At 54.6% G+C, this 227,470-nt stretch carries 216 protein-coding genes, 7 tRNA genes and 2 pseudogenes (2 of these 225 running past the window's edge); 114 read left to right on the top strand and 111 right to left on the bottom strand.

Going from position 1 to position 227,470, the window contains the following annotated elements:
• On the top strand, positions 1–1,516 hold the 3' portion of the coding sequence (groL, locus tag AC1VYI_RS22460; protein ID WP_023310114.1) for a chaperonin GroEL. Its footprint begins 128 nt before the window's first position; only the last 1,516 of its 1,644 coding nucleotides appear in the window; its start codon lies beyond the left edge, outside the window; it ends in the stop codon at positions 1,514–1,516.
• A 134-nt stretch (positions 1,517–1,650) separates the two neighbouring features.
• A complete protein-coding gene (locus AC1VYI_RS22455; RefSeq protein ID WP_023310115.1) occupies positions 1,651–2,004 on the top strand; it encodes a DUF4156 domain-containing protein in 354 nt (117 codons plus the stop codon).
• 47 nt (positions 2,005–2,051) lie between these two features.
• Here AC1VYI_RS22455 and epmB read toward each other — a convergent pair whose 3' ends face one another.
• Positions 2,052–3,080: an EF-P beta-lysylation protein EpmB gene (gene epmB / locus AC1VYI_RS22450; RefSeq protein WP_047174008.1), complete on the bottom strand. Its 1,029-nt coding sequence runs from the start codon at positions 3,078–3,080 to the stop codon at positions 2,052–2,054.
• A 40-nt stretch (positions 3,081–3,120) separates the two neighbouring features.
• Between epmB and efp the strand changes: the two genes are divergently transcribed.
• From efp to ecnB, 3 genes are all read left to right on the top strand, one after another.
• A complete protein-coding gene (gene efp, locus AC1VYI_RS22445; protein WP_008502940.1) occupies positions 3,121–3,687 on the top strand; it encodes an elongation factor P in 567 nt (188 codons plus the stop codon).
• 58 nt (positions 3,688–3,745) lie between these two features.
• On the top strand, positions 3,746–3,877 hold the full coding sequence (locus AC1VYI_RS22440) for an entericidin A/B family lipoprotein (protein WP_024907352.1): 132 nt from the start codon (positions 3,746–3,748) through the stop codon (positions 3,875–3,877).
• 108 nt (positions 3,878–3,985) lie between these two features.
• On the top strand, positions 3,986–4,132 hold the full coding sequence (gene ecnB / locus AC1VYI_RS22435) for a lipoprotein toxin entericidin B (protein WP_003025482.1): 147 nt from the start codon (positions 3,986–3,988) through the stop codon (positions 4,130–4,132).
• A gap of 36 nt (positions 4,133–4,168) precedes the next feature.
• Here the strand turns inward: ecnB and AC1VYI_RS22430 are convergent, their stop codons facing one another.
• Positions 4,169–4,768 (bottom strand): helix-turn-helix transcriptional regulator, encoded by a 600-nt coding sequence (locus AC1VYI_RS22430; RefSeq protein ID WP_134866873.1) that lies wholly within the window; start codon positions 4,766–4,768, stop codon positions 4,169–4,171.
• A 261-nt stretch (positions 4,769–5,029) separates the two neighbouring features.
• Here AC1VYI_RS22430 and sugE point away from each other — a divergent pair, with 261 nt between their 5' ends.
• Entirely contained in the window at positions 5,030–5,347 is a 318-nt protein-coding gene (sugE, locus tag AC1VYI_RS22425) for a quaternary ammonium compound efflux SMR transporter SugE (protein WP_008502938.1), read from the top strand.
• Here sugE and AC1VYI_RS22420 read toward each other — a convergent pair.
• Together AC1VYI_RS22420 and blaACT are read right to left on the bottom strand one after the other, a co-directional pair.
• Entirely contained in the window at positions 5,344–5,874 is a 531-nt protein-coding gene (locus AC1VYI_RS22420; RefSeq protein WP_023310119.1) for a lipocalin family protein, read from the bottom strand. The two genes, sugE and AC1VYI_RS22420, sit on opposite strands and share 4 nt — an antisense overlap.
• Positions 5,875–6,011: 137 nt before the next feature.
• On the bottom strand, positions 6,012–7,154 hold the full coding sequence (gene blaACT / locus AC1VYI_RS22415; protein ID WP_226484466.1) for an ACT family cephalosporin-hydrolyzing class C beta-lactamase: 1,143 nt from the start codon (positions 7,152–7,154) through the stop codon (positions 6,012–6,014).
• Between the two features lie 132 nt (positions 7,155–7,286).
• Between blaACT and ampR the strand changes: the two genes are divergently transcribed.
• Positions 7,287–8,162, top strand: coding sequence for a LysR family transcriptional regulator AmpR (gene ampR, locus AC1VYI_RS22410; protein ID WP_134866872.1), 876 nt, complete (start codon positions 7,287–7,289; stop codon positions 8,160–8,162).
• Between the two features lie 29 nt (positions 8,163–8,191).
• Here the strand turns inward: ampR and frdD are convergent, their stop codons facing one another.
• From frdD to frdA, 4 genes are read right to left on the bottom strand one after another with little or no spacing between them, the layout of a single operon-like run.
• On the bottom strand, positions 8,192–8,551 hold the full coding sequence (gene frdD, locus AC1VYI_RS22405) for a fumarate reductase subunit FrdD (protein ID WP_023310122.1): 360 nt from the start codon (positions 8,549–8,551) through the stop codon (positions 8,192–8,194).
• A gap of 10 nt (positions 8,552–8,561) precedes the next feature.
• Positions 8,562–8,957: a fumarate reductase subunit FrdC gene (frdC, locus tag AC1VYI_RS22400; protein ID WP_023310123.1), complete on the bottom strand. Its 396-nt coding sequence runs from the start codon at positions 8,955–8,957 to the stop codon at positions 8,562–8,564.
• 10 nt (positions 8,958–8,967) lie between these two features.
• Positions 8,968–9,702 (bottom strand): succinate dehydrogenase/fumarate reductase iron-sulfur subunit, encoded by a 735-nt coding sequence (locus AC1VYI_RS22395; RefSeq protein WP_023310124.1) that lies wholly within the window; start codon positions 9,700–9,702, stop codon positions 8,968–8,970.
• Complete coding sequence (frdA, locus tag AC1VYI_RS22390) at positions 9,695–11,485, bottom strand: fumarate reductase (quinol) flavoprotein subunit (RefSeq protein ID WP_134866871.1); 1,791 nt, start codon at positions 11,483–11,485, stop codon at positions 9,695–9,697. The genes AC1VYI_RS22395 and frdA overlap by 8 nt, the downstream gene beginning before the upstream one ends.
• 310 nt (positions 11,486–11,795) lie before the next feature.
• Between frdA and epmA the strand changes: the two genes are divergently transcribed.
• A complete protein-coding gene (gene epmA, locus AC1VYI_RS22385; RefSeq protein ID WP_226483400.1) occupies positions 11,796–12,773 on the top strand; it encodes an elongation factor P--(R)-beta-lysine ligase in 978 nt (325 codons plus the stop codon).
• Between the two features lie 44 nt (positions 12,774–12,817).
• On the opposite strand, the gene mscM is transcribed toward epmA, so the two are convergent.
• The 3 genes from mscM to rsgA form a co-directional block, all read right to left on the bottom strand.
• Positions 12,818–16,141, bottom strand: a complete 3,324-nt coding sequence (gene mscM / locus AC1VYI_RS22380) for a miniconductance mechanosensitive channel MscM (RefSeq protein ID WP_023310127.1) — start codon at positions 16,139–16,141, stop codon at positions 12,818–12,820.
• 19 nt (positions 16,142–16,160) lie between these two features.
• Positions 16,161–17,129 (bottom strand): archaetidylserine decarboxylase, encoded by a 969-nt coding sequence (gene asd / locus AC1VYI_RS22375; protein ID WP_029739893.1) that lies wholly within the window; start codon positions 17,127–17,129, stop codon positions 16,161–16,163.
• Between the two features lie 97 nt (positions 17,130–17,226).
• Positions 17,227–18,279 carry a small ribosomal subunit biogenesis GTPase RsgA gene (rsgA, locus tag AC1VYI_RS22370; RefSeq protein ID WP_023334242.1) on the bottom strand — a complete coding sequence of 351 codons (1,053 nt, stop codon included), beginning with the start codon at positions 18,277–18,279 and terminating at the stop codon, positions 17,227–17,229.
• Between the two features lie 107 nt (positions 18,280–18,386).
• Between rsgA and orn the strand changes: the two genes are divergently transcribed.
• The 4 genes from orn to AC1VYI_RS22350 all read left to right on the top strand — a co-directional run bounded on the left by orn (position 18,387) and on the right by AC1VYI_RS22350 (position 19,428).
• Complete coding sequence (gene orn, locus AC1VYI_RS22365; protein WP_134866870.1) at positions 18,387–18,932, top strand: oligoribonuclease; 546 nt, start codon at positions 18,387–18,389, stop codon at positions 18,930–18,932.
• Between the two features lie 196 nt (positions 18,933–19,128).
• A tRNA-Gly gene (locus AC1VYI_RS22360) sits at positions 19,129–19,204 on the top strand.
• 36 nt (positions 19,205–19,240) lie between these two features.
• Positions 19,241–19,316: transfer RNA gene (locus tag AC1VYI_RS22355), tRNA-Gly, on the top strand.
• Between the two features lie 36 nt (positions 19,317–19,352).
• Positions 19,353–19,428 (top strand) — tRNA-Gly (locus tag AC1VYI_RS22350).
• Between the two features lie 270 nt (positions 19,429–19,698).
• Here AC1VYI_RS22350 and queG read toward each other — a convergent pair.
• Entirely contained in the window at positions 19,699–20,838 is a 1,140-nt protein-coding gene (gene queG, locus AC1VYI_RS22345; protein ID WP_045355631.1) for a tRNA epoxyqueuosine(34) reductase QueG, read from the bottom strand.
• Here queG and nnr point away from each other — a divergent pair.
• From nnr to rlmB, 14 genes are all read left to right on the top strand, one after another.
• Positions 20,837–22,360, top strand: a complete 1,524-nt coding sequence (gene nnr / locus AC1VYI_RS22340; RefSeq protein ID WP_134866869.1) for a bifunctional ADP-dependent NAD(P)H-hydrate dehydratase/NAD(P)H-hydrate epimerase — start codon at positions 20,837–20,839, stop codon at positions 22,358–22,360. The genes queG and nnr overlap by 2 nt on opposite strands.
• Positions 22,353–22,814 (top strand): tRNA (adenosine(37)-N6)-threonylcarbamoyltransferase complex ATPase subunit type 1 TsaE, encoded by a 462-nt coding sequence (gene tsaE, locus AC1VYI_RS22335; protein ID WP_013095283.1) that lies wholly within the window; start codon positions 22,353–22,355, stop codon positions 22,812–22,814. The genes nnr and tsaE overlap by 8 nt, the downstream gene beginning before the upstream one ends.
• Positions 22,815–22,830: 16 nt before the next feature.
• Positions 22,831–24,168: an N-acetylmuramoyl-L-alanine amidase AmiB gene (gene amiB / locus AC1VYI_RS22330; protein WP_047743032.1), complete on the top strand. Its 1,338-nt coding sequence runs from the start codon at positions 22,831–22,833 to the stop codon at positions 24,166–24,168.
• Between the two features lie 9 nt (positions 24,169–24,177).
• Entirely contained in the window at positions 24,178–26,022 is a 1,845-nt protein-coding gene (gene mutL / locus AC1VYI_RS22325; RefSeq protein ID WP_226483401.1) for a DNA mismatch repair endonuclease MutL, read from the top strand.
• Complete coding sequence (gene miaA, locus AC1VYI_RS22320; protein ID WP_023310135.1) at positions 26,015–26,965, top strand: tRNA (adenosine(37)-N6)-dimethylallyltransferase MiaA; 951 nt, start codon at positions 26,015–26,017, stop codon at positions 26,963–26,965. Before mutL ends, miaA begins: the two co-directional genes overlap by 8 nt.
• An 85-nt stretch (positions 26,966–27,050) precedes the next feature.
• Positions 27,051–27,362, top strand: a complete 312-nt coding sequence (hfq, locus tag AC1VYI_RS22315) for an RNA chaperone Hfq (RefSeq protein ID WP_008502919.1) — start codon at positions 27,051–27,053, stop codon at positions 27,360–27,362.
• 74 nt (positions 27,363–27,436) lie between these two features.
• Positions 27,437–28,717, top strand: a complete 1,281-nt coding sequence (gene hflX, locus AC1VYI_RS22310) for a ribosome rescue GTPase HflX (protein WP_023310136.1) — start codon at positions 27,437–27,439, stop codon at positions 28,715–28,717.
• A gap of 56 nt (positions 28,718–28,773) precedes the next feature.
• On the top strand, positions 28,774–30,033 hold the full coding sequence (hflK, locus tag AC1VYI_RS22305; RefSeq protein ID WP_024907334.1) for an FtsH protease activity modulator HflK: 1,260 nt from the start codon (positions 28,774–28,776) through the stop codon (positions 30,031–30,033).
• A 2-nt stretch (positions 30,034–30,035) separates the two neighbouring features.
• The gene (gene hflC, locus AC1VYI_RS22300; protein WP_023334250.1) at positions 30,036–31,040 is read left to right on the top strand and encodes a protease modulator HflC; all 1,005 of its coding nucleotides are present in this window, start codon (positions 30,036–30,038) and stop codon (positions 31,038–31,040) included.
• A gap of 71 nt (positions 31,041–31,111) precedes the next feature.
• Positions 31,112–31,309 carry a DUF2065 domain-containing protein gene (locus tag AC1VYI_RS22295; protein ID WP_003855996.1) on the top strand — a complete coding sequence of 66 codons (198 nt, stop codon included), beginning with the start codon at positions 31,112–31,114 and terminating at the stop codon, positions 31,307–31,309.
• Between the two features lie 104 nt (positions 31,310–31,413).
• Positions 31,414–32,712 carry an adenylosuccinate synthase gene (locus AC1VYI_RS22290; protein WP_006178975.1) on the top strand — a complete coding sequence of 433 codons (1,299 nt, stop codon included), beginning with the start codon at positions 31,414–31,416 and terminating at the stop codon, positions 32,710–32,712.
• Between the two features lie 192 nt (positions 32,713–32,904).
• Positions 32,905–33,330 carry a nitric oxide-sensing transcriptional repressor NsrR gene (nsrR, locus tag AC1VYI_RS22285; protein ID WP_023310139.1) on the top strand — a complete coding sequence of 142 codons (426 nt, stop codon included), beginning with the start codon at positions 32,905–32,907 and terminating at the stop codon, positions 33,328–33,330.
• A gap of 38 nt (positions 33,331–33,368) precedes the next feature.
• Positions 33,369–35,813, top strand: coding sequence for a ribonuclease R (rnr, locus tag AC1VYI_RS22280; protein WP_063409010.1), 2,445 nt, complete (start codon positions 33,369–33,371; stop codon positions 35,811–35,813).
• Positions 35,814–35,879: 66 nt separating this feature from the next.
• Positions 35,880–36,614 (top strand): 23S rRNA (guanosine(2251)-2'-O)-methyltransferase RlmB, encoded by a 735-nt coding sequence (rlmB, locus tag AC1VYI_RS22275; protein ID WP_028015258.1) that lies wholly within the window; start codon positions 35,880–35,882, stop codon positions 36,612–36,614.
• 78 nt (positions 36,615–36,692) lie between these two features.
• Here rlmB and AC1VYI_RS22270 read toward each other — a convergent pair whose 3' ends face one another.
• Positions 36,693–37,967, bottom strand: a complete 1,275-nt coding sequence (locus tag AC1VYI_RS22270; RefSeq protein ID WP_023310141.1) for an MFS transporter — start codon at positions 37,965–37,967, stop codon at positions 36,693–36,695.
• A gap of 192 nt (positions 37,968–38,159) precedes the next feature.
• Between AC1VYI_RS22270 and AC1VYI_RS22265 the strand changes: the two genes are divergently transcribed.
• Positions 38,160–39,782 carry an isovaleryl-CoA dehydrogenase gene (locus AC1VYI_RS22265; RefSeq protein ID WP_134866868.1) on the top strand — a complete coding sequence of 541 codons (1,623 nt, stop codon included), beginning with the start codon at positions 38,160–38,162 and terminating at the stop codon, positions 39,780–39,782.
• On the opposite strand, the gene AC1VYI_RS22260 is transcribed toward AC1VYI_RS22265, so the two are convergent.
• From AC1VYI_RS22260 to bsmA, 3 genes are all read right to left on the bottom strand, one after another.
• The gene (locus tag AC1VYI_RS22260) at positions 39,779–41,710 is read right to left on the bottom strand and encodes a methyl-accepting chemotaxis protein (RefSeq protein ID WP_023310143.1); all 1,932 of its coding nucleotides are present in this window, start codon (positions 41,708–41,710) and stop codon (positions 39,779–39,781) included. The genes AC1VYI_RS22265 and AC1VYI_RS22260 overlap by 4 nt on opposite strands.
• 172 nt (positions 41,711–41,882) lie before the next feature.
• Entirely contained in the window at positions 41,883–42,170 is a 288-nt protein-coding gene (yjfN, locus tag AC1VYI_RS22255) for a DUF1471 family protease activator YjfN (RefSeq protein ID WP_032645202.1), read from the bottom strand.
• Between the two features lie 136 nt (positions 42,171–42,306).
• A complete protein-coding gene (gene bsmA, locus AC1VYI_RS22250; protein ID WP_029740376.1) occupies positions 42,307–42,636 on the bottom strand; it encodes a biofilm peroxide resistance protein BsmA in 330 nt (109 codons plus the stop codon).
• Positions 42,637–42,773: 137 nt separating this feature from the next.
• On the opposite strand from bsmA, the gene yjfP reads away from it, so the two are divergent.
• Positions 42,774–43,496 (top strand): esterase, encoded by a 723-nt coding sequence (gene yjfP / locus AC1VYI_RS22245; protein ID WP_226483402.1) that lies wholly within the window; start codon positions 42,774–42,776, stop codon positions 43,494–43,496.
• A 169-nt stretch (positions 43,497–43,665) separates the two neighbouring features.
• Here yjfP and yjfY read toward each other — a convergent pair whose 3' ends face one another.
• The gene (yjfY, locus tag AC1VYI_RS22240; RefSeq protein WP_029740378.1) at positions 43,666–43,941 is read right to left on the bottom strand and encodes a DUF1471 family protein YjfY; all 276 of its coding nucleotides are present in this window, start codon (positions 43,939–43,941) and stop codon (positions 43,666–43,668) included.
• Between the two features lie 341 nt (positions 43,942–44,282).
• On the opposite strand from yjfY, the gene rpsF reads away from it, so the two are divergent.
• The 4 genes from rpsF to rplI are packed head-to-tail and all read left to right on the top strand — an operon-like array spanning position 44,283 to position 45,722.
• A complete protein-coding gene (gene rpsF, locus AC1VYI_RS22235) occupies positions 44,283–44,678 on the top strand; it encodes a 30S ribosomal protein S6 (RefSeq protein ID WP_014068637.1) in 396 nt (131 codons plus the stop codon).
• 6 nt (positions 44,679–44,684) lie between these two features.
• Positions 44,685–44,999: a primosomal replication protein N gene (gene priB, locus AC1VYI_RS22230; protein WP_008502895.1), complete on the top strand. Its 315-nt coding sequence runs from the start codon at positions 44,685–44,687 to the stop codon at positions 44,997–44,999.
• Between the two features lie 4 nt (positions 45,000–45,003).
• Positions 45,004–45,231, top strand: a complete 228-nt coding sequence (rpsR, locus tag AC1VYI_RS22225; RefSeq protein ID WP_000135199.1) for a 30S ribosomal protein S18 — start codon at positions 45,004–45,006, stop codon at positions 45,229–45,231.
• Positions 45,232–45,272: 41 nt separating this feature from the next.
• A complete protein-coding gene (rplI, locus tag AC1VYI_RS22220) occupies positions 45,273–45,722 on the top strand; it encodes a 50S ribosomal protein L9 (RefSeq protein WP_024907318.1) in 450 nt (149 codons plus the stop codon).
• Positions 45,723–45,789: 67 nt separating this feature from the next.
• Here the strand turns inward: rplI and AC1VYI_RS22215 are convergent, their stop codons facing one another.
• Positions 45,790–46,434 carry an OapA family protein gene (locus AC1VYI_RS22215; RefSeq protein WP_063409286.1) on the bottom strand — a complete coding sequence of 215 codons (645 nt, stop codon included), beginning with the start codon at positions 46,432–46,434 and terminating at the stop codon, positions 45,790–45,792.
• Positions 46,435–46,667: 233 nt separating this feature from the next.
• Between AC1VYI_RS22215 and bamJ the strand changes: the two genes are divergently transcribed.
• Entirely contained in the window at positions 46,668–47,288 is a 621-nt protein-coding gene (bamJ, locus tag AC1VYI_RS22210) for a BamJ family beta-barrel-assembly machinery protein (RefSeq protein WP_008502892.1), read from the top strand.
• A 311-nt stretch (positions 47,289–47,599) separates the two neighbouring features.
• Entirely contained in the window at positions 47,600–49,009 is a 1,410-nt protein-coding gene (gene cycA / locus AC1VYI_RS22205; RefSeq protein ID WP_023310150.1) for a D-serine/D-alanine/glycine transporter, read from the top strand.
• Positions 49,010–49,105: 96 nt separating this feature from the next.
• Here the strand turns inward: cycA and ytfE are convergent, their stop codons facing one another.
• Complete coding sequence (gene ytfE, locus AC1VYI_RS22200; RefSeq protein WP_134866867.1) at positions 49,106–49,768, bottom strand: iron-sulfur cluster repair protein YtfE; 663 nt, start codon at positions 49,766–49,768, stop codon at positions 49,106–49,108.
• Between the two features lie 243 nt (positions 49,769–50,011).
• On the opposite strand from ytfE, the gene AC1VYI_RS22195 reads away from it, so the two are divergent.
• Complete coding sequence (locus AC1VYI_RS22195; protein ID WP_134866866.1) at positions 50,012–51,661, top strand: methyl-accepting chemotaxis protein; 1,650 nt, start codon at positions 50,012–50,014, stop codon at positions 51,659–51,661.
• Positions 51,662–51,740: 79 nt separating this feature from the next.
• On the opposite strand, the gene AC1VYI_RS22190 is transcribed toward AC1VYI_RS22195, so the two are convergent.
• From AC1VYI_RS22190 to AC1VYI_RS22180, 3 genes are all read right to left on the bottom strand, one after another.
• Positions 51,741–52,706 carry a DMT family transporter gene (locus tag AC1VYI_RS22190; RefSeq protein WP_134866865.1) on the bottom strand — a complete coding sequence of 322 codons (966 nt, stop codon included), beginning with the start codon at positions 52,704–52,706 and terminating at the stop codon, positions 51,741–51,743.
• Positions 52,707–52,781: 75 nt separating this feature from the next.
• Positions 52,782–53,606, bottom strand: coding sequence for an AraC family transcriptional regulator (locus AC1VYI_RS22185; RefSeq protein ID WP_134866864.1), 825 nt, complete (start codon positions 53,604–53,606; stop codon positions 52,782–52,784).
• Between the two features lie 48 nt (positions 53,607–53,654).
• Positions 53,655–54,698 (bottom strand): GlxA family transcriptional regulator, encoded by a 1,044-nt coding sequence (locus AC1VYI_RS22180; RefSeq protein ID WP_482882873.1) that lies wholly within the window; start codon positions 54,696–54,698, stop codon positions 53,655–53,657.
• 413 nt (positions 54,699–55,111) lie between these two features.
• Between AC1VYI_RS22180 and AC1VYI_RS22175 the strand changes: the two genes are divergently transcribed.
• Complete coding sequence (locus AC1VYI_RS22175; RefSeq protein WP_226483404.1) at positions 55,112–56,773, top strand: beta-ketoacyl synthase; 1,662 nt, start codon at positions 55,112–55,114, stop codon at positions 56,771–56,773.
• A 126-nt stretch (positions 56,774–56,899) separates the two neighbouring features.
• Here the strand turns inward: AC1VYI_RS22175 and AC1VYI_RS22170 are convergent, their stop codons facing one another.
• Positions 56,900–57,748, bottom strand: coding sequence for an SDR family oxidoreductase (locus AC1VYI_RS22170; RefSeq protein ID WP_047743012.1), 849 nt, complete (start codon positions 57,746–57,748; stop codon positions 56,900–56,902).
• 84 nt (positions 57,749–57,832) lie between these two features.
• Between AC1VYI_RS22170 and AC1VYI_RS22165 the strand changes: the two genes are divergently transcribed.
• Positions 57,833–58,219, top strand: coding sequence for a winged helix-turn-helix transcriptional regulator (locus tag AC1VYI_RS22165; protein ID WP_023310158.1), 387 nt, complete (start codon positions 57,833–57,835; stop codon positions 58,217–58,219).
• A gap of 98 nt (positions 58,220–58,317) precedes the next feature.
• Here AC1VYI_RS22165 and AC1VYI_RS22160 read toward each other — a convergent pair whose 3' ends face one another.
• Positions 58,318–60,261 carry a bifunctional 2',3'-cyclic-nucleotide 2'-phosphodiesterase/3'-nucleotidase gene (locus tag AC1VYI_RS22160; RefSeq protein WP_047743011.1) on the bottom strand — a complete coding sequence of 648 codons (1,944 nt, stop codon included), beginning with the start codon at positions 60,259–60,261 and terminating at the stop codon, positions 58,318–58,320.
• A 190-nt stretch (positions 60,262–60,451) separates the two neighbouring features.
• Here AC1VYI_RS22160 and cysQ point away from each other — a divergent pair, with 190 nt between their 5' ends.
• Positions 60,452–61,192, top strand: coding sequence for a 3'(2'),5'-bisphosphate nucleotidase CysQ (gene cysQ / locus AC1VYI_RS22155; RefSeq protein WP_023310160.1), 741 nt, complete (start codon positions 60,452–60,454; stop codon positions 61,190–61,192).
• Here the strand turns inward: cysQ and AC1VYI_RS22150 are convergent.
• Complete coding sequence (locus tag AC1VYI_RS22150) at positions 61,186–61,743, bottom strand: YtfJ family protein (RefSeq protein ID WP_023310161.1); 558 nt, start codon at positions 61,741–61,743, stop codon at positions 61,186–61,188. The two genes, cysQ and AC1VYI_RS22150, sit on opposite strands and share 7 nt — an antisense overlap.
• Positions 61,744–62,067: 324 nt before the next feature.
• Between AC1VYI_RS22150 and AC1VYI_RS22145 the strand changes: the two genes are divergently transcribed.
• Positions 62,068–62,274 (top strand): DUF1107 domain-containing protein, encoded by a 207-nt coding sequence (locus AC1VYI_RS22145; protein WP_008501430.1) that lies wholly within the window; start codon positions 62,068–62,070, stop codon positions 62,272–62,274.
• Positions 62,275–62,344: 70 nt separating this feature from the next.
• On the opposite strand, the gene paeA is transcribed toward AC1VYI_RS22145, so the two are convergent.
• Positions 62,345–63,682 (bottom strand): polyamine export protein PaeA, encoded by a 1,338-nt coding sequence (gene paeA, locus AC1VYI_RS22140; RefSeq protein WP_023310162.1) that lies wholly within the window; start codon positions 63,680–63,682, stop codon positions 62,345–62,347.
• 253 nt (positions 63,683–63,935) lie between these two features.
• The gene (msrA, locus tag AC1VYI_RS22135; protein ID WP_134866862.1) at positions 63,936–64,577 is read right to left on the bottom strand and encodes a peptide-methionine (S)-S-oxide reductase MsrA; all 642 of its coding nucleotides are present in this window, start codon (positions 64,575–64,577) and stop codon (positions 63,936–63,938) included.
• A 223-nt stretch (positions 64,578–64,800) separates the two neighbouring features.
• On the opposite strand from msrA, the gene tamA reads away from it, so the two are divergent.
• From tamA to AC1VYI_RS22120, 3 genes are read left to right on the top strand one after another with little or no spacing between them, the layout of a single operon-like run.
• Positions 64,801–66,534, top strand: a complete 1,734-nt coding sequence (gene tamA / locus AC1VYI_RS22130) for an autotransporter assembly complex protein TamA (RefSeq protein WP_126303708.1) — start codon at positions 64,801–64,803, stop codon at positions 66,532–66,534.
• Positions 66,531–70,307 (top strand): autotransporter assembly complex protein TamB, encoded by a 3,777-nt coding sequence (tamB, locus tag AC1VYI_RS22125; RefSeq protein ID WP_226483405.1) that lies wholly within the window; start codon positions 66,531–66,533, stop codon positions 70,305–70,307. The genes tamA and tamB overlap by 4 nt, the downstream gene beginning before the upstream one ends.
• A 2-nt stretch (positions 70,308–70,309) precedes the next feature.
• A complete protein-coding gene (locus AC1VYI_RS22120; RefSeq protein ID WP_014830431.1) occupies positions 70,310–70,654 on the top strand; it encodes a gamma-glutamylcyclotransferase family protein in 345 nt (114 codons plus the stop codon).
• 315 nt (positions 70,655–70,969) lie between these two features.
• Here the strand turns inward: AC1VYI_RS22120 and AC1VYI_RS22115 are convergent, their stop codons facing one another.
• The 3 genes from AC1VYI_RS22115 to ppa form a co-directional block, all read right to left on the bottom strand.
• Positions 70,970–71,440 carry a hypothetical protein gene (locus tag AC1VYI_RS22115; RefSeq protein WP_045402308.1) on the bottom strand — a complete coding sequence of 157 codons (471 nt, stop codon included), beginning with the start codon at positions 71,438–71,440 and terminating at the stop codon, positions 70,970–70,972.
• A complete protein-coding gene (locus AC1VYI_RS22110; protein WP_045402311.1) occupies positions 71,437–72,021 on the bottom strand; it encodes a hypothetical protein in 585 nt (194 codons plus the stop codon). The genes AC1VYI_RS22115 and AC1VYI_RS22110 overlap by 4 nt, the downstream gene beginning before the upstream one ends.
• A 221-nt stretch (positions 72,022–72,242) precedes the next feature.
• A complete protein-coding gene (gene ppa, locus AC1VYI_RS22105) occupies positions 72,243–72,773 on the bottom strand; it encodes an inorganic diphosphatase (protein WP_010427397.1) in 531 nt (176 codons plus the stop codon).
• Positions 72,774–73,082: 309 nt separating this feature from the next.
• Here ppa and ytfQ point away from each other — a divergent pair, with 309 nt between their 5' ends.
• The 5 genes from ytfQ (at position 73,083) to AC1VYI_RS22080 (ending at position 79,336) form a co-directional block, all read left to right on the top strand.
• Entirely contained in the window at positions 73,083–74,039 is a 957-nt protein-coding gene (ytfQ, locus tag AC1VYI_RS22100; protein ID WP_045402315.1) for a galactofuranose ABC transporter substrate-binding protein YtfQ, read from the top strand.
• A 105-nt stretch (positions 74,040–74,144) separates the two neighbouring features.
• Positions 74,145–75,647, top strand: coding sequence for a galactofuranose ABC transporter, ATP-binding protein YtfR (ytfR, locus tag AC1VYI_RS22095; RefSeq protein ID WP_134866858.1), 1,503 nt, complete (start codon positions 74,145–74,147; stop codon positions 75,645–75,647).
• 10 nt (positions 75,648–75,657) lie between these two features.
• Positions 75,658–76,683: a galactofuranose ABC transporter, ATP-binding protein YtfT gene (gene ytfT / locus AC1VYI_RS22090; RefSeq protein ID WP_029741734.1), complete on the top strand. Its 1,026-nt coding sequence runs from the start codon at positions 75,658–75,660 to the stop codon at positions 76,681–76,683.
• Positions 76,670–77,671, top strand: a complete 1,002-nt coding sequence (yjfF, locus tag AC1VYI_RS22085; RefSeq protein WP_134866857.1) for a galactofuranose ABC transporter, permease protein YjfF — start codon at positions 76,670–76,672, stop codon at positions 77,669–77,671. Before ytfT ends, yjfF begins: the two co-directional genes overlap by 14 nt.
• 93 nt (positions 77,672–77,764) lie before the next feature.
• Entirely contained in the window at positions 77,765–79,336 is a 1,572-nt protein-coding gene (locus AC1VYI_RS22080) for a methyl-accepting chemotaxis protein (protein ID WP_134866856.1), read from the top strand.
• Here AC1VYI_RS22080 and AC1VYI_RS22075 read toward each other — a convergent pair.
• Both AC1VYI_RS22075 and fbp read right to left on the bottom strand, forming a co-directional pair.
• The gene (locus tag AC1VYI_RS22075; protein WP_023310177.1) at positions 79,308–79,664 is read right to left on the bottom strand and encodes a helix-turn-helix domain-containing protein; all 357 of its coding nucleotides are present in this window, start codon (positions 79,662–79,664) and stop codon (positions 79,308–79,310) included. The two genes, AC1VYI_RS22080 and AC1VYI_RS22075, sit on opposite strands and share 29 nt — an antisense overlap.
• A gap of 150 nt (positions 79,665–79,814) precedes the next feature.
• Positions 79,815–80,813: a class 1 fructose-bisphosphatase gene (gene fbp / locus AC1VYI_RS22070; RefSeq protein WP_023310178.1), complete on the bottom strand. Its 999-nt coding sequence runs from the start codon at positions 80,811–80,813 to the stop codon at positions 79,815–79,817.
• Between the two features lie 197 nt (positions 80,814–81,010).
• On the opposite strand from fbp, the gene mpl reads away from it, so the two are divergent.
• Entirely contained in the window at positions 81,011–82,390 is a 1,380-nt protein-coding gene (gene mpl / locus AC1VYI_RS22065; protein ID WP_023310179.1) for a UDP-N-acetylmuramate:L-alanyl-gamma-D-glutamyl-meso-diaminopimelate ligase, read from the top strand.
• A gap of 94 nt (positions 82,391–82,484) precedes the next feature.
• Here mpl and yjgA read toward each other — a convergent pair whose 3' ends face one another.
• Entirely contained in the window at positions 82,485–83,036 is a 552-nt protein-coding gene (gene yjgA, locus AC1VYI_RS22060; RefSeq protein WP_008501414.1) for a ribosome biogenesis factor YjgA, read from the bottom strand.
• 95 nt (positions 83,037–83,131) lie between these two features.
• On the opposite strand from yjgA, the gene pmbA reads away from it, so the two are divergent.
• The 14 genes from pmbA to AC1VYI_RS21990 all read left to right on the top strand — a co-directional run bounded on the left by pmbA (position 83,132) and on the right by AC1VYI_RS21990 (position 94,457).
• A complete protein-coding gene (gene pmbA, locus AC1VYI_RS22055) occupies positions 83,132–84,484 on the top strand; it encodes a metalloprotease PmbA (RefSeq protein WP_023310180.1) in 1,353 nt (450 codons plus the stop codon).
• Positions 84,485–84,525: 41 nt separating this feature from the next.
• The gene (gene cybC / locus AC1VYI_RS22050) at positions 84,526–84,912 is read left to right on the top strand and encodes a cytochrome b562 (RefSeq protein WP_008501412.1); all 387 of its coding nucleotides are present in this window, start codon (positions 84,526–84,528) and stop codon (positions 84,910–84,912) included.
• 315 nt (positions 84,913–85,227) lie between these two features.
• The gene (locus tag AC1VYI_RS22045; protein WP_025911967.1) at positions 85,228–85,566 is read left to right on the top strand and encodes a glycine dehydrogenase; all 339 of its coding nucleotides are present in this window, start codon (positions 85,228–85,230) and stop codon (positions 85,564–85,566) included.
• Between the two features lie 10 nt (positions 85,567–85,576).
• The gene (locus tag AC1VYI_RS22040; RefSeq protein ID WP_023293430.1) at positions 85,577–85,939 is read left to right on the top strand and encodes an SFCGS family glycine-rich protein; all 363 of its coding nucleotides are present in this window, start codon (positions 85,577–85,579) and stop codon (positions 85,937–85,939) included.
• A gap of 2 nt (positions 85,940–85,941) precedes the next feature.
• Positions 85,942–86,241 carry a DUF4312 family protein gene (locus tag AC1VYI_RS22035; RefSeq protein WP_006810338.1) on the top strand — a complete coding sequence of 100 codons (300 nt, stop codon included), beginning with the start codon at positions 85,942–85,944 and terminating at the stop codon, positions 86,239–86,241.
• A gap of 22 nt (positions 86,242–86,263) precedes the next feature.
• Positions 86,264–87,040, top strand: coding sequence for a DUF4311 domain-containing protein (locus tag AC1VYI_RS22030; RefSeq protein ID WP_023310182.1), 777 nt, complete (start codon positions 86,264–86,266; stop codon positions 87,038–87,040).
• A gap of 13 nt (positions 87,041–87,053) precedes the next feature.
• The gene (locus AC1VYI_RS22025) at positions 87,054–87,695 is read left to right on the top strand and encodes a DUF4310 family protein (RefSeq protein WP_023310183.1); all 642 of its coding nucleotides are present in this window, start codon (positions 87,054–87,056) and stop codon (positions 87,693–87,695) included.
• Between the two features lie 42 nt (positions 87,696–87,737).
• Positions 87,738–88,871 (top strand): amidohydrolase/deacetylase family metallohydrolase, encoded by a 1,134-nt coding sequence (locus tag AC1VYI_RS22020; RefSeq protein ID WP_134866855.1) that lies wholly within the window; start codon positions 87,738–87,740, stop codon positions 88,869–88,871.
• On the top strand, positions 88,855–89,973 hold the full coding sequence (locus AC1VYI_RS22015; protein ID WP_059445136.1) for a DgaE family pyridoxal phosphate-dependent ammonia lyase: 1,119 nt from the start codon (positions 88,855–88,857) through the stop codon (positions 89,971–89,973). Before AC1VYI_RS22020 ends, AC1VYI_RS22015 begins: the two co-directional genes overlap by 17 nt.
• Complete coding sequence (dagF, locus tag AC1VYI_RS22010; protein ID WP_134866854.1) at positions 89,970–90,710, top strand: 2-dehydro-3-deoxy-phosphogluconate aldolase; 741 nt, start codon at positions 89,970–89,972, stop codon at positions 90,708–90,710. The genes AC1VYI_RS22015 and dagF overlap by 4 nt, the downstream gene beginning before the upstream one ends.
• 83 nt (positions 90,711–90,793) lie before the next feature.
• Entirely contained in the window at positions 90,794–91,930 is a 1,137-nt protein-coding gene (locus AC1VYI_RS22005) for a lactonase family protein (RefSeq protein WP_047742997.1), read from the top strand.
• Between the two features lie 22 nt (positions 91,931–91,952).
• Positions 91,953–93,863: a BglG family transcription antiterminator gene (locus AC1VYI_RS22000; protein WP_023310188.1), complete on the top strand. Its 1,911-nt coding sequence runs from the start codon at positions 91,953–91,955 to the stop codon at positions 93,861–93,863.
• Between the two features lie 77 nt (positions 93,864–93,940).
• Positions 93,941–94,183 carry a type II toxin-antitoxin system RelB/DinJ family antitoxin gene (locus AC1VYI_RS21995; RefSeq protein ID WP_008501400.1) on the top strand — a complete coding sequence of 81 codons (243 nt, stop codon included), beginning with the start codon at positions 93,941–93,943 and terminating at the stop codon, positions 94,181–94,183.
• The gene (locus tag AC1VYI_RS21990; RefSeq protein WP_047742994.1) at positions 94,173–94,457 is read left to right on the top strand and encodes a type II toxin-antitoxin system RelE family toxin; all 285 of its coding nucleotides are present in this window, start codon (positions 94,173–94,175) and stop codon (positions 94,455–94,457) included. Before AC1VYI_RS21995 ends, AC1VYI_RS21990 begins: the two co-directional genes overlap by 11 nt.
• Positions 94,458–94,460: 3 nt before the next feature.
• Here the strand turns inward: AC1VYI_RS21990 and nrdG are convergent, their stop codons facing one another.
• The 5 genes from nrdG to treR form a co-directional block, all read right to left on the bottom strand.
• Positions 94,461–94,925 (bottom strand): anaerobic ribonucleoside-triphosphate reductase-activating protein, encoded by a 465-nt coding sequence (gene nrdG, locus AC1VYI_RS21985; RefSeq protein ID WP_047742993.1) that lies wholly within the window; start codon positions 94,923–94,925, stop codon positions 94,461–94,463.
• 159 nt (positions 94,926–95,084) lie between these two features.
• Entirely contained in the window at positions 95,085–97,223 is a 2,139-nt protein-coding gene (gene nrdD, locus AC1VYI_RS21980; protein WP_023310191.1) for an anaerobic ribonucleoside-triphosphate reductase, read from the bottom strand.
• A 376-nt stretch (positions 97,224–97,599) separates the two neighbouring features.
• Positions 97,600–99,243 carry an alpha,alpha-phosphotrehalase gene (treC, locus tag AC1VYI_RS21975; protein ID WP_482882859.1) on the bottom strand — a complete coding sequence of 548 codons (1,644 nt, stop codon included), beginning with the start codon at positions 99,241–99,243 and terminating at the stop codon, positions 97,600–97,602.
• A 51-nt stretch (positions 99,244–99,294) separates the two neighbouring features.
• Positions 99,295–100,713 carry a PTS trehalose transporter subunit IIBC gene (gene treB, locus AC1VYI_RS21970; RefSeq protein ID WP_029739268.1) on the bottom strand — a complete coding sequence of 473 codons (1,419 nt, stop codon included), beginning with the start codon at positions 100,711–100,713 and terminating at the stop codon, positions 99,295–99,297.
• A 128-nt stretch (positions 100,714–100,841) separates the two neighbouring features.
• Entirely contained in the window at positions 100,842–101,789 is a 948-nt protein-coding gene (gene treR, locus AC1VYI_RS21965; RefSeq protein ID WP_023310194.1) for a trehalose operon repressor TreR, read from the bottom strand.
• A 389-nt stretch (positions 101,790–102,178) separates the two neighbouring features.
• Between treR and mgtA the strand changes: the two genes are divergently transcribed.
• Together mgtA and AC1VYI_RS21955 are read left to right on the top strand one after the other, a co-directional pair.
• A complete protein-coding gene (gene mgtA / locus AC1VYI_RS21960) occupies positions 102,179–104,887 on the top strand; it encodes a magnesium-translocating P-type ATPase (RefSeq protein WP_047174645.1) in 2,709 nt (902 codons plus the stop codon).
• A 222-nt stretch (positions 104,888–105,109) separates the two neighbouring features.
• The gene (locus AC1VYI_RS21955; RefSeq protein WP_226483407.1) at positions 105,110–107,494 is read left to right on the top strand and encodes a beta-N-acetylhexosaminidase; all 2,385 of its coding nucleotides are present in this window, start codon (positions 105,110–105,112) and stop codon (positions 107,492–107,494) included.
• Positions 107,495–107,544: 50 nt separating this feature from the next.
• Here AC1VYI_RS21955 and ridA read toward each other — a convergent pair whose 3' ends face one another.
• The 4 genes from ridA to AC1VYI_RS21935 all read right to left on the bottom strand — a co-directional run bounded on the left by ridA (position 107,545) and on the right by AC1VYI_RS21935 (position 109,550).
• Positions 107,545–107,931 (bottom strand): 2-iminobutanoate/2-iminopropanoate deaminase, encoded by a 387-nt coding sequence (gene ridA, locus AC1VYI_RS21950; protein WP_008501391.1) that lies wholly within the window; start codon positions 107,929–107,931, stop codon positions 107,545–107,547.
• 73 nt (positions 107,932–108,004) lie between these two features.
• Entirely contained in the window at positions 108,005–108,466 is a 462-nt protein-coding gene (gene pyrI, locus AC1VYI_RS21945; protein ID WP_023310197.1) for an aspartate carbamoyltransferase regulatory subunit, read from the bottom strand.
• Positions 108,467–108,478: 12 nt separating this feature from the next.
• The gene (gene pyrB / locus AC1VYI_RS21940; protein ID WP_023310198.1) at positions 108,479–109,411 is read right to left on the bottom strand and encodes an aspartate carbamoyltransferase; all 933 of its coding nucleotides are present in this window, start codon (positions 109,409–109,411) and stop codon (positions 108,479–108,481) included.
• 34 nt (positions 109,412–109,445) lie between these two features.
• Positions 109,446–109,550 (bottom strand): pyrBI operon leader peptide, encoded by a 105-nt coding sequence (locus AC1VYI_RS21935; RefSeq protein WP_022646880.1) that lies wholly within the window; start codon positions 109,548–109,550, stop codon positions 109,446–109,448.
• On the opposite strand from AC1VYI_RS21935, the pseudogene AC1VYI_RS21930 reads away from it, so the two are divergent.
• A pseudogene (locus AC1VYI_RS21930) lies at positions 109,530–109,647 on the top strand (hypothetical protein). The gene AC1VYI_RS21935 and the pseudogene AC1VYI_RS21930 sit on opposite strands and share 21 nt — an antisense overlap.
• A 3-nt stretch (positions 109,648–109,650) precedes the next feature.
• Here AC1VYI_RS21930 and AC1VYI_RS21925 read toward each other — a convergent pair.
• The 5 genes from AC1VYI_RS21925 to arcA form a co-directional block, all read right to left on the bottom strand.
• Complete coding sequence (locus AC1VYI_RS21925; RefSeq protein ID WP_029739272.1) at positions 109,651–110,130, bottom strand: arginine repressor; 480 nt, start codon at positions 110,128–110,130, stop codon at positions 109,651–109,653.
• 80 nt (positions 110,131–110,210) lie between these two features.
• Entirely contained in the window at positions 110,211–111,614 is a 1,404-nt protein-coding gene (locus tag AC1VYI_RS21920) for a YfcC family protein (RefSeq protein ID WP_059445129.1), read from the bottom strand.
• A gap of 47 nt (positions 111,615–111,661) precedes the next feature.
• Positions 111,662–112,666: an ornithine carbamoyltransferase gene (gene argF, locus AC1VYI_RS21915; RefSeq protein WP_023310201.1), complete on the bottom strand. Its 1,005-nt coding sequence runs from the start codon at positions 112,664–112,666 to the stop codon at positions 111,662–111,664.
• A gap of 118 nt (positions 112,667–112,784) precedes the next feature.
• The gene (gene arcC / locus AC1VYI_RS21910) at positions 112,785–113,696 is read right to left on the bottom strand and encodes a carbamate kinase (protein WP_134866853.1); all 912 of its coding nucleotides are present in this window, start codon (positions 113,694–113,696) and stop codon (positions 112,785–112,787) included.
• 10 nt (positions 113,697–113,706) lie between these two features.
• A complete protein-coding gene (arcA, locus tag AC1VYI_RS21905) occupies positions 113,707–114,927 on the bottom strand; it encodes an arginine deiminase (RefSeq protein ID WP_023310203.1) in 1,221 nt (406 codons plus the stop codon).
• A 675-nt stretch (positions 114,928–115,602) separates the two neighbouring features.
• Between arcA and AC1VYI_RS21900 the strand changes: the two genes are divergently transcribed.
• From AC1VYI_RS21900 to AC1VYI_RS21880, 5 genes and pseudogenes are all read left to right on the top strand, one after another.
• Positions 115,603–116,055 (top strand): YhcH/YjgK/YiaL family protein, encoded by a 453-nt coding sequence (locus tag AC1VYI_RS21900; protein ID WP_023310204.1) that lies wholly within the window; start codon positions 115,603–115,605, stop codon positions 116,053–116,055.
• 230 nt (positions 116,056–116,285) lie between these two features.
• Entirely contained in the window at positions 116,286–117,194 is a 909-nt protein-coding gene (gene yagE, locus AC1VYI_RS21895) for a 2-keto-3-deoxygluconate aldolase (protein WP_134866852.1), read from the top strand.
• Positions 117,195–117,208: 14 nt separating this feature from the next.
• Positions 117,209–119,217: pseudogene (yagF, locus tag AC1VYI_RS21890) on the top strand (xylonate dehydratase YagF).
• A 226-nt stretch (positions 119,218–119,443) separates the two neighbouring features.
• Positions 119,444–120,826, top strand: coding sequence for an MFS transporter (locus AC1VYI_RS21885; protein WP_045402365.1), 1,383 nt, complete (start codon positions 119,444–119,446; stop codon positions 120,824–120,826).
• Positions 120,827–120,837: 11 nt separating this feature from the next.
• A complete protein-coding gene (locus AC1VYI_RS21880) occupies positions 120,838–122,448 on the top strand; it encodes a glycoside hydrolase family 43 protein (protein WP_134866850.1) in 1,611 nt (536 codons plus the stop codon).
• Between the two features lie 4 nt (positions 122,449–122,452).
• On the opposite strand, the gene xynR is transcribed toward AC1VYI_RS21880, so the two are convergent.
• The 5 genes from xynR to argL all read right to left on the bottom strand — a co-directional run bounded on the left by xynR (position 122,453) and on the right by argL (position 125,600).
• Positions 122,453–123,211 carry a DNA-binding transcriptional repressor XynR gene (xynR, locus tag AC1VYI_RS21875; RefSeq protein ID WP_134866849.1) on the bottom strand — a complete coding sequence of 253 codons (759 nt, stop codon included), beginning with the start codon at positions 123,209–123,211 and terminating at the stop codon, positions 122,453–122,455.
• Between the two features lie 219 nt (positions 123,212–123,430).
• A complete protein-coding gene (locus tag AC1VYI_RS21870; RefSeq protein WP_023310210.1) occupies positions 123,431–123,865 on the bottom strand; it encodes a DUF3828 domain-containing protein in 435 nt (144 codons plus the stop codon).
• A 1-nt stretch (position 123,866) separates the two neighbouring features.
• Entirely contained in the window at positions 123,867–124,229 is a 363-nt protein-coding gene (locus AC1VYI_RS21865; RefSeq protein ID WP_032675853.1) for a hypothetical protein, read from the bottom strand.
• 301 nt (positions 124,230–124,530) lie between these two features.
• Positions 124,531–125,535, bottom strand: a complete 1,005-nt coding sequence (gene argF, locus AC1VYI_RS21860) for an ornithine carbamoyltransferase (protein WP_010427327.1) — start codon at positions 125,533–125,535, stop codon at positions 124,531–124,533.
• On the bottom strand, positions 125,505–125,600 hold the full coding sequence (argL, locus tag AC1VYI_RS21855; RefSeq protein ID WP_226483409.1) for a putative translational regulatory protein ArgL: 96 nt from the start codon (positions 125,598–125,600) through the stop codon (positions 125,505–125,507). Before argL ends, argF (AC1VYI_RS21860) begins: the two co-directional genes overlap by 31 nt.
• Positions 125,601–125,699: 99 nt before the next feature.
• Here argL and rraB point away from each other — a divergent pair, with 99 nt between their 5' ends.
• From rraB to AC1VYI_RS21780, 15 genes are all read left to right on the top strand, one after another.
• Positions 125,700–126,125 (top strand): ribonuclease E inhibitor RraB, encoded by a 426-nt coding sequence (gene rraB / locus AC1VYI_RS21850; protein WP_025759886.1) that lies wholly within the window; start codon positions 125,700–125,702, stop codon positions 126,123–126,125.
• A gap of 46 nt (positions 126,126–126,171) precedes the next feature.
• Positions 126,172–126,930, top strand: a complete 759-nt coding sequence (gene miaE, locus AC1VYI_RS21845; protein WP_226483410.1) for a tRNA isopentenyl-2-thiomethyl-A-37 hydroxylase MiaE — start codon at positions 126,172–126,174, stop codon at positions 126,928–126,930.
• Positions 126,931–126,960: 30 nt separating this feature from the next.
• Positions 126,961–127,683 (top strand): topoisomerase II, encoded by a 723-nt coding sequence (locus AC1VYI_RS21840; RefSeq protein WP_134866848.1) that lies wholly within the window; start codon positions 126,961–126,963, stop codon positions 127,681–127,683.
• Positions 127,684–127,789: 106 nt separating this feature from the next.
• Positions 127,790–127,874, top strand: a tRNA-Leu gene (locus AC1VYI_RS21835).
• Positions 127,875–128,063: 189 nt separating this feature from the next.
• Positions 128,064–129,314, top strand: a complete 1,251-nt coding sequence (locus AC1VYI_RS21830) for a tyrosine-type recombinase/integrase (RefSeq protein ID WP_001218957.1) — start codon at positions 128,064–128,066, stop codon at positions 129,312–129,314.
• 111 nt (positions 129,315–129,425) lie between these two features.
• Positions 129,426–130,235, top strand: coding sequence for a DUF6387 family protein (locus AC1VYI_RS21825; RefSeq protein ID WP_049024869.1), 810 nt, complete (start codon positions 129,426–129,428; stop codon positions 130,233–130,235).
• A gap of 166 nt (positions 130,236–130,401) precedes the next feature.
• On the top strand, positions 130,402–130,608 hold the full coding sequence (locus AC1VYI_RS21820) for a helix-turn-helix transcriptional regulator (RefSeq protein WP_001098486.1): 207 nt from the start codon (positions 130,402–130,404) through the stop codon (positions 130,606–130,608).
• A gap of 21 nt (positions 130,609–130,629) precedes the next feature.
• A complete protein-coding gene (locus tag AC1VYI_RS21815; RefSeq protein ID WP_001019185.1) occupies positions 130,630–130,929 on the top strand; it encodes a hypothetical protein in 300 nt (99 codons plus the stop codon).
• 294 nt (positions 130,930–131,223) lie between these two features.
• A complete protein-coding gene (locus AC1VYI_RS21810) occupies positions 131,224–132,426 on the top strand; it encodes a site-specific integrase (RefSeq protein WP_049024867.1) in 1,203 nt (400 codons plus the stop codon).
• Positions 132,419–133,723, top strand: coding sequence for a tyrosine-type recombinase/integrase (locus AC1VYI_RS21805; RefSeq protein WP_001549558.1), 1,305 nt, complete (start codon positions 132,419–132,421; stop codon positions 133,721–133,723). The genes AC1VYI_RS21810 and AC1VYI_RS21805 overlap by 8 nt, the downstream gene beginning before the upstream one ends.
• Positions 133,720–135,594: a hypothetical protein gene (locus AC1VYI_RS21800; protein WP_001549557.1), complete on the top strand. Its 1,875-nt coding sequence runs from the start codon at positions 133,720–133,722 to the stop codon at positions 135,592–135,594. The genes AC1VYI_RS21805 and AC1VYI_RS21800 overlap by 4 nt, the downstream gene beginning before the upstream one ends.
• Positions 135,595–135,608: 14 nt before the next feature.
• Positions 135,609–135,995 (top strand): hypothetical protein, encoded by a 387-nt coding sequence (locus AC1VYI_RS21795; protein ID WP_001062149.1) that lies wholly within the window; start codon positions 135,609–135,611, stop codon positions 135,993–135,995.
• Between the two features lie 95 nt (positions 135,996–136,090).
• A complete protein-coding gene (locus AC1VYI_RS21790; protein WP_001549555.1) occupies positions 136,091–136,519 on the top strand; it encodes a hypothetical protein in 429 nt (142 codons plus the stop codon).
• 90 nt (positions 136,520–136,609) lie between these two features.
• Positions 136,610–137,311, top strand: a complete 702-nt coding sequence (locus tag AC1VYI_RS21785) for an ankyrin repeat domain-containing protein (RefSeq protein WP_001549554.1) — start codon at positions 136,610–136,612, stop codon at positions 137,309–137,311.
• Positions 137,312–137,385: 74 nt separating this feature from the next.
• Complete coding sequence (locus AC1VYI_RS21780) at positions 137,386–137,616, top strand: hypothetical protein (protein ID WP_001549553.1); 231 nt, start codon at positions 137,386–137,388, stop codon at positions 137,614–137,616.
• A gap of 54 nt (positions 137,617–137,670) precedes the next feature.
• On the opposite strand, the gene AC1VYI_RS21775 is transcribed toward AC1VYI_RS21780, so the two are convergent.
• From AC1VYI_RS21775 to AC1VYI_RS21760, 4 genes are all read right to left on the bottom strand, one after another.
• On the bottom strand, positions 137,671–137,988 hold the full coding sequence (locus AC1VYI_RS21775; RefSeq protein WP_001549552.1) for a hypothetical protein: 318 nt from the start codon (positions 137,986–137,988) through the stop codon (positions 137,671–137,673).
• Between the two features lie 19 nt (positions 137,989–138,007).
• A complete protein-coding gene (locus AC1VYI_RS21770) occupies positions 138,008–138,394 on the bottom strand; it encodes a hypothetical protein (protein WP_001549551.1) in 387 nt (128 codons plus the stop codon).
• A gap of 530 nt (positions 138,395–138,924) precedes the next feature.
• Positions 138,925–140,118 (bottom strand): relaxase/mobilization nuclease domain-containing protein, encoded by a 1,194-nt coding sequence (locus AC1VYI_RS21765; RefSeq protein WP_482882778.1) that lies wholly within the window; start codon positions 140,116–140,118, stop codon positions 138,925–138,927.
• Positions 140,087–140,527, bottom strand: a complete 441-nt coding sequence (locus tag AC1VYI_RS21760) for a hypothetical protein (RefSeq protein ID WP_088546534.1) — start codon at positions 140,525–140,527, stop codon at positions 140,087–140,089. The genes AC1VYI_RS21765 and AC1VYI_RS21760 overlap by 32 nt, the downstream gene beginning before the upstream one ends.
• A 315-nt stretch (positions 140,528–140,842) precedes the next feature.
• Between AC1VYI_RS21760 and AC1VYI_RS21755 the strand changes: the two genes are divergently transcribed.
• On the top strand, positions 140,843–142,969 hold the full coding sequence (locus AC1VYI_RS21755) for a hypothetical protein (protein WP_482882773.1): 2,127 nt from the start codon (positions 140,843–140,845) through the stop codon (positions 142,967–142,969).
• Positions 142,970–143,533: 564 nt separating this feature from the next.
• On the opposite strand, the gene AC1VYI_RS21750 is transcribed toward AC1VYI_RS21755, so the two are convergent.
• From AC1VYI_RS21750 to AC1VYI_RS21740, 3 genes are all read right to left on the bottom strand, one after another.
• Positions 143,534–144,103: a hypothetical protein gene (locus tag AC1VYI_RS21750; protein ID WP_053264914.1), complete on the bottom strand. Its 570-nt coding sequence runs from the start codon at positions 144,101–144,103 to the stop codon at positions 143,534–143,536.
• 15 nt (positions 144,104–144,118) lie between these two features.
• Positions 144,119–145,618, bottom strand: a complete 1,500-nt coding sequence (locus tag AC1VYI_RS21745; protein ID WP_053264913.1) for an SIR2 family protein — start codon at positions 145,616–145,618, stop codon at positions 144,119–144,121.
• A 190-nt stretch (positions 145,619–145,808) separates the two neighbouring features.
• Entirely contained in the window at positions 145,809–146,105 is a 297-nt protein-coding gene (locus tag AC1VYI_RS21740) for a DUF3223 domain-containing protein (RefSeq protein WP_053264912.1), read from the bottom strand.
• A 586-nt stretch (positions 146,106–146,691) separates the two neighbouring features.
• Here AC1VYI_RS21740 and AC1VYI_RS21735 point away from each other — a divergent pair.
• The 4 genes from AC1VYI_RS21735 (at position 146,692) to AC1VYI_RS21720 (ending at position 150,975) form a co-directional block, all read left to right on the top strand.
• Positions 146,692–147,492: a sce7726 family protein gene (locus AC1VYI_RS21735; RefSeq protein ID WP_223174977.1), complete on the top strand. Its 801-nt coding sequence runs from the start codon at positions 146,692–146,694 to the stop codon at positions 147,490–147,492.
• A 6-nt stretch (positions 147,493–147,498) separates the two neighbouring features.
• Positions 147,499–148,431: a sce7725 family protein gene (locus tag AC1VYI_RS21730; RefSeq protein ID WP_482882765.1), complete on the top strand. Its 933-nt coding sequence runs from the start codon at positions 147,499–147,501 to the stop codon at positions 148,429–148,431.
• A gap of 1 nt (position 148,432) precedes the next feature.
• Entirely contained in the window at positions 148,433–149,458 is a 1,026-nt protein-coding gene (locus AC1VYI_RS21725) for an RES family NAD+ phosphorylase (RefSeq protein ID WP_482882763.1), read from the top strand.
• Positions 149,459–149,854: 396 nt separating this feature from the next.
• Positions 149,855–150,975 (top strand): IS3-like element ISSen4 family transposase gene (locus tag AC1VYI_RS21720; RefSeq protein ID WP_087451024.1). Its coding sequence is split into 2 segments (ribosomal slippage): positions 149,855–150,113 and positions 150,113–150,975, totalling 1,122 coding nucleotides; the frame shifts between segments, so codons are not numbered across the junction.
• A gap of 395 nt (positions 150,976–151,370) precedes the next feature.
• On the opposite strand, the gene AC1VYI_RS21715 is transcribed toward AC1VYI_RS21720, so the two are convergent.
• From AC1VYI_RS21715 to AC1VYI_RS21695, 5 genes are all read right to left on the bottom strand, one after another.
• The gene (locus AC1VYI_RS21715; protein ID WP_226483416.1) at positions 151,371–154,631 is read right to left on the bottom strand and encodes a type I restriction endonuclease subunit R; all 3,261 of its coding nucleotides are present in this window, start codon (positions 154,629–154,631) and stop codon (positions 151,371–151,373) included.
• Positions 154,628–155,977, bottom strand: coding sequence for a restriction endonuclease subunit S (locus AC1VYI_RS21710; RefSeq protein WP_134866847.1), 1,350 nt, complete (start codon positions 155,975–155,977; stop codon positions 154,628–154,630). The genes AC1VYI_RS21715 and AC1VYI_RS21710 overlap by 4 nt, the downstream gene beginning before the upstream one ends.
• Positions 155,977–158,244: a type I restriction-modification system subunit M gene (locus AC1VYI_RS21705; protein ID WP_134866846.1), complete on the bottom strand. Its 2,268-nt coding sequence runs from the start codon at positions 158,242–158,244 to the stop codon at positions 155,977–155,979. The genes AC1VYI_RS21710 and AC1VYI_RS21705 overlap by 1 nt, the downstream gene beginning before the upstream one ends.
• A 178-nt stretch (positions 158,245–158,422) precedes the next feature.
• Positions 158,423–159,061 (bottom strand): LysE family translocator, encoded by a 639-nt coding sequence (locus AC1VYI_RS21700; protein WP_134866845.1) that lies wholly within the window; start codon positions 159,059–159,061, stop codon positions 158,423–158,425.
• Between the two features lie 47 nt (positions 159,062–159,108).
• The gene (locus tag AC1VYI_RS21695) at positions 159,109–159,852 is read right to left on the bottom strand and encodes a helix-turn-helix transcriptional regulator (RefSeq protein ID WP_045357351.1); all 744 of its coding nucleotides are present in this window, start codon (positions 159,850–159,852) and stop codon (positions 159,109–159,111) included.
• A 151-nt stretch (positions 159,853–160,003) separates the two neighbouring features.
• Between AC1VYI_RS21695 and AC1VYI_RS21690 the strand changes: the two genes are divergently transcribed.
• The gene (locus AC1VYI_RS21690) at positions 160,004–161,374 is read left to right on the top strand and encodes an NAD-dependent succinate-semialdehyde dehydrogenase (protein WP_045357348.1); all 1,371 of its coding nucleotides are present in this window, start codon (positions 160,004–160,006) and stop codon (positions 161,372–161,374) included.
• A 46-nt stretch (positions 161,375–161,420) separates the two neighbouring features.
• Here AC1VYI_RS21690 and AC1VYI_RS21685 read toward each other — a convergent pair whose 3' ends face one another.
• Together AC1VYI_RS21685 and AC1VYI_RS21680 are read right to left on the bottom strand one after the other, a co-directional pair.
• Positions 161,421–161,741 carry a hypothetical protein gene (locus tag AC1VYI_RS21685; protein ID WP_023310268.1) on the bottom strand — a complete coding sequence of 107 codons (321 nt, stop codon included), beginning with the start codon at positions 161,739–161,741 and terminating at the stop codon, positions 161,421–161,423.
• Positions 161,741–162,286, bottom strand: coding sequence for a YfaZ family outer membrane protein (locus AC1VYI_RS21680; RefSeq protein ID WP_023310269.1), 546 nt, complete (start codon positions 162,284–162,286; stop codon positions 161,741–161,743). The genes AC1VYI_RS21685 and AC1VYI_RS21680 overlap by 1 nt, the downstream gene beginning before the upstream one ends.
• A 411-nt stretch (positions 162,287–162,697) precedes the next feature.
• Here AC1VYI_RS21680 and AC1VYI_RS21675 point away from each other — a divergent pair, with 411 nt between their 5' ends.
• Positions 162,698–164,056: an esterase-like activity of phytase family protein gene (locus AC1VYI_RS21675; protein WP_134866844.1), complete on the top strand. Its 1,359-nt coding sequence runs from the start codon at positions 162,698–162,700 to the stop codon at positions 164,054–164,056.
• A gap of 476 nt (positions 164,057–164,532) precedes the next feature.
• Here AC1VYI_RS21675 and yjiA read toward each other — a convergent pair whose 3' ends face one another.
• The 14 genes from yjiA to hpaG all read right to left on the bottom strand — a co-directional run bounded on the left by yjiA (position 164,533) and on the right by hpaG (position 179,553).
• The gene (gene yjiA / locus AC1VYI_RS21670) at positions 164,533–165,486 is read right to left on the bottom strand and encodes a GTPase (RefSeq protein WP_023310271.1); all 954 of its coding nucleotides are present in this window, start codon (positions 165,484–165,486) and stop codon (positions 164,533–164,535) included.
• A 10-nt stretch (positions 165,487–165,496) separates the two neighbouring features.
• Complete coding sequence (locus AC1VYI_RS21665) at positions 165,497–165,700, bottom strand: YbdD/YjiX family protein (RefSeq protein WP_003856610.1); 204 nt, start codon at positions 165,698–165,700, stop codon at positions 165,497–165,499.
• Between the two features lie 100 nt (positions 165,701–165,800).
• The gene (locus AC1VYI_RS21660; protein ID WP_134866843.1) at positions 165,801–167,954 is read right to left on the bottom strand and encodes a carbon starvation CstA family protein; all 2,154 of its coding nucleotides are present in this window, start codon (positions 167,952–167,954) and stop codon (positions 165,801–165,803) included.
• 191 nt (positions 167,955–168,145) lie between these two features.
• Positions 168,146–169,063 (bottom strand): helix-turn-helix transcriptional regulator, encoded by a 918-nt coding sequence (locus tag AC1VYI_RS21655; protein ID WP_023310273.1) that lies wholly within the window; start codon positions 169,061–169,063, stop codon positions 168,146–168,148.
• Positions 169,064–169,242: 179 nt separating this feature from the next.
• Positions 169,243–169,755, bottom strand: coding sequence for a 4-hydroxyphenylacetate 3-monooxygenase reductase subunit (locus AC1VYI_RS21650; protein ID WP_047742917.1), 513 nt, complete (start codon positions 169,753–169,755; stop codon positions 169,243–169,245).
• A 17-nt stretch (positions 169,756–169,772) separates the two neighbouring features.
• Positions 169,773–171,335: a 4-hydroxyphenylacetate 3-monooxygenase, oxygenase component gene (gene hpaB / locus AC1VYI_RS21645; protein WP_045355034.1), complete on the bottom strand. Its 1,563-nt coding sequence runs from the start codon at positions 171,333–171,335 to the stop codon at positions 169,773–169,775.
• A 177-nt stretch (positions 171,336–171,512) separates the two neighbouring features.
• Positions 171,513–172,445 (bottom strand): 4-hydroxyphenylacetate catabolism regulatory protein HpaA, encoded by a 933-nt coding sequence (gene hpaA, locus AC1VYI_RS21640; RefSeq protein WP_226483417.1) that lies wholly within the window; start codon positions 172,443–172,445, stop codon positions 171,513–171,515.
• Between the two features lie 9 nt (positions 172,446–172,454).
• Positions 172,455–173,807 (bottom strand): 4-hydroxyphenylacetate permease, encoded by a 1,353-nt coding sequence (gene hpaX, locus AC1VYI_RS21635; RefSeq protein WP_134866842.1) that lies wholly within the window; start codon positions 173,805–173,807, stop codon positions 172,455–172,457.
• Between the two features lie 21 nt (positions 173,808–173,828).
• Positions 173,829–174,626 (bottom strand): 4-hydroxy-2-oxoheptanedioate aldolase, encoded by a 798-nt coding sequence (gene hpaI, locus AC1VYI_RS21630; protein ID WP_134866841.1) that lies wholly within the window; start codon positions 174,624–174,626, stop codon positions 173,829–173,831.
• A 9-nt stretch (positions 174,627–174,635) separates the two neighbouring features.
• Entirely contained in the window at positions 174,636–175,439 is an 804-nt protein-coding gene (gene hpaH / locus AC1VYI_RS21625; RefSeq protein WP_045355040.1) for a 2-oxo-hept-4-ene-1,7-dioate hydratase, read from the bottom strand.
• 129 nt (positions 175,440–175,568) lie between these two features.
• Positions 175,569–175,949: a 5-carboxymethyl-2-hydroxymuconate Delta-isomerase gene (locus AC1VYI_RS21620; RefSeq protein WP_045400867.1), complete on the bottom strand. Its 381-nt coding sequence runs from the start codon at positions 175,947–175,949 to the stop codon at positions 175,569–175,571.
• A 9-nt stretch (positions 175,950–175,958) separates the two neighbouring features.
• Positions 175,959–176,810 carry a 3,4-dihydroxyphenylacetate 2,3-dioxygenase gene (hpaD, locus tag AC1VYI_RS21615; RefSeq protein WP_045355043.1) on the bottom strand — a complete coding sequence of 284 codons (852 nt, stop codon included), beginning with the start codon at positions 176,808–176,810 and terminating at the stop codon, positions 175,959–175,961.
• A 2-nt stretch (positions 176,811–176,812) separates the two neighbouring features.
• A complete protein-coding gene (gene hpaE, locus AC1VYI_RS21610; RefSeq protein ID WP_045400869.1) occupies positions 176,813–178,279 on the bottom strand; it encodes a 5-carboxymethyl-2-hydroxymuconate semialdehyde dehydrogenase in 1,467 nt (488 codons plus the stop codon).
• On the bottom strand, positions 178,276–179,553 hold the full coding sequence (hpaG, locus tag AC1VYI_RS21605; protein WP_134866840.1) for a 4-hydroxyphenylacetate degradation bifunctional isomerase/decarboxylase: 1,278 nt from the start codon (positions 179,551–179,553) through the stop codon (positions 178,276–178,278). The genes hpaE and hpaG overlap by 4 nt, the downstream gene beginning before the upstream one ends.
• A gap of 271 nt (positions 179,554–179,824) precedes the next feature.
• On the opposite strand from hpaG, the gene hpaR reads away from it, so the two are divergent.
• Positions 179,825–180,265, top strand: coding sequence for a homoprotocatechuate degradation operon regulator HpaR (gene hpaR / locus AC1VYI_RS21600; protein WP_023334396.1), 441 nt, complete (start codon positions 179,825–179,827; stop codon positions 180,263–180,265).
• An 83-nt stretch (positions 180,266–180,348) separates the two neighbouring features.
• On the top strand, positions 180,349–182,013 hold the full coding sequence (gene tsr / locus AC1VYI_RS21595; protein ID WP_163354366.1) for a methyl-accepting chemotaxis protein: 1,665 nt from the start codon (positions 180,349–180,351) through the stop codon (positions 182,011–182,013).
• Positions 182,014–182,105: 92 nt separating this feature from the next.
• Here tsr and AC1VYI_RS21590 read toward each other — a convergent pair whose 3' ends face one another.
• From AC1VYI_RS21590 to AC1VYI_RS21505, 18 genes are all read right to left on the bottom strand, one after another.
• Positions 182,106–182,612 (bottom strand): GNAT family N-acetyltransferase, encoded by a 507-nt coding sequence (locus tag AC1VYI_RS21590; protein WP_045355047.1) that lies wholly within the window; start codon positions 182,610–182,612, stop codon positions 182,106–182,108.
• 29 nt (positions 182,613–182,641) lie between these two features.
• Positions 182,642–183,115 (bottom strand): hypothetical protein, encoded by a 474-nt coding sequence (locus AC1VYI_RS21585; RefSeq protein ID WP_023310287.1) that lies wholly within the window; start codon positions 183,113–183,115, stop codon positions 182,642–182,644.
• Position 183,116: 1 nt separating this feature from the next.
• The gene (locus tag AC1VYI_RS21580; RefSeq protein WP_023310288.1) at positions 183,117–183,857 is read right to left on the bottom strand and encodes a winged helix-turn-helix domain-containing protein; all 741 of its coding nucleotides are present in this window, start codon (positions 183,855–183,857) and stop codon (positions 183,117–183,119) included.
• A gap of 126 nt (positions 183,858–183,983) precedes the next feature.
• On the bottom strand, positions 183,984–184,925 hold the full coding sequence (locus AC1VYI_RS21575) for a Csu type fimbrial protein (protein ID WP_226483419.1): 942 nt from the start codon (positions 184,923–184,925) through the stop codon (positions 183,984–183,986).
• 14 nt (positions 184,926–184,939) lie between these two features.
• Entirely contained in the window at positions 184,940–187,228 is a 2,289-nt protein-coding gene (locus AC1VYI_RS21570) for a fimbria/pilus outer membrane usher protein (protein ID WP_226483420.1), read from the bottom strand.
• Positions 187,149–187,925 (bottom strand): fimbrial biogenesis chaperone, encoded by a 777-nt coding sequence (locus AC1VYI_RS21565; protein ID WP_134866839.1) that lies wholly within the window; start codon positions 187,923–187,925, stop codon positions 187,149–187,151. The genes AC1VYI_RS21570 and AC1VYI_RS21565 overlap by 80 nt, the downstream gene beginning before the upstream one ends.
• A 2-nt stretch (positions 187,926–187,927) precedes the next feature.
• Positions 187,928–188,422, bottom strand: coding sequence for a Csu type fimbrial protein (locus AC1VYI_RS21560; RefSeq protein WP_023310292.1), 495 nt, complete (start codon positions 188,420–188,422; stop codon positions 187,928–187,930).
• A 32-nt stretch (positions 188,423–188,454) separates the two neighbouring features.
• Positions 188,455–188,997, bottom strand: coding sequence for a helix-turn-helix transcriptional regulator (locus tag AC1VYI_RS21555; RefSeq protein ID WP_134866838.1), 543 nt, complete (start codon positions 188,995–188,997; stop codon positions 188,455–188,457).
• Entirely contained in the window at positions 188,994–189,632 is a 639-nt protein-coding gene (locus AC1VYI_RS21550) for an EAL domain-containing protein (protein ID WP_134866837.1), read from the bottom strand. The genes AC1VYI_RS21555 and AC1VYI_RS21550 overlap by 4 nt, the downstream gene beginning before the upstream one ends.
• A 180-nt stretch (positions 189,633–189,812) precedes the next feature.
• Positions 189,813–192,104, bottom strand: a complete 2,292-nt coding sequence (gene opgB / locus AC1VYI_RS21545) for a phosphatidylglycerol--membrane-oligosaccharide glycerophosphotransferase (RefSeq protein ID WP_134866836.1) — start codon at positions 192,102–192,104, stop codon at positions 189,813–189,815.
• A gap of 270 nt (positions 192,105–192,374) precedes the next feature.
• Positions 192,375–192,857 (bottom strand): YjjA family protein, encoded by a 483-nt coding sequence (locus AC1VYI_RS21540; RefSeq protein WP_072263112.1) that lies wholly within the window; start codon positions 192,855–192,857, stop codon positions 192,375–192,377.
• Between the two features lie 83 nt (positions 192,858–192,940).
• Positions 192,941–193,678: a replicative helicase loader DnaC gene (gene dnaC / locus AC1VYI_RS21535; RefSeq protein ID WP_023310297.1), complete on the bottom strand. Its 738-nt coding sequence runs from the start codon at positions 193,676–193,678 to the stop codon at positions 192,941–192,943.
• Positions 193,675–194,220, bottom strand: coding sequence for a primosomal protein DnaT (dnaT, locus tag AC1VYI_RS21530; RefSeq protein WP_134866835.1), 546 nt, complete (start codon positions 194,218–194,220; stop codon positions 193,675–193,677). Before dnaT ends, dnaC begins: the two co-directional genes overlap by 4 nt.
• Before the next feature lie 148 nt (positions 194,221–194,368).
• The gene (locus AC1VYI_RS21525; protein WP_023310299.1) at positions 194,369–194,797 is read right to left on the bottom strand and encodes an organic hydroperoxide resistance protein; all 429 of its coding nucleotides are present in this window, start codon (positions 194,795–194,797) and stop codon (positions 194,369–194,371) included.
• Between the two features lie 83 nt (positions 194,798–194,880).
• Positions 194,881–195,333 (bottom strand): MarR family winged helix-turn-helix transcriptional regulator, encoded by a 453-nt coding sequence (locus AC1VYI_RS21520; protein ID WP_023310300.1) that lies wholly within the window; start codon positions 195,331–195,333, stop codon positions 194,881–194,883.
• 41 nt (positions 195,334–195,374) lie between these two features.
• Positions 195,375–196,016 carry a TetR/AcrR family transcriptional regulator gene (locus tag AC1VYI_RS21515; RefSeq protein ID WP_134866834.1) on the bottom strand — a complete coding sequence of 214 codons (642 nt, stop codon included), beginning with the start codon at positions 196,014–196,016 and terminating at the stop codon, positions 195,375–195,377.
• Between the two features lie 67 nt (positions 196,017–196,083).
• Positions 196,084–196,557, bottom strand: a complete 474-nt coding sequence (locus AC1VYI_RS21510; protein ID WP_023310302.1) for a threonine/serine exporter — start codon at positions 196,555–196,557, stop codon at positions 196,084–196,086.
• Positions 196,548–197,324, bottom strand: a complete 777-nt coding sequence (locus AC1VYI_RS21505) for a threonine/serine exporter family protein (protein ID WP_023310303.1) — start codon at positions 197,322–197,324, stop codon at positions 196,548–196,550. Before AC1VYI_RS21505 ends, AC1VYI_RS21510 begins: the two co-directional genes overlap by 10 nt.
• 410 nt (positions 197,325–197,734) lie before the next feature.
• On the opposite strand from AC1VYI_RS21505, the gene AC1VYI_RS21500 reads away from it, so the two are divergent.
• Complete coding sequence (locus AC1VYI_RS21500; RefSeq protein WP_134866833.1) at positions 197,735–198,472, top strand: helix-turn-helix transcriptional regulator; 738 nt, start codon at positions 197,735–197,737, stop codon at positions 198,470–198,472.
• Positions 198,469–199,104: a DNA-binding transcriptional activator BglJ gene (gene bglJ / locus AC1VYI_RS21495; protein ID WP_063409131.1), complete on the top strand. Its 636-nt coding sequence runs from the start codon at positions 198,469–198,471 to the stop codon at positions 199,102–199,104. Before AC1VYI_RS21500 ends, bglJ begins: the two co-directional genes overlap by 4 nt.
• Before the next feature lie 38 nt (positions 199,105–199,142).
• Here the strand turns inward: bglJ and AC1VYI_RS21490 are convergent, their stop codons facing one another.
• Positions 199,143–199,601 carry a YbaK/EbsC family protein gene (locus AC1VYI_RS21490; RefSeq protein ID WP_008502085.1) on the bottom strand — a complete coding sequence of 153 codons (459 nt, stop codon included), beginning with the start codon at positions 199,599–199,601 and terminating at the stop codon, positions 199,143–199,145.
• A gap of 328 nt (positions 199,602–199,929) precedes the next feature.
• Between AC1VYI_RS21490 and AC1VYI_RS21485 the strand changes: the two genes are divergently transcribed.
• A complete protein-coding gene (locus tag AC1VYI_RS21485; protein WP_023310306.1) occupies positions 199,930–201,276 on the top strand; it encodes a PTS sugar transporter subunit IIC in 1,347 nt (448 codons plus the stop codon).
• Positions 201,277–201,359: 83 nt separating this feature from the next.
• Here AC1VYI_RS21485 and fhuF read toward each other — a convergent pair whose 3' ends face one another.
• Complete coding sequence (fhuF, locus tag AC1VYI_RS21480) at positions 201,360–202,148, bottom strand: siderophore-iron reductase FhuF (protein WP_045355069.1); 789 nt, start codon at positions 202,146–202,148, stop codon at positions 201,360–201,362.
• Positions 202,149–202,243: 95 nt separating this feature from the next.
• A complete protein-coding gene (locus AC1VYI_RS21475) occupies positions 202,244–203,308 on the bottom strand; it encodes a GGDEF domain-containing protein (protein WP_029740020.1) in 1,065 nt (354 codons plus the stop codon).
• Positions 203,309–203,523: 215 nt separating this feature from the next.
• Here AC1VYI_RS21475 and AC1VYI_RS21470 point away from each other — a divergent pair, with 215 nt between their 5' ends.
• Positions 203,524–203,793 carry a DUF1435 domain-containing protein gene (locus AC1VYI_RS21470; RefSeq protein ID WP_032668059.1) on the top strand — a complete coding sequence of 90 codons (270 nt, stop codon included), beginning with the start codon at positions 203,524–203,526 and terminating at the stop codon, positions 203,791–203,793.
• A gap of 41 nt (positions 203,794–203,834) precedes the next feature.
• Here AC1VYI_RS21470 and AC1VYI_RS21465 read toward each other — a convergent pair.
• The 4 genes from AC1VYI_RS21465 to rsmC all read right to left on the bottom strand — a co-directional run bounded on the left by AC1VYI_RS21465 (position 203,835) and on the right by rsmC (position 205,356).
• Positions 203,835–203,920: transfer RNA gene (locus tag AC1VYI_RS21465), tRNA-Leu, on the bottom strand.
• A 33-nt stretch (positions 203,921–203,953) separates the two neighbouring features.
• Positions 203,954–204,040 (bottom strand) — tRNA-Leu (locus AC1VYI_RS21460).
• A 28-nt stretch (positions 204,041–204,068) separates the two neighbouring features.
• Positions 204,069–204,155 (bottom strand) — tRNA-Leu (locus AC1VYI_RS21455).
• A 172-nt stretch (positions 204,156–204,327) separates the two neighbouring features.
• Positions 204,328–205,356: a 16S rRNA (guanine(1207)-N(2))-methyltransferase RsmC gene (gene rsmC, locus AC1VYI_RS21450; protein WP_134866832.1), complete on the bottom strand. Its 1,029-nt coding sequence runs from the start codon at positions 205,354–205,356 to the stop codon at positions 204,328–204,330.
• 102 nt (positions 205,357–205,458) lie between these two features.
• Here rsmC and AC1VYI_RS21445 point away from each other — a divergent pair, with 102 nt between their 5' ends.
• The 8 genes from AC1VYI_RS21445 to AC1VYI_RS21410 all read left to right on the top strand — a co-directional run bounded on the left by AC1VYI_RS21445 (position 205,459) and on the right by AC1VYI_RS21410 (position 211,820).
• Positions 205,459–205,872 (top strand): DNA polymerase III subunit psi, encoded by a 414-nt coding sequence (locus tag AC1VYI_RS21445; RefSeq protein WP_134866831.1) that lies wholly within the window; start codon positions 205,459–205,461, stop codon positions 205,870–205,872.
• Positions 205,841–206,284, top strand: a complete 444-nt coding sequence (rimI, locus tag AC1VYI_RS21440) for a ribosomal protein S18-alanine N-acetyltransferase (protein ID WP_047742882.1) — start codon at positions 205,841–205,843, stop codon at positions 206,282–206,284. The genes AC1VYI_RS21445 and rimI overlap by 32 nt, the downstream gene beginning before the upstream one ends.
• A 19-nt stretch (positions 206,285–206,303) precedes the next feature.
• Positions 206,304–206,981 carry a pyrimidine 5'-nucleotidase gene (yjjG, locus tag AC1VYI_RS21435; protein ID WP_023310313.1) on the top strand — a complete coding sequence of 226 codons (678 nt, stop codon included), beginning with the start codon at positions 206,304–206,306 and terminating at the stop codon, positions 206,979–206,981.
• 91 nt (positions 206,982–207,072) lie between these two features.
• On the top strand, positions 207,073–208,662 hold the full coding sequence (gene prfC, locus AC1VYI_RS21430) for a peptide chain release factor 3 (RefSeq protein WP_023310314.1): 1,590 nt from the start codon (positions 207,073–207,075) through the stop codon (positions 208,660–208,662).
• A 299-nt stretch (positions 208,663–208,961) separates the two neighbouring features.
• Positions 208,962–209,579, top strand: a complete 618-nt coding sequence (osmY, locus tag AC1VYI_RS21425; RefSeq protein WP_482882725.1) for a molecular chaperone OsmY — start codon at positions 208,962–208,964, stop codon at positions 209,577–209,579.
• Between the two features lie 127 nt (positions 209,580–209,706).
• Complete coding sequence (locus AC1VYI_RS21420; protein WP_003856556.1) at positions 209,707–209,868, top strand: DUF1328 domain-containing protein; 162 nt, start codon at positions 209,707–209,709, stop codon at positions 209,866–209,868.
• Between the two features lie 120 nt (positions 209,869–209,988).
• A complete protein-coding gene (locus AC1VYI_RS21415; RefSeq protein ID WP_023310316.1) occupies positions 209,989–211,041 on the top strand; it encodes a patatin-like phospholipase family protein in 1,053 nt (350 codons plus the stop codon).
• Positions 211,038–211,820 carry a TatD family hydrolase gene (locus tag AC1VYI_RS21410; protein ID WP_045355077.1) on the top strand — a complete coding sequence of 261 codons (783 nt, stop codon included), beginning with the start codon at positions 211,038–211,040 and terminating at the stop codon, positions 211,818–211,820. Before AC1VYI_RS21415 ends, AC1VYI_RS21410 begins: the two co-directional genes overlap by 4 nt.
• Here the strand turns inward: AC1VYI_RS21410 and AC1VYI_RS21405 are convergent.
• Complete coding sequence (locus tag AC1VYI_RS21405; protein WP_134866830.1) at positions 211,815–212,675, bottom strand: YjjW family glycine radical enzyme activase; 861 nt, start codon at positions 212,673–212,675, stop codon at positions 211,815–211,817. The genes AC1VYI_RS21410 and AC1VYI_RS21405 overlap by 6 nt on opposite strands.
• On the bottom strand, positions 212,650–214,197 hold the full coding sequence (locus AC1VYI_RS21400) for a YjjI family glycine radical enzyme (protein ID WP_134866829.1): 1,548 nt from the start codon (positions 214,195–214,197) through the stop codon (positions 212,650–212,652). Before AC1VYI_RS21400 ends, AC1VYI_RS21405 begins: the two co-directional genes overlap by 26 nt.
• A gap of 262 nt (positions 214,198–214,459) precedes the next feature.
• Between AC1VYI_RS21400 and deoC the strand changes: the two genes are divergently transcribed.
• From deoC to deoD, 4 genes are all read left to right on the top strand, one after another.
• Positions 214,460–215,239, top strand: a complete 780-nt coding sequence (gene deoC / locus AC1VYI_RS21395) for a deoxyribose-phosphate aldolase (protein ID WP_211361109.1) — start codon at positions 214,460–214,462, stop codon at positions 215,237–215,239.
• Between the two features lie 109 nt (positions 215,240–215,348).
• Positions 215,349–216,671 (top strand): thymidine phosphorylase, encoded by a 1,323-nt coding sequence (gene deoA / locus AC1VYI_RS21390; RefSeq protein ID WP_134866828.1) that lies wholly within the window; start codon positions 215,349–215,351, stop codon positions 216,669–216,671.
• 53 nt (positions 216,672–216,724) lie between these two features.
• The gene (gene deoB / locus AC1VYI_RS21385) at positions 216,725–217,948 is read left to right on the top strand and encodes a phosphopentomutase (RefSeq protein ID WP_045355085.1); all 1,224 of its coding nucleotides are present in this window, start codon (positions 216,725–216,727) and stop codon (positions 217,946–217,948) included.
• 89 nt (positions 217,949–218,037) lie between these two features.
• Positions 218,038–218,760, top strand: a complete 723-nt coding sequence (gene deoD, locus AC1VYI_RS21380) for a purine-nucleoside phosphorylase (protein ID WP_010427122.1) — start codon at positions 218,038–218,040, stop codon at positions 218,758–218,760.
• Positions 218,761–218,821: 61 nt separating this feature from the next.
• On the opposite strand, the gene lplA is transcribed toward deoD, so the two are convergent.
• Together lplA and AC1VYI_RS21370 are read right to left on the bottom strand one after the other, a co-directional pair.
• The gene (lplA, locus tag AC1VYI_RS21375) at positions 218,822–219,838 is read right to left on the bottom strand and encodes a lipoate--protein ligase (RefSeq protein ID WP_134866827.1); all 1,017 of its coding nucleotides are present in this window, start codon (positions 219,836–219,838) and stop codon (positions 218,822–218,824) included.
• Positions 219,839–219,877: 39 nt separating this feature from the next.
• Positions 219,878–220,522: a YtjB family periplasmic protein gene (locus AC1VYI_RS21370; protein ID WP_023310324.1), complete on the bottom strand. Its 645-nt coding sequence runs from the start codon at positions 220,520–220,522 to the stop codon at positions 219,878–219,880.
• Positions 220,523–220,639: 117 nt separating this feature from the next.
• Here AC1VYI_RS21370 and serB point away from each other — a divergent pair, with 117 nt between their 5' ends.
• Genes serB through nadR form a run of 3 tightly spaced genes read left to right on the top strand, consistent with a single transcriptional unit; the run spans position 220,640 to position 224,275 of the window.
• A complete protein-coding gene (gene serB, locus AC1VYI_RS21365) occupies positions 220,640–221,608 on the top strand; it encodes a phosphoserine phosphatase (protein ID WP_023310325.1) in 969 nt (322 codons plus the stop codon).
• Positions 221,609–221,619: 11 nt separating this feature from the next.
• On the top strand, positions 221,620–223,005 hold the full coding sequence (radA, locus tag AC1VYI_RS21360) for a DNA repair protein RadA (protein ID WP_014068810.1): 1,386 nt from the start codon (positions 221,620–221,622) through the stop codon (positions 223,003–223,005).
• A 37-nt stretch (positions 223,006–223,042) separates the two neighbouring features.
• On the top strand, positions 223,043–224,275 hold the full coding sequence (nadR, locus tag AC1VYI_RS21355; protein WP_134866826.1) for a multifunctional transcriptional regulator/nicotinamide-nucleotide adenylyltransferase/ribosylnicotinamide kinase NadR: 1,233 nt from the start codon (positions 223,043–223,045) through the stop codon (positions 224,273–224,275).
• Positions 224,276–224,371: 96 nt separating this feature from the next.
• Here the strand turns inward: nadR and AC1VYI_RS21350 are convergent, their stop codons facing one another.
• Positions 224,372–225,373, bottom strand: coding sequence for a zinc-binding alcohol dehydrogenase family protein (locus AC1VYI_RS21350; protein ID WP_134866825.1), 1,002 nt, complete (start codon positions 225,371–225,373; stop codon positions 224,372–224,374).
• Positions 225,374–225,481: 108 nt separating this feature from the next.
• Here AC1VYI_RS21350 and AC1VYI_RS21345 point away from each other — a divergent pair, with 108 nt between their 5' ends.
• Positions 225,482–226,381, top strand: a complete 900-nt coding sequence (locus tag AC1VYI_RS21345) for a LysR family transcriptional regulator (RefSeq protein ID WP_048975081.1) — start codon at positions 225,482–225,484, stop codon at positions 226,379–226,381.
• 91 nt (positions 226,382–226,472) lie between these two features.
• On the opposite strand, the gene ettA is transcribed toward AC1VYI_RS21345, so the two are convergent.
• Positions 226,473–227,470 carry the 3' portion of an energy-dependent translational throttle protein EttA gene (gene ettA, locus AC1VYI_RS21340; RefSeq protein WP_003856515.1) on the bottom strand. Its footprint extends 670 nt past the window's final position, so 998 of the gene's 1,668 nt are visible here — the last part of the coding sequence; its start codon lies off the right edge, out of view — the gene reads right to left on this strand; it ends in the stop codon at positions 226,473–226,475.

Below are 227,470 nucleotides of genomic sequence, written 5' to 3'. Positions count from 1 at the left end.
CTTCGGCGCGCCAACCATCACCAAAGATGGTGTTTCTGTAGCACGTGAAATTGAGCTGGAAGACAAGTTCGAAAACATGGGCGCGCAGATGGTGAAAGAAGTTGCCTCTAAAGCAAACGACGCTGCTGGTGACGGTACCACCACCGCGACCGTACTGGCGCAGGCAATCATCACCGAAGGTCTGAAAGCCGTTGCTGCGGGCATGAACCCAATGGATCTGAAACGTGGTATCGACAAAGCTGTCGCCTCCGCTGTTGAAGAGCTGAAAGCACTGTCCGTACCATGCTCTGACTCTAAAGCCATTGCTCAGGTTGGTACTATCTCCGCTAACTCCGATGAAACCGTAGGTAAACTGATCGCTGAAGCGATGGACAAAGTCGGTAAAGAAGGTGTGATCACCGTTGAAGACGGTACCGGTCTGGAAGACGAACTGGACGTGGTTGAAGGTATGCAGTTCGACCGCGGTTACCTGTCCCCATACTTCATCAACAAGCCAGAAACGGGTGCTGTTGAGCTGGAAAGCCCGTTCATCCTGCTGGCTGACAAGAAAATCTCCAACATCCGCGAAATGCTGCCAGTACTGGAAGCCGTTGCGAAAGCAGGCAAGCCTCTGGTTATCATCGCTGAAGATGTTGAAGGCGAAGCGCTGGCGACCCTGGTGGTTAACACCATGCGCGGCATCGTGAAAGTGGCTGCTGTTAAAGCACCTGGCTTCGGCGATCGCCGTAAAGCGATGCTGCAGGATATCGCTACCCTGACCGGCGGTACCGTGATCTCTGAAGAGATCGGTATGGAGCTGGAAAAAGCGACCCTGGAAGACCTGGGCCAGGCGAAACGCGTTGTGATCAACAAAGACACCACCACCATCATCGACGGTGTGGGTGAAGAAGCCGCTATTCAGGGCCGCGTGGGTCAGATCCGTAAGCAGATCGAAGAAGCGACTTCCGATTACGACCGTGAAAAACTGCAGGAGCGCGTAGCGAAACTGGCTGGCGGCGTTGCGGTAATCAAAGTCGGTGCAGCTACCGAAGTTGAAATGAAAGAGAAAAAAGCACGCGTTGACGATGCCCTGCATGCGACCCGTGCTGCGGTAGAAGAAGGCGTGGTTGCTGGTGGTGGTGTTGCGCTGGTGCGTGTTGCCGCTAAACTGGCAGGCCTGACCGCACAGAACGAAGATCAGAACGTGGGTATCAAAGTTGCGCTGCGCGCAATGGAAGCCCCTCTGCGTCAGATCGTTTCTAACGCCGGTGAAGAGCCATCTGTGGTTGCGAACAACGTGAAAGCGGGCGAAGGTAACTACGGTTACAACGCAGCAACTGAAGAATACGGCAACATGATCGACTTCGGTATCCTGGATCCAACGAAAGTGACCCGTTCTGCTCTGCAGTACGCGGCATCTGTCGCTGGCCTGATGATCACCACCGAGTGCATGGTAACCGACCTGCCTAAAGGCGATGCACCTGACTTAGGTGCTGCTGGCATGGGCGGCATGGGCGGTATGGGCGGCATGATGTAATCGTGCGCTCTACGTCGTAGAATGTGAAAAACCCCCGGGCAGAAATGCTCGGGGGTTTTTCTTTTGGTCATCTTTTAGGTATAAGATTTACACACGGACAACTACTGTCCAGCTTATTGAAAACGAGGAATAACATGCGCGTAAAAGTCTGTGCAGGGATTGTAGGGGCAGCATTGCTGCTGGCGGGTTGTAGCTCCAGCAATGAGCTGTCGGCAGCGGGCCAGGGCGTTCGCTTTGTGGAAGATAAGCCTGGCAGTGAATGCCAGCTGTTAGGCACGGCAACCGGTGAGCAAAGTAACTGGATGTCAGGTCAGCATGGCGAGGAAGGTGGCTCGATGCGCGGTGCGGCGAATGCCTTGCGTAACCAGGCTGCGGCAATGGGCGGTAACGTGATTTACGGCGTGAGCAGCCCAACGCAGAGTATGCTGTCCAGCTTCGTGCCGACCGCCAGCCAGATGAACGGCCAGGTCTACAAGTGCCCGAACTGATGGCCTTTTTCCCTCTCCCTGTGGGAGAGGGTTAGGGTGAGGGGAAGCTAGCACTGCCGCAGCTGCAAATCCAGCGGCGTCTTGCTCGGCTCTCCGCCAATCTCGCGTGCCAGCTTCGGCACCATATAGCCTGAAACCAGCGTTAACAGTTCGCGCATAATCTGCCGGGCTTCTTCATCCGTCACCATGAAATGGGCCGCGCCCTGAACGCGATCCAGCACGTGCAGGTAATAGGGCATCACGCCCGCATCAAACAGGGCATTGCTCAGGTCAGCCAGCACGCGGGCGCTGTCGTTCACGCCGCGCAGCAGCACGCTCTGGTTCAGCAGCGTCACGCCCGCTTTACGCAGACGCGCCATCGCCGCGCGAAAGTCATCGTCAATTTCGTTCGCGTGGTTGATATGGTTCACCAGCAGCACCTGCAATCTTGACTGCTCCAGGCGTGACACCAGGCCGTCAGTGACACGTGCCGGAATGACAATCGGTAAACGGCTGTGAATACGCAGGCGCTTAATGTGCGGAATGGCTTCAAGCTGGGTCAGCAGCCAGTCCAGCTCATGATCTTTTGCCATCAGCGGGTCACCGCCGGAAAAAATAATCTCATCCAGCTCCGGATGGGCGGCGATATAGTCCAGCGCGACCTGCCAGTTGCGTTTATTGCCCTGGTTTTCGGCATAGGGGAAGTGCCGACGGAAGCAATAACGACAATTTACCGCGCAACCGCCTTTTACCAGCAGCAGGGCGCGGTTGAGATACTTGTGCAGTAAACCCGGCACCACGCTGTTCTGCTCTTCCAGCGGATCGGTGCTGTATCCCGGCGCGGTGACAAACTCATCCTGCGAAGTAAGCGTTTGTTTTAAAAGTGGATCGTCGGGGTTGCCTTTCTCCATTCGCGCCACAAACGCACGGGGAACGCGCAGGGCGAAAAGGCGCTTTGCCTCGCGGCCTGCAAGCAACTCTGGGTGCTGATCGAGGTCTAAAAGACGCAGCAATTCATCAGGACTGGTGATTACATCGGCAAGTTGCGATAACCAATCTTCTCTGGACGGGGTGTTTAGGGTTACAATATGCGCCATTTTGTGGCTTAGCTACCAATTAACAAATTTAGAGGGCCTTATGGCAACGTACTATAGCAACGATTTTCGTGCTGGTCTTAAAATCATGATGGACGGCGAACCGTACGCGGTTGAAGCCAGCGAATTCGTTAAACCAGGTAAAGGCCAGGCATTCGCACGCGTTAAGCTGCGCCGTCTGCTGACCGGTACCCGTGTTGAGAAAACCTTCAAGTCTACTGACTCCGCTGAAGGCGCTGATGTTGTTGATATGAACCTGACCTATCTGTACAACGACGGCGAGTTCTGGCATTTCATGAACAACTCCACTTTCGAACAGCTGTCTGCTGATGAGAAAGCGGTAGGTGATAGCGCTAAATGGCTGCTGGATCAGGCTGAGTGCATCGTGACCCTGTGGAACGGCCAGCCTATCGCTGTCACCCCACCAAACTTCGTTGAACTGGAAATCGTTGAAACCGATCCAGGTCTGAAAGGTGATACCGCAGGTACCGGCGGTAAACCAGCCAAACTGTCTACCGGCGCAGTGGTTAAAGTTCCACTGTTCGTACAGACTGGCGAAGTGATCAAAGTGGATACCCGCTCCGGCGAATACGTATCCCGCGTGAAGTAATTTACGTCATGATTGAAGGCGCAGCGCCCGCTGCGCCTGATTTTTGCAGGCAGGGATGATGAAACGTACCGTTAAAATTCTGCTTCTGTTAGCGCTTTCCAGTGCATTGCTTTCCGGCTGTAACACCACCCGTGGGATGGGACAAGATATCCAGGATCTCGGTCATATCATTTCTCACGCCGCCAGCTAAGTTCGTCTAATTTTCCTAAAAATGCTTCCTTTTCCGTCAACCGGCGGGATCTTGTCTATTCTTAAGTTGCTATACACAAAACAACTTTGGCTATAAAAGGAAGATATTATGGTTAAGAAAACAATTGCAGCGATCTTTTCAGTCCTGGTACTTTCTTCAGTCTTAACAGCCTGTAATACCACGCGTGGCGTCGGTCAGGATATTTCTGAAGGTGGTAGCGCAATCTCTGGTGCGGCAACCAAAGCTCAGCAGTAATTAACATACGGTACGAGACCAGCGGGTTTCGTACCGTCAGCTTTCTGATTCCTGCAGGGATAAGAACGGAGAAAAACGCGTATCCATATGCAATTTCATGCGGATATTGCGTTTATAGGTATACACCGTTTTTCCGTTGATACTCAGGTGAGCGGCAATTTTTTGATTGCTCGCACCGTCCATCCACAATGTCAGCACTTTCTCTTCCTGTCGGGTCAGCAAGGGGGCCGCCGCCGTTGGCCTGTCAGCGCTGGCGCGTGAGATTAATGCGTCGTTGATCGTCGTTGCCACTTCTTCGAGACTGGCGTTTTTCAACAGCGACGACCACACCGGGAACTGTCCGAGCCAGTCGGTCATGCCGCGGTCATCTCCCGATTGCAGCAAAATAAACGGTAATCGTTCACTGGCGCTCAGCAACGACGAAAGCTGCTGAAAATGATGAATATCCTGCCTGAAGCCGTAAAGATCGGCGATAACCAGCGTGGGTTTCCATTGCAGAATGTGCTCCCTGGCAAGGAACAGATTATTTAACCCGGTCACAACGTAGTGTCCCGGGAACAAACCAGAATGATTGAGCCATGCTTCAAACCCTGTGCGGGTGAAGTGACAACGGTCAATCAAAAGAATTTTGAACATATTTTATTCGCAGTCGGCTAGTGGTTTGGCTTCCTGCCATCAGAAAGCACATCATCATAGAGAAGTCGGATGAGTGCTAAATGCCGGAACTACGCGCCATACTGCGGCTATTTCTTGCCTTAACGTGTTCAGCAAAAAATGATTGAAAAAAAATAGCACGCTAACCACAATATGGGGCGTAATCTCTGCCTTACGGGACGACCCGTAAGCGTTTCTTTCACCGGGGACGGCCCCAACTTGTATTAAGTTAAGGAGCCTGAAATGTCCTGGATAATTCTTTTTATTGCTGGCCTGCTCGAAGTGGTATGGGCAATTGGTCTCAAGTACACCCACGGATTTACCCGCCTGACGCCCAGCGTCATAACCGTCACCGCGATGATCGTGAGTATTGTCCTGTTATCCTGGGCAATGCGCTCGCTGCCTGTGGGAACGGCTTATGCCGTCTGGACGGGCATTGGTGCGGTGGGGGCCGCCATCACCGGCATTCTGCTGCTGGGAGAGTCAGCGAGTCTGGCGCGTATCGCCAGCCTCGCCTTGATTGTGGCCGGGATCGTTGGGCTGAAGCTCAGTACCCATTAATGGGGTTGTTTTACCCAAATAAGTTTTGACACATCAAACCCTTGCCGGGTCGCGACGTCCAGCATCTGCTGTTTCATTTCTGACGAAATAGTTGGCGTGCGGGAAAGTATCCACAGATAGTCGCGATCCGGCCCGCAGACCAGCGCGTGACGGTACTCTCTGTCGAGCGCGATCACGTTATAGCCGCCATAAAACGGGCCGAAGAAAGAGACTTTGAGCGCGGCCCGTCGCGGGTCGCCCGTGAAGTACGCTTTCCCAATCGACTGCTGCCACATCTCCCGATCGGGATTATAGCCCCGGTTGATCACCTGAATACCGCCATCATCCATCGGGCTGTAATTCGCAGTGACCTTCTCTAAGCCCTGCTCAAACCGATGGTCGAGGCGCGCGATTTCATACCATGTTCCAAGGAAGCGTTGTGCATCAAAAGGCGAGACGACGGTAACGCCTGGAGGCGGGGTAGGGGAACTGCAGGCAACCACTAAAAACGCGGCTGTCACCGCGGCGATAACAGGCAGAATGCGCATAGGAGTTTCCTTACTGTTTTTTGTTAAGTGTAGATGACGGCAAGAAAAATGTGGTTTTTGTGCGGTGTGTTTCGCCGGGTGGCCACCCCGTGGATTTTGTAGGCCGGGTAAGCGTTAGCGCCACCCGGCAATATTTACTACAGCGCGCTCAAAATACGGTATGCCGCCTCAACGCGTGCCGGGTTCGGATAGCTTTTATTTGCCAGCATCACAATACCGAGCTGCTTTTCAGGAATAAATGCCACGTAGCTGCCAAACCCGCCGGTAGAGCCTGTTTTATGGACCCAGGATGCGTTGACCGGGGGCGCCGGTGGTTTCACTTCTCTCGCAGGCAGCGGTGCCAGTGCCACCTTATTGTCGCTACCTTCAACCACGGTTTTGGCATCGACCGGCCAGTTAAGCATTTCCCAGCCTAACCCCTGATACATGGCCCCCACGCGCCAGTAGCGAGACTGCGCCAGGGTAAGGCCTTTCCTGAGTGAATTATCCTGAAGGGAGTCCGGCTTCATGTTGACCATCACCCAGCTTGCCATATCCTGCACGTTGGTTTTTACGCCATAGGCTTCAGCGTCCAGCATTCCTGGCGAAACGTGTACCGCTTTACCGTCGCGGTATCCCCAGGCGTAATGCGCCTCTTCCGCTTTCGGAACGTTAATCCACGTATGGTCCAGCTTGAGCGGCTTAAAGACCCGCGTCGTTATGGCCTGCTCATAGCTCATGCCGGAAGGTTTGACCGCCAGCGCGCCAAAAAGACCGATGCTGGCATTGGCGTAAAGACGCGTGGTGCCCGGCTTCCACTGCGGCTGCCAGTTTTGATAAAAGCGCAACAGAGAGGCGTTATCCGTGACCTCATCCGGTACCTGTAACGGCAAACCTCCTGCGGTATAGGTTGCCAGATCCAGCATGCGGATCCCCTGCCACTGCTTGCCTGTTAGCTCAGGCCAGTATTTTGTCACCGGATCGCCCAGCGATATTTCACCGCGAACAATGGCATCGCCACCGAGTACGCCGGTGAAGGTTTTACTTATAGAACCCAGTTCGAACAAGGTTTGTGGAGTGACAGGTTTGTTCGCCGCAACATCGGCTTTACCGAAGGTGAAGTAGTGCGGCTGACCCTCATAAATCACCGCCACCGCCATACCCGGAATGGCCTGCGCTTTCATCAGCGGCGTAACGGTCCGTTCCACCACCTCAGCCAGCTGTTTTTCTGACATCGGGATAGCCAATACCGAGCAGGAGGTGCTGAGCAGCAGGGCGCAGCAAAGGGATTTAGTCATCATCATTTATCTTCCGTAATAGCAGTTCAAGGGAGTGTCCGGGCCCGTCAGACCGCTGTAGTCTGTTGGATTTGACTATGGCTGACAAACGGTTAAATTTAGCATTAGCTGTTAATTTTTCTAACGGACGAGACCATGACGCGCAGCTATCTCCCTCTTAATTCCCTGCGGGCGTTTGAAGCAGCCGCCAGGCATCTCAGTTTTACTCATGCCGCTATCGAGCTGAATGTCACCCATTCCGCGATTAGCCAGCACGTCAAGGCGCTGGAACAGCACCTTAATTGCCAGCTGTTTGTCCGCGTTTCGCGAGGGCTGATGCTGACCACCGAAGGCGAGAATTTGCTGCCGGTGCTGAATGACTCGTTCGATCGCATCGCCGGAATGCTGGATCGTTTTGCCAGCCAGCGCGCTAAGGAGAAGCTCAAAATAGGTGTGGTAGGGACTTTTGCCACGGGTGTTTTATTCTCGCTGCTCGCGGACTTTCGCCGCTGCTATCCGCATATTGATCTTCAGCTTTCCACCCATAACAATCGCGTCGATCCAGCGGCCGAAGGGCTTGATTACACTATTCGCTACGGTGGCGGCGCGTGGCATGGAACCGATGCTGAATTCCTTTGCCCTGCGCCGCTGTCTCCGCTCTGTACACCCGAGATTGCCTCAGTTCTCAAAAGCCCGGCAGATATCCTGAAGTTTACCCTGCTGCGCTCCTACCGGCGCGACGAGTGGGCTGCGTGGATGCAGGCAGCGGGCGAACACTCTCCCTCGCCGACGCACCGGGTGATGGTGTTTGATTCGTCCGTGACCATGCTGGAAGCCGCGCAGGCAGGCGTAGGGATTGCCATTGCGCCTGTCGACATGTTTACCCATTTACTCAGCAGCGAGCGCATCGTGCAGCCGTTTGCAACGCAGATTGATCTCGGCAGCTACTGGCTGACAAGGCTACAGTCACGGTCAGAAACGCCCGCAATGCGCGAATTTGCCCAGTGGCTGGTGGGGAAGATGCAGAAATAAAAGGCCCGCCGGATGGCGGGCCAGAAGCGTCAGATGGTGACCACGGCAATCAGCGTCACCACGGTCAGGATGGTCGCCAGACCGTAGAACACCCATTTCCCGCTCGGTACATGAATTTTCAGGTCATGCATCGCATGGTGAATACGGTGCAGGCCACACCACAGCGGCAGGACGATCATCAGGAAGATGAACGCGCGGCCGATAAAGCTGCTCGCGAACGCCAGTACGCGTTCGTAGCTCAGCGCATCGCCCGGGAACAGCCCCAGCGGCAGCATAATGCCGACCAGCAGAATGATGACGGGGGCGATGATGGCACTCCACATGCCGCCTGCGCCAAACAGGCCCCAGAAGACCGGCTCGTCAGAACGTTTTGGATTTGGATTGATCACAGGTGTCTCCTTACCAGAACAATGCGACAAACAGAATGACCACAGTGACCAAAATCGTCACTGCCCAGAGCCCTTTAATCACCGGCTCTGGCCCCATTTTCTCGTCTTTTACGATGATGTTCGCCGCTTTTGGCGCCAGCTCAAACCAGGTTTTGGTGTGAAGCAGCGCGGCCGCGAGCACGATCAGGTTCAGAACAACAACGATCGGGTTTTGCAGGAAACCGACAAAGCTGGCCCAGGCTTCCGGGCCATGCTTGAGGGCAAAAACGCCGTACATCAGCTCAAGGCTGAACCAGACCGCCGGTACCGCCGTGCCTTCACGCAGCATGTAGAAGCGATAAAACGGCAGGTTTTTCCACCAGGTGGACGGCACAGGCCGCACATAGGCTTTGCGTTTAGTCGTCATCATGCACTCCTTAGCGTGGTTTCAGGGTAGCGATAAGAAAGTCTTTCGAGCTTTCCACTTTACCCTGTTGAATTGCGGCGGCCGGGTCGACGTGCTTCGGACAAACTTCGGAGCAATAACCCACAAAGGTACAGCTCCAGACGCCGTTCTGGCTGTTAAGCTGCGCCATACGTTCTTTTTTACCGTGGTCGCGGCTGTCTTCGTTATAGCGGTGCGCCAGGGTAATGGCGGCCGGGCCGATGAACTCCTTGTTCAGGCCAAACTGTGGACAGGCGGCGTAGCACAGGCCGCAGTTGATGCAGCCGGAGAACTGATGGTATTTCGCCATCTGCGCCGGCGTCTGGGTATTCGGCCCCTGATCCGGCGTGCGCGGATTACCGATGATGTACGGCTTAATGGCTTCCAGGCTTTCGATAAAGTGGGTCATATCGACCACCAGATCGCGTTCAATCGGGAAGTTGCCCAGCGCTTCGACCTTAATGCCTTTGGTGTACTCGCGCAGGAAGGTCTTACAGGCCAGCTTCGGCACCTTGTTGACCATCATGCCGCAGGAGCCGCAGATTGCCATGCGGCAGGACCAGCGGTAGCTCAGGTCTGGCGCCAGGTTGTCTTTGATATAGCCGAGCGCATCCAGCAGGGAGGTTTGCTCGTCATAAGGGACTTCATAGAAAGCGCTGTGCGGTGCGGCGTCCACTTCCGGATTGTAGCGCACCACTTCAACTTTCATTTTTTGCATCTCAGCCATTCGCCTTCTCCTTCTTCTCGGCGGCTTCTGCTTCTGCACCGTACACGCGTTTAGCCGGCGGCAGCGTGGTGATTTTCACGTCGCTGTAGTCCAGACGTGTGGTGCCATCTGCATCGCGCCAGGCGAGAGTGTGTTTCAGGAAATTGACGTCGTCACGTTCGGTACAGCCTTCGTCCAGACGCTGGTGGGCCCCACGCGACTCTTTACGCGCCAGCGCAGAGTGCGCCATACATTCCGCGACGTTCAGGCCGTGGCCCAGCTCGATGGTGTAGAGCAGGTCGGTGTTGAATACGCTGGAGGTATCGGTGATGCGCACGTGCTTGAAGCGCTCCTGCAGTTCCGCCAGCTTGTCGACGGTTTTTTGCATTAGCTCTGGCGTACGATAAATACCGCAGCCTTCTTCCATCGACAGGCCCATCTCGTCGCGGATCTTAGACCAGTTCTCGTTACCCTCCTGGTTCACCAGGTCTTTCAGGCGTTTTTCAACGTCGGCGACCTGCGCATCCAGCGCGGCACCGTTGGCTTCGCCTGCTGTAGCCGCCCGCTCCATCGCGCGCTCGCCCGCCATGCGGCCAAAGACGACCAGCTCTGCCAGCGAGTTAGACCCGAGACGGTTGGCGCCGTGCAGACCCACGGAGGAACACTCGCCGACGGCGAACAGGCCTTTAATTCGGGTTTCGCACTGCTGGTCGGTTTCGATCCCGCCCATGGTGTAGTGCGCGGTTGGACGCACCGGAATCGGCTCTTTCACCGGGTCGACGCCGACGTAGGCTTTCGCCAGCTCGCAGATGAACGGCAGACGTTCCAGCAGTTTCTTCTCGCCAAGGTGACGCAGGTCGAGATAGACCACATCGCCGCGCGGCGTGGAGATGGTGTTGCCTTTGCGCCACTCGTGCCAGAAGGCCTGAGAGACTTTGTCGCGCGGGCCGAGTTCCATGTATTTGTTCTTCGGCTCGCCGAGCGGGGTTTCCGGGCCCATGCCGTAATCCTGCAGATAGCGATAGCCGTTTTTATTGACCAGAATACCGCCTTCACCGCGGCAGCCTTCCGTCATCAGAATGCCGGAGCCCGGCAGACCGGTTGGGTGATACTGCACGAACTCCATATCCCGCAGCGGTACGCCGTGGCCGAGCGCCATGCCCATGCCGTCACCGGTGACGATGCCGCCGTTGGTGTTGTAGCGATAAACGCGACCCGCACCGCCCGTCGCCATCACTACGGCGTTGGCGCGGATCTGGACGAGCGTGCCTTCCATCATGTTCATCGCCACCAGGCCACGCGCCTGCCCGTCATCAACCAGAATGTCGAGGACGAAATGTTCATCGAAGCGCTGAATTTGTGGGAACTGGAGGGAGGTCTGGAACAGGGTGTGCAGCATGTGGAAGCCGGTTTTATCGGCGGCGAACCAGGTGCGTTCAATCTTCATACCGCCAAAGCGGCGAACGTTGACGCTGCCGTCCGGACGGCGGCTCCACGGACATCCCCACTGTTCAAGCTGGGTCATTTCCGTGGGACAATGGTGCACAAAGTAGTCAACGACATCCTGTTCGCAAAGCCAGTCGCCCCCTGCAACCGTGTCGTGGAAATGGTATTCAAAGCTGTCATGATCCTGCGCAACGGCGGCGGACCCTCCTTCTGCTGCCACTGTGTGACTACGCATTGGATAGACTTTTGAAATCAATGCGATTTTAGCGTTGGGATTAGCTTGTGCTGCAGCAATCGCAGCACGTAATCCAGCCCCGCCAGCGCCTATTACGGCAAGATCGGCTTGAAAAGTTTGCACGACATTCCTCCAGATTTTTGTTATTTCGCAACGCGACAAACTAAAGGTAGTTCACCCGTCCAAAAGGACGATTGCGAAAGCGTTTCCACTGCTCCTTTATGGGTAAAACAGTATAACCGTGTAGATGTCAGGGAAATTTGACGTGTTCGATTTTTTTGCTGTTCTGTACGGCGATTTATCATGAAGATTGATGAAATACGTCACGAAAAAGTTCACCTAAATGAAATGCGCTTTTTTACTGCGCAAAATTTGTCTCTGCCCCTGCTAACGAGTAGACTTCGTGCCCTTGTCTGAAATCGGAGAACAACTCATGAGCGAAACGGCCACCTGGCAGCCGAGCGCATCCATCCCTAATCTGTTAAAACGCGCTGCAATTATGGCGGAGATCCGCCGTTTCTTTGCCGACCGCGGAGTCCTGGAGGTGGAAACGCCGTGCATGAGTCAGGCAACGGTAACGGATATTCATCTGGTGCCGTTTGAAACCCGTTTTGTTGGCCCCGGCCACTCTCAGGGCATGAATTTGTATCTGATGACCAGCCCGGAATACCACATGAAACGCCTGCTGGCGGCGGGATGTGGTCCGGTGTATCAGCTGTGCCGCAGCTTCCGTAATGAAGAGATGGGGCGTCACCACAACCCGGAATTCACCATGCTGGAGTGGTACCGCCCGCATTATGATATGTACCGCCTGATGAATGAGGTGGACGATCTGCTGCAGCAGGTTCTGGAATGCTCGGAAGCCGAAACGCTCTCCTATCAGCAGGCTTTCCAGCGCCATCTGGAAATCGATCCGCTATCGGCGGACAAAACCCAGCTGCGCGAAGTGGCGGCAAAACTGGATCTCAGCAACGTGGCGGATACCGAAGAGGATCGCGACACGCTGCTGCAGCTGCTGTTCACCTTCGGCGTAGAACCACAGATTGGCAAGGATCGTCCGACCTTTGTCTATCACTTCCCGGCAAGCCAGGCGTCGCTGGCGCAGATCAGTACCGAAGATCATCGTGTCGCAGAGCGTTTTGAGGTCTATTACAAAGGCATCGAGCTGGCAAACGGCTTCCACGAACTGACGGATGCCCGCGAGCAGCAGCAGCGCTTCGAGCAGGATAACCGCAAGCGCGCCGCGCGCGGTCTGCCGCAGCAGCCTATTGATGTGAATTTGCTTGAAGCATTAAAAGCAGGTCTGCCGGATTGCTCCGGCGTGGCGCTGGGTGTTGACCGTCTGGTGATGCTGGCCCTGGGCACAGAGCAGCTTGGCGATGTGATTGCGTTTACCGTAGATCGCGCCTGACGACAGTTAACCCTCTCCCGTTGGAGAGGGTTGCACCGCTTACCTTACAAACTTCCCGCCGGACGCGTACGCGCCGCTGACGTCAGCGTTCTTCCCGTTTTACGCCCGTCCAGGCTTTCCAGGCGCATCTGGAACGGTGGGAACGGCATATCAATACCGTGCTCGCGGAAGCCCGCCAGAATCAGCTGGTGAATCTCATGGCGCAGCGGCATACGGTGTCCCATTTCGGCGGCGTAGATACGCAGCTCGAAAATCTGGATCCCCTGCTGTAGATCCACAAGGAATACTTCCGGCGCCGGGTTGTCGATCACCAGCGAGCAGCGCTCAGCGGCGGTGTAGAGGATCTGGGTGACCTCTTCGCTGTTGGCGTCCGACGGCGCCGGTACCGTCAGCACCACGCGGGTAACGGAGTCTGACAGCGACCAGTTGATGAACTGCTCGGTGATAAACGCCTTGTTTGGCACGATGATCTCTTTCCGATCCCAGTCGCTGATCGTCGTCGCACGGGTATTGATCTTCGTGATGCTGCCGGTCAGATCGCGGATCGTGACGGTATCGCCAATGCGGATCGGTTTTTCGAACAGAATGATCAGGCCAGAGATGAAGTTGGCGAAGATCTCCTGTAAGCCAAAACCTAACCCGACACCGAGTGCCGCCACCAGCCACTGCAGCTTCGACCATTCAATACCGATCATCGAGAAGCCAACCAGCCCGCCAAACAGCATGATCAGATATTTAGTTATGGTCGTAATCGCATATCCCGTCCCCGGGGTTAAATCCAGATGCTGCAGCAGCGCCAGCTCCAGCAGGGCAGGGAAGTTGCGCACCAGCTGCGTGGTGATAATCAACACCAGTATGGCAATCAGCACCGCCCCTAAGGTAATCGGCTCCAGGCTTTCAACGCCCTGCACCGTGGACGTCACGTCCCAGAGAGAGATGTTCTCCAGGAAGCCAAATGCGGAGTGGATCTCGGACCACAGGAAGATGACCGAGAGGAGGGCAATCAGCATCAGTATGGAACGAACCAGGCGCAGGGACTGGGTACTGATGGCATCCAGATCCAGTTCGACCTCGTCCGCTTCGGTTGTGCCTTCCGTACTGTTGACATGGTTTGGCTCTTCCTCTCCCCGCGCACGCTGGGCAAGAATCTCTGCCCGGCGATGCTTGGCACGGTCAAACGCCAGACGCCGCCGCTGGATCAACATCCAGCGGCGGATCACGTGGTACACCACCAGAAGCAGGAACCAGATGGCCACCGAGGTTTCCAGTCGCGCCAGCAGCGCCTTCGAGGTCGCCAGATAACCTACTGCGGCTGCCAGCATCGCAACCAACGGTGCGCTAAGCAGCAGGTTCCAGAGCAGCCGGTTGAACATGTTGTCGCCGCTGCCGGATTTATCCAGATAGAGCGGAATGCCAGCGCGTTTCAGGCTGAGCGTAACGATGGCCAGCGCCCCACAAATCAGCATGAAGCAGAGGCGCCCCAGCGAGCCTGAGAACTCCCGGTCATTGAGATTATCAAACATGATCAGCGCCATAATCAGCGGCACAATCAGCCCGATGCTCATCAGGTAGTAACGCATGGCGCGCGCGACGCGATTACGCGGCCAGCCAAAGTGGGTGATAAACAGGCCATTGGGGCGCGCGAAGGTGGCGCAAATCATGACCACCCACAGCAGCGGCACCGTGGCGGTGACGCCATCGCCAATCGCGACCGCGAGCGGATAGGGCCAGGCTTCCCGCAGGCCATACCCCAGCGTCATCCACAGCACCGGCAGCGGGGAGGCGACAAGAATCGACCAGAATACGGTGCGCAACGTCAGCCAGAAGTGATCCTGGGTGACTTTCCCGACCCTGGAGCTGGAACGCTCCAGGAAGCGGGTGAAATGTCTGCGCGAGTAAATGCTGAAGCCCACCAGAATCAACGCCCCGAGCAGCGGGAAAATGGTCTCTTTGCTGGTAAACATCATCACGCTGGCCTGTCCCAGCTGGCTGACGGTGTCCAGCGAAATCAGGCGGCGCAGGTCCTGGACAATCTCAATCGGCCAAGAGAAGGTCATCGGACGCACGTCGGAGGTCCAGAAGAGATAACGGTGCGTCGCCTCGTTCACCTCTTTCAGCGCATCTTCCAGCTGGCTGTTGGAGACTTTTAGCTTGGTCAGCTCCAGAATCAGCGTATCTCCGCCCTGGAGCAGAGAGTTCAGCAGTTCACGCTGGGTACGCAGCTGGGCTTCCAGAATGCGGTTTTGCTCGCTGGTCAGGGGCTGGCCGTCAGCCTGACGGATCTGGCGGATTTGCGGCTGTTTATTGAGAAGATCTTCAAAGTGCAGTCGCTGAACGCGCAGCTGGGCCATCTCGGTATCCAGCTGCTGCGGCTTCGGCATTTCCGGCAGGCGCGCGACCTGGGCGCGTAACGCTTCGCCCAGCAGGTTTGATGATCCGAGCCACTGGGACTGCTCGCGCAGGGTGTTGAGCGCCTGGCGAACCTGAAGGGTTTGATTGGTCGCCTGACGCTGCTGGGATGCAACCAGATCCATGCGCTGCGCCTGCTGATTCAGCGCGGCAGAAAGCTCGCGGTTGACCCTGAATTGTTCGTTGATACCGGCAGGCAGGTTTTCGCTGTTTTCCGCCAGCAGTTCAGTGCTTTCAAGGGCACGCTCGGCTTCGCGCTGACGCTGGCTGTTAAGCTGATTGCGCAGGGCCTGGAGATACGCATCCAGCTGCTCGCTCTGCTTCTGAGCGAGTTCAGAGCGCATCCGCGACAGTTCCTGGCGGTTATTGGCGGAAAGCTGCGCCAGCTCCAGCTCATCGACAAGGGCCTTCAGGCGAGCCGATTCTGCCTGCAGGCCCAGATTTTGGGCCTGAGCCTGTGGCGTATTGCCGCTTTGCGTACCCACGCGACGCTCAACTTCATTAAGCTGGCGGCGGGCATCGGTTTGCTGTTGCGGAAGCTGGCTGAGGGAGTCGGCGATTTCACGCGCTCGCTCCTGCTCCTGCTGGGCAAGGCGGCTCTTTTCCAGAAGCTGGCTGCTGACCTGCAGGATCTCCTGGTTCAGAGCGTCCGAGGTCATGCCTGCGGGCACGTCGCGCGGTTCGTCACGCAGATTATTGAGCTGCGCGCGCAGCGTCTGCGAGAGTTTGGGGAAGTTGTCGATAACCTGCTGATACTGCTGAGCGCGCTCAAGAGAGCCTTTCCGCTCTTCAAGCGCATTCAGGGCAGACTGGAGCGACTCGACGGTCTCTGGCTGAGCGGGTTTGGCCGCTTTTGCCTGCTCCAGTTCCTGGGTTATCTGTTTGGCGTCGGGGGCTGTCGCTGCGTACGCCCCCATGCTGAGGCACCAGGCCATCAGTAGAACGATAATCGGGCGCACGTCAGCGATCCTTCTGTTGTTAGCCTTCGTCTTTTTTGTCGTCAACCAGCGGGCTGGCGTCGTGCTCGGCGTTAATCTCTTCCTGTGACAGAGGAGCAGGTTCTGCATCCGGCGTCACGAAGGTTTCAGTAGAGACCGCCAGCGGCTGGCCCAGTTTGGTGACCGACAGGCTTTCGAGCTGTTCAGCCAGCTTCACTTTGCCCGGCGCAAACAGGTTGATTACGGTAGAGCCCAGCTTGAAGCGACCCATCTCCTGACCTTTCAGCAGGGCCACCGAGCCTTCCGCTTCACCGGCAGGCCAGGTCCAGCGTTTGATCACGCCTTCGCGCGGTGGGGTGATGGTGCCGGCCCAGACGGTTTCGATGCTGCCTACGATGGTCGCACCGACCAGAATCTGCGCCATAGGGCCAAATTCAGTATCGAACAGACAGATGACGCGCTCGTTACGGGCAAACAGGTTCGGTACGTTCTGCGCGGTCAGGTGGTTTACGGAGAACAGGTCGCCCGGGACGTAAATCATTTCACGCAGGATACCGTTACACGGCATATGCACGCGATGGTAGTCGCGCGGTGACAGATAGGTGGTGGCAAACGTACCGTTACGGAACAGATCCGCCATCAGGTAGTTACCCGCCAGCAGCGCTTCCAGACTGTAGTTATGGCCCTTCGCCTGCAGGATTTTGTCGTCTTCGATGTTACCCAACTGGCTGATCACGCCGTCTGCAGGCATCACCAGGACGTTAGGATCGGTGTTCAGCGGGCGCACTTCGTCACGCAATGGGCGTACGAAGAACTCGTTGAAGGTGCGGTAGCTGGCGGTATCCGGCTTTTGCGCCTCTTTCATATCGACCTTGTAATATTTTACGAAAAGGTCGATGACCAGTTTGGTCAGCCAGCCCGCGCGTTTGCTTGCGCCCCAGCCCGCCAGGCGAGTGAGCCACAGTTTTGGCAGAATGTATTGAAGCGAAAGTTTAAATGCGTTTAACAAGGTAGCCTCCAGGCCATTGTTTTGTCGTTCCTGATCCGGCGTTAAGCCGCCGGAACCTGAAAAAAGGGGACGATTTTAGCGATGCTTAGCTTAGTTGTCAGTTATCAGAATCAGAAAAGTTTTTACGCGTTTTTACGTCTTCCATGCTCTCAAGAATACGGTGGTAATTCTCGAAGCGGGTTTCCGCGATCTCGCCTTTCTCAACCGCTTCACGGATAGCGCAGCCAGGGTCGTTATCGTGTTTACAGTCGCGGTATTTACAAGCGCCTAAATAATCATGGAATTCGACAAATCCGTTAAAGATTTGTTCCGGCTCAAGGTGCCACAAACCGAACTCACGCACGCCCGGGGAGTCGATCACGTCGCCGCCGTGCGGGAAATGATACAGACGCGAGGCGGTGGTGGTGTGCTGGCCCAGGCCAGAGACGTTGGACACATCGTTGGTCAGGATCTCTTGCTGGAGGCCAAGCAGGTTGTTCAGCAGGCTCGATTTACCCACGCCGGACTGGCCCGCAAAGATGCTGATACGGTCGGTCAGCGCCTCTTCCAGCGGTTTAAGGCCATCTTTGGTGTGGCTGGAGACCATCAGCACGCGGTAACCAATCTTGCGGTAGATATCCATCTGCTCATTCACGAAGGCCATGCCGTCGTCATCCAGCAGATCGATTTTGTTCAACACGATAATCGGTTCAACCTGCAGCGTTTCGCAGGCGACGAGGTATCGGTCGATAATGTTGAGAGAAAGCTCAGGTAAAATCGCCGAAACAATGACGATCTGGTTAATGTTGGCGGCAATGGGTTTGACCCCGTCGTAGAAATCGGGGCGGGTTAAAACGGACGTGCGCTCATGAACCGCTTCAACGATACCTTTTACCGTAACGCCTTCCGCCGCCTCTTTACCCGGTCGCCAGACCACGCGATCGCCGGTAACCAGTGAACGGATGGTGCGACGGATATTACAACGGTGGATATCCCCGTCGGCGGATTCGACATCGGCATGCATACCGAAACGGCTGATGACTACGCCTTCTGTCGCTTCACCAAACAGGTTGTCGTCATAATCCGGCTTCTCCGAAGTGGTTTTAAGACGGCGCTGGTGGTTGGCGTTTACGCGGCGCTGCTGCCCTTTGGAGAGTTTATTTTTACTCAATCGCGCTGGCTCCTGGTCGCCCGTAAGGGGCAAAACCTCTATGATACACTCTAATTAATACTAGTTAACCTGCTACTGCCGGTTATGCGAGAAGGGTGGAAAATAACATGAGCGCGGATGAAAACAACCTGATTTGGATCGATCTCGAAATGACCGGGCTGGATCCCGAGCGCGATCGCATCATTGAAATTGCAACGCTGGTGACGGACGCTAACCTGAATATCCTGGCTGAAGGGCCAACGATTGCGGTGCACCAGTCCGACGACCAGCTGGCTTTGATGGATGAATGGAACGTGCGCACCCACACCGGCAGTGGCCTGGTGGAGCGCGTGAAGGCGAGCACGTTCGGCGATCGCGAGGCGGAGCTGGCGACGCTTGAGTTCCTGAAACAGTGGGTTCCGGCAGGCAAATCGCCTATCTGTGGGAATAGCATCGGCCAGGATCGCCGTTTCCTGTTTAAGTACATGCCGGAGCTGGAGTCATATTTCCACTACCGCTATCTGGATGTCAGCACCCTGAAAGAGCTGGCGCGTCGCTGGAAGCCTGAAATCCTCGATGGCTTTAAAAAGCAGGGGAGTCACCAGGCGATGGACGATATTCGTGAGTCCGTGGCGGAGCTTTCCTACTACCGCGAAAACTTTATTAAGCTGTGATTTTGCGATCCGGCGCCTTGCGTGGCCGGGTTTTTGTCGTTAAATTGTTCAGCTTGCCGATTAATTAAGCATTTGAACTTAATTTCGAAAAAATCGCTTTAAGGGGGGTTGCAGCTAAAAGGATTTCTCGTATAATGCGCCTCCCGTAACGACAGAGAATTACACGTTACGACAGCAACAAAAGCAGTGCAGATTTGCGGGAATAGCTCAGTTGGTAGAGCACGACCTTGCCAAGGTCGGGGTCGCGAGTTCGAGTCTCGTTTCCCGCTCCAAAATTTGAAAGTGCTTCCAAAGCACGGACCACCCAAGCGGGAATAGCTCAGTTGGTAGAGCACGACCTTGCCAAGGTCGGGGTCGCGAGTTCGAGTCTCGTTTCCCGCTCCAAAATTTGAAAGTGCTTCTAAAGCACGGACCACCCAAGCGGGAATAGCTCAGTTGGTAGAGCACGACCTTGCCAAGGTCGGGGTCGCGAGTTCGAGTCTCGTTTCCCGCTCCAAATTCTTCTTAATCTCTAAAATATCCACAGCGAAAAGAGTCGTTGGGGACGTTTTCTATTGTCTCTGAAATACTATTGTGAACAGAGTTATCCACAGAAACTACGCTTAACCGTAACAGGGTTAAAGCTTAGCAGGGTGAATAATATCTTTGTAACGTGCTGTATTTAGTAAATAAATTTTCATTTCAAAATGTTATTGAGATCACTTGACCTCTTCTCCAGCCCAGATGGCGCTTGAGTTTGTAATTTTATTCACAGGCTGTGAATAGTTCAGGCATCCCGCGGAAGCCCTTTTTCAATCACCCGCACCAGACGCTGTTTCTTCGGTAGCTGCACCTCGATCGCGCAGGCATTACGCTTCTCTATTTGCTGCGCAACCGCCCATTCTATGTGCTCATCAAGAAGTGGGTGCTCACCTCTACGGCTTTCAAGCGCCCGAATATTGGCTTCATCCCACGGGGCATTACCCAGCGCGACGGCAACATTACGCAGCCAGCGCAGATGACCGATACGGCGAATGGCCGAACCTTCCGTCACTTTCAGGAACCAGGCTTCGGTCCAGGCGAACAGCTCAACGAGCTGAGGCGCATGCAGCGCCTTACGCGGGCTGAAATCCTCTTCGTCCGTGAGCTGCGAATAGCGGTTCCACGGGCAGATCAGCTGGCAGTCGTCGCAGCCGTAGATGCGGTTGCCGATAAGCGGTCGAAATTCCTCTGGAATGGCTCCTTCCAGTTCGATAGTGAGGTAGGAGATGCAGCGGCGCGCATCAACGGTGTAAGGCTCGACGATGGCACCCGTCGGGCAGATGGTCATGCAGGCCACGCAGCGGCCGCAGCCTTCCTCTACCGGGCCGTCTACCGGCAGCGGTAAATCAATCAGCAGTTCACCCAGGAAGAAGAACGATCCGGCGTCGCGGCTAAGGATAAGTGAGTGCTTACCTGTCCAGCCAAGCCCGGCTTTTTCGGCGATCGGGCGCTCAAGAATAGGCGCAGAATCGACAAAGGGTCTAAAATTCAGCGAAACACAGTGCTGCTGAATAGTTTCCCCAAGTTTTTTTAAACGGTTACGCAAGAGCTTATGGTAATCACGCCCCAGGGCGTACCGGCTGACGTAACCCAGAGAGGGATTTTTTAGCGTGCGCGCAAAGGCCGCGTTGGCGGGCAGATAGTTCATGCGCACGCTGATGACGCGTAATGTGCCCGGCAAAAGCTCGTGAGGGCGGGCGCGCATCATGCCATGACGCGCCATCCACTCCATTTCGCCGTGGTATTGTTTGTCCAGCCAGGCCTGCAGTTTTGGCTCGCTGGCGGAAAGGTCGGTATCGGTAATACCCACCTTCTGGAAGCCAAGCTCAGCACCCCACTGTTTTATTTTTTGCGCTAATTCATTGAGATCGAGGGGCTGTGACATGACGGACCATACGGTGAAGAAAAACCCCGCAAGTATACCACATTCCATCTGGCATGCGGATGACCTCCGGCGCGCCGAAAAAGAGGCCGCAGACAGCCTCGGGATTACCCTTTATGAACTGATGCTGCGCGCGGGTGAGGCGGCGTTTAATGTTGCCCGCAGCGCGTACCCTCAGGCCGCCCGCTGGCTGATTCTGTGCGGTCACGGCAATAACGGCGGCGACGGCTACGTCGTCGCCCGTCTCGCGGTTGCGGCAGGTATCCGCGTGACGTTGCTGGCCCTGGAGAGTGATAAACCGCTGCCTGAAGAGGCCAGCGCGGCGCGGGAGGCGTGGCTTAACGCAGGCGGTGTGATTCATGCGCCTGATATCGTCTGGCCGGAAGAGGTGGATCTGATTGTTGACGGTCTGCTGGGTACCGGGCTACGCAGTGCGCCTCGCGAGAACATTGCCGCCCTGATTGAACACGCTAACAGACACTCCGCGCCGGTCGTCGCCCTGGATATTCCCTCAGGCCTGATCGCACAAACCGGCGCGACGCCGGGAGCGGTCATTCAGGCTGCACATACGGTAACCTTCATCGCCCTCAAGCCGGGGCTACTGACCGGTAAAGCACGAGACGTCGTTGGCGTTTTGCACCACCATGCGCTGGGGCTGGAGAGCTGGCTGGCCGGGCAGGAAACGTACCTCGCGCGTTTTGATGCGTCGCAGCTTGCAGCGTGGCTCCCGCCGCGCCGACCAACGTCCCATAAGGGCGATCACGGCAGGCTGGTGATTATTGGCGGCGATCGTGGTACGGCAGGTGCGATTCGCATGACCGGCGAGGCGGCTCTGCGCTGCGGTGCCGGATTAGTGCGAGTACTCACTCGCATTGAGAATATAGCGCCGATCGTTACGGCCCGACCGGAGCTGATGGTCCATGAGCTTACGCCTCAGTCGCTTGAAGAAAGCCTGGAATGGGCGGACGTGGTGGCGATCGGCCCCGGGCTTGGACAGCAGGCATGGGGTAAACAGGCCCTGCAAAAGGTCGAGAATTTTCGTAAACCGATGCTGTGGGATGCCGACGCGCTTAACCTTCTGGCAATAAACCCCGATAAGCGTCACAATCGCATTCTGACGCCACACCCTGGCGAAGCCGCGCGCCTGCTTAACTGCAGCGTGGCAGAAATCGAAAGCGATCGCTTACTTTCTGCTCAGCGTCTGGTAAAACGTTACGGAGGTGTTGCTGTTTTGAAAGGGGCAGGAACCGTTGTCGCCAGTGACGAGACGCAGGGCATTATCGATGCCGGAAATGCGGGCATGGCAAGCGGCGGCATGGGCGATGTGCTTTCCGGCATCATTGGCGCATTGCTTGGACAGAAACTTCCCCTTTATGATGCAGCCTGCGCGGGCTGCGTGGCCCACGGTGTCGCGGCGGATAAACTGGCCGCGCGTTACGGTACACGCGGCATGCTGGCCACCGATCTTTTTTGCACGCTGCGGCGTGTTGTTAACCCGGATGTGATTGACGTAGAAAATGACTAATCGAGCGATTCCTTTACCTGATGAACAAGCCACTTTAGAACTCGGCAAGCGCGTGGCGCAGGCCTGTCAGGGGGCAACCGTCATTTATCTGTATGGTGATTTAGGTGCGGGTAAAACCACCTTCAGCCGGGGTTTTTTGCAGGCGTTAGGGCATAACGGGAATGTGAAAAGCCCAACCTACACGCTGGTTGAACCGTACACCCTTGAAAATCTCATGGTGTACCACTTCGATTTATACCGCCTTGCGGATCCTGAGGAGCTGGAATTTATGGGGATCCGTGATTATTTTGCCAACGACGCCATTTGCCTGGTGGAGTGGCCGCAACAAGGTGCGGGTGTGCTGCCTGACCCGGATGTCGAAATTCACTTAGATTACCAGGCACAAGGGCGTGAGGCACGCATCAGTGCTGTTTCCTCATCAGGCAGTTCCTTACTGGCGCGACTGGCCGGTTAAGCGTAGGGATGACGGGATGATAAATCGCGTTAAAGGTTGGTTGTTGGCTGCCACCGTGCTGCTGTGCGCGCAGGCCGGGGCGGCAAACCTCTCAGATATTCAGGTATCAAACGGCGAAAGCCAGGCCCGGATCACGTTCAGCTTTATGGGCGATCCTGAATATGCGTTTTCACAGCCAGACAGCCACAGCGTGGCGCTGGATATCAAACAAACAGGCGTGATCCAGGGGCTACCGCTGCGGTTCAGCGGTAACAACCTTGTGAAAAGTATTCGTTCGGGAACGCCGCAGGATAGCCAGTCGTTACGCCTGGTGGTTGATCTGACCGAAAAGGGCAAAACGAAGGCGGTGAAGCAGCAAAACGGGGCGAACTATACGGTGGTGTTTACCATCAATGCCGACGCGCCGCCGCCTCCACCGCCGCCGGTCGTAGCGAAGCGCGTGGAAGAACCGGTGTATACGCCGCGTCCTTCTGAACCTGCACGTAATCCGTTTAAATCGCAGAACGATCGCATTACCGCGGCAACCAGCAGCAATACGGTGACGCGTCCGGCGGCCAGCGCGCGACGCGCGACGGTCAGCGGTGACAAAGTGATTATCGCCATTGATGCGGGTCACGGCGGGGAAGATCCGGGGGCGATTGGCCCTGGCGGCACGCGAGAAAAAAACGTGACTATCGCTATCGCGCGTAAACTGCGTTCGCTGCTCAATGACGACCCTATGTTTAAAGGCGTGTTGACCCGCGACGGGGACTACTTTATCTCCGTAATGGGACGCTCGGACGTTGCGCGTAAGCAAAACGCGAACTTCCTGGTCTCCATTCATGCGGACGCCGCACCGAATCGTAGCGCGACCGGCGCCTCGGTTTGGGTGCTGTCGAACCGTCGCGCTAACAGCGAAATGGCCAACTGGCTGGAAGAGCATGAGAAGCAGTCTGAACTGTTAGGCGGCGCGGGCGACGTGCTGGCGAACAGCCAGTCCGATCCATACCTCAGCCAGGCGGTGCTGGATTTACAGTTCGGTCATTCTCAGCGCGTCGGGTATGATGTCGCCACTAACGTATTGAACCAGCTGCAAAGCGTTGGCGTGCTGCATAAACGCCGTCCGGAACATGCCAGCCTCGGCGTTCTGCGCTCGCCAGATATCCCGTCCATCCTTGTGGAGACGGGCTTTATCAGTAACAACGGTGAAGAGCGTCTGTTGGGAAGCGACAGTTACCAGCAGCAAATTGCCGAAGCGATTTATAACGGTTTACGCAAATATTTTGAGGCGCATCCTCTGCAGTCTGCGCCACAGAGCGGCTCTGCCCAGACGGCCAGCGCAGCGCTGCCGGGTGAGATGACCGCGACCAACTAAGGAGAATTCATGCCGATTCAGGTTCTACCGCCGCAGCTCGCGAACCAAATCGCCGCCGGTGAGGTGGTGGAACGCCCTGCGTCGGTGGTGAAGGAGCTGGTGGAAAACAGCCTCGATGCGGGCGCAACCCGCATCGATATTGATATCGAACGCGGTGGCGCGAAGCTTATCCGCATTCGCGACAACGGCTGCGGCATTAAAAAAGAGGAGCTGGCGCTGGCGCTGGCTCGTCACGCCACCAGTAAAATCGCCTCTCTGGACGATCTGGAAGCGATTATTAGCCTCGGTTTTCGCGGCGAAGCGCTGGCCAGTATCAGCTCCGTTTCGCGCTTAACGCTGACCTCCCGTACCGCTGAACAGCAGGAAGCCTGGCAGGCTTACGCCGAAGGGCGCGATATGGATGTGACGGTCAAACCCGCGGCGCACCCTGTCGGCACGACGCTGGAAGTCCTGGATCTGTTCTACAACACCCCCGCCCGACGCAAGTTTATGCGTACCGAGAAGACCGAGTTCGGCCATATCGACGAGATCATTCGCCGTATTGCGCTGGCCCGTTTCGATGTCACCATTAATCTCAGCCATAACGGCAAGGTGATGCGCCAGTACCGTGCGGTGGCTGAAGGCGGACAGAAAGAGCGTCGTTTGGGGGCGATCTGCGGTACGCCGTTCCTGGAACAGGCTCTGGCCATTGAGTGGCAGCACGGCGATCTGGCTTTACGCGGCTGGGTTGCCGATCCAAACGCGAGCAGTGCTGCGTTCTCTGAAATTCAGTATTGCTACGTGAACGGCCGCATGATGCGCGACCGTCTCATCAATCACGCGATTCGCCAGGCCTGCGAAGACAAACTCGGGGCCGATCAGCAGCCAGCTTTCGTCCTTTATCTGGAAATCGACCCCCATCAGGTGGATGTAAACGTTCATCCAGCCAAGCATGAGGTGCGTTTCCACCAGTCGCGTCTGGTTCACGACTTTATTTATCAGGGCGTGGCCGCCGTGTTGCAGCAGCAGGCAGAGCCAACGCTGCCGCTGGAGAACGACGCCCCTGCACCGCGTCCGCTGCCGGAAAACCGTGTGGCGGCAGGCCGCAACCATTTTGCTGAGCCTGCCGTCGCGCGTGAACCGGAAGCTCCGCGTTTCTCCCAGGCCGGGAGCGCACCGCGGCCAACGGGCGCGAACTATCCGAATGCACAGCCTGGCTATCAGAAGCAGCAGGGCGCGTTGTACCGCAAGCTGCTGGAAACGCCAGCCGTGGAGCGTAAAGAGCACATTCCGCCCGCTCAGCCTTCTCTGGACGGCCATAGCCAGAGTTTTGGCCGGGTGCTGACAATTATCGCGCCGGATATGGCGCTGCTTGAACGTGACGGCAAACTGATGCTTCTGGCACTGCCGGTCGCCGAACGCTGGCTTAAGCAGGTGCAGCTTACGCCAGGCGAAAATGCAGCCTGCGCGCAGCCGCTCTTAATTCCGGTTCGGCTGAAAATATCCCCTGATGAAACAAGGGTATTGCAGCGCGCAGAGCCGCAGCTGGCGCAAATGGGTATTGAAACTGTGCTCGAACCACAACATGTGACAATTCGTGCAGTGCCTTTACCCTTACGCCAACAAAATTTACAAAACTTGATTCCTGAACTGATAGGCTACCTGGCGCAGCAAACATCGTTTGATGCCGCCAACACCGCGCAGTGGATCGCCCGCCATCTGGCAAGCGAACACGCGCCGTGGAGTATGGCGCAGGCCATTAGCGTGCTGGCGGAGGTGGAACGCCTCTGTCCGCATCTGGTGAAAACGCCGCCGGGTGGGTTATTACAACCTGTTGATTTACAAACGGCGATGAACGCCCTGAAACATGATTGACGCAAGTAAGGCGAGCCTGCCTAAGGCAATTTTTTTAATGGGCCCAACGGCCTCCGGCAAAACGGCGCTAGCCATTGAGTTGCGTAAAGTTTTGCCTGTAGAGTTGATTAGCGTCGACTCCGCCCTCATCTACCGAGGGATGGACATCGGCACGGCGAAGCCTGACGCAGAAGAGCTGCGTGCGGCACCGCACCGTTTGCTGGATATTCTCGACCCGGCTCAGGCGTACTCCGCAGCGGATTTCCGTCGGGATGCCTTAGCCGAGATGGCCGAGATAACGGCGGCGGGACGTATACCTCTGTTGGTTGGCGGAACCATGCTCTATTTCAAGGCGTTGCTGGAGGGGTTGTCACCTCTGCCATCCGCGGATCCGGAAATAAGAGCGAAAATTGAGCAGCAGGCGGCAGAGCAGGGTTGGGACGTTTTGCATCAGCAACTGGCGGAGATTGACCCGGTTGCAGCAGCACGGATCCATCCAAATGATCCGCAAAGGCTTTCCCGGGCACTGGAAGTTTTTTTCATTTCGGGTAAAACTTTAACGGAACTGACGCAAACGTCAGGAGACGCTCTGCCGTATCAGGTGCATCAGTTCGCCATCGCCCCGGCGAGCCGTGAACTGCTCCATCAGCGAATTGAGCAGCGTTTTCATCAGATGTTAGCTTCAGATTTTGAAGCAGAAGTGCGGGCGCTATTTGCCCGTGGAGATTTGCATACGGACATGCCTTCCATTCGTTGTGTGGGATACCGCCAGATGTGGTCGTATCTTGAAGGTGAGATTTCATACGATGAAATGGTTTATAGAGGTGTTTGCGCCACGAGACAGTTAGCGAAGCGCCAGATCACCTGGTTGCGCGGTTGGGAGGGTGTTCACTGGTTAGACAGTGAAAAACCGCAACAGGCGTTAAACGAAGTGATTGAGGTTGTTGGTGATATCGCTCACTGAATGTGTACAATTGAGACGTATCGTGCGCAATTTTTCAGAATCGCAAGGTTCTAAGTACAAAACAAGCATATAAGGAAAAGATAGAATGGCTAAGGGGCAATCTTTACAAGATCCGTTCCTGAACGCATTGCGTCGGGAACGTGTTCCAGTTTCTATTTATTTGGTGAATGGTATTAAGCTGCAAGGTCAGATTGAGTCTTTCGATCAGTTTGTGATTCTGTTGAAAAACACGGTCAGTCAGATGGTCTACAAGCACGCTATTTCTACTGTTGTTCCGTCCCGTCCGGTATCTCATCACAGCAATAACGCTGGCGGCGGCACTGGTAGTAACTACCATCATGGCAGCAACGCGCAGGGTTCTTCAACGCCGGCGCAGGACAGCGACGAGACCGAATAAGGTTTCGCACTGTTATCCACACGGGGAGCCAGGGATCCTGCGTTCCCCGCTGATCTTTTTAGAGAGGTTTACGCTTGTTTGACCGTTATGATGCCGGTGAGCAGGCGGTGCTGGTACACATCTATTTTTCGCAAGACAAAGATATGGAAGACCTCCAGGAGTTTGAATCTCTGGTCTCTTCCGCCGGTGTCGAAGCAATGCAGGTGATTACCGGTAGCCGTAAAGCGCCGCACCCAAAGTATTTTGTTGGTGAAGGTAAAGCAGTCGAAATTGCGGATGCCGTAAAAGCAACCGGCGCGTCAGTTGTGTTGTTTGATCATGCGCTGTCTCCAGCCCAGGAGCGCAACCTGGAAGCCCTTTGCGAATGCCGTGTTATCGATCGCACGGGTTTGATTTTAGATATTTTTGCTCAGCGTGCACGTACCCACGAAGGGAAACTGCAGGTTGAGCTGGCGCAGCTGCGCCATCTGGCAACGCGTCTGGTGCGTGGCTGGACACACCTTGAAAGACAAAAAGGCGGGATTGGTTTGCGCGGCCCGGGTGAAACCCAGCTCGAAACCGACCGTCGTTTGCTGCGTGGCCGAATTACCCAGATCCTTTCACGTCTGGAACGTGTAGAGAAACAGCGCGAACAGGGGCGCCGGGCGCGAACCAAAGCCGACATCCCGACGGTGTCGCTGGTGGGCTATACCAACGCCGGTAAATCCACCCTGTTTAACCAGATAACCGAGGCCCAGGTTTATGCCGCAGACCAGCTGTTTGCGACCCTGGACCCTACTCTGCGCCGTATTGACGTTGCAGACGTCGGTGAAACGGTGCTGGCGGATACCGTAGGGTTTATCCGCCACCTGCCGCATGACCTGGTGGCGGCGTTTAAAGCCACCCTGCAGGAGACGCGACAGGCGACTCTGCTGCTGCACGTGATTGATGCGGCAGACGTGCGCGTGCAGGAGAACATCGACGCGGTGAACGTGGTGCTCGAAGAGATCGACGCCCACGAGATCCCAACGCTGTTGGTCATGAATAAGATCGATATGCTGGACGATTTCGAACCGCGTATCGACAGAGATGAAGAAAACAAACCGATTCGGGTCTGGCTTTCTGCCCAGACCGGTATTGGTGTGCCACTGCTTTTCCAGGCTTTGACAGAACGTCTTTCCGGTGAGGTAGCTCAGCACACGCTGCGACTGCCGCCACAGGAAGGCAGGCTGCGCAGCCGGTTTTATCAGCTTCAGGCGATAGAAAAAGAGTGGATGGAGGATGACGGCAGCGTGGGGATGCAGGTGCGTATGCCGATCGTTGACTGGCGTCGCCTCTGTAAACAAGAACCTGCGCTGGTCGACTATATCGTCTGATCAGAAAGGGGATGCCTGAATAATTCGCCCTTGCATAACAAATATGGAGCATATACATGGCGTGGAATCAGCCCGGTAATAACGGACAAGACCGCGACCCGTGGGGAAGCAGCAAACCTGGCGGCAACTCTGAGGGAAATGGCAACAAAGGTGGTCGCGAGCAGGGGCCGCCGGATCTGGATGATATCTTCCGCAAACTGAGCAAGAAGCTTGGTGGCCTTGGCGGAGGAAAAGGTTCTGGCTCGGGTGGCAATTCCACTCAGAGTTCGCGCCCGCCAATGGGTGGCCGCGTAGTGGGCATCGTGGCCGCTGCGGTAGTCATCATCTGGGCAGCCAGCGGGTTCTACACCATTAAAGAAGCAGAACGCGGCGTGGTCACCCGTTTCGGTAAGTTCAGCCATCTGGTTGAGCCGGGTCTGAACTGGAAGCCGACCTTCATTGATGACGTGACCGCGGTAAACGTGGAATCCGTCCGTGAACTGGCCGCCTCTGGCGTGATGCTGACTTCTGACGAAAACGTGGTGCGCGTTGAGATGAACGTGCAGTACCGCGTGACCGATCCTGAGCGTTATCTGTTTAGCGTGACCAGCGCCGATGACAGCCTGCGTCAGGCGACCGACAGCGCCCTGCGCGGTGTGATCGGTAAATACACCATGGACCGTATTCTGACCGAAGGTCGTACCGTTATTCGTAGCGATACCCAGCGCGAGCTGGAAGAGACCATTCGTCCGTACAACATGGGTATCACCCTGCTGGACGTCAACTTCCAGGCTGCGCGTCCGCCGGAAGAGGTGAAAGCCGCATTTGACGATGCGATTGCTGCCCGTGAAAACGAACAGCAGTACATCCGTGAAGCAGAAGCGTACACCAACGAAGTTCAGCCACGCGCTAACGGTCAGGCGCAGCGTATTCTGGAAGAAGCGCGCGCGTATAAAACGCAGACCATCCTGGAAGCTCAGGGTGAAGTGGCCCGCTTCGCGAAGATCCTGCCGGAATATAAAGCGGCACCGGAAATTACCCGTGAGCGTCTCTATATCGAGACCATGGAAAAAGTGCTGAGCCACACCCGCAAAGTGTTGGTTAACGACAACAAAGGCGGAAACCTGATGGTTCTGCCGCTGGATCAGATGCTGAAAGGCAGTTCTGCTCCAGCAGCGAAAGGCGACACCAGCGGCGCGAACAACCTGCTGCGTCTGCCGCCAGCCTCAACAGGCAGCGCCAGCACGAACACAACGCCTTCTTCGAACGATGGTGACATTATGGACCAACGCCGTGCTAACGCGCAGCGTAACGACTACCAGCGTCAGGGGGAATAAGGATGCGTAAGTCAGTTATTGCGATCATCGTCATCGTACTGGTCGCGCTTTATACCTCGATTTTTGTGGTGAAAGAAGGCGAGCGTGGGATTAAGTTCCAGTTCAGCAGCGTCGTGCGTGATGGCGACAAACGCCCGGTGATTTACGAGCCGGGTCTGCACTTCAAGGTGCCGTTCATTCAGTCCGTGAAAACGCTGGATGCACGTATCCAGACCATGGATAACCAGGCCGACCGTTTCGTGACCAAAGAGAAGAAAGACCTGATCGTTGATTCCTATATCAAATGGCGCATCAGCGATTTCAGCCGTTACTTCCTGGCAACGGGCGGCGGCGACGTTTCTCAGGCAGAAGTGCTGCTTAAACGTAAGTTCTCTGACCGTCTGCGTTCCGAGATTGGTCGTCTGGATGTGAAAGACATCGTGACCGACTCCCGTGGTCGTCTGACCCTGGAAGTACGCGATGCGCTGAACTCCGGTACAGCGGGCACGGAAGATGAAGTTTCAACGCCGGCAGCAGATGATGCGATTGCCAAAGCGGCTGAACGCGTTCAGGCGGAGACCAACGGTAAAGTGCCGGTGATCAACCCGAACAGTATGGCTGCGCTGGGTATCGAAGTGGTTGACGTGCGTATCAAGCAGATCAACCTGCCAGTTGAAGTGTCCGAGGCGATTTACAACCGTATGCGCGCCGAGCGTGAGGCGGTAGCCCGTCGTCACCGTTCACAGGGTCAGGAAGAAGCGGAAAAGCTGCGTGCAGCCGCGGACTACGAAGTGACCAAGACGCTGGCGGAATCTGAGCGCCAGGGCCGTATCCTGCGCGGTGAAGGCGATGCCGAAGCGGCGAAGCTGTTTGCTGATGCCTTCAGCCAGGATCCTGACTTCTACGCCTTTATCCGTAGCCTGCGCGCTTACGAGAATAGCTTCCAGAGCAACCAGGACGTGATGGTTCTCAGCCCGGACAGCGATTTCTTCCGTTATATGAAGACGCCGACTAACGCAACGCGATAAACTCAGGCTCGTTTGAGTATTCAAACCACCGCTCTCAACGGAGCGGTGGTTTTCTTTTATAAGGAATAAAAATGAATTCAACGATCTGGCTCGCACTGGCCCTGGTCCTGGTGCTGGAAGGTCTTGGACCGATGCTTTATCCGCGCGCCTGGCGCCGAATGATCGCCACGATGAGCCAGCTGCCGGATAATATTTTGCGTCGTTTTGGCGGCGGTCTTGTGGTTGCGGGCATCGTGATCTACTACATGTTGAGGAAAACGATTGGCTGATCAAAAAATAGGCACAATCGGCGTATTTTGAGGTCAAAAAGTGCTGTATATCTGAAAAAGCGATGGTAGAATCCATTTTTAAGCAAACGGTGATTTTGAAAAAAATGGGTAACAACGTCGTCGTACTGGGCACCCAATGGGGTGACGAAGGTAAAGGGAAGATTGTTGATCTTCTGACTGAACGGGCTAAATATGTTGTACGCTACCAGGGCGGTCACAACGCAGGCCATACTCTCGTAATCAACGGTGAAAAAACCGTCCTCCATCTTATTCCATCAGGCATTCTTCGCGAAAACGTCACCAGCATCATCGGTAACGGCGTTGTGCTGTCTCCTGCTGCGCTGATGAAAGAGATGAAAGGTCTGGAAGACCGTGGTATCCCTGTTCGTGAGCGTCTGCTGCTCTCCGAAGCCTGCCCGCTGATCCTGGATTATCACGTGGCGCTGGACGTAGCGCGTGAGAAAGCGCGCGGCGCGAAAGCGATCGGCACCACCGGTCGTGGTATCGGCCCGGCTTACGAAGATAAAGTTGCACGTCGCGGTCTGCGCGTGGGTGACCTCTTCGACAAAGCAACCTTCGCTGAAAAACTGAAAGAAGTGATGGAATATCACAACTTCCAGCTGGTGAACTTCTACAAAGCTGACGCAGTTGACTACCAGAAAGTGCTGGATGACGTCATGGCGATCGCTGACATTCTGACCGGTATGGTTGTTGATGTGTCCGATCTGCTGGACCAGGCGCGCAAGCGTGGCGATTTCGTCATGTTCGAAGGTGCGCAGGGTACGCTGCTGGACATCGACCACGGTACCTATCCGTACGTTACGTCCTCTAACACCACGGCAGGTGGCGTGGCGACCGGCTCTGGCCTGGGTCCACGTTATGTAGATTACGTGCTGGGCATCATCAAAGCGTACTCCACTCGCGTGGGTGCGGGTCCATTCCCGACCGAGCTGTTTGATGAAACCGGCGAGTTCCTGTGCAAGCAGGGTAACGAGTTTGGCGCGACCACTGGTCGTCGTCGTCGTACCGGCTGGCTGGATGCGGTTGCCGTGCGTCGTGCAGTGCAGATCAACTCCCTGTCTGGCTTCTGCCTGACCAAGCTGGACGTACTGGACGGCCTGAAAGAAGTGAAAATCTGCGTAGGCTACCGTATGCCAGATGGCCGCGAAGTGACCACCACTCCGCTGGCTGCTGACGACTGGGAAGGCATTGAGCCAATCTACGAAACCATGCCGGGCTGGTCTGAGACCACTTTCGGTGTGAAAGAGCGTAGCGGCCTGCCGCAGGCGGCGCTGGATTACATCAAGCGTATTGAAGAACTGACCGAAGTGCCGATCGATATTATTTCTACCGGCCCGGATCGTACTGAAACGATGATCCTGCGCGACCCGTTCGACGCATAATCTTCGTGACTGCTGGCCTGCGGGGAGACCCGTAGGCCGGATAAGCGTAGCGCCATCCGGCGACCGCTCCTGGATCTCCGCTTTTTCGCCCCGTCTGTCAAATAAATTAGCCGCTCACTATCTGGCTGGTTTATCATCATTAATGAATATCTCTGCGGTTTAACCGCGTTTTCCCTTTTTCCTGAGGTTGATGTGCAGTTAACAAGTTTCACCGATTACGGCTTACGTGCGCTGATTTACATGGCGTCGTTACCCGATGGGAAGATGACCAGTATCTCTGAAGTCACAGAGGTCTACGGCGTATCCCGTAATCATATGGTCAAAATAATCAATCAACTTAGTCGTGCCGGATACGTTGCTGCCGTCCGCGGGAAGAATGGTGGGATCCGTCTCGGTAAACCGGCACAGAGTATTCGTGTTGGCGATGTGGTACGTGAACTGGAGCCGCTGTCTCTGGTGAACTGCAGCAGCGAGTTCTGCCACATCACGCCCGCTTGCCGCCTGAAAAAGGCGCTTTCAAAGGCCGTGCAAAGTTTTCTCATGGAACTGGATAACTACACGCTGGCCGATTTGGTTGAAGAGAATCAACCGCTTTATAAATTATTGCTGGTGGAATGAAGAAAATTTCCACCGGAGCTGACAACGGAGGAACCGACATGTCACATGATCCTTTCCAGGAACGCGAAGCCGAAAAATACGCGAATCCTATTCCCAGCCGCGAGTTCATCATTGAACACTTAACAAAACGCGAAAAACCCGCCAATCGTGAAGAACTTGCCGTTGAATTAAATATTGAAGGTGAAGAGCAAATTGAAGCCCTTCGTCGCCGCCTGCGCGCAATGGAGCGTGACGGGCAACTGGTCTTTACCCGCCGCCAGTGCTACGCGCTGCCAGAACGTCTCGATCTGCTGAAAGGGACCGTCATTGGTCACCGCGATGGCTTCGGCTTCCTGCGCGTGGAAGGCCGTAAAGACGATCTGTACCTCTCATCTGAACAGATGAAAATGTGCATCCACGGCGATCAGATCCTGGCGCAGCCGCTGGGAGCTGACCGTAAAGGCCGCCGCGAAGCGCGCGTGGTACGCGTTCTGGTGCCAAAAACCAGCCAGATCGTCGGCCGCTACTTTACCGACGCTGGCGTGGGCTTCGTGGTGCCGGACGACAGCCGTCTGAGCTTCGACATTCTGATCCCACCTGAAGAGGTGATGGGGGCCCGCATGGGCTTTGTGGTGGTGGTGGAACTCACCCAGCGCCCAACCCGTCGCACCAAAGCGGTAGGTAAAATCGTCGAAGTGCTTGGCGATAACATGGGCACCACGATGGCCGTTGATATGGCATTGCGCACCCATGAAATTCCGTACATCTGGCCGAAAGCGGTTGAAGATCAGATCGAAAGCCTGCGCGAAGAAGTGCCGGAAGAGTCCAAAGTGGGCCGCGTGGATCTGCGCGATCTGCCGCTGGTCACTATCGACGGTGAAGACGCCCGCGACTTTGATGACGCCGTATACTGTGAGAAAAAACGCGGCGGTGGCTGGCGCCTGTGGGTTGCTATCGCTGACGTAAGCTATTACGTCCGTCCGCACACCCCGCTGGATAACGAAGCCCGCAGCCGCGGCACCTCGGTCTACTTCCCGTCCCAGGTCGTGCCGATGCTGCCGGAAGTGCTGTCTAACGGCCTGTGCTCCCTGAACCCGCAGGTTGACCGCCTCTGTATGGTTTGCGAGATGACCATCTCCACCAAAGGGCGCTTAACCGGCTACAAATTCTACGAAGCGGTGATGAGCTCGCACGCGCGTCTGACCTATACCAAGGTCTGGCATATGCTGCAGGGCGACCAGGATCTGCGCGAACAGTACGCGCCGCTGGTCAAACATATCGAAGAGCTGCATAACCTCTACAAAACGCTGGATCAGGCGCGCGAAGAGCGCGGCGGGATCTCGTTTGAGAGTGAAGAGGCGAAATTCATCTTCAACGCCGAACGCCGCATTGAGCGTATCGAGCAGACCCAGCGTAACGACGCGCACAAGCTGATCGAAGAGTGTATGATCCTGGCGAATATCTCGGCGGCACGTTTCGTCGAGAAAGCCAAAGAGCCAGCGCTGTTCCGTATTCACGATAAGCCGACCACGGAAGCCATTACGTCGTTCCGCTCCGTGCTGGCTGAACTGGGTCTGGAACTGCCTGGAGGCAACAAGCCAGAGCCGCGCGATTACGCCGAGCTGCTGGAGTCCATTGGCGACCGTCCTGACGCAGAAATGCTGCAGACGATGCTGCTGCGCTCCATGAAGCAGGCGATTTACGATCCGGAAAACCGCGGACACTTCGGCCTGGCGCTGCAGTCTTACGCCCACTTCACCTCGCCGATCCGTCGTTATCCTGACCTCTCTCTACACCGTGCGATCAAGTATCTGCTGGCGCAGGAGCAGGGCCATAAAGGGAACACCACCGAAACCGGTGGCTACCACTATTCGATGGAAGAGATGCTGCAGCTGGGTCAGCACTGCTCCATGGCCGAACGTCGTGCCGATGAAGCAACACGCGACGTAGCGGACTGGCTGAAGTGTGACTTTATGCTCGATCAGGTCGGTAACGTCTTCAAAGGCGTGATTGCCAGCGTGACCGGCTTTGGTTTCTTCGTTCGTCTGGACGAGCTGTTCATCGACGGTCTGGTGCACGTCTCCAGCCTGGATAACGACTACTACCGCTTCGACCAGGTCGGCCAGCGCCTGATTGGCGAATCTGGCGGCCAGACGTATCGTCTGGGCGACCGTGTGGAAGTGAAGGTCGAAGCCGTGAATATGGACGACCGTAAGATCGACTTCAGCCTGATCTCCAGCGAGCGCGCGCCGCGTAACGTCGGTAAAACCGAGCGTGAAAGGGCGAAAAAAACCGGTAACGGTAAACCGGGCGGCGGTAAACGTCGTCAGGCGGGCAAGAAGGTAAACTTCGAGCCGGACAGCGCGTTCCGCGGCGAGAAGAAACAGAAGCCGAAGGCGGCGAAGAAAGAAGCCCGCTCAGCGAAAAAACCTTCCGCGAAAACGCAGAAAATCGCTGCCGCCACCAAAGCGAAGCGCGCGGCCAAGAAAAAGCAGGCGGAGTAAATTCTCCCCTCAACCTGACCCTCTCCCCAACGGGGGGAGGGGAAATACTTATGACGAGAACCATCAATGAGTGAAATGATTTACGGCATCCACGCGGTGCAGGCCCTTCTCGAGCGCGCACCGGAGCGTTTTCAGGAAGTGTTTATTCTGAAAGGGCGTGAAGATAAACGTCTGATGCCGCTGATCCACGCGCTGGAAGCGCAGGGCGTGGTGATTCAGCTGGCGAACCGCCAGTTCCTGGATGAGAAAAGCGAAGGCGCGGTCCACCAGGGGATCATTGCCCGCGTGAAGCCGGGTCGTCAGTATCAGGAAAACGATCTGCCGGATCTGATTGCCGAGCTGGAGAATCCGTTCTTCCTGATCCTCGACGGCGTTACCGATCCGCATAACCTCGGCGCGTGCCTGCGCAGCGCCGATGCGGCGGGCGTGCACGCGGTGATCGTGCCGAAAGATCGCTCCGCGCAGCTGAACGCGACGGCGAAGAAGGTGGCCTGCGGCGCGGCGGAAAACGTTCCGCTGATCCGCGTGACCAACCTGGCGCGCACCATGCGTCTGCTGCAGGAAGAGAATATCTGGATCGTCGGTACCGCCGGTGAAGCGGATCATACTCTGTACCAGAGCAAAATGACCGGCCGTCTGGCGCTGGTGATGGGTGCGGAAGGCGAAGGTATGCGTCGTCTGACCCGCGAGCACTGCGACGAGCTGATCAGCATACCGATGGCGGGCAGCGTGTCGTCCCTGAACGTTTCCGTTGCGACGGGCATCTGCCTGTTTGAAGCGGTGCGTCAGCGCGGAGAATAAACAGTAAGGCCATCCACAGGACGGCCTTTTGTGTTTTATCCCTCTCCCCGTGGGAGAGGGCACCAGACGTTGACAACTTCACTCCTCTAACGATCGCAAATGGTCATCCTTCCTCAGCGTCATCAGCGCGAAAATACTCACTACCGCCGTCGCCATAACGTAATACGCCGGAATATCCAGGTTGCCCGTCTGCTTAATCAGCCCGGTAATGATTAGCCCTGCGCATCCCGAGAAAATCGCGTTCGACAACGAGTAGGCCAGCCCCAGCCCCGTATAGCGCACGCGCGTCGGGAACATCTCAGACAGCATCGCCGGGCCCGGCCCCGCCAGCATGCCCACCAGACCGCCCGCAATCAACACCACACCAGCCTTCACCGCCAGCGTACTCGACTCCGCCTGCAGGATTTTCAGCAGCGGCAGGGCGAGGATCAGCAGCAGCGCGGTGGCGATAATCATCACCGTGCGGCGGCCGATCCGGTCGCTCAGGATCCCCGACGGAATGATGGTCAGCGCAAAACCAATATTCGAAATCACCGCTATCAACAGCGCCTGGTTAAACCCGGTGTGCAGCGCCGACTGAAGATAGGTCGGCATAATCACCAGGTAGGTGTACCCCGCCGCAGACCAGACCATTACGCGCCCAATCCCCATCACGATGGCCCGGAGCGTAGCGGCAGTATCCGCCTGAGCGACAGCCGGTTTATCCTGCTGCTGCACAAAGCTGGGCGTCTCCTCCATGCTGACGCGAAGCCACAGCGCCACAACGCCCATGGGCAGCGCCAGGAAGAACGGAATGCGCCAGCCCCACTCGTGCAGAGCTTCAGGCGTGAGAAGGGCGGAGAGCAGCGCCACGATGCCTGCGCCAGCTAACAGTCCCAGCGCCACGGTAAAGGACTGCCACGCGCCATAGAGCCCACGCTTGCCGCGCGGGGCGAACTCCGTCATCAGCGAGACCGCACCGCCGTACTCGCCGCCCGCGAACAGCCCCTGCAGGATGCGCAGCAGCGTAATAATCAGCGGCGCGGCAATTCCGATGCTGGCGTAGACCGGCACAATGCCGATGGCGGCGGTAGCGAGCGTCATCAGTACCAGCACGATGATTAGCGTCGGCTTACGGCCAATCCGGTCGCCGATGCGGCCAAACACCACCGCACCCAGCGGGCGGAAGAAGAAGGCGATGGCAAACGAGGCGTAGGTGAGGATCAGGCTGGTCAGCCCCGCCTCTCCTTCAAGCTGGAAGAAGTTTTTCGCAATGACGGTCGCCAGAAAACCGTAGACCGCAAACTCATACCACTCGATAAAGTTACCAATGGAGCCTGCAATTAATGCTCGCTTGTGCGCGTCCGGTTGCATAACGGTCCTCACTTAAGGTGTGAGAATAAATTATTCAACAAAAGCGGAGTCATGAAATAGTTTATTCTTATGTTCTGTGAGCTATTTCACGAATGATATCAGCGGGATCGTGAACGTGTGACTCCCCTCCCATGCAGCGCGTGCGCGGTCTGTCCATACTTATCGTCATTGCCACTGAAGGAGGGAGACAGCATGCACTGGCAGACCCACACCGTTTTCAATCAACCTGCACCGCTTTCCAACAGCAACCTTTTCCTCTCGGACTGCGCCCTGCGCGATGCGGTCGCGCTTGAAGGCGCCGAGTGGGATATCGAACTCCTCGCCAGCATTGGCCAGCAGCTGGGTACGGCGGAGTCACTGGAGCTGGGCAGGCTGGCAAACGTTAATCCGCCCGAGCTGTTACGCTATGACGCCACGGGCGAGCGGCTGGACGACGTGCGTTTTCATCCGGCCTGGCATCTGCTGATGCAGGGGCTTTGCGCCAACCGCGTGCATAACCTGGCGTGGGAAGAGGAAGCGCGTAAAGGGTCGTTTGTCGCTCGGGCCGCGCGCTTTGTGCTGCATGCGCAGGTGGAGGCGGGCACGCTGTGCCCTGTCACCATGACGTTCGCCGCCACGCCGCTGCTGCAGCAGGCGCTCCCCAAAATATTTCACGACTGGCTGACACCGCTGCTCAGCGATCGCTACGATCCGCATCTGGCCCCCGGCGCGCAAAAGCGCGGCCTGCTGATCGGTATGGGGATGACGGAAAAGCAGGGCGGCTCGGACGTGCTCAGCAATACCACCAAAGCGGAAAAATGCAGCGACGGCAGCTACCGGCTGGTGGGGCATAAATGGTTTTTCTCCGTCCCGCAAAGCGATGCGCACCTGGTGCTGGCCCAGGCGAAGGGCGGGCTATCCTGCTTTTTTGTGCCGCGCTTTTTGCCTGACGGACAGCGCAACGCCGTCCGGCTGGAGCGCCTCAAGGACAAGCTCGGGAACCGCTCCAACGCCAGCAGCGAGGTGGAGTTTCTTGATGCCTCCGGCTGGCTGCTGGGGGAAGAGGGCGAAGGGGTACGGCAGATCCTCAAAATGGGCGGTCTGACGCGCTTTGACTGCGCGCTGGGCAGCCACGGACTGATGCGTCGGGCGCTCTCGGTGGCGCTGTACCATGCCCATCAGCGTCAAACCTTTGGCAAAAATCTCATCGATCAGCCGCTAATGCGCGAAGTGCTAAGCCGGATGGCGCTGGTGCTGGAGGGGCACACGGCGCTGCTGTTCCGCCTGGCCCGCGCGTGGGACAAGCGTGCCGATACGCAAGAGGCCGCCTGGGCGCGGCTGTTTACCCCGGCGGCGAAATTTAGCGTCTGTAAAGCGGGCATCCCATTTGTCGCGGAGGCGATGGAGGTGCTGGGCGGGATCGGATATTGCGAAGAGAGTGAACTTCCCCGCCTGTACCGCGAGATGCCGGTGAACAGCATCTGGGAAGGGTCAGGTAATATCATGTGTCTGGACGTGCTGCGCGTGCTGGCGAAGCAGCCGGGTATTCACGACCTGCTTGCCGACGAGTTTGCGCAGGTGAAAGGGCAGGACAGACACTTCGACCGCAGCTGGCGACAGCTTCAGCAAAAACTGCGTAAGCCGCAGGAGGCGCAGGCGCGGGAGATCGCGCAGCAGCTTTTCTTGCTGGGTGCCGGAAGCGTGATGCTGCGGCACGCATCGCCCCCGGTGGCGCAGGCGTGGTGCCGCATGATGCTGGATACCCGTGGCGGCACGCTGATGAGCGAGCAGGTGCAAAGCGACCTGCTGCTGCGTGCGACGGGCAGAGTCGGTTAGCCTTTTAGCTGGAACAGGCTCACCAGCTGAGTCAGGTGCGAACCTTTCTCGCGCAGCGTTTGGGCCGTTTGTTCGCTGCGTGAGATGCGATCGGCATTGATATGCGACGCTTCGCCAATATGGGTCATGGCGAGGTTCACCTGGCCGATCCCGGCGGACTGCTCGCGTGAGGCATGGTTAATCTCGGTGACCAGCTGGCTGATGTTATCGATATGAATGATGATGTCGTCCATCGCCAGGCGTGTTTGTTCAGACAGCGCATGACCCTCACTCACTTTTCTGAGCGTATCGCCAATCAGCTGTTCAATCTCCTTCACCGCGTTAGCGCTGCGTCCCGCCAGCGCGCGAACTTCCTGCGCGACTACCGCAAATCCTTTTCCGTGCTCGCCTGCGCGGGCGGCTTCCACTGCCGCATTCAGCGCCAGAATATTGGTCTGGAAAGCGATGGATTCGATCACGCGCGTGATGTCTTCGATGCGTTTTGACGCTTCGCGAATGTCGTCCATGGTCGACACCGCGTGGGTGACCGTCTCACCGCCCTGATGAACCGCAAGCGAGGTTTCACCCACCAGCTGCTGCGTTTGCTCCATGTTGGCGGCATTTTGCTGCACGGTGGCGGCCAGCTGCTCCATGCTGGCGGACGTCTCTTCCACGCTGCTGGCCTGCTTGTTGATCTGCTCTGAAATCTCGCCTGTGTCGGCGGCCAGCGCGTTGGTGCCCAAATGGATCTCGCCTGCGGCCTCACGAACCTGCAGCACAATTTTTTGCAGGCCGCCGCCGATGCCGTTGATAGCATCGATCAGCTGGCCGACTTCGTCCTGACGCGTCACGGGCAGGCTGGAACGGAGATCCCCTGCGGCATATTGTCTGGCAAGATGGATCACGCTGCGCAGCGGTCGGGTCAGCACGCGGCGAATAATGACCACGAACAGGCCAGCAAAAAGGATGGATAAGACCACGCCGGCCAGCAGGAAGCGATCGCGCATGGCGGTAACGCTTGAGAGCAGCACCGATTTATCCACTTCGCCCACGATAGTCCAGTTCCAGCCCGGCAGCGGGGTATAGGCCATTTTCAGCGTCCGGCCGTCGTCGCTTGTACGCTCCAGCGTGCCGGGTTTGTCACTCAGAAGCTGTTGCTGCGTCGCTGCGTCCCACTTCGGCAGTTTTCCCTCTTCGCCGGCATGGAACAGGTATTGCCCGCGCGTTTTGCCGTTGCTGCGATCCAGCACGAAGAAGTGACCGCTCTCGCCCAGGCGGCGGTTGAGGATTTTCTCGCGCATGACGTTCCAGGAGTGGGTGATGTCCACCCCGACAAAGACGATCGCAATGACCTGCCCTTCGGCGTTTTTAACGGGCTGGTACTGGGTGATGTAGCGTTTGCCAAACAGCAGCGCCAGGCCGCGGTAGACTTCACCTTTGTTGACGGCGGCAAAGGCCGGGCTGGCATTATCCAGAACGGTACCCATTGCCCGATCGCCATTCTCTTTGCGCAGGGAAGTGGCTACGCGAACAAAGTCGTTACCGCTGCGTACAAACAGCGTCGAAATGGCTCCTGTACGGTTCAGGAACTCGTCCGAAAGGGTGTTATTTTCATGCAGCCCTGTGTCTCCGCCTTTCAGAAGCGGAACGCTAAGTCCGTTAATCGTCTGGGGTTGGGAATTATCAATGTTCAGGGGCTGCGGTAAAAAGGTGGTAAACAGACGGGTATAGCTCTCAACCTCTTCACTCAGGCTGGTATTAAACATCTGCACCATGTCGACCATGCCGGTGGACTGATTATGCAGATCTTCGACCGCAAGGGCTTCAAGCTGCTGGCTGGCTTTTTGGCTGAGCAGAAAAGTGAATAGCAGAAACAGCGTGGCGACACTGACGCCAGTCAGCAGCGAGAGTTTCGACCCCAGGCCCGCACGGCGAAAAAAGTTGATCATAAATTGCTCATCATTGAAAAGTTATGGTTCTTCAACGGCAGAGCGGGGATTACGTTTACTGTTTTAATGTAACAAAATGTTATTCAATTGTTCTTCATTGGTTTTATACAAGATAAAAAATTTGCAAAAACGAAAAGCCACTAAAAATAAGTGGCTTTTATCGGGAGGGAGTTTACACGTAGAGAATGGCCTGTACCCGCCAGTGGTCGATATGGTTATCTTCCTGCATCTGGATGATGCGATACCATGAAGCACCCTGCTCATCGGCCTTTAATGCCACGACACGTTCAACGTCTTGCGGGCTCCCCGAGATATTATTCACGGAGATCTGGCCAATTTCATTCAGGCCAGTCACGCAATCAGCACTGGCGAATTCTGCTGACTGCGCGGTGGTGCTCAGCAGGCCTGCTGAGAGCAACAGTGAGGTCAAAGCAAGAGTTCGTTTCATCGTCAGCTCCATTTCACATATATCCGGTATCCGCCGGGCAATCCTTCGCTAATAAACTCCCTTCCATTGATGCGGGCGTGGAGTTTATTGTGGACAGGAAAATGTCTATGGACGCAAAGCAGTGTAAATCTCGTTCAAAGGAAAACCATTATTTACGGTACAAAATAGCCTGTGAATACCACTGTCCCGTTATGATGGTTTCGTCGATCATAATGATGACGTAATAATCTGCTTTGGCAGCGACGGCCTGCGCTTTTATTGCCGATTCTGCGTCATCCGGAGAGCCGCGAACCAGCGCGGAGATGGTGCCCATTCGTTGTAATCCTTCCGTCTGATTACGACGAATCTCCTGTGGATGATCGGCGACCGGTGGAGCGGGTTGCGGCGTTCCCTGCAGCGCGCTACAGCCACTCAGCAGAAAGACCAGCAATAAAGCAGCAAACCTGCGCATAACCATATCTCGTTTCCTGATAGCCATAGTGTAGTTGTCTGTGAATTTAGTTTTGGGGGAATGTTCCCGAAGTGTTATCTGGGACGTATATTTCGAATGAAAATGACGCGAAAGCGTAACCCAGTTCTCAACATTATGAATCATAGATTCGCACAGGGTCGACAATGATTGAAATTGAAATACGCCGCCTCGGCGACCATGAAGTTTTACACGCGATGCCAGCGGGTAAACGTGATAAGCCGCTGCCTGTTGTGGTTTTTTATCATGGGTTTACCTCATCGAAGCTGGTTTACAGTTATTTTGCGGTAGCGCTGGCGCAGGCGGGTTTTCGCGTGGTGATGCCAGATGCACCCGACCACGGCGCACGCTTTACGGGTAATGAACAGGCGCGGCTGGGGCAGTTCTGGCACATTCTGCACGGGAGTCTGACCGAGTTTTCCGGGCTGCGCGATGCGCTTTATGAGGCAGGGCTGGTGGCCGACAATCGTCTGGCGGTAGCCGGGGCGTCGATGGGCGGTATGACGGCGCTGGGGATTATGACGCATCATCCTGAAGTGAAGTCTGTCGCCTGTCTGATGGGCTCGGGCTACTTTACTTCGCTGGCGAAGACCCTTTTTCCCCCTCAGGATTTAACGGAAATGACCGCGACGCTGGCAGAGTGGGAAGTGACCCGGGCATTGCCGCGCGTGGCCGATCGCCCGCTGTTGCTGTGGCACGGTGACGCGGATGATGTGGTCCCGCCTGAGGGAACCTTCCGTCTGCAGCAGGCGTTAATGAATGAAGGGCTGGACGGTAATCTGACCTGCCTGTGGGAACCGGGCGTCCGCCACCGCATCACGCCAACGGCGCTCGACGCCACGGTGGCGTTTTTCCGCCAGCACCTGTAAACGCGCATGACTTTGATGTCCATATCTTCCCGCTTATGGAGGATCTCTGAGGGGTTATTTTACCGGTATTATTCCGGAGCCATTCACAAAAAAAAGCCCCCGGGCAGGGGGCAACGTCATCTATGGCTATGTTCTCGTTGTTGGCTTTCCTGGTGCTAGCGTTAAAGCGTTATCGGTAAATATCTGCACTGGCGTGCATGTTGCCGTTGCTGCCGGGCTCACGGGTTAACATCACGTGGTAATAGGTTGCGCCCTGCGCATCGGTTTCTGCGTTTAATGCCTGATCTGCTTCACTTTCCGTGGCGAAATTATGATTGATGTAAATTACGCCCAAGCTTTGCACATCATCCATGTTTCTGGCCTGTCGGCTGTCTATCTTAATGGCTGCCATCGCGTTTGCACTGAGCAAAAGCGCCGCCATTATGGCTAATGCGATTTTTTTCATGATATGCGCTCCACAACTACGTGCTGCGAGAGGGGGGATGCTCCTTCTTTAATTCAGGCGATCTCTGATTAAAGTGTAATCACTCATCCGGCGGGGATGCGTGACCATTTCTGATGCAGTTGTTCAAAAAAACAACGCTTCCGGGTGTGACCAATTTTAAATCACCCACTTAGACCCGCTTCGCGCTTTGTGCGAATTATTTGTGCAATCAGCTTGAGTTTCCAGGGGCGCGCAAGTATTATGACGCGTCAATTTTTCAGCCGACCTTTAACACGTTCCTTGCCTCCCCGGGCCTCGGCTGACCCAGACAGGAGGCTGAATAATCCGTAAGGAGCAATTCGATGCGTCATTACGAAATCGTTTTTATGGTCCATCCTGACCAGAGCGAACAGGTTCCGGGTATGATCGAGCGTTACTCTGCTGCCATCACTGGTGCAGAAGGTACGATCCACCGTCTGGAAGACTGGGGCCGCCGTCAGCTGGCTTACCCGATCAACAAACTGCACAAAGCACACTACGTTCTGATGAACGTTGAAGCGCCGCAGGAAGTGATCGATGAGCTGGAAACTACCTTCCGCTTCAACGATGCCGTTATCCGCAGCATGGTTATGCGTACCAAAAACGCAGTTACCGAAGCATCTCCGATGGTTAAAGCGAAAGACGAGCGCCGTGAGCGTCGCGATGATTTCGCAAACGAAACCGCAGATGATTCTGATGCTGGGGATTCTGAAGAGTAATTTCTGATGACCAACCGTCTGGCGTTGTCCGGCATCGTATGCAGGGCTCCCCTTCGAAAGGTCAGTCCATCAGGAATTCCGCATTGCCAGTTCGTGCTTGAGCATCGTTCTGTGCAAGAGGAAGCCGGGTTTCACCGGCAGGCGTGGTGCCAAATGCCCGTTATTATTAGCGGACACGAAAACCAGGCCATTACTCACAGTTTAACGGTCGGTAGCGCAGTAATCGTTCAGGGGTTCATCTCTTGCCACAAGGCAAAGAACGGCCTGAGCAAAATGGTTCTGCATGCCGAGCAGATTGATTTGATAGATTCTGGAGACTAGCCATATGGCACGTTATTTCCGTCGTCGCAAGTTCTGCCGTTTCACCGCGGAAGGCGTTCAAGAGATCGACTATAAAGATATCGCAACGCTGAAAAACTACATCACCGAAAGCGGTAAGATTGTCCCAAGCCGTATCACCGGTACTCGTGCAAAATACCAGCGTCAGCTGGCTCGCGCTATCAAACGCGCTCGCTACCTGTCCCTGCTGCCGTACACTGATCGTCATCAGTAATCGGGCACGGTCCATTAATACGACTTTAAGAGGATAAGGTAATGCAAGTTATTCTGCTTGATAAAGTAGCAAACCTGGGCAGCCTGGGTGATCAGGTTAACGTTAAAGCGGGTTACGCACGTAACTTCCTGGTTCCACAGGGTAAAGCTGTTCCAGCTACCAAGAAAAACGTAGAGTTTTTCGAAGCACGTCGCGCTGAACTGGAAGCCAAACTGGCTGACGTTCTGGCGGCTGCTAACGCTCGCGCTGAAGCAATCAACGCACTGGGCACCGTTACCATCGCGTCTAAATCAGGCGACGAAGGTAAACTGTTCGGTTCCATCGGTACCCGCGATATCGCTGATGCAGTAACTGCTGCAGGCGTTAAAGTGGCTAAGAGCGAAGTTCGTCTGCCGAACGGCGTTCTGCGTACCACTGGTGAGCACGAAGTTGACTTCCAGGTTCACAGCGAAGTGTTCGCTAAACTGGTTGTTAACGTTGTAGCTGAGTAATTTTTTACTCTGCTCACGTTGAAACGCCGGCCTTGTGCCGGCGTTTTGCTTTTTATAGATCCAGGTCTTAACGCGCCCTGATGAAACTGCCGTCTGGCTGGCGGGTAAACAGTACCTGTTGCCCATTTCCCGTATCAATCGTTAACCCTGTCACCACCCCGCTGGCATTCTGGCGAATCTGTACCATCTGTCCATTCTGCAGATTACTGAGCGGTTTACCCGCACCTTCCACCTTCGCCATAGCATACACGTCGGTTGGCGGCAGGTTGTGGTCGCGGAACAGCTGTGCCAGCGTTTTGCCCGGCTCTACGCGATAGGAACGCCACTGTTGCTCAATGCCGGTAGGCTGTTGCGTCTGAGGCTGAGACGGGGCGGCGGCTTGATCCTGCGGCTGTTCATCCTGAATGGGTTCTGGCTCAACCGGCGCGACCTGACCCGGATCGTTAGACGGGGTCACAAGCTGCGTTTGCATCGGCTGTGCGTCAGGCTGCGGCCGCGTCTGCGATTGAATGTCCAGTTGGGCATTGCGGGTGACGGGGGCGGTATCGACATCATCGCCCCCGGAAGGAAGCAGGAAGCCCACGATCACCATCAGCGCGCCAATGATGATCCCTCTGCGATGCAGAGGAGGCAGCGGGTCCATGATGCGAAAATTGTCCGGCGCCTGCCAGATTTTCGCCAGGGTAGGTTTCAGTTCAAATCGCCCGGGCATGGCACTCCTCCTGCTCCGCGTATTTTTTATCCTGTGCCCCGAAGTATAGTTTGCTAACTGCCTGAACGGCGTAGTAAACCCGACATCCGTGACATCAGTTCGGGATTAATCCTGGTTATCTCTATTGTTTCTGTTTCGTCGCGGTTTGTCACCTTAACTTCAGACAAAGTTTTACCCATAAGGGCATGGCTGATATGCTGCCCGCTACTTTAAATGTGATGGAAGGAAAACCCATGACCACCCCGACTTTTGACACTATCGAAGCGCAGGCAAGTTACGGTATCGGCTTGCAGGTAGGACAGCAACTGAGCGAATCCGGCCTGGAAGGTCTGTTACCAGAAGCGCTGGTGGCGGGTATCGCTGACGCGCTGGAAGGCAAACAGCCTGCCGTTCCGGTAGACGTTGTGCACCGTGCGCTGCGTGAAATCCACGAACGTGCTGACGCCGTGCGTCGCGCGCGCTTCGAAGAGATGGCGGCCGAAGGTGTGAAATATCTGGAAGAGAACCGTGAGCGTGAAGGCGTGAACAGCACCGAATCCGGTCTGCAGTTCCGCGTGATCAATCAGGGCGACGGCGCAATCCCGGCGCGTACCGATCACGTTCGCGTGCATTACACAGGTAAACTGATCGACGGTACCGTGTTCGACAGCTCCGTGGCGCGCGGCGAACCGGCTGAGTTCCCGGTCAACGGCGTGATCGCTGGCTGGATTGAAGCTCTGACCCTGATGCCAGTGGGTTCCAAATGGGAACTGACTATCCCGCATAACCTGGCCTACGGCGAGCGCGGCGCTGGCGCGTCCATTCCGCCATTCAGCACCCTGGTCTTTGAAGTCGAGCTGCTGGAAATTCTGTAATCGAATTTTCTTATTTCCTCTCCCCGGTTGGGGAGAGGAAAATAGTGCAAACACCTATAGTTATGGCGCTATCAACATTTTATCTTGCAAACGAAACTGTTGCGTGTATTTTTGTGAGCTGTTTCGCGCTGTATGAGTGATATGACACTCACTTTCAACATATTATTAACATAATATCTAAATCATAGTATTCATCCCGCCGATTCTTACCTAATATCGATAAACCCTTACAAAGGGACCGTCATTTTTTTGACGTTTTTAAAGGCCAGAAGAGCCTTAACAACACAGACAGGCATAAACAGGAAAATTACATGGTAGATCAGGTCAAAGTCGCCGCTACAGAAGAGGCGACGTCTGAACAGTCGCTACGGCGCAATCTCACAAACCGTCATATTCAGCTCATTGCGATTGGGGGTGCCATCGGTACCGGGCTGTTTATGGGGTCAGGCAAAACCATCAGTCTCGCCGGGCCGTCGATCATCTTCGTTTATATGATCATCGGTTTTATGCTCTTCTTCGTGATGCGTGCAATGGGTGAACTGCTGCTCTCGAACCTCGAATACAAATCCTTTAGCGACTTCGCGTCTGACCTGCTCGGGCCGTGGGCGGGCTATTTCACCGGCTGGACCTACTGGTTCTGCTGGGTCGTCACCGGTATGGCGGACGTCGTGGCGATTACCGCCTACGCGCAGTTCTGGTTCCCGGGGCTGTCGGACTGGGTCGCCTCGCTGGCGGTCATTGTTCTGCTGCTGAGCCTGAACCTCGCCACCGTTAAAATGTTCGGTGAGATGGAGTTCTGGTTCGCGATGATCAAAATCGTGGCGATTGTCGGGCTTATCGTCGTGGGTCTGGTGATGGTGCTCACCCACTTCCAGTCGCCAACGGGCGTTCAGGCGTCGTTTACCCATCTGTGGAATGACGGCGGCTGGTTCCCGAAAGGCATTAGCGGCTTCTTTGCCGGCTTCCAGATCGCGGTATTTGCGTTCGTGGGAATTGAGCTGGTGGGCACGACGGCAGCGGAGACCAAAGATCCCGAGAAGTCTCTCCCGCGCGCCATTAACTCAATTCCGCTGCGTATCATCATGTTCTACGTCTTCGCGCTGATCATTATTATGTCCGTGACGCCGTGGAGCTCCGTGGTACCAACCAAGAGCCCGTTCGTTGAGCTGTTCGTGCTGGTAGGCTTGCCTGCTGCCGCGAGCCTGATTAACTTCGTGGTGCTGACCTCTGCGGCGTCTTCCGCGAACAGCGGCGTGTTCTCCACCAGCCGTATGCTGTTTGGCCTGGCACAGGAAGGCGTGGCGCCGAGCGCGTTCGCCAAGCTGTCGAAGCGCGCGGTACCGGCAAAAGGGTTGACCTTCTCCTGCATGTGCCTGCTGGGCGGCGTGGTAATGCTCTACGTAAACCCAAGCGTGATTGGCGCGTTCACCATGATCACCACGGTCTCGGCGATCCTGTTTATGTTCGTCTGGACCATCATCCTCTGTTCATACCTGGTGTACCGCAAGCAGCGCCCGCACCTGCATGAGAAATCGATCTACAAGATGCCGCTGGGCAAGCTGATGTGCTGGGTGTGCATGGCGTTCTTCGTCTTCGTGCTGGTTCTGCTGACGCTGGAAGATGATACCCGTCAGGCGCTGATCGTCACGCCGCTGTGGTTTATCGCGCTGGGGCTGGGCTGGGTGTTTATCGGTAAGAAACGTATGGCAGGCGTAAGGTAAAAGCAAAACGGCAACTTCGGTTGCCGTTTTTAGTTTTTGCCCCTTCTCCCCGTGGGAGAGGGGCGGGGTGAGGTCATCAGGCCGCAGCGGCCTTTTTTATTCCCCAGCTAATGCCCGCGGGAACAGAACGTTGTTCTCAAGACTGATGTGTTCCATCAGGTCGTCAATCAACTCGTTAATGCCGTTGTACATCGCTTTCCACGTTGTGCACGCTTCTGGCGGCGGCGTGACGTTGTGGGTGGTGTGTTTGATTACTTCCAGCAGTTCACCCGCATCATCGTGCTCGCTTTCCATTACGCTGATAGGCCCCATCGCCTGGCTTCCCATTCCCTGTTTAATCATCGGGAAGAGGATCTGCTCTTCTTTCATCATGTGGCTGGAAAGCTCTTCGTGCAGCAGGGTCAGGTATTTCGCCAGACCTCGCGGTACGGACGGTTTGTCGGCATGGACGCGCTCAACTTTGGTTGCCTGCAGGATCAGTTCCGGCAGCTGCTCACGGTGACGGTCATGGTAACGCACGAGGATATGGTCGATGATTTCAGCGAGTGGGGCGGCTCGCCAGTCTTTGTCGACGGGCTGCTCGGCCAGCAGCGCCAGCTCTGCTTCAATCACCTCCACGTCCAGCTCCTTGCGTGAGGCCGCACGCGCCAGGGTTTGCTTACCGCCGCAGCAGTAATCCATATCGTATTTACGAAACAGCGCAGAAGCGCGAGGAATGGAGAGCGCCAGCTCGCCCAGTGGTTGGTCGCGAAAGGCCATAGCAGTTACCTCGTCATCAATAATATAAAGTGCATATTAAATGCATCTTTAAGCCAGCGCTATAACCCTTTAGAGGGAAGGGAAAAAGTGAGATGCAGATCACAAAAAATACCCCGTTTAACTCTCTGAATGGGCTCAAGAAAGTGGTTTAGAAACTTTTTAAAGGTGTAGAAACAGTAAACAACCCGCCGCGCCTGCCGATATATCCACGTCAGACAAACCTGCATATAACAAAGGCAACGCATGTTTAAACGTATAAAAGTCATTACCCTTCTGATTTCGGTGCTGCTTGTGCTCGGCATCATGCAAGTGATTTCCGCGGGTATCTTTATCAACGCGCTGAATAACGATAAAGACAATTTCACCGTGTCGCAGCTCTCCAGCAAGAACGTGGCGGAGTTTACCGATGCGTGGATCAGCCTGAACCAGGCGCGCGTGACGCTGAACCGCGGGATGCTGCGTCTGCAAAGCAGCATGGCCTCTCAGATTAACGGTGGGCAGCTCAATGAGCTGGTCAACACGGCGAAAAATCTGCTCGCCGATGCGCAGGTCCATTACGATAAATACTATGCCCTGCCAAATACGCCGGGCCTGGACGAGAACCTGGCCAAGCGTCTGGAAGAGCAGTACCGCATTTACACCTCAACGCTGACGCAAATGAACGTCCTGCTGAGCCAGGGCAATCTGGAAGACATGTTCAAGCAGAACGCGGAGCAAAAGCAGACTGCGATGCAGGCGGTTTACCGTGAATGGCGCGAAGCGCAGGCAACGCTTACCGATAAAGGCATCCAGGACAATGAAAGCGACTACAAGCGCATCCTGTGGATCCTCTCTGCGGTTATGCTGCTGGTGATTGTGGTGATTATCTCCAGCTGGGTAGCCATGCGCCGCGTGCTGCTGCTGCCTCTGGAAGAGGTGATTAACCATATTCGCGCCATTGCGGCAGGGGATTTAACCCAGCCGATTCAGGCTGAAGGTAAGAACGAAATGGCTATCCTGGCGCGCAACGTTCAGGAGATGCAGACCTCGCTGGCGAACACCGTGGGCGTGGTGCGTGAAGGCGCAGATACGATTTACACCGGTGCAGGCGAAATCTCTGCGGGCAGTAACGACCTCTCTTCCCGTACCGAGCAGCAGGCCGCGTCTCTGGAAGAGACGGCAGCCAGCATGGAACAGCTGACGGCAACCGTGAAGCAGAACGCCGATAACGCGCGTCAGGCGTCCCGTCTGGCGCTGGACGCCTCCTCAACGGCGAAGAAGGGCGGTAACGTGGTGGAAGGCGTGGTGCGTACAATGGACGAAATCGCCACCAGCTCCAGTAAAATCGCGCAAATTACTAACGTGATCGACGGAATTGCCTTCCAGACTAACATTCTGGCGCTGAACGCGGCGGTGGAAGCGGCGCGCGCGGGCGAGCAGGGCCGTGGTTTTGCGGTGGTGGCAGGGGAAGTACGCACTCTCGCCCAGCGCAGCGCCCAGGCGGCGAAAGAGATCAAAGCGCTGATCGATGATTCCGGCGAGCGCGTGAACGCGGGCTCCCAGCTGGTTAACGAAGCCGGGGAGACGATGGCGGAGATCGTCAATGCGGTCACCCGCGTCACCGACATCATGGGCGAAATTGCCTCGGCCTCTGACGAGCAGAGCCGCGGTATCGATCAGGTGGGTCAGGCGGTAGCCGAGATGGACCGCGTGACCCAGCAGAACGCCTCGCTGGTAGAGGAGTCTGCGGCCGCGGCGGCGGCGCTGGAAGATCAGGCTGCACGCCTGAACGAAGCGGTGGCGGTGTTCAAAATCACCCGCAACCAGGCGGTCAAAGCGGCGCCGGTGAAAACCTATGTGCCCAAAGCGCAGCCCGTAGCGGCGGCGTCTGAAGGGAACTGGGAAACGTTTTAAGGACTTGCCCGGTGGCGGTTACGCCTTACCGGGCCTACGATTTTGTAGGCTCTGCAAGCGCAGCGACGCTGGGCAATGCTTACACCTCCGACGCCGGAACGACCCTCGGTTTTTCCGGCTTCGCTCTTACCGCCATCACCACTCCCACCACCAGCAGCGCGATCCCGCAGGCCGTAAACAGCGGCGGCACGCTCTGACGCATCAGGAAGGTATAAAGCAGTCCGGCCAGGGTTTCGAAGACAATCAGCGGCCCTAAAATCACCGTTGGCAGCTTCTGGCTGGCAATGTTCCAGCACAGCGCGCCCACCCATGAGCACAGCACCGCAATCGCAATCATCAGGCCGATAAACACCCAGGGTCTTGGCCCGAAGGGCTGGGCGAAGTCTGGCAGTTGATGGCCTAACCAGATGCACGCCCCGGCATAGCCCACCAGCGAGACGGGCAGCGTGACCAGCGCCTGCGCCGTCGCCCACATCATCGGATGCTTGTCCGGGTTCTCCCGCAGCCAGCGCGCGTTGCGCAGGGCATACCATGCCCAGCACGCCACGGAAATGAACGCCAGCACAATGCCAGAGCCGTAACGCCACAGGTCAACATCCGCCTGCCCGTGACGCAGCTCGGCAATATTGACGCATATCAGCCCCAGGGCAGTGCAGACCAGCGCCGGTGCCATTTTTGACCACGCCAGTTTGCCATCGCGGTGGCTGTAGAGCAGGTTAGCAAAGACGGGGATGACGACCGGCAGCGTGCCGATAATCATGGTCGATACCGGCGCACCGGTACGCTGAATGGCGCTCGCGAGGCAAACATAATAGATAAGATTGCCCATCATGGTCAGCGCCAGCGCGGTGCCCCAGTCCTGACGGCTGAGCTGACGCAAGCGCGCGCGTCCCAGCCACGCCAGGGGCAGGGCAATCAGCCCCAGCGCCAGATAACGTCCGGTCGACTGCAATATCGCCGGGTACTCCGGCACGATCAGCGGGCCGACAAAAATCAGCCCCCACATCATCCCGGCCAGCAGGGCATACAACACTCCACTAATCATTTTTCCATCCACAGGTATTTACTCTGTTCTCAGTGTAGGAGGGGCAAATGCGCGCGTATTGTATGAGGTTGCGCATTAGCGCCGGGTGACCTGCTTCTGGTAGCGCACGGGGGTAATGCCGTAGCGGTGGGTAAACGCGCGGGTCAGATGCGACTGATCGGTCAGTCCGGTTGCGGTGGCGACCTCTGCGGCGGGCATGCCGTGGGTGAGAAACGCTTTGGCGCGCCAGAGGCGAATGGCCATCAGCATCTGGTGCGGCGTAACGTGAAAATGGGCTTTGAACTGGCGCTGGAAATGGTACGGGCTGAGCGATACGACGCTGGCCAGTTCGTCCAGCGTCAGGGCGCGCATATAGTTGTCGTGCAGATACTCGCGCACGCGTTCGAAGCGGTGCGCGCCCTCCTGAATCACAGGCGCGTGATGGGCCAGCGGCCGGAAGGTCTCAATCAGATCCAGCAGTAATCCTTTTTGCGCAAGCGGATCGTCCGTGTGCCACAGGCCGTAAATGAGCCTGCCGATTTGCTGCGAGCGCAGCGGGTCATGACGCGTGACATCGCTAAACCACCAGTGCCGCAGGCCGGTCACCTCTTCCAGCAGATCGGGTTCGATATAGACCATCCGGTAGCGCCAGCCGCCTTCGGTGGCGGATTCACCGGTATGGATCTCGTCCGGGTTCATGGTGACGACGGATTTTTCCGCCGCGAGATGCTGAGTACCGCGATAGCGAAAGCGTTCGGCGCCGGTTTCAATCGTGCCGATCCCGAAGGCTTCATGGGTGTGAGGCTCAAAGGCGTAATCAGAAATATGCGCGTGATAAAGCTCCAGCCCCGGCAGCTGCGCCAGATGGCGAAAGCGCGCGCTGTCTCTTTCATCATTAAACTGTTCCGGTACGCCTTGCACGTTGAGCCTCCTCGTGGTCATCTTTTCATTATCAGAGATGACCGGCGTTTATGCACTAAACATCTTTGCCCGGACGGTCTTACGGTAATCCCCCGGTGAAACCGTGGTTTTATGCTTAAACTGGCGATTAAAGTGCGCAATATCCTGATATCCAACCGCATTCGCGATCTCCTGAATGGAAAGGTTGGTGGATTGCAGCATTGTCATGGCGGATTCAATTCTGGTGGTTAATAAATACTGCAGAGGAGACATGTCGGTGGCATTTTTAAAGCGGCGATTAAAGTTGCGCAAACTCATGCCGGTCATATCTGCGAGACTTTGCATGGATATATCCGAAGCGCAGTTGGCTTTTATCCAGATTTGAATTTGAATAATATCCTCATCCGGATGGGGTTTGTTTTCTTCACTGTAACATTGACGTTCAAACTGGCTACGAATTTCATGGAAAAATGTCCGTTGAGTATGTGTGGCTACACGTTTCCCGTATATTGTTTCTATAAAATGGATCGTCAGATCTGACAGGGCCTTAACGCTTGCGGCGCAGAAAATATTATCGGCCTGAGTGAGAAAATGCTTTGTCTGTAATTTTACGCTGGGGTAGTCACGCGAGAATTGTTTGAAGTAGTGCCAGTGGGTGGTGGCGGGCTTTCCGTTGAGCAGTCCCGACTCCGCCAGAAAACAGCAGCCCGTTCCGACGGCGGCGATGCGGGTTCCTCGCGCGGCCTGCTCGGTCAGCCATTCCAGAAGTTCAGACTGTTGTCTCACCACTGCGCGAGGATTGCGCCACAGGGCAGGAAGATAGATAACGTCATAGTGTCTGTCTTCGGCAAGGGTGGTATCGGCGGTAATGCTAAAGCCGCTGTGCGTCAGGATGGGCTCGCTGTTTATGCCAATGGTATTCACCTTCAGAATATTCTCCGGGCGACAGAGCCTGAAGGGTGACTTCTCCGGTTTGTGCGTGCCTGCGTGGGATGTTGTTTTTTGCTCAGCTAAATAGCTACTGGCTGCCGCTTTCCACATTTCAATCGGAAGACTGAGACCGGAACTTAGCATGCGTTCACATAACACAAATCCTATTTGTGTATTTGTCATTTTTGATTAATACCTGTTTTGACTATTATTTTTGGTAGCTCATCGTTGCCGTGGCCAAAAAAGTCAGCGTTTTGGCTGGATTTTCATATTAGCTTTTGTCGGTGATTTGTAAACTAATATCTGAAATTATCGCACTTGCTTAATAAAATAAATGCACGACCACGAGAGGATGAATTATGGTGAAATTACCCGTAATAACGGCTTTTGGTGGCTATGGTCCAGCTGGTCGTAGTTCTTCACATCATGCATTTCGTCGCATAATCATTGAGTCATTATCGGAAAAGGAAAGGCAGGAAATATTATTATCGTTAGCCATTCTGATGGGTATGCTTAAATATGATGAAGGTGGGTATTGCGATATTTCTGGTAAAAGATTCACACCTGCTCAGGCCGCCGCGAGGATAAAAGACGAGGTGCTTGAGGGAACCCTTATCAGAAAAATTACGCGCGACTATTTTGATGTCGATGCTATTGCCAGCCATGCAAAACTGAATATGGCTTCAGGCGAAGAGGGATTCAGTTTTAATATATCTGCCAGGCAATTACCTCAACCCTTACCGGCGGGATGGCACGTTGAAGAATTAGCGGATCGGCGTGTCCGTATTACCGTTCAGGGAGAGATGGACTGCAAAATTGAGGCGTTGCTGCGCACGGAGGTTCAGGCTGCAGGGCTGTTGCCGCAGGGATTCCGTCCGGGCGACCATTACAATTCGCAGTTCCATCCGCGGGCGTTACAGATGGCGATTGTCGGGGCGTCAGACGCCATCAATGCCCTGGGGATCCCGTGGCGAGAGATACAGGCCAAAATCAGGCCGGATCAGCTCGGCGTCTATTCGGGCAATATCATGGGGCAGCTCGACGATTATGGCTTTGGCGGAATGCTGCAGTCGCGCCTGAAAGGCCATCGCGTCAGCGCCAAACAGTGCCCGCTGGGCCTGAACAGCATGTGCGCCGATTTCCTCAATGCCTATGTGCTGGGTAGCGTCGGTCATACCAGCGCCACGCTGGGGGCGTGCGCCACGTTTCTGTATAACCTGAATGCGGCAGTCGAAGATATCAAAGCGGGGCGCATTCGCGTAGCCGTCGTTGGCAGCGCCGAAGCGCCGGTTACCTCAGAAGTGATTGAAGGCTTCGATGCCATGGGCGCCCTGGCAACGGAGAGCAAGCTTAAGCACATTGATGAAACGGAAACGGCCGACTGGCGCAACAGCAGCCGCCCGTTTGGCAACAGCTGCGGTTTTGTTATCGCAGAATCCAGCCAGTATGTCGTGTTAATGGACGACGAGCTGGCGCTGCAGCTTGGCGCAGAGATCCACGGTTCGGTGGGGAATGTCTTCATCAACGCTGACGGCTTTAAACGTTCTATTGCGTCGCCGGGGCCGGGGAACTACATCACCATGGCGAAAGCCGTAGCCTCTGCGGTATCGATGGCCGGGATGGAGACGGTGCAGAAGGGATCGTTTATTCAGGCGCACGGATCAAGCACGCCGAAGAATTGCGTCTCCGAGGCGGATATTTTTGACCGCGTTGCGCAAGCCTTTTCGATTCGCGACTGGCCGGTGACGGCGGTGAAATCGTATCTCGGCCACTCTCTGGGCCCCGCCAGCGGCGACCAGCTGATCGGCTGCCTCGGCGTCTTCCGCTATGGTATTTTGCCGGGAATTAAAAGCGTGTCCCGCATCGCGCCGCAGGTGAACAACGTGCGCTTAACCATTCCTCTTCAGGACTGCAAATTAGAGGAAGACCAGAGACAAATCGCCTTTATTAATTCAAAAGGCTTTGGCGGTAATAATGCCACGGGGGTGGTTTACTCGCCAAAGCTTACCCATCAATGGTTGCGCAAACGCTATGGGGACGCTGTGTTTGCGGAATATCAGCAGAGTAACCGCCAGGTGCGACGTCAGGCTAACGCGTACGACGAGGCGGCGTCACAGGGGGAACTGAATGTCATTTATCTGTTCGGACAGCAGGGGATAAATGAGGAAGATATTAAGATTGATATGAATGGCATCACCATTCCCGGATTTGAAAAGCCGATAACGTACGCGACGGATAAACAATACCCGGACTTTTAATCGTTATCTCTGTTTTTATTATTAATAAAATAAGGTGCCTGTATTTTCTCAGGCACCTTATTTTTGCGCAGCATAGCGTGCCGGGTAAGATGAATGACCCGGCCGCAGGAAAAAACGCTCAGGCCGTTATAGAATAGCTTTAATGCTCTGCGCCAGCGGCGTCGTTGCGCGCCCGATCAGTTTGCTCAGCGTATGGCTATCGTCAAAAAGTCCCCCTTTGGACGCACCCACATCGGAGTCCGCCAGCATATCTGCCAGCCCGGCAGGCAGGCCGACGCTTTTCAGCGCGGCGGCAAAATCCGCTTCACTGAGATTCTGATAGGCTACCGGCTTCCCGCTCTGTTTGCTGAGTTCTGCCGCCAGTTCGCTCAGCGTCCAGCCGTGGTCGCCCGCCAGTTCATAGACCTTGCCCGCGTGGCCCTCTTCTGCGATCACTTTCGCTGCCGCCGCGGCATAGTCTGCACGGGTGGCAGAGGCAATTTTGCCTTCGCCTGCCGCACCAATAAAGACGCCGTGTTCCAGCGCAGGCGGCGCGCTCGCCAGGTAGTTTTCGGTATACCAGCCGTTGCGCAGCAGGGCATAAGGAATGCCGGATGCCGCCAGCGCTTTTTCAGTGGCAACGTGTTCAACGTGCAGGCCCAGTGGGGAGTTGTCCGCATGCAGTAGGCTGGTGTAGGCGATAAATTTCACACCAGCCGTTTTGGCGGCGTTAATGACGTTCTGGTGCTGGGTCGCGCGCTGGCCGACTTCGCTGGAAGAGATCAGCAGCAGCTTATCCACGCCGCTCAGCGCGGCGGTGAATGCGGCTTCATCCGTGTAGTCCGCCTGACGAACCACAATTCCCTGCTGGCTTAAGGCCTGCGCTTTCGCCGGGTTACGTACGATGGCCACAATCTGGCTGGCCGGTACGGTTTTCAGCAGCTGTTCGATAACGAGATGGCCAAGCTGGCCGGTAGCGCCGGTAATCGCGATCATGATGAATCTCTTTCGTGTTTGTCTGGTGTTGTGGCACACTAGCACCATAGCTAACTTTTAGTAAGTACGTACAAAAAGGTAAGTATGAAAACAACGATACCGACGCTCAGCGAACTCGTGCGCGATGGCAATCTTTTCGCGGAACAGTGCCCTTCACGCGAAGTGCTCAAACACGTCACCAGCCGCTGGGGTGTCCTGATTCTGCTGGCCCTGCGCCAGGGTACGCATCGCTTTAGCGATCTGCGCCGTAAAATGGGCGGAGTGAGCGAAAAGATGCTGTCCCAGTCACTCCAGGCGCTGGAGCTGGACGGGTTTGTCGATCGCGTGTCGTATCCGGTGGTGCCGCCGCACGTAGAGTATAGTCTGACGCCGATGGGGATTGAGGTGAGCGAGAAGGTCGCCGCGCTGGCGGACTGGATTGAGGTGAATACGCCGAAGGTGATGGCGAATCGGGACGATCGTGCGGCTTAAACGCCGGATATATGCGGCCTGATGCCCTCACCCTGACCCTCTCCCACAGGGAGAGGGAACAAACACGAAAAACGGCAACGCATGTTGCCGTTTTGGTTTTACTTACTCAAATCCACCTGATAAATCGCGAACCCAATATCATCCGTTGCGACCTTCTTCATCGGATACTGGGCTTTATCCTTGATAAACGCGGCTGCCTTATCGGATGGCGACGTTTCGAAGCGGATATCCAGTTTCGTATCGCTGTGGATCGGCGCGAGACGCCAGTTGTTGTCCACTGCCGGATGAATTTCGCCCGCCTTCTTCGACTCCGCGCTGATCCACGCCGCCAGCACCGAGCGGTTCTCGTCCGGCGAGGCAAAGGCGATGTGGCTATCCCCCGTACCGGCAAACTTACCGCCGTAGGCGCGGTAGTTATTGGTCACGACCAGGAAGGTGGCATTCGGGTCAATCGCCTTGCCGTTGAAGGTCAGGTTTTTGATGCGCTCCGCCTGCGGGTTGATCGCCTGACACTCGCCGTCATATTTTGCCGGCTGGGTGACGTCAATCTGGTAGTTCACGCCGTCGATCACGTCGAAGTTATAGGTACGGAAGCCGTCCCAGTTAATCAGCGACTGCGGCTTACTGCTGTGCGGGTCAATCTGGTTAAACTGTCCGGCAGAGCACTCCAGCCACTCTTTCACCTCCTGGCCCGTCGCTTTTACCACCACCAGCGTGTTCGGGTAGAGGTAGAGATCGGCGGCGTTACGGAAGGTCAGCTGGCCCTTTTCGACTTCAACATAGCTTGCCGGGTCGTTCTTACGTCCGCCCACCTTGAATGGCGCAGCGGCTGACAGAACCGGCAGTTTTGCCAGATCCGGATCGCCCTGCACAAAGTGTTCGGCATAGGCTTTCTGCGCCATGTTGACGACCTGAACGGTCGGGTCATCCTGCACCAGCGCCAGGAAGCTGTACATGTTGTCGGCGGATTTGCCGATCGGCTTGCTGACGAATTCGCGCGTGGCGTCGTGATCGTGCTTTAGCACGTCGACCAGTTTTTTATCTTCCGCCGCCAGAGATTTTTTAGCCGTAGCGTCGTAAATCGGGCGCGCTTCGGCTTTTGACTGCGTCACCTTCCAGCTGCCGCCGTCGTTATTCAGCACCAGATCCACCACGCCAAGATGGTCGCCCCACATGCCCGGCATCACCGACGGCACGCCGTTGAGCGTCCCTTTCTCAATGTCCGCCCCTTTGATGCTGGCGAAATCTTTGCCCGGGAAGACCGCGTGGGCGTGGCCGAACAGGATCGCGTCTACGCCTGGAACTTCACTCAGATAGTAAACGGAGTTTTCTGCCATGGCCTGATACGGATCGGCGGAGAGACCCGAGTGGGCGACAACGACTACCAGATCGGCGCCTTTTTCGCGCATTTCCGGCACGTATTTCCGCGCGGTTTCGGTGATGTCGTTAACGGTCACTTTGCCGTCGAGGTTAGCTTTATCCCACGTCATGATCTGCGGCGGCACAAAGCCGATATAGCCGATTTTCAGCGTCTGTTTTTTACCGTCCTGGTCGATGACGTTGGTCTCTTTAATCAGATAAGGGGTAAAGAGCGGCTTTTGGGTCTTAACGTCGATGATATTGGCGTTAACGTACGGGAATTTCGCACCAGCGAGCGCATCGTGCAGGTATGTCAGACCGTAGTTGAATTCGTGGTTACCGAGGTTGCCGACGGTATAGTCCAGGGTGTTCATCGCTTTATAAACAGGATGGATCTCGCCTTTTTTCAGCCCCCTGGTCGCCATGTAATCCCCGAGCGGACTGCCCTGAATCAGATCGCCATTGTCGACCAGCACGCTGTTTTTCACTTCGCCACGCGCCGCATCGATCAGGCTTGCCGTGCGTACCAGGCCGAATTTTTCCGTCGGGGTATCTTTGTAGTAATCGAAGTCCATCATGTTGCTGTGCAGATCGGTCGTTTCCAGAATACGCAGATCTACCGTCGCCGCCTGCGCGCTCGCTGCAATCAGCGTCGCCAGAAGCGTTGCACTAAACTTAATCATCAGAGGAGTCCTTTTTTCGATGCAGAGCACAAAAGAGTATGTATCTATAGCTTGTTGCTTACAGAAATGTGAATCCTGACAGAAAAAAGTAACCTGAAACCGGAATTGCTTCACAGATAGCGGAATTGTTCACATTACGATATAACTAAAACAAAGAGTTAACCTCACTGCGTTAACAAAGAGGTGGAAAATGCTAGATAAAATTTGTCAGCTCGCACGGGATGCGGGAGATGCCATCATGCAGGTATATGACGGCAGTAAACCTATGGAGGTGGTCAGCAAAGCCGACGACTCTCCGGTCACGGCGGCGGATATCGCGGCGCATAAGGTGATCCTGAAAGGGTTACAGGCCTTAACGCCGGACATCCCCGTTCTGTCAGAAGAAGCGCCGCAAAGCTGGGACGAGCGCCAGCACTGGCAGCGCTACTGGCTGGTCGATCCGCTGGACGGGACAAAAGAGTTCATCAAGCGCAACGGTGAATTCACCGTCAATATCGCCCTGATTGAGAAGGGCAAAGCGGTGCTGGGCGTGGTCTACGCGCCGGTAATGAAGGTGATGTACAGCGCTGCAGAAGGGAAGGCGTGGAAGGAAGAGTGCGGCGTGCGCAAGCAGATCCAGGTGCGCGATGCGCGTCCACCGCTGGTGGTGATTAGCCGCTCGCACAGCGACAGCGAACTGCAGGAGTACCTGCAGCAGCTGGGTGAACACCAAACCACCTCGATTGGCTCATCGCTGAAATTCTGCCTGGTGGCGGAAGGCCATGCGCAGCTCTACCCTCGCTTTGGGCCAACCAACGTCTGGGATACCGCGGCAGGTCATGCCGTTGCCGCGGCCGCCGGGGCGCATGTTCATGACTGGCAGGGCAAGCCGCTTGACTATACCCCGCGTGAATCCTTCCTCAACCCCGGCTTCCGCGTCTCTATCTACTGAGCCAGCAGCTTATGCAGCAGGTCGACAACCTGCTGCACCTCTTCCTGGGTTAACGCGCCGTCTTTCGCCCACTGTACGCGGCCCTCTTTATCCAGCACGATAATCGCGGAGCTCTCTTCCTCCAGCTGCCAGGCCTTACGGGTTACGCCGTTGCTGTCGACGATAAACTGCGACCACGGGTAGAGCTTTTTATTGCTCTCAAGACTGGAGCGCACAAACATTCCGGAGCCCGGAATGGCGTCGTCGGTGTTAACAATGGTGGTCGTCTGGTAGCGGTCGTGAGGGAATTTTGCGGCCTTGATCGCTTCCACCAGGTTGGCATTTTTCTCTTTTGCGGATGTACGACCGGCAATATGTTGTACAACTCTCACTTTGCCCGCGAGCTGCGCGCTATTCCAGGGTTTGTAGCTAAACTTATCATTGTCGAGAATCAATTCTCCCCGGTCAGCAATGCCGACTGGCGGTACACGTTGTCCTTTTTCAATGTTGTGAGCGGAAGCCCACAGGGGCAGCAGCAGACAGGCTGCTGCAAGGATATTACGTAGGGTCATGGCGTTTCCTTATTGTTTGCAGGTGATCCGACCACTTGGTCTTGCGCTTTTAATCATAAGTGCGATCAATGTGGTTTTCCCGCAATCCGGATGCCAGTTTGCGGGCGAACGCACATATCCATGAAAAAACGACGGCTTATACTGCGCCCGGTCACGCTTTGCAAAGATTATTCTGAATAATTGTAATCAAACGGTAAATAAACTTATGCACACTGGGTAACACCGTAGTTCTGGTCTATAGTCATTGGGCATTAAAATTTGCGCTCAGGACAGTCGGGCCGATTGTGGCACCGCAAGAGCGTATGATTCGCAGGAGATACAAGAATGAAAATTTTCCAACGCTACAACCCGCTTCAGGTGGCGAAGTACGTGAAGATCCTGTTCCGTGGACGGTTGTATATCAAGGATGTTGGCGCTTTTGAGTTTGATAAGGGCAAGATCCTTGTCCCAAAAGTGAAGGACAAACAGCACCTGTCTGTGATGTCCGAAGTCAACCGTCAGGTTATGCGTCTGCAGACTGAGATGGCTTAACCAACGTGCTATGCAGTAGTTAAAAAAACGGCTCCCAATGGGAGCCGTTGATGTTTGTGGGGCCCGAATTTTACGCCGAAACCTTCTCTTCCGCGTCCGGCAGCTTTGGCACCAGTACGGTCGGTTTGTTGTCGATGCGCGTCACCAGCAGCTGGTCGATGCGGTAGTTATCAATATCCACTACTTCAAACTTGTAGCCGGAGAACTTCACCGAGTCGGTACGTTTCGGGATCTTACGCAGCATAAACATCATAAAGCCGCCAATGGTCTCGTAGTTGCCGGACTGCGGGAACTCGTCGATATCCAGCACGCGCATTACGTCTTCAATCGGCGTGCCGCCATCAATCAGCCATGAATTATCGTCACGCTGAACAATTTGCTCTTCCAGCCCCTGGCCAACCAGGTCGCCCATCAGCGTGGTCATCACGTCGTTCAGGGTGATAATACCCACCACCAGCGCGTATTCGTTCATGATAACCGCGAAGTCTTCCCCGGCGGTTTTGAAACTTTCCAGCGCTTCTGAGAGCGTCAGGGTGTCCGGCACAATCAGGGTGTTGCGGATCTGCACGCCGCTGTTGAGTGCCAGGCTCTGGTTTGCCAGCACGCGGTTCAGCAGGTCTTTGGAGTCGACGTAACCGATGATGTGGTCAATATCTTCATTACAGACCAGGAACTTAGAGTGCGGATGCTGCGCCACTTTGTTCTTCAGGCTCTGCTCATCTTCATGTAAATCGAACCAGATAATGCTTTCACGGCCCGTCATGGAAGACGGTACGGTACGGGATTCCAGTTCGAACACGTTCTCAATCAGCTCGTGCTCCTGCTTGCGCAGCACCCCGGCCAGCGCGCCGGCTTCCACTACGGCATAGATGTCGTCAGAGGTGATGTCGTCTTTACGCACCATAGGCAGCTTAAAGATGCGGAAAATCACGTTCGCCAGGCCGTTGAAGAACCACACCAGCGGACGAAACACGTACAGACAGAAGCGCATCGGGTTGATGATACGCAAAGCCACAGCTTCTGGCGCAATCATACCGATGCGTTTCGGGGTCAGGTCTGCAAAGAGGATGAACAGGCCGGTTACCAGCGAGAAGGAGAGGATAAAGCTGAGCTGTTCGGCCAGTTCAACGGACATGTACTTAACAAACAGACTATAAAACGCCGGGGAAAACGCCGCATCACCCACGATACCGCCGAGAATGGCGACCGCGTTGAGGCCAATCTGCACCACGGTGAAGAACATCCCGGGGTTTTCCTGCATTTTCAGGATGCGGGTGGCATTGATGTTGCCTTCATCGGCAAGCAGCTTCAGTTTGATTTTACGGGACGCGGCCAGCGAGATCTCAGATATCGAGAAAAACGCGCTGACGGCAATCAGACAAAGTATTACTAAAATACTGTTTAACATAGTTTATCCGGCTTATCGCCAGATCCTCAGAAGGGGAGTTGATACCATTTGTGTGAAAACACATTGAAAATCAGCTCGTAGCGTTGAGCCGATTATTTCAGCGGGTAGTATAGCGTAAAGAGATGTAAATCTGCCAGAGGTCACAATTTGGCGAAGATGGCTGGCGGGGGCGGCTGGTGGATGGATGTTAAGCTATGAGACAACGCTGTCGCTTCTTTGAGCGCCACGCGGCTCGCGTGGCGCTGGGTAGGTATCAGGCCAGCTGTGGCGGCAGGCAGACGCCGATGCCCCCGATACCGCAGTAGCCGTACGGGTTTTTATGCAGATACTGCTGGTGATCGTCCTCGGCATAGTAGAACGGTTTCGCGGTGGTGATTTCGGTCGTCACCTCGCGCGTATCGCCCGCTTTACGCATGGCCTGCTGGAAACGCTCAAGGCTGGCGCGCGCGGCGGCATCCTGTTCGGGCGTGAGCGGATAAATAGCCGAACGGTACTGTGTGCCGTGGTCGTTGCCCTGACGCATGCCCTGCGCCGGGTCGTGGTTCTCCCAGAAGACCTGCAGCAGCTGTTCGTAGCTGATTACCGCAGGGTCATAGACCACGCGCACCGCTTCCGCATGCCCGGTTTCACCGGAGCAGACTTCGCGATAGGTAGGGTTCGGCGTGTAGCCGCCCGTATAGCCAGCCGCCGTGCTGTAAACGCCGGGTAGCTGCCAGAAGAGGCGCTCAACGCCCCAGAAGCAGCCCATGGCGAACAGGGCGATTTCCATTCCCTCCGGCACGTTGGTCATGGAATGGTTATTGACGGCGTGTAAGGTCGCCACAGGCATAGGGGTGTTGCGTCCCGGTAATGCATCAGCTTGTGAAACCAGATGCTTTTTGTCGAATAAACTCACGATGGGGCCTCCCGGGGTGCGATGTTTCAGTTAAGGTTGTCACGAAGCGTTTAATTGAACACAATAAATGCGCTGAATCAGTCTAGATTTAATCATAAGAAATATTTGGGTGTTACACCCATTTTCAACCCGCGATTCGGGTTTTTGGCTACAGGCCGTATTTTGCCGCGGAGCGGCACTTCATTTGCTTCCAGGGTGGAAACAGGGATATTCAGGAGAAAACGTGACAAAAATCCGCCAGTTATGTTTAGTCAGTGTGTTGCTGACAAGCGGGATTGCCAGCGCGGCGAATGTCCGTTTGCAGGTTGAGGGGTTATCCGGGGCGCTACAAAAAAACGTGCGTGCGCAGTTGTCGACCATCCAGAGTGATGAGGTGACGCCGGACCGGCGTTTTCGCGCGCGCGTGGATGATGCGATCCGTGAAGGGCTGAAAGCGCTGGGGTATTACGAACCCACCATTGATTTCGATCTTCGCCCGCCGCCAAAGAAGGGGCGTCAGGTCCTTATTGCCCGCGTTTCGCCGGGTGAGCCGGTACTGATTGGCGGTACGAACGTCATCCTGCGCGGCGGGGCGCGTACCGACCGGGATTACCTGGACCTGCTCAGCACGCGGCCGAAAATCGGTACCGTGCTTAACCACGGTGACTACGACCATTTCAAAAAAGAGCTGACGAACGTTTCCCTGCGTAAGGGCTACTTCGACAGCCAGTTCAATAAAAGCCAGCTGGGGATTGCGCTGGATCGGCGGCAGGCCTTCTGGGATATCGACTACGACAGCGGAGAACGCTACCGTTTTGGCGATGTCACGTTTGAAGGTTCGCAAATTCGTGAAGAGTATCTGCAAAACCTCGTGCCGTTCAAAAAAGGGGATTACTACCAGTCGAGGGACCTGGCGGAACTGAACCGTCGTCTTTCCGCTACCGGCTGGTTTAACTCCGTGGTTGTCGCACCGGAATTTGATAAGTCTCGCAAAACGAAGGTGTTGCCGCTGCATGGCGTTGTCTCGCCGCGCACCGAGAACACCATTGAGACCGGTGTTGGCTACTCGACGGATGTTGGACCACGCGTGAGAACCTCGTGGAAAAAACCGTGGATGAACTCGTACGGTCACAGCCTGACCACCAGCCTGAGCCTCTCTGCACCCGAGCAGCAGCTGGATTTCAGCTACAAAATGCCGCTGCTGAAAAATCCGCTTGAGCAATATTACCTTCTGCAGGGCGGTTTTAAGCGCACCGACTTGAACGACACCAAGCAGGACTCCACGACGCTTGCGGTCTCCCGCTTCTGGGATCTCTCCAGCGGCTGGCAGCGCGCCATTAACCTGCGCTGGAGCCTGGACCACTTTACCCAGGCCAACGTCACCAATACCACCATGCTGCTTTATCCAGGCGTGATGATCAGCCGTACCCGCTCGCGCGGGGGCCTGATGCCGACCTGGGGCGACTCACAGCGCTACTCTATTGATTATTCCAACTCCGCCTGGGGCTCCGACGTGGATTTCTCCGTCCTGCAGGCGCAAAACGTCTGGATCCGCACGCTGTATGACAAACACCGCTTTGTGATGCGCGGCAATCTCGGCTGGATTGAAACGGGAGACTTCGAGCGCGTTCCGCCGGATCTGCGCTTCTTCGCCGGGGGCGATCGCAGCATTCGTGGGTATAAGTACAAATCGATCTCACCTGAGAACGAAAAGGGCCAGCTGACCGGTGCGTCAAAACTGGCGACCGGATCGCTGGAGTATCAGTACAACGTCAGCGGAAAGTGGTGGGGCGCCATGTTTGTTGACGGCGGTGAAGCGGTGAACGATATCCGCCGCAGCGACTTTAAAACCGGCGCGGGCGTGGGCGTACGCTGGCAGTCGCCAGTCGGACCCATCAAGCTCGACTTCGCCGTGCCTGTCGGCGACAAAGATGAACACGGATTACAGTTTTACATCGGTCTGGGGCCTGAATTATGAGTTTATGGAAGAAAATAAGCCTCGGGGTGCTGATTTTTATCGTGCTGCTGCTCGGTACGGTGGCGTTTCTGGTGGGAACGACGACCGGGCTACATCTGCTGTTTAACGCTGCGAACCGCTGGGTGCCGGGGCTGGAGATTGGCCAGGTAACGGGCGGCTGGCGCGATCTGCGTCTGAAGAACATCCGCTACGAGCAGCCGGGCGTGGCGGTGAACGCCGGGGAGTTCCACCTGGCGGTGAAGCTGGGCTGCCTGCGTGACAGCAAGCTCTGCGTCAACGATCTGTCGCTAAAAGACGTCAACGTGGCGATAGATTCGAAAAAAATGCCGAAGCCTGCGCCGGTCGAGGAGGAGGACAGCGGCCCGCTGAATCTCTCCACGCCGTACCCGATCGCGCTCTATCGGGTCGCGCTCGATAACGTCAATATCAAAATCGACGACACTACCGTGTCCGTGATGGATTTCACCTCCGGCCTGCGCTGGCAGGAGAAAAACCTCACCCTGACGCCGACGTCCCTGCAGGGATTGCTGATCGCGCTGCCGAAGGTGGCAGACGTGGCGCAGGAAGAGATCGTCGAGCCGAAGATCCAGAACCCGCAGCCGGAAGAAAAGCCGCTGGGCGAAACGCTGAAAGCTCTCTTCTCGAAGCCTGTGCTGCCGGAAATGACCGACGTTCATCTGCCACTGAATCTCAACATCGAGGAGTTCAAAGGCGAGCAGCTGCGCCTGACCGGCGATACCGATCTGACGGTCTATAACATGCTGCTGAAAGTCAGCAGCATTGACGGCAACATGAAGCTCGACGCGCTGGATATCGACACCAATCAGGGCTCGGTGAATGCGTCAGGGAATGCCCTGCTGCGCGACAACTGGCCGGTGGACATTACGCTTAACAGTGCCCTCAACATCGATCCGCTGAAAGGCGAAAAGGTGAAGGTCAAAGTGGGCGGGGCGCTGCGCGACAAGCTGGACGTCGGGGTGAATCTCTCCGGCCCGGTGGACATGGTCCTGCGCGCGCAAACGCAGCTGGCGGAAGCCGGGCTGCCGCTCAATCTTGAGGTTGTCAGCAAGCAGCTTTACTGGCCGTTCACCGGCGAAAAGCAGTTCCAGGCCGATGACCTGAAGCTGAAGCTGAGCGGCAAGATGACCGACTACACGCTCTCGTTCCGCACCGCCGTGAAGGGGCAGGGCGTGCCGCCCGCGAACATCACGCTGGATGCGAAGGGCAACGAACAGCAGGTCAACCTCGACAAGCTGACCGTCGCGGCGCTGGAAGGTAAAACCGAGCTGACCGCGCTGCTTGACTGGCAGCAGGCGATCAGCTGGCGCGGCGAGCTGAAGCTGACGGGCATTAACACCGCCAAAGAGGTGCCGGACTGGCCGTCGAAGCTGGATGGCCTGATTAAAACCCGCGGCAGCCTGTACGGCGGTACGTGGCAGATGGACGTGCCGGAAATCAAGCTCACCGGGAACGTGAAGCAGAACAAGGTTAACGTTGAAGGCTCGGTAAAAGGCAACAGCTATCTGCAGTGGGTTATCCCAGGGCTGCACGTGGCGCTGGGCCGCAACACGGCGGATATCAAAGGCGAGCTGGGGGTGAAGGATCTCAACCTGGACGCCACCATCGACGCGCCGAATCTCGACAACGCCCTGCCGGGTCTGGGCGGCACGGCGAAAGGTCTCGTGAAAGTGCGCGGTACGGTGGAGGCACCGCAGCTGCTGGCGGACATTACCGCCAATAACCTGCGCTGGCAGGAGCTGAGCGTTGCCCGCGTCCGCGTGGAAGGGGATGTGAAATCCACCGATCAGATCGGCGGTAGCCTGAACCTGCGCGTGGAGCGCATTTCTCAGCCGGACGTGAACATTAGCCTGGTCACCCTGGACGCCAAAGGGAACGAGAAGCAGCACGACCTCCAGCTGCGCGTGCAGGGCGAGCCGGTCTCCGGCCAGCTTCACCTCACCGGCAGCTTCGACCGCAAGGAAGAACGCTGGAAAGGGACGCTGGACAACACCCGCTTCAATACGCCGGTCGGGCCGCTGGCGCTCTCGCGATCCATTGCCCTCGACTACCGCAATGCCGAGCAGAAGATCAGCATTGGGCCACACTGCTGGACCAACCCGAATGCGGAGCTGTGCGTGCCGCAGACCATCGATGCGGGTGCGGAAGGGCGCGCGCAGATCAACCTCAATCGCTTCGATCTGGCGATGCTGAAGCCGTTTATGCCGGACACAACCCAGGCCAGCGGCGTCTTCAGCGGGAAAGCCGATGTGGCCTGGGACACTACCAAAGAGGGGCTGCCGCAGGGCAGCGTCACGCTGTCAGGGCGTAACGTGAAGGTGACGCAGGAGGTCAACGACGCGCCGCTGCCGGTGGCTTTCGACACCCTGAACCTGAGTGCCGATCTGCATAACAATCGCGCACAGCTGGGGTGGACGATCCGCCTGACCAACAACGGTCAGCTGGACGGGCAGGTCCAGATTACCGATCCGCAGGGACGACGTAATCTGGGCGGCAACGTCAACGTCCGTAACTTCAACCTGGCGATGGTGAACCCGATTTTCGCGCGCGGGGAAAAAGCGGAGGGTATGCTGAACGCTAACCTGCGCCTGGCAGGTAACGTGCAAAGCCCGCAGCTGTTCGGTCAGATGCGGCTCAGCGGCGTGGATATCGACGGCAACTTCATGCCGTTTGACATGCAGCCCAGCCAGATAGCGATGAACTTCAACGGCATGAGCTCGACGCTGAGCGGCTCGGTATTGACGCAGCAAGGGCAAATCAACCTGAGCGGCGACGCGGACTGGAGCCAGCTCGACAACTGGCGCGCCCGTATTGCCGCGAAGGGCAGCAAGGTGCGCATCACCGTACCGCCGATGGTGCGCCTGGACGTCTCGCCTGATGTGGTCTTTGAAGCCACGCCAAGCCTCTTCACGCTTGACGGACGCGTCGACGTGCCGTGGGCGCGCATCGTAGTTCACGACGTGCCGGAAAGCGCGGTCGGCGTCTCAAGTGATGAAGTTATGCTCAATGAAAATCTGAAACCTATAGAACAGAAGAGCGCGGGCATACCGATTAATAGCAACCTTATCGTGCACGTGGGGAATAACGTGCGGTTGGATGCGTTTGGGCTGAAGGCGAGGCTCACGGGCGATCTGAAAGTGGCGCAGGATAAACAAGGGCTTGGCCTGAACGGGCAGATCAATATTCCTGAAGGGCGTTTCCACGCCTATGGTCAGGATCTGATTGTGCGCAAAGGCGAGCTGCTGTTCTCCGGTCCACCGGATCAGCCCCTGTTGAACATCGAAGCGATTCGTAACCCGGAAGCGACGGAAAACGACGTCATTGCTGGCGTTCGCGTCACCGGTTCCGCCGACGAGCCGAAGGCGGAGATCTTCTCTGACCCGGCGATGTCGCAGCAGGAAGCTCTCTCTTATCTGCTGCGTGGACAAGGTCTGGACAGCGGACAAAGCGACAGCGCGGCGATGACCTCGATGTTAGTGGGTCTGGGGGTTGCACAAAGTGGGCAGGTTGTGGGTAAAATCGGCGAGACGTTCGGCGTAAGCAATCTGGCGCTGGACACCCAGGGGGTGGGTGACTCCTCGCAGGTGGTGGTCAGCGGCTATGTACTGCCGGGTCTGCAGGTAAAATATGGTGTGGGGATCTTTGACTCACTGGCAACTCTCACGTTACGCTATCGCCTGATGCCCAAGCTATATCTGGAAGCAGTGTCCGGCGTAGACCAGGCACTTGATCTGCTCTATCAGTTTGAGTTTTAGCAATGCGAATATTTGTCTACGGCAGTTTACGAACCAAGCAAGGCAACAGTCACTGGATGACCAATGCCCTGCTGCTGGGGAATTACAATATCGAGAACTACCAGTTGTACAGCCTGGGCCACTATCCAGGCGCGGTTCCGGGCGAAGGAACAGTACAGGGTGAAGTCTATCGTATTGATAACGCGACGCTTGCCGAACTTGATGCCTTGCGCACCAGGGGCGGTGAATACGCACGCCAGTTGATCCAGACGCCGTACGGAAGTGCGTGGATGTACGTCTACCAGCGTCCGGTCGAAGGGTTAACGCGGATTGTAAGCGGTAACTGGTTAGACAGAGACCAGTACTGAAAAAAAACAACGCCACCGTGAGGTGGCGTTGTTTTTTTATTCTTTCAATTCTCTTCTGTATCCCGGCGTCGGGTTAAAAACAGAGGAACGAACAGCATGATGTACGGGGCAATAAGCCATAAAAAACACAAGGCTCGTGAACGGCCATAGTAGTTTATGCACCGTGTATTGCTTGAAATGACGGGCAGAAAAAACAGTAAAAACAGCAGAATCACATAATCGCTTCGATAAGGGAGCCATAAGTAAAACAAAAACCAGGCAAGCTGGAATGTCATGATGCAGAGATACTGCCATTTGCTGTCTTTGCCGTAACAGTCAAACGCCTTTATGTAGCCCATCTTTATGCTTTGAAGAAAGAAACTTAGCATGTATAACGCTCACGATCGCGACGGTCAGGAGTGTGCTCGTCAGCAACGCCCCTAAAAAATAGCCGTGGGTGATATCAGTAGCACCCGAGCCTAACGTATGCAACTTACTATATCCTCTATCTACTGCAACAAAAAGCGTATATAGCCCGATGTTAATACAGAACTGCAGCAGACAAGAAACGACGATATTTCTGGGAATTCTTTTTAATAGAGTGAGTAACGCATAAATAATGCTTGATGATAGAGCGAAGTAAAGTCCGTTAAATAAACTGGATAGTAAGGAGCTATTTATTTCGCTGAATATTAAATTATCGCTTCCATAGTACCATGCGAGGTATTCATTATACGTGCTTCTGCCAAAGATAAAGGCGGCAATAATAAGGACGAATAGACTCACGATATGTCTTTTCTTACTCATAATTTTGCTCCCTTAGATAGCAGTTCCTTCATCGTTTTACTGGCTTCTAGCTGATCTTTGATTATGGCAAGATCACGAGTGTTGTGGTTATATTTTGCAATAGCAGTTGGCGTACCTTTACCACCATTGTCCATAAAGAAGACAATATCCTTACGACCATAAAGAAGAACTTGTGGGATGGGATCACGCCCATAACTCACCGCCTGCGGAAGAGAGTGGATAGACTCTGTCGTGAGGAAGCGAGGAATATTTTCATGCTCAATATTACCTAAAGGCGTTGTGGCAACAAGGGAGCCGATAAAATCGGTCGTATACACTAACGCATCTGTATCTTTGGTCGTTACTTTTGAACCTGTAATATATTTTATCTGTTGCCAAAGGGTAATATCTTTAGGGATGACCTTAACACCATCCATAAACATATCTTGCTTGCGTTTTAGCTGAATGACGGTACGGTGCACCTGTGTCAAAGAGGGGCTGATTTCCCCAACAGAAGGCATAAGGCCATCGCGGGAATACAGTCGTTCAATGATAAAATAAATTCCAGTTGGGCGGGCAACATCAATGTTAATGGATGACATATGAATCCTAAAATGAATGGGGATTAATGTTCATCATGACAGTATGTTATTAACAGCCAGGCTATTCAACCACTCCCACCATAAATGATAGGGTGTCTTTTTTGTTTTTAATACCCTGACCAAAAGGAATGGGATTCTTCTTAAAAAATCCGTTTATACTGCTTTTAACCAGGGAAATAAAAAAGCCCCGACTCGCGGGGCCTTCATAACAGCAGTAAGAATTACTTCTTAGCAGCGCGTTCGAAAGAGGCGATGATTTCTGCTTTCGCCGCTTCCGCGTTGTCCCAGCCGTCAACTTTAACCCACTTGCCTTTTTCGAGGTCTTTGTAGTGCTCGAAGAAGTGAGTGATCTGCGCTTTCAGCAGTTCTGGCAGGTCGTTCACATCTTTGATGTGATCATATTCTTTGCTCAGCTTGGTGTGCGGTACCGCAACCAGCTTCGCATCTTCACCGGATTCGTCGGTCATTTTCAGCACGCCAACTGGACGGCAGCGAATGACGGAGCCTGGCTCCAGTGGGTATGGCGTTGGGACCAGCACGTCAACCGGGTCACCGTCCAGAGACAGGGTGTGGTTGATGTAACCGTAGTTGCACGGATAGAACATCGCGGTAGACATGAAACGGTCTACGAACAGGGCGCCGCTCTCTTTGTCCACTTCGTATTTGATCGGATCTGCGTTAGCCGGGATTTCGATAACTACGTAGATGTCTTCTGGCAGTTCTTTACCCGCTGGGACGTTGAGTAAGCTCATGTCGGTGTCCTTTAAAATGGATGGTAAACAAGTGGCAGGTATTATAGCCAACTCGCGCTGAATGTCTCCGCCTGTTTTCTCTTTCTCTCCCCGCTTTCTCCACTTTTCAGACCCTTTCCATGACAGAAAAATCCATAAACTCAGCCGCATTTTTCATGGCGAAATGAAAGCGATTACAAACTTGTGATTAACGTTTTATTCACTTTTCTGAAGTGTGATGTAACGCAATTCGTTACATATTTCATGGGCTATAGTCATTCCGCAGAACATCTTTTAACCAACAATAACTCACCCTACGAGGACGTTCATATGTGGAAGCGCTTACTCCTGGTCACAGCCGTTTCGGCAGCCATGTCGTCTATGGCGATGGCCGCTCCCTTAACCGTAGGTTTTTCGCAAGTCGGCTCTGAATCTGGCTGGCGAGCGGCAGAAACCAACGTGGCGAAAAGCGAAGCTCAGAAACGCGGTATTACCCTGAAAATCGCCGATGGTCAGCAAAAACAAGAGAATCAGATCAAAGCCGTGCGCTCCTTTATCGCCCAGGGCGTGGATGCCATCTTTATTGCCCCCGTCGTGGCGACCGGCTGGGAACCCGTCCTGAAGGAAGCGAAAGACGCTGAGATCCCGGTCTTCCTGCTCGATCGTTCCATCGACGTCAAAGACAAATCTCTCTATATGACCACCGTGACGGCCAACAACGTGCTGGAAGGGCAGTTAATTGGTGACTGGCTGGTAAAACAGGTCGACGGCAAGCCGTGTAACGTCGTTGAGCTGCAGGGTACCGTCGGGGCGAGCGTGGCCATCGACCGTAAAAAAGGCTTTGCTGAGGCCATCGCTAAAGCGCCAAACATCAAGATTATCCGCTCTCAGTCCGGCGACTTTACGCGCAGTAAAGGTAAAGAGGTCATGGAGAGCTTCATCAAGGCTGAAAACAACGGCAAGAACATCTGCATGGTTTACGCCCACAACGATGACATGGCGATCGGTGCGATTCAGGCGATTAAAGAAGCGGGCCTGAAGCCGGGCAAAGATATCCTCACCGGCTCTATCGACGGCGTGCCGGACATCTACAAAGCAATGATCGACGGCGAAGCCAACGCCAGCGTGGAGCTGACGCCAAACATGGCGGGCCCGGCATTCGACGCGCTGGAGAAATTCAAGAAAGACGGCACGATGCCTGAGAAGGTGACGGTCACCAAATCTACGCTCTACCTGCCTGACACGGCGAAAGAAGAGTTAGAGAAGAAGAAAAATATGGGCTACTAAGCCTGTCTGAACATGCCGGGTGGCGCTGCGCTTACCCGGCCTACGATACGCTCTTTTGTAGGCCGGATAAGCGCAGCGTCATCCGGCTTGATGCAGGGGGAAACCATGACCACTGAACAACACCAGGAAATCCTCCGCACAGAGGGCTTGAGTAAATTCTTTCCCGGCGTAAAGGCGCTGGATAACGTTGATTTCAGCCTGCGGCGCGGGGAGATCATGGCGCTGCTGGGCGAAAACGGCGCGGGAAAATCGACGCTGATTAAATCCCTGACCGGTGTTTATCACGCTGACCGCGGCACCATCTGGCTGGAAGGTAACGCCATTTCGCCCAAAAACACCGCCCATGCCCAGCAGCTGGGGATCGGGACGGTCTATCAGGAAGTAAACCTGCTGCCGAATATGTCGGTGGCGGATAATCTGTTTATTGGCCGTGAGCCGCGACGTTTTGGTCTGCTGCGCCGCAAAGAGATGGAGGCGCGGGCGACAAAGCTGATGGAATCGTACGGCTTCTCCCTCGACGTCCGCGAGCCGCTGAACCGCTTTTCCGTGGCGATGCAGCAGATCGTCGCCATCTGTCGCGCGATAGACCTCTCGGCAAAGGTGCTGATCCTCGACGAACCCACCGCCAGCCTCGATACCCAGGAGGTGGAGATGCTCTTTACCCTGATGCGCCAGCTGCGCGATCAGGGCGTCAGCCTGATCTTCGTTACCCACTTCCTCGATCAGGTGTATGAGGTGAGCGATCGCATTACGGTGCTGCGCAACGGCAGCTTTGTCGGCTGCCGCGAAACCCGCGAGCTGCCGCAGATCGAGCTGGTCAAAATGATGCTGGGCCGCGAGCTGGAGACCAACGCCCTTCAGCGCGCCGGGCGCACGCTGCTGAGCGAGAAACCGGTCGCCGCGTTCAGCGATTACGGCAAGAAAGGCGTGATATCGCCGTTTAATCTGGAAGTCCGCCCGGGCGAAATTGTCGGGCTGGCGGGCCTGCTGGGCTCCGGACGAACCGAAACCGCCGAGGTGATCTTCGGGATCAAACCGGCCGACAGCGGCAGCGCGCTGATCAAGGGCAAACCGCAAACCTTACGATCGCCGCATCAGGCCTCCTGCCTGGGCGTCGGCTTCTGCCCGGAAGACCGAAAAACGGACGGTATTATTGCCGCGGCCTCGGTGCGGGAAAATATCATCCTGGCGCTGCAGGCCCAGCGCGGCTGGCTGCGCCCGATCCCCCGTAAAGAGCAAAACGCCATCGCCGAGCGCTTTATCCGTCAGTTGGGTATCCGCACGCCGAGCGCGGAACAGCCCATCGAGTTCCTCTCCGGCGGCAACCAGCAGAAGGTGCTGCTGTCTCGCTGGCTGCTGACCAAACCCCAGTTCCTGATCCTCGATGAACCAACCCGCGGCATTGACGTGGGGGCGCACGCCGAAATTATCCGGCTTATCGAAACCCTGTGCGCGGACGGTCTGGCGCTGCTGGTTATTTCGTCCGAGCTGGAAGAGCTGGTGGGCTATGCCGATCGCGTCATCATCATGCGCGATCGCAAACAGGTGGCAGAGATCCCGCTGGATAAGATGTCCGTTCCGGCGATCATGAATGCCATCGCGGCATAAGGAGTAAATCGTGATGCCCCGTTCGCTTTCGCAAACCGGTGAGTCAAAGCGCCGATTCAGCTGGCCAACCGGCACGCCGCAAATCGCAGCGCTGCTGGTTGTTCTGCTGGTTGATAGCCTGGTCGCGCCGCATTTCTTCCAGATTATCGTGCAGGATGGTCGCCTGTTTGGCAGCCCGATAGACATTCTAAACCGTGCCGCGCCGGTGGCGCTGCTGGCCATCGGGATGACGCTGGTCATCGCCACCGGCGGGATTGACCTTTCCGTCGGCGCGGTGATGGCTATCGCCGGGGCCACGGCAGCTTCCATGACCGTGTCCGGACACAGCCTGCCGGTGGTACTGCTGGCGGCCTTAGGCACCGGCGTGCTGGCCGGATTATGGAACGGCATTCTGGTGGCGGTGCTGAAAATTCAGCCCTTTGTCGCCACCCTTATCTTAATGGTGGCCGGGCGCGGCGTGGCGCAGCTGATTACCTCCGGGCAGATTGTCACCTTTAACTCGCCGAGCCTGGCGTGGATCGGAAGCGGCAACCTGCTGTTCTTCCCGACGCCGGTGATCGTTGCCCTGGTCACGCTCATTGTCTTCTGGCTTTTCACCCGCAAAACGGCGCTGGGCATGTTCATTGAAGCCGTCGGGATCAACATCCGCGCCGCGCGCAACGCCGGGGTCAACACCCGCCTGATGGTGATGCTGACCTACGTGCTGAGCGGCGTCTGCGCCGCCATCGCCGGGGTCATCGTCGCGGCGGATATTCGCGGGGCCGATGCCAACAACGCGGGACTCTGGCTGGAGCTGGACGCGATCCTCGCGGTAGTGATCGGCGGTGGGTCGCTGATGGGCGGGCGCTTTAACCTGCTGCTCTCGGTGATTGGCGCGCTGATCATTCAGGGAATGAACACCGGGATCCTGCTTTCGGGGTTCCAGCCGGAACTCAACCAGGTGGTGAAAGCGGTGGTCGTGCTTTGCGTGCTGATCGTCCAGTCGCCGCGCTTTGTCAGCATCATTAAGGGGATCCGTGGCCATGATAAAACGTAATTTACCGTTGATGATCACGCTGGGCGTGTTTGTGCTGGGGTACCTCTACTGCCTCACCCAATTCCCCGGTTTTGCGTCGACGCGCGTGATTTGCAATATCCTGACCGATAACGCCTTTTTAGGCATCATCGCCGTCGGGATGACCTTTGTGATCCTCTCCGGCGGGATCGATCTCTCCGTCGGGTCGGTGATCGCGTTTACGGGCGTGTTCCTCGCGAAGGCGATCGGCTTCTGGGGGATCTCTCCGCTGGTGGCGTTTCCGCTGGTGCTGGCGATGGGCTGCGCGTTTGGCGCCTTTATGGGGCTGCTGATCGACGCGTTAAAAATCCCGGCGTTTATCATTACCCTCGCGGGAATGTTCTTCCTCCGTGGAGTGAGCTATCTGGTGTCGGAAGAGTCGATTCCGATTAACCATACGGTGTACGACACGCTCTCCAGCCTGGCCTGGAAAATTCCCGGCGGCGGCCGCCTGAGCGCGATGGGGCTGCTGATGCTGGGCGTGGTGGTGATTGGCATCTTCCTCGCCCACCGTACCCGGTTTGGCAATCAGGTGTACGCCATCGGCGGTAGCGCCACGTCGGCAAACCTGATGGGGATCTCCACCCGCAGCACCACCATCCGCATCTATATGCTCTCGACCGGCCTGGCGACGCTGGCGGGTATCGTCTTCTCGGTGTATACCCAGGCGGGCTATGCCCTTGCAGGCGTGGGCGTGGAGCTGGATGCGATTGCTTCTGTGGTTATCGGCGGCACGCTGCTGAGCGGTGGGGTCGGTACCGTGCTGGGAACGCTGTTCGGCGTGGCTATCCAGGGGCTGATACAAACCTATATCAACTTTGACGGCACGCTCAGCTCCTGGTGGACGAAAATCGCCATCGGCATTCTGCTGTTTATTTTTATTGCCCTGCAGCGCGGTCTTACGGTGCTCTGGGAGAACCGCCAAAGCTCACCTGTTACCCGCGTAAACACATCGGTAACAGAGCGATAACACGCTGAATTTGCTTAAAGTCTAAACATTTTCCGGTAGCGGCCGATACTCTTTTTTTATGCCCAGAAATATCTCGCTACCGGAAATAATATCATGCTTAAAACGCTATCGATTCGTACCGGCTTGCTCTCTTTACTGGCCGTTATGACCCTTCTGCTGCTGATTGTCAGCGGCATTGGCATTTATGCCCTCACACAGAGTTCTTCTTCACTGCAGCGTATTAATCACCTTCAGGGTGAGCAGATGGTGCAGCTTAATTCAGGCTATACGCTGATCCTGCGCGCGCGCAATGAGGCGGGCCAGGCCGTCCGCATGATGGAAATCGGCATGCTGGACGATGCGGCCAAGGCGGTAAAAAACATCAATCAGGAAGTTGCCCTGGCTCAGAAAACCCTGAAAGGCGTGATCGACGGCGGCGTGGCTGACGAGCAGGGGCAACAGCTGCTCAACAAAGTGTCAGCCAGCCTGGCGACGTATAACCAGCAGGGGATCAACCCGATGCTGAAAACCCTCAATGACCAGAGCGCGGACGGGTATTACGATCTGCTGGAGAAGACGCTGATTCCGGTGGCGAAGCAGTTTGATAACGATATGCAGGCGTTTCAGAAATGGAGCGAAGCGCGTGGTCAGGCGGAAGTGAGCGCCGTGCAGGCGAGCAAAACCCGCGTCCTGATCCTGATTATCGTCGCCGCGCTGCTGACGGCGGGCATTATCGTGCTCGCGTGGCTGGCGCTGCGCCATATGCTGCTCAAGCCGCTTTCGGCCTCGATCGCTCAGCTGGAGAACGTGGCGGCGGGGGATTTAACCCATACGCTGAATGCCCCCGCGAGCCAGGAATTTAACCGCCTCAACGCGGTGATAGAGCAGATGCGACAGTCGCTGATGAACTCGGTTATGCGGGTACGCGATGCCAGCGCGCAGATTGACACCGGCAGCCGCGAGCTGACGCTGGGGAACCGCGATCTTGCCGAGCGTACGGAATCCACCGCCACGTCGCTGGAGCAGACGGCGGCCAGCATGGAACAGATCACCGCGACGGTGAAGCTCAACGCCGATAACGCCGAACAGGCGCACCAGCTGGCGAAGTCGGTGTCCGACACGGCCGATCACGGCAGCGAAATGGTCTGCTACGTAATTGAAAAAATGCGCGATATCTCGGGCAGCTCGGCGCGCATCGCCGACATCCTGAGCGTGATCGACGGTATTGCCTTCCAGACCAATATTCTGGCGCTTAACGCCTCCGTGGAAGCGGCGCGCGCGGGCGAGCAGGGGCGCGGGTTTGCCGTCGTCGCGGGCGAAGTGCGAAACCTTGCCAGCCGCAGCGCCGACGCGGCGAAAGAGATCCGATCGCTTATCAGCGATTCGCAGACCCACGTTAACGAGGGCAGCGAGCTGGCCCAGCAGGCTGGCGAAACCATGGACGAAATCGCAACAGAAGTGCTGCGCATGACCAAATTGATGCGTGAGATTGCGACCGCGTCTCAGGAGCAGAGCCGTGGTATTGAGCAGGTGAATATTGCGGTGAATCAGATGGACGAAACCGCGCAGCAGAATGCGGCGCTGGTGCAGCAATCCTCCGCCGCGACCCGCTCCCTTGAGGAGCAGTCGCGTCAGCTGATGGAAGCCATGTCATCATTCAAAGTGACGACTCAGACCGCTGCATAATATTACCCAGCCCCGGTACGTTCTGTTCCGGGGTTTTATTTTTTCCGGAATTAACTGCCGCAATATTATCGTGAATATCACCCATTAATATTTCCAGCGAACTGGTTAAGGCTAACGCTTTTTCCGTCGGTTCAAGGTATAAACCTTTGCGGAAAAATAACGGTTCATCAAAGAGTTGATTAAAACGCTTTAAGGCCAGGCTCACCGCCGGACGTGACATCTCCAGACGCAAAGAGGCTTTTGCCATGCTGCCGCAGCGGACGACTTCAATAAATACAGGGATAAGATTTAAATCAATGCCGGTATTAGCACGGGAATAATTTTTCATTGCGATTCTGCTCCACGAAATATCTGTCAAACTGTTATGGAAATAATGCAGGAGCAGTGGTGAATATTAAAGCATGTTTTTTATAAACACTTATACGGTAAAATATATAAATGACCAGGGGAGCCAGAACGGCTCCCCTGTAGAGAGGCATTACGCGTCCGGGTACTCACGGATAAAACGTTCAACGTCTTCAACCATGTGGTTGTTGCCGACGAAGAATGAACGGCGCTGGTGAAGGCTTTCCGGCACGATATCCAGAATACGCTCTTTACCGTCGCTCGCCTTGCCGCCCGCCTGTTCGGCGAGGAACGCCATCGGGTTGCACTCGTACAGCAGACGCAGTTTCCCGTCCGGATGGCTGGCGGTGCTAGGGTAGAGGTAGATCCCGCCTTTCAGCAGGTTACGGTGGAAATCCGCGACCAGAGAGCCAATATAGCGCGACGTGTACGGGCGCTGGGTCGCTTTATCTTCTTCCTGGCAGAATTTAATGTACTTCTTCACGCCGTTCGGGAAGCGGATGTAGTTGCCTTCGTTGATGGAGTAGGTGTTGCCCTTCTCCGGGAAGCGCATGCGTTCCTGGCTCAGGCAGAAAACGCCCAATGACGGATCGTACGTAAAGGCGTGAACTCCGCAACCGGTGGTGTACACCAGCATGGTGGAGGAGCCATAAACGACGTAACCGGCAGCAACCTGGTTAATGCCCGGCTGCAGGAAATCTTCTTCGGTCACCGGCGTGCCAACAGGCGTGACGCGGCGGTAGATGGAGAAAATGGTACCGACAGAAACGTTAACGTCGATGTTTGAGGAACCGTCGAGCGGATCCATCAGAACAACGTATTTAGCGTGTTCACACCCTTCGAAAACAACAATTTCATCTTCTTCTTCGGAGGCGATACCCGCAACGATGTCGCGCGCGCGCAGTGCAGCTTTCAGTTTTTCATTTGCGAACAGATCGAGCTTCTGTTGAACCTCGCCCTGAACGTTCTCGGCACCGCTGGCACCCAGGATATCGACCAGACCGGCCTTGTTGATATCGCGGTGGATGATCTTAGCGCCCAGCTTTATTGCCGACAGCAAAGCAGTGAGTTCACCGGTAGCATGAGAGAACTCGTGCTGCTTTTCGACAATAAATTCACCTAACGTTTTCATAACACTTTCCCTGCATCTTTGTGAGTAGAGCGATTGTATGTTCACTAAAACGACTAAAGCCCAACAATCTTAACAAATATTCAAATAGTAGCGCAGAGGTGAATCGCGCCAGCAGGATACGGATTTTCCTGAAATGCGTTTCACACCCGCTAACATGTGAGTAAAATGTGCGCCACATTGAAGAAGGATAGTGACGTATGCGCATTCATATATTGGGGATTTGTGGCACTTTCATGGGCGGACTGGCAATGCTGGCGCGCTCGCTGGGCCATGAAGTGACGGGTTCGGACGCCAATGTGTATCCGCCAATGAGCACACTTCTGGAGAAACAGGGCATCTCGTTAATTCAGGGCTACGATGCCAGCCAGCTGGATCCAGAGCCGGACCTGGTGATCATTGGCAACGCCATGACCCGCGGCAATCCGTGCGTCGAGGCGGTTCTGGAACGCAATATTCCGTTCATGTCCGGTCCGCAGTGGCTGCATGACTTCGTCCTGCGCGACCGCTGGGTGGTTGCCGTTGCCGGTACCCATGGCAAAACCACGACCGCGGGCATGGCGACCTGGATCCTCGAAGCCTGCGGCTACAAGCCGGGCTTTGTGATTGGCGGCGTACCGGGAAATTTCGACGTTTCTGCGCGTCTGGGCGACAGCCCGTTCTTCGTGATCGAAGCCGACGAATACGACTGCGCGTTCTTCGACAAGCGCTCCAAGTTCGTGCATTACTGCCCGCGCACGCTGATCCTCAACAACCTTGAGTTCGACCACGCGGATATTTTTGACGACCTGAAAGCGATCCAGAAACAGTTCCACCACCTGGTGCGCATTGTTCCGGGCCAGGGGCGCATCATCCTGCCGGAAAACGACATCAACCTGAAGCAGACGATGGCGATGGGCTGCTGGAGCGAGCAGGAGCTGGTGGGCGAGCAGGGCCACTGGCAGGCGAAGAAGCTCAACGCCGATGCCTCCGAGTGGGAAGTGCTGCTCGACGGTGAAAAAGTGGGTGAGGTGAAGTGGGGCCTGGTGGGCGAGCACAACATGCACAACGGCCTGATGGCCATTGCTGCGGCGCGTCACGTGGGCGTTCAGCCTGCGGATGCGGCCAATGCGCTAGGTTCGTTTATCAATGCCCGTCGCCGCCTGGAGCTGCGCGGTGAAGCCCACGGCGTTAGCGTGTATGACGATTTCGCGCACCACCCAACGGCCATTCTGGCGACGCTTGCCGCCCTGCGCGGCAAGGTCGGCGGGACGGCCCGCATTCTGGCGGTGCTGGAACCGCGCTCGAACACCATGAAGATGGGCATCTGCAAAGACGATCTCGCGCCGTCATTAGGACGCGCCGATGAGGTCTTCCTGCTGCAGCCGCAGCATATTCCGTGGCAGGTGGCGGAAGTGGCCGATGCCTGCATTCAGCCTGCGCACTGGAGTGCGGATGTGGATGCGCTCGCGGATATGGTGGTGAAAGCCGCTCAGCCTGGCGACCACATTCTGGTGATGAGCAACGGCGGTTTTGGTGGGATCCATCAGAAGCTGCTGGACGGTCTGGCGAAGAAAGCGGAAGCGGCAGCCGCAGAGTAAAAAAAGCCCGGTGGCGCTTACGCTTACCGGGCCTACTTTCCCGTGTTTTCTCCCTCGCCCCTCCGGGGAGAGGGCCGGAGTGAGGGGGAAGAGATTACTCTTCGTTCTCAGACAGCTCGCGCAGATACTGGAAAATCAGGCGCGCAGACTTCGGCGGCTTATTCCCTTCTTTCTCTTTCTTCGCGTTGCGGATCAAGGAACGCAGCTGCTGGCGGTCGGCATCCGGCCACAGGTTCAGCACTTCCGGCACGGCGTCATCACCCTGTTCAATCAGACGATCGCGGATCTGCTCCAGCTTATGGAACAGCGCAACCTGCTGGTTGTGGCGGTTTTTCAGCTTGTCCAGCGCCTGGCGGATCGGATCGACGTCGCGCTGACGCAGCATTTTCCCGATAAGCTGAAGCTGGCGACGACGGCCTTCTTTCTTGATTTTCTGTGCCAGTTCAATGGCATCCCGCAGATCCTGGTCGAGCGGGATCTTGTCCAGCGCGTTTTTACCCAGTTCTACCATTTCCGCGCCAAGCTGTTTTAACTCTTCGGCGTCACGTTTAATTTCACTTTTACTGACCCAGATGATCTCATCATCTTCGTCTTCGATGTCATCACCGGGAACGTCGTCGAGCCAGTCTTCGGGCTGCTTAGTCATGTCAGGCTCCTTAAAAAAAGAGGCTAATGTTACCAGTTAAGACGCGCACTGAAAAACGGTTCTCTGTTAGACTTCAGTTAACTCTCTCTTACAGTATGGCATTTGCGATGAAAGTAACCTCACAAGTTGAAGCGCAGCGTAAGATTCTGGAAGAAGCCGTCTCCACCGCGCTGATGCTTGCTTCAGAAAAATCAGATGGCGCCGAAGTGGCGGTCAGCAAAACCACCGGCATCAGCGTAAGTACCCGCTATGGTGAAGTGGAGAACGTAGAATTCAACAGCGATGGCGCGCTAGGGATCACGGTGTATCACCAGAACCGCAAAGGCAGCGCGTCATCCACCGATCTCAGCCCGGATGCCATTGCCCGCACGGTGCAGGCTGCGCTGGATATCGCCCGTTATACCTCCCCGGATCCTTACGCAGGCGTGGCGGATAAAGACCTGCTGGCGTTTGACGCGCCGGATCTCGATCTTTTCCACCCGGCGGAAGTGACCCCGGACGAAGCGATCGAACTGGCCGCGCGCGCCGAGCAGGCTTCGCTGCAGGCCGATAAGCGCATCACCAATACCGAAGGCGGCAGCTTTAACAGCCACTACGGCATCAAAGTCTTCGGCAATAGCCACGGCATGCTGCAGGGCTACTGCTCCACCCGTCATTCGCTCTCCAGCTGCGTGATCGCCGAAGAGAACGGTGACATGGAGCGTGACTACGCCTACACCATTGGCCGCGCGCTGGGGGATTTGCAGTCTCCTGAGTGGGTGGGTAAAGAGTGTGCCGAACGCACGCTGTCACGCCTGTCGCCGCGTAAACTCTCCACCATGAAGGCCCCGGTCATTTTTGCCAACGAAGTGGCAACCGGTCTGTTTGGCCATCTGGTGGGCGCTATCGCGGGCGGCTCGGTTTACCGTAAATCGACCTTCCTGCTCGACTCGCTGGGCAAGCAGATCCTGCCGGAATGGCTGACCATCGAAGAGCATCCGCACCTGCTGAAAGGGCTGGCCTCCACGCCGTTCGACAGCGAAGGCGTGCGCACCGAACGTCGCGATATCATCAAAGACGGTATTCTGACCCAGTGGCTGCTGACCAACTACTCCGCGCGCAAGCTGGGGCTGAAAAGCACCGGACACGCTGGCGGCATTCACAACTGGCGCATTGCCGGACAGGGGCTGAACTTTGAGCAAATGCTGAAAGAGATGGGCACCGGTCTGGTAGTCACCGAGCTGATGGGCCAGGGCGTAAGCGGCATCACCGGAGACTACTCGCGCGGCGCGGCGGGCTTCTGGGTGGAAAACGGCGAAATCCAGTATCCGGTGAGCGAAATTACCATCGCCGGCAACCTGAAGGACATGTGGCGCAATATCGTTACGGTCGGTAACGATATTGAAACACGTAGCAATATACAGTGTGGTTCTGTACTTCTGCCGGAAATGAAAATCGCCGGTCAGTAATATCCGTAAAGGCGTTTTAATAATAAAAAAGGAAGTGAGCAATGCGTAAACATCTGTTAGCGATCGTCGCGGCTTCAACGCTGGTTCTTGGCTCTTCTGCGTTTGCTGCCGATCTTGAAGACGACATGGGCATCCTCGGTCAAAACCTGAAGGTGGTGCAGAAAACCGACAATGCGGCTGAAATGAAAGACGCGCTGACCAAAATGCGTGAAGCGGCGCTGGACGCACAAAAAGCGACGCCTCCTAAGCTGGAAAGCAAAGCGGCAGACAGCGCAGAGATGAAAGACTACCGCCACGGCTTTGACGTGCTGGTCGGCCAGATCGACGGCGCGCTGAAGCTGGCTAACGAAGGCAAGGTGAAGGAAGCCCAGGCGGCGGCCGAGCAGTTTGTGACGACCCGTAACACGTATCACAAGAAATACCGTTAACCGATCGCGCATCTGACAAACAACCAGCGGGGGCCAGTGGCTCCCGTTTTTTTTACGCGGTAATAAGTAAACCCTATCGCCATCACATTTTTGCGTCACCACGCCTGAACGTTTCGTTTCCCTTGCGCGCGTTTTGCCGCTGGAATACGTGATATTCATCACGCAAATACCGGGATTAATTCAGATTCACCGCATTTATGTGGCACAGATCACTGCTGCGGCTCGCCTTTCCACTTCGAAGTGGAAAACAACTCGCTACAAACAATTCCCCCCCAACGTTAGTTTTATTCCAGAGCCATTAACGGGGTAAGACCAGTGATTAACGGAGCGGTAATGAACGACGTTGGGGAACAGGCGGAGCAGACAGAACAGCTCGCGAACACCATGCTGCAGCAGGTTTATGCCCTGCTGGCCCGGAACAACATCATCCCCAATGCGGTACAGGAGCAGATGCTCACCTCCCACGTGCGCGCAATGGCGCACCGGTCCGTGACCGGCGAGCCGCTGCCGGAGGTTGAAGCAGAGCTGTTTGACGAAATTTCACCGGATTCAATGCGGCTCGCCCGTGAAGTGGTCGCGCAGTTTGGCAATCTTCCTGATGAAGAAGCCTGGCTGCTCTCCGTTCACTTTGAAGTCGCGAAAGACAACCTTTAAGGAGCAACACATGGAACAGATTACAGTCGTGATTGGCGATCGCCTGGGTAAAGGTCAGAAAGTGGCTGCCGGTGTGGAAAAAGCAGGTGGACGCGCGGTGGTTGTACCGGGCATGGCAGCGGATATGAAGCTCGGCGACGTGATGAAAGCGGAAAACGCCACCTTCGGCATCTCCTTCTGCGGCAGCGGCGGTGCGGGTGCCATCACTGCCCAAACCAAATATGGCTACAAGGCCAAATACGGCATGCGTTCCGTGGAAGAGGGCGTGACCGCCATTAACGAAGGCTGCAACGTGCTGGGCTTTGGCTTTATGGATAAAGAAGAGCTGGGCGAGCGTCTGGTGCAGGCGTGGCAGAAGAAATACGGCGCATAAGCATGAAAGAACAGTTCACAACCACGGTGAGAGTGAAGGGGAAGGGCGACGCCAAAGCGCGCGCCTTTGCCGACGCGCTCAACCACGTTCAGGCCGCGGTGATGAAAGCCTCACCGCATATCTTACTGCGTATTGAGCCACAGGATGTGCAGGTCGTTCAGGCGCAAGAAGCGGTGCGAAAAGAAGCGTTTCTGTTCTTCTTTCTGCGCCGGGAAAGACGCACCTACAGCGTGGAGCTGGATGTGACCGTCAACGTGACCGCTATCAATCTTGACCAGGTGGATTTCGTCACGCAACGCTGATTATTCATAAAAGGGCAGACTGATGTTCTTAATTATATTAATAAAATCGCTCATCATTGGCGGCCTGGTTGGCGTCGGTGTCGGAGCCGGGGCTGCACGCATGTTTCATGCGCCTACCACTCAGGGTATGGGCGCGTTTCGTACGTTGGGGGAACTGAACTCCTGTGAAGGGGATCCGGCGTCCCACTTCTCCTTTGGGTTAGGTTTCTTCTTTAACGCCTGGGCCTCTTCCGTGGCCGCAGGGGCTTTCACACAGGACGTTGACCACCGCATCATCCCGAACTGGGGTGCTGCTGCACTGATGATCAAAAACCGTAACGTCGGCGAAACGCTGCACGACCCGCGCAAAATGGCAATTGCCTGCGGCGTGATTGGCATGCTCGTCGTCACCTTCCTGAACCTGACCGCCTCCTCCGTTCCGGCAGCGCTTCAGGTCACCGCCGTGAAGGTGCTGGTACCGGCGGCAAACCTGCTGGTGAACACCGTGATGCCGGTGATCTTCTGGCTGGCGGCCATCGACGCGGGTAAAAAATCGGGCTTCTGGGCCACCATCTTCGGCGGCGCGGCGCAGCTGATCATGGGCAACGCCGTACCGGGCCTGGTGCTGGGGATCCTGATCGGGAAAGGCGTGGAAGAGAGCGGCTGGAACCACGTCACCAAAGTGATGATGGCGGCTATCGTTCTGCTCTTCGTGCTGAGCGGCTTCTTCCGCGGCTTCGACATGAAGATGATCGAATCCTTCCATCTGACCGTGCCGAACTGGCTCGACATGATCCACAACTCGCTCAGCGGTAAATAACAGGAGCCTCTAAATGGAACAGAATAAAGGTTTTTGGTATGCCGACTGGTCGTTCCCGATCTTCGTTGGCCTGCTCTCCTCCGGCGTTTTCGCCGGGACGCACATGTACTACCTCTACGGCATCGGCGCGTTTAACGAAGTGGCCTTCGTAGCGATGCTAAAAGCGGGGATCGATACCGGCGTCTACGGCGCGGTGGCGGCGTTCGGCGCGAGCTTCCTGTTCGCCCGTATTATCGAAGGGTCGCTGGTCGGTATTCTCGACATCGGCGGCGCCATCCAGACCGGCGTGGGCCTCGGCGTTCCGGCGCTGCTGCTGGGCGCGGGGATCATGTTCCCGGTGACCAACTTCATTGCCGCGCTGATTACCGGCCTGGTGATTGGTCTGGCGATTGGCTACGTCATCATCCTGGCGCGTAAGTTCACCATCAACCAGAGCAACTCCACCTACGGCGCAGACGTGATGATGGGCGCGGGCAACGCCTCCGGCCGCTTCCTCGGGCCGTTGATTATCCTCAGCGCCATGACCGCCTCCATTCCTATCGGCGTCGGTTCCCTGCTGGGGGCGCTGGTGTTCTACATCTGGCAGAAGCCGATCACCGGTGGCGCCATTCTCGGCGCGATGCTGTTGGGCTGGCTGTTCCCGGTCGCCCTTTAATACCCGCGGGCGCTCCGGCGCCCGCCTTTTCAGGAGATCCTCATGTTTGATTTACTCCTGCGCCGTGCGCGCCTCGCCGACGATACCCTGACCGATATCGCCATTCAGGACGGGAAGATCGCGGCGCTGGGCGAGATTGACGCTCCCGCGCATAAAACGGTTGAGCTGAACGGCGACGTGTTCGTCAGCGCAGGCTGGATTGACTCCCACGTTCACTGTTACCCGAACTCCCCGATTTACCACGACGAGCCGGACAGCGTGGGTATTGCCACCGGCGTCACCTCCGTAGTGGACGCGGGCAGTACCGGTGCCGACGACGTGGATGATTTCTATAAAATCACCCGCAGCGCCTCCACTGAGGTATTTGCCCTGCTGAATATCTCCCGCGTGGGGCTGATTGCCCAGAACGAGCTGGCCAACATGGCGAATATCGACGCCGACGCGGTGAAGCAGGCGGTGAAGCGCCACCCTGATTTTATCGTCGGCCTGAAGGCGCGCATGAGCAGCAGCGTGGTCGGTGAAAACGGCATCACGCCGCTGGAGCGCGCCAAAGCCATCCAGAAAGAGAACGGCGACCTGCCGCTGATGGTGCACATCGGCAACAACCCGCCGAACCTCGACGAAATTGCCGAGCTGCTGAGCTCCGGTGACATCATCACCCACTGCTACAACGGCAAGCCCAACCGCATTCTGACGCCCTCCGGCGAGCTGCGCGCCTCCATCACCTCCGCCCTGAAGCGCGGCGTGCGTCTGGACGTCGGTCACGGCACGGCGAGCTTCAGCTTTGAGGTGGCGAAACGCGCCATCGCGATGGGCATTCTGCCGCACACCATCAGCTCGGATATCTACTGCCGCAACCGCATCAACGGTCCTGTCGGCTCGCTGGCAAGCGTGATGTCGAAGTTTCTCGCCATCGGCATGTCGCTGCCGCAGGTGATTGACTGCGTGACTGCGAACGCCGCCGACGGCCTGCGCCTGGCGCGCAAGGGCCGCATTCAGCCGGGTCTCGACGCCGACCTGACGCTGTTCACGATTAAACGCCAGCCGACGGTGCTGACGGATGCCGAAAACGACAGCCTGCAGGCTGAACACATTCTGGTGCCGCTTGCCGCGATCCGCGCGGGCAAGGGCTACATGACCGAACAAGGGAGCACGGAACATGCCTTCGATTTATGAGAAGTACAACTTAAAGCAGGTGATCAATACCTCCGGCCGCATGACGGCGCTGGGCGTCTCCACGCCGCGCCCGGAAGTGGTGCAGGCGGCGATGGACGGCATGAATCACTATTTCGAGATGAAGGATCTGGTCAATAAAACCGGGGAATACATCGCGAAGCTGCTGGATGTGGAAGGCGCGACGGTGGTTTCCTGCGCGTCGGCGGGCATAGCCCAGTCGGTGGCGGCGGTGCTGGTCAAAGACAGCGACTGGCTGCTGGAAAACCTGCACGTGACCCCGATTGAGAACAACGAAATCGTCCTGCCGAAAGGCCACAACGTAAACTTTGGCGCGCCGGTGGGCACCATGGTGGCGCTGGGCGGCGGCAAGCTGGTGGAGGCGGGCTACGCCAACGAATGCTCTGCCGATCAGCTGGCGGCGGCGATCACCCCGCGCACGGCGGCGATCCTCTACATCAAATCGCACCACTGCGTGCAGAAAAGCATGCTCAGCGTCGGGCAGGCGGCGGTGGTGGCGCGCAAGCACGATCTCCCGCTGATCGTCGATGCGGCGGCGGAAGAAGATTTGCACGCGTACTACCGATCCGGCGCCGATCTGGTGATCTACAGCGGCGCGAAGGCGATTGAAGGCCCAACCAGCGGGCTGGTGATCGGCAAAACCCAGTACGTTGAGTGGGTGAAGCGTCAGACCGCGGGCATTGGCCGCGCGATGAAGGTGGGTAAAGAGGGGATCCTCGGCCTGACCTGCGCCATCGAGCACTACCTGACGGCGACCAAAGAGAGCGGGGCCGAGATGGTGGCGAAGATGACGCCGTTTATCGAGGCGCTCAACACCCTGAACGGCGTGACCGCGCGCGTGGTCTGGGACAGCGCCGGTCGCGATATCGCCCGTACCGAGATTAAGTTCGACGAAGCCACGACCGGCGTCGGCACGGGCGATCTGGTGGCGAAGCTCAAGCAGGGCGAATACGCCATTTACTTCCGTGGCTACAAGGCCAACGAAGGGATTATCGAGGCGGACGTGCGCAGCGTGAATGCTGACCAGCTGAACATCGTGTACCGCCGCATTAGCGAAGTATTAGGACAGGAGAAAAACGCATGAAACTGACCCCTAACTTTTACCGTGACCGCGTCTGCCTGAACGTGCTGGCAGGATCGAAAGCCAACGCCAGCGCCATTTACGAGGCGGCGGAAGGTCACGTGCTGGTGGGCGTGCTCTCCAAAAATTACCCGGACGTGGCGAGCGCCGTTGCCGATATGCGTGAATACGCCGCGCTGATTGAGAACGCCCTCTCCGTTGGGCTGGGCGCGGGCGATCCGAACCAGTCTGCTATGGTGAGTGAAATCTCCCGTCAGGTGCAGCCGCAGCACGTTAACCAGGTCTTTACCGGCGTGGCCACCAGCCGCGCGCTGCTGGGGCAGAATGAGTCGGTGGTCAACGGTCTGGTCTCTCCAACCGGCACCGTCGGGATGGTCAAAATCTCCACCGGACCGCTGAGCAGCAACGCTCCGGACGGCATTGTGCTGGTTGAAACCGCGATTGCCCTGCTGAAGGATTTCGGCGGCAGCTCCATCAAATACTTCCCGATGGGCGGCCTGAAGTGCCGTGACGAGTACAAAGCGGTGGCGGAAGCCTGCGCCCGTCACGACTTCTGGCTGGAGCCGACCGGAGGTATCGATCTGGAAAACTATGAGGAGATCCTGCAGATCGCCCTCGACGCGGGCGTGAGCAAAATCATCCCGCATATCTACAGCTCGATTATCGACAAAGCCAGCGGCGATACGCGCCCGGAAGACGTGCGTACGCTGCTGGAAATGACGAAGAAGCTGGTGAAGTAGTATCTGCCCTCACCCTAAACCTCTCCCTTTGGGAGAGGGCAGGGGTGAGGGAAAACAAACCGCACAAACCTGAAGGAGCCACCATGCATACCCGTACCCTGCTTGTTGCTTCACTCTCAATGTTCGCCACCGCCGCTATCGCCCAGACGCAGTACGCCTGGGTGGGTACCTATAATCCCAACGGCGAAGGGCTGTACCGCTTTACCGTTGACCCGCAAAGCGGCGCGCTGGCGAATAAAACGCTGGTGAGCAGGCTGCCGAACGCCGCGCAGCTGGCCGTCTCGCACGACGGCAAAACGCTGTATCTGGCAAGCGAAGTGGAGCAGGGCGTGGTGCAGGCGCTGCGGGTGGGGGATAACGGCCAGCTGAGCGAGCTGAATCAGGTGGCCTCCGGCGGCGCGGGGCCGGTTTACCTGTCGCTGACGCCGAATGGTCGCCATCTGCTGTTGGCAAACTACGTCAGCGGATCGATTGCCGTTCTGCCGGTCAAAGCCGATGGCAGCTTGGGTGATGCCACGGACAAACATCAGGATCAGGGCGAACCGGGTGCGGCGAAGCCGGAAGCGGCAGCGGAGGGCAGCTTTGCCATCAGCGATCATAACGGCCCACACGCGCACATGATCGCCGCCGATCCGAGCGGGAAATACGTCTTTTCCACCGATCTTGGGCTGGATCGCCTCTACCAGTACCGTTTTGACGATCGAACAGGGAAGCTGACGCCGAACGATCCGCCGTTTATCAACGCCTCCTCAAAAGGCGCCGGGCCGCGCCACTTTGTCTTTACGCCAAAAGGCGATGCCCTGTGGCTGATTAACGAAGAGGCGTCTACGCTCACCCATTATACCGTGAGCGCCAACGGCACCTTAAAAGAGGGCAAAACGCTTTCAGCCCTGCCGGAAGGCTACAAAGGCACCAGCTTTGCTGCCGGGCTCGCATTAAGCGCCGACGGTAAACAGCTGTATGTGGCTAACCGTTTGCATAACAGCATCGGGCACTTTACCGTAACAGCGGAGGGAACGCTGACGCATCAGGACGACGTCTGGACGCGCGGCGACTACCCGCGCACCCTGACGCTCGATAAGCAGGGGCGCTGGCTGTACGTCATGAACCAGCGCAGCGACAACATCACCCGTTTCCGCGTGGCGCAGGGCGGGAAATTGAGCTTCGAGCCAGACTATACCCCGGTCGGCAGCCCATCCCAGATGGTCATTTCACCTTAAGCTGTAATAAGAGGACAAGCCCGTGCGATTTCCGAACCAACGTTTAGCGCAACTGTTCGATCTGTTGCAAAACGAGACGCTGCCGCAGGACGAGCTGGCGCAGCGGCTGTCGGTCTCCACGCGAACCGTCCGTGCCGATATCACCGCCCTGAACGCGCTGCTGGCAGGCCACGGCGCGCAGTTTATATTGAGCCGGGGCAACGGCTATCAGCTCAAAATTGATGATGCCCAGCGTTACCAGCAGCTGCAGGCATCCCACCCGCGCGCGCTGCGTATTCCCCGGACCGGGCCGGAGCGCGTGCACTATCTGGTGGTGCGTTTTCTCACCTCGGCGTTTTCTCTTAAGCTTGAGGATCTGGCGGACGAGTGGTTTGTCAGCCGCGCCACGCTGCAAAGCGACATGGCCGAAGTCCGCGAGTGGTTCCACCGCTATAACCTGACGCTGGAAACGCGTCCTCGCCACGGCATGAAGCTGTTTGGCAGCGAGATGTCGACCCGCGCCTGCCTGACCGATCTGCTCTGGGAGCTTGCGCAGCAGGACAGCCTGAACCCGCTGGTGACCGACGTGGCGCTGAATGCAGGCGTGGCGGAGCAGATGGTGCCCGTGCTGCACGAGGCGCTGACGCGTCATCACATCCGTCTGACAGACGAAGGCGAGCTGTTCCTGCGCCTGTACTGCGCGGTGTCGGTGCGGCGCATCAGCGAGGGCTATCCGCTGCCGGAATTCCACGCCGAAGACGTGGAAGAGAACGTGCGCGAGGCGGCGAAGGATATCGCCGTCACTATCCAGCAGCTGGCGGGCAAAGCGCTTTCACCTTCGGAGGAGAGCTGGCTGTGCGTGCACATTGCGGCGCGGCAGATTCAGGAGATTGCCCCGAGCGCAATTAACGCGGATGACGACGAAGCGCTGGTCAACTACATCCTGCGCTATATCAACACCCACTATAACTACAATCTGCTGAGCGACGCGCAGCTGCACGCGGACCTGCTCACGCACATCAAAACCATGATCACCCGCGTGCGGTATCAAATCATGATCCCCAATCCGCTGCTGGATAACATCAAGCAGCACTACCCGATGGCGTGGGATATGACCCTCGCGGCGGTGTCGAGCTGGGGAAAATACACGCCGTACGTGATCAGCGAAAACGAGATTGGTTTCCTGGTGCTGCATATCGGCGTCGGGCTGGAGCGCCACTACAACATCGGCTACCAGCGTCAGCCGCGCGTGCTGCTGGTGTGCGACGCAGGTAATGCCATGGTCCGCATGATTGAAGCGGTGCTACAGCGCAAGTACCCGCAAATTGAGGTGGCCCGCACGCTCACCCTGCGCGAGTACGAGCTGGCGGAAACGATTAGCGAAGACTTTGTGATCGCCACCGCCCGCGTCAGCGAAAAGTCCAAACCGGTGGTGACGATCGCCCCGTTCCCGACCGATTACCAGTTAGAGCAGATCGGCAAGCTGGTGCTGGTGGACCGCACCCGCCCGTGGATGCTGGATAAATACTTCGACGCGGCCCATTTCCGCATTATCGACAAGCCCGTTGACCAGCAAACGCTGTTTCGCGAGCTGTGCGCGCAGCTTGAAGGCGAGGGGTTTGTCGGCGCGGAGTTCCTGGATTCGGTCGTTGAGCGTGAAGCCATCGTCAGCACCATGCTCGGCGACGGCATCGCGCTGCCGCACTCCCTCGGCCTTTTAGCGCAGAAAACCGTGGTCTATACCGTCCTCGCCCCGCACGGCGTACAGTGGGGCGACGAAACCGCGCACGTCATCTTCCTGCTCGCCATCAGCAAAAGCGAATACGAAGAGGCGATGGCGATTTACGATATCTTCGTCACCTTCCTGCGTGAACGGGCGATGTCGCGGCTCTGTAGCTGCAGTGACTTTGCCGAATTTAAGGCGGTGGCAATGGAGAGTTTGAGTCGGTTTTGAGAGGCGTTATCCAGAATTCGATGTAATGCGAATGTAATGCTAAACTGCATTACACATTCGATTTTACCGGAGGCATAATGGCCACGCTGAACGTCCGTCTGGATGACAAACTCAAAAACGAGGCTTATGCCGTGCTGGAAAAACTCAATATCACCCCAACGGAAGCCGTGCGATTACTGTTTCAGTACGTCGCGGAGACGGGACGTATGCCGGTGAAAACGGTCACGATTAGCGACAGCGAAGATGCGCTGATACAGACGGTCCGGGAGCGACTGGCGAATCCGCAAAAGGGAATCAAGGTTAGTCTGGATGACTTATGAACTGGCATTTGACCCGAGGGCGTTAAAGGAGTGGAGCAAGCTGGGGCAGACTGTAAAAGGCCAGTTTAAGAAGAAACTTGCGGACGTGCTGGTGAACCCCAGGGTCGAATCGGCCCGCCTGCATGGTCTGCCGGATTGCTACAAAATAAAACTCAGAACGCAGGGTTATCGTTTGGTCTATCAGGTTCAGGACAACGTTGTAACGGTATTTGTTATCGCTATCGGTAAGCGAGAGAAATCAGCCGTTTATCATGATGCAAACAAACGGCTTTAGCGATCATCGTAAATGGTGCACAACCTGATTGCTGCTGCCGCGCCAGATGAGCGCCGGGTCTTTTAAATCTTGCACAAACTTGCCGTCAACCAGGACGTTAATCAGATCCACCACTTCCATTTGCTGCGCGTTCAGCTCATCCAGCCTGTAGCCTGTCCAGACCCAGATATCTTTTCCCGGACACTCTCCCCGAATGCGCTTCACCAGCTTCAGGATATCCGGCACGTTTTGCGGGTGCAGGGGGTCGCCGCCGGAGAGCGAGATCCCCTGGCGTTTGATGCGCGTGTCGTTAAGGTCGTTGACGATCCGGTCTTCCATTTCGGCGGTGAACGGCATGCCGGAATTCAGGCGCCAGGTGCTTTTGTTATAGCAGCCGGGGCATTCGTGGACGCAGCCTGAGACGAACAGGGTGCAGCGGGTGCCGGGACCGTTGACGATGTCGACGGGGTAGTATTGATGATATCGCATAGAAAATGTCCAGAGAATTTGTGCGCGCTGATGCCCTCACCCCGACCCTCTCCCACAGGGAGAGGGAGAAAACCGGCGGCCGGAATAACAATGTGCTCGATCGGTCCCCTCTCCCTTGAGGGAGAGGGGTAGGGTGAGGGGTAGAACCCTGCGCAGAACTTACCCGATCTGCCCATTCCCCAAATGCTTCACGCGACGCTTCACCTCTTCCTGCTTGCCGGCGTTAAACGGACGCGCGTCCGGGCTGCCGAGATATCCGCATACGCGACGGGTCACGGAGACGCGAGCCGCATCGTGGTTGCCGCATTTCGGGCAGGTAAAGCCTTTGCTCGTACACTCAAACTCGCCGGTAAAGCCGCACTCGTAGCACTCGTCGATTGGCGTGTTGGTCCCGTAATACGGCACGTGCTGATAGCTGTAATCCCACACGTCTTCCAGCGCCTTCAGGTTGTGCTGAATGTTCGGGTACTCGCCGTAGCAGATGAAGCCGCCGCTGGCGATCGGCGGATACGCCGCTTCGAAGTCGATCTTGTCGTACGGGTTCACCTTTTTCTCCACGTCGAGGTGGAAGCTGTTGGTGTAATACCCTTTGTCGGTCACGCCTTCCACAATCCCGAACTCGGCGGTGTCCAGACGGCAGAAGCGGTCGCACAGGTTCTCGCTCGGCGTACTGTAGAGGCTAAACCCGTAGCCGGTTTCCTCTTTCCACTGATCAACCGCGTCGCGCAGGCGCTGAACGATGGCGATGCCTTTTTCGCGCAGGGCCTCGCTGTCGTACATATGCGTATCGCCCGCCAATGCGTTGATGGTCTCGTGAATACCGATGTAGCCCAGCGAAATCGACGCGCGGCCGTTTTTGAAGATCTCAGACACGTCATCGTCCGCTTTCAGGCGCACTCCGCAGGCTCCTTCCATATAGAGGATCGGCGCGACGCGGGCTTTGACCCCTTCAAGGCGCGCAATGCGGGTCATCAGCGCCTTACGCGCCAGCTGCAGACGCTCGTCCAGCAGCGTCCAGAATTCCGCTTCATTGCCTTTCGCCTCCAGCGCGATGCGCGGCAGGTTCAGGCTGATAACACCCAGGTTGTTGCGCCCGTCGTGGATCTGCTCGCCGTTTTCATCTTCGTACACGCCGAGGAAGCTGCGGCAGCCCATTGGTGTTTTAAACGAACCGGTCACTTTGACGACCTGATCGTAGTTCAGGATGTCCGGGTACATGCGCTTGCTCGCGCACTCCAGCGCCAGCTGTTTGATGTCGTAGTTCGGATCGCCAAACTTGTGGTTCAGGCCGTCGCGGATAGCGAATACCAGTTTCGGGAACACCGCCGTTTTGCGGTTCTTGCCGAGGCCGGAAATGCGGTTGCGCAGGATGGACTGCTGGATCAGGCGTGATTCCCAGCTGGTGCCCAGACCAAACCCGAAGGTTACAAACGGCGTCTGGCCGTTGGCGGTGTGCAGCGTGTTCACTTCATACTCCAGCGACTGGAAGGCGTCGTAGCACTCTTTCTCGGTGCGGGAGTGCGCGTAGCCGTCGGCGTCTGGGATCTGCCACTCTTCGGCCGTTTTACGATGCTTGTTGAAGCTTGCCGTCACGAACGGGGCCAGCACTTCATCAATGCGGTTAATCGTGGTGCCGCCATAAATATGGCTGGCGACCTGGGCGATAATCTGCGCGGTGACGGCAGTGGCCGTGGAGATTGATTTAGGCGGTTCAATCTCGGCGTTACCCATTTTAAAACCGTGGGTCAGCATGCCTTTCAGGTCGATCAGCATGCAGTTGAACATCGGGAAGAACGGCGAATAGTCGAGATCGTGGTAGTGAATTTCACCGCGCTCGTGCGCCGACACCACGTCGCGCGGCAGCAGGTGCTGACGGGCATAGTGTTTGGCGACGATACCGGCCAGCAGGTCGCGCTGGGTCGGGATCACTTTGCTGTCTTTGTTGGCGTTTTCATTGAGCAGGGCGGAGTTGGTCTGCTCCACCAGGCCACGGATCTCCTGGTTCAGACGACCGCGCTTCTCACGCTGCACGTCACGATCGTGACGGTACTCAATGTAGGCACGCGCCAGCTGCTTGTAAGGCCCCGCCATCAGCTGGTTCTCAACCGCGGTCTGGATCTCGTTGATATCGACCTGGCTGCGTTCGTTCATCTGGCTGCTAACGACTTCTGCGACGGTGGCGCAGTAATCTGCGTCATCGACTCCCGCTGCTTTAGCTGCACGCAGAATGGCTTCCTGGATGCGCTCTGATTTAAACGGCACTTTACAGCCATCACGTTTCATCACATGCGGTGTCATGATCACTCCATTTTTTGAAAACAGGTTATCCACAGAGGTGGAGAAGTAATAACCGGGCGTATTCCCCGCCGGGCCAAAGACTTCCCGCGTTCCCAGCTCGTGTTATCCACAATTCCGGCCAGCGTAAGCGCCGTCTTGTTGTTGGAATAGTAGACGATAAATACAAGATGTTGGGTCGGTGTGCATTTTAAGTGCTACATATAGTGATTTGCATCAAACATGTTTGCGATTTATTTGATGCAGAACAAAGTAAAAAGACGAGAGTACAAACGACGGGCGCTTCAGCGATTGTAAAGGCGCGCGAGAAAAATCTGATTAATTATTCAACAAAAACAGCAAAGTAAGCCGGGTGCTGAGCCGCACCCGGCAGGGAAAGTTACTGCTGCAACCACCAGACGGCTTCAAACGGACGGAGTGACGTCGTTTGCGGTGCCGGGTAGTTACTCATCAGCGCCTGCGACTTATCGCTGAGAGCCTCTGTCTGCCATTCCTGCGGCCTAGGACTCAGGTTCGCCGCTACCATCAGCGTCTGCCCCTGCCACTGACGACGGTAACACCAGAGGTAAGGATGCTCCGGCAGGAGATCCTCATAATCTCCCCACGTCAGCACAGGCAGGGTTTTACGCAGGCCGATCAGCGACTGGTAGGTGTAGAACACCGAATCCGGGTCGTCGAGCGCGGCGCGGGCGTTCACCGTCTCGTAGTTATCGCAGACGCCAATCCACGGCTCGCCCTCGGTAAAGCCCGCATTGTGCGACGCGTCCCACTGCATTGGGGTTCGTCCGTTATCACGGGACTTACTCGCCAGAATCGCCAGTAATTCATCCGGCTCGCGGCCGTTGGCGCGCAGTTCGGCGAACATGTTCAGGCTCTCCACGTCGCGGTAATCGGTGATGCGGCTGAAGTGCGGGTTGGTCATCCCCAGCTCTTCGCCCTGGTAGATATACGGCGTGCCCTGCATGCCGTGCAGCACCATGCCGAGCATCTTCGCGGCCTGTACGCGGTATTCTCCTTCGTCACCAAAGCGTGACACGATGCGCGGCTGATCGTGGTTACACCAGAACAGCGCGTTCCAGGCCCTGTTGTGCATGCCCTGCTGCCAGTGGCGGAAGAGGGTTTTCAGCGCCACGAAGTCCGGCTTTGCCTTCGTCCACTTTTCGCCGCCGGGGTAGTCCACCTTCAGGTGATGGAAGTTAAAGGTCATCGACAGCTCGCTGCCGTCGAGCGAGGCGTACTGCTGGCAGTTCTCCAGCGAGGTCGAGGACATCTCGCCCACCGTCATCAGGTTGCGCGGGGTGAAGACGTCCCGGCTCATCTCCTGCAGATATTCGTGAACGCGCGGCCCGTCGGTATAGAAGCGGCGGCCGTCTCCGGTGTTGTCGTCCGGGAAATCCTGATCTTTTGAAATCAGGTTAATCACGTCGAGACGCAAGCCGTCCACGCCGCGATCGGCCCAGAACTCGCACACCTTTTTCAGCTCGGCGCGCACTTCAGGGTTTTCCCAGTTGAGGTCCGCCTGCTCCGGGGCGAACAGGTGCAGATAGTACTGCTCGCTCTCGGCGTGCCAGCGCCAGGCGTTGCCGCCAAACTTGGAGCGCCAGTTGTTGGGAAGCTGCTCCGGCGTGCCGTCGCGCCAGATGTAGAACTGGCGGTACGGGCTCGCTTTGTTCAGCGACTCGCGGAACCAGGCGTGCTGCGTGGAGGTGTGGTTAAACACCATATCCAGCACGATGCGGATGCCGCGCTCGTGCGCCCGGGCAACCAGCTCGTCGAAATCATCCAGCGTGCCGTAGGCCGGATCGATGGCGGTGTAATTCGCCACGTCGTAACCGTTATCCACCTGCGGGGAGATATAAAATGGCGTCAGCCAGATGGCGTCGATGCCGAGGATTTTCAGGTAGTCCAGACGCTTCGTCACGCCGCGCAGATCGCCGGTGCCGCTGCCGGTGGTGTCCTGGAAACTCTTTGGGTAAATCTGATAGATGACGCCGTTCTGCCACCAGTGAGGAAGGGTATTCATAATGCGTTCCTGCAAATGCGAAGGGGCGCAACTGCGCCCCGAAAGAAGAAGTTAAACAATCTGCAGCGAGCCCTGACGGAACTTACGCTGGTAAACCACGGTGGTGAGCGCCATTGGGACGATAATCGCGATGGCCATCGCCAGGGCAAACACCTGCCAGTAAGCGGGCTGGATGGAGAGAATGCCCGGCAGGCCGCCGACGCCAATCCCGTTTGCCATTACGCCGTTCAGACCGCACACCAGGCCCGCCAGACCGGAACCGATCATCGCGCAGAGCATCGGGAAGCGGTACTTCAGGTTGATACCGTACATCGCCGGTTCGGTGACGCCGAGGTAGGCAGAGATGGCCGCCGGAACGGAGATCTCACGCTCGTTGTGCTTGCGGCTGACGATGATGATGCCGGTAACCGCCGACGCCTGTGCAATGTTAGACAGGGCGATAATCGGCCAGACCGGCGTGCCGCCGAGGCTCTGGATCATCTGCATATCAATGGCCAGTGTGGTCTGGTGCACGCCGGTGATCACCAGCGGGGCGTACAGGAAGCCAAACAGTGCGGCTCCAATCGGCGCGAAGCTGCCGGTCATCAGGTGACGCACCGCGAAGGCCACGCCGTCGCCGATCATGCGGCCAAACGGACCGATAAAGGCGTGCGCCAGGAACACCGCCAGAATCAGCGAGCAGACCGGCACCACCACCAGATAGAGGTAATCCGGCACGATGCGCTTCAGGCGCGTTTCAATAAAGCCCAGCGCCAGACCCGCCAGCAGGGCCGGAATGACCTGCGCCTGATAGCCCACTTTGGCGATAGTAAACAGGCCGAAGTTCCACACCTCAGGCACCTGCTGACCAAGTAAGTAAGCGTTCATTAACTGTGGAGAGACCAGCGTGACGCCCAGCACGATACCGAGAATCGGCGTGCCGCCCATCTTGCGCACCGCGGACCAGCAAATCCCGACCGGCAGATAGAAGAAGATCGCCTCGCCAATCAGCCACAGGAAATCGTAAACGGTTTTCAGCGCCGGATACATCTGCGCCAGGGTTTTGCCGTCGCTCATCGGTACATCGCCGATGACGTTACGGAAGCCTAAGATTAAGCCCCCGCTGATCAGCGCCGGCAGCAGCGGGAAGAAAATTTCCGCGAAGTGGGAAATCAGCTGCTCGTGCCACTTCATATTCTGGCGCGCGGCCTTCTTCGCCTGCTCTTTATCGGCGGAGGAGTGCCCGGTTGTCGCCAGCAGAGCCTGATAGTAATCGCCCACTTCGGTACCAATAACGACCTGGAACTGCCCGGCGTTGGTGAAGCAGCCTTTGACCATGGAAAGTTCTTCAATGGCCTTCGGGTTGGCTTTGGCCGGATCGTTCAGCACGAAGCGCAGGCGGGTAATGCAATGGCTGACGGTAGCGATGTTTTCGCGGCCACCGACCAGGACGATCAGCCGATCGATATCTGCTTGTTTGACTTTACTCATCATGAAACCTCATGACAGATGGTGAGGGGTGTAATGACCTGAGCGCAAGCCTACTCCTTCAGCGTGACGGCGAAAATGGGAACGTTCCCGAAATCGGGCGAAGATCACAATAATCTGTTTTAGAGGGGTTACGAAAGGTGAGCGGGAATGACGATCTGACGGGGCTCTGAACGCCCGTTTATCTGCTCGATCAGCTGCGCGGCGGCCTGCCTGCCGGACTCGGCGTAGCCCGGATCGACGGTGATAATTTCCGGGTGCAGGAACTTCATCAGCGGCGTGCTGCCGACGCTCGCCACCTGCAGGTTATCGATGCGCTGCTCCTGCAGATATTTGCTCGCACCCAGCGCCAGGGTATCCGTGGCACATACCAGCGCCGTGGTCTGCGGCGTCAGAACGCTGGCGACCTGCTCGTAGCCCTGCTTCATGCCCAGCCCCGGCAGGGAGGCCACGGCGGAGAGATTGTGCTTTTTGCAAAAAGCCAGGTAGGCCTCATGCCGACGCTTGCCGGTGGTGACGTCCGCGTGCGGGACGCCGAGGAAGCTGATGTGGCGATGGCCTTCGTCAAACAGGCGCTGCATCAGGGTGATAATCGCGCCCTCGTCGTCATAGCAGACGGAGGCAAACCCGTGGGCGTCGCGCGCCAGCAGCACCAGCGAAGGCTGCCAGGGTTTCAGCATCTCGTCTTTGATGCCGGTAAAGCCAAACAGCACCACGCCGTCAATGTTGCGCCGCTGGAGCATGCCCAGGTGCTCTTCAACCAGCTGCACAGAAAACTGACTCTCCATCATGATCGGATCATACCCCTGCTCGTAGAAGGCGGGCAGCATGGTCTGCACGGCGAGGTTTTCAGACAGAGAATCCAGACGCGAGACAATGATGGCGACCACTTTATCACTCTGCCCGCGCATGGCGCGCGCGGAGCGGGAAGGGGAAAACCCGTGCTGATTCATGACCGCCTCAACGCGCTCGCGGGTGCGTTCGCTGACGCCGCTTTCGTTGTTCAGCACGCGTGAGACGGTCGATTTCCCCACGCCGCTTAAACGCGCGATGTCTTTAATCGTAAGGCGGTTCTGCATGCTGTATTCCCTGTAACAACGACGATGTAGTGAATTGAGCCTAATGCTATAGCGCGATTTCGCTATGGGCAAAGTCTGGTTTACGTTTGGTTTATTTGCAGGGGGGTATAATACCGCCCGAATCGTCATAAAGGGTATGCCTAAATCCCTGGACTGCGCGGCAACACCCTGTTTTTTTTACTTACCGGAGGCTTCATGGATCCCGATCCCACACCTCTCCTGAACGGGAGAATGCGTTCTTTCCGGTAAGCCAGCTTTTGCTGTCTCACCGGCGTGAGGCAGCAACGTCTTAAACGTTCCTGCTTAAAAAATTAAGTGCCTCTCAGGTACGGCTTCGCCACGCCTGAAGGAATTGCTGCATCCGCCCCGGCGGATGCGGAGGAATGACTATGTTTAAAAATATCACCCGGCAGCTGCAGGCTCTGCTGAGCCGACACCTGCCACACCGTCTTGTTCAGCGCGACCCGCTGCCAAACGCCAAAAACATGGCGGGCGCGGCGATCCCCGCCTCCCTGACCGAACGCTGCCTGAACGTGGCGGCGATGGATGAAAACGAAGTCTGGCGCGCGTTCGGCGGACACCCGGAAGGGCTCAACGCGGCCGAAGTGGAAAAAATCCGCGCCGTGCACGGCGATAACCAGATCCCGGCGCAAAAGCCGTCTCCGTGGTGGGTGCACCTGTGGCTCTGCTACCGCAACCCGTTCAACCTGCTGCTGACCGTGCTCGGCCTTATCTCTTACGCGACGGAAGATCTGTTTGCCGCAGGGGTGATTGCCCTGATGGTGGGTATCTCCACGCTGCTGAACTTTATTCAGGAAGCGCGCTCCACCAAAGCGGCGGACGCCCTGAAGGCGATGGTCAGCAACACCGCGACCGTCTCGCGCGTGATTAACGATCTCGGCGAAAACGCCTGGGTGGAGCTGCCTATCGACCAGCTGGTGCCGGGCGATCTGGTGAAGCTGGCCGCGGGGGACATGATCCCGGCGGATTTACGCATCATCCAGGCGCGCGATTTGTTCGTGGCGCAGGCCTCGCTGACCGGGGAATCCCTACCCGTTGAAAAGGTAGCGCGCAGCCGCGACCCGCAGCAGATGAACCCGCTCGAGTGTGACACCCTGTGCTTTATGGGCACCACGGTGGTCAGCGGCACCGCGCAGGCGATTGTCACCGCCACCGGGGGCAACACCTGGTTTGGACAGCTTGCCGGGCGCGTCAGCGAGCAGGAGAGCGAGCCGAATGCCTTCCAGAAAGGGATTGGCCGCGTCAGCATGCTGCTGATCCGCTTTATGATGGTGATGACGCCGATCGTGCTGCTGATCAACGGCTACACCAAAGGCGACTGGTGGGAAGCGGCCCTGTTTGCGCTCTCCGTGGCCGTTGGCCTGACGCCGGAAATGCTGCCGATGATTGTCACCTCCACGCTGGCGCGCGGGGCGGTGAAGCTCTCTAAACAGAAAGTGATCGTTAAACACCTCGACGCCATCCAGAACTTTGGCGCGATGGACATCCTCTGCACCGATAAAACCGGCACCCTGACGCAGGACAAAATCGTGCTGGAGAACCACACCGATATCTCCGGCAAAACCAGCGAGCGCGTCCTGCACAGCGCGTGGCTGAACAGCCATTACCAGACCGGGCTGAAAAACCTGCTCGACGTCGCGGTGCTGGAAGGGGTGGACGAGGAATCCGCCCGCACGCTCTCCGGCCGCTGGCAGAAGGTGGATGAGATCCCGTTCGACTTCGAGCGCCGCCGCATGTCGGTGGTGGTGAGCGAGCAGACGGACGTGCACCAGCTGATCTGCAAAGGGGCGCTGCAGGAGATCCTCAACGTGTCGACGCAGGTTCGCTATAACGGCGACATCGTGCCGCTGGACGACACCATGCTGCGCCGCATCAAGCGCGTCACCGACAACCTGAACCGTCAGGGGCTGCGCGTGGTGGCGGTCGCGAGCAAGTTCCTGCCCGCGCGCGAGGGTGACTATCAGCGTATCGATGAATCCGATCTGATCCTCGAGGGCTACATCGCCTTCCTCGATCCGCCGAAAGAGACCACCGCGCCGGCGCTGAAGGCGCTGAAGGCGAGCGGTATTACCGTCAAAATTCTCACCGGCGACAGCGAGCTGGTGGCGGCCAAAGTGTGCCATGAAGTGGGGCTGGACGCGGGCGACGTGGTGGTGGGGAGCGATATTGAGCACCTGTCCGACGATGAGCTGGCGAAGCTTGCCCAGCGTACCACGCTGTTTGCCCGCCTGACGCCGATGCACAAAGAGCGCATCGTCACCCTGCTTAAGCGCGAAGGACACGTGGTGGGCTTTATGGGAGACGGCATCAACGACGCGCCCGCGCTGCGTGCGGCGGACATCGGTATTTCCGTCGATGGCGCGGTGGACATCGCCCGCGAAGCGGCGGATATCATCCTGCTGGAAAAGAGCCTGATGGTGCTGGAGGAAGGCGTGATCGAAGGTCGCCGTACCTTTGCCAACATGCTCAAGTACATCAAAATGACCGCCAGCTCCAACTTCGGTAACGTCTTCAGCGTGCTGGTGGCGAGCGCGTTTCTGCCGTTCCTGCCGATGCTGCCGCTGCACCTGCTGATCCAGAACCTGATGTACGACGTGTCTCAGGTAGCGATCCCGTTTGATAACGTCGACGACGAGCAGATCCAGAAGCCGCAGCACTGGAACCCGGCGGATCTCGGGCGCTTTATGCTGTTCTTTGGGCCGATCAGCTCCATCTTCGACATCCTGACCTTCTGCCTGATGTGGTTTGTGTTCCACGCCAACACCCCGGAACACCAGACGCTGTTCCAGTCCGGCTGGTTTGTGGTAGGTCTGCTGTCGCAGACGCTGATTGTGCATATGATCCGTACCCGCCGCATTCCGTTCATCCAGAGCCGTGCCGCATGGCCGCTGATTGTGATGACGGGCATTGTGATGGCGCTCGGTATCGCGCTGCCGTTCTCGCCGCTTGCAGGCTACCTGCAGCTGCAGGCGCTGCCGCTGAGCTACTTCCCGTGGCTGGTGGCAATCCTTGCGGGCTATATGGTGCTGACGCAGATGGTGAAAGGATTCTATGCGCGTCGGTATGGATGGCAGTAAAAACATATCCTCACCCTAACCCTCTCCCTGGAAGGGAGAGGGGACCGCTCGGTGCCGCCTTTCACCCTCGCCCCTTTGGGGAGAGAGCCGTGGTGAGGGGACTGGCTTTCCTCCCAAATTCAACAACCTGTGATCTCCGTCGGCGCATTCGCTTGACGACAAATTGAGCGCATGTTAACAGAATGTTTTGCCTTTATTTGGCCCGTCAGATAAGGAACATTCATGTTACGGTACAGTCTCTTAACCGCCGGGCTGATGCTCGGCGCCTCTGCGTTTGCCGCCCCGGCAGGCGATCTCCCTTTGATGCCCTGGCCTGCCAAGGTCGAACGCCCGACGACCCAGGGCGCGCTGGTGCTCAGCAACAACGTATCCATTAGCGTCAGCGGGGACGATCTCGGTGACGCCGTCAGCCGCCTGCGCCAGCGCATCGCCCTGCAAACCGGCTGGACGCTGCAGCCGCAGGCTGAAAAGCCAGACAAACCGACCATCCGCATCGCGATTGCCAAAAAGGTGAAGCCGCAGCCGCTGCCGGACAGCGATGAAAGCTACAGGCTGACGGTGGACGCCAGCGGCGTCGATATCTCCGCCAACACCCGCTTCGGCGCGCTGCGCGCCATGGAAACGCTGCTCCAGCTGATGCAGAACGGCGCGGAAAACACCTCGCTGCCGTGGGTCACCATTGAAGATTCGCCGCGCTTCCCGTGGCGCGGGCTGCTGCTCGACTCGGCGCGCCACTTTATTCCGCTGCCGGATATCAAGCGCCAGATCGACGGCATGGCCGCGGCGAAGCTCAACGTCCTGCACTGGCACCTGACCGACGATCAGGGCTGGCGCTTCAGCTCGAAGCGCTACCCTAAGCTGACGCAGCTTGCCAGCGACGGGCTGTACTACACGCCTGAACAGATGCGCGAGGTGGTGCGTTACGCCGCCGAGCGCGGCATTCGCGTGGTGCCGGAGATCGACATGCCGGGCCACGCCTCGGCGATTGCCGTGGCCTACCCGGAGCTGATGAGCGCGCCGGGGCCGTACGCCATGGAACGCCACTGGGGCGTGCTGAAGCCGGTGCTGGATCCGACAAAAGACGCAACTTACGCTTTTGCCGACGCAATGGTTAGCGAACTGGCGACGATCTTCCCCGATCCGTATCTGCATATCGGCGGTGACGAGGTCGACGACAGCCAGTGGAAAGCGAACGCCGCGATCCAGAATTTCATGCGCGACAACAGGCTGGCGGACAGCCACGCGCTGCAGGCGTACTTCAACCGTAAACTGGAGACGATCCTTGAGAAGCACCACCGGCAGATGGTCGGCTGGGACGAGATCTATCATCCCGACCTGCCGAAAAGCATTCTGATCCAGTCCTGGCAGGGCCAGGACGCGCTGGGGCAGGTGGCGCAGAACGGCTACAAGGGCATTCTCTCCACCGGTTTCTATCTCGACCAGCCCCAGTCCACCGCCTATCACTACCGCAACGAAATTGTCCCGCAGGGCCTGAACGGCGTGGACGTGATTGCAGACACCGACAGCGTCCAGAGCTGGGCCTTTTCCATGCCGCGCCTGAAGGGCAAGCCGGTGGAGGGGAGCTTCACGCTGGTGAAAGGGGACGCAGGCTGGCGCGGATTTATTGATTTTGCCGGGAAATCCCGCCGCGCGGTGCAGGATATTGAATGGCGCGATGACAGCCAGGTGACCTTCACCGTCGATACGTGGATGGGCGAGACGCGCCCGGTGGTCTCCGTTGATAACGACAAGCTTACCGGCTATTTCCTGGTGGGGAATACGCGTTACCCAATCAGCGGCACGCGTCTGGACGCGGTGCCGAAAGGCATTCCGCCCGTCGTGCCGGACGCGGCGAACCAGGCCAACCTGCTCGGCGGGGAAGCCGCGCTGTGGGCGGAAAACGTGGTGGCGCCGGTGCTGGATATCCGCCTGTGGCCGCGCACCTTCGCGGTGGCGGAGAGGCTGTGGTCCGCGCAGGACGTCAACGACGTCGACAACATGTACACCCGCCTGCAGGCGATGGACAGCTGGTCGACGGTGTCGGTCGGGCTGCAGCAGCATACCCAGCAGCAGGTGCAGTTCACGCGCCTTGCCGGTAATGCCGACACGCTGCCGCTGCAGATCCTCGCTCAGGCGGTAGAGCCCGCGCAGTATTACACCCGCCAGCACCTGAAGTTCCAGGCGGGAAACTATCATCAGTTCGAACCGCTCAACCGCTTCGCCGATGCGCTGAACGCCGAAAGCGCCACCGTGCGCCAGATGAACAAATGGGCGGACCGCCTGGTGAGCGATGCGGAAGACGCGGAAAGCGCCGACGCGCTGCGCCACGTCTTTAACCGCTGGCAGAGCAATACCAGCGACGCGCTGGCGTTAAGCGAAAACAGCTATCAGCTGAAGGCGATGAAGCCGGTGATCCAGGAGGTGGATAAGCTGGCCTCCATTGGCCTGAGGCTGACGGATCTGGTGGCGCGCCAGGGCACGCTGGATGATAAAGAGATAGCCTCGATTCAGAGCGAGCTGGATAACGCGGCGAAGGTTCAGGACGAGGTGGTGATTGCGGCGGTCTATCCGCTGGAGACGCTGCTCAGGGCGACGAGGAATCAGTAGCAAGCAACAAAAAAGGCAGCCCGGGCTGCCTTTTTTATCGCCAAAACGAATTAGCGACGTACCGCAATCGCTTCGATTTCAATTTTCACGTCTTTTGGCAGACGGGCCACTTCCACGCAGGAGCGCGCCGGGAAGGTGGCGTTGTGCTCGGTGAAGAACGCTTCGTAAGTGGCGTTAACGGTCGCGAAATCGTTCAGATCCTTCACGAAAACGGTGGTTTTCACGATATCGCCCACTTTCAGACCGGCAGATTCAACGATAGCCTGCACGTTTTCCAGCGACTGACGCGCCTGTGCCGCGACGTCTTCCGGCACCGCGCCGGTTTTTGGGTTCACCGGGATCTGCCCGGAAGTGATGATCATGCTACCCAGATCAACGCCCTGAACGTAAGGGCCGATAGCCGCGGGTGCATTTTCCGTCGCGAGTACTTTGCTCATGTTTTCTCCAGAATGACAGCGTTAAGAATGTTCCCGGCCATTATAACAGCCGGGATTTCATTACCAACCTCAATTAGTTGGCCAGCACCACATAATGAGAAAACTCTTTTTCGCAGTATTTGCATTTGAGCGCGATGTCATCGGCGCGTTTTTTCACTGCAAAGCTGGAAGAAACCGGCTCAGCGTGACTGATGCAGTTGCTGTTCGGGCAGACCAGCACGCTTTCGATACGATCCGGCAGGCTCGGGCGGGATTTGCCGACCACTTCATACTCGTCGATGCGGTTGACGGTGGCGTCCGGCGCGTACAGCGACAGCTGGTTGACCTGCTCGTCGGTCAGGAACGTGTTCTCGATTTTAATCAGGTCCTTGCGACCCATCTCGCCCGACGGCAGGTTCAGGCCGATGGTGATGCGCTGGTCCGTTTCGGTCAGTTTGAACAGCGTCAGCAGCTTAAAGCCCACCTGCGCAGGGATGTGGTCAATCACGGTGCCACGCTTGATGGCTTCAACCTGGAGTTTGTTATCGTGCGTCATGGTCGTCTCCCCTTACAGAGCTAATTCGCGATTCAGAACCAGTGCCAGTAACGCCTGGCGGGCGAAGATGCCGTTTCCGGCCTGCTGGAAGTACCAGGCGTGCGGCGTTTTGTCCACGTCTGTGGTGATCTCATCGATGCGCGGCAGCGGGTGCAGCACCTTCATGTTGTCGCGTGCGCCCTCGAGGTCGCTGGCGCGCAGCACGAACTGTGCCTTCACGTTGGCGTATTCGGACGGATCCAGACGCTCTTTCTGCACGCGGGTCATGTAGAGAATATCCACGTGGCTCATCACCTCTTCGATGCTGGCGTGCAGGCTCCACTGAATGCCTTTCTCATCCAGCATGTCGAGAATGTACTGCGGCATCGCCAGCGCGTCCGGCGCGATGAAGAAGAAGCGGTTGCCGTTAAATTTCGCCAGCGCCTGGGTCAGGGAGTGGACGGTGCGGCCATACTTCAGGTCGCCGACCATGGCGATATTCAGGTTCTCGAGCTTGCCCTGCGTTTCCTGAATGGTGAACAGATCCAGCAGGGTCTGCGTCGGGTGCTGGTTGGCACCGTCACCGGCATTCAGCACCGGAATGCCGCCGGAAAACTCGGTCGCCAGGCGCGCCGCGCCCTCCTGCGGGTGACGCATCACAATCGCGTCGACGTAGGTGCTAATCACTGAAATAGTATCCGCCAGGGTTTCGCCTTTTTTACCCAGCGACGTGTTGCTGCTGTCCGAGAAGCCCACCACGCTCGCGCCCAGGCGGTGCATGGAGGTTTCAAAGGAGAGGCGGGTGCGGGTCGAGGCTTCGAAGAAGCAGCTCGCAATCACCTTGTGCTTCAGCAGCTCTGGTTGCGGATTGGCCTTCAGTTTTGCCGCGGTTTCCAGAACCAGTTCCAGCTCTTCGCGGCTGAGGTCGTTTATGGAAATGATGTGTTTTTGATAAAGCGGATTCATGTTTATCTCCTGACGCCGGGCAAAAAAAAGCCCCTCAAATGAGGGGCTCTGGGAATAGGTTTAGCAACGGGAAGAAAAACGGCAGGCCAGCGTCTGATTTCAGACGCGGTAAGACGTTATGTCGTACACGCTTGACCATGCTTCCTCCCGGCAAATTGTCGGGCATTATACGCAGCTCGCTTTTCGGATCAAGCGATTTAATGCACGCTTTACTCAATGCAAACGGTTCTTTATGAATATTAATGCGTTCTGAGTAAATAATTAATTTGCTTATGCACCAGTGCGGTGCGCTTCACGACCCGGGGAGCGACCCAGACGATACTGCTGCCGGCCACCACGCCTAAAATTTCCGGTAGCTGGTGATAATCCAGAATACGCGCCACCGCGCGGCCATATCCGGCGACGGTATGAACAAGGATAAACTCGCTATTGTGCTCGACGCTGACCACCATTTCGGACACGGTACGCGCGGCGTCGGGGGCAGGGCGCAGCTGGGGATTCAGCGAATAAATCTTAAGCCCTTTGGCATTTCGAATTTTTATGACGCCGAGCAATTTAAGCAGACGTGAAACGGTGGACTGGCTGATGGTCTCAAAACCACGCTCCTGCAAATCCCGGCGGATCTCCTCCTGAGAAAGATAGCTCTTTTCTGCGATCAGGCGCTGGCAGACCGTCAGCTGTAGTTGCTCTTTGGGAGAGTACTCTTCGTAATCCATCATAGTTCCCATATCAGTTCCTGAAATAACCGGTGGCACCGCACCGATCCGTAGGCCGGATAAGCGCAGCGCCATCCGGCAAATCACAACAAGGCACCCAGACTTAACGCCACCATAATCACCACCGTTAAAATGCCCAGCAGCGGCGCTACCCATTTCAGATAACGCACGTAGGGCACGCGGGCGATAGCCAGCCCGCCCATCACGACGGCAGAAGTGGGCGTGACGAGGTTAACGATGCCGGAGGCCGACTGGTAAGCCGTCACCACCAGGTCGCGGTTGACGTTAGCGAAATCGGCAAGCGGCGCCATGATCGGCATCGTCAGAACGGCCAGGCCGGATGAAGAAGGCACAAGAAACGACAGCACGACCTCCAGCCAGTACATCACGTTGATAAACGCTACCGTGGACAACCCGCTGACCAGCCCTTCCGCGCTGTGCAAAATGGTGTGGGTAATCATGCCCTTATCCATGATGACTACGATACCGCGCGCGATGCCGATAATCAGCGCGACGCCCAGCAAATCTCGCGCGCCGTTGATAAACGTCGACGTCAGCTCCTCTTCGCTCATGCGGGCAATCAGGCCGACGATAATCGCGCTGGCGAGAAACACCGCCGAGATCTCTGCCATCCACCAGCCCAGCACCGCCACGCCGTAGATCATCACCGCGAAGGCGAGGGCGAAAATCACCAGGATGATTTTGCGCACCAGGGTGAATTCCAGCGACTGTTCGCCCTTGTCGCCGAGGAAATGGGCGCGGTTCTCTTCCTGCTTATCCGCAACGATCGACAGCGACGGATCCTGGCGCACCTTACGGGCGTAGCGCATCACCCACGCCACGCAGATGATCCAGCCGATGACCAGCAGCGCCACGCGCAGGGCGATACCGTTAGTGAAGGGGATCCCGGCGGCGTTGGCGGCGATCACCGTGGCAAACGGGTTAATGGTAGAGCCAAGCGTGCCGATCCCCGCCCCGAGCAGCACGGTAGAGGCGGCGACAACCGGATCGAACCGGGCGGCCAGCATCACCGGGACCAGCAGGGTGTAGAACGGCAGCGACTCTTCGGCCATGCCGTAAATCGTGCCGCCTGCGGCGAATAGCGCCATCAGGATCGGGATCATCCACTCCTCGCGCCCGCGTAGTCGCGTTGTGACGCGTTCGATCCCGGCATCAATCGCCCCGGTTTTGGTGACGATCCCGAGAAAACCGCCGATGATCAGGATAAACAGCGCGACGTCGATCGCCCCGGCCTGGCCGGAGACCGGATCGTACAGCCCGGCGATGGGCGCCATCAGGACGGAAACCAGCCCCTGCGGATGTGCCGCCACGTGCGCGTACGTTCCGGCAATCGGGACTTCTTTACCGAGGGTTTCGTTCATCGCCATCTGGTACTGACCGGCGGGGATGACCCAGCTCAGCGCCGCCACAACGGCAATCAGGAAAAAGAGAATGGTGTAAGCGGAGGGAAACTTAAACTTGCCCATGATGTTCTCCTTAAACCCGGCGCACCCCTTGGCGCGCCGGGCGGTGATTAGTCGCCGAGTGTCGCCACCATGACCGCTTTAATGGTGTGCATGCGGTTCTCTGCTTCGTCGAAGACGATGGAGTTCGGTGATTCGAAGACCTCTTCCGTCACCTCCAGCCCCTTCAGGCCGTATGCCATCTCGATCTCGCGGCCCACTTTGGTGTGTTCGTTATGGAACGCCGGCAGGCAGTGCATAAACTTGACGTTCGGGTTGCCTGTGGCCTTCATCACGTCCGCGTTGATTTGATACGGCTTCATCAGGCTGACGCGCTCGGCCCAGGCTTCCTTCGGCTCGCCCATGGAGACCCACACGTCGGTGTAGAGGAAATCGGTCCCCCGCACGCCTTCTTCCACGTCGTCGGTGAGGGTGATGCGCGCGCCCGTCTCTTTGGCGATGGCGCGGCACTGCTCAACCAGCCCGGCTTCCGGCCAGAAGGATTTCGGCGCGACGAGGCGGATATCCATCCCCATCTTGGCCGCGCCGACCATCAGCGAGTTGCCCATGTTGTTGCGCGCGTCGCCGAGATAGGCAAAGCTCAGCTCCGGCAGGGTTTTGCCCGGCGCGTGCTCCAGCATGGTCATCAGGTCGGCGAGGATCTGCGTTGGGTGAAACTCGTCGGTCAGGCCGTTCCACACCGGCACGCCCGCGTACTCGCCCAGCTCCTCAACGATGGCCTGGCCGTAGCCGCGGTATTCGATACCGTCATACATGCGCCCCAGCACGCGGGCGGTGTCTTTCATCGACTCTTTATGGCCGATCTGCGATCCGCTTGGGCCGAGGTAGGTCACCTGCGCGCCCTGGTCGAACGCACCCACTTCGAAGGCGCAGCGGGTGCGGGTGGAGGTTTTTTCAAAGATCAGGGCGATGTTTTTCCCGACCAGGGTTTGCTTTTCACGTCCGGCTTTTTTGGCGGCCTTCAGCTCGATGGCGAGGTCGATCAGGTACTGGATCTCCGCCGGGGTGTAGTCCAGCAGTTTCAGGAAGTTACGGTTTTTCAGATTGATGGTCATGGGTAAATCCTTTTTAAAATTTGCTGTTTGATGCCCTCACTCCGGCCCTCTTCCACGGGGAGAGGGTGTAATCGTCCCCTCTCCCTTAGGGAGAGGGTTAGGGTGAGGGGAAAACGACTCAGTTACGAATCAACGTGCCTTTCTCGCCCGCGAGGATCTCCGCGCCATCGGCCAGCGCGCCGATCCCGGCAATGCCGTTGCAGGCCTCAACAAACTCGCGGCAGGCGGCCACTTTCGGCCCCATCGATCCGGCGTCGAACTGCATGCCTCTGAGCAGCTCCGGCGTCACCTGCGCCAGCGGGCGCTGGGTCGGCTTGCCCCAGTCGAGGTACACCGCGTCGGCATCGGTCAGGATCAGCAGGGCGTCGGCCTCGATCTGGCGCGCCAGCAGGGCGGCGGAGAGGTCTTTGTCGATCACCGCCTCAATGCCGCGATAGCCGTTGGCGTTCTCCACTACCGGCACGCCGCCGCCGCCGTTGCAGATCACCAGGTGATCGCGCTGGATCAGCGCCGTGATGGCGTCGCTCTCGACGATGCGTTTCGGCTGCGGTGACGGCACCACGCGGCGGAAGTAGCTGCCGTCGGCCTTAAACACCCAGCCTTTCTCCGCGGCCAGCGCTTTCGCCTGCGCTTCGCTGTACACCGGGCCGATGTATTTGGTCGGGTTGCTGAAGGCAGGGTCGGCAGCGTCCACTTCCACCTGCGTGAGCAGGACGCTCACCTCGCGCTGCGGCAGGCTGTTTTTCAGCGCCTGCTGGAGCATGTAGCCGATCATTCCCTGGCTTTCGGCGCCGAGAACGTCCAGCGGGTAGGGCGTCACTTTGTCGTAGGCGCTGTTCTGCAGCGCCAGCAGCCCGACCTGCGGTCCATTGCCGTGCACCAGCACTACGCGCCACTGTTCCATCAGCCCGGCGATGGTGCGGGCGGCCTGCTCGATGTTCTGGCGCTGGATATCCGCTTCCAGCGGCTCGCCGCGCTTGAGCAGCGCGTTGCCGCCCAGCGCAACAACCAGAGTGGGTTTTCGTTCCATGATGGCTCCTTTAAATTCCGTCGCGTTCCAGCGGGCAGCTCATGCAGCGCGCGCCGCCGCGGCCGCGTCCGAGCTCGTCGCCAGGGATGGGCAGCACGGTGATGCCCGCTTTGTCGTACTTCTCGTTGGTCCAGACGTTGCGCTCGTAGCCGATCACCACGCCCGGGCGGATAGTCAGCACGTTGTTGGCATCGTTCCACTGCTCGCGTTCGGCTTCAAAGGCGTCGCCGCCGGTGGTGATCAGGCGCACCTGGCTAATGCCGAGCGCTTTCTCGATGGCGTGCAGCAGGTCGGTTTCCTGAGTGCGCAGCAGGCCGCCGCGTCCGTCCGGGGTGAGTGTCCAGCACTGGGCGTCCTTGCGCACCACTTCCGGGTAGACGGAGAAGGTATCCACGTCTATGTGGGTCATGACGGTGTCGAGGTGCATGCAGGAGCGGTGTTTGGGCAGCTCAACGGCGATCACGCGCTCGGCCTGACGGTGTTTGAACAGGCTGTTGGCGAGGAACTCCACGCCCTGCGGCGTCGTGCGCTCGGACATGCCAATCAGTACCGCGCCGCGGCCAATGACTAATACATCGCCGCCTTCTAACGTGGCGTGGTCATAATTAATATTCTCGTCGCCGAAATACTTAATAAAATCGCCGTCGGCAAACGCCGGATGCCAGCGATATATTGCCCGCAGGTTATTGGTTTCGCGCTGACGGGCCGGTTTCGCCATTGGGTTAATAGAGACGCCGTTATAAATCCAGCATGAGGTATCGCGGGTAAATAAATGGTTCGGCAGCGGCTTCATAATAAAATCATTCGCCGTGTGGGTATCCACCACCATATTTTTAATGGCCGCCGGAATTTCGCCGTAGGTTAATCCGCCGCTCAGCCTGCGCGCCAGTTCCCGGTGCGGCATATCTGCCAGCCAGCCGCGCACGTCGCCGGCAAAGGTTGGGCCGAGGCGATAGTCGGAGATTTGGGTATCCAGCAGCCAGGCTTTCGCTTCTGCAATATCAAGGGATTGCGTCAGAAGGTCGGTCAACAGCAGGACTTCCACACCCTGCTCGCGCAGCGTGTTGGCGAAGATGTCATGCTCCTCACCCGCCCGCTCAACCGAGAGCACGTCATCGAAAAGCAGCTCCTGACAGTTTGATGGCGTTAAACGTTTCAGACTTAAATTTGGGCGGTGCAGCATAACGCTACGCAATTGACCAATTTCAGAACCGACGTAATGCTTTTCCATAATTATTCCTTTAACTGTTTTTCAGAATAAAAAGGGCATGCGCCATGTCATGTATTTAATTGCATGGCGGCTAAGCTCAATTGATTTCGTGATTCATACTAGGCGGTTAAATAATCCTTATTGTGATGTTGCTCACGCGAAAATGGATATTAAGCGGTTTGTTTTCATTTGCATGATTCGCATCAGATAATGATTAATTGATTATTCTGGCGAGGTGAATAGCTAAGCACTATCCGTTGTCATTATTTTCAGTTGTTAGTGTTTTGTAGAATTTAATGCTTTGAAATATTTTGTTAAGATATTGATTTTAATTGTTTTTATAGTTTTTGTGGAATGACTATGCATTATTGCTAATTAACTATTTTTGGCTTAAGGAAAATCAATAAATATTTATTGAATTTAATAGCAAATTATCAAAGTGATAAAATGTGAAGCGGTAGCGAGTTTTGTTGTTAAGGCCTGGCGATCAATGAGTTAGCGCAAGGGCGTGATAACGAAGAGCTGAAGATATGCATAATGACTGCATAAATGCCTGCGAGGGCTTAACAGCAAATTAACACCATTCCCGATAAACATGCGTTCGCGCAAAACCCGTCTAAAAAGCGCTGGTATGGCAGCCTTAACTCTCGTATAAGAGATAAAAATGAAACGTTGTTTTACATAGAGGGATTTCACATGATTATCGGCAACATCCACCATCTGCACTCCTGGTTGCCTGACGATCTGCGTCAGGCCATCGAGCACGTTAAAGCCCACGTCACCGACGCCACGCCGCTCGGCAAGCACGACATCAACGGCAGCAGCCTCTTTTATCTGGTCTCGGAAGACATGACCCAGCCGTTCGCCGAGCGCCGCGCCGAGTACCACGCGCGCTATCTGGACATCCAGATAATCATGAAGGGCCAGGAGGGGATGACCTTCAGCACCCTGCCGCACGGCACGCCCGACACCGACTGGCTGGCGGACAAAGACATCGCGTTCCTGCCGGAAGGCGAGCAGGAGAAAACCGTGGTGCTTAGCGAAGGGGATTTTGTGGTGTTCTGGCCGGGTGAGGTGCACAAGCCGCTGTGCGCGGTGGGCGCGCCTGCGAAGGTCAGGAAAGTGGTTGTTAAAATGCTGGTTGAGTAACCCTGACCCCTCACCCTAACCCTCTCCCACGGGGAGAGGGAACTTTTACACCCTCTCCCCGTGGGAGAGGGCACCAGACCGCACCCACGCAATATGTGATCCAGCTTAAATTTCCCACACTCCCTCTTCCCTTCCCATTTACCTGCGCTTTTTTTGCGTCATAGTATGATCGTTAAAATAATGAACGCTGTTCTATAATGTAGAACAAAATGATTCAGCAAGGAGATCTCATGCCGAAGTCCGCGTTGTTCACGGGAATCATTCCCCCTGTCTCCACCATCTTTACCGCCGACGGCCAGCTCGATAAGACGGGCACTGCCGCGCTGATCGACGATCTCATCAAAGCAGGCGTTGACGGCCTGTTCTTCCTGGGCAGCGGCGGCGAGTTCTCCCAGCTCGGCGCCGAAGAGCGTAAAGCAATTGCCCGCTTTGCTATCGATCACGTCCATCGTCGCGTGCCGGTCCTGATCGGCACCGGCGGCACCAACGCCCGGGAAACCATTGAACTGAGCCAGCACGCGCAGCAGGCGGGCGCGGACGGCATCGTGGTGATCAACCCCTACTACTGGAAAGTGTCGGAAGCGAACCTGATCCGCTATTTCGAGCAGGTGGCCGACAGCGTCACGCTGCCGGTGATGCTCTATAACTTCCCGGCGCTGACCGGGCAGGATCTGACCCCGGCGCTGGTTAAAACCCTTGCCGACTCGCGCAACAATATTATCGGCATCAAAGACACCATCGACTCCGTGGCCCACCTGCGCAGCATGATCCATACCGTCAAAGGCTCCCATCCGCACTTCACGGTGCTCTGCGGCTACGACGATCATCTGTTTAATACCCTGCTGCTCGGCGGCGACGGGGCGATTTCGGCGAGCGGCAACTTTGCCCCGCAGGTGTCGGTTAATCTTCTGAAAGCCTGGCGCGACGGGGACGTGGCGAAAGCGGCTGAGTATCATCAGACCCTGCTGCAAATCCCGCAGATGTATCAGCTGGATACGCCGTTTGTGAACGTGATTAAAGAGGCGATCGTGCTCTGCGGTCGCCCTGTCTCCACGCACGTGCTGCCGCCCGCCTCCCCGCTGGACGAGCCGCGTAAGGCGCAGCTGAAAACCCTGCTGCAACAGCTCAAGCTCTGCTGAGCCGGACGATAACGATGACCATTGAGAAAATTTTCACCCCACAGGACGACGCGTTTTATGCGGTGATCACCCACGCGGCGGGGCCGCAGGGCGCGCTGCCGCTGACCCCGCAGATGCTGATGGAATCTCCCAGCGGCAACCTGTTCGGCATGACGCAGAACGCCGGGATGGGCTGGGACGCCAACAGGCTGACCGGGAAAGAGGTGCTGATCATCGGCACCCAGGGCGGGATCCGCGCCGGGGACGGACGTCCGGTCGCGCTGGGCTACCACACCGGGCACTGGGAGATCGGCATGCAGATGCAGGCGGCGGCGAAGGAGATCACCCGCAGCGGCGGGATCCCGTTTGCGGCCTTCGTCAGCGATCCGTGCGACGGACGCTCGCAGGGCACGCACGGCATGTTCGATTCCCTGCCGTACCGCAACGACGCGGCGATCGTATTTCGCCGCCTGATCCGCTCCCTGCCGACGCGGCGATCGTATTTCGCCGCCTGATCCGCTCCCTGCCGACGCGGCGGGCGGTGATTGGCGTGGCAACCTGCGATAAAGGGCTGCCCGCCACCATGATTGCGCTGGCCTCGATGCACAATCTGCCGACCATTCTGGTGCCGGGCGGGGCGACGCTGCCGCCGACCGTCGGGGAAGATGCGGGCAAGGTGCAGACCATCGGCGCGCGCTTCGCCAATCACGAACTCTCCCTGCAGGAGGCCGCCGAGCTGGGCTGTCGCGCCTGCGCCTCGCCGGGCGGCGGGTGTCAGTTCCTCGGCACGGCGGGCACCTCGCAGGTGGTCGCGGAGGCGCTGGGCCTGGCGCTGCCGCATTCCGCGCTGGCGCCGTCCGGGCAGGCGGTGTGGCTGGAGATCGCCCGCCAGTCGGCGCGCGCGGTCAGCGAGCTGGATAACCGCGGCATCACCACGCGCGATATCCTCACCGACAAAGCCATCGAAAACGCGATGGTGATCCACGCGGCGTTCGGCGGCTCCACCAACTTACTGCTGCACATTCCGGCCATCGCCCACGCGGCGGGCTGCACGATCCCGGACGTTGAGCACTGGACGCGCGTCAACCGTAAAGTGCCGCGCCTGGTGAGCGTGCTGCCCAACGGCCCGGACTATCACCCGACCGTTCGCGCCTTCCTCGCGGGCGGCGTGCCGGAGGTAATGCTCCACCTGCGCGATCTCGGCCTGCTGCACCTGGACGCCATGACCGTGACCGGCCAGACGGTGGGCGAGAACCTTGACTGGTGGCAGGCGTCCGAGCGCCGGGCGCGCTTCCGCCAGTGCCTGCGCGAGCAGGACGGCGTGGATCCGGATGACGTGATCCTGCCGCCGAAGAAGGCAAAAGCGAAGGGACTGACCTCGACGGTCTGCTTCCCGACGGGCAACATCGCGCCGGAAGGGTCGGTGATCAAGGCCACGGCGATCGACCCGTCGGTGGTGGGCGAAGATGGCGTGTACCGCCACACCGGCCGGGTGCGGGTGTTTGTTTCGGAAGCGCAGGCAATCAAGGCCATCAAGCGGGAAGAGATTGCGCAGGGCGATATCATGGTGGTCATCGGCGGCGGACCGTCCGGCACCGGCATGGAAGAGACCTACCAGCTCACCTCCGCGCTGAAGCATATCTCGTGGGGCAAGACAGTGTCGTTAATCACCGATGCGCGCTTCTCGGGCGTGTCGACGGGCGCCTGCTTCGGCCACGTGTCGCCGGAGGCGCTGGCGGGCGGGCCGATTGGCAAGCTGCGCGATAACGACATCATCGAGATCGCCGTCGACCGCCTGACGTTAACGGGCTGCGTGAACTTTATCGGCACCGCGGACAACCCGCTGACGCCGGAGGAGGGCGCGCGCGAGCTGGCGCGGCGGCAGACGCACCCGGACCTGCACGCCCACGACTTTTTGCCGGACGATACCCGGCTGTGGGCTGCATTGCAGTCGGTGAGCGGCGGCACCTGGAAAGGCTGTATTTATGACACCGATAAAATCATTGAGGTAATTAACGCCGGTAAAAAAGCGCTCGGCATTTAATTATTTTCAGAGATAAAACCGTCTGCGGGAAATATTCCGCGGACGGCTTTTCTGTTTCTGTTATTTAATAATATAAACAATAGGTTGAGATATATCGTTGGCGTCACAAAAGCAAAATAACGTAATTCAGAAATAAGATATGACCATTGCTGGTTAATTGAACAGCTCATTACACTCCATTAACACGATGTTGTAATTCAGCACACTACATAAGGGTGTAATTCTGATGACGCAATTAACCATGAAAGACAAAATTGGCTACGGGCTGGGTGACACCGCCTGCGGCTTCGTCTGGCAGGCCACGATGTTCCTGCTGGCCTACTTCTACACCGACGTCTTCGGCCTGTCGGCGGGGATTATGGGCACGCTGTTTTTGGTCTCCCGCGTGCTCGACGCCGTCACCGACCCGCTGATGGGTCTGCTGGTAGACCGCACCCGCACGCGGCACGGCCAGTTCCGCCCGTTCCTGCTGTGGGGTGCCATCCCGTTCGGTATCGTCTGCGTGCTGACCTTCTACACGCCGGACTTCTCCGCGCAGGGCAAGATCATCTACGCCTGCGTGACCTACATTCTCCTGACTCTGGTCTACACCTTCGTTAACGTGCCGTACTGCGCCATGCCGGGCGTCATCACCGCAGACCCGAAAGAGCGTCACGCCCTGCAGTCCTGGCGCTTCTTCCTGGCTGCGGCGGGCTCGCTCGCCATCAGCGGCATCGCGCTGCCGCTGGTGAGCATTATCGGCAAAGGGGACGAGCAGGTGGGCTATTTCGGCGCCATGTGCGTGCTCGGGCTGAGCGGCGTGGTGCTGCTTTACGTCTGCTTCTTTACCACCAAAGAGCGCTACACCTTTGAGGTGCAGCCGGGCTCGTCGGTGGCGAAAGATCTCAGGCTGCTGCTGGGCAACGGCCAGTGGCGGATCATGTGCGCGTTCAAGATGATGGCGACATGCTCCAACGTGGTGCGCGGCGGGGCGACGCTCTACTTCGTGAAATACGTGATGGATCACCCGGAGATGGCGACCCAGTTCTTACTCTACGGCAGCCTCGCCACCATGTTCGGCTCGCTCTGCTCTTCCCGCCTGCTGGGCCGCTTCGACCGCGTCACCGCCTTCAAGTGGATCATCGTCGCCTACTCTCTGATTAGTCTGCTGATTTTTGTCACCCCGGCCGAGCACATCGCGCTGATTTTTGCCCTCAACATTCTGTTTCTGTTCGTCTTCAACACCACCACGCCGCTGCAGTGGCTGATGGCCTCTGACGTGGTGGACTACGAGGAGAGCCGCAGCGGTCGCCGCCTCGACGGGCTGGTGTTCTCCACCTACCTGTTCAGCCTGAAGATTGGCCTGGCGATTGGCGGGGCGGTGGTGGGCTGGATCCTGGCGTATGTGAACTACTCCGCCAGCAGCAGCGTGCAGCCGGTCGAGGTGCTCACCACCATCAAAATTCTGTTCTGCGTGGTGCCGGTGGTGCTCTACGCGGGCATGTTCATCATGCTGTCGTTCTACAAGCTCACCGACGCCCGCGTGGAGGCCATCAGCCAGCAGCTGATCAAACACCGCGCGGCGCAGGGCGAGGCCATTCCCGACGCAGCGACAGCCGCATCCCATTAACCGGAGGCAATATGGAAATCACCAACCCGATACTCACCGGCTTTAACCCGGACCCGTCCCTGTGCCGCCAGGGCGAGGACTACTACATCGCCACCTCGACCTTCGAGTGGTTCCCCGGCGTGCGCATCTACCACTCCCGCGACCTGAAAAACTGGTCGCTGGTCAGCACCCCGCTGGACCGCGTGTCGATGCTGGACATGAAGGGCAACCCGGACTCCGGCGGCATCTGGGCGCCGTGCCTGAGCTATGCCGACGGTAAATTCTGGCTGCTTTACACCGACGTGAAGATTGTCGACTCGCCGTGGAAAAACGGCCGTAACTTCCTTGTCACCGCGCCCTCCGTTGAGGGACCGTGGAGCGAGCCGATCCCGATGGGCAACGGCGGGTTTGACCCGTCCCTGTTCCACGACGACGATGGCCGCAAATACTATATCTACCGCCCGTGGGGGCCGCGCCACCACAGCAACCCACACAACACCATCGTGATGCAGGAGTTTGATCCGCAGACCGGCACGCTCTCGCCCGAGCGCAAAACGCTGTTTACCGGCACGCCGCTCTGCTACACCGAAGGCGCGCACCTGTATCGCCACGCGGGATGGTATTACCTGATGGTCGCCGAGGGCGGCACCAGCTACGAGCACGCCGTCGTGGTGCTGCGTTCAAAAAATATCGACGGGCCGTACGAGCTGCACCCGGATGTAACGATGATGACCAGCTGGCACCTGCCGGAGAACCCGCTGCAGAAGAGCGGCCACGGCTCGCTGCTGCAGATCCACACCGGAGAGTGGTACATGGCCTACCTCACCAGCCGCCCGCTGCGCCTGCCCGGCGTGCCGCTGCTGGCCGCCGGCGGACGCGGCTACTGCCCGCTGGGGCGCGAGACCGGAATCGCCCGCATTGAGTGGCGCGACGGCTGGCCGTACGTGGAAGGCGGCAAGCATGCGCAGCTGACCGTGCCCGGCCCGCAGATGGCCGAGCAGCCCGCTACCGTTCAGACGACCTGGCGGGACGATTTCGACGCCAGTTCGCTCGACCCGGAACTGCAGACCCTGCGCATTCCGTTCGACGACACCCTCGGCTCGCTCACCGCGCGCCCGGGCTATTTACGGCTCTACGGCAACGACTCGCTCAACTCCACCTTTACCCAGTCGACCGTGGCGCGCCGCTGGCAGCACTTCGCCTTCCGGGCGGAGACGCGGATGCAGTTTTCGCCGGTCCACTTCCAGCAGAGCGCAGGGCTGACCTGCTACTACAACAGCAAAAACTGGAGCTACTGCTTTGTGGACTTCGAGGAGGGGCAGGGCAGAACGATTAAGGTTATCCAGCTCGACCACAACGTGCCGTCGTGGCCGCTGCACGAGCGGCCCATTCCGGTGCCGGAACATGCGGAGAGCGTCTGGCTGCGGGTGGACGTGGATACGCTGGTCTACCGCTACAGCTACTCGTTCGACGGCGAGACGTGGCACGCCGTGCCGGTAACGTATGAGGCGTGGAAGCTGTCGGACGACTACATCGGCGGGCGCGGCTTCTTCACCGGCGCGTTTGTGGGGCTGCACTGCGAGGACATCAGCGGCGACGGCTGCCACGCGGACTTCGACTATTTCACCTACGAGCCGGCCTAATGGCTCAGGCCGGGTAGCCCAGCGCGCGTGAGAGCTCGAGCCCGGCCTGCTGAAGCTGCTCGCGGAAATTAGCCAACTCCGCGTCGTCCACGCGGGAGGTCAGCGTCGACAGGCTCAGGGCGGCAATCACGCGGGATTCATGGTTCCACACCGGCACCGCCACGCAGCGCACGCCCTGCTCGTTCTCTTCGCTGTCCAGGGCGTAGCCCTGCTCGCGGGTCTGCGTCAGGGCGGTCATTAAAGCTTCGCGAGACGCGAGGGTGGAAGGCGTATAGGTAGTGTACTGATAGCCCTCCAGCAGGGCGTTCAGCTCGGCCTCGCCCAGCCAGGCAATCAGCACCTTGCCGATAGCGGTGGCGTGAACCGGCAGGCGGCGGCCGATGCGCGAATAGGCGATGGCGGCCAGCTTGCCTTCAATTTTCTCAATATAGACCCCTTCACGCCCGTCCAGGATCCCCAGATGGGTGGTCTGCCCGGTCCGCTGGGACAGCTCCGTCAGCCAGCCTTTTGCCTTCTGCCGAATATCGATGGAGCCCACGACAAAATGGCCGCGCTCGACGAGCTTCATGCCGAGGCGATACTTACCGTTCTCCGGGTTCTGATCGATATAGCCATGAAGCTGGAGGGTTTTCAGCAGCGAGTGGAGGGTACTCTTGCTCAGCCCCATCAGTTTGCTGATGTCGGTGATCTTAAGCTCGGTGGCCTGCTCGTTGAACAGGTCGAGGATCTGCAACGCACGTTCAACAGACTGAATAATCGGCATAATGCTGGTATGTCCACGCTGGAATTAAGGCGAAAACGTACCTTTTTCGGGGTGAAAAATCAATGAAATGGCGCCGATGTTCTCCCTCTGCCCGTGGGAGAGGGGCTGCCTGATTTGCCCGGCGGCGCTACGCTTGCACGGGCCTACGGGTTGTGTAGGCCGGGTAAGCGCAGTGCCACCCGGCAACAAAGGCGGCTACATTATTGTTAGCGGGGGGCATCAATTATTATCCCGGGCGGCAACAGACTGGATTTTCCAGACCCCATCTTCTTTAACCATGCAATCAATGACTGTGTGCTGGGTCTTTTTGCCAAACGTGATATTCACGTTTACACAGACCGGGTCTGAAACATACGAATCAATAGCCACATTCTCAGCCCAGTCCTCGCCGATATACTGCGATTTCATAAAAAAATCAGCCTCGTAAAATTCAGCGTCGGCATAACGGGGATCGTCTGCATGACGTAATTTTTTCATGGTGCTGGCCGTAACGAACTTATCGATTTCATTTCCCTCTTGGATGGGATAACGATCGTTGTTCACCTGTTTGACGTACCAGCGATTGAATTCAAGGGCGCGCTGCATCGGTATCTGAAAATCTTCGGCCCCCAATGCGGCTGTGCTGAATAACACAATTAAGATGAGCTTATTCATATTAATAATGCCTGTATAAGGTTACGGCTGGCTGGAGTTGGCGATAGGTTGGCCCCGGGTACAGTGTTCTCTGTTTAAAATCTGAATACCAGGTTCCAGCGCCATCATAAATACAGACATGCCCGTACTGATTCGGGCCGGGCAAGGCATCAATCACCGCGATATCCCCCTCTATGGGGGGGCCATAGACTTTTGTGAACCCTGCTTTTTCAAGAGAACGCCAGAAATCCTTAGCGTTTGCCCCTTCGATTTTAAGCCCTCCGGCTCGAATGGCGGCGGCGATTGCTCGAGCGCAATAGTGTCCAGTATGGGTTAGTGCGTGGCTACGGGCGTATGACACAGCTTCATGTTTATTCCATGACATAAACAATCCTTATTAATGAAATGCAGCAATAAGGAAATATTACGCCGATAATATAAGGTATTTTGTAATTGATAATGACCTGATATTAACCATTATCTACTCAGTAAATAATGGTTAATAAAAACATAAATACCTATTATGCTTAATGCCTGGCTGAGAAAGCGTCAGTAAAATGAATTTTTCTGCCCGATGATAACGCTGTTGTCGTTTTTAGTGTTTTCTCCCTCTCCCTGTGGGAGAGGGCCGGGGAGAGGGCCGGGGAGAGGGCCGGGGTGAGGGCACCAGACCGCAGAGGAGTCAATCACTCCCCAAGCGTCGCCACCATCACTGCCTTAATCGTATGCATCCGGTTCTCCGCCTGGTCAAACACGATGCTCGCCGCCGACTCAAACACCTCGTCCGTCACTTCCATCCCGCCGTGCAGATCGAACTCCTTCGCCATCTGCTTGCCGAGCGTGGTCTGGTCGTCATGGAACGCCGGCAGACAGTGCAGGAACTTCACGTCCGGGTTGCCGGTCAGCGCCATCATCTGCGCATTCACCTGATACCCGCGCAGCAGCGCGATACGCTCCGCCCACTTCTCTTTGGCTTCACCCATCGACACCCACACGTCGGTATAGATAAAGTCCGCGCCCTTCACGCCCGCCGCCACGTCTTCCGTCAGGGTGATCTTCCCGCCGTGCTTCTCCGCCAGCGCGCTGCACTCCGCCACCAGGCTCTCTTCCGGCCAGCAGGCCTTCGGGGCCACCAGGCGCAGATCCAGCCCGGTCAGCGCCGCCGCTTCCAGCATCGAGTTGCCCATGTTGTTGCGCGCGTCGCCCGCATAGACCAGCGTCATCTCGTTAAACGCCTTGCCCGGCAGGTGCTCCTGCATGGTCAGCAGGTCCGCCAGCAGCTGCGTCGGGTGAAACTCGTTGGTCAGCCCGTTCCACACCGGCACGCCCGCATACTGCGCCAGCGTTTCGACGACTTCCTGGCCGTGGCCGCGATACTGAATGCCGTCGTACATCCGCCCGAGCACGCGCGCGGTGTCCTTAATTGACTCTTTATGCCCAATCTGGCTGCCGCTCGGCCCTAAATAGGTGACGCGCGCGCCCTGGTCAAATGCGGCAACTTCGAAAGAGCATCGTGTACGGGTTGAGTCTTTTTCGAAGATGAGCGCGATGTTTTTACCGGTAAGCTTCTGTACTTCCTTGCCATTTTTTTTATCGGCTTTGAGCTGTGCGGCAAGGGTCAGCAGAGAAGTGAACTGTGCAGGGGTAAAGTCGAGCAGTTTCAGAAAGTGTTTCTTGTATAAATCGGACATTTTATCCTCGCATGGCGAATGCCACTAATTGAATTAAAATTCACTTTATATGTGTAATTATTCATTTGCAACCCCGTTTCACAAATCTTTCCAACAAAGGTGGAGGCAAACCCGTCCGTGTGTGAAAATAGAAGTATCTGCCGCACTTTAAAGAGGATTGAGCCATGGCAAACCCGGAACACCTGGAAGAGCAACGCGAAGAGACGCGTCTGATTATTGAAGAACTGCTGGAAGACGGTAGCGATCCGGACGCGCTGTACACCATCGAGCACCATTTCTCTGCGGATGATTTCGACGCGCTGGAAAAAATGGCCGTGGAAGCCTTCAAGCTGGGTTACGAAGTGACCGAGCCGGAAGAGCTGGAAGTGGAAGAGGGCGACACCGTCATCTGCTGCGACATCCTGAGCGAAGGAGCGCTGAAGGCGGAGCTGATTGACGCGCAGGTCGAACAGCTGATGAACCTGGCCGAGAAATTTGACGTGGAATACGACGGCTGGGGAACCTACTTCGAAGATCCGAACGGTGAAGACGGCGAAGAAGGCGACGACGAAGATTACATCGACGAAGACGACGACGGCGTGCGTCACTAAGCGTTTCAGGCGGTGGCGCGCGCCACCGCTTTTTCAAGGCAGAACCATGGATTACCCGCAGATACTTGCCCCCGTACTCAACTTCCTCCAGTGCCCGACCCCGCAAGCATGGATTGATAAAGCCCGCGACCCGGCAAACCTGCCGCTGCTGCTCACCGACCACATGGTGTGCGAGCTCAAGGCCGCCCAGACCGCGCTGCTGCTGGTGCGTAAATACGTCGCCGACGAAAGCGGTGCCGACGCGCTGCTCGACTGGCTCAAACCCTACGAACAGTTCACCTTCCGCGACGGCCCAGAGCCGGACTTCATCGCCCTGCACAAGAAGATTGGCAAAAGCGTGATGCCCAAAACCGACGACCCGTGGGGCCAGGCGCTTATCGACAGCATGGTGCTGCTGATCAAAGAGGAGCTGCATCACTTTTGGCAGGTGCGCGAGGCGATGCTGGCCCGCGGCATTCCGTACGTCAAAATCACCGCCAGCCGCTACGCCAAAGGGATGCTGAAGGAAGTGCGCACCCACGAACCGCTGACGCTGATCGACAAGCTCATCTGCGGCGCCTACATCGAAGCCCGCTCCTGCGAACGCTTCGCCGCGCTGGCCCCGTTCCTCGACGATGACCTGCAGAAGTTCTATCTCTCGCTGCTGCGCTCGGAAGCGCGCCATTATCAGGACTACCTGACGCTTGCCCGGCAGGTGAGCGACGACGATATCTCACCGCGCATAAAGCTTTTTGGCGAAATTGAAGCCACACTTATCTCGACACCGGACAACGAGTTTCGCTTCCACAGCGGCGTGCCGGTGTAAACCGGCACAACTCAAGGATAAGGATGCGAGATGAATAAAACGTGGACCCGTATTATTATTGTCGTCATTGCGGCTGCCGCCGTGGCGTTCTGGGTGTTTTTCGACAGGCAGCGCGCCCCGGAACGGCAGATGGATAACGCCCTCAACGCGATGCCCGCCTGGCAGGTGATTAAGGAGCAGGAGCCCGCGCTGCATCAGCGCATCCTCGACCAGATGGCCGCCCTGCAAAAAGCGGGCGAGCCGGAGCAGCAGATTATCGACACCATCCAGCCGCAGATCCTGCATCTGCAGATGTCGCGCCTGCAAAACGCGCCGGACGCCAACGTGGTGAACTACATGACCATCAACATGGAGCAGACCGCCGCCATCCAGAAGGTGAGCGACGACGCCTGCTTCCGCTTCCTCTACCCGATGGTGAAGGGCGGCATCAACCCGATGCGCATGCTGGATAAAGACCTGATGGCGCGGCGCATGCAGGCCGACGCCGACATGATGCGCGCGGCCTACGGCAAAAACCGCCACACCGTGACGCAGGCAGAACGCGAGGCGGCTGTCGAGGATGTGCGGCCGATTATGAAGGCACTTGCCAACAAGTACGGTGAGGACATCCAGCTGCTGCAGATGCCGGAGAAGGCGGCGGGCAAAGAGAAGCTCTCCTGCGATATGGTGCAGGCGATGTGGGCGAAGGTGCTGGCGCTGCCGGAGCAGAAGGCGGCGAGGGTGATTCGGCTGGCGGTGTCTGAGGTGGAGTGACGAAGGGCGCTGGTTTTTTGGGCACTTAGCGCGGGTTTAGCGCGTCGTCGCTTGCATGGCGGCGCGCGACAGGTATAATCCACAACGTTTCCGCATCCCCTTCAGTGCCGAAGTGGCGAAATCGGTAGACGCAGTTGATTCAAAATCAACCGTAGAAATACGTGCCGGTTCGAGTCCGGCCTTCGGCACCATACAAAGCTTTTTTCAAGTCTACTAACGTCTACTTTAGTCCATAAAAACAGTAAGTTAAGCAGGTTTCTGGCTTTTCTTAGTCTGTACACGTCTACTCAATTCCTTGAACATATACCAACTGATGATGGTATAACTGATGGTATTCCCGGTTCGATTGATTTTGGTACCAACACTGGAGGTATTAACTGATGGCTCTCACCGATATCAAAGTTAGGACTACCAAGCCCTCCGACAAACCCTTCAAACTCACAGATGGGCAGGGTATGCACCTGCTGATCAATCCTAACGGCTCGAAGTACTGGCGATTACAGTACCGTTTCGACGGCAAACAGAAAGTTTTAGCATTGGGTGTTTATCCAATGGTCTCTCTTGGTGAGGCCCGCAGGAAGCGAGATGAAGCCAAAAAGTTGGTATCTGATGGTATCGACCCTTCTGAGAAGAAAAAAGCCGACAAAATCGAGCAGAGCGAAGCTCTTACTTTTGAATCTGTTGCCAGGGACTGGCATAAGGCTTGTAAAAGAAAATGGTCAGATTCCCACAGCGAGAGAGTTCTAAAAAGCATGGAAGATGGTCTCTTTACTGCAATCGGTAAAAGAAAAATATCCGAGCTTAATACCAGAGATCTTCTTGCACCTATCAAGGCTGTTGAAGCTTCCGGGCGATTGGAAGTTGCTTCCCGCCTACAGCAAAGAACAACAGCAGTAATGCGATATGCGGTCCAGAATGGACTGATAGATTACAACCCTGCTCAGGAGATGGCAGGAGCTATTGCCGTAGCCAAAAGAACCCACAGGCCAGCTTTGCCATTCGAACGATTCTCAGAACTCTTAGAACGAATTGATAACTTCAAAGGTAGGAAACTCACGAAGTTAGCCGTAAAGCTAACATTGCTCATTTTCATTCGTTCCAGTGAACTCAGATTTGCAAGATGGTCGGAAATCGATTTCGAGAATGCTATGTGGACTATTCCCTCTGAACGAGAACCATTACCAGGAGTGAAGCATTCGCACCGTGGTTCTAAAATGCGAACTCCACACCTAGTTCCTTTGAGTTGTCAGGCATTGGCTGTGTTGACGGAAATTAAAGAGATCAGCGGTGATCATGAACTCGTGTTCATTGGCGACCATGATTTCAGAAAGCCTATGAGTGAAAATACGGTAAACAAGGCTTTGAGGTCTATGGGCTATGACACAACCGTGGAGGTCTGTGGACATGGATTCAGGGCTATGGCTTGTAGTGCCTTGATTGAATCCGGTTTGTGGTCGAAAGATGCTGTTGAACGGCAAATGAGCCATCAGGAGCGGAACTCAGTTCGTGCTGCCTACATACATAAAGCAGAGCACCTTGATGAGAGAAAGCTTATGTTGCAGTGGTGGGCCGATTACCTTGACATCCTTAGAATACGACAAGTTTCACCATTTGATTTTAAAAAGACTTAACTATGAATAAGTAGTTAATTAATCGTTCTCCCTTATCAATATTGTTAAGGGAGAATTAATTGAAATAAGCAGTGTTAACTTATTCAAGCTTTGAATACAGTGGAGGGATTAATGAAAGTAGTAAGCCCTTATGAAGAATTAAAAAGCTGGTTTAGTCTCGAAAACTATGAGCAGTTAAAATCACTTACAATCAAAGAACTGCATACTGAGCTTGCCTTTAGAGAAGCGATTTTCGACAGTGTAAATTTTGGATGGGAAGATGATAATCAAAATTTAAGGTCTATCCTTGAAGGTAATCCTATTTTAAGCAGACAAGATAATAATCATGGTCATTTTGGCAAGGGTCAAAGACATGTTGCGCAGGTTAGCTTTGGTGATATAAAAAAATTAGAGAACAAGTTAATAATGTTTAGCATGGAATTTTTTGAAGAAAATGGCGATTTCAAAAAAGAGTTGAAAAAGAAACCAATAACAAAAACTATGAGAGACTTTTTTCTAAACCAAAATAGCAGCAAGATGTATGTTTCATTTGATTTAGGAATGTCCAGCGATGAAGAAATTATAACAGCCTTACAAACGATGCTACCAGATCTTAGGAAGGAATATGAAATTGACCCAGTAAAAACAGAAAAAATTGGACTGGCAAAAATAAGAAAACTTGTCGATTACAATATCATTCCAATGATGGACCTATTGATTTGGTCAAAATTCAAAAAAGTAAAAATCTCAAATATGGTCTTGTCTCGTGTCTTGTATCCTGATTTCACTCAGGAGATTAGGGGCGAAGATCACATTAAAGATACAGACAGGCCCGTAGCAGAGAAGTCATTAAATGGAGAAACAACCCGTAGTCTGGAATATTTTATCAGCAAAAACAGCCATCTCCTCAACATACCGATTTCAGAATTCGGAACTTTCTAGTTGTAAATCATCGTGTTAATTGTCAAGGGGAGGGCGAAAATATTTTTCTTCCCCGGAGTCTCTCTTCATTCTTCCCTCATCTAACTTTTCAGTTATCAGCATTCCCTTCATAGATACAAATCTGTGTGGCTAATATCTCCTTAACGGAAGCGGAGGAGACAGCCAAATGAATACAACCAATCAAAGCTTAATTCGTTTACCAGAAGTCTTGAAACGAACTGGTTTCGGCAAGGCCTGGATCTATCGTCTGATTAGTGAAGGTCGGTTTCCGGCACCAGTGAAGATCGGAGTTCGTGCCGTTGCTTTTGTCGAGAGTGAAGTTGACGAGTGGATTCAATCAGTTATCGAAACAAGCAGAATTAAAGTTGCTTAATTAAACCTGGGAGAGATTTTTATGAATATCGAAGAATTTGTGAGTGAAGATAACCATATGTGCAATTTATGCGGAGATCTCTTTTACAAGATCTTTGACCCAGAAGTGATTTATGACTTACCCAACAACGAGTTTAATAAAGAAATAATTTACTGGCTCAGTCAGTACCTTGTAGGAAATTTGAGAGAACCTTTAGACTCGATCTCTGAGCTTAATGCTTCCAAACAGATATATGTTTACGAGACATGGTTCTCGCTAATTAAATGCCCTGATGAAATGAAACTCTTGGCGAAGCGGATAATCCTATATCTCTTGGATTAAGAAATATTTAGAAAATGTAAAGTTTGGCTGCATATTTTTGCTTAAAACTTTACAGAATAACTTACATTATTTTTATGATCGTTTATTAGCAAGGCAGTGAGATAGTTTTCGATGTATTAGGTGTACATAATATTAACTAGATCTACCAGATGATAATTTGACAAGAATAATCGTCTATCTCACTGTTTTAATTTAAATAAATATCTTAATCGATCCAAATAAATTTGTAAATCTACGAAATGCTTATTATTAATATATTGGAATTATACTTTTTGTAAAGTTTAGGAGGAAAATATGTGCAGTATTTGTGTGGATTCTTTTATGTTCGAAAATGGTGAGAGATATTGTCATGTTGTAAATAAAGATACTGGTGAGCCATTGTATTATCCAAACTTGTATATAACAACACAAGTCAGGAATCGGTCAGAGTCTATATCAACAATGAAGGTTATCGCTGGGAGCATTTCATTGTTATATCGATTCTTTATGAGAAAAAATATCAATATTGATGAAAGAATTCAGAAAAGGATATTTCTGGCTCCTCATGAAATTGAAGATTTGATCGAATTCACTTCATTCAATTTTCGAGATGGCGAGAATGATAATTTTAGAAGTTCAAATGTCAAAAAACCAACTAAGTACTTTCGGATAACAACCATAGCTAACTATCTGGAATGGCTGTGCAAAATACATCTTTCTCATACAGGACAGAAGGATACTCTCAAATATATTTTAGATTTCATAAACAACATAAAACGAAAGAAACCGAGAAATAATGATAAATATAATATGGATATAGAAAAAAGTTTAAATAATGAACAATTGGATTCTTTGTTTAGCATTCTTGCACCGGGTAGCAAATTAAATCCTTTTTCAGAAAAAGTGCAAAAAAGAAACAATCTAATATTCCTGCTATTACACTGCTTTGGCCTGAGAGCAGGTGAACTTTTGAATCTGCGAATTGGTGATATAGATTTTGCAGAATCGACAATTGCAATAAGAAGAAGAGCAAATGATAAAACAGATCCGCGAGTGTATCAGCCTTTAGTTAAAACTTGTGAGAGGAAATTAATTGCTGATAAAAAGCTCATGTTTGAAATTTCAGATTATATTCTGAATGATCGAAGAAACATAAAAAATTCTAACAAACATGATTTCCTGTTTATTACTTATAAGGAAGGAAAAACTCAAGGGCAACCTATTTCATTTTCTTCATATCACAAAGTGGTGAGTGTTGTTCGTCAATCCTCCTCACTTCTAGGGGGATTGACAGGCCACAAACTCAGACATACATGGAATTATGAGTTTTCGAAAGCAATAGACAAGAATCAGGACATATCCGATGAAAAAGAGCAACAAATCCGTTCTTATCTCATGGGATGGCGACCGGGTTCAGAAACTTCAATAATTTATAATCGCAGGCATATTTTTGAGCTATCGAAAAAAACTGCACTTGAGCAACAAGAGCAACTATTCAAAGGAGAATTTGATGAATAATTTAATTAAATACAACTCGGATAAAATGTCTTTGCATGAACATAAAATCGTCAGTTCGATTGAAAATAACGGAATCAATCTTACAAACTTAATATTTGCTATGAACGAAAATTTGGTTTGTGGGTTTGTATATACAGTACAATATTATTTTAATAGCAACAGCTATTTGTATGTGAAAAATATTGTTAGAAATATGGAGAGTCTTATCCGTAAACTATCTCCTACTCATATTGATGATAAGGTTCTAATTGAATATCAAAATAAGAAATTATCAAAAGCCCCAGCATCACTTCGCGTTTTACGACCATTTTTGATTAAATGGTTTGAGTTAGGATATCCAGGAATAGATGAAAGTGCGGTAGAACTGTTAAAGCATTTGGACCTAAAGATAAAAAAATCTGGTCAGTCTGTGCTTCAAGATGATCCAACAGGGGGACCACTAACTAAAGAAGAACATACTTCTTTGATTAAGGCTATGAATCATGCATATAGAAAAGGTGAACTGTCACTGCCACATTACGCAATATCACTATTGATCAGCCTTACAGGTAGAAGACCTCAGCAGTTAGTTATGTTGAAATATAAAGACCTTCTTCAAAAGAACTTAGATAATGGCAAAGTAGAATATGTAATTTCAGTGCCACGAGTTAAACAACGGGGTAAAGAACTACGATATCGAGAACTTGCAATAATATCAGAGGTTGCATCAATTGTTCAATTGCAAGCTAATCAATCAGTGAAACTCGTTGAGCAAGCTCTTGGAAAAACTCTTGATGATTATTCTAAACGAGAAGTTCCTATTTTCTTAAATGAGGAAAAACTCTCAGATTTATCCATAACAGGTTCAATTCTTCTGGAATATAATAAATTATATGCGAAGCCTATAATTGCTAATGTAGCATTGAAAGGTATTGTTAATAATGGGAATATAATATCCAACCGTACCGGTTCGATACTAAATATTACGCCTCGTAGGCTTCGTTATACAATAGCAACTATGCTGGCTAAGAATGGGCATAATGTTAATACTATAGCTGAGTTATTGGATCATTCCTCTACTTCAAGTGCGGGTATTTATATTAAAAATCATGCTGACAGTGTTGAAAGGATTGATTCCGCTGTTTCAGAACAATTGTCATTTGTCGCTGATATTTTTATGAACGGAATCAAATCGAAAAAGAGTTGTCATTTCAAATTTTTTTCTTCAAGTAGATGCCAGAGTCAGAATTCAGGATTCCCTTGCAATCAATGTATATTTTTTATTCCGATTGATCGCAGTGAGGTGAATCAACTATGAATAATATTATTTTGTTCAAATCAAAAAAACATATTCTTGTAGAAGAAAATTATAATGAGTTCATAAAATTTTGTCGCTATCAACTGTCCGGACTAACCCAAACTCAGGATTGGGAGCAGTATGCCTGGAAAGGATATGTCACATTTAGAAAAATAGGGATTGGAAATAAAATCTTTGATTCCATTGATGCAATGCACGAAGATTATATCAATTTTGCGAAAGCATATATCAGATATCAACACACATTGAAACCATTAAAAAATTATGGGGTTATTATGATGGCCTTGCGATGTCTCGAACAGGCCCTTTTGCAGGTTCAGAACACTGGTCTCATTTATAATGTTACAGCCGTTGTTTTCGATGAGGCAATGCAGATCGGGAGTAAATATTTTGAAGGTAACGTTTTGGCTAAATGTGGAATACAGCTTGAAAAAATATCAAAGTTTCTGTGTGAACATAATCTTGTGAAGTCAGGATATATCTCATGGAAAAACCATGTAAAACAGAAAGTCAAAAACAATTATCTTCCTGAGATTGAGGATTATCACCGAAGCGATAAGTTACCAGATGAAGAAGCATTGCTCGCTATTGCTGATATTTTTTCTCAAAATGATGAGTTACTGAGTCCAAGGGATAAGTTCACCAGTTCAGTATTTGCACTTCTACTTTGTTGTCCGAGCAGAATTTCTGAAATTTTAGCCTTACCTGCTGATTGTGAGATTACACAAATAGATGGCAAGGGTATCGAAAGATATGGTTTGAGATTTTATTCGGTAAAAGGGTATGGCCCTAATATCAAATGGATTCCACGGGTTATGATACCAGTTGCAAAGAAAGCGATTAGAAGATTACTTTCCTTATCACAAAATGCAAGAGCACTTGCTCACTGGTGCGAAAAGTACCCGGATAAATTTTACCGACATGAGCTTTGCCCAACAGTTGATGAAAAAGCTAAATTGACCGTTGTACAAGTTTGCCATGCACTGGGGTATAATTTATTTGATCATAAATCATGTGTTTTAAAAATTAAAAGAACGAGTTTGGATGGTGGGAAAAGTTTCTTAAACCACAATGATTACAACTATTCGTTGAGTAATTTGTGGGAAATTATTAGTTCTAATTTTAGCAGGGATTTTCCATGGTATGATAAAGAAAAATCCATAAAATTTAGTAATGCTTTATGCTTGCTCAATACTGATCAATTTTCTTTATCAAGAATGACTTCAATTTTCACATTTTACAAACCTACTAAAAGTTTCTTTTTCAGTGACATACAAAGAAAAAAAAGCTATGAGATGAATTATAAAAATATATTTTCCCGATATGGGTATTATGATGATGAAGGTAAACCACTACTTATTCGCTCACACCAGCCACGGCACCTTTTAAACACAATAGCCCATTATGGTGAAATGTCTGAACTGGATATAGCTAAATGGTCTGGTCGTATCAATGCGAATCAGAACAGAGTTTATAACCATGTGTCAGAAGAAGATATGTTAGATAAAATCAAAGCTATTAAATTGAATAGGAGTAATTACTGTCAAAGGGAGTCAATACCCACAAATGAATTGACAATTGATTTTGATAACCTTAATCAAGGTGCAATACACTTAACTGAATTTGGTTACTGTGTACATAACTATTTAATCAAGCCTTGTACAAAAATTAATCATCTTATTGAATGTGATAATGAAACACCGGACTTTAACTCAGTAGATAGAATTAGGCTGCAATCTGTCCGAGAGAAAGTAATGCAATTAAAGAGAATAACTCAGATCGCTTATGAAAATGGTGATTATGGTGCAGACAAATGGTTGCAACACCATGAAAAAAATTTGGAAAGAATTAATAAGCTTTTGAATAATTAAAACAGGAGATACTTATGGCAAAACATTTGAACAGGAGTGAAATAAAAGCAATTAAACACATTATACTGACTTGGGACGGTAAAATCACATGGAGTGATTTATGTGAATCAGTGTATAAGAATCTAAACAGAACTATCACAAGGCAATCTTTAAGTGCTCATGATGAAGTTGTTGAAGCATATAGAATAAAGAAAAGTTTGTCCAATTTGAAAAAATCTGGTCTAAAGAAACCAGCTAACTTAACTATTGCGGCACAACAAATAATAAACCTTAAAGCCGAAAACGAAATGTTGAAAAAACAGAACAATAGATACAAAGAGCAATTTAGCTATTGGCAGTATAATGCTTACAGACATGGTCTCACTATGGAACAATTGAATAGACCATTTAATAAAAAATAATAGTTGATAGGTTACACCTATTGACAAGTTAAATAAATGAGATAAATATAAACATATGGTCAGGAAGACTATTTCATTATGCAAGGATGCATTTTATGGACAAAAACATCATCAATCTAGAGTTTACTCTAGAAGAGCAACTTATCATTATTGTCGATAAGTATATCTCAAAAAGATACCAGCCAGGCGATAAAAGTTTCTCATACCAGCTATACCTGCTTTTTGTTGGCTATCATTTAAAGTATTTCTACCCAAGACAGCTATACATTCGCTCTAATCGTAACATAGACAACATTATGACGATGTTCAGTTCTGTATACAAATGCCTTACAAGTACTTTGTTGCAGCGATTGAACAATAAGGAGGCTGTTATCAGAGAGCTAAACTCTCTCGTGAACTATATTGACAACAATCAAGAAAAAGCAGAAGAAATCTATACAATTTTTAAAGCTCAGTATGAAATGAGAGTTATAGAGAAAGAAATTACTCACGAAGTTGTAAAAGTTAGAAATTTGCGGCTTTAATTATTATAAATATAAATCTGTAATTTATTTGAATATTATCTTTTTTCGCGCTAAATAAAAGAAAACGATAATATTTTTGCAGGATTAATTATGATAAGAACAGAATGGTTAGAGTTAGAGCCAGAGGTTTTACCACTTTCTACACATAGGGGGATGCTTGACCAGACTCTTTTATTTGAAGCTACAAGCGTTGATGAAGTGAACTGGTTGATTAAAAATGGTGTTGATATCAACCACCGAAATTTCGTTGGTAAAACCGCACTGTGGAAATCGGGTTATTATGATTATGAAATTGAAATAATAGATCGATTGTTTGAAGCAGGTATTAATCCAGATCTTTTAAATTTTGAAGGTGAGCATGTTTTATCGGGAATGGGTTATTTTGGACATCCTGAAATATTTATGAAGCACAGGGGCAAAATAAAGTCTACTGACATTCATATCAGGGATATACATTTATCCCACATTGATAAAATGAAACGAGGTATTGAAATACTTCTGGGAAATGGCTTTCAGGTGCATTATCCCCGCTATATGAATATTGAGGACATTACTCTCTGGGATGAAGAGCAGGCATGGTATCGAACAGAGCAAGAGAATATTAACATGAAAATATACTATATGAAAAAACGAAATGATTACATCAAATTTTTAGAGTATCTGGACAAACAAAAAAGAGCTATAAGATTAGTTAGTGTCAGAGCGAATAGCAAGGACATTACTCTCTTTGATATTAAGGAAATGATTGAAAGACTTCGATTAATGAAACCAGAATTGTATATTGTTAAGTAATCTAATTTTTGTTTGATTTTCCCAACGGATAGCATCATACTTATAGCTCATTTGGTTTATAAGAGAACAACCTCATGGCTTATGGAAAAAATCCCTTCTCAAAATCACCACTCCCAACAGGTGATTTTAAAACCTCTCAAAAAAGACTTACCGCAGAGATAAAAGAAGTCGAAGGTAAAAAAGTCATTTTTATCTACTATGAAGGGACTAATGATGTTTATGATGGTCCAGAAGCGACTCAATACACTACACTTGAAGATGCACAAGGTTTCTGTAACAATTATAATAAACAGCTAAATATTTAATGAATATTCAAATAAAAGCCCCTACTATTAGGGGCTTTAAAGCAATATGGCTTTCTATTGTTGTATTTCTTTCCAGATACCATCAGCTTTCACAAGCTTAACAGGCTTTGTCTGTTTCATATTGCTAATCGAGGCATCGACAATGCAGTTATAAACATTGTTTGCTTCTTCTGTGCAACTTACTTTCTTCACATAATCGATTCTTAAAAGATCTTTTTCGGGAATACTTGAGTTCAGAGCTTTCATACTTGCATTTGACCTGTCTACAACACTTTTAAAAACATTAAATATATCTTTTTCAGAAGGTTCTGAATTACAGGCTGTTAATAGAAAAGTAGAAAGGATAACTGCGAGAATTGAGTATGTTTTCATTTTCTTGTCCAGGAAACGATTAATTAAGAATGCCAGATTTTGTATTGTTATTATCAGTAGAGAATGTCCATTTGCTTACGGTTTCTCCATTGAAGTCGATTTCGAGAGTTTTAGACTGAGTCTGGGAACCGCCAGTTAGCAAACCAACAACAGGGATAAAAGTCGAGGCATTGAACTGATTGTTATACATGAAATATCTCCATTGCTCGTTGCCATCGTCAAGAGTCGTTCTGGTATCAGGCTCACCAAGTTGAGCAACTAGCTCTGCCTTAGTTGTTTTGTTTTTAATTATTTTTGATTGTAGACTCTGTGCCGTTTCATTTTTGATTTTTTGGTTGCCGGATGTAGAACAGCCAGAAATTGAAAATATTGCAATAAAAAATGATGTAACAATAAATTTATTCATTTTATCTTCCTTATTATATTTGGACAGGGTTAGCTTTTATGTGTGAAAACGGCTCTGTGTGCAAATTTCTTACGTAAAAAAAATCTTAAAGAAATTGCTGACGCAAAATAGATAACGACAGTTAATATAAAATTTTGACTGATAGCGAATATAAGAAAAGCAATCGCTAACAGCACAATTCCTATTAGTAAAGCTAACCAGGCTGAAACGGCTCCATATCTAATAGTTGAATGACAGCCAGTGCAGACACGGACACCAAACGGACTCTCCTGAAAGCAGAACGGGCACTTAATTGTTTCGTTTTTCATAGCAACCCCAGGGTGGAAGATTTACTGCTGTTTGTAGGGATTCTCGATGACCGACTCGCTTTAGTAAAATTGCTTGTACCGATCGATGATTGTTACTTGATAGCTATTGTCTATCATAACTAGATTATCGATCTGTAATAACGATCAATATTTTCTTGACTAAACACAAATTTATTACTAAGCAATTGAGTTAGGTTACGAAAGGTGTTTACAACTAGCTGTCTATAAACGAATTTTTCTTGTAGGTTTCAGATGATGTGTTGAATAGACTTCTGAGAAGTTTGTAGGAACCTTGCGGAGGATGCTCTTTCCATATTTTCTGAGAAGCTCTATGAGCCGTTGTAAAAAGGGAATCCAGCCGGTGAGCCTGAGATGCTTTTGCTGTTTGGCTGCATTCTTTTGAAGGATCTTTTCTACGATTTCGTTCCGTTTGTCTTCTCTGAGCCGTAGTTCCAGTTCTGCAATTTTTTTACCGATACTTTCCTTTCTCTCAGCGGTTTTCAAAACTGTTGCGGGAGCAGGAGCAGGAGCAGGAGCAGGAGCAGGAGCAGGAGCAGGAGCAGGAGCAGGAGCAGGAGCAGGAGCAGGGTGGTCTTTTGCCGGTGTGTTGGTTCGTAAAGCTTCTAAGTGGTCGGGGTTGTAGTTAAGTTGCTTTTGAAGATTTGCCCAAGAGTAACCCTTGCCTAACTGTGAAGCTTTGAAAGCTATATCGCGGTATTCGAATGAGAAGCCGTTCATCTTACCGGTAGAAGCAATGTTAGCCGTCCAGCCGATTTCTGCTTCTTCCAGCCTTTTGATAAAAGTTAAAAGGTCAGGTGTATCTGCCAAACTTTTATCAAGTATCTGTTGGAGAGCTTGCTTAGGGGAGGGAGCACCAGTCCGAGCCGATAGCATTTGTTCGTTTCGAGAGATTCTCTTCCGCTTCGGTTGTGTATTTGAGAAGGAAGGGGCTGTCTTGGTCACTGTCAGACCGTGAGCGATTTCGAGTTCACTAATAATTCGTGTGCTTAAAAGGTTTTCGTTCCTACCCAAGTAGAGCTTCCCACCGGCTATGTCGATTCTGCTGGCGATAATGTGTATGTGCTGACCTTCGTCGTCATGTAATACATAGCAACGGAGATGGGTATCACTGAACCCCATTCGTTCCATATAGTCATCTGCGATACTCGACCACTGTTCATTCGTTAGTGATTCACCGTTGGGTAAGCGAAGCGAGTTGTGCCAAACCGGTTTCTGAACATCTGGCCGAAGCTGTTTTGTGCCATTGAATTCGGAAATCAGTTCAAGAGCAGAGCCACTTAACATGTTCCCGCCAATAACGATTGGATCACTTTTATGATGTGAACCTGGCTTCAATGCATATTGGACCACACCAGCAAAGTTCTTACCCCTCTTGATCTTCCGCATACCCTTCACGAGGGATACTCCAAAAATCTGTTCTTAACAAGTTGTGACGAAGCTCTTCAAGTTGTCGCTTCACAGCGAAAAGCTCTGTATGAGTAAGTTGGCTATCTTTGCTCTTACCATCGATATGTATAGCAATACGATTTAGCTTTTGGGAAATGTCAGATAAAGCTTTCCATGCTTCGACATTGATCTCTGGAATGATGGAAGGGGATGTATGAAGGAAAGCCATACGGAGCCATTCGCCTTTACTTTTATCACCTCGTTTTATATTCAGAAGTTGTAATTCTTCGTTGTTGAGTCGAACACTTATACAATGTATTCTGAGATGATTGCTAATTAGGTTAGTGAGATTTGAATTTGTTTTTATTATAGGTTGTATACTGCTGGGTATTTTAGACGCTGATGGCTGATTATCCATATGAACTCCTTTTCATATTCATAATTAAACACTACCTATACCAATACTGTTGTTTTTTATTTTTGTCAAGGATTTGGAATAGTTGTTAATAGGAATGAATATATCTGATAAAGACTGGGAGCTGTAAACTGTTTTCATTATTTAAATTGTTAATCATTGAGTCCGTTCTTTTTTATGTAACCTTGAGGTAATTAGTGTTCGATTTTAGTATTGAATGATCAAAAATATAAAGCTATCTAAATCTATCATTTTTATCGATAAGTGAATTTATCTCTTTGCACTAATGTATGTTTGTTATAAACTGAGAAAGGTTTTATGAGTCTTTTGCAAATTATATTGTATGTGAATCAGGAACACGGCAGAGGGAATATGGAAAATAACACACAAGCCTTTATTAAGGCAATTGACAAGATGATGATAGATAATGAAGAGTATTTTACGATTTTGAGAGGGTTGAAAGATGAAAACTACCAAGCATTAAAGGATAAAGTTTACAATGATTTCAATTTAGAGAATAATGACTCTCATTTTAATTCCCTTGATTCATTTAAGAATTTAATCAGCAATCATGTTCTTAGTTGTGAAACCAGCTATGACATGGATGTAATTATCTTGAAAAATATTTCTACTCAACTGGAAATTGAGTATCTTCAAAAGAAGATAAAAAAAGAAGAAGCTATTTTTTATTGTTCATTTTCTGATGCACTAACACATTATGGAATTTATAGAGGGAATAAGTTACCATCATTTCAGATTGTCGGTTTTTGGAATGATCTACTGCAAATGTTTTATGTCTTGAACTTAATGAATAATAGTAATTATTCAAGCCGATGCGATGATAATTATCTTAAGATGCAAGGGTTTGATAAGCTTAGTCGGTTAGTGGATTCTGTTAAAAATATAAATGATAAATTAAATGAAAAAATAGATATAATTGATGGATGTGTTTCATTTAAAAAGGGTCAAGAGGAAAGGATCGTAAGTAAAATTGAAGATAAAATGTCAAGATTAAACTTGTTTAATGCCTTGAGGTTTGTTTTTAATATTTATAAAGACGACAAAAATAAGAATAAGATTGAAGAAACCCTGCCATATAAATACATACTTAATATTTTAATAAAAAACATATCTAATTCTAACCATAAATCTAACAATAAAAAGAAAGTATGCTACGCTATCGAGCTTTTAACCTCATTTATATCTTTATATCAATTGAAGGAAGATAAATTTGCAATTGCAGGTCTTTCAAACTTAAATATAGTTGAGCATTTAACAAAACAAGTACTGTATTCAAATTTTTATCCGATATATTCCTTGAAAACTACAACATTGATTGACTACATTAATAATATTATTCAACCAAGCATTGACAACGATTCTTTTATTTCATGTTTTGGCTTCAGTTTAAAAAATTTGGTTGATTTCTTTAGGTTTTTAGATAAACAAAAAGATGATGTAATATCCATTTCAAAAGAAAATGTATTTAAGAGCGATCTGAAAATTTTGGAGTTGTTTTCCGTTGATGCAAATATTATAAACAAAAATTACTCTACAAAAAGTAGTCTATTAAAAAGTGAAAATTTATTCGCAATGAATCCTGTTGTGAAGTATAAAAACATGTATTACATTATCGGGTTTAAGTATTTTAAGCTGAATTTTTATAATTCTCTATTAGATAAAATTAGAAGAAGTATTGATGGTCGTATTAATTCAAAGATAGGTTCAAATATAGACCTGTTTGTGGAGAAAACATTTTTTAAGATACAAAAAAAACACGGGTATCAACTTTATTCTGGGAATTACACTCCCCCCAAAAAAGAAAACCCTGAAAGTGACTTGTTAATCGAAACGGAAAGGGATTTAATTTTAATTGAAAATAAGAATAAATACTTGACTCATGCTTCTTTTTCAGGCTCTGAACCTAATATATTAAAGGATTTTGTGTTATCTTACGTGTTTTCACAAAAACAATTATTAAAACATGAGCGTAATCTTAGGACTTTTAAACAAATAATTTTTACTAAAGATCAACGAGTGGTAAATTACGATGGTCAAAACATCGTAAAAATTTCAGTTTCGACAAATAATTGGTTTAATATTATGATCAATCCCTCCGCAATTATCTTGGCAATCATAAAAAATCTAAGGTTTGGTGTTGAAGATGATGAAAGTGATAGCGATTTTGTGAAGGCAAACAAATATCTCGATGAACTCAACTCTATAATTGATGAATTAGAGAAGAATAATAGTTTGGATATGCCAGTTATTTTGAATCAAACAGTATTTTTACCATTGGAATTATTAATAGATAAGTCCAATGATGATGAGTTCATTGAAATATTAAAACAGTTAGTTGCAGTAAAAATGAATACGGACAATGTTATGAATGTATATGACTACTGTAAGTATTTAATTGGTGTAAAGACTTCTGCAATCAATTAATGATGTATCTCTTTTTTAAAATAAACTAATCATTAACTGGCTGCGAAAGTGGCCAGTCCCTACAAAAAATAAAGAAAAATATCGAATATTAATAGTGAGATTTTCTATTTCTTGCTCATAGCAACTATTCTAATATTAAAACTACAAGTGCTTAGACTACACCTACGTAATTAATTTGGTATTATTCCTTTTTCAATCATAGAGAAGAAAAAGCAAGGCAACTCAGAGAAGCGGAGCTTCGGAGAGTTAGCCCTTGCTTGTTAAATGCTATAAGTAGTGTATTGACTATTTATTTAATGATGATAACTTATAAGTATTCAATAAAATAGGAGTGATTAAATGAAAAAAAGAATGTTATCTTGTAATGATATCGATAAAAATTCCAAGAGAAGAATGAAATTTAATTTTTATTTTTTAGTTTTTATTATACTCCTGTTATCAATGATATATTATTTTGTGAATCAAGATGAAGTGTTAAGCTATGTTTTAATTGTATCATTTATAAGCTTCCCTGCTTATGTAATCGGTGTATCCCCTTTAATGGCAAAAAAATAATTTTTGGGGTCATCGCTTTTTTTTATAAAGTCTTCTGGTCTTGTACTTCCAAAGCAGAGTCAATTTTGGAGTTAAATTGTTTGAAACGGATTTTTCACACAGAATGAGATACTTACTAACGCTTTCTGAAAAAGCTATTGAACATTTTATTATAGTACTTCCTGCGATCACGCTTAACGTGACATAGACATACCAATGGTGAACAGCTTCGATCTTTAACTTTTCACTGATATTTGTCACAGAATTTAATATATAAAATACTGCTAAAATTGAGGCTGGTATGTAAATGATTGTATCGATTAACGGTTTTAAAAAATCAATCATTTTAGGAATACCAGAACAAGAAATTGCCAGTCCAACAATCATTGGTAAAATGAGAAACCATAAAACTGCTTTGATTTCAATTTCGAATAGATACACATAGTGGAAAATTATCAAACATGATACGATAACTATCGTAATTGCCAGAGGTTTTTTTATATCAGTTACTGCTTTTATATTCCTTTTTCTTATCCTTTGCAGCCGATTTTCTTCAACATTCGTCTTTCCTGGTTGTATCGAATGGTTCATGTTAGACATTAAACTTTCCTTAAATTAATCTACGTTGTGCTTATAATCATATAAGCATAATAATCTTCTATATGCCGTGCTATTTTTATCTTGAAATGCCAATAAAAAATTCTTGACATCTTCAGTTGCTATTTTATTTTGATAATAACTATGGAATATACAATCATCTTTTTTTGAAAAAGATAATGTCCTGTCTTCAATTATTTCTGAAATGGTATTGTGAGTATTGCTGCAATTATTAGCGGAGGTTCTTTCAAAATGATCTGCAAGCTTTCTTCTTTGTTGATCTTTGTATAATTCAATATTGTCTAATTCAGGGCATATTTCACTGAATGCGAAAATAGGAAAGAATTGGGAACTTTGTATTTTCTGTTTATTTAACAATATAATTAATTGCTTATTTGCTTCATCTACGATCTTGAAATAATCTTGCATCATTTCAGGCTTGGTTTGAAACTCATACTTGACTCGTTTATGAGAACCTACGGCTAATACCATTTGTCCATTTTTTAACTGGTCTAAATCTTCTGTGATTTTTACTTCAATTTCACCACCGCTTTTTATTTCATTCCAGACTTTTTGAACTTTCCTAATATCCATTGCTGAAACTGGTAATATTAAGTCTGATAAACTTTTATATATAGAGGCGTAATCGTCGGTCTTGATTTTATTTATTCTTATAGTGGTAGCATTCCCTATATATATATCGTGTTCAGATATAGCAGTAGATCGTGAATCTTTTTCATATTCCACAAGTAAAAAATTACTTCTAATTTTATTGGCTATATCTGAGTTAGTAGGTACATAGGAAAAAATAGTCTTTAGAATTTGCTGTATGTTTCTGTCACTAATGCTGTATCCAATAAAGATAACAGGATTATGAATAAATAGTGAGAGTAATTGTGCTCTAATTAGTTCATATTTGTTATCGAAATAGTCATAATCTTGTTCTGTAATCGTTAGTTCGTAAGGGGCTGACACACAGCCATGTATCTTATAGACCGAACCATAAGGATTACTTAAAAGTATGCTATTGCCTATTAGTGGTTCAAATTCAAAGAGTTGCTCAATCAATAAATCATAGTTCGTCGTGATGATTGATCCGATATTTTTTCTCATCTTAATGAGTTCAGCTATCTCTTCGCTTTTTTCTTCTTTTAATTCTACAGTTGATAATAGCTGAGTAATATATATTTTAAATCTACTTAAATTAATTCCCTTATCCATCTCTTTATAGAAAATATCATTTATTTCTTTAAACTTTCCATTTCTATCGTTAGACAAAGTTTCATTGAATTTTCTTTCTATATCACTGGCAATTTTATCATATTTATATTCACCATTGATTTGACATTTTGATTTAATATCAAGATATGTTTCTTTATCACCAGTGAGTTCGAAACAAATATGTGAGAGTAAACCATTCCAATCATAGGAATTAGAGAGATATCGCAAGCTAAACCCAGTTCCGATGAAGAGCACTGGATGATTTCGATACTTTGCAATAAATTCTTGAATTTCCATCTTTCTCCTGCCTCATCACATTGATTTTTCATAAGATTTTTGTAAGTGAGATTTTGTTAATTATTGCTCCAAAAAATAGTGGTTGTCCAGTCTAGATGATTGGAAATTAGACGTAATCTTGCTAAAGGTTGGAGTAACTACTTTAACTAAACAAATAGTTAAATTTATCATTACCCGCTATATATATAAGTTATTGTGTTTTTTTTAGACATTTTACTGCGTGATGAAAGGAAATATCTTCAAGCCCATCATTTGTTTTAATATAGAAACATGTCGTACCGTGTATTGATTTACCGACTGTAATTCCCAGAAAACCATTTGAAGTTTTATGTTCCCATTCGTCATGGTTTTTTAGCAGGCCTAAGATGAAATCATAATTTTCACCATTAATTTCATCACCGGTATTAGTGACCGAAATTATATTTTGGGCTCTGCTTATGATATCAGACTTCTTTTTGTAGATTTCCTTGTTGATTAAATAAGACATAGATATTCATCTTCTCCATTCAAGTAACAAAGCTAAGTTCTCCATCATGTTTAGTACACCATGAAAACTGAATTTACAAATTAAAAATGACACAGAATTAATTTTTTTATTTCATTAAAGCTACCTCTAAGTTTTTCTCATTAAAATCATGTGGTTAAATTAATCATTAAGTTGATTATTAGTTTCGGAATGTATTGTTTGTTAATATTACCGTTCTAATGATAAATTCGTTTAAACCCCTGTAACTTCAATGGGTTGTGCTATATCTCACAAATTCAAAGTTTGTAGACACCTATAATGAACCTGAGTGCAGGACTACATTCCAATTGCTTAGAGATTTCTTTGCAGAGCACTGCTGGTTTGGTAACCTAAGGTGAAGATATTTTCATAGCTTTCCTACACGATGAACGACTCTTATGTGGGGTTGCTAAGGATTTTGACAGTAGCCAAACAAGATCCTGAACGATGGACTATGTGATTCACCATGATGAGAAGTAACGATCTTAACTCTTTTCAATTGACTGCTTTAAGTAGACTTTTTTCCGCTTCAGTCTTCAGCGAGATAGCGAAAAAAGGGCAGTCTCCTATGTTTGCTCGCTCTCTCCGAGAGACCGAGCTTTTTGACCATGCAGATACACATGGGATTACCGTTGGTGAAGCCTTCAATGAGGCATTTGCCTTACTCAGACAAACAGGCTTGCGGAATGAGTATGTTTATCGTTCTGCACTCACACACAATCTTTTACTTGGCAAGCATTCATTAAGAACTGCCTGTATGCTTAACGAATTCAGGATCGGCTCTTGCAAGGCTGATCTCATCATTCTGAACGGAACTGGAACGGTTTACGAAATAAAATCCGAAAGAGATTCCTTAAGCCGTCTACAAAACCAAATAGCAAACTACCGTAAAGCATTTGGGAAAATCTATGTAATAGCAGGTTCAGAGCATATAGATGATGTGCTGAAAACAACGGAATCTACCATTGGGGTATTGAGTTTAACCCGATGGAATCGAATCTCTACTATAAGAGAAGCTGAAGAAGTTTTAGACTTTATATGCCCTGTAACAATCTTTGAATCATTAAGAATGAATGAGGCGAAAATTATTGCTTCCGAGTTAGGTATAAGAATTCCCAATTTACCGAATACTCAAATGCATGGTTTCTTAAAAGAAGAGTTTAGTGACCTACCACCTGTTTCTGTATATAATTTAATGCTAAAAACTTTAAAGGAAAGCAGAAGTTTACTTTCTTTAAGAGAGTTGATTCTCAACTTACCAAAGTCTTTACAACCAGCAGCACTTTCTATTCAGCTTCGCTCTAAGGATCATGAGCGATTAATTAATACTATGCAGCTTCCTCTTAATGAGGCATTGTTATGGGAGTAACAAACCATGTATTATCCTTATTTTCGTGGGAAACAATTTGAACTGTTGGCTATTAGAGACACTGCTAATGTAATGGCTGAGGCAGGTTTTACTCCAATTATAGAGCCTGTGAGAGAGGCTCTCAATGGTCTTGAGCGAACACTGAAAACAATAAAAGAAAATGATGGTAGGGCTATTGTCATCATTAATCCGGCATGTGGTGATCACTCTACCGATGGACAAAGTATAGCTCAATTATTAAAAAATGAATTTAGTAAGTATGAAAAAATCTCTGTAGGGATACTTCTTGATAAGAGTATGACTATTGCTAAGGTTGATAACCTCCTTCATTCAGATCTCGTTCATGAAGTCACCTTTATTCATGCCGGGTTTGATGAGCCAAAAGCATTACATGAAAGATTTGGGGATGGATACAAACATGTATTTATTTCTAACTATTGTTCTAAATCTTATCGAAAACATTTTTCGGGTTCAGAAAGAATTTTAATTAAAGATGGCTTTGAAAAAAGACGAAATGCTGACCATCCCGATTCTGAGTTCTTTTCAGATCTTCATCTTAATTATGAAGAAGAGGGTATGAATGGTTTTGGTGATTTCTTAATTGTTGGTGATGAATTTAGTGAGTCCGGTGGCCCTGCGTATGCGGTTGCTATTCATCTTACTTACATTAATACGAAGCATGAAGATGAAATGTACATCTATCATTTTGTTTCGACAACACGTGATACACCGACAGACCCAGCAGGTAAGTTCGCACAGTCCCTTGATAAATTAATGGCTGCTTTAAATTCAGGCAAATCCATGTTGCTTGAAACGTCGGCTATCAAAGAGTTTAGGCGATTACATAATCCGAGTCACTTCCCTGGTTTAGGGACAGTTAAAAAATTGTCTATGATTCACCATATAGAAACCCTAGCCGATTTCATGGATGGTAAATAATATGATCAAGTACTGCTGTGCGAGCTGTTTTGGGGATAATGGTTTAAAGAAAAATATCATACCTTCACTTTCCCCTGATTTTGGCGATTGTTCGTATTGTGGTACCAAAGGTATTGAGATTATTGAGCCTCATGCTTTATTTGATCATTTTAGCTCATTGATAAACATCTACGAAAATCATCCGGATGGTAAGAGTTTAGTTGCACATTTGAAAGAGGATTGGAAGCTATTTTCACATCCTCTTTTAGATGAGGCTCATGCCAAAGAGTTATTAGGTGATATTCTTGATGATGGGAATATTGTTAGAAAAACCTTCGTACTTTCTGATGATTATAAGAGTGAATCTCTCGCATTATGGGATCATCTTTGTCAGGAACTCATGTATGAAAATAGATATTTTCTGAATAAATCACTTGATACAGATAGGCTTGGCGAGTTATTAAGTTTCCTTGCTTTAGATGAATTTTCTAAAACTTGGTATAGAGCCCGCATTTATGCAGACGATGCGGCTTTTACGATAGACAAAATGGGGGCTCCCCCCAAGAGATTAGTTAGTCATGGGAGAGAGAATCCTACTGGTATACCGTATTTATATCTTGGATCTAAACCAGATACAGCTTTGTCTGAAATTCGACCTCATACAGGTGACAGAGCTTGTGTCGCAGATTTTACTCTAAAAGATAACTTGACTCTAATAGACCTAAGAAACCCTCGTGAAACCGTTTCACCGTTTTTATTAACCGATCCAGGTGAAATGGGTAAAATGCTTGCAGATATACCTTTTCTTGAACGACTTGGTTATGAACTAACAAGACCTGTATTACCTAAAAGTGCAGCCCTTGATTATATTCCAAGTCAATATATATGCGAATTTATTAAGAAAACTGGCTTTCATGGAGTACTTTATAGTAGTTCTGTAAGTGAAGGAATCAATCTTGCTCTTTTTGATCCGTTAAATGCGACTGGAGGCAATGTAAGTATTTATGATATAGATAAAGTCGAAGTTAGCGTAAGCAAACAAGATTAATATACTCTTTGTTCGATTATCACCAATCGGGACTGATGGTATCAATGATGGTATCATGCCCAGCATGATAAGTTTTACTCTCTTAAGATCATAAGGATAGTTGCGATGTTCGAGTCCGGCCTTCGCACCAAGTCACTAAATTCCTTACAATACAGTTATTTAGACGATTAAATCTGTCTCTTTTGCCTGTAAGAAATGCTCTGTTATGTCCCTTGAAAAAGCCGCTGTGGTTGATAGTGGTAATTGGGATGTTAACTCATAGCGGCGTGTAGTTCCAGGCGTCAAACACGTACTGACTCAACTTGAAAGCTATGACGTAGCCACCTGACCTGCCCCCCGTTGATTAGTACACCCCGATGTTAGTAATGTCTTCATAAGCCACATGAGGACATCCCCATGAAGAAGCGTTTTTCCGACGAACAGATCATCAGTATTCTCCGCGAAGCCGAAGCTGGGGTACCCGCCCGTGAACTCTGCCGCAAGCATGCCATTTCCGATGCCACGTTTTACACCTGGCGTAAGAAGTATGGCGGTATGGAGGTGCCTGAAGTTAAGCGCCTGAAGTCGCTTGAGGAAGAGAACGCCAGACTCAAGAAGCTGCTTGCCGAAGCCATGCTGGATAAAGAGGCGCTTCAGGTGGCTCTTGGGCGAAAGTACTGACGACAGACCAGAAGCGGGAAGCCGTGATGTTGATGTGTGATGCGACCGGTCTGTCGCAACGTCGTGCCTGCAGGCTTACAGGTTTATCCCTGTCGACTTGCCGCTATGAGGCTCACCGTCCGGCTGCTGATGCGCATTTATCAGGGCGCATCACTGAGCTGGCACTGGAGCGCAGGCGTTTTGGCTACCGTCGTATTTGGCAGTTGCTGCGCCGTGAAGGGCTTCATGTTAATCATAAGCGCGTGTACCGGCTTTATCACCTCAGTGGCCTGGGCGTAAAACGCAGAAGACGTCGTAAAGGGCTGGCAACAGAACGTCTGCCGCTGCTCCGTCCGGCGGCGCCCAATCTGACCTGGTCGATGGATTTCGTCATGGACGCACTTTCCACCGGTCGCAGGATCAAGTGTCTTACCTGCGTCGATGATTTCACAAAGGAATGCCTGACGGTCACTGTTGCCTTTGGGATTTCAGGCGTTCAGGTCACGCGTATTCTGGACAGCATTGCACTGTTTCGAGGCTATCCGGCGACGATAAGAACTGACCAGGGGCCGGAGTTCACTTGCCGTGCACTGGATCAATGGGCCTTTGAGCATGGTGTTGAGTTGCGCTTAATCCAGCCGGGCAAGCCAACGCAGAACGGATTTATTGAGAGCTTTAACGGACGATTTCGCGATGAATGTTTGAATGAGCACTGGTTCAGCGATATCGTTCATGCCAGGAAAATTATTAATGACTGGCGGCAGGATTATAACGAATGCCGCCCGCACTCCACGCTGAATTATCAGACACCGTCTGAATTTGCAGCGGGCTGGAGAAAGGGTCATTCTGAGAATGAAGATTCCGACGTTACTAACTGAGTGTTGTATCTAATCGTGGGGGGCAGGTCAAAGTCACTTTATTTCTCCGCAATTACTGCGTACAGACGACTTCGAGGCATTCTTTGAGAATAGAAAGCAACAGCTACTTGCACTAATTGAACAGGCGATGGGGAAAAGGATATCTCAGGAAGATATGTCGGAAATTGCATATGAAGAATTTGAGGCATAAGACTAGTTAAGCTGCCTATATAGCATGTCAAAGCAGCCAATTGGCTGCTTTGATTCTTGCATATTTTCACCTGAAAGACCTTTTAATAAACTATTTAGCTCTCATCCTACCGCGCTAAGTGTGAATAGCTCATTCGACGTTCCTTGTTCCTGTCTCCCATATGCGAGGCGTTACGCCGCTGGCACTATAGCGGAAGAGTTGAATATCACTCATGATTTAATTCCCTGCGCATTTTTGCGATGTCATACATCAGATGAGCAAACCCTTTGGCAACATCAGGAGACGATAAATACTGCATCATCATCTCCTTGTGCGCTTCGTTGCTGTCTATCACGGCGTCATCAATGGCTTTCGTAAAGTCGCCCAGCATGGCCTGCTCACGGGTATTGTTGTCGAGTTGGGTCATGACAAGTTTGTTTTCTGCGAGCTTATCGTAAACCACAAAGGCATAGTTGAGCATATCTTTGTCGGTCAGGTTTTCGGTGATAAACAGCTCGTTGAGCTGCGCCAGCACCTGCGACATAAACTCCTCTTTCTTATCTTTTGCTTTTGCGGTGCCGACGTCATTAACCGGGTTGAGCTTATACTCTGCCGCATCCTCCTGAAGCTTTATATGCTGCTCCATGATTTTTGAAAGCCGATAGTGGCTCATTTCAACATTGGATAGATCGACGTCATCTTCATCTGTTGCCTCTTCACGAAGTAATGGGCGTAGGTGTCGACAATAGAGGCTTAACTTCTCCAGCGATTTGTCATCGTAGACGACGATCTGGGACATAAATTCGTAAAAGCGTACAAAGCTGCCGAGATCTTTTTTGAAGATCTCCAGACGATCTTTTTCCTGCTTGCAGGCTTTAAAACTGTTTTCCGCGTTCGCGAGCAAAATGGGGTTAGGGGAATCCCTTTTTGTTAACTCATAGATCTGCTTGGCGCTGATATACGCCTCTTTCGCGGAGGTATAGCGCATTGCCCAGCGGTTTACTGCGGGCAGGCAAATATTGCTGAGCGTCGCATTCGATTTCTTCTTGCTGTAAAAAGCCTCGCACAGCTGTTCGACTTCGTGCCATAAAAATATCCCCGTCGCGCGAAGTTTCTCGTACAGATCGAACACCAGACCTGGATCGCTGACATCGGTCAATTCAGCCGTTTGATAGTAGGGCTGAAAGGCAGCGAGAATATCGTCAGGTTCATTATAAAAATCGAGTACAAAGGTGCCGGATTCCCTTTTGCCGGGATAGGTTCGGTTCAGGCGCGACAGCGTCTGCACGCACTCCACGCCGCCGAGCGCTTTATCCACGTACATGGCGCACAGCTTCGGCTGGTCAAAGCCGGTCTGGAACTTGTTGGCCACCAGCATCACCTGATAGTCATCGGTATCAAACGCCTTACGCATATCGCGGCCTTTGAGCGCCGGGTTCATATTGATTTCAGTAAATTTCTGGTGCAACAGCGCAAGGCTGTTCATGTCATTTTCCTGAAACTCAACTTCGCCTGAGAACGCCACCATCGCAGTGATCTTTCCGTAGCCCATGTCGGCAATGTATTTATCAAACGCCAGCTTATAGCGCACGGCGGCTTTGCGAGAGCTGGTCACCACCATCGCTTTCGCCTGCCCGCCGAGCAGATGCATTACGTGCTGGCGGTAGTGCTCAACGATGACTTTTACCTTTTGCGAGACATTGTGATCGTGCAGCGTTACCCACTGGTTGAGCCTGATCTTCGCCCGATTGCTGTCCACTTCCCGGTCTTTGTCGCCCATTCTTTGCAGCAGCTTATAGGCCACTTTGTAATTGGTGTAGTTTTTCAGCACGTCGAGGATAAAGCCCTCCTCAATGGCCTGACGCATGGAGTAAACGTGGAACGCCGCAGGTTTGTTGGTTCTGGATGCGGGCTCGTGCGGGTTGGGTCTACGGCCAAAAAGCTCCAGGGTTTTCGCCTTCGGCGTCGCGGTGAAGGCGTAGAAATTCAGATTGCTGCTCCCGCTGCGGGCGGCAAGGGTGGCGTCGAGGATATCTTCAGAGGTGAGGACCACATCGTCGTCGGTTCCTTCGCTCATCAGCACCTCTTTCAGCTGGCGCGCCGTGGAGCCGCTCTGGGAGGAGTGCGCTTCATCTGCGATGATCGCGTAGGTTCGCTCTTTGAGACAGGTGCTGTTTTCGATTGCTTTAAGTACGAACGGGAAAGTCTGAATGGTGACGATGATGATGGGCTGCGAATGCTCCAGCGCGCTGGCGAGCTTCTCCGATTTCGAGCCTTCCCCCTCGCGGTTGTTGATTCGCCCGACCACGCCGTCCGCATGTTCAAACTGATAGATGGTGTCCTGGAGCTGATCGTCCAGCACGGTGCGGTCAGTCACAACAATCACCGAGTGGAAGCGTTTTTCACCCTTTTCGTTATGCAGGCAGGAGAGCTGATGTGCCGTCCAGGCGATGGAGTTCGATTTTCCGGATCCGGCGCTGTGCTGGATAAGGTACTTGTTGCCGGTGCCTTCTTCGTATGCGGCGGCAATAAGCTTGTTCACCACGTCCCACTGGTGATAGCGCGGGAAGATCAGGCTCTCTTTTTTGACCTTTTTACCGTCCCAGTCCTCTTTTTCCTCGATTTGCAGATGCACAAAGCAGGCGAGGATCTTCAGCAGATTGTCAGGGAGCAATACCTCGTTCCACAGATAGCGGGTGGCGTATTCATGGTGATCCTCTGGGATGTCGTTACCCGCGCCGCCCTCTTTAGTGCCTTTGTTGAACGGAAGAAAGAACGTGTCATCGCCGGCAAGCCGGGTGGTCATGTAGACCTCATACTGGCTGACGGCAAAATGCACCAGCGCGCCGCGCTTGAAGGTCAGCAGCGGCTCAGGCTTGTTGGTCTCCGGATCTTTTGGCAGGCGCGTTTTTTTGTACTGGTTGATGGCGCTGTTGACCGTCTGCTTGAATTCGGATTTCAGCTCGAGAGTGGCGACGGGAAGACCGTTGATAAACAGCACCAGGTCGATGCGCCAGCGTTTGGCTTTCGCCTCCGTGTCGTTACCGCTTGCGTGAGGGCTGTAAACCAGTTCCGGGACGATACGGCAGATGTTTTGCCGATAGCGCGCAAGGATGTCCGGGTTGAGGTTGTGATCCGGCTTGAACTGGCATAACGAGAAGCGCGCGTTATGGCTTTTGATGCCGTGGCGCAGCACCCCCAGAGTTCCGTAGGTTCGGGACTGGAGATCGGTGGCGTTGGCATCGGCTTTTTTAAGCTGTGCGACCAGCGCATCGAGAAAATGACGCTCGGTGTCGTTGGGATAGATGCGGGTGAATTTTTCCCACTCCTGCGGCTGGGTGGTCTGGACAAACGTCAGCGCATCCTGCGGATAGAGTGCCCGTTCGCGATCGTATTTGCTGCCCGTGCCGGGGACCCAGCCGTTCTGGCACATCTGGTTTATGATATCGGCCTGCAGATTAACTTCTTTGGTGACGTCGGCGATCATGCGGTGGCCTCCTCAGTTGTGAGGGATGCTTCGGTGCTGCTGGCGGGAGGCGTCCAGTCGCGGAGATCTATTTTGCCGGTGACGGCAGCGGAAATCAGAGCGGTGTGGCGCTCTTTTAGGAGTGTTACTTGTTTCAACGCAAGGGTTAGCATTTCTTCAAGCTTTAGGCAATGATGATGCAGATGAGCTGCTATTTCTTTTGCTTCGTCAATTGGGGGACACGTAATGTGGATATTTTTTAAAATTCCCATACCTATGTTTTGTTGTGTTCCGAAGGTCCAACTTAGAGCTAATATATTAAGATACTCCGCCGTTCTAAAGAAATTTAAGACATAATTAGGAATGTAGTTATCTTTACATCTAAAAGCAGCTAATGGTGACCATATGTTAAACGCTTCTTCCGTTTCAACTAAAGCGGTTACACCTGTTGTGGCGCCTGATTTGACCATGTATATATCATTGATTTTCGGAGCATATTTTTCGCAATATCTATAATGATCTTTTTTTGATATATAAGCTCGTTTTTTATCGAAATCAATTTTTCCTGTCGAGATCGCTTCTGCGGAAATAAAAGGTATACCTTCATCAAAGAAATCAGGTGTTTCGTGTGGTCCATCAGTAATAGGAATGCTTAAAATGTGCTTTATTGGGCAAACCAACCAATGTTCTGGAACATTCCCCAACCACTCAACCCCAGAATATTTCATTGGCACATCAGGGTTCAGCCCTTTGGTTACGGCATTGCTAATTAATGCTTGACGTTTTTCTTTTAGCAGTTCGATGAGTTGTTGTTGTTTTTCAACTAACCGATCAATTTTCATCGTTTCATGAATTAAAAATAGTGATATTTTAATTTGCTCTTCAATCGAGGGTGTCGGCATTGGAATATATCTAAGATATTCTCCATTAACGTGTGGAATGCCCATTCCAGTTGCATGACGTCTTATTTCTGGTTCGATACAATTACAAGAAAACCAATAGTATTGATGGTGTAATTTTGATGTTAATTTTGCAACTGCCATTGTGGATGAAAGAATCCCACTTTTGCTTTTTATAAACTCCCCAGCATTAGAGCCATCCCAAATAATAAGAACTAAATCATCTGGAACAACTCGGACATCAGATGTGATTAATACATAATTTTCAACAATATTTGTGCGTAGATAGCTCATTGAGAGATATGGAACGCAGTCTCTTTTGGGCTCACTACTTAGGGTGGTTGGGTTGCGGCCTTTGTAATAAACTGCTAAATATTTGTGTGGTGTATAATTCCAATTAAGTGGTATCTCCCCCAACCACTCAACCCCAGAATCCTTATATTCCGGATACGCCTTATACTTAGCCATCAGGAGTGTACCTCCTGCAGCAGCTTCATAATCTCCGCGCTCAGCGCATCCAGCTCCGCGTCAATCTCCTCCAGCGGGCGCGGTGGCTTATAGACATAAAAATGCCGGTTAAATGGAATCTCATATCCAACGACCCCAACCTCGCCGTCGCGGGCATCGCGCTTGTCGGCATTAATCCACGCGTCCGGTACGTGCGGCAGCACCTCCGCCTTCACGTAGCCTTCAATCAAATCGCTGGTCGAAACAGACGGATCGAGCGCTACGTTCTCGTTGTCGCGCAGGTCGGCATCCTGCTCAAACTCCACCACCTGTCCGCGGTACGCAAACGCGCCGTACAGCGGCTGCGCATCTTCCCTGAGCACCTTTTTGACGACCGGCTCCGCGTCCGGGTTTTTGCGGGTAATGGCCTCGATAAACTGCTTATGCTCTTTGGCATCCAGCTTAACGGCGGCAGTTTTAAACGCCTCTTTGAGCGTCAGCTGGAACTGATTGAAATCATCGCTCGGCTGAGCGAGACCACATGCTTTCCCGTCGAGCGACGTCTGGATTTTTTGCGCTTTAACCATCAGCGCGCGCTGTTGTCGCCACAGCGTTGCGTCGAGCAGATCCTTAATCTGCTTCTCTTTAAGCTCAGGGAATTCAGCCTTGATAACGGCGCGTGCTTCCACCTCGAACTCGGCAAAGTTGCCGTAGTTCTCGTCCTGCCAGAAGGCACCGAACGCGTCGTACAGGCATGCCATCGGTGCGTTAAACGGTTTTGGCGCAAAGCGCAGCGCGGCAATGGATTCATCCGTGACCTGAGCCGTCAGACGCAGCGGGCGCTCAATGGTCAGGCGGCGAAAACCAAAGTCGGTGCTGTTGAATATCTTGCTGGCGACGGCGCGCTTGTCATCATCGTCCTTAAGATCCACCACTTCGAAGTCGCCAAAGGTGCGGGTAATGAGTCTAATGTCTTCCTCGCTCATCATGTTGCGCTTCGCACCCAATGACTTACGCATTTTGCTGCACAGCTTGCTGGCGTCGATCAACTGGATCTTGCCCTTACGCTCAGCCCTCTTTTTGTTCGACAGGATCCACACGTAGGTGGCGATCCCGGTGTTGTAGAACATGTCGGTGGGCAGGGCGACGATCCCTTCCAGCAGATCGGCTTCAAGGATGTAGCGGCGGATCTCGCTTTCGCCGCTGCCCGCGCCGCCAGTGAACAGCGGTGAACCGTTGAGAATGATCCCGATGCGCCCGCCGGTATCGGCATCACGCATTTTGCTGATCAGGTGCAGCAGGAACAGCAGCGAGCCGTCGGAAACGCGCGGCAGGCCGGGCCCGAAACGCCCGTCAAATCCTTTGCGATGCTCGTTGTTAACGTCGGCTTCGATCTTCTTCCAGTCCACGCCAAACGGCGGGTTCGACAGCATGTAATCGAAGCGATCGGCGGGAAGTTGATCGTTAGAAAGGGTGTTGCCCAGCTTGATGCGGCTGACGTCCTGACCTTTTATCAGCATATCGGCCTTGCAGATAGCGTAGGACTCCGGGTTCAGCTCTTGTCCGAACGCGCGCATCACTGCATTCGGGTTGAGTTCATGAACGTACTCCATTCCGGCAGAGAGAAATCCGCCCGTGCCCGCCGTCGGATCGTAAAGGGTTCGAATGACGCCCTCTTTGGTGAGAGCCTCGTCGTCTTCCATAAACACCAGCGAGGTAGTGAGACGCACGATATCGCGCGGCGTGAAGTGTTCACCGGCGGTTTCATTCGAGCTTTCGGCGAAACGGCGGATCAGCTCTTCAAAGACCAGCCCCATATCATGGTTGGAGATGGCCTGCGGGCTGAGATCGGTGGTGGCAAACTTCTGCACCACTTTATAGAGGAGGTTGGCATCATCCAACAACCCGATGAATTCGCTGAATTTAAAGTGCTCGAAAATTTCCCGCGCATCTCTGGAAAAATACTGAATGTAGTTTTCCAGGTTGGCCCTGATGTCGTTTTGACCCATTTTGCTCAGATCCAGCGGCGAGGCGTTAAAGAACGTCAGCCCGCTGGTGGCGCGCAGGATTAACTTTTCTTTCGCTTCTTCAGGCAGGGGCGAAGAACGGACCTTTTGAGCCTCAATAACGACGGCCTCTTTAGTCTCTTCAAGGACGCATTCCAGGCGGCGCAACAGGGTAAACGGGAGAATAATGCGGCCATATTGAGATTGCTTAAAATCACCGCGCAGGAGATCTGCAACAGACCAGATAAAGGCTGCCGTTTGGGAGAAATTCAGGGTACTCATAAAAGCGTCCTTGCCCATTTTTCAGGCATTTTTGATGATGAATTAAAACCCTCTTTTTATCATGGTTAAAAGTACAGATCGACTAAAAAATCGATCCAAATCAATGTCTTATGTTTATGGATTGCAATAATTCATGGGTATCATGAATGTGTATTTCAATACAAATGATGGAGCGGGGTCATATAGTATTAACGCACAATCGCCACAGCACCCATCCCCCAAACCCCATCAGCACCACCCCCGCCGTGCGCTCAATCCACCACAGCGAACGGCTGAGCTTCTGTTGTACCGCCGATAGCCCCATCAGCGACACCAGCGCCAGATCCCACGCCAGCACCACCATCACCATCCAGACGCCGCAGGTCGCCTGCTGAAGCAGCGTGACGTCCGGCCCCAGCAAGGCCGTCATCAGCGCCAGATAGAACAGCGCGTTCTTCGGGTTTAACAGCGCCGAACCGAGCCCCAGCAGGATCTGCTTTTGCAGCGACGGGAAGCGCTGGTGGGTTTCATTCAACGCCAGCGACTGCTGGCGGCTGCGAATCAGATGCGATCCGATCCACATCAGGTACAGCGCCCCGCAAAGCTCGATCAGCGTAAACAGCCACGTAAACTGGCGCAGCGCGCTCCAGCCGATAATCACCAGCAGGATGTAAAGCCCGTTACCCGCGGCGATGCCGAGGCACAGTCCGGCGCTACCCCGCAGCCGATAGCGCGCGGCGTAGCCCACCAGCAGGAAGAAATCCGGGCCCGGGCTTAGCAGGGCAACAAAATGCGCCAGCGCCAGGGCGAGAAAAGCGGAAGGGAATAACAGTTCCATAGCGACCTCATTTAACAATCCGAGGTCAGAGTACGGCGCTGCAGAACCTATTTATTGTCTGATATTGATCGGCCCGTCGCGTACTGGCGCGGCGTGGCGGCGGTATAGCTGACGAAGGTCTTATGAAAATGGCTCTGGTCGGCAAAGCCGCTCTGGTAGCCAACGTCGGCAATATCATCCCCGGCGCGCAGCCGCGCTTTAGCGTATTCCACGCGGGAGATGTTGAGAAAGCTGCCCGGCGTCAGGCCGGTGTCCTGCCTGAAGGTGCGGATCAGCGTCTCCTTGCGCAGCGAGAAGCGTTGGGCAAGCTCGTCGAGGGAAGGCGGGCAGGTGAGATCGGAAAGAAACGCCTGCTGAATCTGCTGGCTGGTTGCGCGAAGCGCGTCAGCGTTATCCACGGCGCGGGGAAGGGCAGAAAGCAGCGTTTCCAGTGATGCCGGAGACAGGGTCTCGACAACGTCCAGGTAATGGGCAAACAGGGTTGGGCTACGAATCACCTGTAGCGCCAGCGGAAGCCCGGTGTCGATGTAGAGCATATGGTAGCTGCGCGGTTGCCCGGCGACGGGGTTACAGCTGTGCGGCGCACAGGCCGGGATCACGATGAGGTCCCCGGGGTTAAGGATGTACTCTCTGTCGTGACACACGCAGCAGGTCTGGCCCTCCACAATCGCGCCGATGGAGAGCTGAGAGTGACTGTGGCGTTTGTACGCCTGCGTACTCTGCCAGGTGCTGCGCAGCTCAAGGCCTGAGGTGCGGTGAAAAGTCTGGCGGATATGTCGGGTATCGGTCATAGGCGCTCCTTCTGAAGATTTTTTATACCACGTCAGCGACCCCTCTGGCAGCGCTTCATTAAGAACCTTCCGGATATACCCAACTTTACGTCCATAGCCAGTCATGTTGACTACCCTTAATACCCTAAGCGGTAAAACAAGGAGATTCGACATGGCTTATCAGACAGTAAATCCTGCCACTAACCAGCTCATCAAAGAATACCCCTCGCATACCGACGCGGATATCGAAGCGGCGCTGAAGGCGGCCGATGCGCTTTATCATTCGGACTGGGCGAAAGGCGACATCAGCCAGCGCCTGCCGGTGCTGCATAAGCTTGCCGATCTGATTGACGAGCGCGTGGAGGATCTGGCTAAAATCGCCAGCCAGGAGATGGGTAAGCTCATCGAACAGAGCCGCGGCGAGGTGAAGCTGTGCGCGCAGATCGCGCGCTACTACGCCGACAACGCGAAGCAGTTCCTGGCCCCGGTGAAGTACGACTCTGAGCTCGGTGAAGCCTGGGTGGAGCATCACCCGATTGGCGTGCTTATGGCCGTTGAGCCGTGGAACTTCCCGTACTACCAGCTGATGCGCGTGCTGGCGCCAAACCTGGCGGCGGGGAACCCCGTCATCGCCAAGCATGCCAGCATCGTACCGCATTGCGCCGAGACCTTTGCCCATCTGGTGCGCGAGGCGGGCGCACCGGAAGGGGCGTGGACCAACCTGTTTATTTCGTCCGAGCAGGTGGCGAATATCATTGCTGACGATCGCGTGCAGGGCGCCGCATTAACCGGCTCCGAAAAGGCTGGCAGCGTGGTGGCCGCGCAGGCGGCGAAGCATATCAAGAAATCCACGCTGGAGCTGGGCGGTAACGACGTGTTCGTGGTGCTGGATGACGCAGACCTTGAGAAGGCCGTGAAAATTGGCGTTAACGCGCGGCTCAACAACGCCGGGCAGGTCTGTACCGCGGCGAAGCGCTTTATCCTGCATGAAAAGATTGCGGATGCCTTCCTGAGCAAATTCACCGAGGCGTTTAAGCAGGTGAAGATTGGCGATCCGCTGGACGAAAGCACCACGCTGGGGCCGCTGTCGTCGAAAGATGCGCTTGAAACGTTGACCAAACAGGTTAACGAGGCGGTGAAAAACGGTGCGACGCTGCACTATGGCGGCAATCCGGTACAGCGCGACGGGAGCTTTTTCGAACCGACGATCCTGACGAATATCTCCCGCGATAACCCGGCGTATTTCGAAGAGTTCTTCGGCCCGGTAGCGCAGATTTACGTCGTGAAAAGCGACGACGAGGCGGTCGCGCTGGCTAACGACTCCCACTACGGCCTGGGCGGGGCGGTATTTAGTCAGAATATCGAGCGCGCGAAGAAAATGGCGTCGCGGATTGAGACCGGGATGGTGTACATCAACTGGCTCACCGATACCGCACCGGAGCTGCCGTTCGGCGGGGTGAAGCGCTCCGGCTACGGACGCGAGCTGTCGGATCTGGGGATCAAAGAGTTTGTGAACCAGAAGCTGGTGGTGGTGCGTAAGTAAGAGATAATAAAAAACCTGCCATCCGGCAGGTTTTTTTTAAAGGAGATTATTTCACTTCGATCTTGTCCCAGCCGCTTTTGAACATGCAGCTGTCGACTAGCGTATCCCGGCGATATTCATTCGCGTCTTCAACCGTGTAGCTCGTGGAAATATCCTTTTTCTTGTTCTTTTTGTCCGTTTTTTCCGAACTCGAACCGGTCACGACGTTATCCGGGGGTAGATCGATCAGCGCCTGCGCTTCGCATTCCGTGAGCTTTTTATTCATCTCAGCATCGCTGACGCCCGGTTTCACCCATTTGTACTGGACGCAGCCGGTGAGCATCAGCGTGAGGCTCAGAACGCAAAGCGCGGTCATGCGGTGTTTCATCAGAAGGTGACTCCACCGCCTACGTATGCGCCGTCAATCAGCGTGTGGCCAGGACGACCGTCTTTACCGTCCACGCTCACGTGGCGGTAACCCACTTTCAGGGTCACTGGCGTAATTGGCGTCCAGCTTACGCCGCCGTTGGCTTCCACATAGTTTTTCACGCTGTTGTTCAGGCCTTCTGGTGCGACATAGCCTTCACCGTACACGTGGATGCTGTCGGTCAGGGCAACGTTTACGCCGCCGCCAATCGGGAACGCCACGCCGTTATCGCCTTTTTTCGGGCCGAGGTAGATGGCTTTTGCACCCGCATTCAGCATCACCGGGCCAAGACCCAGGTTGTAGCCTGCGCCCACGCCCCCGGTCTGGGTACCGTCATCGGTGTTTTTGAGCCAGTTGCTTTCGAGATAAACACCGGATGAGGATTTCCCCATTTCCAGATTGAGGTTGGTAAAGTTTTTACCCTGCTCAACGGTGCCGCCCATCGCCAGTGCGGAACCCGATACGGCAGCCAGAGCAGAAAGAAGAAGGATATTCAGTTTTTTCATGTTTTATGCCTCGTCATTAAATTCATCTGGGCGCACCTTAACAAGCGATGTTAATGACTGCAAATGTGATATAAATCGCGGTTTTATACTGATATTGTTAACTTTTTTATTGAAGTTGTTGCAATGATGTTTGATTGTCGGGGTGTCAACAGGGGATGTTTTTAGCGTTTAGGAACCGTTTAGTTTTTTGACTAAACATAAACTGAACGAGGTGGGGATAGTGATTTGAGATGAATTAATTGGGTTTCTAATAATTTCCAAAAATGTTTCACCTGTCACACAAAACAACAAAGCCTTACATTTCGAGCGATGAATATACGTTCAATCGCGCAGGCCGGTTTCCTTTTCATGTCATTTTTCTGACACGTTTATTCTTTACGTTGTTGGCTTCACTAACTGGATGCTAACAATATGAAAAGAAAAATTATTCCTGTGCTAATCGGCTGTGCGCTCTCTTTCTCTGGCCTGGCGGCGCAGCCCACTGCTGAGCGCTATGTCGTCAGCTTCCCTGAAGGCTCCCACGTGAGCTACAGCGGCGCGTTTGCCAGCGCGTTTCCGAACGGACTGCCCGTGGGCATTGGTTCTGGCCTGCTGTTTACGGGCAAGCAGGGAGACGCCCTGACCTTTGCGACCGTGACCGATCGCGGTCCAAACGCCGATGCGCCAAAAATGGGTAAAAACGAAGCCAAAATATTTGTCACGCCAGATTTCGCGCCGCTGCTGATGACCATCCGCGTCCAGAACGGCAAAGCGGAGGCGGTTGATGCCCGTCCGCTGCATGACGATAAAGGCGAAATTAACGGTCTGCCGCTGCAAAGCGGCGTGATTGGCTCCACTAACGAAGTGGCGTTCAGCGATACCTTAAAGACGCTCAAGGGTGACAACCGCGGACTGGATACGGAAGGCATCACGCCGGACGGGAAAGGCGGCTACTGGCTGTGCGACGAGTACGGCCCTTTCCTGATTAACGTCGACAGTAAAGGCAAGATCCTCGCGATCCACGGGCCGCAGGCCGCGGAAGGTGAAAAATCCATCGCGGGCGGTTTGCCAAACATCATCAAATGGCGCCAGCCCAACCGGGGCTTTGAAGGCCTGACCCGGATGCCGGACGGACGGATTATCGCCGCCGTGCAAAGCACGCTGGACATCGACGGTAAGAGCAAAAAGCAGGCGCTGTTTACGCGTCTGGTGAGCTTCGACCCGGCAACCGGGAAAACGGCGATGTACGGTTACCCTATCGACAGCGCGGCCTACAGCAAAAACAGCGACGCCAAAATCGGCGACATCGTGGCGCTCGATGACCAGCACATCCTGCTGATTGAGCAGGGAAGCGATAAAAACGACGGCATGCGTAACCTTATCTACAAGGTGGATCTCAGCAAGGCGAGCGACCTGACCGCCTTCGACAAGCCGGGCGAGTACCCGGAGTTTGATGATGAGAAAACCCTGGCGCAGCGCGGCATTACCCTTGCGGCAAAAACGCAGGTGGTCGATCTCCGCGCGCTGGGCTGGCAGCAGGAGAAGGCCGAAGGGCTGGCGCTGATCGACAGCAAAACGCTTGCGGTGGCGAACGATAACGACTTTGGCGTGAAGGTGGCGATGCAAAACCCGGTCGAGGGCAAGAAGCTCAAGGATTATCGGGTGAACGCGGAAGGCAAGCTGACGCTGGATGATAAGCCGGTGGAAACCACGCTCAGCGTGAAGCCGCTGAAAAAGCCGGAGTCGGACAGCGAGCTCTGGATTGTGACGCTGCCGGAAGCGGTGAAATAAGTTTACCCTTCTTGCTAAAGGCTGGGGTATCCCCACAAGATAATGCCTGCACAGACGGCTCCCTCTCCCTTGAGGGAGAGGGCTGGGGTGAGGGGGAACATACGGCTGTGGAGGTTATTCCGTTCACTCTATGTTCCTTGCTACTCTGTAACGGCATGACCTGTGAACGTGCCAGGGTGGCTCAATCGCCACCACCCTGGCGACCCGGGCTCCCGGCGGTAAATCGCCGCTTCGCGGTACCCTCAGCTTACTCCTTCAGGCTATCGGGTCGGGCATGAGCCTGCATCCCTGCAGGCCACGCCCTCTCGGCGCATCCCTGCGCCTCGCCCCGGCCTTACGGAAACGCCTCGGCGATTTACAGCCGGACCAGGGCATCGCTGTAAGTCATTAATTTTTCTGAAGCAACATTCATCGCTTCAGGTTAAAAAATTACCGGGGATCCCTCAGCCCCACAGGGGAGAGGAGATGCATAGCGGTTATTTCTTCAGCCCTGCAAACGCCGCCCGAATTTCTTCTTCCGGAAGCTGTATGCCTATAAACACCATCACGCTGCGCGGCGCTTCCTCGCCCCAGGGGCGATCCCAGTCGGCGCTGTACAGGCGCTGTACGCCCTGGAACAGCAGGCGGTTCGGCTCGCCGTCAATCCACAGCATCCCTTTGTAGCGCAGCAGCTTGTCGGCAAACGACAGCAGCAGGTTTTCCATCACGCGCGAAACCTCGCCGATGTCCACCGGGTAGTCCAGCTCGACCACAATCGACGCCACGTCGTTTTGCTTATCTCCCATAAAGTGGAAACGCGGTTTCGCGGTGACGTTCTCTTCCAGCATAAAGCCGTTGGTGTTGAACAGCTGAGACAGATCGATGTCGCCGTGCGTCACCGTGTAAACCGGCGCGCGGGAGTTAATGCGCGTCAGGCGCTCGCGCAGTTTTTCGCTTTCGCCCGCCACGTCGGTTTTGGTCAGCAGGATGCGGTCGGCGTAGCCCACCTGAGACTGGGCGATGGTGAACTGGTTCATCTGCTCGTCGGCGTGAACCGCATCCACCAGGGCAATCACGCCGTCCAGCAGGTAGCGCTGGCAGAGGATCTCGTGAGAGAAAAAGGTCTGAATAATCGGGCCGGGGTCGGCCATGCCGGTGCATTCGATCACCAGGCGGTCAAAGTCGATCTCGCCGCGATCGCGGCTGTCGAGCAGGTCCAGCAGGGCGTCTTCTAATTCGTTAGAGCGGGTGCAGCAGATGCAGCCGTTGGTCAGAGTTTTGATCTGGGTGGCGCGATCGCCGATCAATTGATCGTCAACGGAGACCTCACCGAATTCGTTTTCGATGACGGCGATTTTGAAGCCGTGCTGTTCGTTCAGGATGTGGCGCAGCAGGGTGGTTTTACCGGCGCCGAGAAAACCGGTCAGCAGGGTAACGGCAATCGGGGTCATGGTCTCTCCTTTAGCAGCAGCGGACGCCGCCTTCTCCACTTCCGCCGTAGCGCGCTTCCTGACGCTCGCGGAAGAATTCGGTATAGGTCATGTAAGGCTTATCCGGATGGTTGGTCTTCATGTGCTCAACGTAGTTGTCATAGTCCGGAATGCCAATCAGCATTTTCGCCGCCTGACCGAGGTATTTTTTTGCTTCGCCTAAGTTACCAAACATTGTGGGTTCCAGACAGAAAAAGCCCGGCGATGTGAGTCCGCTGGGCTTATGTTTCCCTCATCCCAGCCCTCTCCCAAAGGGAGAGGGCTGGGATTGCGGATTAATGGTGTGAAGAGGTCTTCACGCCGCCTTCCGGCACCGGCACGTACGGGGTTTCTTTATCCGTACGGCCGTCGGCGTTGCGAACGTTCAGCCAGGTTTTGATGCCGTAGAAGATGATGCTGTACACCACCACCAGGAACAGAATGCTCAGACCCGCGTTGGTGTAGTTGTTCACCACGATATGGTTCATGTTGGCAATCTGCTGCGCGGTCAGGTCCGCGCCGCCTGCGGCAATCTTCTCTTTGTACTGGTTAGCCATGAAGAAGAAGCCTTCCAGCTGCGGGTTGGCGCTGAACAGCTTCAGGCCAAGCGCCCAGGTGGTGCAGAGCAGCAGCCACAGCGCAGGAACAACGGTTACCCAGATGTATTTGGTGCGCTTCATCTTCACGAGGACCACGGTACCCAGCACCAGAGCAACGGCTGCGAGCATCTGGTTAGAGATACCGAACAGCGGCCACAGGCTCTTCACGCCGCCGAGCGGGTCGACAACGCCCTGATACAGCAGGTAGCCCCACAGTCCGACGCAGCCCGCAGTACCCAGAATGCCCGCTACCAGAGAGTCGGTTTTCTTCAGGAACGGCACGAAGTTACCGAGCAGGTCCTGCAGCATGAAGCGGCCCGCACGGGTACCGGCGTCCAGCGCGGTCAGGATGAACAGCGCTTCGAACAAAATACCGAAGTGGTACCAGAAGCCCATGTCCGCCCACGGCAGCACCTTGTGGAACACGTGTGCGATACCCACCGCCAGCGTCGGTGCACCACCGGCGCGGTTCAGCACGGACGGTTCGCCGATGTCCTTCGCCGTCTGCATGATCTGCTCTGGCGAAATCACGAAGCCCCAGGAGCTGACGGTCGCCGCCGCGTGTGCGCTCGCGTCCTTCAGCTGCGCCATAATCAGCGCCGCGTTATCACCGCCCATTTCGTGCAGGTTTGGCATGGTGATGCTGAGGCCCGCCGGTGGGGTGTTCATCGCGAAGTAGAGACCCGGTTCGATGATAGACGCGGCAACCAGCGCCATGATCGCCACGAAGGACTCCATCAGCATTGCGCCGTAGCCGATCAGACGCGCGTCTTTCTCGTTCGCCAGCAGCTTAGGCGTGGTACCGGAGGCAATCAGGGCGTGGAAGCCGGAGACCGCACCGCAGGCGATGGTGATGAACAGGAACGGGAACAGGGCGCCTTTCCACAGCGGGCCGGTACCGTCGATGTACTGGGTCACTGCCGGCATTTTCAGATCCGGGTTAATCACCAGGATGCCGATCGCCAGACCGACGATAACGCCGATTTTGAGGAAGGTCGCGAGGTAGTCACGCGGGGCCAGAATCAGCCAGACCGGCAGCAGCGCGGAGATAAACGCATAGCCAATCAGCGCGAAGGTAATGGTGGTGTCCTTGAAGGTCAGCGCCGGGCCCCAGTACGGGTCGTGCGCAATCACGCCGCCGAAGTAGATGGAGGCCACCAGCAGCACGATACCAATCACCGACACTTCGCCCACGCGTCCCGGACGCAGGAAGCGCATGTAGATACCCATGAACAGCGCAATCGGCACGGTTGAGCATACGGTGAAGACACCCCACGGGCTTTCGGCAAGCGCTTTCACCACGATCAGGGCCAGCACCGCGAGGATGATGATCATAATCAGGAAGCAGCCGAACAGGGCGATAGTCCCCGGCACGCGGCCCATCTCTTCTTTGACCATCTCGCCCAGAGAGGCCCCGTTACGGCGAGAAGAGATAAACAGCACCATAAAGTCCTGCACCGCACCCGCCAGCACCACGCCGGCGAGCAGCCACAGGGTTCCCGGTAGGTAGCCCATCTGCGCGGCCAGCACCGGGCCAACCAGCGGGCCTGCGCCAGCGATAGCGGCAAAGTGATGACCAAACAGCACGTAGCGGTTGGTTGGCACGTAGTTCAGGCCGTCATTGTTAATGACCGCCGGGGTGGCGCGCGTTGGGTCGAGCTTCATGACCTTCTGCGCGATGTACAAGCTGTAGTAGCGATAAGCAACAAGATAGACGGAAACGGACGCGACCACGATCCACAGGGCGCTTACGTGTTCGCCCCGGCGTAATGCGACAACCGCCAGACAGAAAGCGCCGAGGATCCCGAGTAAGGCCCAGGGCACGTGCTTCAGTAGTTTTTTAGTATCCATAGTAAGACCTGGTTTTTTATGTAAAGAAAAAAGGGTCAGGGTTCGTTGTGAGGAGGTATTGATTAATGCTGGAGCGATCGTGCCAGATCCTCGCGCGTGTAAAGGACGGTAAATGAATGAGTGGTTGAAAGTGCCGGGTGAGCGGTCAAAGGGGGCGACGAGCGGTTCCGGCTCGCCGCCAGGGGGCGAAATTATGTGATTGAGATCACTTGATTATTCGGATTACGCTCCACGGCCAGATAGTTCTCCAGGGTTCTAATCAGTTTTTCCTTCAGCCAGTTCGGTTCCAGAATCTGAATGTGGGGCAGCCAGTAGAACAGCAGTGGCAGGATCTGGTTCTCGTGCGCCGCCTGGCAGCGCAGCGTGACGCCGCCCTGTTGCTCCTCCACCAGCTCCTGTTCCGGCAGAAGATCGCGGCGCAGGAAGTAATGTGAAATATTATCTTTGATAAATATTTTCACTGCGAAAGTATTTTCAGAAACCCAGGGGTCGAGGCTTTTCTCCAGCAGCTCAAGGACATTTTCTTCGGGCGTGAAGGTCGTTTTCTGAATATCAAACCAGCTAATCTGGCTCAATGAGAAGGATTTCAGGCGGCTATTTTCGGTGGCTTGTAAATACCATATATTTTTTTTGTTAATGAGTTTATAGGGATTAATCAGACGGGTTTTCCCCTTATAAACGATCTGACAAACATTATGGTTTTTAATCGATTTCTCGATTTTCGTTAAATGACGGCGAATATCACGTTCTACCGTGTGTTCTGCCTCATTGCCAAGAATAAGAATATGGTTTTCGTCAACGCGCGTTTCGAGCTTCTGCCAGAATTCCGTATTTCTTTCAGGGAAAAAGCTGTCAGCATTCAGGAAGTTAGCAAGGGTGTGATGTAAGCCTTGCCCGCCGGGCGATTGCGCAGAATGGATAAGTCGATATAGCCCGTTACCGGTATGTTCAACAATAGGAGATAGGGCATTTAAATCCCGGTAGACGGTACGCTCGGTAATTTTAAATTTTTCCATTAGCGCACTGCGGTTTACCACACCGTTTAAATGTAGCTCAACCAGAATATCGACCAGACGTTCAGCCGAGCGGCTCCGCGTCGTTTTAGCCATAAGGTCATCCTGTATATTTAGGTATGCGCTGAATGATGCGGATGCACTGACAAAGGGTGTCAGTATTCAGTCACAGAAAATTTCTCTTATGGTTATATAACGGCGTGATTTAGCGGAAACCTTAGGAGTTTTTGTAGAAAGCGGCGCTGGCCGAAGAAAAAGGCCAGCGCGAGGGGGGATCACACGGCGGCTTCCGCCTCCAGCATGACCGGGTGGAAGCGGCGCTTGAAGTAGATCAGACCGTGTCCCGCGTCACTCAGAATGATGTTCTTAACTTCAACAAGGTAGACAAGATGCGTGCCGATGGTTTGCACCTGGCTAATCTCGCCTTCAAGGCTGGCGAGCGCGCCCTTGAGCACCGGCTGCGCCAGCGGCCCTTTCTGCCAGCAGGAGAGGGCAAAGCGCTCCTCCATCGTCATACTGGTCATCCCGGCGAAATGGCGAGCCATGATCTCCTGCTCGTGGTTCAGTACGTTAACGCACAGCCTGCCGTTGCCCTGAAATACCGGATTCATGGCGCTGTTGGCGTTGATGCACACCATAACCGACGGCGGGGTGTCCGTGACCGAACAGACAGCGGTGGCGGTAATGCCGCAGCGGCCGGCCTCGCCCTCGGTGGTGACCACATTAACCGCAGCCGACAGGCTGCTCATTGCGTCGCGAAAACGCAGGCGTTGTTCATCTGAATGCATTGCAACCTCCCGCTGCGCTATTTCAGCAGCTTGTCGAGCATGTTGATATCGCTGTTGTTGTGCAGGTGCGGCACCGTCCAGCCGTGCTGGTCGTACTCGGACATGCAGCGGTCGACCATCGCCATCATCTTGTCCATGTTGCCGGAGCTCTGCGCCTGGCGCAGACACTGCAGGCGGATCTCATCCTGGCTCCCGGAGTAGTTGATTTCGTACAGCTCGTGACGACCGCCAAACTCGCTGCCGATGGCGTCCCACATCAGCTTCAAAATCTTGATGCGTTCGACGTGATCCATCCCGTTGGAGCCGCGCACGTATTTCGCCAGATACTGGTCGATCTGCGGGTTGTTCAGATCCCGGGCGCTGGACGGCAGGTAGATCAGACCGGACGTCACGTTACGCTCGATGATGTTCTTGATCTTGGCGTAGGCCATCGGCGCCATCACGCGGTAGGTTTGCAGCGCGGCGTGATCCGGCAGATACGCGCCGTTCACCCACGGGGTAGCTTCGGAGCACATCGAGTCGCTCAGCGCCCAGAACATGTTGCGCCAGGCCACCACTTCGCCGAGATCTGCCTGCACGCCGCGGAACTCCAGGGTACCGGTGCACTCCAGGGATTTCTTCAGCAGGGCGGTGATGAAGTCGAGCTTCACCGCCAGACGCACGCAGGCCTGCAGCGGGTACATCCGCGCAAAGCCGCCCTCCATCGTCCAGCGACGGCAGCGGTCGAAATCGCGGTAGATCAGCACGTTTTCCCACGGGATCAGCACGTGATCCATCACCAGGATCGCGTCGTTCTCGTCGAAGCGGCTGGAGAGCGGGTAGTCGTACGGCGATCCGGTTGCGCCTGCCACCATCTCGTAAGAGGCGCGGGAGATCAGCTTCACGCCTTCGGCATCCATCGGCGCGACGAACATCAGCGCGAAGTCCGGGTTTTCGCCCATCACCTGCGCGGAGCCGAAGCCGATCATGTTGTAGTGGGTCAGCGCCGAGTTGGTTGCCACCACCTTCGCACCGCTGACGATGATCCCGGCGTCGGTCTCTTTCTCCAGCTTGATGTAGACGTCTTTCACCTCGTCCGCCGGCTTGTGGCGGTCGATCGGCGGGTTAACGATGGCGTGGTTGAAGTACAGGCCGGTTTCCTGAATGCGCGTGTACCAGCTGCGGGCGTTCTGTTCGAACTGGCCGTAGAAGGCCGGGTTGGCGCCGAGCGCGCAGCCGAACGCGGCTTTGTAGTCCGGCGTGCGGCCCATCCAGCCGTAGCTCAGGCGCGACCACTCGGCGATGGCGTCGCGCTGCTGGCGCAGGTCGTCGGCGCTTTTCGCCACGCGGAAGAACTTGTGGGTGTAGCCGCCGCTGCCGGTGTCGGTGCCCCAGCAGAGGGTATCCTGCATGTCCGGCTTGTGAAGCGCGTCGTACATCTGCGCGATGGAGGCCGCCGCGTTGCGAAACGCCGGATGGGTGGTGACGTCTTTGACGCGCTCGCCGTAGATGTAAATCTCACGGCTGTCCTGCAGGCTTTTTAAATACTCTTCGCCGGTTAACGGACGTTTGGCATCAGCGCGGAAATCTTCAGGCTTCATAGGGACCTCGTATCGGAATAGGGTTGTTAAATTTATGTTTTGTTTTTGTTGTTTAATTGAAGCCTGAGAGGGGCGGAACGTGAAGGGACGATTGGGACAACGGCGGGTACTTTTCGCGAGAGATCGCAGAGTGTGATTTTCCTCACCCTAACCCTCTCCCAAAGGGAGAGGGGACGGTTACTCCCTCTCCCTTTGGGAGAGGGCCGGGGTGAGGGGAACAGGCGATACCGGTACTTTCTGCGCCCGATACGCGCTCGGCGAGCACCCCACTAAGCGGTTAAAAAACCGGGCAAAATAGGCCGGGTCCTTAAACCCCAGCTGCCAGGCAATGTCGCTGACCGCGCTGTCGGAGAAGAGCAGCAGGCGTCTGGCCTCCCGCAGCTGGCGGTCGAAGATCAGCCGCTTCGGCGGGCGGTTGGCAAAGCGGCGGCAGATATCGGTCAGGCGGGATTCGGTCAGGTGCAGCTCGCTGGCGTATTCCGGCACCGTCCAGTGCTGGTGGTAGTGGGCATCTATTAGCTGGGTAAAGCGCTGGAACAGCTTAAGCTCGCCGCGCATGCCGCCTGAAGCGTGGTCGTCGAGCTTCGCGTTGCGCAGCAGCAGGGTAAACACCGCCTGCGCCAGCAGGACCAGAGTATGTTCGCGCCCCGGCAGCTGCTCCGTGGATTCCCGGGCAATCAGTGGCCAGTAGTGCTTCAGCGCCGCCAGCTCGTCCGGCCTGTCGGCCAGCGAGAGGCAGATCCCCGGCAGGCCAAACGCCTCCCGCGTGCCGGGGTAAAGCACCTCCAGCAGGGGCCAGATCAGATCCTCGCGAACCGTCAGCACGTGCCCGTCGCTGTCGGATTCGGTGATAAACGCGTGCGGCACCGACGGCGGCGTGAGGACGAACAGCGGGGCCTGCACCGAGTAGCGGTGATCGTCGAGCTGGAGTTCAATCTGCCCGGTATCGAGAAAGTGCATCTGAAAATACTGGTCGTGACGGTGCGCCTGCATGTCGCGGCCAAAAAAGGCCGCCATGCGCGCGAACGACTGGTAGTGCACGTCGTCGGTGCCCAGACTTTCGTCGTACTCCTTGCTGATGTCGATGTTGGTAATGGGGTTCTGGCACATGGCGGCTCCCTAGTGGATCTTCTGCGCCGCGATGCCCGGCTCGCGCTCAAGGCTTTCGCGCTGCGTCATCGGGATGCGCGTCAACACCAGCGCGCCGACCACCAGCAGCCCGGCCACGAACCACAGCCCGGAGCTGAAGCTGCCGGTTGCATCACGCAGAATGCCGATCAGCAGCGGGCTGACGGCGGATCCGACGTTGCCGATGGCGTTGATCACCGCCAGCGCCACGGCGCGGGACTGCAGGCTAATCACCCGATCCGGCGTGGTCCAGAATATCGCCATGGCGGTAAAGGATCCGGTTGAGGCCATAATGATGCCAAGCAGCTGGATCAGGCTGTGATCGGTGGCCGAGGCCAGCATCCATCCCGCCGCGGCGAACAGGTACGGCAGGATGGTGTGCTTTTTTCGCTCTTTCAGCCTGTCGGAGCGTCGGCTCCACCAGATCATCCCGAGAATGGTGCAAAACTGCGGGATCGCCGCCAGCAGGCCGATGACGATATTGCTGCTTCCCGTGTTGAAGCTTTGCAGGATCTGCGGCGTCCAGATGTTGATGGCGCTGAGCGTGTTGGTCAGGCAAAAGTAGGCCAGCGTGTAGAGCAGCACCGCCGGGGTCAGCACTTCGCGCAGCGTCGAGCGCGGCGTGACGGATTGGGCGATGGCGACCTCCTGCTCGCGGGCGATCATCGTTTTCAGCGCCTGCTTTTCGTCGTCGTCCAGCCAGGTGGCCTGATCAGGCGTGTCGTTGAGGTAAAACCAGGTCACCACGCCGAGCACCACCGACGGCAGCCCCTCGAGCAGGAACAGCCACTGCCAGCCCTTCAGGTTCCACAGCCCGTCCATCGCCAGAATGTAGCCGGAGAGGATCGAGCCGAGCATCATGGTCACCGGCATAGCGATCATAAACAGCGCGTTGGCGCGGGCGCGGTGATAGGCCGGGAACCACCAGGTGAGGTAGACCAAAATCCCCGGCAGGAAGCCCGCTTCGGCAATGCCCACCAGCATGCGCAGGACGTAGAGTGTTTCAGGGCTGGTGGCGAACATGGTGCAGGTGGAGGCGATGCCCCACACCACCATGATCCCGGCGATCCAGCGCCGCGCGCCGATCTTCGCCAGCATGATGTTGCTCGGGATCCCGCACAGCACGTAGGTGACGTAAAACAGCGTCGCGGCCAGGCCAAACATGGTCGACGTAAGGCCCAGATCTTTGCCCATCGTCAGCCCGGCAAAGCCGATGTTGATGCGATCGAGAAACGAAAAGACAAACAGGATAAAGAGAAAGACGATCAGGCGTCGGAACAGCTTGTTAATGGCGCGATGTTCAACAGCTTTATTATCATGAGTTTGCAGGGTAGAGGTCGTCATGGTGCGCTCCAGATCTTACGTTTAGTAGACGGATTTATTGTTATTAACTGACGTAACCGGTTGTTCGATAAAACGTGCCGCCAGCGCTTCGGCGCTGCGGGCGAGCAGGGTGGTGTCGACGCCGACGGCGACAAACAGCGCGCCAAGCTCGAGGTAGCGTTTCGCCAGCGGCTCGTTCGCCATCAGGATGCCGGGCGCTTTGCCCGCGCTGAGGATCTGCGCGATAGCCTGCTCGATGGCGGCCTGCACCTCCGGGTGCTGCGGATTGCCGGCAAAGCCCATGTCGGCGCTCAGATCCGCCGGGCCGATAAACACGCCGTCGACGCCGTCCACGTCCAGGATCTGCGGCAGGTTTTTCAGCGCCTCGCGAGTTTCAATCTGTACCAGCACGCACATCGCGTCGTTGGCCTGCTGCAGGTAATCCGGGACGCGGTTCCAGCGCGAGGCGCGCGCCAGGGCGCTGCCGACGCCGCGAATGCCCGCGGGCGGGTAGCGGGTGGCGCGCACTGCCTGCCGCGCTTCGTCGGCGTTTTGCACCATCGGCACCAGCAGGGTTTGCGCCCCCACGTCCAGCAGCTGTTTGATCTGCACCGGGTCGTTCCACGACGGGCGCACCACCGGCTGGCTGGGATAGGGCGCGATGGCCTGCAGCTGGGTTAAGACGGTCTGCACGCTGTTTGGCGCGTGCTCGCCGTCGATCAGCAGCCAGTCGAAGCCTGCCCCGGCCAGCAGCTCAGCGCTGTAGCTGCTGGTGAGCCCTAGCCATAAACCGATTTGCGGGCGGCCCGCCTTCAGCGCCGCTTTGAATGCGTTTTGCATGGTCCTCTCCTAAACAAAGCGGCAGCTGATGGAGCCCATGTTGCCGTAGTCGACGTGGAAGGTGTCGCCTCTGCTGGCGGGCACCGGACGGGTAAACGAGCCGCCGAGAATAATCTGGCCGGGCTCAAGCTGCACGTCGTACGGTGCCAGCTTGTTCGCCAGCCACGCCACGCCGTTCGCCGGGTGGTTAAGCACGCCTGCGGCGACGCCTGTCTCTTCGATCACGCCGTTGCGGTAGAGCAGAGCGGAGATCCAGCGCAGATCCAGTTCGTCGGGCTTAATCGGGCGGCCGCCGAGGATCACCCCCGCGTTGGCGGCGTTATCGGAGATGGTGTCGAACACCTTGCGCGGGCGCTGGGTTTCCGGATCAACGTTGTGACAGCGGGCGTCGATCAGCTCCAGCGCGGGGATGACGTAGTCCGTAGCGTTGTAGACGTCGAAGATCGTGCAGTTCGGGCCGCGCAGCGGTTTCGCCAGCACGAAGGCCAGCTCCACTTCGATGCGCGGAACGATAAAGCGATCGACCGGGATGTCGCTGCCGTCGTGGAAAAACATGTCGTCCAGCAGCGCGCCATAGTCCGGCTCGCTAATCTGCGAGCTGGCCTGCATCGCTTTGGAGGTCAGGCCGATCTTATGGCCCTTCAGCACGCGGCCTTCGGCGATTTTCAGGCTGACCCATTCGCGCTGAACGGCGTAGGCGTCTTCAATGGTGATCTCCGGGTAGTCCAGCGAGATCGCGCGGATCTGCTCCCGGGTTTGTTCCGCCTGATGCAGGCGGTGGGCGATCAGGGTATGAGTGTGTTTGTCGAGCATGGCGATATCCTGTTTTACGTTTGTTTTCTCCCTCTCCCCGTGGGAGAGGGCCGGGGTGAGGGCATCAGGCCGCATAGATTTCCCCTCACCCTAACCCTTTCCCAAAGGGACAGGGGGGCCGTGCCGGTATTACTTAAACAACGCGTGCACGTTGTTTTGTTTGTAATTGAGCGTCGGGTGCAGCTCGTCGAGCTCGAACGACAGCGCCAGATAGCGGTCGGCCATCAGCTCCGCGAAATGTGCCTTGATCAGCGCAAAAAGCATCTCCCCCACGGCTTCCCGGCTCTCCAGGCTGCGCCCGGCGCCAATCTTCAGCGTCATATGCACAAAGGCGTAGTCGTGCCTGCCGTCGGCCATCTGCCAGGTGTCCAGCCAGTGGGCGCGGCTGCGGATGCCGCCGATGGGGAAGATGCCCGTGGCGGCCAGCGCCTCGTTGACTTTGGCGAACAGCCCCGGCAGGTCCGCCTGCTCGCGGATGTTGTCGGTACATTCAGCAATAAAGTGCGGCATGGTGACTCCTTACGCGGGCAGCGGGAAAACGGCGTTAACCTGGCCGGTGCCGGAGCTGGCGAACAGCTCGGTGAGGAACTCCACCTTACCGTCGTACTGGTCCCAGCCGAGCATCCCCAGCAGCATCACCGTGTCGTGCATGTTGCCCTCGCCGTAGCAGTAGTCGGCGTACTCCGGCAGCATGCTGCAGAATTCTTTGAATTGCCCCTCGCGCCACAGCTTCACCACGCGCTCGTCCATTTGACGGTCGAACTCGCGGGTGTAGCTGTTCATCCCTTCCTCCGCGCGCTGGTCGTCGATAAAGCGGTGCGATAGCGAGCCGCTGGCGAGCACCGCCACGGTGCCGTCGTATTTCTCAATGGCGCTGACGATGGCCTCGCCCAGCCTGCGGCTGTCGGCGAAGTCGTGAACCGTGCAGAACGCCGAGATGGAGACTACTTTGAAGTGTTTATCCGCGTTCATGTAGCGCATCGGCACCAGCGTGCCGTACTCCAGCTTGAGGCTCGGGATGTTGTGCGCTTTGGCGCGCACGCCGAGCTTCACCGCCTCGTCTGCGATCAGCTGGCCGAGTTCCGGGTTGCCGTCGTAGTCGTAGGTCATGTCGCGGATAAAGTGCGGCAGCTCGTTGCTGGTGTATACGCCCGCAAAATGGTCCGCACAGTTGATGTGGTAGGCGCTGTTCACCAGCCAGTGGGTGTCGAACACGATGATGGTGTCCACGCCCAGCTCGCGGCAGCGCTTGCTGATTTCTTTATGCCCGTCGATGGCCGACTGGCGGCAGCCGTGGTTTTTCCCCGGCAGTTCGGAGAGGTACATCGACGGCACGTGGGTGATTTTTGCCGCTAGCGCTAATTTACCCATGGTCAGATCCCCCACTTTGGAATCGGATGGTCGCCCATGGAGATGCAGACGTTCTTCATCTCCGCGAACACTTCAAAGCTGTACTCCCCGCCCTCGCGGCCGGTGCCGGAGGCCTTCACGCCGCCAAACGGCTGACGCAGGTCGCGCACGTTCTGGGTGTTGACGAACACCATCCCCGCTTCGATATTCCGTGCCAGGCGCAGTACCTTGCTGACGTCCTGGGTCCAGATGTATGACGCCAGGCCGTACTCCACGTCGTTGGCCAGGCGCAGCCCTTCCGCTTCGTCCTTAAACGGCAGCAGGCAGGCCACCGGCCCGAAGATTTCTTCCTGCGCCACGCGCATGCGGTTGTCGACGTCCGCCAGCACGGTTGGTCGCAGGAAGTTGCCGCCCTTCAGGTGCGCAGGCAGGTCGGTCGGTTTGTCCGGGCCGCCTGCCAGCAGGGTTGCCCCTTCTTCAATGCCGAGGCGGATGTAGCCGGAAACCTTCTCCCAGTGCTGCTGGCTGATGAGCGCGCCAATCTGGGTATTCGGATCGGTCGGATCGCCTACGCGCAGGCGGTTGGCGCGCTCGGCAAATCGCTTCACGAATTCCGGATAGATACTCTGCTGGATGAAGATGCGCGAGCCCGCGGTGCAGCGCTCGCCGTTGATCGAGAAGATAGTGAACAGGGCGGCGTCCAGCGCGCGCTCGATGTCAGCGTCTTCAAAAATTAGCACCGGGGATTTGCCGCCCAGCTCCATGGAGTACTTCTTCAGCCCGGCGTTTTTCATGATGTTGCGCCCGGTGGCGGTGCCGCCGGTGAAGGAGACGGCGCGCACGTCGTGATGGCGCACCAGCGCGTCGCCCGCCGTCGCGCCGTAGCCCTGCACCACGTTGAGCACGCCCGCCGGAATGCCCGCCTCCAGCGCCAGCTCGCCCAGACGGTCGGCGGTCAGCGGGGAGAGTTCAGACATCTTCAGCACCGCGGTGTTTCCGAGTGCCAGGCACGGCGCAACCTTCCAGGTGGCGGTCATAAAAGGCACGTTCCACGGCGACACCAGCGCGCAGACGCCCACCGGCTGCACCAGGGTGTAGTTGAGCATCTTGTCGTCGACCGGGTAGGTTTTGCCGTTCATCTGCTGGCACACCTCGGCGAAGAACTCGAAGTTGTGCGAGGCGCGCGGAATCAGCACGTTTTTGGTCTGGTGGATCGGCAGGCCGGTATCGGCGGTTTCCATGGCGGCGATCTCGGGCACGTTCTGGTCGATCAGGTCGCCCAGACGACGCATCAGGCGCGCGCGTTCCTTCATCGGCAGGTTGGCCCATTTCGGGAACGCCTCTTTGGCGGCGGCGACGGCCTGGTGAATTTCAGCTTCACCGCCGGAGGCGACTTCTGCCAGCACCTCGCCGGAAGCCGGGTTGGTGGTGTGGAAGTACTCGCTTCCGGCAACGTTTTTACCGTTGATCCAGTGGTTAATCTTTTTCATTTTGCAGTCTCCTCGCTGACAATTCGGTTCACCAGGCGTCCCACGCCCTCCACTTCCACCACCACCTCATCGCCCGGCACCACGTCGGACAGCCCCTTCGGCGTGCCGGTGGCGATCATGTCGCCAGGCTGCAGGGTCATAAAATCGCTCAGGTACGCGATCAGGTACGGGATGCTGAAAATGAGATCGGCGGTGGTGCCTTCCTGGCGCAGCTCGCCGTTAACGAAGGTGCGCAGGGCGAGGTTGTGCGGATCGGGAATTGCCGCTTTCGGCACGATGTGGGGGGAAATGGGCGTCAGCCCGTCGCGGCTTTTTACCCGCAGGTTCGGGCGGTAGTAGTTTTCCAGGTAGTCGCGGATGGCGTAGTCGTTGCAGACCGTATAGCCCGCAACATAGTCCATCGCCTCGGCTTCGCTGACCTTACGCGCGGTTTTACCGATGACCACCACCAGCTCCGCTTCGTAATGCATGTATTCGATATTGTTCGGGCGCACCGACGTCTGGCCGTCGCCGTTGAAGGTGTTTGGCGCTTTGATAAATACCAGCGGCTCGGTCGGCGGCTTAAAGTCCAGCTCGCTGGCGTGATCGGCATAGTTCAGACCGAGGGCAAACAGCGTGGCGTACGGCGGCGTGCTGTGCGTGATAGCGACGTCGCGTTCATCCACCACCGGGTTTTCCAGCGGCGGAAAGCCTTCTGCCAGAATACGCACGCGATCGCCCGGGCGGATCTCCACGCGGCTTTGCGGGGTGCCGAGCAGGATCGCATCGCCGGGATTGAGGGTGGCGAACTCGCTCAGGGCGCTCAGCAGTTCGGCGGCGTTACGCTGAAGATCGGCCGTGCTCCAGTGATCCGCTTCGCGGCCGTTGATCTCGGTGATGATGGTCAGGCTATCCACGTTACCAACGGCGACAAGTTCGCCGAGCGGGCAAAATCCGTCCCGGCATTTGGCCTTGATGGCCGGGCGGTAGAAGCTCTCTTCCGGCAGGCTCACCTCGTTGGCGAGCGCATATCCCGCGATGTACTCCGCGGCGTCCTCCGCGCGCACCTTGCTGGCGGTTTTGCCCACGACCAGTGCCACCGTCGCACCGCTCAGCACCGTTTCCCCGTGAGGGAAGGGGATCGGCTCGCCCGCACGAATCACTGTGTTATGCGGCTTGATAAACCACACCGCCGTTTTCGGCGGCGTGTTGTAGGGCGCTTTTTCAAAGGCCTCACGCCAGGCTTCACGCTGGCTTTGATGGTTGAGGGCGACGGCAAAAACGGTACCTTTCATTCATATACTCCTCACCCCGGCGGTCCGGGTTGTGATTTCATTAATATGTTAATGATCTGGTTTTATGCTTTTGCTGTTTATTTCGCAATCAGAAGTGAAAGATTTGTGATGGAAATAACAATAAATTTACATTCTGTGATTTGTTTATAGTAAAATCATAGAGTTAATAAAATTATTGGGTTTCTGTTAGACTTTTTGACGGAAAACGTGTTGTTTATAAAAACATCTTTTAGTGATTGTTTACTTGTTAATGATGTTAAGGGGAAAGGCTATGCATGATTCATTAACCATCGCGCTGCTGCAGGCGCGGGAAGCGGCGATGTCGTACTTCCGCCCGATCGTGAAGCGCCATAACCTGACCGAGCAGCAGTGGCGCATTGTGCGCGTTTTGGCTGAGCATCCGTCGATGGATTTTCACGATCTGGCGTTTCGCACCTGCATCCTGCGCCCGAGCCTGACCGGCATTCTGACTCGGATGGAGCGCGACGGCCTGGTGCTGCGCTTAAAGCCGGTGAACGACCAGCGCAAGCTGTACGTGTCGCTAACCAAAGAGGGGAATGCGCTGTATGAACACGCCCAGGCGCAGGTCGAAGAGGCGTATCAGCAGATCGAGGCGGAATACACGCCGGAGAAGATGAAACAGCTGACGGCGCTGCTGGAAGAGTTTATTGAACTCGGAAACCGGCATAACGCAGCGCGGGAAGAAGAGTAAAAACCACAAATTCCAGGATGATTTTCGTAAAGTTTTCCCTTTCCAGGCCGAAAATTCTGTATCTGTCTGAGGAAAGAGAAAACATGTTAAACCGTATCAAGATTGTCACCAGCTTAATGCTGGTTTTAGCGATATTTGGCCTTTTACAACTCACGTCCGGTGGTCTTTTCTTTAATGCCCTTAAGAATGACAAAGAGAATTTCACCGTCCTGCAAACCATTCGCCAGCAACAATCCACGCTGAACGCCAGCTGGGTAGCGTTGCTGCAAACCCGTAATACCCTGAACCGTGCGGGTATCCGCTACATGATGGATCAGAGCAATATCGGCAGCGGCGCGACCGTTAACGATTTGATGCAAATCGCGTCTGCGTCTCTGAAACAGGCGGAAAAAAACTGGGCTGCCTACGAAGCCCTGCCGCGCGATCCGCGTCAAAGCGATGCGGATGCCATGGAGATCAAGCGCAACTATGATATTTACCACGGCGCGCTGGCGGAGCTGATTCAGCTGCTGGGTGCCGGCAAAATCAACGCCTTCTTCGACCAGCCGACCCAGAGTTATCAGGACGGTTTTGAGAAGCAGTACGTGAGCTACCTGCAGCAGAACGACAAGCTGTATCAGACGGCGGTCGAAGACAGCAACAGCTCCTTCAGCCAGGCTATCTGGGTGCTGATCGGCGTCCTGATTGCCGTGCTGGTGGTGATCGTGGCCGTCTGGCTCAACATCAAGCAGACGCTGATCTCTCCGCTGAATCGTCTGATCGACAACATTCGCCATATCGCCAGCGGCGACCTGGTGAAGCGCATTGAGGTTCAGGGCACCAACGAGATGGGTGAACTGGCCGACTCGCTGCGCCATATGCAGGGTGAGCTGGTGCGTACCGTTGGCGACGTGCGTAACGGCGCGAACGCGATCTACAGCGGCGCGAGCGAAATTGCGATGGGCAATAACGACCTCTCTTCCCGTACTGAACAGCAGGCCGCTTCCCTGGAAGAGACCGCTGCCAGCATGGAGCAGCTGACGGCGACCGTTAAGCAGAACGCCGAAAACGCCCGTCAGGCGAGCCATCTTGCGCTGAGCGCCTCTGAAACCGCGCAGAAAGGCGGCAAAGTGGTGGATAACGTGGTGCAGACCATGCGTGATATCGCGGGCAGTTCGCAGAAAATTGCCGACATTATCAGCGTGATCGACGGCATCGCCTTCCAGACCAACATTCTGGCACTGAACGCGGCGGTAGAAGCGGCGCGTGCGGGCGAGCAGGGCCGTGGTTTTGCGGTGGTGGCAGGTGAAGTACGTAACCTGGCCCAGCGCAGCGCCCAGGCGGCTCGCGAGATCAAGAGCCTGATTGAAGACTCCGTGGGCCGCGTGGAAGTGGGCTCAACGCTGGTAGAAAGCGCCGGTGAAACCATGGGTGAGATCGTGAACGCGGTGACCCGCGTAACGGACATCATGGGTGAAATCGCCTCTGCGTCTGACGAGCAGAGCCGCGGTATCGACCAGGTGGGTCTGGCGGTAGCTGAGATGGATCGCGTGACCCAGCAGAACGCCTCGCTGGTTGAGGAATCTGCCGCAGCGGCGGCCGCTCTTGAAGAGCAGGCGAGCCGTCTGACTCAGGCCGTGGCGGTGTTCCGAATTCAGCAGGAGCAGATGAAAGCGCGCGAGTTCGCTGCGGCTAAAGCGGTTTCCACGCCGGTGATGGCGCGTAAAACCGCGACGGCCGATTCAGGCGATAACTGGGAAACGTTCTAACTCGGTGCGTTGTGCCGGGTGGCGGCTGCGCCTTACCCGGCCTACGGTTCAGGGTTTTGTAGGCCCGGTAAGCGAAGCGCCACCGGGCGATATTACAGAGGCAGGCGCATGGCGCAGCGCGTTTCAAAGGCGAAACCGTGCGCTGCCTCTTCTTCCCTTTTCTGACGCAGTTCAGGCGTCAGCGTCGTCATTTTTTCAAACCCCAGCCGCGCATAGAACGGCGCATTCCACGGTACGTCCCTGAACGTCGTCAACGTCAGCGCTGTCAGCCCTCTTTTACGCGCATGGTCTGCCACGCAGGCGATGAGCTGCCTGCCGATCCCTTTTCCCTGCCAGTCCAGATCAACCGAGAGTTCGACAATAAACAGTGATGAAGGATGGGCCTCGGCAAGGATAAACCCGACGGGCTGGTCGTTCGCCAGCGCCAGCCAGCTTAGCCCACGTTCGACATACTCAAGGTGCTGCGCAGCGGAAATGACCTCGCCGTCGGCAAGCCAGGCGAGATCCGGGCTTTCACGAAAGCGCTCGCCCGCCGCGCGTTCAATGGCGGGCAGGGCGATAATGTCGTGAGGGGTAGTGGGGCGAATGCGAATATTCATGGCGGGAAGTATAGCCTGACCCGTCGACATTATTCCGAGCAGATCAGCACCGGCGAGTAAAAATTGCTGATCACCAGCGCGTCTTCCGGCGTGCGCTCTATCGTCAGGAGCCTTTTATTGCCCAGCGTCAGGCCCGCGACGTACTTTTCAAAGACTCCTGGCGGCATGGCATCGTGGCTAAAACGCTCCACTTTTTGAATAGCGATCTCATACAGTTCGCCCTCCACGTGACGCCATTTAAACATCTCCTGGCGGGAAACCTCCCAGCTGCGCGGGGCATTCACCACGCTGCCGTTTAGCGTGATGTATCCCGTTTTGTCGGGATGAAAACGCATAATGATCTCACCGTCAAAGGTGAAATCGTGGCTGTCGCGCCTGTCGGAGAAGGTCAGGTTTCCATCGCAGGCTACCGAGAGCGGGGGCGTGTGGAAGTACCAGGCCAGCGCGGAGCCCAGCAGCAGCAGGTTCAGGATCAGGATTAGCCAAACTTTTTTGTGTCTCATATCACCACTCGTAATAGTAAAGCGTACGACAGGCGCTGGCTTTACCCCGCGTGAGGGAACACTGAGAGAGCACCAGCCGCCCTTCGTGGCCGTAGAAAAGCGTTCTCTGAATGTGCATGTAGAAAATCGAATTTTTCAGGCACGGAAGATGGCCGTCCTTTTGAAGCGTTTGCGCGAGCGTAATCGCCTTCCCGTGAAAAACGTCCGCCAGCGGCGTAAAGGTGTAGACCGGACAGGTGCCGATATGCGTCAGCAGATGGATCTCCCTTTGTGAATTTTCTGGCTTGATGAGCGCGATCCAGAGGCATAGCGCAACGACGACCAGCGTGAGCGCGCCGCAGAACAGCCATTCCGGGCGAACGCGCCTTGCCGGTTTCGCCGTTTCCGCGGTCGGCGGGGCCTCCTCAAGCGGGGTGACCGTGACGTCTGCGCTGAGCATAAAGCCTGTTTTCGGTACGGTAACGATAAAGAGCTCGTCGGGAAGCAAAGTCGCCAGCATTTTGCGCAGAATGCTGATGTACTGGTTTAAGGAGTTGTTAGACCCCTGGAGCCCTCGCCGATCCCAGACTTCCTGAAGAAAGGTTTCCCGTTCGACCACGTTCCCATGATGCTGAACCAGCAGCCTCAGGATGGTATTGGCCGTACAGGTGAGGAGCTGCGCATCTTCATCCGGCGCATTGATAAGAGAAACAGAACCGTCCTCGTCGTTATAGACGATGGCGTCAGCAAGCAGGTATTTCATAAGTTCTTGTAATAAAAACAGAGATAACGAATAAAAAGAGAAGGCTTACGCCTTCCGGGCAGCACTGCTGGCTATTTTAACGCCACTGTTACCGATAACATTGATCCAGACAGGATTTTGGGTGGTTTAATAAGTCAGCGTGATAATCACGTCATCAATAAATTCCCCGGTACCGGTTAGCGGCTGTGCCGGGACTTCGCCGTAAACGGTGTAGTTCTGGGTGCCGCCTGCAGGGTTGGTGACCTGCAGCGCATCACCGCTGCTTTGATCCCCCCAGCGTTGCGTGGCCGCCTCATCCTGCCAGAGCCCGTAGCGCAGGCACTGGCCCTCGCTGTTACAGAGCTGCCGCTGACTACCGCTGGCATGGTTGCCATTGCCCATGGCAAGGGTGAACGCGATTCCGGCCGGACAGCGCGTGGTGACGGTGGCGGTGGATCGCGTCGGGCGCAGGGTAGCGGTGCTGGTCAGGGTGCCGAAGTTAAGCGGCGTCACGCGCTCGATGTAGCATCCCTGGCTGATTTCGGCCTGCGCGCTGGTGCCGCCCTGCACCTGCTCTCCCTCAGCAGAACCGTCCGAGCAGTTTTGCAGCGCATCCTGACGCACCGCGCTGTGCCAGGCGATGCGCAGATTCATGTTGTAGTTGTAATAGTGGTATGCCGGGAGCTGGCTTTGCCCTGCCGGAATGGTAGCGATAAGCGGAAAGATACCGCTGACGTTGGCATTGCTTTTCGCGGCAAGGGTCTGCTGGATCAGGTTCCCGTTGCTGGCAGGCCCCAGCTCCTGAGAGCGCGCTGCGCCGTTAAGCAGGCGGAAGAGGAGGGTGTACTGTTTCCCCTCCTGATCCCCCTGCGAGATCATCTCAAAGGGCGGTGCATCAACGCTGCTCAGGCAGACGTTGATATATTCCATCCTGCCCTCGTTGTCGACCTGGTCGGCCTGGCAGCTAAATTTGACCTCGGTGTTGACGGAGGTTGTATTGCCCGCCACGACGTTGCCAAAGTTAATGGCGGGCGTGGAGGTTATCCAGCAGGCTGCCGCCATCGCCTTCACGGACAGGACGAGCAGCAATAATAATGGCGCCCTTAATGACACAGTTGTTCTCCGATATTCTGTATTGATGACGCGGTACGCGGCGCCGGAAGCGTGACCCGGCACTCTCCCTCACCGGTCTTCACCACCAGTTCACCCGGCAGGGGCGGATCTTCAAGCCAGATAAAGCCGTCGCGTCCCACGATCGTGGCGCCCTGCGGCGTTGAAACTAGGCTGCCCAGCGGGAGCGGCTTGCGGCGGCTGTCGACCAGCCGGGCCTGAACCGTGACGGCGTGATGGACGTTAAAATCGACTTTTACCGCGCTGCTGTTGCCCGGTCTGGCGTGCATGTCGGTGACGGGTGCGATCACGTCGGCAGGCAAATCGAGTGGGTTAATGCTGATTTTGCTGTTGTGGTAACGCGGCAGGTCGGTCAGCAGGAGATAACCGTTCTTATCCGTTTCACCGGCCGGGCGGTTTTCCAGCATCACCGGTACGTGCCCAATGCCGTGCGTGGACACCAGCGCCATGCCCTGCTGGATATAGCGCAGCGCGTGCAGGCTGCCGTCCAGCAGCGTCAGGCTACCTTCGGCTGAGGCGTACTGGTTGCCCTGGTGAGCACTTTGCTGCAGCCCAACGTGCCATTCACCCGCTCGGCCCAGATAGCCTACGTCCGCATATCTTTCACGTCGTTCGCCAAAGCCCTGGCCCAGCTCCCATGACCAGCCGCCGGCCTCATCGTCCGGCTGGTGGCGGTAATCCATGCGCGGTTTATCCCGGCTGGCCTGGACGGAGAGCGTGTCCTCGCGACCCAATGGGACGGAAAACAGCAGCTGAACGTGACTCGATGAATCCGTAAACGAGCGGGTATAGCTCAGCGTGGTGGAGATGTGTGCCGGCAGCGACAGCGACCAGGAGGCGTTGAGGTAGCGCTGTGTGCTGCCCTGAATGTTTTGCTGTACCCAGCCCGCGCCCACGGTGCCGAAGTGGGGGACGGAGTGGCTTACCCAAACGCTGTCGCTGCGTCTGACGGGCGCAGCACCGCTCATGCGGGCGTTGTCGGCGAAATCCGCCCCGGTACGGACGGTGCTGGCTGAAATGCCCGTTCCTCTGCCGCTCCACTGCCAGCCGAGGCCCCACTGAACGCCCTGGCCGTAAGGGCTGTCGCTCACGGCAACGTGCTGGCTGACCACCCCTACGGCGGGAGAGACCAGCCAGTCAGTGCCCGTGCCCACGTTGCGCAGCCTGCGCTGCTGCTCCGTATGCAGTGCCAGCGTCAGGTGATTATTAACCCCATAGCGCCAGCCCGCGTCCAGCAGCGGCGAGGCGGCATAGTCGTCGGAATGCAGGGCGTAGTTTTCCCGCATCCAGCCGATGTCCAGCGAGCCGCTGCTGAGCCCTTCCGCCAGCATGCCCGGCGCGCCGTAGAGATCGAGCTGTACGGCGCGACGCTGGCCGTTGATATCGGTAATGACCACCTCCGCCTGCCCGCTTCCGGTGAAGGAGGGCAGGGTATCCAGCAGAAAGTCTCCCGGCGTGACGCGCTGGCTGCTCTGCTTAAGACCGTCGATATACAGATCGACCGTGGAAGGCAGTACGGCGGTGTCGCTGTAGCGGCTGCGCGGTTCGGTATTGAGCTGGGGATTGAGTTCAAAATTACGCGCCCAGTGTAGCCCGCCAAAGCGCACCTGCCGGCTCCAGCGGGTGCCGGTGGTGATGCTATCGCCCAGCGCCAGAGTGGTCAGCGAGTCGGTGTTATCCCACTGCCAGCGGGTTTCGAGACGCGTGTGGGTCGGTCGACCGGCGCTGTTTTCCTCCCCGGCATGGCTTGAAAAACTGCTGCTGAACGTTCCGGGTAGCCCTCCGGACGCGGTCAGTATGGTCTGGGCATTAAGCTGGCGTTTCCCCTGCGCGTCGCTGGCGTAGAGCGCGTATCCGAGCGTGTAAGCGTTGACGGGCTGCGCATCAGGATAGCGAAACAGCGGCGTGGGCTTTGTGACGGTCAGATGCTGCTGGCCCTCGAACGCCTCTGCCTCTGCGGTAATCGACACCTGCTGGGACAGCACGTCGAGATTGACCTTCAGGCCCGGCAGGGACGTCAGTTCAACCCACCCGGCGCCATCGTCCGGGGCGTGAAGCCCCAGCTTTTTCATGTCGCTGCGGCTTATCCATAGCGCATTATCCACCACCCGGCAGGCCCAAAGCTCTCCTCGCGGAGCGTGGTTCACGGTAATCGCCAGCCATTGCACGGTGTCGGCGGGTTCAGTCCGGGCTGACAGCATGAGCGGTACCCAAAACAGGAGCGCGAGAAGCGAGCGGGCGCAGGGGTATCTGGCTTGCATGGTGGTCATCATTGAGGTAGACGCGCAGCGTGCTGAGCGCGTGTCGTGAAGCCTGCTTAAGCGGTAAAAGGGTGGTTTGTCCCGGGAGCACATAGCCCGCCAGGCCTTTAATCGACCCTACAACCTGCCCATCGGCCGTCAGGGCCTCAAGGTGGCTCAGACGGATGTGGCGGTTTCCGGCGTTAAAACAGCGGAGGGTAGCCGGCATTTCTGCCTGCTCACAGCTCAGTGCATCGTGGCTGGCTGGCGCGTCCTGGTTCCCGGCAATAAACACCGGAATCGAGTAGCGCAGCAGGAAGTGCACCGCGTTGGGATTGGCGGCACGGGACGTGGCGTCCGGCAGCTCGTCAATGACCAGCCGGTAACTTTGCTCCTGTGCACGGACGCCAGGCTGCATGACGATAATGCGCACCAGCTGCTGCTGGCCCGGCGCCAGTGATGTCATCGCCGGGCTGCTGACCACCTCCCCGGTGGCCACCAGAACATCTTTACCGTTTTTTTGCGTCCATTCGTACACCCGAATCTGCGCATGGATGGCCGCTTTCCCACTATTAGTGAGATAGACCGCCGCTGCCCGCTGATTGCTCTGCAGGTCGACCGTTACCGGGGCCACCTGAAGCGTGGCGGCCAGCGCGTAGCGCGACAGCAACGCCAGCATCATGAGCCACAGAATGAAGCAGGGAAGGTAGCGACGCACGATCAGTACTCCAGTTTTAACGTGATATCGTCGCTGTAGGTACCTGCCTGGGCGGTTGTCAGCGCCCCGGCGTCAATGACGCCATACAGCGTTTCCTCCTGTTCCGCACCGTTGCCGGTATCGTCCAGGCCATTCGTGTCGGTGATTTGCGTCTGTTTGCCTTCGTCGGCAAAGAGTTTCCACGCAATCTTCTGCGCGCCCGTTTCGCCGTTTTCCGGCTTCAGCCAGAAGGTACCGTTTTCGCCGTCGTTGCTGGTGGCTGTGAGGGTGAAAGGCGTGCCGTTGGTACAGACGATATCGACCTGCGTTTTGGCCTGGATTTCGCTCGACTCATCGGAGCCGTGACGCGAGAAGTTTAGGTCGTTGGCTTTAAGGGTGCACGACTTCACGACCTCAAGTGATACGTGCATCGTCGCGCTTGCGGTACTGTCTGCGGCGATCGCAGCAGCAGGAAGCAGGAGAACGGAACAACTTACAAGGGTGGGAATAATTTTCATGATCTTATTTCCTGACGTGAGTAACAGTGCAATTACAAAGCGAATGACTGAGCGTCCAGCAGGCAGAGTTTTCGATGGAATTCCGCCAGGCTGTGACAACAAAATTTGTTCATCGCGTTACGCTTGTGGGTGTAGATCGTTTTAGGGGACTTATTCATGATTTTTGCGATGCGAACCGGACTAAATCCTTTATGGAGCAACATGCAAACCCGCCTCTCCTGATGCGAGAGCGTGGCGGCGTTTTTGATGGCGAATGTCGTGTCGCTAAAACAGTGGCTTAGCTGCGCAAACGAGAGGTTGTCCGCGACCACTCGGACCCGTTCGTTGCGCAGGCAGGCGTGAACGTCGCAGACCCGCGCGGCATCCGTAAATACCAGCCAGTTCTCTCCAGCGTGTGTATTAAGCAGCCGTTCCTGCAGGTGCAAAAGCCCTTCAGGATTAACGTCATGGATCCAATACATCTCCGGGCGAGGGGTAACGGCCGTCGAGATCATCGAAGTGAGGCCAAGCCATAAAAACGTATTCCCGCTCAGAACGATAACCTGATAACCAGCATTCGGAATGAAAGGGGTCATTTTCTACCCCACAGATAGCCCTGGCCGTAATCGGCCGCGCTGGCGCGGGCCAGCGCGAAATCACCCGCGGTTTCGATGCCTTCGATCAGCACCTTGCTGGCGACGCGCTTGCACTGGCGGGTGAGATGCAGAAACTTTGCCTGCTCGATCCGCCCGTTCCAGAAGGTATGTTTGTCAATTTTGATGCCGCAGAAGCGGATCTGGCTGGTCAGAAGATCGGGAAGAAGGTCTTCGCAGACATCGTCTGCCCACACTTCTATCCCCCACTGATGGAGCGTCGCGATGCATTTCCGCAGTGCCAGGCTTTGCGTATCCTTGAGCTGGACCATCGTATGGAGATCGGTGACCTCGATAGCAAGTCTCTCCGGGCAGGGTGTCTCTTCTTTTAGCCTGTCGAGGAAGTCCGTTTCCAGCAGTAAATCCGATGTCGCATTGAGATAATACTTGTCGCCATCCTTGCAAAACATGGCATGACGAAGCTGCGCAAAGAAGTGTGCTTTACGCTGCGTCGCGGGCATCGAGCCAAAGTAATCTTCAAGATTGACGTGGGACTTTGCCGTAGACAATACCTCCCAGGCAATCACATTTTCACTGCGCAGTGCCCGGATGGATTCGAACTTATAGCCGGTTAGCATGATAAAAGTGCGTAACGCTCCGTTGTGATTTCAGGAGCCGCACATTTTATGGATTTGTATTTTGGCGGGATATTTATAGATAAAAATGGCTTATATAAAGTGTTTTTATCTAATTTATAAGCATTATATAGGATTATTTATTTTCATAAGCGCCCGGCAGCACGCCGGGCGCGACGCGTGTTAACCCGCTTTGCTGACGATTTTGATTTCAACCATGCCGATCCCGAGCTCGCGCGGTGAGTGCCCAAGGATATTCCCCTCGTTCGTGGACTGCGGGTCCGGCGGCACGATCACCAGGGTATTGCTGCGCGAAGGATTCTCAAAATGCAGCGTGTGCGTGCTCACGTCGTTCCCTAGCGTCAGTGTCTGCTCCCGATCGCCTACGCGCACGGGTACGGGCTTGTTAGCGTTAGGGCCATACGCTCTGGCGGTGATCACCAGGTCGAACTGTTCCGGCAGCGGGTGGGCGTACTCAATTTTCACCTCGTTGCCCAGCTGCGCGTTTGACCAGCGTCCCCAGGACTCAGGACGCGAGATGCCGCTAAACTGCTTCACTTCCTCGGGTGCGCCGGCCACGTTAAAGATAAAGCTGTCCGCTTTGTAGCGAATATCGTTATCGCTGACTTTTAGCATGTCGATGTTGTGCTGATAGCGCGCGGTATCAATCACCGTATCGTTGAACGCGGTTTTGCCTTTCCACTGGGCTTTATCCACGTGCTGCACGGTTTGCTCTCCGCCAAGCTGACCCTGAGAGACGCACCAGTCGGTAGAAAGCGCCAGCGGCTGCGACCAGAGCTGGCCCATTTTGTAGCACCGGTCGACCCAGACGAAATTATCGCGCGGAGCAAAATCGGCCAGCTGATAGCGCAGCGGCGCGGAATATTCGCTTTCCGGCAGCGGCTCAACGCGCCCTTCCGACACGCGCACCAGCAGCGGCAGACGGAAGCTGCTGCCCGAGAAGGCAATCGTGTTTTTATCCCGATCGACGGTGAAGTCCTTCATCTCTTTCGGGAAGTTCCACAGGCGGATAATGTCTGGCTTCCAGGCGAGGATTTTATCCTTCATGTTGAGGAACACTTCCGACAGGGATTGCCCCGACAGCGTGCTGCGGCCCAGGCCAATAAAGTTGTCGCCGCCCAGAATGTCCAGCACGGTTGCGCCGTTATCCATGGAGTTGCGTTTGGTGGCAATTACCTCCTGCTGCGGCTGGTCGCCGCGCAGGACAAAGAACAGGTTGCTGCGATCCTGCTTGTTGAGCCGATCCCAGGCGCTGTTTTTCATCGCCAGATGGTCAGACGAAACGACGATGACGGTGTTTTTAAACCAGGGCGAGGCTTTGATTTTCTCGACCAGCGCGGCAATGTGCTCCTGACTGCAGGTGACGGCGCTGAAGGACTTGTTGTTTTTGCCGTCCACGTCGTAGCTTTTGCGTTTGCAGCTGCGCGAGACGAACCCGTCCGGATGATGGGTATCCACCGTCAGCGCAAAGAGGGAGAAACGCTTGCCCGCGCGGGAAAGCTCCTCGAATTTCTTCCAGGTTTCGTCGAGTACCGTATCGTCATAGAAGCCCCAGTCGTTACGGTAGCTCGGATCGGCAACCGTCGTTTTTAACTCTTCTGAGCCATACAGGTGGTCAAAACCGTGGGATTTCAGGAACACGTCTTTTCCGGCAAAGCGCAGGTTTGCCCCCTGCACAAAATAGTTTTCGTAGCCGGAGTTTTTCAGGATATCGCCGAGGCAAATATTCTGTGGGAAGAACGTCGACATTGAGGCTGAGGCGTTACCTTCAAAAGGCGCGAACAGCGGGATACCGCACTGGGAGGCAACCATACCGGCAATCGTATAATCCGTGCCGGGCAGTTGCATGGTGTGGCTGAAATCGAGACCTTCATTTTTCAGCGCGCCCAGGTCCGGCGTCAGATTCGGGAAAGCATCGTTATCAAAGTACGTGCGTTCCAGGCTTTCACCGTAGATGTAGACCAGATTGAGCTTCGGGCTGGCGATCGTTTTCGACGGTTCTTTGTAGTAGGCCGCGAAATCCGGATCGCCGTCGCGCGACTGGGATTTCACCAGCTCGGTGATCTGATGGAACGCCGGGCTGGCGTCGACGGAGGCCAGAGCCAGGAACAACGCCAGCAGGCTATAGCCATGATGGTGCGGGTGATGGCGACGTCGGCGCAGCACCCAGGCCAGCGCGCCAAAAATCGTCACCAGAGCGGCGATAAGGCCTAGCCCCGGAAGAATGTATTTGCCCACGCCCGCGCCCGTCAGGCTGTTCGTCAGCGTGTAGAGCACCGCATCGTTAATACCGTCACCGGTAAAATAGTCGCTGGCGTATAAGGTAATGTTTAAAATAATAAAAACGCCGAGTACTACCAGCGTGGCGATAAACCACCAGGTGTGACGGCCGGCTTTCCAGGCGTAAACGCCGACAGAAGCCAGAAAAAGGATAAGAGACATGAATTCTGACAACAGCATATCCTCATGACGCCAGGTGCTTCGCTGGCTAACTGTTTATTTTTTGGGTCATACAATGTAATTGCGATGTCGTTAAGCTGCAATTTTAGTGTCACGAAAGTGTGCTGTTGTTAGGATTTGGTTTAGAAAATCGTTTTTATGAAGAAGGTCGCATCCTGACAAACGGACGCTGAGACGGTGGCAACCAGGAAAAACGCTCGTTTAGCGCCGCGTTGCAAGACTATCGCATTAAACGCGGCGTGTTGTGGCATAAAATGGGGTGGATCAGGAGATGAAATTAACGCCTTGTTTCAGCACCAGATCGCAGGCTTTGGTTTTCACCTGTTTTGCCAGAGAAGAGTTGCCGAGGGTGCTCAGGTTTAGCTGCTGCCCGTTTTGCGCGTTAAGCAGGCCCTGAATGCCGTCCATATAGTTGGTGTCCGCTTTCTGCTCCTGAGTATCCAGACCCAGTTTACCCAGCACCTGGTTTTTCACGTTTTGCGCGTCGGTTACGGAGGCCAGCTTTTGCTTTGCGCAATATTCCAGAATCCCCGCCGCGTTGTTCATCGTGCCCGCGCTGAGGCTCTGAGAGCTGCTGCCCAGCAGGCTGGTGAGGGAAGAGGCGGAGAGTCCACCCTGAGAGCTGCTGCTCTCTTTGGTCAGCTCATTTGCCGCGCTTGACAAGGACTCCTGCCAGGACGCCGCTTGCGCTGCGCCGGTCACCAGCAGCGCGCCTAAAAAAGTGCTGATTAGAATCTGTTTTTTCATCATGGCTCTCTCAAAAAGGTCCGTTTTGGGCCGAAGGGGTTCCAGTATATACCTATGCCCTGGCGGCGATTCCTGGAACTGTCTTAATACTCTTTGCCGGTAACGCGGCTGCGGTAACTTTCCCAGTCGAAGATGACATAAAGACTATTACCCAGCTTCATGCGGTCCATGACGCGTTCACCCAGTAAGCGGGTCATCTCGTCGATATTGTGGTTCGTCAGCATGCCGGTGGGGCGCTTGGACGAGGAGCGGCGGTCGACAATCTGGTTGATGATCACTTTTTCATAGCGGGATTCTGTCTGAACGCCAATCTCGTCGATGACCAGTAAATCGACATTGCTCAGATCGTTGAGCAATTGCTCTTCGCTGGTTTCGCGGTTGCTGAAGGTATCTTTCATCGCGGACATGATATCGGCCACGGTGATGATAAGAACCGATTTACCCCGCAGAAGCAGCTCGTTGCAGATAGCGGCTGCAAGGTGGTTTTTTCCTGTGCCCGGCTTGCCGCTAAAGATGAAGCTGGCGATATTGCCGTCGAATTCATCCACGTACTGACGGGCGGCGGCAAGGGCGTTCATCTGCCCGCTGGTCTCGATTTTATAGTTATCGAACGAGCAGTTCTGGTGCAGGGGACGTATACCGGAGCGGTTAAAGGTGCGCTGCATTTTCATCGCCCGGTTTTCCCGGGCGAGCGCGGCGGCGCGGATCTCACCTTGCTCTTTTTGCCACGCCAGAAGCTCTTCACCCGTGGTAAACGCGGGCTTCACGTTGGCAGGCATCATTTTTTGCAGACGTTTCATCAGGTCGCCGACGTTCTTCATTTCGCACCTCGGAATCCGCTGGGGATCTGTTTATCCGGTTCGGAAAACGCGTTGATATCGCGTTTGGGCTGGCCGTTGTTGCCGGCGCGGGTAATTTGAAGATGACGCGCGAGCTTTTGCTGCCATTGAATATGGGTGAAGACTTTCCCTTCCGCCTGCCACCAGGCGGTAAACGCGGCGAGCTCTTCCGCGGTGGCCGGCTGGGTTAGCGCAATGCCCCACAGCGCGGCCTGCCGCTGAAAATCCGCATCCGGCTGCCAGCCCGCGTACAGGGCAAATTTTCCCATCGGAACGGTCAAGGGGACGTTAACCGGTTCATCAAAGAACTGGTTGTCCAGCGTGATATCGCTCGCCGGGCGTGACAGCTGCGCTTCAATCTCCAGAAGCTGCGCCAGGCGTTCCGGCGTGATTGCGTAGAACGCCGGCTCGTTGTCGGCAAAAACCGCAACCGTGCCGCCTTCGGCATGGGTCAACACACCGCGTGGGTCGCGCATAAAGGCATCAATGCCAGCAATGCTGGTGGTCAGAATTCTGGAGGACATAACGCTTACTCTACTGATTACTACGGGCGTGATATGGGCTTATGGTAGCACAGAGAGAGGAAAGGGAAGGAGGGGATTTCCCCGGTGGCGCTGCGCTTACCGGGGCTACAGTCATAGACCTGATAAGCGCAGCACCATCAGGCATTTATCACGCGATGATATTCAGGGTCACGTCGATGTTGCCGCGGGTCGCGTTAGAGTACGGGCAAACAATGTGCGCCGCATCGACCAGCTTTTTAGCTTCCGCGGGATCCATACCCTCAACGTGGATGTTCAGTTTTGCCTCGATACCAAAACCGGTTGGCAGCGGTCCAATACCCACTTCGCCTTCAATAAAGGCATCTTTTGGCAGGGTGAATTTGTCGCGTGCGGCCACGAACTTCATCGCGCCCAGGAAGCAGGCAGAGTAGCCCGCAGCAAACAGCTGCTCAGGGTTAGTTACTTCTCCGCCCATGCCGCCCATCTCTTTTGGCACGCCCAGTTTTACGTCCAGTACGCCATCGGAAGATGTCGCGCGACCGTCACGGCCACCGGTTGCTTTTGCTTTGGCGGTATAAACAACTTTTTCTAAAGACATGGCAGGTTCCTCATCTTGTTTTAATGTGTGCTATTAAATAGCGTGCGATATATATGGGTGATAATCACGCATAAAGTATAGCTTTACGCGCGGTGTAGCTGTTGTCGCAAAAGTTCGAGCTGCTGTTTGAGCGCCAGCAAAGTGTCGGTATCACACTGCGCCGCGCAACCCACCGCATGGGGAATACCCAATGCCTGCTGCTGCAGTTCACGTCCCGCTTCACTCAGGGTGACGGCGACCTGGCGTTCGTCTTTGCGTGAACGATGACGGTTGATTAACCCGGCACTTTCCAGCCGCTTCAAAAGCGGCGTCAGGGTCGCAGAGTCCAGAAACAGGCGTTCGCCGATGTCCGACACCGTGACGTCATCCTGCTCCCACAGCACCAGCATTACCAGATATTGCGGGTAAGTCAGGTTCAGCGGTGCCAGCAGTTGCCGGTACAGCTTGTTAAGCGCCAGATTTGCCGAATAAAGGGCAAAGCAGAGCTGGTTATCCAGCTTGAGCGCAGCGGTTGCGTCGTTCGTTTTCGCGTTCATGAAATGAATATAGGTAGTGTGCGATTTAATTGCAAGCAATTTTATGGGCAGGTGTAGCGGAGCGCCACCTGAACGGCCATTTTGCGGTAGTGCTGGCGCTGAGCCTGTTCATCCGCTCCGTCTTCAAACAGCAGCGTAAAGGTGTAACTGTTGGCTACGTAGTGAAAGCTGAAGCTGCTTATCAGGCGGTGAAGATCGCGGGCGTCAACCGCCTGGCTGAAGAGCTGCTTTTCTTTGCCCCGGTGCAGGATGCTCTCCAGCAGGTCGAGCGCGCTACGGTTGACCTGGCGAAGATAGCTCGACTGCTGCATAAAGCGGCCGCGCTGCATGTTTTCCATGCAGATAATCCGGATGTAGTCCGGGTGGTCGGCATGATAGTCAAAGGTGGCTTCAACCAGGTTGACCAGCGCTTCGACGGGGGGCATTCCCGCCAGGCTTAGCGCTTTTTCACTGGCGCGAATCTGGGTGTAAACATGTTCCAGAACCAGGAGATAGAGATTCTCTTTATTCTTAAAATGGTAAACCACCATGCGTTTGGTGGTACCCGCTTTCTCCGCGATCTGCTCCATGCGGGCACCGTTCAATCCATACTCGGCAAAAAGCGCGATGGCGCTCTGAAAAATTTTCTCTTTCAGGCTGGATTCTTCGCTGTGCTCGGGGTGTTCGCTGCCAGGGTTAGCCACATCCTTTCCTTATTTTCACCAAACGGACCTGAAGGATTATCTCCATGGCAGCGAAATAACACAAATATCAAACGCGTGGGCGTTTGCGGTACAGCCACAGCCCGGGGATCGACAGCCCTATGGAGAGCGCGCCGACGATGGACGAGGCCTTAAGAAAGTTGCTCAGGAGGAGGATCATCTGCGGCTCAGTGTAGCCAAAATGGCTGATTTTCACCGCGGAAATCATCGCCGTATACGCAGATATGCCCGGGAACATCGGGATCACGGCGGCGACGGTGAACACCTTGGGATGCGCCAGATACCAGCGCGACCACTGGATGCCGATACTGCCAACCAGCATGGAGGCCATAAATGTCGACCATTCGATGTTAAATCCTGCGGTCATCATCACCATTCGCGAGCCATGACCAATCGCGCCCAGCAGCGCACACCACCGCAGAGCGCGTTGCGGAACGTTAAACACCATCGCAAAGCCGACGGCAGGAATGGCGGCCAGAAGCATGTCCTGTGCCAGCGCCAGCAGAAAATCTATCACGCCCATCCGCGTAACCCCCAGAGCGTCATGGCCATCACTACGCCGATGCAGGTCGCCAGCGTCAGCAGGCTGGCAATAGCCCAGCGTGCCAGACCGGTATTGATGTGTCCTTTAAACATGTCGGCAACGGCGTTGATCAACGGAAAGCCCGGAACAAGCAGAAGCACGCTGGCGGCCATGGCAATCGTCGGGGTAGTGGCAAACTGCGGCAGGCGCAGCAGCAGGCCGGAAACCGTGGTGGCGACAAACGCGGTAATGCAGAAGTTAATTTGCGGATGCAGCTGCCGGTGCGTCAGCAGCTGGCGAACATACATGGCGATACTGCTGGCAAAAAAGGTGACGATCGCGCCGTCCCAGCCACCTTTATTGAGCTTACAAAAGCAGGCGCAAGACAGCCCTACCATCACCACGACAAGCCAGCGCGGATAACGTAATGGCTTAATTTGGCTGAACCGTTTTTCAATCTCACGAAGATCGAGAAGCTTATGTTCAGCAAGGATGACGATGTGCTGCACTTCGGTTACGACGTGCATGTTAATGCCGCGGTCATGGTTTTTGCGGGTGGAGGTCAGGCACTGTCCGTCTTTGATCGTGGTCAGTACGATGGCGTTGGATGAAATAGCGCTTTCAACGCTATCCATACCCAGCGCCAGTCCCAGCCGGGTGGAAAGCTCCTCAACCAGCGCGCTTTCCGCGCCGTGCTGGAGCAGAAAAAGACCGCACTGAATACATAGCCGCGTGATAGCACGCTGCGTTGACCGATCTGCCTGCATGTATTGTCCTGAAGAAGGTGGAAAGTTGCCGGTTGGCCCATAGCGATTATTTTTAGCACAAAGTGCAGTGCCTCTTGCTTTGGGTCAGATCAAGGTTTATGCAAACAGTTGCTGCCCTTAAGTGCGGAAGGGGTTGGGATTAATTCATCATTTTGGTGAATTATTAATATTAAAATATAAGTTATTTATATTTAGTTATTCTAATTTTATATTGTAGTTATTTTAATGACACTGCAATTAAAATTAATTTCGCTTTGTGAGATATTACTGCTGTTTAGGCATTTCTTAAACTAAGAATACATCTCATCTTCTGCTTGTATTAACCTGCTTTACACTCAGGGACGAAAAATACTCATACGTTGATGCATTTTAACGTTACTCATCACATGAAGAATGGACACGGAGGGTCTATGTTGTCTTTGCACGGTAAGCATTGCGTTATCATTAGCCGGATACCGGTCATGCAAAACGGGTTAGGGGGCGTGATGACTCGCCATTTCCCCGATTTTGAATTGACCTATTGCAGCTCATTGCAGGAGTTAACACTGCTCCAGCTACGCCGCGCTGACGTCATCATTGCCGATATTTCAGGCGAATACTGGAATCCTCGGGGCGCGCTCGAAGAGTATTTCAGTTTATTGAATCAATACCGGAACATTCACTGGATCTTTTTAGTTTCGCGGCCGCTTAACCCTATTGCCGTTGAGTTACTTGTGCGCCCGGAAAGTACGTTGCTTTCTGATATTGAACCCATTGAAGGGCTGGTTAACGCTATTCGGGCAGGTAGCGAACGCGCAGAGCGGGTAAGCCAGGCGTTGCTAACCCCGGAACCTCAAAGTACGGGGGAAGAAGACGAACAGGTTATCGCGCTCACGTACTCCGAACGCAAAGTATTGCGACTGTTAGGTAAAGGATGGGGGATTAACCAAATCGCCACATTGCTTAAGAAGAGCAATAAAACTATCAGTGCGCAGAAAAACAGTGCGATGCGACGGCTGTCATTACGCAGTAATGCCGATATGTACGCCTGGATAAACAGTACACAGGGAATGCGAGAGCTGAGTTTGATGTCAGCCTATGGAGAGTTCGAGGAATGGAAAAAACCGATTCAACAAGACATATCGCCATCGTCGAAAATTGCACGATGAGTGCTGTTGGGCTAAAGCATCTTTTTGCGATGCCCGGCCTGAATCATTATCAGCTGCATCTGTTTAGTGAGTTTGACAGCTTTAAGAAAGCACTTCAGCACATCAATTTTTTCTCGCTGATCTATTCATATTCCGATGCGCGAGAAGAGCGTCGTAGCTGCCTGGCGCACCTGCGGGATTTTGCGTTTACGCATGGCCATATCCAGCGCATTATCCTGGTCGCTGATGAGATGGAAGCAAGATTAATTAGTCATCTTTCCCCGTCACGCCTTCACGGTGTGGTCAGCAAATCGCTGACGCTTGAGCGCCTGCAGAATGAACTCATGGTATTGCTGAGTGAAACCCTGCGCATCAATGACAATATGATGAATCACTGGTACCGGAGTCAAAGCAGAATGTTAAGCCCAACGGAACGGGCAATATTGCGTTATATGTCTTGCGGCTATTCCATTCCTCAAATCGCGGCACAGCTTGAACGCAATATTAAGACCATCCGGGCGCATAAGTTTAATGCGATGGTGAAGTTGGGGGTAAACTCTGACGTAGGGCTACTCGATGCGGCGGATATTATCACCCACCTTTCTGCAAGAGAACCGCGAAGTTCGGCACTCAGCAAGCCGACCTTTTTATAACCTGCCTGTTGCGCGCCAGAAAGGATCTGGCGCATCAATCAGATGCAAACATCAACCCATTTTGCGGACGTCAGCTCTGCCATTCTGTCAGGTGAGATACGAACGGCACTATGAATTGCGCCTGCGGCGGGCAGGACTTCGGCGTACTGTTTTAATGAAATATCGCAGTAAACCGCGAGCGGGTTTTCCAGGCCGAACGGGCACACGCCGCCAACAGGGTGACCGGTGATGGTCACCACCTCATCACTGCTGAGCATGCGCGCTTTTGCACCAAACGTGTCTTTCAGCTTTTTGTTATCCAGGCGCGCATCGCCTTTCGCTACCACCAGAATCACCTCATTTTTCACCTTTAATGACAAGGTTTTGGCGATTTGTCCCGGTTCAACACGATGGGCGGCAGCAGCCAACGCAACGGTAGCGGTACTCTGGCTAAGTTCAATGACGTCTATATCCGGCGCATTGTCGGCAAAAAACTGCTGTACAGACTGCAAACTCATTGTTTCCTCCTGACAAATATCCTGCGTAATCTGTCATAAGAATTTATGCTCTGTAAATATCTCTTCAGTAACAAATATCCCGAACGGCTAATTTCTGGATCCTCTTCACAATCACGGAAACCGGTTACAGTAACCGGTTGCAGAGCGTGATGCGTCGATTAATACTGAGTACGTAACGTCCCCTGTACCCAATAATAAGAGCAAATTATGAAACCATTCCGTCTGAGCAGTACCCTTGGTCCACAAGCCAGCAAGGTTGTGAAGGTGATTTATGGAACAACGTGCGGCGCAAATGTGCCCGTAACAAACGTCTGACAGGAGATCTGCCATGTCTGCCAACCATGCTGCGTTTAACCTGATATTCCGTTTTGTTGAAAATTACGTGAGCCCGATTGCCGGGCGGATCTCTTCCCAGCGCCATGTCATGGCTATCCGTGATGGGTTTATCTCCGCGATGCCATTTATGATTGTGGGTTCATTTTTGTTAGTGTTCGCATACCCGCCGTTTTCGCCGGATACCACCTGGGGTTTCGCCCGAGCATGGCTGGATATGGCGAAGCAGTTTGAAGGCCAGATCCTGACGCCGTTTGATATGACGATGGGCATTATGTCCATTTATATCTGTGCCGCCATTGCCTACAACCTTGGCAAACACTATGTCAAATCGCACCAGTTAGACCCGTTTATGTGTGCCATGCTGTCGCTGATGGCGTTTCTGCTGGTCGCGGCACCGAAAACCAAAGGCACGCTGCCAGTCGATAGCCTGGGTGGGACGGGCATTTTTACTGCGATTCTGGTGGCGATCTACTGCGTTGAGATGATGCGTTTCCTCAAGGCGCATAACATCGGTATTCGCCTGCCAGACCAGGTTCCTCCGATGATCAAAAACTCTTTTGATCTGCTCATCCCGGTGCTGGTAGTGGTGTTGACGCTTTATCCTCTGAGCCTGCTCATTCAGTCTCAGTTCGGCATGCTGATCCCGCAGGCCATTATGTCGGTCTTTAAACCTCTGGTTTCCGCAGCGGATTCCCTGCCTGCGATCCTGCTGGCCGTGTTGATTGGCCATCTGCTGTGGTTTGCCGGGATCCACGGCGCCGCCATCGTCTCCGGGATGCTGCAGATGTTCTGGCTGACTAACCTGGGCGCTAACCAGACCGCGCTGGCCGCCAGCCAGCCTCTGCCGCATATTTTTATGGAGGCGTTCTGGACGTTCTTTATCGTGATTGGCGGGTCGGGCGCCACGATGGGGCTGGTGATTTGCTATCTGCGTAGCCGTTCAGCGCATTTACGCTCTATCGGGCGTTTGAGCGTGGTACCCAGCTTCTTTAACATCAACGAACCCGTCATTTTTGGTACGCCAATTGTGATGAACCCGGTGTTCTTTATTCCGTTCCTGCTGGCACCGATGGTAAATGCAGTGCTGGCCTGGGCGGCGATGACGTTTGACCTGATTGGCCGCGTCATCTCAGTGGTCCCCTGGACGGCACCGGCGCCAATAGGCGCAGCGTGGGCTCTGGGCTGGGATTTCCGCGCGGCTATTCTGGTTGTGGTTCTGGCCTGCGTATCGGCAATCATCTACTTCCCGTTCTTCAAAGTGTACGAGAAACAGCTGCTGGAGCAGGAAGCGGAAGAGGCACAGCGTAACGCGGAAGAGGACAATCAGCAGGTGGCTTAGCTAAAAGCAAAACGGCAACTCAGGTTGCCGTTTTTAGTGTTTGTTCCCTGTCCCTGTGGGTGAGGGCATCAGGCCGGGGCCGACTACTTCAGCGTGCAATCCCCGCACTGCTTAACATCCGGCAGGCGGTAGCGCTGGCAGCAGGTGCGGCGAACCAGAAGCCCATCACGGAGCACGACGGTACGGAATAACGGGTTGTCGCGGCCATCGGAAAGCTGTTTTGCAAAGAAACAGGACTGACGCAGGGCATCAACGTTCTCATCACCAAGCAGAGGCTTCATTTCCGTTAAATACCAGTGGATTAAATAGCCCGTATTGCTCCAGATAAGCTTCGCGTTAATCTCTCCCGTCGCTTCAAGCGCTTCCACCACCGGGATCAGGGCCTGAGTGATAAGCCGCTCCATACGTTCCTGAGCCGTCAGGCGTTCCGCGTTCTGGTCTTCGTGCAGATCAATCCAGAAACAGGCTGCGCGCCCGGTTTCGTGAAACTCGACGTGGAAATTATCCGGCGAGAGTTCCAGCATGCTCTTCTGGGTTAACAGCGCCAGCATGAGGGGAGGCACCATCAGCCCGATATACCACTGCGCCCAGAGAGAGAGCAGTGGTTTATTTTCCCGCGTAAGAGTGGGCTGATTGCGATAGATATGGTCGGAATAGGTGGCCAGCAGCGACTGCAGTTTTGTCGGTTGACGCCACTCTGAGAGCGTCATGGCGTGGTTCGGGTGCGCTTCATCAAGGCGGATAAAGTCCAGCAGGTGGGCGCGCGTTTCCGCAATTTTATCCCGTATGGCATCCGCAAGCGAAGCATTCCCGCTGGTGAGGGGCGCTCGCCAGAGGAGGGGTTCGACGATGTGTACGGTATGCGTGGCCATAGTATAGATAGAAATCTAAATGATAATGATTGCCAATCCTAACTATTGCTCATACCAATGGCAAGACTTTTGTCCGGGTGAAATCGACGTGATGTTTACGCTGTCTGCAGCTCTTCGCTTAACAGAATGTTATTGCGCCCCATATGCTTTGCTTCGTAGAGGGCTTTGTCTGCTTTTTCCAGCGCGCCTTCCACGTCTTCATCCTCGAAAATGGCAATACCAATGCTGATGGTGACGTTTGTCGCGACACTCTCGTTAAACAGATGCGGGATTTTCAAATCGTAGACTTTCTGACGGATCCGCTCGGCCGTCTGGCGGGCATGTTCGAGAGAAATATTGGTCAGCAGCACCATAAACTCTTCTCCGCCAAAACGCGCCACAATATCGCGAGAACGCACGGCGTCGCGGATTGCCGCAGAGACGCGCTTCAGCGCCTGGTCGCCCATCATATGGCCATAATGATCGTTATAGGCTTTAAAGTGGTCGATATCCATCAGCAGAACAAAGTGCTCGCCATTTTCTACCGTCGGCAGGTTCTCCAGACGGCTTTGCAGACCGCGACGATTATAGAGCCCGGTAAGCGGGTCCATCATGCTGAGATCGGTAAGGGTTTCTCGCTCTTCCAACAGGCGTGAGAGCAATTCCTGAGCAAAACGATCGTTACGCGTTTGCAAAATGTTATGAATAGCAATTGCCACCACAGGAAGTGCGAAAGAATAGGTCATTCTCAGCCATATATCGTGATCGCTTAGCCACAGGCAGACAATAAAGGTGGGCAATGAGTGCAGCGTAAATGCTTTGATATTACTGGCGAATGCCAGCGTTCCGATAAAAAGTACCGTTAATAGAGCGATTAACAAATACGTCGCGTGGTCGTGGGTAATTAAGGCGAATTTAGACACAATTTGCCAGGCCCACAAAATACCGAAGATCCCTGAAACAACGGGAATATTTATCTTCCGCGCGCGCTTTCTCCAGTGCCAGACGAACAGGCCGGTGCTGATGGAGAAAATAGCAATAAGTGGGGCAGATAACAGGCGTACAGAATTGAGCGGATTTGTTACCGAGAACACTGCCGAGGTTGCGTTCAGAAATAAAAATAAACGTAACGACAATTGATATTTTCTGTGAACCAAAGACCGCCAGGATTGTGATGTCATAGTCGTGCGTTTTTATTAAAATTTAATTAAAACAAATAAGTAGGTGCCGTTTCGCAATAAAACATGCAAAAAACTCAAAGAGTAATTATCAGAAAATCTTTAGATGTTGTTAACAGGTGTGCAATTTATCACCTTAGGCAATTCCTGTCATTACGGGAAAGGTAAAGGTCGATGGATTTTGATTCATTCAGCTGACAAATGATAATGTGTGTCATATGATATTGGTTATCATTATCGTTATGAGGGGGCAGATCATGTTGAACAGGGCGCTTGGCAGTGGTTGGGGGGTATTGCTACCGGGAGCCATTCTCGGCGGGTTGATGTTTGCCGATCTCTCCCTTGATACCTGGAAAGCGATCATTGTGTCAGGACTGTTAGTCACGTCAGGCATGATCTGGCATAAGCAGCTGCGCCACTTTGTTTTACTGCCATCATGCGTAGCACTGGTCAGTGGAATTCTGGTGATACTGATGAGTTTGAAATAACAGGGAAAACAAGAGGAACTTCAGAAGGGATGTAAGATAATTGGTGCGAGGGGGGGGACTCGAACCCCCACATCCTAAGGACACTAACACCTGAAGCTAGCGCGTCTACCAATTCCGCCACCTTCGCACAGTCATCTTACTATTGTTGATATCGCCTCGTTGGTGCGAGGGGGGGGACTCGAACCCCCACATCCGTAAGGACACTAACACCTGAAGCTAGCGCGTCTACCAATTCCGCCACCTTCGCCCAGTGCGAGCAATATCATTGTGATTTATGGTGCGAGGGGGGGGACTCGAACCCCCACATCCGTAAGGACACTAACACCTGAAGCTAGCGCGTCTACCAATTCCGCCACCTTCGCATACCATCGATACTGTAAAAGTATCGTAACCACGGAGGCGCATTCTAGATGTTTTCAGCTTTACGTCAACAGAAAAGTGCGCGCGACGCCTTGATTGCTGCAAAAATGGCCGATGCAGGCGCCATGCGGAGCCGGATGGCGCTTGCGCTTATCCGGCCTGCTGGAGTGGAGATTACTTTTTGGCCTGGCGCGTCATGACGGTACGGTAGACCTTAAAGCGGCCGGTCTGCGCGATCACTTCGTGGAAGCCGAAGGTTTCGTCCAGCACTTTCGGGTACGCCAGGAAGGCGTTCGCGACAATACGCAGCTCGCCGCCGCTGTTGAGGTGACGGACTGCGCCACGGATCAGCGTTTGCGCGGCTTCCAGGCTGGTCTCCATGCCGTCGTGGAACGGCGGGTTGGAGATAATCATGTCGAAGCGACCGGTGACGTCGGAGAAGACGTTGCTGGCAATCACCTCGCCTTCAATGCCGTTTGCGGCAAGCGTTGCGCGGCTGGCTTCTACCGCCGGGGCGCTCACGTCACACAGGGTTAAACGCACTTTTGGTGAATGGCTGGCGAGCACGGTAGAGAGCACGCCCGCGCCGCAGCCCACGTCCAGCACTTTGCCTTTGGTGTGCGGCGTCAGGGTGGAGAGCAGCAGCTTGCTGCCCGTATCCAGCGCGTCACGGCTGAACACGCCCGGCAGGGTTTTGATGGTCAGGCCGTCAAGCTGGTACTCGTCCCAGTAAGCCTGTGGATCGAACGTTGTCTGTTTTTCCAGACGGCCATGGTACAGACCACAGCGGCGTGCGCTGTCGACTTTATTCAGCGGCGCGTAGCCTTCCAGCATCTGTTCAGCGCTACGCACGCCGCTGCGGTTCTCACCCACAATGAAAATATCGCAGCCGACCGGCAGCAGGGAGAGCAGGTTCATCAGCTGGAACTGGGCTTCCGGCTTGTTCTTCGGCCAGTAGTAGATCAGCGTATCGCAGTCGGCGATATCGCTCTGCTCCGCCACCAGGCTAAAGCGCGCGCGCTCGCCCATCTGGGGGCTCAGCACCTGCCAGTGGTGGTAGTATTGGGTGTGGGCACGGCTTTCAGCACAGTCGAAACGCGCAGGCAGGTCATCCTGCATATCTCCGGCAAACAGAATACGGCTTTCTTCGAAATCATCACTGTGACGCAGCAAGACTTCACTTGCCGGGGTAAATGCAGACATGAATTGTTCCTCAATAAACTCAGGCGGGGATTATAGTAGGTAGATGGCGCACTTTCGACACATTTGCTATATTTGCGCGCCTGAGAGACAGGAGTTTTCCCTATGACATCCCGACGAGACTGGCAGTTGCAGCAGCTGGGCATTACCCAGTGGGCTTTGCGTCGCCCGACGGCGTTGCAGGGCGAAATCGCCATTTCCATCCCTGCGCACGTACGCCTGGTGATGGTGGCGGAAGAACTGCCTGCCCTGAATGAACCCCTGATCGATGATGTCCTTCGCAGCCTGAAGATGACGGCCGACCAGGTTTTACAGCTGACGCCAGAGCGTGTCGCGATGCTTCCTCCTGATAGCCGCTGTAACAGCTGGCGTATCGGAGAAACAAACGAGATCCCCCTCCAGGGGAGCCAGATCTACACGCCAGCGCTGGACGAACTGAAAGCCAACCCAAAAGCGCGCAGCGCGCTATGGCAACAAATCTGCGAATATGAACACGATTTCTTCCCTCACGACGCCTGACCTGACCACAGCGTTTGCGATTGAAACACGCGCCCACGCGTTTCCGTGGAGCGAAAAAACCTTCGCCAGCAATCAGGGCGAACGGTATCTGAACTTCCGTCTGGACGTTGACGGCACCATGGCCGCCTTCGCGATCACGCAGGTGGTTCTTGATGAAGCGACGCTGTTTAATATTGCGGTTGATCCCGCGTTTCAGCGCCGTGGGCTGGGAAGAGAACTGCTCGAGCACCTCATTCGCGAGCTCGAAACCCGTGACGTTTTCACCCTGTGGCTGGAGGTGCGCGCGTCGAATGTCGCCGCCATCGCGCTCTATGAAAGCTTAGGCTTTAACGAGGCGACAATCCGCCGTAACTACTACCCCACCGCAGAGGGACGTGAAGACGCCATCATAATGGCTCTGCCGATTGGATAACGAATATAAGGTTGTAACGATGAAATGGGACTGGATTTTCTTTGATGCCGACGAAACGCTGTTTACGTTCGATTCGTTCGGCGGCCTGCAGCGGATGTTTCTCGACTATAGCGTGACCTTCACCGCTGAAGATTTTCAGGACTATCAGGCGGTAAACAAACCGCTGTGGGTGGATTACCAGAACGGTGCCATCACGGCGTTACAACTTCAGCACCAGCGCTTTGACGTCTGGGCGGAACGCTTAAAGGTCAGTCCGGGGACGCTGAATGATGCCTTCCTGAACGCGATGGCGGATATCTGTGCGCCACTGCCGGGTGCGGTTTCCCTGCTGAATGCGTTGAAAGGCAAGGTGAAACTGGGGATCATCACCAACGGTTTTACCGCCCTGCAGCAGATCCGCCTCGAGCGCACCGGCCTGCGCGATCATTTCGACGCGCTGGTGATCTCGGAAGAGGTTGGCGTGCCGAAGCCGGATCCGCGAATTTTCGACTACGCGCTGGCGCAGGCCGGAAATCCCGACCGCGATCGCGTCCTGATGGTGGGTGATACAGCAGAGTCAGATATCCTGGGCGGCATGAAGTCAGGTCTGTCGACCGTCTGGCTCAACGCGCATGGCCGCGTGAAGCCTGAAGGCATCGAGCCGACCTGGACCGTGACGTCGTTGAACGAACTGGAGCAACTCCTGTGTAAACAATGATTGCCTGCCCCCCATTGATGGGTAAAATAGCCGCAATTTTGTATTCCATGATGCGTGGCGTGCTGCCGCGCTTATAAAAGAAGATTTAATTATGACGTTGTCTCCTTATCTGCAAGAGGTGGCCAAGCGCCGCACTTTTGCCATTATCTCGCACCCGGATGCCGGTAAAACGACCATCACTGAGAAGGTGTTGCTGTTCGGACAGGCGATCCAGACTGCCGGTACCGTGAAGGGCCGTGGCTCCAGCCAGCATGCAAAATCCGACTGGATGGAGATGGAAAAGCAGCGTGGTATTTCGATTACCACCTCCGTGATGCAGTTCCCGTATCACGACTGCCTGGTGAACCTGCTGGATACCCCGGGCCACGAAGACTTCTCCGAAGATACCTACCGTACCCTGACGGCGGTGGACTGCTGTCTGATGGTGATCGACGCCGCGAAAGGTGTAGAAGACAGGACCCGCAAGCTGATGGAAGTCACCCGTCTGCGCGATACGCCGATCCTCACTTTCATGAACAAACTCGACCGCGACATCCGTGACCCGATGGAAGTGATGGATGAAGTGGAAAGCGAGCTGAAAATCGCCTGTGCGCCCATCACCTGGCCAATTGGCTGCGGTAAGCTGTTCAAAGGGGTGTATCACCTCTATAAAGACGAAACCTACCTGTATCAGACCGGTAAAGGCCACACCATTCAGGAAGTTCGCGTGGTGAAAGGTCTGGATAACCCTGAGCTGGACGTGGCAGTCGGCGAAGAGCTGGCCGCGCAGCTGCGCGACGAGCTGGAGCTGGTCAAAGGCGCGTCTCACGAATTCGACAAAGAGCTGTTCCTGAGCGGTGAAATCACCCCGGTCTTCTTCGGTACCGCGCTGGGTAACTTCGGCGTTGACCATATGCTGGACGGTCTGGTGGAGTGGGCGCCGCGCCCGATGCCGCGTAACACCGACACCCGTGAAGTGGAAGCGCAGGAAGAAAAATTCACCGGCTTCGTGTTCAAAATTCAGGCCAACATGGACCCGAAACACCGCGACCGCGTGGCCTTTATGCGCGTGGTGTCCGGTAAATATGAAAAGGGCATGAAGCTGCGCCAGGTGCGTACCGGTAAAGACGTGGTGATTTCCGACGCGTTGACCTTTATGGCGGGTGACCGTTCGCACGTTGAAGAGGCGTATCCGGGTGACATCATCGGTCTGCACAACCACGGCACTATTCAGATCGGCGATACGTTCACCCAGGGTGAAATGATGAAGTTCACCGGTATTCCGAACTTCGCACCGGAGCTGTTCCGTCGTATCCGTCTGCGCGATCCGCTGAAGCAGAAACAGCTGCTGAAAGGCCTGGTTCAGCTCTCCGAAGAGGGCGCCGTGCAGGTGTTCCGCCCAATCGCGAACAACGACCTGATCGTTGGCGCGGTCGGCGTGCTGCAGTTCGACGTGGTTGTCGCGCGTCTGAAGAGCGAGTACAACGTGGAAGCGATTTACGAGTCTGTGAACGTCGCGACCGCGCGCTGGGTTGAGTGTTCTGACGTGAAGAAATTCGAAGAATTTAAGCGTAAGAACGAAATTCAGCTGGCGCTGGATGGCGGCGATAACCTGACCTATATCGCGCCAACTATGGTGAACCTGAACCTGACGCAGGAACGTTACCCTGACGTTCAGTTCCGTAAAACCCGCGAGCACTAATCCCCTCTCAGAGCACGGCTCCCGCCGTGCTCTTCTTTAATTCCTGTCTTATTAATCCCTTGCGGAATGTTCTTAATTCAACGCAATTTCACGCTATTCGCGCGTTTTTTACCCAATTCTGAAAGCGGCTCTGTGAGAGTGATCTATATTTAACTCAGTGTTTAACACCGGGCGTGGATAAATTAACTGTTCAATGCATGACTTTAGGTTATCCATTTTGCCCGTGTGTTTATTCGCAATATATAAAACTACTAAGGAAGTATGTAGCCCGAATAACGGGTAAACACAGGAATAGATCGATGAATATGACAAGACTGAAGATTTCGAAAACTCTGCTGGCTGTAACCCTGGGTAGCGTTCTGGTGAGCGGTTCCGCTCTGGCGGAAAGCAGCACAATGGATAAAGCCCAGTCCACGGCCGATAGCGCAGGGCAAAAAATCGATAGCTCTATGAATAAAGTCGGCAACTTCATGGACGACAGCTCAATCACAGCAAAAGTGAAAGCCGCACTGGTGGATGATGAATCCATCAAAAGTACCGATATTTCCGTTAAGACCGACAAGAAAGTGGTCACGCTGAGCGGCTTCGTGGAAAGCCAGGCTCAGGCCGAACAGGCGGTGAAAGTCGCGAAGGGCGTTGAAGGCGTTGCGTCCGTCAGCGATAAGCTGCACGTACGTGACGGTAAAAACGCGTCGGTGAAAGGTTATGCCGGTGATGCCGCTACTACCAGCGAAATCAAAGCTAAACTTTTAGCAGATGACATCGTGCCGTCCCGTAAGGTGAAAGTGGAAACCACCGATGGTGTGGTTCAGCTTTCCGGTACGGTAGATTCGCAGGCGCAAAGTAAACGCGCCGAGTCCATCGCGAAAGCGATTGACGGTGTGAAAAGCGTTAAAAACGATCTGAAAACGAAGTAAATCTGGACCATTCGCCCGTCTGGTTAAAACCTGCGGGCGAAATAAGAACGACTCTGGAAAAACGCCGGTGAGTGACCTGAGCGCTCACGTATAGCGGCCGACATTAACTATGGTAAAGGAGAAGCTTATGTTTCGTTGGGGCATTATATTTCTGGTTATCGCGTTAATTGCCGCCGCATTGGGCTTTGGTGGACTGGCAGGTACAGCGGCATGGGCAGCTAAGATTGTGTTCGTTGTAGGTATTATTCTGTTCCTGGTCAGCCTGTTTACGGGTCGTAGACGTCCGTAGCAAACGCAATATTCCTTCAACAAAATAAAGCCAGTCACTGCGACTGGCTTTTTCTTATTTGCGTAACAGGTCGGGTGCGTTACTGTGGTGTTATAAAATAATCAAAACAGGAAAGCAGAGGTGGGGCAACGAATTCCCGTTACGCTCGGCAATATTGCGCCGCTGACGTTAAAGCCGTTTCGCGCAGGACAACTCGCGCTGGTCTGCGAAGGTGGAGGACAGCGCGGCATTTTCACCGCCGGCGTGCTGGATGAATTTATGCGCGCGCAGTTCAACCCGTTTGACCTTTACTTCGGCACCTCTGCCGGGGCGCAGAACCTCTCTGCCTATGTTTGTAACCAGCCTGGCTATGCGCGAAAGGTCATCATGCGCTACACCACGGCAAAAGAATTTTTTAATCCGGTGCGCTTTGTGCGCGGCGGCAACCTGATCGATCTCGACTGGCTGCTGGAGTCGACCTCCAGCCAGATGCCGCTGGCCATGGATACCGCTGCCCGTCTGTTTGATAGCGGCAAAGAGTTCTGGATGTGCGCCAGCCGGGGCGATGACTATTCGCCGGGCTATTTTTCTCCTCAGAAGGAGAACTGGCTGGACATCATCCGCGCCTCCAGCGCGATCCCCGGCTTTTATCGTACGGGAGCCCTGCTGGACGGCATTAGCTATCTGGACGGTGGGATCAGTGACGCTGTGCCGGTGCAGGAAGCCGCCCGGCGCGGGGCGAAAACCATTGTGGTGATCCGTACCGTACCGTCGCAAATGTATTACACGCCGCAGTGGTTTAAACGGATGGAGCGCTGGTTGGGCGACAGCAGCCTGCAGCCGCTGGTGAACATCGCGAAGCAGCATGAAACCACCTACGGCGCGATGCAGCGCTTCATTGAAAAACCGCCGGGTAAGCTGCGTATTTTTGAAATCTATCCGCCTAAGCCGCTGCTGAGTATGGCCCTGGGCAGCCGCGTCCCTGCGCTGCGCATGGATTACAAAACGGGGCGGCTGTGCGGGCGTTACTTCCTGGCGACGGTGGGGAAAATGCTGGCGGAGCAACCGCCGCTTCATCGCCATAAACGCATTATTTTGCCGCCTGCGATTGTCGCCAACGACGCCCTGACGACGCCGCTGGTGGATATTCCGCAGGCGAATGACGCTTTACTGGATAACGAGGATCTGGCGTGACGCTCCGCTTTGTCGATACCCACTGCCACTTTGATTTTCCGCCGTTTACGGGGGATGAAGAGCAAAGCATTGCGAAAGCGGCTGAGGCAGGCGTTCAGGCTATTATTGTGCCGGCAGTGGAAGCGGCCTATTTTTCCCGGGTGCTGGATCTTTCCGCGCGGCACCCCGCGCTCTATGCCGCGCTCGGCCTGCATCCGATTGTGATTGAGCGGCATCTTGATGAGCACATTGAGAGTCTTGATGAGGTCGTGCAAACCGCAGGAGACAAACTTGTCGCCATCGGTGAGATCGGCCTCGATCTTTATCGCGAGGATCCGCAGTTTGAGCGCCAGCAGACGATCCTCGACGCGCAGCTCAGACTGGCGAAGCGCCACGATCTGCCGGTGATCCTTCACTCAAGACGCACGCACGATAAGCTGGCGATGCACCTGAAACGCATCGATCTGCCGCGCAGGGGCGTCGTGCACGGTTTCTCCGGCAGCCTGCAGCAGGCGCAGCGTTTCATTGAGCTGGGCTATAAAATCGGCGTCGGTGGCACTATCACCTATCCGCGCGCCAGTAAAACCCGGGACGTGATGGCACAGCTGCCGCTGTCGGCGCTTCTGCTGGAAACCGATGCGCCGGATATGCCGCTGAATGGTTTTCAGGGCCAGCCGAATCGCCCGGAACAGGCGGCGCGCGTATTTACCACCCTGTGTGAACTGCGAAAAGAGCCTGAAGAGGTGATTGCCGATGCGCTGCTGGAAAATACCCGTTCGGTATTTGGCATCACGCTATAGGTAAAGCGCCGGACGGATCACCGTTATCTTCTGTTTTTCCAGCGCCAGCGCCAGCGGTTCAACGTCCTCGGGCGTGGCGCTGCGCCATGAGGCCGCCTCACCGTAAACGCCCTGCGCATGAAACGCGTTGATGCGCACCGGTACATTTCCAAGCCCGTGGATAAAGGTCGTTAGCGGTTTGAGGTGTTCCAGAAAATCACACTGCTCCGGAATCACCAGCAGGCGGAGTTCCGTCAAACGGTGACGATCTGCCAGCCAGCGGATGCTCTGCTTAATCTGCGGGTTTTCGCGCCCGGTCAGGAATCGGTGATGCTCGTTCCCCCACGCCTTCAGATCCAGCATTGCGCCATCAAGTACCGGCAGCAGCTTTTGCCAGCCGGTTTCGCTTAACAGACCGTTGCTGTCTAGCAGGCAGGTGAGGTGACGCAGGGCGGGATCGGCTTTGATCGCGGTGAACAGGGCGATCAAAAACGGCAATTGCGTTGTGGCTTCACCACCGCTCACGGTGATCCCTTCGATAAAGGGGGAGGATTTGCGGACATGAGTGAGGATCTCTTCCAGGCTGAAGCGGTGCGCCATAGGCGTTGCCTGCTGCTGGCACAGGTGCAGACAGGTGTCGCACTGCTGGCAGTCACTCTCCTGCCACCAGACGCGTCCGGCCTGAATCGTCAGCGCGTCGTGCGGGCAGTGGGGCACGCAGTCCCCGCAGTCGTTGCAGCGGCCGATCGTCCACGGGTTGTGGCAGGTTTTGCAGCGCAGGTTGCAGCCCTGCAGGAACAGCGCCAGGCGGCTGCCCGGCCCGTCCACGCAGGAGAAAGGAATGACCTGACTAACTAAAGCGCATCTGCTGTTCATGGCTAACCACGCGCGGCTGACGTTCCAGAATACGGGTATTGCGTGCGGCTTCTTCCCCCAGCCAGGTAGTATTGGTGCGCGATCCCGCTTCCCGGTATTTCTCCAGATCCGACAAGCGAACCATGTAGCCGGTCACGCGAACCAGATCGTTACCCGCGACGTTGGCGGTAAATTCACGCATACCGGCCCTGAACGCGCCCAGGCAAAGCTGAACCACCGCCTGCGGATTGCGTTTGACCGTCTCGTCCAGGGTGAGAATATCGCTGATTCCGGAGTGATAGTGTTTGTGATGCGGCGCAACGGCCAGCAGGTGGCTGACAGGATCCGGCTCATCGCCGTAAGGCAGGCGCGCGCCCGGCGTGGTGCCGGAGTCGGAGCTGATCCCCGACTGCGCGTGAAGCATCGCGCGGTGCTTCCAGCCGTGCTTCACCGGCGTGCTTTCAACGAACGCCGCAAGCTGTTCGCTGATGCGATAGCCCAGCGCGTTGGCCTGCTCGTCTTTTCCGTAACGGCCTTCAATGCCCTCCTTTTCACAGAGCGTATTCACCGCTTCCGCCAGGCCGTACATGCCAAACATGGGCACAAACCGATCGGCATCAATCAGCCCCTCTTTGACCAGGAAGCTATTCTCAAAGAAGCCAGATTGCTCGTACAGGAAACCGCAGCGTGCATCGATGATGGCAATTTGCTGCTGGCAGTAGTGCGGGAGCGTGCGGGTGAAGAAGTCTTCAATGGATGTGCTGCGTTCAGCAATGGCTTTGAGGTTGAGGCGCACCAGAGTGCTGCCACCGCCTGCAAGCGGCAGGGAGTTGTAACAGCTCACCACGCCGTAACGGCCTTTTGTGAAAATTTTATCATTAATCGGGCCGTTAGAAATATGCGGTTTGCTGCATTCACATATGTTTTTTGCCACCTCAATCAGCAGGTCGTCCGGGGTGATATCGGGATCGTAGATAAAGGTCAGGTTCGGCGCGACCTGCTTCAGCTCTGCATCGGCACGCAGAATGGCGCGCGCGACGGGCGTATCTTCAGGCCCGATGTTTGCGTGCATAAACGCATCCGGCAGCGTACGGTCGAGATAGCGCCAGAAACGTTTTATTCGGCTATCGACCTCTTCTTGTGTTAGAATTCTAACATATGGCGTCAATATCGCATCAAGCTGACCGAGATAGACCGGCATCGATGTGACGGACGGAACATGATGGTAGAGGATGGTTAACAGCGAGAGGGCGTCGTCGAGATCTTTCGCGCCTTCCAGCTCCAGCCACTCTGAACCGTTAGCCAGAAATTTTGCGTAATCCGGCAGAACGTAACGGGGTTTGTAAGGCGCATGGCCTTCGAACATGTCGCAGATAACCCCCTCGTCCAGCGCGGCTCGTGCGGCCTCAGGAAGTGCCGGGTAAGGCAGGTTGTTCTCCGCTTCCAGCGCCAGAAAATGACGTTTTTGTTCCGGGGTTAACACCGGGCTTGTCACAATGTGCTGGCAACGTTGTTGCAGGGCGTCGGGGCTGGAGTGGGGCATATTCGCTTCCTTGAATGTTCTGCGGATGATGAACGGATTGTAGGAAGCCAGCCTGTCGGGGCTTTTGATCCGACAGGGGGTATCGCTGCTTTAGTCGGCAACTTACGCACTAAAGTTTGAAGAAGATCTCATTACAGTAATGCAAATTTGTATGCAGTTTTCATTAACTGTGATGAATGTCGAAGTGTGGATGCGGGTGAATGTTAGAATACTCACAGACCCGCAAGGTAAAATTTATACGGCACTGCCGTTGGAGAATGTTATGACCGATTTAACTGCAAGCAGCCTGCGCGCGTTGAAGCTGATGGACCTGACCACCCTGAACGATGACGACACCAATGAAAAAGTCATCGCCCTGTGCCATCAGGCGAAAACGCCGGTGGGTAACACCGCAGCCATCTGTATCTACCCGCGCTTTATCCCGATTGCCCGTAAGACGCTGAAAGAGCAGGGCACGCCGGACGTGCGTATTGCAACCGTAACTAACTTCCCGCATGGCAACGACGATATCGAGATTGCGCTGGCAGAAACCCGCGCGGCGATTGCCTACGGCGCAGACGAAGTTGACGTGGTGTTCCCGTACCGTGCGCTGATCGCCGGCAACGAGCAGGTCGGTTTTGACCTGGTGAAAGCCTGTAAAGACGCGTGCGCGGCGGCAAACGTGCTGCTGAAAGTGATCATCGAAACCGGCGAGCTGAAAGAAGAGGCGCTGATTCGTAAAGCATCTGAAATCTCCATCAAAGCCGGTGCGGATTTCATTAAAACCTCTACCGGTAAAGTGCCGGTGAATGCGACCCCGGAAAGCGCGCGCATCATGATGGAAGTGATCCGCGACATGGGCGTATCCAAAACCGTTGGTTTCAAACCTGCGGGCGGCGTGCGTACCGCTGAAGATGCGCAGCAGTTCCTGGCGATTGCCGACGAGCTGTTTGGCGCCGACTGGGCGGACTCCCGTCACTACCGCTTCGGTGCGTCCAGCCTGCTGGCCAGCCTGCTGAAAGTGCTGGGTCACGGCGACGGTAAGAGCGCAAGCAGCTACTGATTGCCAGACAATGCCGGATGATACTTTGATTATCCGGCCGACAGGATCGTAGGGCGGGTAAGCGTCACGCCACCCGCCACAACTCCCCCGATTCCGCATGGAGGTTACCGTGTTTCTCGCACAAGAAATTATTCGTAAAAAACGTGATGGTCATGCATTAAGCGACGAAGAGATCCGCTTCTTTATCAACGGCATTCGTGATAACACCGTCTCAGAAGGGCAGATTGCGGCTCTGGCGATGACCATTTTCTTCCACGATATGTCGATGCCTGAGCGCGTGTCGCTGACCATGGCGATGCGAGATTCAGGAACCGTTCTGGACTGGAAAAGCCTCAACCTTAACGGCCCGATTGTGGATAAACATTCCACCGGCGGCGTGGGTGACGTGACGTCTCTGATGCTCGGCCCCATGGTGGCAGCCTGCGGCGGTTACATCCCGATGATCTCCGGGCGCGGCCTGGGCCACACCGGCGGTACGCTCGACAAACTGGAAGCCATTCCGGGCTTCGATATCTTCCCGGACGACAACCGCTTCCGCGACATTATTAAAGACGTTGGTGTGGCGATTATCGGCCAGACCAGCTCTCTTGCTCCGGCAGACAAGCGTTTCTACGCGACCCGCGACATCACCGCGACCGTTGACTCCATCCCGCTGATCACCGCCTCTATCCTGGCGAAGAAACTGGCAGAAGGGCTGGACGCGCTGGTGATGGACGTGAAGGTCGGCAGCGGCGCCTTTATGCCGACCTATGAACTTTCTGCTGCGCTTGCCGAAGCGATCGTTGGGGTCTCCAACGGCGCGGGCGTGCGCACCACCGCGCTGCTCACTGACATGAACCAGGTGCTGGCCTCCAGCGCCGGTAACGCCGTCGAAGTGCGTGAAGCCGTCCAGTTCCTCACAGGCGAATACCGTAACCCGCGTCTGTTCGACGTCACCATGGCGCTGTGCGTTGAGATGTTAATCTCCGGCAAGCTGGCCAAAGACGACGCAGAAGCCCGCGCGAAGCTGCAGGCGGTGCTGGATAACGGCAAAGCGGTGGACATTTTCGGCCGCATGGTTGCAGCCCAGAGGGGCCCGACCGATTTCGTCGAAAACTACGCGAAATACCTGCCAACCGCGACGCTCAGCAAAGCGGTGTATGCCGATAGCGAAGGGTTTGTCTCTGCGATGGACACCCGTGCCCTCGGCATGGCGGTGGTCTCGATGGGCGGCGGCCGTCGTCAGGCGTCAGACACCATTGATTACAGCGTCGGCTTTACCGATATGGCCCGTCTGGGCGACAGAGTTGACGGTCAACGTCCGCTGGCGGTGATCCACGCCAAAGACGAAGCCAGCTGGCAGGAAGCGGCTAAAGCGGTGAAAGCGGCTATTACGCTTGACGATAAAGCGCCGGAAACCACACCGACTGTCTATCGCCGTATCACCGAATAGCGGTATACTGATCTGATCGATAATTTTTGAAGCACTACGTACGGAGAACAATTATGAAACGTGCATTTATTATGGTGCTGGACTCATTCGGCATCGGCGCAACCGAAGATGCAGAACGTTTTGGTGACGTGGGTTCCGATACCATGGGCCACATCGCGGAAGCCTGTGCGAAAGGCGAAGCGGACAACGGTCGTAAAGGCCCTCTGACTCTACCTAACCTGACCCGCCTCGGTCTGGTGAAAGCGCATGAAGGTTCTACCGGTAAAATCGCAGCCGGTATGGACGGCAACGCGGAAGTCGTGGGCGCCTATGGCTGGGCTCACGAACTCTCCTCCGGTAAAGACACCCCGTCTGGCCACTGGGAAATCGCCGGTGTGCCGGTGCTGTTCGACTGGGGTTACTTCTCCGATCACGAGAACAGCTTCCCGCAGGAGCTGCTTGATAAGCTAGTGAAGCGCGCCAACCTGCCGGGCTACCTCGGAAACTGCCACTCTTCCGGTACCGTGATTCTGGATCAGCTCGGCGAAGAGCACATGAAAACCGGCAAGCCGATTTTCTACACCTCTGCTGACTCCGTGTTCCAGATTGCCTGCCACGAAGAGACCTACGGCCTGGATAAACTCTACGAGCTGTGCGAAATCGCCCGTGAAGAGCTGACCGAAGGCGGCTACAACATTGGCCGCGTGATCGCGCGTCCGTTTATCGGCGACAAAGCGGGTAACTTCCAGCGTACCGGTAACCGTCATGACCTGGCCGTTGAGCCACCGGCACCGACCGTACTGCAGAAGCTGGTTGAAGAGAAAGACGGCCACGTGGTTTCCGTGGGTAAAATCGCGGATATCTACGCCAACTGCGGCATCACCAAAAAAGTGAAAGCCACCGGTCTGGACGCGCTGTTTGATGCCACCATCAAAGAGATGAAAGAAGCGGGCGACAAGACTATCGTCTTCACCAACTTCGTGGACTTCGACTCCTCCTGGGGCCACCGTCGTGACGTAGCGGGCTATGCAGCAGGTCTTGAGCTGTTCGACCGTCGTCTGCCGGAGCTGATGGAGCTGGTGGGTGAAGATGACATTCTGATCCTGACCGCAGACCACGGCTGTGACCCAACCTGGACCGGTACCGACCACACCCGTGAGCACATTCCGGTGCTGGTGTACGGCCCGAAAGTGAAGCCGGGCTCGCTCGGTCACCGTGAAACCTTCGCGGACATCGGCCAGACCCTGGCGAAATACTTTGGTACGTCTGACATGGAATATGGCAAGGCCATGTTCTGAATCATGTTGGGTGAGGTCTGATGCCCTCACCCCGGCCCTCTCCCACAGGGAGAGGGTGAAAAGAATAAACAATGTAAAAGGAACTGAAGATGGCAACTCCTCACATTAACGCAGAAATGGGTGATTTCGCTGACGTCGTATTGATGCCGGGCGACCCGCTGCGCGCGAAGCACATTGCAGAAACTTTCCTGGAAGACGTGCGTGAAGTGAACAACGTTCGCGGCATGCTGGGCTTCACCGGTACCTATAAAGGCCGCAAAATCTCCGTTATGGGCCACGGTATGGGTATCCCATCCTGCTCTATCTACACCAAAGAGCTGATCACCGACTTCGGCGTGAAGAAAATCATCCGCGTTGGCTCCTGCGGCGCGGTGCGCATGGACGTTAAGCTGCGCGACATCGTTATCGGTATGGGTGCCTGCACCGATTCCAAAGTTAACCGCATGCGTTTCAAAGACCATGACTTCGCGGCGATTGCTGACTTCGGCATGGTGCGTGACGCGGTTGACGCGGCAAAAGCGCTGGGCGTTGAAGCGCGCGTGGGTAACATCTTCTCTGCTGACCTGTTCTATGCCCCGGACGGCGGCGAGATGTTCGACGTGATGGAGAAATACGGTATCCTGGGCGTGGAAATGGAAGCGGCGGGTATTTACGGCGTCGCGGCTGAGTTTGGTGCGAAAGCGCTGACCATCTGCACCGTGTCTGACCACATCCGTACCCACGAGCAGACCACTGCTGCCGAGCGTCAGACTACCTTTAACGACATGATCAAAATCGCGCTGGAATCCGTTCTGCTGGGCGATAAAGAGTAATTCTGTCTCTTCCCTCCCTCTCCCTGTGGGAGAGGGCCGGGGTGAGGGCACCAGACCGCACCTAGCGCACGGCCTGTGCAATCCACGCCGACAGCTCCCGCAGCTCTTTTTCCTGCTCCGGGAAATCTCCGATCAACGCGTCGCATTCCTGCTGCAGCATATCTGCCCTGTACAAACAGCCCTGCAAACGTGCCGCCAGCGCCTCTAACGGTGCCGGGTTCAGGCTATCGGTAAACACCTGCGTGCGGGTGATATGGCCTTTCTCCACGTCAAAATGCAGCTCCACGCCGCCCCAGGTAAAACGCTCGTCCAGCAGATGGGAAAACGCAGGAGCCTGACCGAAGTTCCACTCCCAGCTGCTCTGGCGGGCGAAGGTTTCGGCGAAGTTGGGCAGGTCCGGGATTTTTTCAGGGGAGATGACTTCTGCTTCAACGCGCTCGCCGTAATGTTCAAAGAACGCGTCACCGATGGCATCGCAAATCTGCTCGTGCGTGATCCCCGGCAGCAGCTCCACCAGATTTGCCACGCGGCCGCGCACGGAGGTAATTCCTTTGGCCTGGAGCTTTTTCTTATCCGGATTCAGGTAGTTAGCCAGACGGCTCAAATCGGCGTTCAGCAACAGGGTGCCGTGGTGGAAGCCGCGATCCATCGTTTCACGGTAGGCGGAGCCGGAGACCTTCCGGTCGCCCTCGGGGGTTTTCACCACCAGATCGTTACGCCTGGAGGCTTCTGCCGTCACGCCGAGTGAATTGAGCGCGTTGAGGACGATGGACGTTGAGATGGTTTTATCGTATTCCGGTTTGCCCGCCATAAAGGTAAAGCAGGTATTGCCCAGATCGTGAAACACCGCGCCGCCGCCGCTGCTGCGGCGCGCGAGACGGACGTTGTCCTCTTCCATGCGCCGCGTATTGCACTCTTTCCACGGGTTTTGCGCGCGGCCGATGACCACCGTATCGGCGTTACGCCAGAGAAACAGTACGCGCTGGGTAGCGGGCATCTGGCGGAAGATGCACTCTTCTACCGCGAGATTAAACCAGGGATCGTAAGAGTCAGAGATAAGCAGGCGTAACGTCGTCATGGCAAAGTTCCTTTTCCGAATCGTTTGCCTACTTTATCACTAATCTTTCTTCTCGCTCTCTTCGTCTTCGGGGACGGATTTGCTGGCGGTCAGCAGGAACGGGGATTGCTGCCAGCGCGAGCGCTTGCCGCGAAGCAGGGTGCGCGCCAGCACAACGCCGATGGCGAGTGAAAGCAGCAGCATCAGGCGCAGAATATTGGTGGTATTATCGACCTGTTTGGCTTCAGTAGGCAGGGTGTGGGTATCGAGGGTCAGGCGCAGATAGCCCAGCGGGCCATTCTTCCCCTGAATAGGTTCGACAATCTGCTGGTTAAAGTAGCCCCCGGCTTTTTTCCCGTCCAGCGCCAGCCTGTCGCGCACGTCGACGTGCTCGCCCGCGCGGGCAATCAGGTTGCCTTGCTCATCATAGACGCCAGCATCAAGAATGCGGCTGTTCTCCGTGAGCAGGCGTAAAACCTGGCCTATCCGCTTATCGTCCGGCGTTTCGGTACGCATGGACGGTGCGACGTTGAGCGTCACCTGGCGCGCCAGCGTGCGGGCCAGCTCTTCAAACTGCGGGTTGCGTTGCCGTTGATGGTTCTGGCTAAACCACGATGCCCCTTGCATCAGCACCACTAGTAGTGCGAGACAGGAAAGGACAATCACGGCGCGATGAAGCCGGAATTTCAGTTTTGCGCGAGCCATATTCCACCTGCTGAAAATTTACGGCTTAATGTTGCCAGAAGTGATGGTTACAGGGTAGCCTCATGCGTTATTTTCCCTCTGCAACCTTCCGGCGCGAACGAAATTACAGGAGCTTTAATGCCGAACATTACCTGGTGTGACCTGCCAACGGATGTCTCTTTATGGCCAGGATTGCCGCTCTCTTTAAGTGGCGATGAGGTGATGCCTCTGGATTACCACGCCGGTCGTAGCGGCTGGCTCCTCTACGGACGCGGTCTGGATAAGCAACGCCTGACTCAGTATCAAAGCAAGCTCGGTGCGGCAATGGTCATCGTCGCCGCCTGGTGCGTGGAAGACTACCAGGTTATTCGCCTGGCGGGTTCCCTGACGCAGCGCGCAACACGTCTGGCGCATGACGCGGGGCTGGACGTCGCGCCGCTGGGCAAAATTCCGCATCTGAAAACCCCGGGCCTGCTGGTGATGGACATGGACTCAACCGCCATTCAGATCGAGTGTATTGACGAGATTGCGAAGCTGGCGGGCAGCGGCGAGCTGGTGGCGGAAGTCACCGAACGTGCGATGCGCGGCGAGCTGGACTTCACCGCCAGCCTGCGCCAGCGCGTGGCAACCCTGAAAGGGGCCGATGCCAACATTCTGCGCCAGGTGCGCGACGTGCTGCCGCTGATGCCAGGGCTGACGCAGCTGGTGCTGAAGCTGCAATCCCTCGGCTGGAAGGTGGCGATTGCCTCCGGTGGCTTCACCTTCTTCGCGGATTACCTGCGGGAAAAACTGCATCTGACCACCGTGGTGGCCAACGAGCTGGAGATCATGGACGGCAAGCTGACCGGCCAGGTGATCGGCGATATCGTAGATGCCCAGTACAAAGCCAATACGCTGACGCGTCTGGCGGAAAAATATGAAATTCCGGTCGTCCAGACCGTCGCCATCGGCGATGGCGCGAACGACCTGCCGATGATCAAAGCCGCCGGGCTGGGCATTGCCTACCACGCCAAGCCAAAAGTGAATGAAAAGACGGAAGTCACTATCCGTCACGCTGACCTGATGGGGGTGTTCTGCATTCTCTCCGGCAGCATTAATCAGAAATAACGAGGTAAACCGTGGCGAAAGCTCCAAAACGCGCATTTGTTTGTAATGAATGTGGTGCGGATTATCCGCGCTGGCAGGGGCAATGCAGCGCCTGTCATGCCTGGAACACCATCACCGAAGTGCGTGGTGTGGCGGCTTCGCCGAGCGTGGCGCGCAATGAGCGCCTGAGCGGCTATGCCGGTAACGCGGGCGTGGCGAAGGTGCAAAAACTTTCGGACATCAGCCTCGAAGAGCTGCCGCGCTTCTCCACCGGGTTCAAAGAGTTTGACCGCGTGCTCGGCGGCGGCGTGGTGCCGGGCAGCGCGATCCTGATCGGCGGTAACCCGGGCGCGGGTAAATCGACCCTGCTGCTGCAAACGCTCTGCAAGCTCGCCGAACAGATGAAAACCCTGTACGTCACGGGCGAAGAGTCACTGCAGCAGGTGGCGATGCGCGCGCACCGTCTGGGCCTGCCGACCGGCAACCTGAACATGCTCTCCGAAACCAGCATCGAGCAGATCTGCATGATCGCTGAAGAAGAGCAGCCGAAGCTGATGGTGATCGACTCCATCCAGGTGATGCACATGGCGGACATTCAGTCTTCGCCGGGCAGCGTCGCGCAGGTGCGTGAAACCGCGGCTTACCTGACGCGCTTTGCCAAAACGCGCGGCGTGGCGATTGTGATGGTCGGCCACGTGACCAAAGACGGGTCGCTGGCGGGACCGAAGGTGCTCGAGCACTGTATCGACTGCTCCGTGATGCTCGACGGCGACGCGGATTCCCGCTTCCGTACCCTGCGCAGCCACAAAAACCGCTTTGGAGCGGTGAATGAGTTAGGCGTATTTGCCATGACCGAGCAGGGGCTGCGCGAGGTCAGCAACCCGTCGGCCATCTTCCTGAGCCGCGGCGATGAGATCACCTCCGGCAGCTCGGTGATGGTGCTGTGGGAAGGAACGCGCCCGCTGCTTGTTGAAATTCAGGCGCTGGTGGACGTGTCGATGATGGGCAACCCGCGGCGCGTGGCGGTCGGTCTGGAACAGAACCGTCTGGCGATCCTGCTGGCGGTGCTGCACCGTCACGGCGGGCTGCAGATGGCGGATCAGGACGTCTTCGTTAACGTGGTCGGCGGCGTCAAAGTCACGGAGACCAGCGCAGACCTGGCGCTGCTGCTGGCGATGGTTTCCAGCCTGCGAGACAGACCGCTGCCGCAGGATCTGGTGGTATTCGGCGAAGTGGGCCTCGCCGGGGAAATCCGTCCGGTACCCAGCGGCCAGGAGCGTATCTCCGAGGCGGCAAAACACGGTTTCCGCCGGGCGATCGTTCCCGCCGCCAACGTGCCGAAAAAGATCCCGGAAGGGATGCAGGTATTTGGCGTGAAAAAACTCGCAGATGCGTTAAATGTCTTTGACGACTTATAATTACGTAAATTTGATTTTGCAGGAGGCACCGTAATTTATGTCATCATTTGACTACATCAAGACCGCTATCCGCCAGAAGGGCTGCACGCTGCAGCAGGTGGCGGACGCCAGCGGCATGACCAAAGGCTACCTGAGCCAGCTGCTGAACGCCAAAATCAAAAGCCCCAGCGCGCAGAAGCTGGAAGCGCTGCACCGCTTTCTGGGGCTGGAGTTCCCGCGTATGCAAAAGAACATCGGCGTGGTGTTCGGCAAGTTTTACCCCCTGCATACCGGACATATCTATCTGATCCAGCGCGCCTGTAGCCAGGTTGACGAGCTGCATATCATCATGGGATACGACGAAACCCGTGACCGTCAGCTGTTTGAAGACAGCGCCATGTCGCAGCAGCCGACCGTGCCGGACCGCCTGCGCTGGCTGCTCCAGACCTTTAAGTATCAGAAAAATATTCGTATTCATGCCTTTAACGAAGAGGGCATGGAGCCGTATCCGCACGGCTGGGACGTGTGGAGCAACGGCATCAAAGCGTTTATGGAAGAGAAGGGCATTGCGCCTAACTGGATCTACACCTCTGAAGAGTCCGACGCGCCGCAGTTCCGCGAGCATCTGGGTATCGAGACGGTGCTGATCGACCCGAAACGTACATTTATGAACATCAGCGGGGCGCAGATCCGCGAGAACCCGTTCCGCTACTGGGAGTACATCCCGACTGAGGTGAAGCCGTTCTTCGTGCGTACCGTCGCGATCCTGGGCGGCGAGTCGAGCGGGAAATCAACGCTGGTCAACAAGCTGGCGAACATCTTCAACACCACCAGCGCGTGGGAGTATGGCCGCGATTATGTCTTCTCGCACCTTGGCGGCGACGAGATGGCGCTGCAGTATTCCGACTACGACAAAATCGCGCTCGGTCATGCCCAGTACATTGATTTTGCGGTCAAATACGCCAACAAGGTGGCGTTTATCGATACCGATTTCGTGACCACGCAGGCGTTCTGTAAAAAATACGAAGGGCGCGAGCACCCGTTCGTGCAGGCGCTGATTGACGAATACCGCTTTGACCTGGTGATCCTGCTGGAAAACAACACCCCATGGGTGGCCGACGGCATGCGCAGCCTCGGGAGCTCCGTGGACAGGCGTGAGTTCCAGTCCATGCTGGTGGAGATGCTCAACGAAAACAACGTTGAGTTTGTCCATGTGGAAGAGTCTGACTATGACTCCCGTTTCCTGCGCTGCGTCGAGCTGGTGAAGGAGATGATGGGGGAGCAGGGGTAAAAACTTACCCCTCACCCTAACCCTCTCCCACAGGGAGAGGGGACGTTAACCTCCCTCTCCCTGTGGGAGAGGGACGGGGTGAGGGCATCAAGCCACTCAGAACTCAACCACCACTTTCCCCCGCATATGTCCCTCCAGCACTTTACGGTGCGCCTCGGTAATGCTCTCCACGCTCAGCCCGTGCAGCGTTTCACTCAGTGAGCTTTCCACCACGCCGTTATCCACCAGCTTTGCCACCTCATTGAGGATCTCACCCTGACGCGCCATATCCGCGGTCTGATACATGCTGCGGGTGTACATAAATTCCCAGTGCAGGGCGGCGGACTTGGACTTCAGCTTGTCCTGGTTCAGCGGACGTTCATTCTCAACGATGGAACAGATATGCCCCTGAGGCGCAATCAGGTCGCTGACCGCATCCCAGTGCCCGTCGGTGTCGTTGAGGATGAAGATGTAATCCACAAAGGTGAGCCCGTGTTTCGCCAGCTCGCCTTTCAGGTCGCGGTAGTTGACGACAATATCAGCCCCGCGATCGCGACACCAGCGGGCGGAATCTTTTCTTGATGCCGTCGCGATGATTTTCACCTTGCTGTTGTGCTTCGCAAAGGGGATCGCCAGCGATCCCACTCCGCCCGCGCCGCCAATGATCAGCAGCGTTTTATCCGCCCCGGCATCCTGAATGTTCAGCCGCTCGAATAATCCTTCCCAGGCTGTAAGGGCGGTCAGTGGCAACGCGGCAGCCGCGGCCCAGCCGAGGCTGGCAGGCTTGTGCCCGACAATGCGCGCGTCGATCAGCTGGTGCGTGGTATTGCTGCCCGGGCGGGTAATGTCGCCCGCGTACCACACTTCATCCCCCGGTTTGAATCCGGTGACGCCACCCCCAACGGCTTTGACGATCCCGCTGGCATCCCACCCGAGGATGCGCGGCTCATTCAGCCCGTTCCTGGCAATGCCCGCATGGACTTTGGTATCGACCGGGTTAACGGAGACGGCCTTCACCTCCACCAGCAGATCGTGCTCGCCGGGCTGCGGCATTGGCGGGGTGATTTCAATGAAGGTGGACGGATTTTCTGGGTTAACGGCAATGGCTTTAACAGACATGGTGTGCTCCTCAATGGAATGCGTTTTGTTGAGGCTAGTCTATAAAGTGGCCAGCTGCGTGATAAGATGGACAATCAAGAACTCAGCGTTCGTACAGGATGAACAATCATGTTTAAACAGCTGCAGGATATGGCGCTGTTCGCGCTGGTGGCGGAGATGGGCAGCTTTACCGCTGCCGCGCAGAAAGCCGAACTGCCGAAATCGAGCGTTAGCCAGCGAATTAGCCAGCTGGAACAGCAGGTGGGTATCCGCCTGCTGAACCGCACCACGCGCAGGATCAGCCTCACGTTTGCGGGCGAGCACTATCTGGTGCACTGTCGCGAGATGCTGGCGGCCAGCGAGCGGGCAGAGTACGCCATTCAGCGCCTGCGCGAAAACCCCAGCGGGCGGCTGCGGATCACCTGTCCGGCGGGGATAGGGGCGACGCTGCTGGCGCATATGAACGCCGAGTTCCAGCTTCGCTATCCTGACGTTTCGCTGGATGTGTCAATTTCTGATGACGTGGTGGATCTGGTCGAGGCCGGTTTTGACGTAGCGCTGCGCACCGGTAAGCCGCAGGACTCCTCCCTGATTGGCCGGATGATCGGGCACTGCCCGCGTTATATGCTGGCTTCGCCGGACTATCTGGCGCGTCGGGAGCCGCTGACGCATCCCCGCCAGCTGGTGGAGCACCGCTGCATTACGCACAGGGCGTGGTCGGAGTGGCTTCTGCGAAGCGAGAGCGAGGATTACCGCTACCTGCCGGATAACGCGCACATGACCGATAATCTGGTATACGCCCGCGAGTGTGCGATTGCCGGTGCGGGGATCACGCTCTTACCCGCATTTCTGCTGGAAGATAAAATTGAAAAAGGTGCGCTGGTTCAGGTGCTGCCGGAGTGGAATGTTGAAGGTAACGATCTGTGGCTGGCGTATCCAAGCCGCAAGCTGAACTCGCCCGCGCTGATGAGCTATATCGACTTTGCGATGCAGTTTGACGAGGTGAAGCGGTATTACGTGGGTGGCTGAATTTGTGCGGCCTGATGCCCTCACCCTGGCCCTCTCCCACGGGGAGAGGGTACAAACATAAAAAACGGCAACCGAGGTTGCCGTTTTGCTTTTATTTCGCGATACGCTTGTACTTGATACGCTTCGGCTCCAGCGCGTCGGCGCCCAGCGTGCGTTTCTTGTACTCTTCGTATTCGGTGAAGTTACCTTCGAAGAACTCCACCTTACCTTCGTCCTGGTAGTCCAGGATGTGGGTCGCGATACGGTCCAGGAACCAGCGGTCGTGCGAGATAACCATCGCGCAGCCCGGGAACTCCAGCAGGGCGTTTTCCAGCGCGCGCAGGGTTTCAATATCCAGGTCGTTGGTTGGTTCATCAAGCAGCAGAACGTTACCGCCCACCTGCAGCAGCTTCGCCAGGTGCAGACGACCGCGCTCACCGCCGGACAGTTCGCCCACGCGTTTGCCCTGGTCGGTGCCTTTAAAGTTAAAGCGGCCAACATAGGCGCGGCTTGGCATCTCGGTGTTGCCGATACGCATGATATCCAGACCGCCGGAGACTTCTTCCCACACGGTTTTGCTGTTGTCCATCGCGTCACGGAACTGGTCAACGGAGGCCAGCTTCACGGTTTCACCCAGGGTGATAGAGCCGCTGTCAGGCTGTTCCTGGCCGGACATCATGCGGAACAGGGTCGATTTACCCGCGCCGTTCGGACCGATGATGCCAACGATAGCGCCTTTCGGTACGGAGAAGGTCAGATCGTCGATCAGCACGCGGTCGCCGTAAGACTTACGCAGGTTGGTAACTTCAACCACTTTATCCCCCAGACGTGCTCCAGGTGGAATAAACAGTTCGTTGGTTTCGTTACGTTTCTGGTATTCGGTGTTGTTCAGCTCTTCGAAGCGTGCCAGACGGGCTTTGCCCTTAGACTGGCGGCCTTTCGCGCCCTGACGAACCCACTCCAGCTCTTTCTCGATAGACTTACGACGCGCCGCTTCCTGAGAAGCTTCCTGCGCCAGACGCTGATCTTTCTGCTCCAGCCAGGAAGAGTAGTTGCCTTCCCACGGAATACCTTCACCGCGGTCCAGCTCCAGGATCCAGCCAGCGACGT

The sequence above is a fragment of the Enterobacter sp. QK-SA4 genome (assembly GCF_056856775.1).
Note: the sequence above shows the minus strand (reverse complement) of the source record. Positions and strands in the feature narration are given on the sequence as shown.

What these genes read in the sequence shown, in the direction of transcription:
- AC1VYI_RS22260 (WP_023310143.1), bottom strand. Translation starts at nt 41,710, where the DNA reads ATGATCAACTTTTTTCGCCGTGCGGGCCTGGGGTCGAAACTCTCGCTG.
- AC1VYI_RS21740 (WP_053264912.1), bottom strand. Translation starts at nt 146,105, where the DNA reads ATGTCTTATTTAATCAACAAGGAAATCTACAAAAAGAAGTCTGATATC.
- hpaH (WP_045355040.1), bottom strand. Translation starts at nt 175,439, where the DNA reads ATGCTCGACAAACACACTCATACCCTGATCGCCCACCGCCTGCATCAG.
- AC1VYI_RS21560 (WP_023310292.1), bottom strand. Translation starts at nt 188,422, where the DNA reads ATGAAAATTATTCCCACCCTTGTAAGTTGTTCCGTTCTCCTGCTTCCT.
- AC1VYI_RS21920 (WP_059445129.1), bottom strand. Translation starts at nt 111,614, where the DNA reads ATGGGCAAGTTTAAGTTTCCCTCCGCTTACACCATTCTCTTTTTCCTG.
- miaE (WP_226483410.1), top strand. Translation starts at nt 126,172, where the DNA reads ATGGATTACCCGCAGATACTTGCCCCCGTACTCAACTTCCTCCAGTGC.
- yjgA (WP_008501414.1), bottom strand. Translation starts at nt 83,036, where the DNA reads ATGACTAAGCAGCCCGAAGACTGGCTCGACGACGTTCCCGGTGATGAC.
- deoC (WP_211361109.1), top strand. Translation starts at nt 214,460, where the DNA reads ATGACCGATTTAACTGCAAGCAGCCTGCGCGCGTTGAAGCTGATGGAC.
- AC1VYI_RS21730 (WP_482882765.1), top strand. Translation starts at nt 147,499, where the DNA reads ATGTATTATCCTTATTTTCGTGGGAAACAATTTGAACTGTTGGCTATT.
- AC1VYI_RS21955 (WP_226483407.1), top strand. Translation starts at nt 105,110, where the DNA reads ATGTTACGGTACAGTCTCTTAACCGCCGGGCTGATGCTCGGCGCCTCT.
- treC (WP_482882859.1), bottom strand. Translation starts at nt 99,243, where the DNA reads ATGAATACCCTTCCTCACTGGTGGCAGAACGGCGTCATCTATCAGATT.
- AC1VYI_RS21695 (WP_045357351.1), bottom strand. Translation starts at nt 159,852, where the DNA reads ATGACCGATACCCGACATATCCGCCAGACTTTTCACCGCACCTCAGGC.
- yjfN (WP_032645202.1), bottom strand. Translation starts at nt 42,170, where the DNA reads ATGGAGCTGACGATGAAACGAACTCTTGCTTTGACCTCACTGTTGCTC.
- AC1VYI_RS22290 (WP_006178975.1), top strand. Translation starts at nt 31,414, where the DNA reads ATGGGTAACAACGTCGTCGTACTGGGCACCCAATGGGGTGACGAAGGT.
- AC1VYI_RS21590 (WP_045355047.1), bottom strand. Translation starts at nt 182,612, where the DNA reads ATGAATATTCGCATTCGCCCCACTACCCCTCACGACATTATCGCCCTG.
- AC1VYI_RS21735 (WP_223174977.1), top strand. Translation starts at nt 146,692, where the DNA reads ATGTTTGCTCGCTCTCTCCGAGAGACCGAGCTTTTTGACCATGCAGAT.
- AC1VYI_RS22215 (WP_063409286.1), bottom strand. Translation starts at nt 46,434, where the DNA reads ATGCCCGGGCGATTTGAACTGAAACCTACCCTGGCGAAAATCTGGCAG.
- mutL (WP_226483401.1), top strand. Translation starts at nt 24,178, where the DNA reads ATGCCGATTCAGGTTCTACCGCCGCAGCTCGCGAACCAAATCGCCGCC.
- AC1VYI_RS21550 (WP_134866837.1), bottom strand. Translation starts at nt 189,632, where the DNA reads ATGCTAACCGGCTATAAGTTCGAATCCATCCGGGCACTGCGCAGTGAA.
- yjfY (WP_029740378.1), bottom strand. Translation starts at nt 43,941, where the DNA reads ATGAAAAAAATCGCATTAGCCATAATGGCGGCGCTTTTGCTCAGTGCA.
- hpaB (WP_045355034.1), bottom strand. Translation starts at nt 171,335, where the DNA reads ATGAAGCCTGAAGATTTCCGCGCTGATGCCAAACGTCCGTTAACCGGC.
- AC1VYI_RS21745 (WP_053264913.1), bottom strand. Translation starts at nt 145,618, where the DNA reads ATGGAAATTCAAGAATTTATTGCAAAGTATCGAAATCATCCAGTGCTC.
- tsr (WP_163354366.1), top strand. Translation starts at nt 180,349, where the DNA reads ATGTTAAACCGTATCAAGATTGTCACCAGCTTAATGCTGGTTTTAGCG.
- AC1VYI_RS21660 (WP_134866843.1), bottom strand. Translation starts at nt 167,954, where the DNA reads ATGGATACTAAAAAACTACTGAAGCACGTGCCCTGGGCCTTACTCGGG.
- nadR (WP_134866826.1), top strand. Translation starts at nt 223,043, where the DNA reads ATGTCATCATTTGACTACATCAAGACCGCTATCCGCCAGAAGGGCTGC.
- rpsR (WP_000135199.1), top strand. Translation starts at nt 45,004, where the DNA reads ATGGCACGTTATTTCCGTCGTCGCAAGTTCTGCCGTTTCACCGCGGAA.
- AC1VYI_RS22020 (WP_134866855.1), top strand. Translation starts at nt 87,738, where the DNA reads ATGTTTGATTTACTCCTGCGCCGTGCGCGCCTCGCCGACGATACCCTG.
- AC1VYI_RS22440 (WP_024907352.1), top strand. Translation starts at nt 3,746, where the DNA reads ATGAAACGTACCGTTAAAATTCTGCTTCTGTTAGCGCTTTCCAGTGCA.
- AC1VYI_RS21760 (WP_088546534.1), bottom strand. Translation starts at nt 140,527, where the DNA reads ATGGATAATCAGCCATCAGCGTCTAAAATACCCAGCAGTATACAACCT.
- AC1VYI_RS21675 (WP_134866844.1), top strand. Translation starts at nt 162,698, where the DNA reads ATGAAAAGAAAAATTATTCCTGTGCTAATCGGCTGTGCGCTCTCTTTC.
- arcC (WP_134866853.1), bottom strand. Translation starts at nt 113,696, where the DNA reads ATGGAACGAAAACCCACTCTGGTTGTTGCGCTGGGCGGCAACGCGCTG.
- argF (WP_010427327.1), bottom strand. Translation starts at nt 125,535, where the DNA reads ATGTCCGATTTATACAAGAAACACTTTCTGAAACTGCTCGACTTTACC.
- rsmC (WP_134866832.1), bottom strand. Translation starts at nt 205,356, where the DNA reads ATGTCTGCATTTACCCCGGCAAGTGAAGTCTTGCTGCGTCACAGTGAT.
- rimI (WP_047742882.1), top strand. Translation starts at nt 205,841, where the DNA reads ATGAACACGATTTCTTCCCTCACGACGCCTGACCTGACCACAGCGTTT.
- bsmA (WP_029740376.1), bottom strand. Translation starts at nt 42,636, where the DNA reads ATGGCTATCAGGAAACGAGATATGGTTATGCGCAGGTTTGCTGCTTTA.
- rpsF (WP_014068637.1), top strand. Translation starts at nt 44,283, where the DNA reads ATGCGTCATTACGAAATCGTTTTTATGGTCCATCCTGACCAGAGCGAA.
- miaA (WP_023310135.1), top strand. Translation starts at nt 26,015, where the DNA reads ATGATTGACGCAAGTAAGGCGAGCCTGCCTAAGGCAATTTTTTTAATG.
- AC1VYI_RS21790 (WP_001549555.1), top strand. Translation starts at nt 136,091, where the DNA reads ATGGACAAAAACATCATCAATCTAGAGTTTACTCTAGAAGAGCAACTT.
- AC1VYI_RS22165 (WP_023310158.1), top strand. Translation starts at nt 57,833, where the DNA reads ATGAAAACAACGATACCGACGCTCAGCGAACTCGTGCGCGATGGCAAT.
- AC1VYI_RS21580 (WP_023310288.1), bottom strand. Translation starts at nt 183,857, where the DNA reads ATGAAATACCTGCTTGCTGACGCCATCGTCTATAACGACGAGGACGGT.
- AC1VYI_RS21755 (WP_482882773.1), top strand. Translation starts at nt 140,843, where the DNA reads ATGAGTCTTTTGCAAATTATATTGTATGTGAATCAGGAACACGGCAGA.
- AC1VYI_RS21345 (WP_048975081.1), top strand. Translation starts at nt 225,482, where the DNA reads ATGTTTAAACAGCTGCAGGATATGGCGCTGTTCGCGCTGGTGGCGGAG.
- AC1VYI_RS21710 (WP_134866847.1), bottom strand. Translation starts at nt 155,977, where the DNA reads ATGGCTAAGTATAAGGCGTATCCGGAATATAAGGATTCTGGGGTTGAG.
- yjfP (WP_226483402.1), top strand. Translation starts at nt 42,774, where the DNA reads ATGATTGAAATTGAAATACGCCGCCTCGGCGACCATGAAGTTTTACAC.
- dnaC (WP_023310297.1), bottom strand. Translation starts at nt 193,678, where the DNA reads ATGAAGAACGTCGGCGACCTGATGAAACGTCTGCAAAAAATGATGCCT.
- ytfE (WP_134866867.1), bottom strand. Translation starts at nt 49,768, where the DNA reads ATGGCCTTTCGCGACCAACCACTGGGCGAGCTGGCGCTCTCCATTCCT.
- AC1VYI_RS22025 (WP_023310183.1), top strand. Translation starts at nt 87,054, where the DNA reads ATGGAACAGAATAAAGGTTTTTGGTATGCCGACTGGTCGTTCCCGATC.
- frdC (WP_023310123.1), bottom strand. Translation starts at nt 8,957, where the DNA reads ATGACGACTAAACGCAAAGCCTATGTGCGGCCTGTGCCGTCCACCTGG.
- AC1VYI_RS22295 (WP_003855996.1), top strand. Translation starts at nt 31,112, where the DNA reads ATGAATTCAACGATCTGGCTCGCACTGGCCCTGGTCCTGGTGCTGGAA.
- AC1VYI_RS21805 (WP_001549558.1), top strand. Translation starts at nt 132,419, where the DNA reads ATGAATAATTTAATTAAATACAACTCGGATAAAATGTCTTTGCATGAA.
- hflK (WP_024907334.1), top strand. Translation starts at nt 28,774, where the DNA reads ATGGCGTGGAATCAGCCCGGTAATAACGGACAAGACCGCGACCCGTGG.
- tsaE (WP_013095283.1), top strand. Translation starts at nt 22,353, where the DNA reads ATGACTAATCGAGCGATTCCTTTACCTGATGAACAAGCCACTTTAGAA.
- AC1VYI_RS21485 (WP_023310306.1), top strand. Translation starts at nt 199,930, where the DNA reads ATGTCTGCCAACCATGCTGCGTTTAACCTGATATTCCGTTTTGTTGAA.
- AC1VYI_RS21780 (WP_001549553.1), top strand. Translation starts at nt 137,386, where the DNA reads ATGGCTTATGGAAAAAATCCCTTCTCAAAATCACCACTCCCAACAGGT.
- ytfR (WP_134866858.1), top strand. Translation starts at nt 74,145, where the DNA reads ATGACCACTGAACAACACCAGGAAATCCTCCGCACAGAGGGCTTGAGT.
- AC1VYI_RS21800 (WP_001549557.1), top strand. Translation starts at nt 133,720, where the DNA reads ATGAATAATATTATTTTGTTCAAATCAAAAAAACATATTCTTGTAGAA.
- tamB (WP_226483405.1), top strand. Translation starts at nt 66,531, where the DNA reads ATGAGTTTATGGAAGAAAATAAGCCTCGGGGTGCTGATTTTTATCGTG.
- argF (WP_023310201.1), bottom strand. Translation starts at nt 112,666, where the DNA reads ATGACCATCAATCTGAAAAACCGTAACTTCCTGAAACTGCTGGACTAC.
- AC1VYI_RS21570 (WP_226483420.1), bottom strand. Translation starts at nt 187,228, where the DNA reads ATGCAAGCCAGATACCCCTGCGCCCGCTCGCTTCTCGCGCTCCTGTTT.
- osmY (WP_482882725.1), top strand. Translation starts at nt 208,962, where the DNA reads ATGAATATGACAAGACTGAAGATTTCGAAAACTCTGCTGGCTGTAACC.
- queG (WP_045355631.1), bottom strand. Translation starts at nt 20,838, where the DNA reads ATGTCACAGCCCCTCGATCTCAATGAATTAGCGCAAAAAATAAAACAG.
- AC1VYI_RS21815 (WP_001019185.1), top strand. Translation starts at nt 130,630, where the DNA reads ATGAATATCGAAGAATTTGTGAGTGAAGATAACCATATGTGCAATTTA.
- efp (WP_008502940.1), top strand. Translation starts at nt 3,121, where the DNA reads ATGGCAACGTACTATAGCAACGATTTTCGTGCTGGTCTTAAAATCATG.
- hpaI (WP_134866841.1), bottom strand. Translation starts at nt 174,626, where the DNA reads ATGCAAAACGCATTCAAAGCGGCGCTGAAGGCGGGCCGCCCGCAAATC.
- AC1VYI_RS22115 (WP_045402308.1), bottom strand. Translation starts at nt 71,440, where the DNA reads ATGAGTAAGAAAAGACATATCGTGAGTCTATTCGTCCTTATTATTGCC.
- AC1VYI_RS22265 (WP_134866868.1), top strand. Translation starts at nt 38,160, where the DNA reads ATGCACTGGCAGACCCACACCGTTTTCAATCAACCTGCACCGCTTTCC.
- bamJ (WP_008502892.1), top strand. Translation starts at nt 46,668, where the DNA reads ATGACCACCCCGACTTTTGACACTATCGAAGCGCAGGCAAGTTACGGT.
- sugE (WP_008502938.1), top strand. Translation starts at nt 5,030, where the DNA reads ATGTCCTGGATAATTCTTTTTATTGCTGGCCTGCTCGAAGTGGTATGG.
- AC1VYI_RS21900 (WP_023310204.1), top strand. Translation starts at nt 115,603, where the DNA reads ATGATTATCGGCAACATCCACCATCTGCACTCCTGGTTGCCTGACGAT.
- AC1VYI_RS21770 (WP_001549551.1), bottom strand. Translation starts at nt 138,394, where the DNA reads ATGAATAAATTTATTGTTACATCATTTTTTATTGCAATATTTTCAATT.
- hpaR (WP_023334396.1), top strand. Translation starts at nt 179,825, where the DNA reads ATGCATGATTCATTAACCATCGCGCTGCTGCAGGCGCGGGAAGCGGCG.
- hpaA (WP_226483417.1), bottom strand. Translation starts at nt 172,445, where the DNA reads ATGTGCCAGAACCCCATTACCAACATCGACATCAGCAAGGAGTACGAC.
- AC1VYI_RS21995 (WP_008501400.1), top strand. Translation starts at nt 93,941, where the DNA reads ATGGCCACGCTGAACGTCCGTCTGGATGACAAACTCAAAAACGAGGCT.
- AC1VYI_RS21405 (WP_134866830.1), bottom strand. Translation starts at nt 212,675, where the DNA reads ATGAACAGCAGATGCGCTTTAGTTAGTCAGGTCATTCCTTTCTCCTGC.
- AC1VYI_RS21935 (WP_022646880.1), bottom strand. Translation starts at nt 109,550, where the DNA reads ATGGTCAAGCGTGTACGACATAACGTCTTACCGCGTCTGAAATCAGAC.
- pmbA (WP_023310180.1), top strand. Translation starts at nt 83,132, where the DNA reads ATGGCATTTGCGATGAAAGTAACCTCACAAGTTGAAGCGCAGCGTAAG.
- hpaX (WP_134866842.1), bottom strand. Translation starts at nt 173,807, where the DNA reads ATGACGACCTCTACCCTGCAAACTCATGATAATAAAGCTGTTGAACAT.
- orn (WP_134866870.1), top strand. Translation starts at nt 18,387, where the DNA reads ATGAGCGCGGATGAAAACAACCTGATTTGGATCGATCTCGAAATGACC.
- rraB (WP_025759886.1), top strand. Translation starts at nt 125,700, where the DNA reads ATGGCAAACCCGGAACACCTGGAAGAGCAACGCGAAGAGACGCGTCTG.
- treR (WP_023310194.1), bottom strand. Translation starts at nt 101,789, where the DNA reads ATGCAGAACCGCCTTACGATTAAAGACATCGCGCGTTTAAGCGGCGTG.
- treB (WP_029739268.1), bottom strand. Translation starts at nt 100,713, where the DNA reads ATGAGTAAAGTCAAACAAGCAGATATCGATCGGCTGATCGTCCTGGTC.
- AC1VYI_RS21490 (WP_008502085.1), bottom strand. Translation starts at nt 199,601, where the DNA reads ATGAGTTTGCAGTCTGTACAGCAGTTTTTTGCCGACAATGCGCCGGAT.
- AC1VYI_RS21525 (WP_023310299.1), bottom strand. Translation starts at nt 194,797, where the DNA reads ATGTCTTTAGAAAAAGTTGTTTATACCGCCAAAGCAAAAGCAACCGGT.
- AC1VYI_RS22150 (WP_023310161.1), bottom strand. Translation starts at nt 61,743, where the DNA reads ATGACCCTACGTAATATCCTTGCAGCAGCCTGTCTGCTGCTGCCCCTG.
- AC1VYI_RS21585 (WP_023310287.1), bottom strand. Translation starts at nt 183,115, where the DNA reads ATGAGACACAAAAAAGTTTGGCTAATCCTGATCCTGAACCTGCTGCTG.
- AC1VYI_RS21690 (WP_045357348.1), top strand. Translation starts at nt 160,004, where the DNA reads ATGGCTTATCAGACAGTAAATCCTGCCACTAACCAGCTCATCAAAGAA.
- ridA (WP_008501391.1), bottom strand. Translation starts at nt 107,931, where the DNA reads ATGAGCAAAGTACTCGCGACGGAAAATGCACCCGCGGCTATCGGCCCT.
- AC1VYI_RS21420 (WP_003856556.1), top strand. Translation starts at nt 209,707, where the DNA reads ATGTTTCGTTGGGGCATTATATTTCTGGTTATCGCGTTAATTGCCGCC.
- hpaG (WP_134866840.1), bottom strand. Translation starts at nt 179,553, where the DNA reads ATGAAAGGTACCGTTTTTGCCGTCGCCCTCAACCATCAAAGCCAGCGT.
- AC1VYI_RS21400 (WP_134866829.1), bottom strand. Translation starts at nt 214,197, where the DNA reads ATGCCCCACTCCAGCCCCGACGCCCTGCAACAACGTTGCCAGCACATT.
- serB (WP_023310325.1), top strand. Translation starts at nt 220,640, where the DNA reads ATGCCGAACATTACCTGGTGTGACCTGCCAACGGATGTCTCTTTATGG.
- mgtA (WP_047174645.1), top strand. Translation starts at nt 102,179, where the DNA reads ATGTTTAAAAATATCACCCGGCAGCTGCAGGCTCTGCTGAGCCGACAC.
- hflC (WP_023334250.1), top strand. Translation starts at nt 30,036, where the DNA reads ATGCGTAAGTCAGTTATTGCGATCATCGTCATCGTACTGGTCGCGCTT.
- AC1VYI_RS21775 (WP_001549552.1), bottom strand. Translation starts at nt 137,988, where the DNA reads ATGAAAACATACTCAATTCTCGCAGTTATCCTTTCTACTTTTCTATTA.
- AC1VYI_RS21445 (WP_134866831.1), top strand. Translation starts at nt 205,459, where the DNA reads ATGACATCCCGACGAGACTGGCAGTTGCAGCAGCTGGGCATTACCCAG.
- AC1VYI_RS21475 (WP_029740020.1), bottom strand. Translation starts at nt 203,308, where the DNA reads ATGACATCACAATCCTGGCGGTCTTTGGTTCACAGAAAATATCAATTG.
- AC1VYI_RS21715 (WP_226483416.1), bottom strand. Translation starts at nt 154,631, where the DNA reads ATGATCGCCGACGTCACCAAAGAAGTTAATCTGCAGGCCGATATCATA.
- AC1VYI_RS21750 (WP_053264914.1), bottom strand. Translation starts at nt 144,103, where the DNA reads ATGTCTAACATGAACCATTCGATACAACCAGGAAAGACGAATGTTGAA.
- AC1VYI_RS21820 (WP_001098486.1), top strand. Translation starts at nt 130,402, where the DNA reads ATGAATACAACCAATCAAAGCTTAATTCGTTTACCAGAAGTCTTGAAA.
- priB (WP_008502895.1), top strand. Translation starts at nt 44,685, where the DNA reads ATGACCAACCGTCTGGCGTTGTCCGGCATCGTATGCAGGGCTCCCCTT.
- AC1VYI_RS21655 (WP_023310273.1), bottom strand. Translation starts at nt 169,063, where the DNA reads ATGGCTAAAACGACGCGGAGCCGCTCGGCTGAACGTCTGGTCGATATT.
- yjiA (WP_023310271.1), bottom strand. Translation starts at nt 165,486, where the DNA reads ATGACCCCGATTGCCGTTACCCTGCTGACCGGTTTTCTCGGCGCCGGT.
- dagF (WP_134866854.1), top strand. Translation starts at nt 89,970, where the DNA reads ATGAAACTGACCCCTAACTTTTACCGTGACCGCGTCTGCCTGAACGTG.
- AC1VYI_RS21700 (WP_134866845.1), bottom strand. Translation starts at nt 159,061, where the DNA reads ATGGAACTGTTATTCCCTTCCGCTTTTCTCGCCCTGGCGCTGGCGCAT.
- paeA (WP_023310162.1), bottom strand. Translation starts at nt 63,682, where the DNA reads ATGTTAAACAGTATTTTAGTAATACTTTGTCTGATTGCCGTCAGCGCG.
- AC1VYI_RS22005 (WP_047742997.1), top strand. Translation starts at nt 90,794, where the DNA reads ATGCATACCCGTACCCTGCTTGTTGCTTCACTCTCAATGTTCGCCACC.
- pyrI (WP_023310197.1), bottom strand. Translation starts at nt 108,466, where the DNA reads ATGACGCACGATAACAAACTCCAGGTTGAAGCCATCAAGCGTGGCACC.
- blaACT (WP_226484466.1), bottom strand. Translation starts at nt 7,154, where the DNA reads ATGATGACTAAATCCCTTTGCTGCGCCCTGCTGCTCAGCACCTCCTGC.
- deoD (WP_010427122.1), top strand. Translation starts at nt 218,038, where the DNA reads ATGGCAACTCCTCACATTAACGCAGAAATGGGTGATTTCGCTGACGTC.
- ecnB (WP_003025482.1), top strand. Translation starts at nt 3,986, where the DNA reads ATGGTTAAGAAAACAATTGCAGCGATCTTTTCAGTCCTGGTACTTTCT.
- AC1VYI_RS22170 (WP_047743012.1), bottom strand. Translation starts at nt 57,748, where the DNA reads ATGATCGCGATTACCGGCGCTACCGGCCAGCTTGGCCATCTCGTTATC.
- AC1VYI_RS21665 (WP_003856610.1), bottom strand. Translation starts at nt 165,700, where the DNA reads ATGTTTGGTAACTTAGGCGAAGCAAAAAAATACCTCGGTCAGGCGGCG.
- AC1VYI_RS22110 (WP_045402311.1), bottom strand. Translation starts at nt 72,021, where the DNA reads ATGTCATCCATTAACATTGATGTTGCCCGCCCAACTGGAATTTATTTT.
- fbp (WP_023310178.1), bottom strand. Translation starts at nt 80,813, where the DNA reads ATGAAAACGTTAGGTGAATTTATTGTCGAAAAGCAGCACGAGTTCTCT.
- arcA (WP_023310203.1), bottom strand. Translation starts at nt 114,927, where the DNA reads ATGGAAAAGCATTACGTCGGTTCTGAAATTGGTCAATTGCGTAGCGTT.
- nrdG (WP_047742993.1), bottom strand. Translation starts at nt 94,925, where the DNA reads ATGCGATATCATCAATACTACCCCGTCGACATCGTCAACGGTCCCGGC.
- cybC (WP_008501412.1), top strand. Translation starts at nt 84,526, where the DNA reads ATGCGTAAACATCTGTTAGCGATCGTCGCGGCTTCAACGCTGGTTCTT.
- AC1VYI_RS21370 (WP_023310324.1), bottom strand. Translation starts at nt 220,522, where the DNA reads ATGGCTCGCGCAAAACTGAAATTCCGGCTTCATCGCGCCGTGATTGTC.
- AC1VYI_RS21540 (WP_072263112.1), bottom strand. Translation starts at nt 192,857, where the DNA reads ATGAAAAAACAGATTCTAATCAGCACTTTTTTAGGCGCGCTGCTGGTG.
- yjfF (WP_134866857.1), top strand. Translation starts at nt 76,670, where the DNA reads ATGATAAAACGTAATTTACCGTTGATGATCACGCTGGGCGTGTTTGTG.
- epmA (WP_226483400.1), top strand. Translation starts at nt 11,796, where the DNA reads ATGAGCGAAACGGCCACCTGGCAGCCGAGCGCATCCATCCCTAATCTG.
- AC1VYI_RS22420 (WP_023310119.1), bottom strand. Translation starts at nt 5,874, where the DNA reads ATGCGCATTCTGCCTGTTATCGCCGCGGTGACAGCCGCGTTTTTAGTG.
- ampR (WP_134866872.1), top strand. Translation starts at nt 7,287, where the DNA reads ATGACGCGCAGCTATCTCCCTCTTAATTCCCTGCGGGCGTTTGAAGCA.
- AC1VYI_RS22180 (WP_482882873.1), bottom strand. Translation starts at nt 54,698, where the DNA reads ATGACAAATACACAAATAGGATTTGTGTTATGTGAACGCATGCTAAGT.
- mpl (WP_023310179.1), top strand. Translation starts at nt 81,011, where the DNA reads ATGCGCATTCATATATTGGGGATTTGTGGCACTTTCATGGGCGGACTG.
- AC1VYI_RS21865 (WP_032675853.1), bottom strand. Translation starts at nt 124,229, where the DNA reads ATGTCATGGAATAAACATGAAGCTGTGTCATACGCCCGTAGCCACGCA.
- yjjG (WP_023310313.1), top strand. Translation starts at nt 206,304, where the DNA reads ATGAAATGGGACTGGATTTTCTTTGATGCCGACGAAACGCTGTTTACG.
- AC1VYI_RS22160 (WP_047743011.1), bottom strand. Translation starts at nt 60,261, where the DNA reads ATGATTAAGTTTAGTGCAACGCTTCTGGCGACGCTGATTGCAGCGAGC.
- hpaD (WP_045355043.1), bottom strand. Translation starts at nt 176,810, where the DNA reads ATGGGTAAATTAGCGCTAGCGGCAAAAATCACCCACGTGCCGTCGATG.
- AC1VYI_RS21925 (WP_029739272.1), bottom strand. Translation starts at nt 110,130, where the DNA reads ATGATGGATTACGAAGAGTACTCTCCCAAAGAGCAACTACAGCTGACG.
- nnr (WP_134866869.1), top strand. Translation starts at nt 20,837, where the DNA reads ATGACGGACCATACGGTGAAGAAAAACCCCGCAAGTATACCACATTCC.
- AC1VYI_RS21885 (WP_045402365.1), top strand. Translation starts at nt 119,444, where the DNA reads ATGACGCAATTAACCATGAAAGACAAAATTGGCTACGGGCTGGGTGAC.
- AC1VYI_RS21510 (WP_023310302.1), bottom strand. Translation starts at nt 196,557, where the DNA reads ATGGGCGTGATAGATTTTCTGCTGGCGCTGGCACAGGACATGCTTCTG.
- rnr (WP_063409010.1), top strand. Translation starts at nt 33,369, where the DNA reads ATGTCACATGATCCTTTCCAGGAACGCGAAGCCGAAAAATACGCGAAT.
- AC1VYI_RS21990 (WP_047742994.1), top strand. Translation starts at nt 94,173, where the DNA reads ATGACTTATGAACTGGCATTTGACCCGAGGGCGTTAAAGGAGTGGAGC.
- dnaT (WP_134866835.1), bottom strand. Translation starts at nt 194,220, where the DNA reads ATGTCCTCCAGAATTCTGACCACCAGCATTGCTGGCATTGATGCCTTT.
- AC1VYI_RS21880 (WP_134866850.1), top strand. Translation starts at nt 120,838, where the DNA reads ATGGAAATCACCAACCCGATACTCACCGGCTTTAACCCGGACCCGTCC.
- amiB (WP_047743032.1), top strand. Translation starts at nt 22,831, where the DNA reads ATGATAAATCGCGTTAAAGGTTGGTTGTTGGCTGCCACCGTGCTGCTG.
- AC1VYI_RS21830 (WP_001218957.1), top strand. Translation starts at nt 128,064, where the DNA reads ATGGCTCTCACCGATATCAAAGTTAGGACTACCAAGCCCTCCGACAAA.
- deoB (WP_045355085.1), top strand. Translation starts at nt 216,725, where the DNA reads ATGAAACGTGCATTTATTATGGTGCTGGACTCATTCGGCATCGGCGCA.
- hfq (WP_008502919.1), top strand. Translation starts at nt 27,051, where the DNA reads ATGGCTAAGGGGCAATCTTTACAAGATCCGTTCCTGAACGCATTGCGT.
- cysQ (WP_023310160.1), top strand. Translation starts at nt 60,452, where the DNA reads ATGCTAGATAAAATTTGTCAGCTCGCACGGGATGCGGGAGATGCCATC.
- AC1VYI_RS21505 (WP_023310303.1), bottom strand. Translation starts at nt 197,324, where the DNA reads ATGCAGGCAGATCGGTCAACGCAGCGTGCTATCACGCGGCTATGTATT.
- AC1VYI_RS21680 (WP_023310269.1), bottom strand. Translation starts at nt 162,286, where the DNA reads ATGAAAAAACTGAATATCCTTCTTCTTTCTGCTCTGGCTGCCGTATCG.
- AC1VYI_RS22455 (WP_023310115.1), top strand. Translation starts at nt 1,651, where the DNA reads ATGCGCGTAAAAGTCTGTGCAGGGATTGTAGGGGCAGCATTGCTGCTG.
- AC1VYI_RS22075 (WP_023310177.1), bottom strand. Translation starts at nt 79,664, where the DNA reads ATGAAAAATTATTCCCGTGCTAATACCGGCATTGATTTAAATCTTATC.
- epmB (WP_047174008.1), bottom strand. Translation starts at nt 3,080, where the DNA reads ATGGCGCATATTGTAACCCTAAACACCCCGTCCAGAGAAGATTGGTTA.
- AC1VYI_RS21555 (WP_134866838.1), bottom strand. Translation starts at nt 188,997, where the DNA reads ATGACCCCTTTCATTCCGAATGCTGGTTATCAGGTTATCGTTCTGAGC.
- AC1VYI_RS21795 (WP_001062149.1), top strand. Translation starts at nt 135,609, where the DNA reads ATGGCAAAACATTTGAACAGGAGTGAAATAAAAGCAATTAAACACATT.
- AC1VYI_RS22015 (WP_059445136.1), top strand. Translation starts at nt 88,855, where the DNA reads ATGCCTTCGATTTATGAGAAGTACAACTTAAAGCAGGTGATCAATACC.
- prfC (WP_023310314.1), top strand. Translation starts at nt 207,073, where the DNA reads ATGACGTTGTCTCCTTATCTGCAAGAGGTGGCCAAGCGCCGCACTTTT.
- ytfQ (WP_045402315.1), top strand. Translation starts at nt 73,083, where the DNA reads ATGTGGAAGCGCTTACTCCTGGTCACAGCCGTTTCGGCAGCCATGTCG.
- AC1VYI_RS22120 (WP_014830431.1), top strand. Translation starts at nt 70,310, where the DNA reads ATGCGAATATTTGTCTACGGCAGTTTACGAACCAAGCAAGGCAACAGT.
- AC1VYI_RS21470 (WP_032668059.1), top strand. Translation starts at nt 203,524, where the DNA reads ATGATATTGGTTATCATTATCGTTATGAGGGGGCAGATCATGTTGAAC.
- AC1VYI_RS21620 (WP_045400867.1), bottom strand. Translation starts at nt 175,949, where the DNA reads ATGCCGCACTTTATTGCTGAATGTACCGACAACATCCGCGAGCAGGCG.
- AC1VYI_RS21350 (WP_134866825.1), bottom strand. Translation starts at nt 225,373, where the DNA reads ATGTCTGTTAAAGCCATTGCCGTTAACCCAGAAAATCCGTCCACCTTC.
- fhuF (WP_045355069.1), bottom strand. Translation starts at nt 202,148, where the DNA reads ATGGCCACGCATACCGTACACATCGTCGAACCCCTCCTCTGGCGAGCG.
- AC1VYI_RS22030 (WP_023310182.1), top strand. Translation starts at nt 86,264, where the DNA reads ATGTTCTTAATTATATTAATAAAATCGCTCATCATTGGCGGCCTGGTT.
- nrdD (WP_023310191.1), bottom strand. Translation starts at nt 97,223, where the DNA reads ATGACACCGCATGTGATGAAACGTGATGGCTGTAAAGTGCCGTTTAAA.
- AC1VYI_RS22040 (WP_023293430.1), top strand. Translation starts at nt 85,577, where the DNA reads ATGGAACAGATTACAGTCGTGATTGGCGATCGCCTGGGTAAAGGTCAG.
- cycA (WP_023310150.1), top strand. Translation starts at nt 47,600, where the DNA reads ATGGTAGATCAGGTCAAAGTCGCCGCTACAGAAGAGGCGACGTCTGAA.
- ppa (WP_010427397.1), bottom strand. Translation starts at nt 72,773, where the DNA reads ATGAGCTTACTCAACGTCCCAGCGGGTAAAGAACTGCCAGAAGACATC.
- yagE (WP_134866852.1), top strand. Translation starts at nt 116,286, where the DNA reads ATGCCGAAGTCCGCGTTGTTCACGGGAATCATTCCCCCTGTCTCCACC.
- AC1VYI_RS22080 (WP_134866856.1), top strand. Translation starts at nt 77,765, where the DNA reads ATGCTTAAAACGCTATCGATTCGTACCGGCTTGCTCTCTTTACTGGCC.
- AC1VYI_RS21520 (WP_023310300.1), bottom strand. Translation starts at nt 195,333, where the DNA reads ATGAACGCGAAAACGAACGACGCAACCGCTGCGCTCAAGCTGGATAAC.
- bglJ (WP_063409131.1), top strand. Translation starts at nt 198,469, where the DNA reads ATGAGTGCTGTTGGGCTAAAGCATCTTTTTGCGATGCCCGGCCTGAAT.
- AC1VYI_RS21840 (WP_134866848.1), top strand. Translation starts at nt 126,961, where the DNA reads ATGAATAAAACGTGGACCCGTATTATTATTGTCGTCATTGCGGCTGCC.
- xynR (WP_134866849.1), bottom strand. Translation starts at nt 123,211, where the DNA reads ATGCCGATTATTCAGTCTGTTGAACGTGCGTTGCAGATCCTCGACCTG.
- AC1VYI_RS22430 (WP_134866873.1), bottom strand. Translation starts at nt 4,768, where the DNA reads ATGTTCAAAATTCTTTTGATTGACCGTTGTCACTTCACCCGCACAGGG.
- AC1VYI_RS21650 (WP_047742917.1), bottom strand. Translation starts at nt 169,755, where the DNA reads ATGCATTCAGATGAACAACGCCTGCGTTTTCGCGACGCAATGAGCAGC.
- argL (WP_226483409.1), bottom strand. Translation starts at nt 125,600, where the DNA reads ATGAATAATTACACATATAAAGTGAATTTTAATTCAATTAGTGGCATT.
- pyrB (WP_023310198.1), bottom strand. Translation starts at nt 109,411, where the DNA reads ATGAATCCGCTTTATCAAAAACACATCATTTCCATAAACGACCTCAGC.
- AC1VYI_RS21725 (WP_482882763.1), top strand. Translation starts at nt 148,433, where the DNA reads ATGATCAAGTACTGCTGTGCGAGCTGTTTTGGGGATAATGGTTTAAAG.
- hpaE (WP_045400869.1), bottom strand. Translation starts at nt 178,279, where the DNA reads ATGAAAAAGATTAACCACTGGATCAACGGTAAAAACGTTGCCGGAAGC.
- AC1VYI_RS21825 (WP_049024869.1), top strand. Translation starts at nt 129,426, where the DNA reads ATGAAAGTAGTAAGCCCTTATGAAGAATTAAAAAGCTGGTTTAGTCTC.
- AC1VYI_RS22395 (WP_023310124.1), bottom strand. Translation starts at nt 9,702, where the DNA reads ATGGCTGAGATGCAAAAAATGAAAGTTGAAGTGGTGCGCTACAATCCG.
- lplA (WP_134866827.1), bottom strand. Translation starts at nt 219,838, where the DNA reads ATGACGACGTTACGCCTGCTTATCTCTGACTCTTACGATCCCTGGTTT.
- AC1VYI_RS21870 (WP_023310210.1), bottom strand. Translation starts at nt 123,865, where the DNA reads ATGAATAAGCTCATCTTAATTGTGTTATTCAGCACAGCCGCATTGGGG.
- AC1VYI_RS21685 (WP_023310268.1), bottom strand. Translation starts at nt 161,741, where the DNA reads ATGAAACACCGCATGACCGCGCTTTGCGTTCTGAGCCTCACGCTGATG.
- AC1VYI_RS22035 (WP_006810338.1), top strand. Translation starts at nt 85,942, where the DNA reads ATGAAAGAACAGTTCACAACCACGGTGAGAGTGAAGGGGAAGGGCGAC.
- AC1VYI_RS21785 (WP_001549554.1), top strand. Translation starts at nt 136,610, where the DNA reads ATGATAAGAACAGAATGGTTAGAGTTAGAGCCAGAGGTTTTACCACTT.
- AC1VYI_RS22270 (WP_023310141.1), bottom strand. Translation starts at nt 37,967, where the DNA reads ATGCAACCGGACGCGCACAAGCGAGCATTAATTGCAGGCTCCATTGGT.
- AC1VYI_RS22145 (WP_008501430.1), top strand. Translation starts at nt 62,068, where the DNA reads ATGAAAATTTTCCAACGCTACAACCCGCTTCAGGTGGCGAAGTACGTG.
- AC1VYI_RS22190 (WP_134866865.1), bottom strand. Translation starts at nt 52,706, where the DNA reads ATGATTAGTGGAGTGTTGTATGCCCTGCTGGCCGGGATGATGTGGGGG.
- AC1VYI_RS21705 (WP_134866846.1), bottom strand. Translation starts at nt 158,244, where the DNA reads ATGAGTACCCTGAATTTCTCCCAAACGGCAGCCTTTATCTGGTCTGTT.
- AC1VYI_RS21500 (WP_134866833.1), top strand. Translation starts at nt 197,735, where the DNA reads ATGTTGTCTTTGCACGGTAAGCATTGCGTTATCATTAGCCGGATACCG.
- rplI (WP_024907318.1), top strand. Translation starts at nt 45,273, where the DNA reads ATGCAAGTTATTCTGCTTGATAAAGTAGCAAACCTGGGCAGCCTGGGT.
- rlmB (WP_028015258.1), top strand. Translation starts at nt 35,880, where the DNA reads ATGAGTGAAATGATTTACGGCATCCACGCGGTGCAGGCCCTTCTCGAG.
- AC1VYI_RS21810 (WP_049024867.1), top strand. Translation starts at nt 131,224, where the DNA reads ATGTGCAGTATTTGTGTGGATTCTTTTATGTTCGAAAATGGTGAGAGA.
- AC1VYI_RS22195 (WP_134866866.1), top strand. Translation starts at nt 50,012, where the DNA reads ATGTTTAAACGTATAAAAGTCATTACCCTTCTGATTTCGGTGCTGCTT.